Source organism: Palleronia pelagia, assembly GCF_900110115.1.
GTDB lineage: Bacteria > Pseudomonadota > Alphaproteobacteria > Rhodobacterales > Rhodobacteraceae > Palleronia > Palleronia pelagia.
Window position 1 is genome coordinate 1 of sequence record NZ_FOCM01000004.1, and the last position, 222,373, is coordinate 222,373.

Below are 222,373 nucleotides of genomic sequence, written 5' to 3' on the forward strand. Positions count from 1 at the left end.
TCGCGGATCGACCGACCTCCTCCCCGGTCGAATTCGTGTCTGGCGGCGGGACCGACCTCCTCCCCGGTCCCGCCGTCCCAAATCTCCCCAAAATCCGGATGACTGCGTGCCACGTTGCGGCGACCGACCTGGCAAGCTCAGGATCGCGCTCGTTTCGAATGTGAAAGCAGGCGGCTAGGGCAGCACACCGAGATGGCGCTAGAACGGCACGTCGTCCGCGCGGTCCGCATCGACGATGAACTTCGCCACGACCTTCTTCTGGCCGGCCTTGTCGAAGCTGATGTCGAGCTTGTCGCCCTCGATCGCCGTTACCGTGCCGTAGCCGAATTTCTTGTGAAACACGCGATCGCCGTCGGTGAAGGACGAGACGGCGTCCAGGTCGATGGTCATGTTTCGCTGTTCGCTGGGCTGGCGCATCGGGCGCTGGCTGCTGCGTTCCTGCAGGCGCCGCCAACCCGGAGAATTGTAGACATCGGCCCGGCCGGCCCGGTCGTGCAGGTCGCTTTGGCTCGCGGCCATGATGGCGGGCGACGCGCTGGACGCCATGCCGGCTGCCCCGTACCCGCCGCCGTAGAGCCCGGGCGGTGTCAGGACCTCGACATGGGCTTCGGGCAATTCGTCGATGAAGCGCGACGGCAACGCGGATTGCCACTGGCCATAGACCCGGCGGTTGGCGGCGAAGCTGATGGTGCAGACCCGCTCGGCCCGGGTGATGCCCACATAGGCCAGGCGCCGTTCTTCCTCGAGTCCCTTGAGACCGGATTCGTCCATGCTGCGCTGGGACGGGAACAGTCCGTCCTCCCAGCCCGGCAGGAAGACGGCGGGAAACTCCAGCCCCTTGGCCGCGTGCAGCGTCATGATGCTGACCTTGGCGCCGCCCTCCTCGGTTTCGTTGTCCATGATCAGCGCGACGTGTTCGAGGAAGCCCTGAAGGTTCTCGAACTGCTCCAGCGCCTTGATCAGTTCTTTCAGGTTCTCCAGCCGGCCGGGCGCCTCGGGCGTCTTATCGTTCTGCCAATGGGCTGTGTAGCCGGATTCTTCGAGAATGACCTCGGCCAGCTCGATATGACTTTGATCGGGGTCGCGGGTCATCCGGTGCCAGCGCGCGAGGCCATCGACCAGCACGCGCAGCTCGGCCGCGCCCTTGCCGGTCAGGCCCTTGTCGGCCAGCAGGATTCGCGCGCCGTCGATCAGCGTGGTGCCGTTGTCGCGGGCCGCGCGCTGGATTTTTTGCTGGGCCTTGTCGCCCAGCCCTCGCTTGGGCGTGTTCACGATCCGCTCGAACGCCAGGTCGTCGTCGGGGGACACGGCGCAGCGGAAATAGGCCATGGCATCGCGAATCTCGAGACGTTCGTAGAAGCGCGGGCCGCCGATCACGCGATAGGGCAGACCGATGGTCAGGAATCGGTCCTCGAACGCGCGCATCTGGTGCGACGCGCGCACGAGGATCGCCTGGTCGTCCAGCGACACCGGTTCCATGCCCCGTGTGCCGCGCGACATCGATTCGACCTCTTCGCCGATCCAGCGCGCCTCTTCCTCGCCGTCCCAGTGGCCGATCAGGCGCACGCGCTCGCCTTCGGTCAGGTCGGTGAACAGCGTCTTGCCCAGCCGCCCCTTGTTGGCGTCGATGACGCCGGCGGCCGCGGCCAGGATATGTGGGGTCGAGCGGTAGTTCTGCTCGAGCCGGACGACCTTGGCGCCCGGGAAGTCCTTCTCGAACCGCAGGATGTTGCCCACCTCGGCGCCGCGCCAGCCATAGATCGACTGGTCGTCGTCGCCCACGCAGCAGATGTTGCGGTGCCCCTGCGCCAGAAGCCGCAGCCACAGATACTGGGCTACGTTGGTATCCTGATACTCGTCCACCAGGATATAGCGGAACCAGCGCTGGTACTGCGCCAGAACGTCGGGATGGTCCTGGAAGATTGTGACCATGTGCAGCAACAGGTCGCCGAAATCGACGGCGTTCAGTGCTTTCAGCCGCTGCTGGTAATAGTCGTAGAGCTCGGTGCCGCGGTGGTTGAAGGCGCCCGCCTCCGAGGTCGGGACCTTCGCCGGTGTCCAGGCCCGGTTCTTCCAGTGGTCGATGATGCCCGCCAGCTGCCGTGGCGGCCAGCGCTTCTCGTCGATGCTCTCGGCGACGATCAGCTGCTTGACCAGGCGGATCTGGTCATCGGTGTCGAGGATGGTGAAGTTCGACTTCAGCCCCACGAGCTCGGCGTGGCGCCGCAGCAGCTTGACGCAGATCGCGTGGAAGGTGCCGAGCCACGGCATCCCTTCGACCGTTTGGCCCAGAAGGCTGCTCACCCGCTCCTTCATCTCGCGCGCGGCCTTGTTGGTGAAGGTCACGGCCAGGATCTCGTTCGGGCGGGCCTTTCCCTGGGTCATCAGGTGCGCGATGCGGGACGTCAGCGCGCGGGTCTTGCCGGTGCCCGCCCCCGCCAGCATCAGGACCGGTCCGTCCAGCGTTTCGACCGCTTCGCGCTGCGCCGGGTTCAGACCGTCGAGATAGGGCGCCGGCCGCGCGGACTGCATGGCGCGCTGCGACAGCGGCACGCTGGCGGCGTCGAACGCGTCGGCTTCGTCGAAACTGCTCATGCACTCTTTCTAGCGAAACCGCGGCCCGTTGGAAAGCGTGGCGTTCCACCTTCGTTCTTCCCGGGTCGGCGAAGTTGAATGGACCTGTCGTCACGTCACCCTGCGGGTCCCGCGGGAACCCGCCGACGGCGTGGCGGGGTTTGGCGCACCCGCCAGAAGCGCCCCGGAACGAATGATCGCGACGGGTCTTCTATGCCGCATACCGGGCGGCGGAGGACGCTGTGTCCCGGAGATGTAGAGGAGTAAGTCATGATGAAACGGACCCTTATCGCCAGTGTTTCGGCCATCACCCTTGCCGGTGCGGCCTCGGCCCAGGTGGCCGCGAACGCCACCACCGACCTGAACCTGCGCACGGGCCCCGGCCCCAGCTTCGAGATCGCGGGCGTCATCCCCGCCGACGGCGCGGTCGAGATCGAGCGCTGCATCGCCGAGGGCGCGTGGTGCGAAGTCAGCTTCGACGGGCAGACCGGCTGGGCCTATTCCCAGTACCTGACGGCCACCGTCGATTCGGAGCCCACTGTCGTCTACGAGAATTACGCCCCGCTTGAAGTGACCACGGTCGAGCGCAACAGCCTGGGCGGCGGGCTTGCCGGCGCTGCGGTGGGTGCCGCTGCCGGTGCGCTGATCGCCGGCCCCGTGGGCGCTGCGGCCGGAACCGCCGCCGCGGCCGGCGGCCTTCTTGGCGGTGCCATCGGCGCGGATGCGGGCATCGAGGAAACGACGGTGACCTACATCCAGGACAACCCGGTCGAGCCGGTCTACCTGGACGGTGAAGTCGTGGTCGGCGCGGGCGTCCCGCAGGGCGTCGCCGTCTACGAGGTGCCCGAGGCCCCGGTGCAATACGCCTATATCAACGGCCGCCCCGTGGCGATCGACCCCGAGACACGCCAGATCGTCTATATCGTGCGCTGATCGCGGGTCCCGGACCCCGATGGAATCGAGAGGGCGGCTTGCGGGCCGCCCTTTTTCGTGCCGGTTCCGCAAGCGCGGGGAAGGACTTGGCCTGTTCGGACCCGTCCGCCCGCGCTAGACACGCCCCATGTGGAACGCCCTCGTCTTCGCCGCGCTCGCCGGTCTCGCCATCCCGCTGGGCGGGCTGTGCGCGCTGGCGCTCGGCCGCTCGGATACCCCGATGGCCGCGTGGGGCCACGGCGTCGTGGCCTTCGGCGGCGGCGCGTTGTTCTCGGCCGTGGCGCTGGTGCTTGTGCCTGATGGCGTTGCGTCCCTGCCCGCCGTCCCCGCGTTGGTGGCATTCGTCCTGGGCGGCGTCGCCTTCGCGGCCCTCGACGGGTGGATGAAACGGCGCATGGGCAATCGCGGGCAGCTATTGGCGATGCTGACCGATTTCATCCCCGAATCCGTCGCGCTCGGGGCGCTCTTCGCCACCGGGGGCGCGGGCGGGCCATTGCTGGCCATGCTAATCGCGCTGCAGAACCTGCCCGAGGCCTTCAACGCATTCGGCGAGGCGCGCAGCGGCGGGCAAAGCCCGCGCCGGCTGCTCACGGCCTTCGCGGCCATCGCCTGCCTGGGCCCGGCCTCGGCCGCGTTCGGCATGGTCGTCCTGGCCGATCGCGAGGCGTTATTGGGCGCGCTCATGCTGTTCGCCGCAGGCGGGATCCTTTACCTGGTGTTCGAAGACGTGGCGCCGGGCGCGCCGGCCGAGGGCTCCGTGCTGCCACCGCTGGGCGCCGTCGGGGGCTTCGCGCTGGGACTGGCGGGGCACATGGCGCTGGCCGGCAGCGGCGGCTGATCCTGGCAAGCGGCCTTGCCCGCGCGTGATCACGCGATAGAACCCCCTCATGGATCTCGACGATACTCACCCATCCCTTTCGGATCTGGCCCGCCGCGCCAAGTGGCGCGTGCCGCATTTCATCTGGGAATATCTCGACAGCGCCACGGGGGACGAGGGCGCGTCGCGCCGCGCCGCCGCCGCGCTGGACGCGATCACGCTGGTGCCCGGCGTCCTGCGCAACGTGAAACCGGACCTGTCGACCGAGCTTTTCGGACACAGCTTCGACCTGCCGGTCGGCATCGCGCCGGTCGGGATGTCGGGGTCGGTCTGGCCCCGGGCCGAGGTCACGCTGGCCGAGGCCGCCGCACGCGCCAACGCGCCCTTCGGCCTGTCCACGGTGGCCGCCATGACGCCCGAGGAGGTCGGCCCGCACCTGGGCCATGGCGGGTGGTTCCAGCTTTACGCCCCCGGCGACCCCGAGATCCGTCGAGACATGCTGGCCCGCGCCCGCGACGCGGGGTTCACAGGTCTGATCCTCACCGGCGACGTGCCGGCGGCGAGCCGGCGCGAACGTCAGCGCCGGGCGCGGCTGACCAACCCCATGCGTATCACGCCGCGCATCGCCGTGCAGTCGGCGCTGGCACCGTTCTGGGCGGTCGAGACCCTGCGCAACGGCAAGCCGCACCTGAAGACGCTCGAGAAATATGCCGATCCGAACGCGGCCACCGGCGCGACGGCGCATATCGGCTACATGCTGCGCACCGCGCCGGACTGGGCCTATCTCGACGCCCTGCGCGAGGAATGGGATGGCCCATTGATGGTTAAGGGCGTCTTAAGCCCCGATGATGCATCGAGGGCCGCGGGCGTGGCCGATGCCGTCTGGGTTTCGAACCACGGCGGCCGGCAATTCGCGGGCGCACCGGCCCCCGCCGACGTGTTGCCCGCGATCCGGCAGGCCGTGGGCCCGGATTACCCGCTCATCGCCGACGGGTCGGTCCGGTCGGGAACGGACGTGCTGCGGCTGATCGCGCTGGGCGCCGATTTCGTGATGCTGGGCCGCGCCTTCCACCACGGGGTCGCCGCGTTCGGCGCGCGCGGTGCCGACCACGCGTTCCACATCCTGCGCGCGGGGATCGAGGCCGACATGGCCCAGCTGGGCATCACCCGCCCGCCCGAGGTGCGCGCCCACCTGCGATGACCCCGGATCCGGGCAAGCGACAAATGCGGAACCCTGAAAAATCGAAATTTCGCGATTTCCTCGGGGGCGATAACGCTTCGTTCACGCGCGTTACCTAGCCTTTATCTCATCGATAAGTGGTTGAGGGGAAATTCATGTTCACATCCGACAACCCGGAGGTCCTGTCTTCGCTCCTCGATGCGTTCCAGGTGCCCATGTTCGTTGCCGATTGCGAAGTCGATGACGATGCCGACCCGGTCTATCGACTGATCGCGATCAATGACTGCCATGCCCGGGCAAGCCAGATGGACAAGGCCCAGGTCGCGGACCGCCGCATCGACGAGTTGCTGTCGCCCGCGGACGCCCGGCACGTCGTCGACAAGTATCATGGCTGCGTCCGGTCCGGCCAACCGGCGGAATATCAGGAGACGCTCACGCTGAACGGATCGGAAACCCAATGGTACACGACGCTGATCCCCGCGGTCAGCGATGCCGGGCGCAAGCGGGTTATCGGAAATGCGGTCTTATTGAAGACCGAAGACGGCGCGCGCATCTTCGAGGACATCACCTATTTCTCGATGCAGTCGCAGTTCCAGCTGTCACGCATGTCCACGTATCTCGACGCTCTGGATCACCGGGCCGGTCCCATCGGGCGGGTCGACCTGGAGATCCTCTCCGCCTTGTGCCGCACGGTGGACCGGGCACTGGAAGACATCCGAAGCCTGTCCGAGCCGCAGGTGGCAGCCGTCAGGGACGCCTCGCAGGGCTACCTGATCTCCATCTCCGCAAACGACGTGGCGAATACGCCGTCGCCCGAGGATGCGGCCAACAGCTCTCAGGACCCTGTGCGAAAATCGCTGGAACAGATCTCGTCCGTGCTCAGACCCGGGGCCTGATCGCCAGATCGGATATAAAGACCTCTTTCCCCCGGGTCGGGGCGGGCTATGCTGCACTTGCAAACAGGGGAAGCACAGCATGGCCGATTTCGAAAAGATCCTGATCGCGAACCGGGGCGAGATTGCAATCCGCGTGATGCGCGCCGCGAACGAGTTGGGCAAGCGCACCGTGGCGGTCTACGCAGACGAGGACAAGCTGAGCCTTCACCGCTTCAAGGCGGACGAGGCCTATCGTATCGGCGCGGGGATGGGCCCGGTGGCGGCCTACCTGTCCATCGACGAGATCATCCGCGTGGCCCGCGCCTGCGGCGCCGACGCCATCCACCCCGGCTATGGCCTGCTATCGGAGAACCCCGAGTTCGTCGACGCCTGCGCCCGCAACGGCATCACCTTCATCGGGCCCAAGGCAGACACCATGCGGGCCCTGGGCGACAAGGCCAGCGCCCGCCGCGTGGCCATCCAGGCCGGGGTCCCCGTCATCCCGGCATCCGAAGTCCTGACCGACGACATGGAGGCGACGCGCAAGGCCGCCGAGGACATCGGCTACCCCATGATGCTGAAGGCCAGCTGGGGCGGCGGCGGCCGCGGCATGCGCCCGATCCTGTCGCCCAGGGAGCTGGAGGAAAAGGTCCGCGAGGCCCGGCGCGAGGCCGAGGCCGCCTTCGGTAACGGCGAGGGTTACCTCGAAAAGATGATCGAGCGGGCGCGCCACGTCGAAGTCCAGATCCTCGGCGACCAGCACGGCCAGATCTACCACCTGTGGGAACGCGATTGCTCGGTCCAGCGGCGCAACCAGAAGGTCGTCGAACGCGCACCGGCCCCGTACCTGTCGGGCGCTCAGCGCGAAAAGCTTTGCAACCTCGGCAAGAAGATCGCCGAGCACGTGGGCTACGAATGCGCCGGCACCATCGAGTTCCTGATGGACATGGATACCGGCGATTTCTACTTCATCGAGGTGAACCCCCGCGTCCAGGTCGAGCATACCGTGACCGAAGAGGTCACGGGCATCGACGTGGTCCGCGCCCAGATCCTGATCGCCGAGGGCAAGAGCCTGGTCGAGGCCACGGGCACCGCGTCGCAATACGACGTGAAACTGGACGGCCACGCGATCCAGTGCCGCATCACCACCGAGGATCCGACCAACAACTTCATCCCCGATTACGGCCGCATCACCGCCTATCGCGGCGCCACGGGCATGGGCATCCGCCTGGATGGCGGAACCGCCTATTCCGGTGCGATCATCACCCGCTACTACGACTCGCTTCTGGAAAAGGTCACGGCCTGGGCCCCCACGCCCGAGGCCGCGATCGCCCGGATGGACCGCGCCCTGCGTGAATTCCGCATCCGCGGGGTGAACACGAATATCGAGTTCGTCATCAATCTGCTGAAGCACCCGACCTTCCTGAACTACGAATACCACACCAAGTTCATCGACCAGACGCCCGAGCTGTTCTCGTTCAAGCAGCGGCGCGACCGGGCCACCAAGATCCTGCGCTACATCGCGGACATCACGGTGAACGGCCACCCCGAGACCGAGGGCCGTACGCGACCCCATGCCGAGGCCAAGACACCGGTGCCCCCCGCCCCGCGCACCGAGGGCATCCCCCAGGGCACGCGCAACATCCTGGACGATTTCGGCCCGCAGGCGGTGGCCGACTGGATGCTGGACCAGAAGCAGCTGCTGATCACCGACACCACCATGCGCGACGGGCACCAGTCGCTGCTGGCCACGCGGATGCGCTCGATCGACATGACCCGCGTCGCGCCGGCCTATGCCGCCAACATGCCGCAGCTTTTCTCGATGGAATGCTGGGGCGGCGCGACCTTCGACGTGGCCTACCGCTTCTTGCAGGAATGTCCGTGGCAGCGCCTGCGCGACCTGCGCGCGGCCATGCCGAACCTGATGACCCAGATGCTGCTGCGCGCGTCGAACGGCGTGGGCTACACCAACTATCCCGACAACGTGGTGCGCGGGTTCATCCGGCAGGCGGCCAGCAGCGGCGTCGACGTCTTCCGCGTGTTCGACAGCCTCAACTGGGTCGAGAACATGCGCGTCGCCATGGACGAGGTCATCGCCCAGAACAAGGTCTGCGAGGGCACCATCTGCTATACCGGCAACATGATGGACCCGGACCGGTCCAAGTACGACCGCGACTACTACGTGAAGATGGGCAAGGAGCTGAAGGCCGCCGGCGCCCACGTGCTTGGTGTGAAGGACATGGCCGGCCTGCTGAAACCCAACGCCGCGCGTGTCCTGATCACCGCCCTGAAGGAAGAGGTCGGCCTGCCCATCCACTTCCACACCCACGACACGGCCGGCATCGCCTGCGGCACGATCCTCGCCTGCGCCGAGTCGGGCGTCGACGCGGTCGATTGCGCCATGGACGCGCTGTCGGGCAACACCAGCCAGGCCACCATGGGCACCGTGGTCGAAGCGCTCGCCGGGACCGAGCGGGACACCGGTCTCGACATCGCGGCCATCCGCGAGATCAGCAATTACTGGGAGGCCGTGCGCGAACACTACGCGGCGTTCGAGTCGGGTCTCCAGGCCCCCGCCTCCGAGGTCTATCTGCACGAGATGCCGGGCGGGCAGTTCACAAATCTCAAGGCGCAGGCGCGGTCAATGGGGCTGGAAGAGCGCTGGCACGAGGTCGCCCAGACCTATGCCGACGTGAACCAGATGTTCGGCGACATCGTGAAGGTGACGCCGTCCTCGAAAGTGGTGGGCGATATGGCCCTGATGATGGTGGCCCAGGGCCTCACCCGCGCCGATGTCGAGGATCCCAAGAAGGACGTATCCTTCCCAGACTCGGTAGTCGAAATGATGAAGGGCTACCTGGGCAAGCCGCCGGGAGGCTGGCCCGAGGGCATCCAGAAGAAGATCCTGAAGAACGAAAAGCCGCTGGAGGATCGCCCCGGGAAAACGCTGAAGCCTGTGGACCTTGAAAAGGCACGGGCCGAGGCCGCCGAGGCCTGTGGCGGCGAAATCGACGACGAGGACCTGATGGGATATCTGATGTATCCCAAGGTCTTCACCGAGTATCGCCTGCGCCACGAGGAATACGGCCCCGTGCGCACCCTGCCCACGCCCACCTTCTTCTACGGCATGGAAACGGGTGACGAGATCACCGCCGAAATCGACCCGGGCAAGACGCTGGAAATCCGGCTTCAGGCCCTTGGGGAGACGAACGACCAGGGCGAGGTCAAGGTCTTCTTCGAACTCAACGGCCAACCCCGCACGGTTCGCGTGCCCAACCGCAAGATCGCCGGCGCCGCGGGGGTGAAGCAGAAGGCCGAGCCCGGCAACACCAACCACGTGGGCGCGCCCATGCCGGGTGTCGTCGGCTCGATCGCGGTCGAGGTCGGCAAGGCCGTCAAGCAGGGCGACATGCTGCTGACCATCGAGGCCATGAAGATGGAGACGGGCCTTCACGCCGACCGCGACGCCACGATCAAGGCGATCCATGTCGCACCCGGCGCGCAGATCGACGCCAAGGACCTTTTGATCGAATACGAATGATCGGCCGCGGGCGCCCGTGTCAGGGCGCCCCCTCGCCCGCCGAGGCCCTCAACCGGCGATCCGACAGCACCGCCGCCAGCGCATCCAGCGCCGGGCGAATGCCCGGATCGTTGCGCGCCGCGTGATGGGCCACCAGCCACTCCTCGTGGGCCAGCGCGTCGATCTCGGGGCCAAGACGCTGCAAGGGTTCCGCATCACCGATGAACGTGGGCAGCACGACCCGCCCGACGCCCGCACGCGCGAGGTCCAGCGCCAGCCGGGGGCTGGTGGCAGTGGTGACGATGCGCTTGTCCGGCTCGGAGCGGACCCACCGCGCAGATGGCGGCACGCCATCGCCCTCGGGCAGCGTGACGAAGCCCTCCACGTCCTTGGACAGCGCGTAGATCGCGTATCGGATCGTCGCCGTGCGCCGTCCGGCCAGCCAGTCCTGCGCGGGGCGACGGTTGCGGATGCCGATATCCGCCGCACGCCGGGCGATATCCAGCTCCGCCGTCGACGGAACGAAGGCGGGCACCCACGGCGCGTCGGGCGACCACCAGCGGTCGAGATGGCGGGCGAGGAACCGGCAGGTCCAGTCCCCGGCGGTGATCCGCACCGACAGCGGCCCCTGGTCCGAGGTCAGCCGCCCCAGCCGTTGCGTCACCTCGCGCAGGCCGCCCACTTCGCGGGCCAGCGCGTGGCCCTCGGCGGTCAGCGCGTAGCCCCGCGCGCCCCGGTCGAACAGACGGCGCCCCAGCAGGGTTTCCAGAGCGGCCATCCGGCGGCTGAGGGTCGGCACGCTGGCCCCGCTGTGCCGCGCGGCACCGGCCAGCGAGCCGGCATCGGCCACGGCGAGAAACAGCGCCATGTCGTCAAGCGAGGGTGATCCTTTCATTTCTGAAAGGCTAGTTGCCGAAATCGGGCCTGCATAGCCCCCTATCCATCGACATATGGTGAGATCATTCCCGATACGAAAGGAAACACCATGTTCGTTCAATACCACAGCCAGACCCGAACCGACGCCGACCGGCCCGCCACCGCCTACGAGGCCGAGCGCGCCGAGATCCTCGACCGCGTGGACGCGGCGCGCCGCCGCGACCGCGACGACCGTCGGGCACGACGCCTGAGGACGCTGCGCAGGCTCGTTCGCCTGCCGTTGGGCAACCGCCGAAAGGAGCCGAAATTTCCGCTTGCGACCCGCACGCGTCGGCGGTAAAGCCTGCCCCACTTGATGACGCGGGCGTAGCTCAGGGGTAGAGCATTACCTTGCCAAGGTAAGGGTCGTGAGTTCGAATCTCATCGCCCGCTCCATCAAGCAGACCGATCTGGCGCGCGGGCGTAGCTCAGGGGTAGAGCATTACCTTGCCAAGGTAAGGGTCGTGAGTTCGAATCTCATCGCCCGCTCCAGATCAGACCCAGGCCGCCCGCGGGGCGGCTTTTTCGTGTCCAGCGTTACGCCAGCCGACCGTCCGACAGCCGCAGCGACCGGTCCATGCGCCCGGCAAGCTCGAGATTGTGGGTGGCGATCAGGGCCGACAGGCCGGTGTCGCGCACGAGGCTCATGAGCGCCCCGAAGACCCGCTCGGACGTCTCGGGGTCGAGGTTGCCCGTGGGCTCGTCGGCCAGCAGCAGGCGCGGCCCGTTGGCCAGCGCCCGGCAGACCGCGACGCGCTGCTGTTCGCCGCCCGACATGGCCGAGGGGCGATGGTCGGCGCGGTGCTCGACCCCCACGCTGGCCAGAAGCTCGCGCGCCCGTGCCTCGGCCTTCGCCTGCGACACGCCCTCGGCCAGCTGCGGCAGGACGATGTTCTCGGCGGCCGTGAACTCGGGCAGCAGGTGGTGGAACTGGTAGACAAAGCCGATATCGGCGCGCCGCGCGGCGGTGCGCTTGCGGTCCGACAGGCCCGTGGTGTCCTGCCCGCCCAGCAGGACCCGGCCCGCGTCGGCGGTGTCCAGCAAACCCGCGATATGCAGCAGGGTCGACTTGCCCGCGCCCGACGGCGCGACCAGGGCCACGACCTCGCCGGGCTGGATCGCCAGCGAGCAGCCGCGCAGCACCTGCACCTCGGATGGCTTTCCGCGGTTATAGACCTTCTCGATGCCTTCCAGGCGCAGCGTCTCACTCATAGCGCAGGGCCTCGACTGGGCTCATCCGGGCCGCGCGGCGGGCCGGGAAGATGGTGACGATGAAGGAAAGCCCCAGCGACAGTGCCACGGCGCTCAGCACGTCGGCAAGCTGCAGCTTGGCAGGCAACGCATAGATCCCCCGGATCGACGGGTCCCATGCCTGCCCGCCCGAGAAATAGTTGATGGCCGAGAAGATGGGGTCGATCCAGATCGCGAAGGCGCAGCCCAGGATGACGCCCAGGACCGTCCCGATCAGCCCCGTCATGGCCCCGCAGATGAAGAACACCCGCAGGATGGCGCCCTCGGTCAGGCCGATGGTGCGCAGGATGCCGATGTCGCGGCCCTTGTTCTTCACCAGCATGATCAGCCCCGAGATGATGTTCATCGCCGCGATCAGCACCAGCACCGACAGGATGACGAACATCACGTTATCCTCGATATCCAGCGCGCGCAGAAAGGCGCCCGAGGCGTCCCGCCAGGTCCACGCGAGGATCTGGTCGCCCGCGGCGGACAGCAGCGAGGGCGCCAGCGCGTCGACGCGCTCGGGCGCCTCGACCATGACCTCGATCTCGTCGGCGACGCCTTCCTGGTTGAAATAGGTCTGCGCCTCGGTGAACGGCATGTAGACCCGCGTGCGGTCGATGTCATAGCGCCCGGCGGTGAAGACATAGACGATTTCGTAGTTCGAGACGCGCGGGCTGGTCCCGAAGGCCGTCTTGACGCCGTTGGGCGAGATCAGCTGCACCACGTCGCCCACCGTCGCCTGCAATTCGCGGCTGACGCCCGACCCGATGGCGATGCCCGGCACGCCCTCGGCCCCGAACCTGTCGATATCGCCCCAGCTTTCCTGCGGGTCGGCGACGCGAGGGATGGTCATCAGGTCGTCGGGCCGGATGCCGAAGACCTCGACCCCGCTGGTATTGCCCTGGGCCGAGGCCATGACCTGCCCCTTGATCAGCGGCGCCGCGCGGATCACGCCCGGCACCTCGGCCACGCGCTCGGTCATCTCTTCGAACTCGACGATGTCGCGCGACATGGCGCCGGACTCGGTCATGTATTGCGCGGAATAAAGCGAGACATGGGCATTGGCGCCCAGGATCGTGTCGACGAATTCCTCGCGGAAGCCCGTGCGCACAGCCAGCGTCGCGATCAGCGCGAAGACCGCCAGCGTGATCCCCACGAGGCTGATCCAGGTCATCACGCTGACGCCGCCCTCGGCGCGCTTGGCCCGCAGGTAGCGCCAGGCGATCATCCATTCGAAACGGGCAAAGGGGGCTGTGCGCACGGCGGGGCCTTACATGGGGTCGGGTTGGGCGCGAGCCTTGGGGGCTTTGCCGCGCGGCGTCAAGTCAGCCCCGCGTGAGCACGGGCCGCGGCCTCAACCCTCGGCCTGCTCCTCGACCGGGGCCTGGCGCAGGCGCTTGACCTCCGAGGTCGCCCCCAGCGCGTTCACCAAGGAGGCAAAGCGCGCTTCGGTCACCTCGCCGAACAGGTCGCGGGCCGTGTCGGTCAGGGCCAGCACCAGGTGCTTCTTCTTCGGGTGCCAGCTGAGACGGCCCAGCGCGCCGGGAGTCTGGGCCGAGAACATGGCGCCAAAGCGCATGGCCTTGCCCAGGACCTCGGCCTGGGCGATCTGGTCGTCGTCGAGGATCGAGATCAGGTCCTCAAACCGCGTTCCGGTCCGCGAATTCTTGTAGCGGTGCAGCAGAGCCAGCCCCAGGAACACGCGCTCGCGGTGGGTCAGCCCGCCGAGGTTCGCGCGGGTGGCGTTGTCGAAACACGCCTCGTGCCGGTAATCGGGGTGTGCGCGCCAGCTGACATCGTGTAGCAGGCAGGCGGCCCGGATGATGCGCAAACGGCTGTCGCGCTCGCCTTTGAAGAGCGGCAGGATGAAATGATAGAGCGCGCGCCCGAAGCCCGGCAGGCGCGCGTCCTTCTGCTCGGCGAAGCGGCAGGCTTCGATCAGCGGGTCGCGGTCGCGCAGCCGTTGCGGCATCTGTTCGTAAAGCAGCCCCTCGCGGATGCCGTAGCTGGAAACCGCGATCTCGCGCGGTTTCAGCGCGCGCACCAGCTGCCGCAGCACCAGCGCGGCGGTGGGGACCAGCGCCATGCGCGCCTCGCCGATGCCGGTCTGCGCGCGAAGTTCGTCGGTCTCGTAGGCCTCGATGTATTTCAGCGTGGCCTGCACCGACTTGGTGGTCATGCGATACTCGTGCAGCACGTGCAGCGGATAGCCGCGGCGCACCATGTCGATCTTGGCGATGGCCCGCCACGAACCGCCCACGAGGAACAGGCGCTTGGCGTCGGTGCCGACCTCGTCGACCAGTTCGGCCATCACGCGCTTGATCTCGGCCTTCATGCCCTTCTTGCCGCCGGGTATGCCCTGCAGGCGCAGCGGCCCGAGGCCCGAGGTCACGCGCTTGCCGACGCGGCCATCCGCGATCTGGGCCAGTTCCATGGACGAGCCGCCGATATCGCAGACCAGCCCCTCGGCGCCCGGCCAGCCCAGCAGCACGCCCTGGGCCGCCAGCCGCGCCTCTTCCTGGCCGTCCACCACCCACATTGGCAGGCCGGTGGCGCGTTCGACCTCGGCGCGGAAGGCGGGACCGTCGTCGGCCTCGCGCATGGCGGCGGTGGCGACGGTGACCACGGGTTTCGCGCCCATGCCGCGGCTGAGCTCGGCGAACCGTTTCATGGCCGCCAGAGCGCGGTTGCGTCCCTCGGGGTGCAACTGGCCGGTCTGGGCATAGTCGCGGCCCAGGCCACACATGACCTTTTCGTTGAAGAAATACGCGGGCGAGCGCGCCGCGCCGTCGAACACGACGAGCCGGACCGAGTTCGAGCCAACGTCGATCACGCCCACCCGGCTGAGCGCCCGGGCCGAGGGATCATCGAAAAGCGGCGCGCCGAACGGGCCGTAATCGTCCCGTGTCTTCGTCGTGGTGTCGGTCATGAAAGGCCTCCCGGGCGCCACAGGCTGGGCTGGATGATGGCGCGTCAAGCTGTCGCGTCAATCATCCGCGTGGGTCAGTTCGGGCACATCCCCTGCCCCGGCCGAGCCGCGACCCGACAGAGACGGGTTCTCCATGAAGAAGCGATGGCAGTTGAACAGGCGCTGTCCCTCCTCGGCGGCGGGGCGGCTGTAGCTGCCATCGGGCTGCAGGACCCAGCTCTGCGCCTCGTCTGCCAGGTTCGCGGCCATGATCTGCGCCATGATCTGGTTGCGCACGGTGGGGGTGGTGCATTCCACCAGCGTCTCGACCCGGCGATTGAGGTTGCGGCCCATCCAGTCGGCCGACGAGATGTAGACCCGCGCCTTCTTCGACGGGATCTCGGCCCCGTTGCCGAAACAGACGATGCGCGAATGTTCGAGGAACCGGCCGACGATGGATTTCACGCGGATATTCTCGCTGAGCCCTTTGATCCCCGGCCGCAATCCGCAGATGCCGCGCACCACGAGGCTGATCTGCACCCCCGCCTGGCTGGCGCGGTAGAGCGCGTCGATCACGTCGGTCTCGATCAGCGCGTTCATCTTGCCCCAGATGATCGCCGGGCGGCCGGCTTGCGCGTGGGCGATTTCCTCGTCGATGCGGGCGATCAGCGTCGATTTCAGGTCGATGGGCGAGATCGCCAGGTTTTCGAGCGCCTCGGGCTGGGCGTATCCCGACAGGTAGTTGAAAAGCCGCGTGGCATCGCGCCCCAGCGCCGGATCGCAGGTGAACAGCGACAGGTCGGTATAGATGCGCGCGGTGATGTGGTGATAGTTGCCGGTCCCGAAATGGGAATAGGTCACCATCCGGTCGCCTTCACGCCGGACGACCGTGCTGATCTTGGCGTGGGTCTTGAGGTTGAGGAACCCGTAGACCACGTGGACGCCCGCGCGTTCCAGCTTGCGCGACTGGCGGATATTGGCGGCCTCGTCGAACCGCGCCTTCAGCTCGACCAGCGCGGTGACCGATTTACCCTGCTCGGCCGCCTCGCACAACGCGTCGACGATGGGGCTGTCGTAGGACGTCCGGTAGAGCGTCTGCTTGATCGCCACCACCTTGGGATCGTTCGCGGCCTGCGCCAGGAACCGCACAACCATGTCGAAGGTCTCGTAGGGGTGGTGCAGCAGCATGTCCTTCTGCGCGATGGCGGCGAACATGTTGCCCTCGTGGTCCTGCACGCGCTCGGGCACGCGCGGGGTGAAGCTGGGCCACAGGAGATCGGGCCTGTCGGGCAGCACCAGTTCCGACAGGGCGGCGACGCCGATGATGCCGTCGACCTCGACCACCTCGTCGTCGGTGACGGGCAGTTCGGACATGATGACCTTCTTCAGGCCGGGCGGCGCGCCCGCGCTGATGGTGCAGCGCACGACCTCGCCCCTGCGGCGCCGTTTCAACGCGACCTCGAATTCGCGCACCAGGTCCTCGGCCTCGTCCTCAACCTCGAGATCGCTGTCGCGCAGCACGCGGAAGGTGCAGTGTCCCTTGACCTTATAGCCGGGATAGAGCGTGCCAAGATGCAGCAGCAGCAGGTCCTCGAGCGGCAGGAATCGGCGCTGCCCCTCGGGCGCGGGCAGCGCCATGAAGCGGTCGATCTGATGCGGGATCGGCAGCAGCGCGCGCAACGTCCGCTTGTCCGACTTGCGCTCGAGCTGGATCGCCAGCGAATAGCCGGTGTTCGGGATGAAGGGGAACGGATGCGCCGGGTCGATGGCCAGCGGCGACAGGACCGGGAACACCTTGTCGAGGAACACCTCCGACAGGAATTCACGGTCGGCCTTCGACAGGTCGTTGGCCGTGAGGATATGGATACCCTGTTCGGACATCTCGGCGCAAAGTTGGCTGTAGACCACCTGCTGATGGGCCAGCAGCGACCGCGCGTCGATGTTGATGAGCCTCAGCTGCTCGGCCGGGGTGCGGCCGTCGGATCCGGGCGTGGTGTTGCCCGCATGGGCCAGCTCGCGCAGGCCCGCCACGCGCACGGTGTAGAACTCATCCAGGTTGGTGGCGCTGATCGACAGGAACCGCAGCCGCTCGAGCAGGGGAACGCGGGGATTCTCGGCCTCTTCCAGCACGCGCCAATTGAAGGCGACCCATGACATCTCGCGGTTGAAGAACCGCGCCGGCCCGGTCAGGTCCTCGCCCTCGGGCGGATCGACGGGTTCCGGCAAGTCGGATTTCAGGAAATCGGCGATGGTCATGTCAGGTCCTCGTCGGATCCGGGGATGTCTGGGTCGTCTTCCAGGACGCGGCGGGCCAGCTCGCGCGTGACGGGCCGCTTTTTCGAAAGCGACAGGCCGTCGATCCGCGCCACCAGACGCCGCGCCTCGGCGCCGGTGCGGGTCATGCGCGGGACCAGGAACTCGATCACGTTTTCCACCTGCCGCTTGCCGTCACGCTCGGCGATGTGGCGATCGGCGAACTGCTTGCGCAAAAGCGCCGCCAGGAGCGCGTCGTCCGGCGGCAGCAGCGTGGCGAGGTTGCTGCCGAGGATGCGCGAGCGCAGGTCGGGCAGCGCGATGGCCCAGCGGCTGGGCGCGGCGCGACCGGTCATCAGAAGCCGCCCCTTCTGCGACAGCAGCAGATTGTGCAGGTGGAACAGTGCGGCCTCTTCCTTGCGGGACCCGCCGATCAGCGGCACGTCCTCGACCACCACGTGCCGCGCCTCGGCCAGGGTCGGCACGCTCAGCCGCGACAGCGCGGTGGCGTCCACCACCAGCCCGTCCACCCGCGCCGCCCAGACATGGGCCAGGTGGGTCTTGCCCGACGCCTCGGGCCCCGACAGCACCAGCTTGCCCGAGGGCCAGCGGTCCGAGGCGTCGACCTGCGCCACGGCGGCGGCGTTCGCCTCGGACAGGACGAAATCCTCGCGCCCCAGCGCACGGCGCGCGGGCAGGTCCAGGAACAACTGCTCAGCCATCGTGGCCTTCCCCGTCATCCTCGGCGGTGCCGCGATAGAGCGGCGAGTCAGTGTAGCGGTGGACCCCGAACCGCGCCAGCACGCCCAGCGCGGCGGCCACCGGCACCGCGATCAGCAGGCCGACGAACCCGAAGACGGCGCCGAAAGCCGACAGCGCGAACAGCAGCCAGACCGGGTGCAGCCCCACGCTGGAGCCCACCAGCTTGGGCGTCAGGATGTTGCCCTCGATGAACTGGCCCGACTGGAAGATGGCCCAGACCGCGAGAATCCACAGCCAGTCGCCCCAGAACTGGAACAGCGCCAAGCCGATGGCCAAAACGCCGCCGACCAGCGCGCCCACATAGGGGATGAAGGTCAGGAACCCGGCGATGGCCCCTACGACGAAGCCGAATTGCAGGCCGACCAGCGCCAAGGCGGCGGCATAGTAGATGCCGAGGATCAGGCAGACCGTGCCCTGCCCCCGGACGAAGGACGCCAGCGTGCGATCGATCTCGCGCGCCAGCTCGCGGATCGTGGGCGCGTGTTCACGGGGCAGCAGCTCGTCGATGCGGGCGACCATCTTGTCCCAGTCCAACAGCAGGTAGAACGCCACCACCGGCACGATGACCAGCAGGACCAGCGCGTTGACGATGCCGGAGAAGGAGGCCAGCGCCCCCTCGATCAGGGTGCCCGCGCGTTCGCGGATGGCGCCCGTCACCGAGGTCAGCGACCGGCTGAGCGTCTGCTCGATATCGCCGATGTCGGGGAACCGCTCGACAAGGCCGGGGAAGGTGCCGCTCAGCCAGACCTGAAGCCGCGCCACGTTCTCGGGCGCGCTTTCGATGATCGAGGCGATCCGCTCGACCAGCGACGCCGCCTGCGTGACCAGCGTCGGGATGACCAGCAGGCTGAGGGTGATGAACAGGATCAGGCCCAGCACCGTCATCAGCGCCACCGACACCACGCGGCTGAGGCCCAGCGTCTCGAATCGGTCGGCCACGGGATCCAGCAGGTAGGCCACCGCCGCCCCCAGCAGGAACGGCAGGATCACGTCGCCCAGCCACCACAGCAGGACAAGCAGCACGACCAGCGCCGCGCCCCAATATTTCAACTGTTCGCGAACCGGCAGGGCCATGGATCTTCTCTGTCTTGGACGCCTTCCTTGTCTTACGTCCCGCCCAACGGCGCAAGGCCCGCCGCCCCGGCCGCGCAAGATCACCACGGATCATATCGTCGGCCGCTCGCGGCCGCATCCGCTTGGCAAGCCGCGCGCTTTGATCTACCGCTGGGCCGCATTCAACGTTGGAAAGGCCCGCCCTTATGCGTCTCAGCCGTTATTTCCTGCCGGTCCTGAAGGAAACGCCCGCCGAGGCGCAGATCGCGTCGCACCGCTACATGTTGCGGGCGGGCATGATCAAGCAGGCCGCCGCCGGGATCTACTCGTGGCTGCCCCTGGGCTGGCGCGTGCTGAAGCGGATCGAGGACATCGTCCACCAGGAACAGCAGCGCGCGGGCCATATCCCGATGCTGATGCCCACGATCCAGTCCGCGGACCTGTGGCGCGAGTCCGGCCGCTATGACGCCTACGGCCCGGAAATGCTGCGCATCACCGATCGCCACGACCGCGACATGCTGTTCGGCCCCACCAACGAGGAGATGATCACCGACATCTTCCGCAGCCACGTGAGCAGCTACCGCGACCTGCCGCTGACGCTGTATCACATCCAGTGGAAATTCCGCGACGAGGTGCGCCCGCGCTTCGGCGTCATGCGGGGCCGCGAGTTCTACATGAAGGACGGCTACAACTTCGACGTGGACCGCGACGCGGCGCTGCATGCCTACAACCGCCATATGGTCACCTACCTGCGCAGCTACGAACGGATGGGCCTGAAGGCGATCCCGATGCGGGCCGATTCCGGTCCCATCGGCGGCGACAACACGCACGAGTTCCTGCTGCTGGCCGACACGGGTGAGAGCGAAGTCTTCTACGACAGCGCCATCCTGGATCTGGAACTGGGCGACCGGGCCATCGACTTCGACAGCGTCGAGCAGTGCCAGGCCATCTGCGACGAGTGGACGGCCCCCTACGCCCGCACCGACGAGACCCACGACCCGGCCCTGTTCGACCAGGTGCCCGAGGACCGGCGCCGCCAGTCGCGCGGCATCGAGGTGGGCCAGATCTTCTACTTCGGCACCAAGTATTCCGAGGCCATGGGCGCCCGCGTCACCAACAAGGATGGCGAGGTCGTACCGGTGCACATGGGCTCGCACGGGATCGGCGTCAGCCGCCTGGTGGGCGCGATCATCGAGGCCAACCACGACGACAAGGGCATCATCTGGCCCGAGCAGGTGACGCCGTTCCATTGCGGCATCGTCAACCTGCGCCAGGGCGACGGCGATTGCGACGCGGCCTGCGAACGGATCGAGGCGGCGCTGATCGAAAAGGGGCTCGACCCGCTCTACGACGACCGAGACACGCGCGCCGGCGGCAAGTTCGCCACCATGGACCTGATCGGTCTGCCTTGGCGCATCACCGTCGGGCCCCGCGGGTTGCAGAACGGCGTGGTCGAGCTGACCAGCCGCCGCACCGGCGAAAGCGAAGAGATGTCCATCGACGCGGCCATCGACCGGATCGGACAGATCTACGCCGCCGCCTGAGCCCGGTTTTGCCCGGCGCAGCGCCGGACGAACCGACCGGGCCCAATCGTCGCAATCCGGTCCTGCCGGTTGACGCAGGGTCCCCGGATGCCTTTACAGGTTGCATGTCCGATGCATCCCCCGCCCTGATCGACCGCCTGCGCCAGATCGTCGGCCGCAAGCACTGCCTGACCGACCCGGCGCAGACCGAGCGCTATCGCAAGGGCTGGCGGTCGGGCGAAGGCGACGCCATCGCGGTGGTGCGCCCGGGATCGCTGGTCGAGCAGTGGCGCGTTCTGCGCGCCTGCGTCGAGGCCGACACCATCGTCATCATGCAGGCCGCGAACACGGGGCTCACCGAAGGCTCGACCCCCAAGGGCGGCTATGACCGCGACGTGGTGATCGTTTCGACCCTGCGGCTGGACGGGATCCACCTGATCCGGGACGGGCGCCAGATCGTCGGTCTTCCGGGCAGCACGCTCTACAAGCTCGAGAAACTTCTCGACCCGCTGGGGCGTGAGCCGCACAGCGTCATCGGCTCGTCCTGCGTGGGCGCGTCGATCATCGGCGGCATCTGCAACAACTCGGGCGGCGCGCTGGTCCGGCGCGGCCCCGCCTATACCGAGCTTTCGGTCCACGCCCGGCTGAACGCCGATGGCAGGCTGGAGCTGGTCAACAATCTCGGGATCGACCTGGGCAACGACCCCGAGGAGATGCTGGAGACGCTGGAACACGGCGATTTCTGCCCCGAGCAGATCCACGACGACGCGGGCCGCGCGTCGGATGACGACTATGCCGCCCGCGTGCGCGAGGTCGACGCCGCCACGCCCGGACGGTTCAACGCCGATCCGCGCGGGCTGCACGAGGCTTCGGGATCGGCCGGGAAGCTCGCGGTCTTCGCCGTGAGGCTGGACACCTTCCCGACGGCCGAAGGGGCCAAGACCTATTACGTGGGCACCAACGACACGGCGCAACTGACCGCCCTGCGCCGTGCCCTGCTGAGCGAGCTGGAAGACCTGCCGATCAGCGGCGAATACGTCCATCGCGACTGCTTCGAGATCTCGCGCAAATACGGCAAGGATACGCTGCTGATGATCCACTGGCTGGGCACGTCGCGAATGCCCACGCTTTTCGGCATCAAGGAGTCGCTGGACGCGCGGTTTCACAAGATCGGACTGCTGCCGGGCAACCTGCTGGACCGGGTCATGCAGGGCCTGAGCCGCCTGTTCCCCGAGGCGCTGCCGAAGCGGCTTCTGCGGTTCCGCGACCGGTTCGAGCATCACCTGATCCTGAAGGTCGCCGGACCGAGCGCCGAGGCGACCGAGGAGATCCTGACCCGCACGGTGGGCGCGGACGGCTGGTTCCTGTGCGACCCGCACGAGGCGGCCAAGGCCACGCTCAACCGCTTCGCCGCCGCCGGGGCCGCCGCGCGCTATGACGTGATGCTGGGCACGGACAGCGGCGGGCTGCTGCCGCTGGACATCGCGCTGCGCCGCAACGACGACGACTGGTTCGAAGTGCTGCCGCCGGACCTGGACGACCAGATCGCCGCCAAGATCTATTACGGCCATTTCCTGTGCCACGTGCTGCACCAGGATTACGTCCTCAAGGCCGGTGCGGACCCCGAGGCCGTGAAGGCGCGGATGCTGGAGATCCTGGACCGGCGCGGGGCGGAGTACCCGGCCGAGCACAACGTGGGCCACCTCTATGCGGCGAAACCGGCGCTGGTCGATCACTACAAGTGCTGCGATCCGACGAATTCGTTCAACCCCGGTATCGGGAAGACCTCGCGCAAGAAGCACTGGGCGGCGTGACGGGGCTGCGCCGCGGCTGATCGGCAGGTCTAGCGCCGCCCCGCAAGCTCGAGGATCAATGTCCGCTTGTCCTTGTCCATGGGCGCCTCGATCCCCGCCTCCTTCGCGGCCTCGTAGACCTCGGCGCGGGTCCGGCCCAGCCATTCGGCGATGTCGTCCTCGACCGGGCCGTCCAGCGCGTCCAGCAACGCGTCCCGCGTCATGTCGGTATGCCCGCCCAGTTCGCGCACCGATCCCAGGTCGCGCAGCGCGTCCTTCGACAGCTCCGACAGCTCAACCGGCATCCTTCAGCGCCTCGACCAGATCGTCCTTGTCCATGTCCGACCGGCCATCGACATCGTGGTCCTGCGCCATGTCGTAAAGCTCGTCTTTCGTCTTCGCCTCCAGCGACGCCTTCGAGCCCTTGCCGCGCCCGTTCCCGTCGGTGGCCTCGTCGATGGCATCCAGCAGCTCGTCCTTGGCCATGTCCGACCGGCCGTCGATGTTCAGGTCCTGCGCCCGCTCCATCAGCATGTCCTTGGTGGGCCCGTCCTTCTTGATGCGCGCGACCTTATCCTTCACGTCGTCGGGCTGCTCCACGAACTGCCCCGAGCCGTCCTTCTTCTTCTGGGTCGAGCGGGCGTATTCATCCTCGGTCAGCAGCATGCGGACCTTGCGCGGCAAATACCGCTCACCCGATTCCAGCGCCGCGTCGCCCGACTTGGTGCCCCAGTCCTCCTCGGTCCATTCGTGCAGGTCGGTGTCGTCCTGGTCGGGGCCATCATCGGCATAGCCGCCGCCGCGCCGCTGGTATTCCTGCACGGCCATCTGCGCCTTGCGGGCGGACCACTGGCCGGGCTCGCCCCCCTTGTCGGACTGCGTGATCTCGTCTTTCACCTTCTCCCACAGGTCGGGGTCGGTCTTCTCGGCGCTGGACATGGATGTCTCCTTCTTCGATGCGGCCACAACGCCGATCAACACTGCGTGGGTTCCCCCTGCGGCAGAACGCCCGGGCCGGAACGCTCAAGGTGGCGCGACGTTGTCCGGGAAACGGAGGTTTTCCATGACACGACTGATTTCAACGCTTCTTCTGGGCACCGCGCTGGCCGTGCCCGCCATGGCCGAGCAGCACGGCGAACCCGTCGAACAGGGGGCGAAGAACGTCCCCGAGTTCGAGCCCGCCTGGCCCAACCAGACCCGCGCGCCCGCGATGGACAGCGGCGTGACGCTGTCCACGCAGGTCGTCGCCGATGGCCTGACGCATCCCTGGGGAGTCGAGGTCCTGCCCGACGGCAGCTACCTGGTGACCGAGCGCGCGGGCCAGCTGCGCCACATCACCCGCGAGGGCGAGCTAAATGACCCGATCTCGGGCGTGCCCGAGGTGTTCAACCGCGACCAGGGCGGCCTTCTGGACGTGGCGCTGGCGCAGGATTTCGAGGACAGCCGGACGATCTACCTGACCTATTCCAAGCCCATGGGCGACGGGATGTCGGTGACCGCCGCCGCGCGGGGCACCCTGACCGAGGACATGAGCGCGCTGGAAGACGTGACCGACATCTTCGTGCAGACGCCGCCGTCGCCCACGGCCAAGCACTATGGCAGCCGCGTCGTCCTGGACGGCGATTATGCCTACATCACCACGGGCGAGCATTCGTCCATGAGCGAACGCGGCAACGCGCAGGACCTGGACAAGACCTACGGCAAGGTCATCCGCGTGACGCTGGACGGCGAAACGCCCGACGACAACCCCTTCGCCGACGAGGGCGAGACGGCCGCGCTGGTCTGGACGCTGGGTCATCGCAACGTGCAGGGCGCCGACATCCGGCCCGAAACCGGCGAGCTCTGGACTCTGGAACACGGGCCCGCGGGCGGTGACGAGCTGAACAAGATCACCGCTGGCGAAAACTACGGCTGGCCGGTGGTCAGCTACGGCCAGCAGTATTCCGGATCGCCCATCGGCAGCGGCGATCCCCGCGCCGAAGGGTTCGTCGAGCCGCAATATTACTGGGATCCCGTCATCGCGCCGGGCGGCTTCGCCTTCTACGACGGCGAGATGTTCGCCGAGTGGGAGGGCGACGTGCTGGCCAGTTCGCTTTATCCGGGCGGGCTGGTGCGGCTGAGCCTGGAAGGCGACCGCGTCGCCGGGGAAGAGCGGTTCCTGCCCGAGATCGGCCGGGTCCGCGATGTCGAGATCGACCAGGACGGGGCGATCCTGCTGCTGACCGACAAGAGCAACGGCGAGCTGGTGCGCGTCACCCCCGGCGGCTGAGCCCGCCCCGCCGCTACAGCTCGATCTCGCCCTCGGGAGGGTCCGGTGGGACAGGGTCGGACTTGCGGCGGATGATGATATCGCCATTCGGCAGGACCTCGGGCGGGTGATACCGGCCGAGGTCTTCGATTCCCAACCCCTCGAAATCCCACTCGCGCAGGGTTTCGGCCAGGTCGCGCATGGCCGGCTCGACCTCGCCCATGAGGCCCCGCAGCAGGCGGCGCGCACCCTCGGACAGCAGGTCGACCCCTTCCGAGATATCGCTGTCGTCCCCGGTATCGGGCGTTTCCTGTGCAAAGGCGGGACCACCGATGGCGGCCAGGACGGCAAGGATCAAAGCAATGTGTTTCATGGCGCCGAGCCTACGCCGGTCGTGGCCCCAGCCCAAGCGTTTCGATGCGGCCCCCGCGACGCCCGCGATCCGGCCCAACCCCGTCAGGCCGCGTCGCCCGTGATTTCCTCGTAGGCGCGGTTGATCGCCACCAGCCGCCGTTCGGCCAGGCGCACCGCCTCGGGCGGGACACCGCGGGCCACCATGCGGTCGGGATGGCTGTCGCGCACGAGCTGGCGCCAGCGCTTCTTCGCCTCGGCCGCGCTGGCCCCGGGATCGAGCCCCAGCACCTCGTAGGGATCCGGCTCGGCATCCTGGACAAAGCGCGCGCGCAGGGCGCGGTACTGCCGATCGTCGAGCTCGAAGATATCGCGCACGCGGCCCAGGAACCGGTCCTCGTCCGGGTGGAACGTGCCGTCGGCCATGGCAATGTGGAACAGCCCCTCCATCAGGTCGCACAGCACACGGTCGCCCGCCGCGAACATGGACCGTATGGACCTGGCGTAATCCTCGAACCCCGCCACGTCCTGACGGGCCAGGTTGAACACACGGGCCGCCGAAGCCTCGTCCTCGGGCGCGATATGAAAGACCTCGCGGAAGGCGGCGACCTCGTTGCGGGTCACGGTGCCGTCGGCCTTGGCCATCTTGGCCCCCAGCCCGATGACGGCGATGGTGAAGGCCACGCCGCGTTCGCGCGGTCCGCGCAGTCGATCGAACACGCGGGCCAGGCTTTCGCCTGCGGCCAGCGCGGCAACGGCGTCCGAGATGCGTTGCCAGATCGACATGTCCGGCAGTCTAGGCGGTTTCTGTCAGGCTGGACAGCGCGACCAGCCCCCGCGGCGTGACGATTTCCGCCTCGAGCGAGGGATGCGCGCTCACCTCGATGGCGACCTTCGGCATCTGGGCCAGCGCGGGCCACTCGGCGCGCAGCCGCTCGGCGTCGGGATGGCGCAGGACCACGCGCTTCATCTTGCAGCCCCGTTCGGTCAGGCGGGATTGCGCGCGCGCGCCCTTCCACTGCATCAGAGCGGGCAGGACGTTGTCGAAGGGCAGCATGCCATCGGCGGGTACGGCCATGGACCATTCCAGCCCGCCCCGTTCGAACTGGGTCAGCTCGCCCATGCCCATGGGCGCCTCGGCCATCTGGCCGCGCAGGTCCTTGGCGCGCACGACCCAGTTGCCCAGGCGCGGCGGGCCGCTGAAGCCATCCAGGCCGAACCAGCGGGTCCGGCCGGGCTTGGGCGCGTCGGGGTCGACGGCGATCACCTCGAGGTAGCAGTCCTCGCCTAGCGACAGCAGCCGGTTATGGGTGCCCATGAGCGCGTGGCTGCCGCCCGCCTCCAGCGGGACGCCCAGCATCTCCTCGACGGCGCGGCTGCCCTCGTCGAGCGTTTCGGCCAGAACGACCACGTGATCCAGTTGCATGAAAGATGCCTTTCCCGCCCGTCCCTTGGCCGAAACGGGCCATAAATTTCGGGATGCAGGGCAAGGGGCCCGGCCAGTTGTGCGCAACCTGACCGAAGCCGGGGGCGCGTGCAACCGGATGGATCAGCACACCTTCGCGACCGGCTGTCTAAGCGGGCACGCGCGCGGCGCGGACCAGGTCCAGGATCTCGGCGGCGGCCTTGGGGATGTTGGTCCCCGGTCCGAAGATCGCGGCCACGCCGGCCTCTTTCAGCGTCTTGTAGTCCTGCGCGGGAATCACCCCGCCGCACACGACGAGAATGTCCTCGGCGCCCTGCGCCCGCAACGCGGCGATGAGCTTGGGCGCCAAGGTCAGGTGCCCCGCCGCCTGGGACGAGATGCCGATGACATGCACGTCGTTGTCCAGCGCGTCCTGCGCGGCCTCTTCTGGGGTCTGGAACAGCGGGCCCACATCGACGTCGAAGCCGATATCGGCGAAGGCGGTGGCGATGACCTTGGCGCCTCGGTCGTGACCGTCCTGCCCCATCTTGACGACAAGCATGCGCGGCCGGCGGCCTTCCTCCTCGGCGAAGCGCTCCACGTCCTTCTGGATCTGCGCGAAGCCCGCGTCGCCCTCGTAGGCGGCGCCGTAGACACCGGCCAGCGTCTTCACCTCGGCGCGGTGCCGGCCGAAGACGCGCTCCATCGCGTCGCTGATCTCGCCCACCGTGGCACGGGCGCGGGCCGCCTCGACGGCCAGCTCCAACAGGTTCCCGTCGCCCTTCGCGCCTTCTTCCAGCGCGGCCAGCGCGGCGTCGCAGGCGGCCTGGTCCCGCTCGCCGCGGATCTTGTCCAGCCGCTTCATCTGGCTGGTGCGCACGCCCGCGTTGTCGACCACGCGGATGTCCAGGTCGTCTTCCTTCTCGAGCCGGAACTTGTTGACCCCGACGATGACCTCTTCGCTGCGGTCGATGCGGGCCTGCTTGCGTGCGGCGGCTTCCTCGATCCGCAGCTTGGGCATGCCGGATTCCACCGCGCGGGTCATGCCGCCCAGCTCGTCCACCTCGGCGATCAGCTTGCGCGCCTCGTCGATCAGGTCGGCGGTCAGTTTCTCGACGTAGTAGCTGCCCGCCAGCGGGTCGACGACGTTGGTCACGCCCGTTTCGTTCTGCAGGATCAGCTGCGTGTTGCGCGCGATGCGGGACGAGAAATCCGTAGGCAAGGCAATGGCTTCGTCGAAAGAGTTCGTGTGAAGCGACTGGGTGCCGCCCAGCACCGCGCTCATCGCCTCGTAGGCGGTGCGCACGATGTTGTTATAGGGGTCCTGCTCGGCCAGCGACACGCCGCTGGTCTGGCAATGGGTGCGCAGCATCTTCGACCGGTCGTCCTGCGCGCCCATCTCGGTCATGATCTCGTGCCACAGGAAGCGCGCGGCGCGCAGCTTGGCGGCTTCCATGAAGAAATTCATGCCGATGGCGAAGAAGAAGCTCAGCCGCCCGGCGAACTTGTCGACGTTCATGCCGCGCTCCTTGGCGACGCGCACGTATTCCTTTCCGTCGGCGAGGGTGAAGGCCAGTTCCTGCACCAGGTTCGCGCCGGCCTCCTGCATGTGGTAGCCCGAGATGCTAATCGAGTTGAAGCGCGGCATCTCTTTGCTTGTGTAATCAATGATATCCGCGACGATCCTCATGCTCGGCGCCGGCGGGTAGATATAGGTGTTACGGACCATGAACTCCTTCAGAATGTCGTTCTGGATGGTCCCCGAAAGCTGCGCGCGGTCCACGCCCTGCTCTTCGCCCGCGACGATGAAGCTGGCCAGCACCGGGATCACCGCGCCGTTCATGGTCATGGACACCGAAATGTCCTGTAGCGGAATACCGTCGAAGAGGATCTTCATGTCTTCGACGCTGTCGATGGCCACGCCCGCCTTGCCCACGTCGCCCTCGACGCGGGGGTGGTCGCTGTCATAGCCGCGATGGGTCGCCAGGTCGAAAGCCACGCTGACGCCCTGCTGGCCCGCGTCGAGCGCGCGTCGATAGAAGGCGTTGCTTTCCTCGGCGGTGGAGAAACCCGCGTATTGCCGGATGGTCCAGGGGCGCCCGGCATACATGGTGGCCTTGGGTCCGCGCGTGAACGGCGCCTCGCCCGGCATGGAGCCCATGTGATCGAAGCTTTCGCCCGGCCCGTGGACCGGCGCGATGTCGATGCCCTCGGCGGTGTGCCAGGTCAGTTCCTCCACCGACTTGCCACGGAGTTCCTTGGCGGCGCGGCTCTTCCAGTCATCCATGGCGGGTGATCCTTCCTGTCTTCGCGGCGTCGCTCTCAAAAGGCTGTGCGATGGTGCCGCAGGTCTTCGTATTCGCGCGATTGCTGCCTATATTCAAGATCATGAGATCAAGCCCCCTCCGCGCCGTCGTGTTGTCTGTAATGGCCCTTTTGCCCGCTGTCCCCCTGTTAGCGCAGGAAGCGGAGACAGCGGCCGCCCAAACAGTCGAGGTGCCCGTGCTGGAAGAACCCGTGGACCGCTGGCGCGAGGACCCGAAGGTGACCTTCGACGCGGCCGAGGTGTCGCTGGAGGATTTCCGCTGGATCGCGCGCCCCGTGGTCGTGTTCGCCGACAGTGAATTCGATCCGGCCTTCCAGGAACAGATCGACCTTCTGGCAGGCCGTGCCGACCAGCTGGCCGAGCGCGACGTGGTGGTCATCACCGACACCGACCCGGACGCGCGGTCGGACCTTCGTCTGAAGCTGCGCCCCCGCGGCTTCATGCTGGCCCTGATCGGCAAGGACGGGATGGTGAAGCTGCGCAAGCCCTTCCCGTGGGACGTGCGCGAACTGAGCCGGTCCATCGACAAGATGCCCATGCGCCGCCAGGAAATCCGCGAACGGCAGAACGCCAACCAGTAGGCCGGAGGGGCTGCTACTGCCCGCCCCAGTCATTCGGGCATCCGTGGCGTAACGCCCCGCCGCTGGACAGGGCGTCACGAAGGCGATTATTCGAACTCGAGAATGATCTCGTCCACGGCCAGGCTGTCGCCGGGCCCCGCGTTGATCTTGCTGACGATCCCCTTGCGCTCGGCCCGCAGGATGTTCTCCATCTTCATGGCCTCGATGGTGCAGAGCGCCTGCCCCTGCTCGACCGCCTCGCCTTCCTCGACGTCGAGCTTCACCAGAAGCCCCGGCATCGGGCAGAGCAGCATCTTGGACGTGTCGGCCTCGGCCTTCTCGGGCATGTGGCGGGCAAGCTCGGCCTGGCGGGGCGAATAGACCCGCACCGACAGGTCGGCACCGCGGGTGCGGATGCGGTAGCCGCCGGTTTCGCGCCCGATCTTCAGAACCAGCGGCGCACCGTCCACCGTGAGCCGCGCCAGCGGCTGCCCCGGTACCCAGTCCGAGGTGACGCGCATCTCGGTCCCGTCCTCATGGCGCACGGTGGCGCCATCGCGGTCGGCGTCGATGGTGACCGGCATCTCGACATTCTGGGCCAGAACGACCCAGTCGCGGCCGACCTTGCGTTCGTGGTTGTCCATGCGGCCCGACAGGCGGCTGCGCCGGATCTCGGCCACGCGGTTCATCGCGGCGGCGGCCGAGGCCACGCGGCGCAGCGCGTGATCGCTCAGCTGCACGCCGTCGAACCCGTCGGGGTATTCCTCCGCGATGAATGCGGTGGTCATGTCGCCCGAGACGAATTTCGGGTGATCCATGACCGCCGACAGGAAGGGCAGGTTATGACCGATGCCTTCCAGCTCGAAGCTGTCCAGCGCCACGCGCATGGCCTCGATCGCCTGGGCCCGGTCGGGCGCCCAGGTGCAGAGCTTCGCGATCATCGGGTCGTAGTACATGCTGATCTCGCCGCCTTCGTAGACGCCGGTATCGTTGCGCACGATGTGCCGGTCATCCTGCAGCTCGGCGGGCGGGCGATAGCGGCTGAGCCGCCCGATCGACGGCAGGAACCCGCGATACGGGTCCTCGGCGTACAGGCGGCTTTCGATGGCCCAGCCGTTGATGCCCACATCCTTCTGCGAAATCGACAGCTTCTCGCCCGCGGCGACGCGGATCATCTGCTCCACCAGGTCGATGCCGGTGATCAGCTCGGTCACCGGGTGTTCCACCTGCAGGCGGGTGTTCATTTCGAGGAAGTAGAAATTCTTGTCGCCGTCGACGATAAATTCGACGGTGCCCGCGCTGGTGTATCCCACCGCCTCGGCCAGGTCGCAGGCCTGCTTGCCCATGGCCTTGCGGGTCTTTTCGTCGAGAAACGGCGACGGCGCCTCCTCGATGACTTTCTGGTTGCGCCGCTGGATCGAGCACTCACGCTCGTTCAGGTAGATCGTGTTGCCGTGCCCGTCGGCCAGCACCTGGATCTCGATGTGGCGGGGCTGGGTGACGAATTTCTCGATGAAGATGCGGTCGTCGCCGAAGCTGCTGGCCGCCTCGTTCTTGGAGCTCTGGAAGCCCTCGCGCGCCTCGGCGTCGTTCCAGGCGATGCGCATCCCCTTGCCGCCGCCGCCGGCGCTGGCCTTGATCATCACCGGGTAACCGATGTCCTGGGCGATCTTCACCGCCTCGTCGGCATCCTCGATCAGGCCCATGTGGCCGGGCACGGTGCTGACCCCGGCCTCGTCGGCCAGCTTTTTCGACGTGATCTTGTCGCCCATGGCCTCGATCGCACCCTTGGGCGGGCCGATGAAGGCGACGCCAGCCTCGTCCAGCGCGGCCGCGAACTTGGGGTTCTCGGACAGGAAGCCGTAGCCCGGGTGCACTGCCTCGGCGCCGGAGTGGCGGATGGCGTCCATGACCTTGTCGATCACGATGTAGGACTGGTTGGCGGGCGCGGGTCCGATACGGATCGCCTCGTCGGCCATCTGGACGTGCAGCGCGTCGCGGTCCGCGTCCGAATAGATCGCCACGGTGGCGATCCCCATCTTGCGGGCGGTCTTGATGACGCGGCAGGCGATTTCGCCACGGTTGGCGATCAGGATCTTCTTGAACATCGTCACTGGTCCCCGGGCACGATCAGTAGGCACACATCTGCGGCACGACACCCTTGCACGGGTCGCCCGGTTCGTACTGCGGGCCGTTGCCGCCACCGGCTGAGCCCAAGGCGCCGCCGTTTACGTCCGAGGGCGTCCCGCATCCCGCAAGCAGAAGCGCCAGGGCCCCTGCCCCCATAAAATGCCGCATCACGTCCTCTCCGTTCGCCATTGTTCCGTTCCAAATGCCACGGCAGGCAGCCAAAGAACAATGGGACTTGTGCCGACGCGCCGACGAAGTGGACCGGGCGTGACAAAAAAAGGCGGCGCCGGTCCCCAAGGACCGACGCCGCCCGTGTGCATGATGCTGGGCCGTCAGGCTCAGATGTCGTCCGAAATCGCGCCCGCAGCAGCGCCCAGGGCGGCCCCGGTCACAGGATCTCCGGATACGACCTCGCCCGCGACGGCCCCGCCCACGGCACCCGTGCCCGCGCGTTCCAGATCGGTGTTGCCGCAGGCGGCAAGGGCGGCGAAACCGGCGATGGCGGCGATGCGGAGGGTCAGGGTCATGGCTCGTATCCTTATGAAAAAACTCACGTTGCCGGCTTAACGCGACTGTAGCGCCAGCGTTCCCCGCAATACCGACAGAAAAAATGGCCCGACCGGGGACGGGTCGGGCCAAAAGGAAGGGTAACGGTTTTGACAACTGCCAGGACGGTGTGCTGCAGCGTCCTGACATCCACATTTCTGACCACAGATTCGCGCGCCGCCTATGCCTGATCGCGAATACGCGGGATATGCGCCTGAATCTGCCGAAGCGCGAACAGCGCCAAGCAAATTCCCGCCTACCGTTACGTCAATCCCTGGGACCGTTCTCGCGCAGTCCGGGAAAGCTGGCATCCATTCGTGCCGGGTCCAAGCGGAGCAGCGCCTCGTAGCTTTCGGGATCGAACGGATCTTCGGCAACCACGACCTCGCGCTCGAAAAGCCAGCTCAGCCGCCCCCCGTCGAGATTGCCCCGCTCGAACGGCGCGTCGCCGAAATAATCCCACAGCGCCCACAGAAACCACGTATCGGCGCGCCGGTCGGCGGGCCGACGGTCTGCATAGCGCTCACGCCGGATCAGCCGGGTCGCGCCTTTGGGATTAGCACGGCGCAGCGTGAACTGGAAATCGGTGCCCGGGAGGCGGCTGGGAAAGCCGCGATGCTTGGTCATGGGAGGCAGCGCCATGGCGTCTTTCGGTCCTTCGGAAACGCGAAACGGGCGGGGTCATCGCCCGCCCGTTCGCCGATCGATTGAACGTCGTATCAGTACTTGGAGTAGGTCGGCTCAGCCACGACGGGCGCGGGCTCGACGAAAACGGGCTCGGGCTCGGGCTGGCTGCACGCACCCAGGAACGCCGCGACCGACAGACCCAGGGTGATTTTCACTGCTTTGGACATCACTGTCTCCTTGGTTGTTCCGTGGGACCTTTTTTGCGCAATCCACGCCACGCAGGCCCCAAACGCGTTATAGCACGCAACTTACCTTGGTCCCGCGCAATTGCAAACCGACGGCGGATCGTCGCGCGGCTGCGGCCTAAAAGCCATCCCAGACGCAGGCCGTTCCCTCGGGGCGGTAGACCTCAAAGAACTGAACGATGTCCGGCACGGTCTCGCCGAAATCGATCTGCCGCTCGGACAGGCTGATCACCACGTGATTCGGCGCAGGGCCCAAGTTGGGCAGTCGCGGCAGCGCGTACGAGGTGCACAGGTGCATCATGTCGGCCTCGGCGACCTCGAAGGTCACGCCGCGCGCCAGGTCCGGCGCCACGAAGCGGAAGCGATAGGCCAGGCCCAGCCCCGGGGCGTCGCGGATCACCTCGTGGAACTCGACGGGCTGGCCCGAGGGTACCTGCACCTGTTCGGCCCGGGCGGCGGGCGGAAGCAGGAGCGCGAAACAGGCGGCGGGAATCAGCAGGCGCATGGCAAACGTCATTTGAAATTCATCCAACGCTAGGAGGGCGGGAAGCGCTCGATCAAGCCCCCCGCCCTCACGGCTGCGTTACAGCGGGATGTTGTCGTGCTTCTTCCACGGGTTCTGCAGCTTTTTTCCGCGCAGCGAAGCAAAGGCGCGGCAGACGCGGCGCCGGGTCGAGTGGGGCTGGATCACCTCGTCGATGAAGCCACGCTCGGCCGCCTTGAACGGGTTTGCGAAGTTCTTCTCGTACTCGGCCGTGCGCGCCGCGATCTTGTCGGGATCGCCTAGCTCCGAGCGGTACAGGATCTCGACCGCGCCCTTCGCGCCCATGACCGCGATCTCGGCCGAGGGCCAGGCGTAGTTCAGGTCGCCCCGCAGGTGTTTCGAGCTCATGACGTCGTAAGCCCCGCCATAGGCCTTGCGGGTGATGACCGTGACCTTGGGAACCGTCGCCTCGCCATAGGCGAACAGCAGCTTGGCGCCGTGCTTGATGACGCCGCCGTATTCCTGGCTGGTGCCCGGCAGGAAGCCCGGCACGTCGACCAGCGTGAGGATCGGGATCTCGAACGCGTCGCAGAACCGAACGAAGCGCGCGGCCTTGCGGCTGGAATCGATGTCGAGGCACCCGGCCAGCACCATGGGCTGGTTCGCCACGACGCCCACGGTCGAGCCTTCGAGCCGGATGAACCCGGTGAGGATGTTCTTGGCGAAATCCTCCTGGATCTCGAAGAAATCGCCCTCGTCCGCGATCTTGGCGATCAGCTCCTTCATGTCGTAGGGCATGTTGGGGTTGTCGGGCACCAGCGTGTTCAGGCTGTTCTCGATCCGCAGGGGGTCGTCGAAGAACGGCCGCACCGGCGGGCCCGAGCGGTTCGACTGCGGCAGGAAATCGACCAGGCGCCGGACCTCGATCAGGGCGTCGATGTCGGTCTCGAACGCGCCGTCGGCCACCGACGACTTGCGTGTGTGGGTCGTCGCGCCGCCCAGCTCCTCGGCGGTCACGACCTCGTTCGTGACGGTCTTCACCACGTCGGGGCCGGTCACGAACATGTAGCTGCTGTCCTTCACCATGAAGATGAAGTCGGTCATTGCGGGCGAATACACGGCGCCGCCCGCACAGGGGCCCATGATGACGCTGATCTGCGGGATCACGCCCGAGGCCAGCACGTTGCGCTGGAACACCTCGGCATAGCCGGCGAGCGAAGCCACGCCTTCCTGGATCCGCGCTCCGCCCGAGTCGTTCAGCCCGATGATCGGCGCGCCGTTCTGCATGGCCATGTCCATGACCTTGCAGATCTTCTGTGCGTGGGTCTCCGAGAGCGACCCGCCCAGCACCGTGAAGTCCTGGCTGTAAACATAGACCTGCCGGCCGTTGATCGTGCCCCAGCCGGTGATGACGCCGTCGCCGGGGATCTTGTTGTCGGCCATCCCGAAATCGGTGCAGCGGTGGGTAACGAAGGTGTCGAATTCCTCGAAGCTTTCGTCGTCGAGCAGAAGCTCGATCCGTTCGCGCGCCGTCAGCTTGCCCTTGGCGTGCTGTGCCTCGACGCGGCGTTCGCCGCCGCCCGCGCGGGCCTCGGCGCGGCGCGCTTCAAGCTGTTCAAGGATGTCTTTCATCGGCCGGTCCCTCGCCCATCGTCTTGGTGTTTTGCCGCACAGTAGGTGTGCGGGGCATGGGTTGGAAGGAAAAACGCGGATCCGAAGGGCAGCGGCGGGATTAGTCAGATAAGCATAGCATCGACGCCATCGCCGCCAAGGTCTAAATCCCTCGCATGAGTATAGTGTCTCCCGTCCGTTTCCTCGACCGCACCACCCCGCCACACGTCGTCACGATGATCCTGCTGACGTCGCTGGGCGCGCTGTCGATGAACCTGTTCCTGCCGTCGCTGCCGACGATGACGGAGTTCTTCGCGACCGAGTACAGCGTGATCCAGATCGCGGTGGCCGGATACCTGGGCGTCTCGGCTGTCCTGCAGCTGGTGATCGGCCCGCTGTCGGACAAGTTCGGGCGCCGGTCGGTGATGATGGGGGCGCTGGTGATTTTCATCGCGGCCTCGATCGGCTGCGCCCTGTCGACCACCATCGAGGTCTTCCTGGCCTTCCGGCTGGTACAGGCGGCCATCGTGGCGGGCATGATCCTGCCCCGCGCGGCCATCCGCGACATGTTCTCCGAGGCGCGGGCCGCGTCGATGATCGGCTGGGTCACCATGGGCATGGCCGTGGCGCCGATGATCGCACCCGCCTTCGGTGGCGCGCTCGACGGCCTTTTCGGATGGCAGGCGAATTTCTGGGCGCTGATGATCCTCGGCGTGCTCGCTCTGGCGCTGGCCTGGGCCGACATGGGCGAAACCGCCGCGCCGTCGACCGAGTCGCTGTTCCAGCAGGTCGGCCATTACCCCGAGTTGCTGCTGAGCCCGCGCTTCTGGGGCTACGCCCTGACCGCCGCCTTCGCCTCGGGCGCGTTCTTCGCCTATCTCGGCGGCGCACCCTATGTCGGGTCCGAGGTCTACGGTCTCGACCCCTTCGCGCTGGGGATCTTCTTCGGCGCGCCGGCGGTCGGCTACATGGTCGGCAACGGGATTTCGGGGCAGTACTCGGCCCGGTTCGGCGTCATTCCCATGATTACCTTCGGCACGATCATCACGCTGGCGGGCCTTGGAACGGGGCTGATCGTGGACCTGATCGGTATCCGAAACCACGTCACCTTTTTCTCGTTCATGGTCTTCGTGGGCCTGGGCAACGGGCTGGTGATCCCGAACTCGATGGCCGGGATGCTGTCGGTGCGGCCGCGGCTGGCGGGCACCGCGTCGGGGCTGGGCGGCGCGATCATGATCGGCGGCGGCGCGGCTCTGTCGACGCTGGCGGGGATCGTGCTTCAGGCGGGCGATGGCGCGGCGCCGCTGCTGTGGCTGATGACGCTGACCTCGGCAGGATCCGTCGCCGCGATCTTCTACGTCATCCACCGCGAACGCCTGCGCCGCGCCGACCCCCCCGAGGCGGAGGCCGAACCGGCCGAATGACGCGGGGTCAGTGAATCTCGGGCGCGTAGGTCAGAATCACGGGCACGACCAGGTCTTCCTCGTCCGTCAGGTGGCGGTCGAGAAAGCCGTTGAAGTCGCCCAGCTGTCGCTCGAGCGCGCCGGCCCCCGCCTTGGGATCGTCCCCCGACAGCCCCCGCAGCATGGTGTTGGTGCCGCCGGCCAGCGCGTTCAGGTGGCCGTCCAGGGCGTGGTGATCGGCATCCAGCAGCTTGAACCCCCGTTCCAGCCGCGCGTCGAGCCCTTCGAGCACGGGGAAATAATGGTGATCCTCGATGCTGTGATGGCCGTGAAGCTCCTGCAGGAAGAACTGCGCCATGCGCGCCGTCTCGCGCCCGTAGCGTTCGGGCGCCACCTGCCCGTCCAGGAAGGCCCGCGTGCCGCCCTGCAACCGGTCCAGCACGTCGCGGAACATCACGTGGCGGTCCAGCCAGAACCGGGTCAGCGGGCTGAAGTTGGGGTGCGCCTCCCACGTGCCGCGCGGCAGTTTCTCAACCAGCACCCGCAGCGCGTCCGGCAAACCGTCGCGACGCCCCAATCCAAGATCATCCATCACCGCACCTGTCCTGACCACGGGGCCGCGTTGACCCCCAACGGGCGACCACTTAGGCTTCGCGCCAATGCACAACAAGGCCGCTTCCACCATTGCGCTGCCCAGACGGGACGCGCCGGGCGGCCGCGAACCAAACGGGAGATCAAGATGAAGACCACCCTGTCGATACTGGCACTGGCCGCCTCCAGCACCACCGCCTTCGCCAATTGCGAAAGCGTCACCTTCTCGGACGTGGGCTGGACCGACATCACCGCCACGACCGCCGCGACCACCGTGGTGCTGGACGCGCTGGGCTACGACACCGAGATCAAGGTCCTGTCGGTGCCGGTCACCTACACCTCGATGGCCGAGGGCGACGTGCAGGTGTTCCTGGGCAACTGGATGCCCACCATGGAAAACGACATCGCCCCCTACCGCGAGGAAGGCACGGTCGAGACGGTGCGCGCCAACCTGGAAGGCGCCAAGTACACGCTGGCCACCAATGCCGCCGGCGCCGCGCTGGGCATCGACAGCTTCGGCGCCATCGCCGAGCATGCCGACGCGCTGGACAGCGAGATCTACGGCATCGAGCCGGGCAATGACGGCAACCGCCTGATCCAGACGATGATCGACGAGGACGCGTTCGGTCTCTCGGAATTCGAGGTCGTCGAATCGTCCGAGCAGGGAATGCTGGCCCAGGTCGAGCGGGCGACCCGCCGCGACCAGCCCGTCGTCTTCCTCGGCTGGGAGCCGCACCCCATGAACGCGCAGTTCGACATGACCTACCTGACGGGCGGCGACGATTATTTCGGCCCCGACCTGGGCGGCGCGACGGTCTATACCAACGTCACCGCCGGCTTCGCCGACGAATGCCCGAACGTGGCCGCGCTTCTGAACAATCTCGAGTTCACGCTCGAGATGGAGAACGAGATCATGGGCGCGATCCTGAACGACGGGACCGAGGCGTCCGAGGCCGCGACCGCCTGGCTCACCGAGAATCCCGGCATCCTCGAAGGCTGGCTTGACGGCGTCACCACGCAGGGCGGCGAGCCGGGCCTGCCCGCCGTTCAGGCCGCTCTGGGGCTTTAACCACACCGGCCGGGGGCCGCGACATGCGCATCTTCGTGGCCCTCGACCTGCCCGACGACCTGACGGCCGCCCTGGGCCGGGTGCAGGACAAGCTGATCGTCGGCCGCCCGGTGGACGAGGACGACTTCCACCTGACGCTGGCCTTCGTGCCGAAGGTCAGCATCCCCCAGCTCGACGACCTGGCGCTCGATCTCGAAATGCTGGTGCCGCCGCCCGTGGCGTTACGGGTGACGGAGCTCGACATGTTCGGCGCCGCGCATCCCCGCAGCCTGCATGCCGTCGTTGCGCCCGATCCGGCCTTGCTGGCGCTGCAATCCAAGGTCGCCACGCTGGTCCGCCGGGCCGGCATCGACCTGCCCCACCGCAAGTTCGTGCCCCACATCACGCTGGCGCGGTTCCCGAGCACCATGGCCCCCGAGGATCACGCGCGGCTGGGCCGGTTCCTGTCGGCGCATGGCGGGTTCACCCATCCGCCGGTGCCCGCGGCAGGCCTGACGCTGTATCAATCCACCCTGCGCGACGACGGCCCGGTCTACGACGCGCTGCAAAGCCATGCGCTGGGCTAGGGGCGTCGGCGCCGCCCTTCTGTGGTTGGCGCTGCTGCCCTTCGCACTCTACGCGCTGCGGTTCGGCTTCGACGGGCTGCGCGCGCCCCTGCCCGATCACTACCTCTTCCAGCCGGAAACCTTCGCCAATGCGCCCATGTCGGCGCACATGACCCTCGGGGCGGCGCTGACCCTGCTGGCCCCGCTTCAGATCTTCACCGCGCACCGTGCCAACCGCCTGCACCGCCGGAGCGGTCCCGTCGTGGTCGCGCTGACGGCGATCACGGCGGTGGCGGGGCTGACCTTCATCGCGCTGCGCGGCACTATCGGCGGCCCGAACATGAGCGCGGGTTTCACGCTCTACGGTGGGCTGATGCTGATTGCCGCCCTCGCCACCGCCCGGTTCGCGGCCCGCGACCGGGCGCGGCACCGCCGCTGGGCGCTGCGGCTGGTGGTGCTGGCCGTCGCCTCGTGGATCTTCCGTGTCCACTACGGGATCTGGTACGCGGCCACGGCTGGCTGGGGGTCGAACGAGGCGCTGACCGGGCCGTTCGACCGGATTCAGGTCTGGGCGTTCTTCCTGCCCTATCTCGCACTTCTGGAATGGAAATTCGCACGCGAAAGGCGCGCGACCCCGGCCGCGCGCCCCTAGCTTCATCTTTCCGAAAATACCTCCCGGGGGTGCGGGGGTGGGAAACCCCCGCCCTGCCCCAGCGGGGCCGGATCAGCCCAGCCCGCCGGGATACCACTCGCCCATCTTGACCTCGGTCTCGGCCACGGCGTCCGACAGCATCTGCGCGAAAGCCTCGGGGTCCTGCGTGCCGCCGTCGCGGCCGCGATAGTGGTAGGGATAGACATAGGCGGGCGAGAACTCGGCCACGGCATCCGCCGCCTGCTCGGCGCCCATGGTAAAGGGCAGGTTCATGCAGACGAAAGCCACGTCGATATCCTCGAGCGCGCGCATCTCGGGCGTGCCCTCGGTGTCGCCCGAGATGTAGACCCGCACGCCGTCGATATTCAGGATGTAGCCGTTGTCGCGGCCCTGCGGGTGAAAATTCTCGCGCCCCTCGGTGATATTGTAGGCCGGGACCGCCTCGATATCGATGCCCAGCGCATCGGTGCTGTCGCCGTTCGCGATGCTCTGGGTCATCGCCTTCATCTCGTCCGGCATCATGTCGTAGACGGCCGGGTTCGCGATCATCTGGGTCTTGCCCGCCGAGATCTCGGCCAGGAGCTCGGGCGCGTAGTGGTCGCCGTGCTCGTGGGTGATGAGGATCAGGTCGGGATCGGGCGCATCCTCGTAATCCGAGGCGTCGCCGACCGGGTCGACATAGATCACGCCGGCGGGCGTCTCCATCCACATGGACGCGTGGCTCACGGGGTGGACGACGATCTCGCCACCATCCGTCGGGAACGTGTTGCCCGAGTGCTCGGCCGCGCCGGCGCGGAACGGCAGCACGGTGATGGCGCCCATGGCGGCGGCGGATTTCAACAGGGTTCTGCGGGTGGTCATCGGGGCATCTCCTCTTGTCTGACGCGGGCAAATAGTCCGCCGGCCCGGAAAGTCCCGAGCCTGAGCCGCGGCGACAGGCCCGAACGGCGAAGAGATGCCGATCCTGTCGAACGACGCGCCGAACGCCCATGCCGCCTCGAAACGCCGGGCGCCGGGCCCAACGTCCCGCGCCCCGCTTTCCTTTCGCGGCAGCGCGGGTATGGTGGCGCGCATGATGGACTGGCTGACCGAGCACAAGATCCCCGTGGGGGCCGTCGCGGGCGATGCCTTCGAGTGGTTGCAGACCAACGGCGCCGCGGTGTTCGACGCCGTGGCGATCTTTCTCGAGGACCTGATCGACCTCGTGCTGGCCGTGTTCCTGATGCCGCCCAACGCGAACTGGTTCACCGGGGGCGACGGCTACGCGCCGCTTTATCCCGAGGACTACCACCCGCTGCTGATCGTGGCGGGTTTCGTCGCGCTGACCTGGGCGCTTCAGCGCAGCTGGCAGACCTGCCTGCTGGTGCTGCTGGGGTTCCTGTTCATCCTCAACCAGGGCTACTGGGAGGAGACGGCCGAAAGCCTGACGCTGGTGCTGTCGGCCTGCGTGGTCTGCATGGGGCTGGGCGTGCCCATCGGGATCGCCGTGGCCCACCGGCCCAAGGTCTATGCCTGGGTGCGCCCGGTGCTGGACCTGATGCAGACGCTGCCCACCTTCGTCTACCTGATCCCGGCCATCGTGTTCTTCGGCATCGGCATGGTGCCGGGCCTGATGGCGACGGTGATCTTCGTGCTGCCCGCGCCGATCCGCCTGACCCACCTGGGCATCGCGAACACGCCCAAGCCGCTGATCGAGGCGGCGCAGGCCTTCGGCGCCACGCCGCGACAGCTTCTGTGGAAGGTCGAGCTTCCGTCGGCCCTGCCCCAGATCATGGCCGGCCTGAACCAGACCATCATGCTGTCGCTGTCCATGGTCGTGATCGCGGCGCTGGTGGGCGCCGACGGGCTGGGCGTGCCGGTGGTGCGCGCGCTGAACCAGGTGAACACCTCGCTGGGGTTCGAGTCCGGGTTCATCATCGTGGTGGTCGCCATCATGCTGGACCGGATGCTGCGGGTGCGCGAGAAATGATCCTGGACGGGCAATGCCATTGCGGGGCCGTCCGCTTCACCGTGCGGCTGACCGACGGACTGAACACCGCGCGGCGGTGCAGCTGTTCGCTCTGCGCCAAACGCGGGGCGGTGGCCGTGTCGGCCCCGCTGGACGGCATCACGATCCATCAGGGTGCCGACAGGCTGTCGACTTACCGCTTCAACACCGGCGTGGCCGAGCATCACTTCTGCTCGGTCTGCGGGATCTACACCCATCACAAGCGCCGCTCGGACCCGGACCAGTATGGCGTGAACCTCGCCTGTCTGGAAGGGCAGACGCCCTTCCTGCCCGAAGTCGAGGTGCTGGACGGCCAGGCCCATCCCTCGGACGGCAACGCCGCCCGGCTGGCCGGGGTGCTGCGCTTCACGGAAGGCGCGCGGGATGGCTGAGAACGCGGTGATCTTCGACAGCGTGTCGATCGTCTTCGGCGACCGTCCGGGCGAGGCGCTTCCGCTGATGGACGCGGGCAAGGAGCGTGGCCCGATTCAGCGCGAGACCGGTCAGGTCCTGGGCGTGCATAACTGCTCGCTCGCGGTGCCCGAGGGCGAGATCCTGGTGCTCATGGGCCTGTCGGGGTCGGGCAAATCCACGCTGCTGCGCGCGGTGAACGGGCTGAACCCGGTCGCGCGCGGCGAGGTCCGCATCCGCCAGGACGGCCGCGAGGTGAGCGTCACCAAGGCCAAGCCCAAGGCGCTGCGCAAGCTCAGGCTCAACACCGTGTCCATGGTGTTCCAGCAATTCGGCCTCCTGCCGTGGCGCACGGTCGAGGACAACGTGGGCCTGGGGCTGGAGCTGGGCGGCCTGTCGGCCAAGAAGCGGCGCGAGCGCGTGCGCCACCAGCTGGACCTGGTCGGGCTGGCGGATTGGGGCAGCCGCAAGGTGGGCGACCTGTCGGGCGGGATGCAACAGCGCGTGGGCCTGGCGCGCGCCTTCGCCACCGACGCGCCGATCCTGCTGATGGACGAGCCTTTCAGCGCGCTCGACCCGCTGATCCGCACCCGCCTTCAGGACGAATTGCTGGATCTGCAGGACGATCTGGGCCGCACCATCGTCTTCGTCAGCCACGACCTGGACGAGGCGTTCAAGCTGGGCGACCGGATCGCGATCATGGAGGGTGGGCGCATCGTCCAGCACGGCACGCCGCGCGACATCTTCCAGAAGCCCGCGAACGAGTACGTCGCCAATTTCGTGGCGCAGATGAACCCGCTGATGGTGCTGACGGCCCGCGACGCGATGGAACCGGCCATGCTGGACCTGCCCGAAACCATCGAGGCCGAGACCGACATCAAGTCGGTGATGGAGTCGCTGGGCGAGACACGGCGCGCGCTGGGCGTCGTCGAGAACGGCAAGGTCATCGGACAGATCACGCGGCAATCCGTGCTGGACCGCCTGCTCGGTCCGCGGGGGTGACGGAACGCCGCACCGGCGGGACGCGTTCGACCCGGTGACAGCGAAAGGCCCTGCCCCGTGACCGACATCAACGACATCCTGGATGACCTCGAAAACCTGGCCGATGACGAAAGCGATGTCAGCGTGCGGGACGTGCAGAAGAAGATCGGCCATCGCGGCGCCGGGGTGTTCCTGCTGGTGCCGGGGCTGCTGGGCATGTCGCCGCTGGGCGGGATCCCGACCGTGCCCACGCTGATGGCACTGGTGACGGCCGTGGCCGCCATCCAGATCGCGATCGGCAAATCCAACCTGTGGCTGCCAAGTGTCCTGGCCGACCGGGCCGTCGATGATGACCGTCTGAAGCGCGCCGTGTCGAAGGGGCGTGGTCCGGCGCGGTGGCTGGACCGGCATTTCGGTAAACGGCTCGAATCCCTGACCGGGGAGGTCATGGTCCGCGTGGCGGCGGCGATCTGCATCGCGCTGGCCGCCACCTGCCCACCGCTGGAGGTGGTGCCGTTCGCGGCCCTGATCCCGCTGGCGGGCATCGCCCTGTTCGGGCTGGCGATCACCCTGCGCGATGGCGCGGCGATGCTGGTCGCGCTGATCTACGCCGCCGGTGCGCTGACGGCGGCGTGGATGCTCATGCCTTGATCGGCTTCTGAAGAAGCGGCAGCACCTGCGCCATCTCGGGTCCCCGCGACTGACCGGTGACCGCCAGGCGCAGCGGCATGAAAAGCGCCTTGCCCTTGCGGCCCGTGGCGTCCTTTACCGCTGTGGTCCATTCGCCCCACGTCTCGGAGGTGTAGGGATGCGGCGGCAGCAGGGCCACGGCCTGGTCGATGAATTCGCGGTCCTCGTCGGCCACGATGGGCATGGGCCCGTCCCGCAGGATCGCCCACCACCGCACCATGTCGCCGCGGGTCTCGATGTTGTCGTGCACCAGCGACCAGAAGGCCGGCGCCAGCTCGTCCGGCACCCCCAGCGCCGAGATGTCCGACGCCATGTCCCCGACGCTCTGGGCCGCCAGTACGCGCGCGGTCAGGGGTCGAAGGTCCTCGGCATCGAACTTGGTGGGCGCGGCACCGAACCGGGTGACGTCGAAGCCTTCGGCGATCTCGTCCAGCGTCAGGCGCAGTTCGACCGGGTCCGACGAACCGAGCCGCGCCATGAGCGACAGCAGCGCCATGGGCTCGATCCCGGCGGCCCGGAAATCGCGCAGCGACAGGGTGCCCAACCGCTTGGACAGCGCCTCGCCCTGCGGGCCGGTCAGCAGCGAATGGTGCGCGAACTGGGGGTGCCCGTGCCCAAGGGCCTTCATGATCTGGATCTGCGTCGCGGTGTTGGTCACGTGGTCCGACCCGCGCACCACGTGGGTCACGCCCATATCGGTGTCATCCACGACCGAGGCGAGCGTATAAAGAACCTGCCCGTCGCCCCGGATCAGCACCGGGTCGCTGACGCTGGCCGCGTCGATCGAGATGTCGCCGAGGATGCCGTCCTGCCATTCGATCCGCTCGTGGTCGAGCTTGAACCGCCAGTGGCCGTCGCCCCGTTCGGCCCGGAGCTGATCCTTGTCGGCGTCGGACAGGTCCAGGGCGGCGCGGTCATAGACCGGCGGGCGGCCCATGTTCAGCTGCTTCTTGCGCTTCAGGTCCAGCTCGGTCGGCGTCTCGAACGCCTCGTAGAACCGGCCCTCGTGGCGCAGCTTGTCGGCCGCATCGTGGTAGCGTTCCAGACGGTGGGACTGCCGCTCGACCCGGTCCCATGTCAGGCCCAGCCACTCGAGGTCCTCCATGATGCCATCGACATATTCCTGGCGCGAGCGCACGGGGTCGGTGTCATCGAGCCGCAGGATGAACGTGCCACCCGCCTTCTTGGCGATCAGCCAGTTGAACAGGGCAGTGCGCAAATTGCCGATATGGATGTAGCCCGTGGGCGACGGGGCAAAGCGTGTGGTGGTCATCAAGGGCTCCTCATTCTCGAATCCCTTCCCACAAGGCCGTGGGGTTGTCCAGAAACGGGCACGTCGCGGGGGTTGCATCCCGACGTCACCTTACCAATGGTAGCGCACAAACTCGACAGAGCCGAGGTTAAAAGATGCGTGCGCATATCCTGACCATCACCCTGAACCCGACGGTGGACTTCTCGACCGCGACGGACGGGATCGTCCCCGAGCTGAAATTGCGCTGCGACGATCCGCAGATCGACCCGGGCGGCGGGGGCATCAACGTGGCCCGCGCGATCCGACTTCTGGGCGGACAGGCGGTGGCGCTGATCGCCATCGGCGGCGGGACCGGCGCGCAACTGCTTCAACGTCTCGCGCACGAGGGAGTGGCGACCGTGGCGTTCCAGGGGCCCGGCGAGACGCGGCAATCGGTATCGGTCATCGACCGGACCGATGGACAGCAATACCGCTTCGTCATGCCCGGCCCCACCTGGGGCGAGGGCGATATCGGGCGGGCCCTGAACTCGATCGACCAGGCCACGGGCGACGACACCCTGGTGGTTCTGTCGGGCAGCCAGCCGCCGGGCGTGGCCAAGGATTTCCCGTCGATCCTGGCCGATCACGTGGGCGACCGGGGCGCGCGGCTTATCGTCGACACGTCCGGCCCCGCCCTGCACCACCTGGTGGAAAAGCCGCACCCTTCGCTGCACCTGCTGCGCATGGACGATGCCGAGGCCGAGGAACTGGCGGGCCGCAAGCTGCCATCGGTGACCGACACCGCCGCCTTCTGCCGCGAGCTAATCGACCGCGGCGTCGCGCGCTCGATCATCGTGGCGCGTGGGGCCGATGGCTCGGTCCTGTCGACCGCCGAAGGTTCCTGGCACTCGGTCGGGCCGAAGGTCGACGTCATCTCGAAGGTCGGCGCGGGCGACAGCTTCGTGGGTGCCTACACGCTGGGCCTGGCCGAAGGGCGCGAGGCCGGCGAATGCCTGCGCCTGGCGGTGGCCGCCGCGTCGAACGCCGTCATGACCGAGGCCACCCGCCTGTGCGACCGCGAGACGACGGACCGCCTGATGCAGGACTGCACCCTGACCAGGCTATGAGCGGCACGGACTGGGCCGAGGCGACGCCCCCCACGCTGGAAACGATGGAAGAGATGGCGCGCGGAGCGCTGGCCGCCCTGCCCGACACCTTCGCCAAGGGCGCGGCCGGCATCGCGCTGCGGGTCGTGGACCTGGCGGATGACGACATACTCGACTCGCTCGAGATGGACGATCCCTACGCGCTGACCGGGCTTTATGACGGGATCCCGCTGACCGAGAAATCGGTGATGGACCAGCCCATGGGGCCCGACACGATCTGGCTGTTTCGCCGGGCGATCCTGGACGAATGGATCGCGCGCGGCGACATCGCCCTGGGCGACCTGGTGGCGCACGTGCTGGTCCACGAGCTGGCGCATCATTTCGGCTGGTCGGACGCGGACATCGCGCGCATCGACCGCTGGTGGGAATAGATCCCGCCCCACACCAATAAAACTGGGCTTTGTCATCCGATAACGGCCGATGGGCAGGTCATGGCGATCCATCCGGGCGGTCCTGTCATCGCGTGACGCGCGCGGTCCGGGCTATCGCAATGGGGTCGATCCCGCCCGCGCGCCGACCGAGTCGTCGTGCGGGCATGGACCGGCCGGCGCGTGTCGCCGGACCCTTTACATCCGCCGGCCCGGCGCCGGCTTGCAGGAGCAATCCCATGAAAATCGTCGCCCCCCTTCTCGTCTCGGCCGCACTGCTGTCCGCCTGCGGTCCCCAAGGCGTCATCGACACGGACATGGAGCGCGGCCTTGTTGGCGCGGCCATGGGCTATGGCGCGGCCAAGGCCGTGAACGGCAACGGCGACCGCGGCGCGATCATCGGCGGGCTGGCCGGCGTGTTCTGCGACGACGCGGGCGTGTGCCGCCGGTCCTACGGCTACTGAGCGAATCGGCGCGGCCCCGCGCGGGCCGCGCCAAGCCACTCCCCGAAATGCAAAACGCCGCCCCGGATCGGGGCGGCGTTTTGGCATTCGGAAAGGCCGAGATCGTTACTTGATCTTGCCTTCCTTGTACTCGACGTGCCTGCGCGCGACAGGGTCGTACTTACGGATCGACATCTTCTCGGTCATCGTGCGCGCGTTCTTCTTGGTCACGTAGAAGTGGCCGGTATCCGCCGTCGAGTTGAGACGGATCTTGATGGTGGTTGGCTTCGCCATGCTGTTCTCTCCTCAACGCGGGGGATCGGCGTCAGATTCTGGGTTGAGAGCGCCTTTTACGCCCCGCCGTGCGATAGTCAACCCGCGACCGGGCGGCAAGGCAAATGTGCGCGGACGGCCTGTAAGCCGGATCCTGTCCCCCGTGTCGCCACGGGTGGATGATCATTCATCTGGGCCTGCCGTTGCCGACAGGCTCGAGCTGCCTACCCGGACCGCTGGGCGGAAGAAGCCCTGGCGCGAAGCCGCGCGGTCCCTATTCGGCATTGCTCCCGGTGGGGCTTGCCATGCGGGCCGTGTTGCCACGCCCCCGGTGGGCTCTTACCCCACCGTTTCACCCTTGCCCCGGGCGGACCCGGGGCGGTCTGTTTTCTGTGGCGCTATCCGTCGGGTTGCCCCGCCCGGGCGTTACCCGGCACCGTCTCTTCCCGGAGTCCGGACTTTCCTCGCGCACCGGTCGCCCGGCGCACGCGATCATCCAGCCATCCGCGCAGTCCGGCAGCTATGCGCCCGCTTTCGCCCCGTCAACGCCAAAGCGGCGCGCCAGCGCGCGGGCGAGCCCGGCATCGGTCGCATCGCGCGGGCCCGTCGCCCAGGGCCGATGGCGCAAGCGCAACGCGCACAGAAGCGTTCCGGGATCTTCGGTCGCGGTGTAGTCGGCTTGCGCCATCGCGGCGGCGAAGGCGCTGTCGTCCATGTCGCCCCCCTCGGGCGTGACCGAGATCGCCAGCCCCCGCCGGGCCAGCCGGGCCCAGTCAAAACGGGGCCCGGGGTCCACCTTTCGCCCGGGCGCCATGTCGGAATGGCCGATCACGCGGGCGGGCGGGATACCGTGACGGGCAAGGATACCCGGCAGAAGCCGTTCCAGCGCGTCCATCTGGGCGGCCGCGAAGGGCGAGGTGCCGTCGTTGGACAGCTCGATCCCGATAGAGCGCGAGTTGACGTCGCGCACCGGCCCCCACGCCCCCGCACCCGCGTGCCAGGCGCGCTGGTCCTCCTGCACCATGTGGATCACTCGGCCGTCCGGCCCTACCAGGTAATGCGCGCTGACCTCGGCCGCCGGGTCGCACAGGCGGTCACGCGCGGCTTCGCAGGAGGCCATCGCGGTGTAATGAAGGACAACCATGTCCGGCCGCGCGCCATCGCGGCGCGGGCCGAAATTGGGGGATGGGTGCCAATCGGGCGTCAGCCCCGCGCCCGCCGGAACGGTGCCGGGTCCCAGGCGCAGGCGAAGCCGTCGCCGTCGGGGTCAAGGTTCAGGCGATCCCGCTCGGGGCCGCCGGCCTCGAGAAACGCTTCCTGCGCCAGGTCGGGCGAGGCATAGCCCTGGCAGGCGCGGGCCGAGCGCGACTCCAGCGCGATGCCCGACCGTCGGTAGATCGGCTGCCCCCGGGCGTTGCTGGTGTTCAGCGCGTAGGCGACGATGTTCGGCCCGTCATTGCCGCCGTCGCGCTGCGGCACGGCGGTGGGCTGGATCACGCGGTAAGCGGCACGCTGGCGGGCCAGACGCTCGGCATCGGACTCGATGGTCTCGCGCGCCGTGACGGCGTCGAAGCTCTGCTCGTCGGAAATGCCGGGGTTGTTCGCGGGCGTCACCGGCACTGTTCCCGCGGGCTGGCCGGCATTCGCGCTGGAGGCCGCCGCGGTGCGGCTGGCCGACAGCGGCGCGCCGGCGCCGATGGGCTCGGCCGAGGGGAGCGCACCGCCCTGCCCGCTGGGCAGGCCCGCCGCGCGCAGTTCCTCGGACGAGATCACCGGCTGGGTCGGGGCGACCGACGCCTGCGGCCGGCCCGCGCCGCTCAGCTCGCGTTCGCGAGCGATGCGGGCGGCCTCGTAGGATTCGTAGCTGCCGAAGCCCACGCCGCGGCCGTAATCCACCGGCCGGCCGTCCAGCGTCGCACCGCTTTCGGGCAGGGTCGGCCCGCAGGCCGCCAGCGCAAGGACCGATAGGCGCGCGAACTTCCACATGACGAAGGTCTCCTAGTAACTCGGCCCCGTTTTACCACCAACGCTCGGGCTTGGCCACAAAGCCCGCCCGCGCTTCGAGCTCGGCGGCGGTATTGAGCAGATCGCCTTCCTCGAACGGACGCCCGATCAGTTGCAGACCCAGCGGCAGCCCCTTGGAGTCGAGCCCGGTGGGCACCGCGATCCCGGGAAGACCGGCGAGGTTGACCGTCACCGTGAAGACGTCGTTCAGGTACATCGCCACCGGATCGCTGTCGGCCATTTCGCCCAGCCCGAAGGCCGAGGTCGGCGTGGCCGGCGTCAGGATCGCGTCGACGCCCTGCGCGAAGACCTCGTCGAAGTCGCGCTTGATCAGCGCGCGGACCTTGCGGGCGCGGTTATAGTAGGCGTCGTAGAACCCCGCCGACAGCACGTAGGTGCCGACCATGACGCGACGCTTGACCTCATCGCCGAAGCCTTCGGCGCGTGTCTTCTCGTACATCTCGGTGATGCCGTCGCCCTGGTCCAGCTTGGCACGGTGGCCGAAGCGCACGCCGTCGTAGCGCGCCAGGTTCGACGATGCCTCGGCCGGGGCGATCACGTAATAGGCCGGCAGCGCGTACTTGGTGTGCGGTAGGGACACGTCGACGATCCTGGCGCCCGCGTCTTCCAGCATCTTGCGCCCTTCCGCCCACAGGCGGTCAATCTCGTCGCTCATCCCCTCCATGCGGTATTCGCGCGGCAGGCCGATGGTCTTGCCCTTGATGTCGCCGGTCAGCGCGGCCTCGAAATCGGGAACGGGGATGTCGGCGCTGGTGCTGTCCAGCGGGTCATGCCCGGCCATGGCCTGCAGAAGGATTGCTGCATCGCGCACGGACTTGGTCATCGGGCCGGCCTGGTCCAGAGACGAGGCAAACGCGACGATGCCCCAGCGCGACACGCGGCCATAGGTCGGCTTCAGCCCCACGGTGCCGGTGAAGGCGGCGGGCTGGCGGATCGAGCCGCCGGTATCGGTCCCGGTGGCGGCAAGGCAGAGGTCGGCCGCCACGGCCGCCGAAGAGCCGCCGGACGACCCGCCCGGGGTCAGCTTCCGGTCGTCCACCTTCCACGGGTTCACGGCATTGCCATAGGTGCTGGTCTCGTTCGACGAGCCCATGGCGAATTCGTCCATGTTGAGCTTGCCCAGCATGACCGCGCCGGAGTCCCACAGCTGGCGGGTGACGGTGGATTCGTACTCCGGCCGGAAGCCTTGCAGGATCCGGCTCCCGGCCTGACTGTCCACGTGCCTGGTGCAGAACAGGTCCTTGATGCCCAGCGGGATACCGCAGAGCGCGGGCGCGTCGCCGGATTTCAGCCGCGCATCGGCGGCATCGGCCATCTCCAGCGCCTTTTCCGGGGTCTTGTGCACCACGGAATTGAGCGCGTCGGCGCCGTCGATGGCCGTCAGGCAGGCCTCGGTCAGGGCGCGGGCGGTCACGTCACCGGCGCGCAGGCGGTCGCGCGCCTCGGCGATGGTCAGGGTATTCAGGTCAGCCATTATTCCACCACCTTCGGGACGGCAAAGAAGCCCTCGCGCGCGTCGGGCGCGTTGGCCAGCACCTTGTCGGGCTGGTTGCCGTCGGTCACCACGTCCTCGCGCCGCTTCAGCCGCTGGGGCGTGACGCTGACCATGGGTTCGACGCCGTCGACATCGACCTCGTTCAGCTGCTCGATGAAGCCAAGGATGGTGTTGAACTCACCCGCCAGCGCGTCGAGCTGGTCGGGCTCGACCCGGATGCGCGCCAGCTTGGCGACGCGCGCGGCGGTGTCTTTGTCGATGGACATGGGGGCGGCACCCTTCGTGTCGGTGGCGTTGATCGCGCTGGGCTTAGCGCCCCGCGTGCGCCCTTTCAACCCGGTCCCGGCGCAGCACGGTGATCATCCAGCCCAGCATCACCGCGTTCAGCAGGTGCCAGACGAAATGGGTGCCCAGCGGGACCGCCCCGCAGACCGGCATGTCGAGGCTGCGGAACGTCAGCGACAGCGCCAGGATCCCCGCGCCCAGCGCCAGCCCCCGCGCCACCTGCGGCAACCGCGTCCGCAGCCACAGCGCGTAACCCGCGATGGCCAGCGGCACGGGCCAGTACATGGCAGATATGGCGAAGCCCGGCAGCGCCGCGAAGAGGCGACCGCCCAGCGCCAGGTAAGGGATGAAGGCCAGCGTGCCCAGCGCTGCGCCCCACCATGGCCAGCCCAGATAGCGGCGGTTGGCGGCGAAGACGTAGATCAGGATGAAGATGGCGATGGGCAGCGTGTCGGCCAGCGCCGCCCAGCGCGTGGCAAGGGTGTGGAACAACCCCGACCCCACGCCGATCAGGAACAGCACCACGCACAGCAGCCGTTCGATCCCGCGCGCCGCCGGGAACAGCCACATCGCCACGAGGAGGAAGGCAAGGTTCGTCAGTGCGTTCGCGGGCTCGGCCCAGACACCGGGCCCGAGGCGTTCGCAATAGGCGTCGATCTGGGCCGTCCACTCCATGATCAGGAGCCTAGCAGTCGCCCGGACGGGCGGCGCTGTGACCCGAGGCCGCGCATCACACGGGCATCAGCGCCCAGTAGTCCAGGTCGAGCAGAACGTGCGGCAGGTACTTGCCCGCGTCGTCGCGCAGCCCCTCGCCGTCGCCTTTCGCCGCCACCAGCCGCAGCCGGATGGCGCCCACGCCGGGCGCCGGGGTCTCGGCCGTCTCAATCACCTCGGACCAGGCGCGCACGGTATCGCCCGCGAAACACGGGTTGGCGTGGGCCCCGGCGTTCAGCCCGACGATCATCTGCGCGTTGGCAAGGCCATTGAAGCTGAGCGCGCGGGCCAGCGAGATCACGTGCCCGCCGTAGATCAGCCGCTTGCCATCCTCGCGCTGGGTCGCGTCAAAATGCACCTTGGCGGTGTTCTGCCACAGGCGCGTGGCCAGCATGTGCTCGGCCTCCTCCACGGTGACGCCATCGACATGGTGGATGACTTCGCCGGGCTGGTAGTCGCCCAGGCGGTGCGGCTCGCCCGCGAGGTCGAAATCGTAGCCGGTGAAGTCCAGACCTTTGGGGATCACCAGGTCCGCCGCGTCGACGACGCCGGCCAGCGTCGGCACGACCGTCTCGGGGGCCGGGGCATCCGCGTCGCGCTTGCGCACCATCACCCAGCGCACGTAGCTCAGCACATCCTCGCCGCGCTGGTTGCGGCCCGTGGTGCGCACCCAGACCACGCCCGTCCTGCCGTTCGAGTTCTGCTTGAGCCCGATGACCTCGGATTCGGAGCTGAGCGTATCGCCCGGCCAGACCGGGGCGAGCCAGCGGCCTTCGGCATAGCCAAGGTTCGCCACCGCGTTCAGCGACACGTCCGGCACCGTCTTGCCGAAGACCGTGTGGAACGCGACCAGGTCGTCCAGAGGCGACGCCGCCAGCCCGCAGGCCTGCGCGAAGGCGTCGGAGGAATAGATTGCCCCCCGCGCCGGGTAGAGCGCGTGATACAGCGCCCGTTCACCCTGCCCCACCGTGCGCGGCACCGCATGGCGGATCACCTGTCCGACGCTGTAATCCTCGAAGAAGCGGCCCGGATTGGTCTTGGTGCTCATTGCGCGCCCAGCTTCATGTCAGGCGAGTACGGCGCGTCGACCTTCTTGGTCACCGCCTGGGCGCAGCGCATGACGCCGTGTTCGGCATCGAAGGCGTAGGCCGGGTCGCCATAGAGCTCCCAGCCCTTCGACAACGCCTCGGACACCTTGTGGCAAAAGGCCGACGAGTCGTCGCCGGTCAGCAGACGGTAGATCATGATCAGGCTCCGAAAGGATTGACGCCCAGCCAGTAGTGGATGGCGGTGATGATGACGTAGAGAACGGCAGTGATGACGGCCAGACGGATCGTACCCTTGGTCGATCCGCCCTCGTAGGGCTGCCAGTCGGGCTCGCGCATGTTGATGAGCCGCATCTCGGCCAGCGCCCAGACGATGAACGTCCCCCACATGATGACCGAGGCGAGGTCGCCGTTCACCAGCAGGTGCAGCGCCGACCAGAGCGCGAAGCCCCAGAGCTGCGGGTGCCGCATGTGCCGCCGCAGCGACGACTTGGAGCTGCCCAGCCCGAACAGCGCGATGGCCGGGAACATGAGCAGGTCGACCAGGTGCACGCCCCAGGCGGGCGGCGTGTAGACCGGGATGAAGGGTGCCGCGCGGTACCCCATGACGATCAGCACCACCGACAACAGCAGCACGGCGGCGAAGACACCTTTCGAGGCGGTCCCCAACCGTTCGGTCAGCGAGGCGCGGGCGTCGGGCGCGACGCGTTTGAAGACGTGGGCGACGACCCACAGGACCAGTCCGCCGATCAGCAGCCCCATCAGGATGCCCCCCCGGCGCGGGCCAGCACCTTGCGGGCGGTGGCGACATGCAGGTTCTCGACGATCTTGCCATCCAGCACGGCGACCCCCTGCCCCTGAGCCTCGGCCGCTTCGAACGCCTCGATCTGGCGTTTGGCGGTGTCGACCTGGGCCTGCGACGGGCTGAAGACCTCGTTGCAGATGGCGACCTGCGCGGGGTGGATCAGCGTCTTGCCGTCCATGCCCAGCGCGCGGCCCTGTTCGCATTCGGCGCGCAGGCCGTCCTCGTCCTTGAAGGCATTGAACACGCCGTCCACGCAGGGAATGCCACCCATGCGCGCTGCGGCCAGGCAGGTCTGGAGCGCCATCATGAGGGGCATCCGATCGCCCCCCGTCTCGCAGCCCAGTTCGGCCGCCAGGTCATTGGTGCCGATGACGAAGCCACCCATGCGCGGGGCCTGCGCGATCTCGGCCGCGTTGAACACGCCGCGCGTGGTTTCCATCATCGCCCAGATGCGCGTCTCGGCGCAGCCGGGATGGGCGTCGAGCCGCGCGGCGATGCTGGCAACGTCCGTCGCGGCACCGACCTTGGGCAGCAGGATCGCCTGGGGTCCCGCGTCCATGACGGTCTCGAGATCCTCGCCGCCCCAGGGCGTGTCCATGCCGTTCACCCGCACCAGCTGCGCGCGCGAGCCATAGCCGCCCACCCGCAGGGCCGCGGCCAGCGTCTCGCGGGCGTTGGCCTTTTCGCCCGGCGCCACCGCGTCCTCGAGGTCGAAGATGATGGCATCCACGTCCAGCCCCCGCGCCTTTTCCAGCGCGCGTTCCTTCGAGCCGGGAATGTAGAGAACCGATCGCCAGGGGCGGTGCGTCGCGGACATGGGAAGACCTCCTGCGGGCAATAATGTGTCGCTTGAGACCACGGATCCGACAGTTTCCGCAACCCCAATCGTGCCGCGACGCAGAAAGCGGCCAGGGAACGCAGGGTTAAGCCGCGTTTACCGGATCGGAACGCAGGCTGGGCATCATGACCCTGGAAACGGAACGGAGCCTGCCATGACCCGCCCCTTGATGATCCTGACCCTGTCGCTCGGCACCATCGCGCTGGCCATCGGGGCGGCGCGCGCCCAAGCTGGCCAGAACTGCGCCCCCCGTCCGATCGTCTTGCAGAAGCTGAACGACGTATATGATGAGACGCGCCGCTCCATCGGTCTGTCCGGCTCCGGCCAGGTGGTCGAGGTCTTTGCCGCGGACTCGGGCAGCTGGACCATCATCGTCACCTCGCCGAACGGGCTGACCTGCGTCGCCGCGGCGGGCCAGTCCTTCGAAACCACGACCGAAAGCCGGGCACCGGCGGGCGACCCGGCCTAGGCAAGCGCGCCCCAGACCAGCCGCGCGCCGCTGGCCAGCAGCATGAGGTAAGTCACCGCGAAGAACAGGCGCTCGGGGATGCGGCGATGCGCGATGACGCCCAGCCAGATGCCGATCACCGCGAAGGGCGACAGGATCACCCCCGCCATCAGGCTGGTGGGGGTGAAGATCCCGAGGCCCGCGTAGGGCACGAACTTCATCAGGTTCACCGCCCAGAACACGATCACCGTGGTCGCCTGGTAGTCCGTCTTGGCCACCTTGCGCGACAGCAGGTAGACGGCCGCCGGTGGCCCGCCCGCGTGGCTGATGAAACTGGTGAAGCCGGCCGCCAGCCCCCAGCAGGCCCCCGCGATACGGCCCGCGGGCAGGCCCTCGACCCGCAGCCAGCCCCGGGCGCGCGCCATCTGGAACGCGACGAAGCCGAGCGCGATCAGGCCGATCAGCAGGCCGAACACCTCGGGCGCGACGATGGTATAGACCAGCGCGGCCAGCGCCACGCCCGGGGCCGCGCCCAGGATCAGCACCCGCGCTGCCTCGCCATCCCACTCGCGCCAGTAGGGGCGCAACGCCGTCACGTCCATCAGCATGAGAAGCGGCAGCATCACCGCCAGCGCATCGCCCGGCGGCACCACCAGCGCCAGCAAGACCGCCGCGCCGAAGGCCGCGCCCGATCCGAAGCCGCCCTTGGAGATCCCGGCATACAGAACGGCCGGGATCGCCACCGCGAAAAACCCAAGTGTCAGCTCCATCCGGCCCCTTTCCGCCAAGCGCCTCGCCCAAACAGGCGATGCCTCGCCGGTTCCATACCTTGCAAAAAATATATCCCGGAACCAGTGGCTTGGCCTTCGCGTCTATTGGCCAGATGCGGCAGCGCGCCGCAGTATACAAATAGGAGAATAGGAATGAATCGCTTCCTGATCACCACCACTACCGCCGCCCTTGCCCTGTCGACCAGTGCGCTTGTTGCCGTGGGCCAGACCTCCGACAACGCCTTCGTCGACTACCAGGCCGATGCTGCGACCGAACTGTTCGCCTCTGACCTGGTGGGCGCGCGGATCTACGCGACCGAGTCCGAGGTCGGCGACACCATGGAAGCCGGCTCCGAGCAGGAGTGGGACAACCTGGGCGAAATCAACGACATGATCCTCAGCGAAGACGGGTCGGTCCAGACCGTGATCCTCGGCATCGGTGGCTTCCTTGGCATCGGCGAGCGCGACGTGGCCGTCGATTTCTCGCAGATCCAGATCGTGCGCGATGGCGATGATGCCACCGACTACTTCCTGGTCGTGAACGCCACGCAGGAAGAGATGGAGAACGCGCCCGAGTTCGAGCGTTCGGAAGTCGAAGAGGAAATGGAAGAGACCGCCGCCGAGGCCGAAGCCGCCGCGGGCGAGGCCGCCGAGGAAACCGGCGAAGCCATGGACGAGGCCGCGACTGAGGTCGACCAGGCCGCCGACGCCGCCGAGGCCGAAGCCGAGGAGACCGCCAACGAGGCGGAAGCCGCCGCGTCCGAAGCCGCCAACGAGGTCGATCAGGCCGCTGAAGGCGCCGAAGCCGAGATGGAAGAGGAAATGAACGAAACCGAGACCAACCAGTAAGCCTGGCCTCGTTTCCAGTAAGTCCCAAAGGGGCCGCCCGGTCGATCCGACCCGGGCGGCCCTTTTCGATCCGGGCGCCGGGCACGGCCGGGCGGCGTCACGCCCTTGCGTCGTGGGCCGTTGCGGCTTAACCGTCTGCCGGACCTTTGCAACCACCGGAGATTTCCATGGCCAGACCGAAAATCGCGTTGATCGGTGCGGGACAGATCGGCGGAACCCTCGCCCATCTGGCGGCGATCAAGGAACTTGGCGACGTCATTCTCTTCGACATCGCGGACGGCACGCCGCAGGGCAAGGCGCTCGACATCGCCGAGTCGGGCCCGTCCGAGAAATTCGACGCCGCGCTGAAAGGCACCACCTCGTACGAGGATATTGCCGGCGCCGACGTCTGCATCGTCACCGCGGGCGTGCCGCGCAAGCCGGGCATGAGCCGCGACGACCTGCTGGGCATCAACCTCAAGGTCATGAAGTCGGTGGGCGAAGGCATCGCCGCCAACGCACCCGACGCCTTCGTCATCTGCATCACCAACCCGCTCGACGCGATGGTCTGGGCCCTGCGCGAGTTCTCGGGCCTGCCCCACCAGAAGGTCGTGGGCATGGCCGGCGTGCTTGATTCCGCGCGCTTCCGCCACTTCCTGAGCCTGGAGTTCGACGTCTCCATGCGCGACGTCAGCGCCTTCGTGCTGGGCGGCCACGGCGACACGATGGTGCCGCTGACCCGCTATTCCACCGTGGCCGGCATCCCGCTGCCCGACCTGGTGAAGATGGGTTGGACCAGCCAGGAAAAACTGGACGAGATCGTGCAGCGCACCCGTGACGGCGGCGCCGAGATCGTCGGCCTGCTGAAGACCGGCTCGGCCTATTACGCCCCGGCCACCAGCGCCATCGAGATGGCCGAGGCCTACCTGAAGGACCAGCGCCGCCTGCTGCCCTGCGCGGCCTGGTGCGACGGCGAGTTCGGGCTGGACGGCATGTATGTGGGCGTGCCCACGATCATCGGCGCCAACGGCATCGAGAAGGTCGTGGACATCAAGCTGGAGAAGGACGAGCAGGCCATGTTCGACAAGTCGGTCGAAGCCGTGCGCGGCCTCGTCAGCGCCTGCAAGGGGATCGACGACAGCCTCGCCTGACCCACCCGGCAACTTGATGCGCAAGGGCCCCCGGCATCGCCGCGGGGCCCTTTTTCATTGCGCAACGGGACGAGTCCGCGCAAGATCCACGCATCGCCCCGGCAGCGCCGCCGATATTGTGATCACAGCAAAACCACGTGTGATCACAGTTCGCGGTTTTTCAGCGAGTCGTCTGCATTTTCTCACTATTCCGTTTGGCGCGCCCCCCGGCTCGTGGTCTACACTGCCCGCCAAACGAAGGACGTGAGGACAGTGCGATGAACATCCACGAATACCAGGCCAAGGCGCTGCTGCGCGATTACGGTGCACCGGTCAGCGACGGCCGCATCGTCACCCGCGCCGAGGACGCCAAGACGGCGGCGGGCGAACTGGACGGCCCGCTCTGGGTGGTCAAGGCGCAGATCCACGCCGGCGGCCGCGGCAAGGGCAGCTTCAAGGAAGCTGACAGCGGCGACGGCGGCGGTGTCCGCCTTGCCAAGTCGGTGCAGGAAGCCGCCGACCAGGCAAAGAAGATGCTGGGCCGAACGCTGGTCACGCACCAGACCGGCCCCGGCGGCAAGCAGGTCGGCCGCGTCTACATCGAGGACGGATCGGGGATCGAGACCGAGCTTTACCTCGCGCTGCTGGTGGACCGGCAGACCAGCCGCGTCAGCTTCGTCTGCTCGACCGAGGGCGGCATGGATATCGAGGAGGTCGCGGCGTCGACCCCCGAGAAGATCCTGAGCTTCAGCGTCGATCCCGCCACCGGCTACCAGGCGTTCCACGGCCGCCGCATTGCCTTCGCGCTCGGCCTGACCGGCCAGCAGGTCAAGCAATGCGTCAAGCTGATGGGCCAACTCTATGCCATGTTCGTCGACAAGGACATGGAGATGCTCGAGATCAACCCGCTGATCGTGACCGACAGCGGCGATCTGAAATGCCTCGACGCCAAGATGGGCTTCGACAGCAACGCGCTGTATCGCAACGCCGACATCGCCAACCTGCGGGACGAGACCGAGGAGGACCCCAAGGAGCTCCAGGCCTCGAAATACGACCTGAACTACATCGCGCTGGACGGCGAGATCGGCTGCATGGTCAACGGCGCGGGCCTGGCCATGGCGACCATGGACATCATCAAGCTCTACGGCGCCGAGCCGGCCAACTTCCTCGACGTGGGCGGCGGTGCGACCAAGGAAAAGGTGACCGAGGCATTCAAGATCATCACCTCGGACCCGCAGGTCAAAGGCATTCTCGTGAATATCTTCGGCGGCATCATGCGCTGCGACGTCATCGCCGAAGGCGTCATCGCCGCGGTGAAGGAAGTCGGGCTGCAAGTGCCGCTGGTCGTCCGCCTTGAAGGCACCAATGTCGACAAGGGCAAGGAGATCATCTCGAACTCCGGCCTGGACGTCATCGCCGCCGACGACCTGAAGGACGGCGCCCAGAAGATCGTGAAGGCGGTGAAGGGGTGAGACACGGGGCCGGCCCGGACGGGCCGGCGCATGCTCCATTGAACCGGTCGTCCCACGAACGGATGGAGCCCGATGGAACCCGCCGGAGTCGTCAGGGAAGGACGCACGCATGACCAGGAACGCCCCAGCAGAACTTTCGCCCATCATCGTCGGCGCCGCGCTGCTTGGCACCGGGATGTTGCTGCGCCGCTGGCAGCCTTCGGCGCTCAGCCTGCCCGAGCGCCCCGATACGCTGCACCGCGACAGCGGTGCACGGCGGGCGGCGCGCAAGACCCGGGACGGCATCGCGCGGGTGCTGCCGTCGAACCTCACCGGCTCGCTGGGCCGGACGCTCATCATCGCGGGCGCGGGGCTTGTCCTCGTGCGTCTGCTGGACTTCGCCGTCGACGACGGCGAGGCGCTTTTCGACTGACGCCGGGCGACCGGCAAAGACAACAGACCCGAAGGAGGCCCCGATGGCCGTACTCGTCGACAAAGATACCAAAGTCATCTGCCAGGGCTTCACCGGAAGCCAGGGCACGTTCCACTCCGAACAGGCCATCGCCTATGGCACCAAGATGGTCGGCGGCGTCACGCCCGGAAAGGGCGGCCAGACGCACCTGGACCTGCCCGTGTTCAACTCCTGCCACGAGGCGGTGCACCAGACCGGCGCCAACGCCACCGTGATCTACGTGCCGCCCCCCTTCGCGGCCGACTCGATCCTCGAGGCGATCGACGCCGAGATCCCGCTGATCGTCTGCATCACCGAGGGCATCCCGGTTCTGGACATGATGAAGGTCAAGCGCGCGCTGGAAGGCTCGAACTCGAAGCTGATCGGCCCGAACTGCCCGGGCGTCATCACCCCCGACGCCTGCAAGATCGGCATCATGCCCGGCCACATCCACAAGCGTGGCAGCGTCGGCGTGGTCAGCCGCTCGGGCACGCTGACCTACGAGGCCGTGAAGCAGACCACCGACGTGGGCCTTGGCCAGTCGACCTGCGTGGGCATCGGCGGCGACCCGATCAAGGGGACCGAGCATATCGACGTGCTGGAATGGTTCCTGGCCGATGACGAGACCGAGAGCATCATCATGATCGGCGAGATCGGCGGCCAGGCCGAGGAAGAGGCCGCGCAGTTCCTGGCGGACGAGCGCAAGAAGGGCCGTTGGAAACCCACGGCCGGCTTCATCGCGGGCCGCACCGCCCCCCCGGGCCGCCGCATGGGCCACGCGGGCGCCATCGTGGCGGGCGGCAAGGGCGACGCCGAATCGAAGATCGCCGCCATGAAAGAGGCCGGCATCGTGGTCGCCGACAGCCCCGCCACCCTGGGCGAGGCCGTGCTGGAGGCCATCGGGAAGTAGACCAAGCGGAAAGGACGCGCGCCGATGCATCGGGGCCGTGACATGACCCACCCAGAACAGGCGACGGCCGCGCCCGCGGCCGCCGCGCGGTGGCGCGCATGACCCTGTCCGAATCGGTCCGTACCTGCCTGACGCAGAAATACGCCAGCTTCTCGGGCCGCGCGTCGCGGTCGGAATACTGGTGGTTCATGGGGGCCTACCTGTTCTTCGGCATGGGCGTGGGCCTCCTGGGCAAGGCGGCGCAGCTCGTCTTCGTCCTGGCGGTGATCTGCCCGCTGGTGGCGGTCGGGGCGCGACGGTTGCAGGATACCGGTCGCCCCGGGGCCCTGATCTTCGTGCCGCTGGCGCTGGCGCTGCTGTTCGCGTGGCTGGCGCCCGGCGCGCCCGCGCAGGGCACGCCCGGGGTTCAGCCGGTCACGCAGGGCGAGGCGATCGGCGCGCTGGCGATGATGCTGATCCAGATGCTCGTGGCGCTGATCTACCTGTGGCTTCTGACACGTCCCGGCGACGACCGAGCGAACGCTTACGGCCCCCCGCCCGAAACCGTGGCGCAAGAGGCCTGAGATGTCGTTCACCGAAGCCGTCCGTACCTGCCTCGCCAAGTATTTCACCTTCTCGGGCCGTGCGTCGCGGCCCGAATACTGGTGGTTCATGCTATTCATCTTCGGAATGTCGCTGATCCTCGGCGTGCTCGACGGGATGATCTTCGGTTTCAACCGCGTGGAATACGCGCCCGACGCCGTCCAGTACGAGGCGAACGGCCCGCTGGCGTCGCTGTTCTCGCTGGCCATGCTGGTCCCGATCCTGTCGGCCGGTTGGCGGCGGATGCACGACAGCGGACGCACGGGCCTGCACCTTTTGTATCCCTTGATCGTCATTATCGGTGTCACCACCTTCATGGGAGTCGTGGCCGGGTTCGGCCCGGTCCTGCAGGGCGATTTCGGCACCGTGATCGCCGGCGGCAGCACCCTGATCCTCGCTTTCGCGATGGTCGTCTTTCTGATTTCCCCCCTCGTGGTGCTGTGGTGGCTGACGCGGCCCAGCCAGCCGCACCCCAACAAATACGGACCGCCGCCCACCCATATCGCGGCCCGCAACGAATGAAGCGTTTCCCTTCGGAGTCCACGCCATGACCGACCAATCCCGCAACGACCAGTTCCGCGCCGAAAGCTTCGCGCAAGGACACAACGCGGCCTACCTGGAACAGCTCTACGCCCGCTATGCCGACGACCCGCAGGCCGTGGACGAAAGCTGGCGGAGCTATTTCGACAGTCTCGGCGATGCCGAGGCCGCCGCGCACGAGGCGGCCGGTCCCAGCTGGGCGCGCACCGACTGGCCGCCCCAGCCGAACGACGACCTGACCGCCGCGCTGGACGGCCAATGGCCCGCCGATCCGGCCGCCAAGCCCGACGGCAAGGCGCTGGCCAAGAAGATCACCGAGAAGGCCGAGTCGAAGGGCGCCGATATCAGCAAGGAGCAGGTGCGCCAGGCCGTTCTGGACAGCCTGCGCGCGCTGATGCTGATCCGCGCCTACCGGATCCGCGGCCACCTGGCCGCCGACCTGGACCCGCTGGGCCTGCGCGAGGCCAGCAATCACCCCGAGCTCGACCCGGAATCCTACGGGTTCAGCGACGCCGACATGGACCGGCCCATCTTCATCGACAAGGTGCTGGGCCTCGAGGTCGCCACGCTGGCCGAGATCCTGGCCATCGTGAAGCGCACCTACTGCGGCACGTTCGCCCTGCAATACATGCACATCTCGGACCCCGAGCAGGCCGGCTGGCTGAAGGAGCGGATCGAGGGCCTGGGCAAGGAGATCGCCTTCACCAAGGAAGGCCGCCGCGCCATCCTCAACAAGCTGGTCGAGGCCGAGGGCTTCGAGAAATACCTGCACGTCAAGTACATGGGCACCAAGCGTTTCGGCCTTGATGGCGGCGAGGCGCTGATCCCGGCAATGGAGCAGATCATCAAGCGCGGCGGCGCGCTGGGTCTGAAAGAGGTCGTCATCGGCATGCCCCACCGGGGCCGCCTGTCGGTCCTCGCGAACGTGATGCAGAAGCCCTATCGCGCGATCTTCAACGAATTCCAGGGCGGCAGCTTCAAGCCTGACGACGTGGACGGCTCGGGCGACGTGAAATACCATCTGGGCGCCTCCGATGACCGTGAATTCGACGGCAACACAGTGCACCTGTCGTTGACGGCGAACCCCAGCCACCTCGAGGCGGTGAACCCCGTCGTGCTGGGCAAGGCGCGTGCCAAACAGGACCAGTTGAACGACACCGACCGGGACGAAGTCCTGCCGGTTCTGCTGCACGGCGACGCGGCCTTCGCCGGTCAGGGCGTGGTGGCCGAGTGTTTCCAGCTTTCGGGCATCCGCGGCCACCGCACGGGCGGCACCATCCATATCGTGGTGAATAACCAGATCGGCTTCACCACCGCGCCCAGCTTCTCGCGGTCGTCCCCCTACCCCACCGACATTGCCCTGATGGTCGAGGCGCCGATCTTCCACGTGAACGGCGACGATCCCGAGGCGGTGGTCCACGCCGCCAAGGTCGCGACCGAGTTCCGCCAGAAGTTCCGCAAGGACGTGGTGATCGACATCATCTGCTACCGCCGGTTCGGCCATAACGAGGGCGACGAGCCCATGTTCACGAACCCGGCGATGTACAAGAAGATCAAGCAGCAGAAGACCACGCTGACCAAGTACACCGAACGGCTGGTCGCAGAAGGGCTGATCCCCGAAGGCGAGATCGAGGACGCCAAGTCCAAGTTCCAGCAGCACCTGGCCGACGAGTTCGAGGCCGGGCGCGACTTCAAGCCAAACAAGGCCGACTGGCTGGACGGACGCTGGTCGGGCCTGAACAAGCAGGGCGAGAAGTACCAGCGCGGCAAGACCGCCATCTCGCCCGAAACGCTGCAGCAGGTCGGTAAGGCACTGACCACCACGCCCGACGGTTTTGCCGCCCACAAGACCGTTGACCGGTTGCTGGACGCAAAGCGGCAGATGTTCGAGTCGGGCGAAGGCTTCGACTGGGCCACGGCCGAGGCGCTGGCCTTCGGGTCACTGCTGACGGAAGGCTACCCGGTGCGGCTGTCGGGCCAGGATTCGGGCCGGGGCACGTTTTCGCAACGTCACTCGGCGCTGGTCGATCAGAAGACCGAGGATCGCTACTACCCGCTCAATCACATCAAGGAAGGGCAGGCCCAGTACGAGGTCATCGACTCGATGCTGTCGGAATACGCCGTGCTGGGCTTCGAGTACGGCTATTCGCTGGCCGAGCCCAATGCCCTCACACTGTGGGAGGCGCAGTTCGGCGACTTCGCCAACGGCGCGCAGATCATGTTCGACCAGTTCATCAGCTCGGGCGAGTCCAAGTGGCTGCGGATGTCGGGCCTCGTCTGCCTGCTGCCCCACGGCTACGAGGGCCAGGGCCCCGAGCACAGCTCGGCCCGGCTGGAGCGGTTCCTGACCATGTCAGGGCAGGACAACTGGATCGTCGCGAACTGCACCACGCCCGCGAACTATTTCCACATCCTGCGCCGGCAGATGCATCGCAGCTTCCGAAAGCCGCTGATCCTGATGACGCCCAAGTCGCTGCTGCGCCACAAGCTGGCGGTGTCGAAGGCCGAGGAGATGGCCACCGGGTCGTCCTTCCACCGGATCCTGTGGGACGACGCCCAGCAGGGCAATTCCGAGCTGACGCTGAAGTCCGACGACCAGATCAAGCGCGTGGTCCTGTGCTCGGGCAAGGTCTATTACGACCTGCTGGAGAAGCGCGACGCCGAGGGTCTGGACGACGTCTATCTCCTGCGGATCGAGCAGTATTATCCTTTCCCAGCGCACAGCCTGGTGAAGGAGCTGACCCGCTTCAAGGATGCGAAAATGATCTGGTGCCAGGAAGAGCCCAAGAACCAGGGCGCCTGGAGCTTCGTCGAGCCCAACATCGAATGGGTGCTGAGCCGCATCAAGGCCAAGCACACCCGCCCGGAATATGCCGGTCGCCAGACCGCCGCGTCGCCCGCCACGGGCCTCGCCAGTCAACACAAGACCCAACAAGCGGCGCTGGTGAATGCCGCGCTGGGAATCGAAGGATAAGACCATGACCGAAGTGCGCGTGCCCACGTTGGGCGAATCCGTCTCCGAAGCCACCGTCGCGACCTGGTTCAAGAAGCCCGGCGACAGCGTCGCTGTGGACGAGATGCTGTGCGAGCTTGAGACCGACAAGGTCACCGTCGAGGTTCCGTCCCCCGTGGCCGGCACCCTGGGCGAGATCATCGCGAACGAGGGGGACACGGTGGGCGTCGACGCCCTGCTGGCCCAGATCGACGAGGGCGCGGGCAGCGGCGACGCGCCGGCCAAGCCCGCGTCGGAAGAGGACACCAAGGGCGGCTACTCGGGCGCGGACACGCCGAAGGACACCGGCGCAGACGGCGGCGACGGTGGCGGCGACGAGATCGACGTCATGGTCCCGACCCTGGGCGAATCCGTGTCCGAGGCCACCATCGCCACCTGGTTCAAGTCCGAAGGCGACGCCGTCGAGGCCGACGAAATGCTGTGCGAGCTCGAGACCGACAAGGTCAGCGTCGAGGTGCCCGCCCCCGCCGCCGGCACGCTGGGCAAGATCCTGAAGGGTGAAGGCGAAACGGTCGAGGCCGGCGGCAAGCTTGCCACCATGACCACCGGCGGCGGCGGCGCCAAGGCGCCCGCCAAGTCCGATGACGCGCCCAAGGCCGAGGCCCCGTCGGGCGGCGACAGCGGCCGCGATGTCGAGGATGCGCCCTCGGCCAAGAAGGCGATGGCCGAGAAGGGCATCAGCCGAGACCAGGTCAGCGGCTCGGGCCGCGACGGGCGCGTGATGAAGGAAGACGTGGCCAAGGCCGGGTCGGCCCCCAAGTCCGACAGCCCTGCCCCCGCGCCGAAATCGCCCACCCCCGCGGGCGACGCCGACCGCGAGGAGCGGGTCAAGATGACCCGCCTGCGCCAGACCATCGCCAAGCGCCTGAAAGAGGCGCAGAACACCGCCGCCATGCTGACGACCTACAACGAGGTCGACATGACGGCGGTCATGGAACTGCGCAACGAATACAAGGACCTGTTCCTGAAGAAGCACGGCGTGAAGCTGGGCTTCATGTCGTTCTTCACCAAGGCCTGCTGCCACGCGCTGCAGGAAGTGCCCGAGGTGAACGCCGAGATCGACGGCACCGACGTGGTCTATCACCACTTCGTCCACATGGGCATCGCCGTGGGCACGCCGACGGGCCTGGTCGTTCCTGTGGTGCGCGACGCCGACGCCATGTCCTTCGCCGAGATCGAGAAGACGATCAACGACCTGGGCGTGAAGGCCCGCGACGGCAAGCTGTCCATGGCCGACATGCAGGGCGGCACGTTCACCATCTCGAACGGGGGCGTCTACGGCTCGCTCATGTCTTCGCCCATCCTGAACCCGCCGCAATCGGGTATCCTGGGCATGCACAAGATCCAGGAACGGCCCATGGTCATCGGCGGCGAGATCAAGATCCGTCCGATGATGTACCTGGCGCTGAGCTACGATCACCGCATCGTCGACGGCAAGGGCGCCGTGACCTTCCTCGTCCGCGTGAAAGAGGCGCTGGAAGATCCCCGCCGCCTGCTGATGGACCTGTGACCCCGTCGGCGGGCGGCTGACGCCGTCCGCCGCCTGACCATGCCGGGACGCCCGAAATGACCGAAACGATCGCGACCCCGATCCGAGTGCGGCGCATCGCCTGGCTGCTGCCCGCGGTCCTGTCGGCCTGCGTCGTCGCCCCGCGCGACCCGTCCGTCACCGTGCGCCACTTCGCCTCGACCGAAAGCGCGGGCGACGGCGCGCGCTGGCATATCTTCCTGTTCGACCCAAGCCAGCCGCGCGACCTTGATGCGCGGATCCGGCTGGCGCGGGCCAACCTGAATCCCGGGTGCCGATGGGTCGGGGCGCCGCGTGACGAGATCGTCTCGAAAACCAATTCGCAGGGCGCGCGTTATGCAGACACGGTGCTTGCCGCACCGCTGATTTGCAGAGGATAGATCATGCACGCACTCATCCGTTTCGACACCACCGATGCCGATGCCTTTCTCGACACCTATGCGTCCGCGTCCGAGCGACGCGACCAGGCCGGGCTCACGCAGTTGCAGCTCTGGCGCGAAAAGGGCACGTCGGCCGTCTGGGGCCTGTACGACGTGGCCGACCGCGAGAAGGTGGCCGAATGGCTGTCGTCCGAGACCGGGCTGCGCGACGCGCTGTCGGGCACCGAGGCGCACTACCTGAGGACCGTCTGAATGACGCCCGAGCTCATCGCACTGACCCTGGCCGCGCTGCTGCAATGCATCCAGTTCGTGGCCTACGCCATCCCCGCCAACCGTGAACTCGGGCCGGGCTACACCATGTCCGCCCGCGACCGCGAACCGTCGCGCGAGATGTCGGCCACGACCGCCCGGCTGGGCCGCGCGCTCGACAACCATTTCGAGGGGCTGATCCTCTTCACCATCGCCTGCGTGGTCATCGCCGTCACGGGCCAGTCCACCTGGTTCACCGCCGCCTGCGCCTGGGTCTACCTGGCCGCGCGCGTCATCTACGTGCCCGCCTACGCGCTGGGGTGGCGGCCGGGACGGTCGCTGATCTGGGCTTGCGGTTGGGCCGCCACCGTTCTCATGTTAATCGCGGCGCTGATCTAGGCGCCGACGCGAAAGGATTTCCCCATGGCCAGCTACGACGTCATCATCATCGGATCCGGACCCGGCGGCTATGTCTGCGCCATCCGCTGCGCGCAGCTGGGCCTCAAGACCGCCTGCGTCGAGGGGCGCGAGACGCTGGGCGGCACCTGCCTGAACGTGGGCTGCATCCCGTCGAAGGCGCTGCTGCACGCCACCCACATGCTGCACGAGGCCGAGCACAACTTCGCCAAGATGGGCCTGAAGGGCAAAAGCCCCTCGGTCGACTGGGGCGACATGCAGTCCTACAAGGCCGACACGATCGGCCAGAACACCAAGGGCATCGAGTTCCTGTTCAAGAAGAACAAGATCGACTGGCTGAAGGGCTGGGGCACGATCCCCGAGGCCGGCAAGGTCAAGGTCGGCGACGAGGTGCACGAGGCCAAGAACATCGTCATCGCCACCGGCTCGGACGTGGCGACCCTGCCCGGGGTCGAGATCGACGAGGATGTCGTGGTCAGCTCGACCGGGGCGCTGAGCCTCAAGAAGATCCCCAAGAAGATGGTGGTGATCGGCGCGGGCGTCATCGGGCTGGAAATGGGCAGCGTCTATTCCCGCCTCGGCTCGGAAGTGACGGTGGTCGAGTATCTCGACACGATCACCCCCGGCATGGATGGCGAGGTGCAGAAGGGCTTCCAGAAGATCCTCAAGAAGCAGGGGATGGAGTTCATCCTGGGCGCCGCCGTCCAGGGGGTCGAGGTCAAGAACGGCAAGGCCAAGGTCGCCTACAAGCTGAAGAAGGACGACAGCGAGGCGACGCTGGACGCCGATACCGTGCTGGTCGCCACGGGCCGCCGCCCCTATACCGACGGGCTGGGCCTGGACAAGCTGGGCGTGTCCATGTCGAAGCGCGGACAGGTGGAAACCGACGGTCACTGGAAGACCTCGGTCGACGGCGTCTATGCCATCGGCGACTGCATCGCCGGGCCCATGCTGGCCCACAAGGCCGAGGACGAGGGCATGGCCGTGGCCGAAGTGCTGGCGGGCAAGCATGGCCACGTGAATTACGACGTGATCCCCGGCGTGATCTACACCCACCCCGAGGTCGCCAATGTCGGCAAGACCGAGGAACAGCTGAAAGAGGCCGGGACGCCCTACAAGGTCGGCAAGTTCAGCTTCATGGGCAATGGCCGCGCCAAGGCCAACTTCGCCGGCGAGGGCTTCGTCAAGATCCTCGCGCACAAGGAAACCGACCGCATCCTGGGCGCCCATATCATCGGCCCCATGGCGGGCGACCTGATCCATGAGATCTGCGTCGCGATGGAGTTCGGCGCCGCGGCCGAGGACCTGGCGCTGACCTGCCATGCCCACCCGACCTATTCCGAGGCGGTGCGCGAGGCGGCGCTGGCCTGCGGCGACGGGCCGATCCACTCCTGAGCTGGAATTCCTGCGCGCCCGCCGATCCGGTGGGCGCGCAAGGCCCGCCTGCGCTGCAAGCCGGGCCGCGTGACGCCGGCGACGCGTGCCGCCGGCCCCTGCCCTACCCCTCGTATTTCTTGATCTCGCCCGAGCGCAGCTTGCCCTGGTAGCGGCTGAGCTCGGCCTTCACGATGGGCATCAGGAAATACAGCGCGATGATGTTCACGATCGCCATCGAGAACAGCATGGCGTCGGAGAAGTCGATCACGGGCCCGAGGCTCGCGGCCGATCCGATGATGATGAACAGGCAAAAGATGATCTTGAAGATCAGCTCCTTCATCCGTCCCTCGCCCAGGATGTAGGTCCACGCTTTCAGCCCGTAGTAGCTCCAGGACAACATGGTCGAGAACGCGAACAGCACGACCGAGATGGCCAGCAGCGGCGGGAACCACGAGAACGCCTGCGCATAGGCCGCCGAGGTCAGCGCCACGCCCGACACGTCGCCTTCGGTGGCGATGCGCCCCAATTCTGCGTTCCAGACATACATTCCGGTCTCCGCGTCCTGTTGCAGCACGCCGGTGATGACGATGACAAGCGCCGTCATGGTGCAGATCACGACGGTGTCGATGAACGGCTCCAGAAGCGCGACATAGCCCTCGGTCACCGGCTCCTTGGTCTTCACGGCCGAGTGGGCGATGGCCGCTGACCCGATCCCGGCCTCGTTCGAGAACGCGGCCCGGCGGAAGCCCTGAATCAGCGCGCCCGTGAACCCGCCCGCAACCCCGAGGCCGGTGAAGGCACCTTCGAAGATCTGGCCGAACGCCCACAGGATCTCGTCGTAATTGCGCAGCAGGATCACCAGCGACACGAGGACGTAGAAGATGCCCATGAAGGGCACAACCTTTTCGGTCACCTTGGCGATGGATTTCAGACCGCCCGCGATCACCGCGAAGACGACGCCGGCAATGACCACGCCGGTGATCCAGCCGGGATAATCGCCCAGCACGTTGGCCAGCTGCGCGTGGGCCTGGTTGGCCTGGAACATGTTGCCGCCGCCCAGCGCACCCAGGATGGTGAAAAAGGCAAACAGGACCGCCATGGCCCCGCCCAGCGGAAGGCCCCGCTCCTTGAAGCCCTTCGTCATGTAATACATCGGCCCGCCCGACACCGTGCCGTCCGGGTATTCGTTGCGGTACTTCACCCCCAAGGTGCATTCGGTGAACTTCGTCGCCATGCCGAACAGGCCCGCGATCACCATCCAGAAGGTGGCGCCCGGCCCGCCGATCGATACGGCCACGGCGACCCCCGCGATGTTGCCCAGCCCCACGGTGCCCGACAGTGCCGTGGCGAGAGCCTGGAAATGGCTGACCTCGCCCGCGTCGTTGGGGTCGGAGTAATCCCCCTTCACCAGGCGGATCGAATGGATGAAGCCCGACAGCTGGATGGCCCCGAAATAGACCGTGAAGACCACGGCGCCGACCACAAGCCACAGGGCGATCCAGCTGAAATTGGTCCCGGGCAGGTCCGCGAAAATCAGGCTGACATACCAGCCTGTATAATCGGCGAAGATGCTGTTGATCGTCTCGTCGATGCCCTGCGCCGCAAGGGGCGATCCGAAAAGCGTTGCGAGAACTGCAAGGAAGTATCGCATGAATTGGCCTCCGGGCTTCATGGGACGATGACGGTGGGAACGGTGGCGATCTGCGCGATGGCCAGCGGGATCGATCCGAAGATCCGGGCGCGCGCCGCGCTCGACCCCGAGCGGCCGACGAAGATGAAGCTGGCTTTCTCCTCGTTCGCCGTCTTGACGACGAGTTCGGCCGCCGAGCCGTGCTGCACCGTGCCTACCGCCTCGACGCCGGCCTCCTTCGCCTTGGCGATGGCCGGATCGAGCACGTGCTTGTGGGCGCGGTCCAGCTCTTGGGTCCGTTTCTTGTGACGCTCTTCAAGCTCTTGCTGCGTGAGGAAACTGTAGGGCGACCATTCAAGGACGTGGACGATGACCAGCCTGGCCCCCGAACGCGACGCGCGCGAGATCGCGCAATCCAGGACGGCCGTGTCCTCGGTGTTGTCGTCGTAGGCCACGACGAAGGTTTCCTGCGCCATACCGATGTCCTTTCGATCCGGGCGGACGCCCCCGCCGCTTTGCCCCGCACAGCGACCTGCCCGAGCGCAGATCAATCCCCCGATGGTTGATGCAAGGTGCCGTTACGTCAATGGACAAGTGTAATCAGGTGCTGATTCCCGCCGCACTCGCCCATAAATTGAACCGCTCGAGGTGCTTTCGAGCTACCGCCCCGAAACGGGGCGACACGGGCACGGGTGCAGGTGATCGAATAGCATTGGGCGCAAAGAGCCCCCGGGCAGGATCAGGAGAACGGAAGACATGACGGAAGCGCGCCGAAATCTCGACGCGCCCCTCTCCGGGTCTATGGGATGAATATTTGACGCCGATGGTCACTTGCCCGTCACGGGCAAGGTTCAGGGTTCAGCCCGGTCGGTCTCCAATGCCAGCGGCGATACGGATCTTAAGGAATAAGGGCAGGCAACGGGGTTTCGAGCCATCGCGGCCCGTCCGCGAGCCGCGAAACCGGATCGACTTTGGACTGTCACCGCCTGTCAGACGCCCTGCCCCCGGCAAAAACACTGCCGGAGGCGCGGCGCGCGGGGACCGATCCGGTTACCACAGGGCCGATTGCGATCCGCCCAGCTTGGAGTTGCCAAGAGGACGGTACTCCTCGACGAAGGCTTCGATCTCGGGCGCGTCGAACAGCGACAGGTAGGCCTCGGCCCAGGCAAGTTCGAAGCTTTTCAACTCGTCCTCGCCGGTGCTAAACGTCTGCGGCTCGCCCGCCTTTTCCTCGACCATCTCTGGCGCCTCGAAGGCAGCGGGGATGAACTCTACCGCGCGGTGGACCGCGCCGTTGCACATCTCGAAGGTGGGATAGCCATCGTCCTGCAACAGCGCCCCGCCGACGACCAGCGGCGCCACTGCGTGGATCTGGTAGTGCAACGCGCGGGGGCCGCGCTCCATCTCCCATTTCAGCGCGCCATCCTCGTCGGCCTGGCAGGCCACCAGCGCGAAGGTCGTGTGCGCCCAGGCCTTCAGGTAGTCGTTCCCGGCGGCCTCGCCCACGGCGGCGGCGGCGAGACCCGCCCAGGCGCGCAGGTTGTTCTGGCTGGCCATGGTCGGCGCCTCGGTGTCGAACCACTGGGTCGCGTGGCGCGCACGCTCGACCAGCCAGCCCTCGATCACCTCGGCCTGGTCGGGATCGATCTCGGCGGCGGACTTGGCCTGGAGATAGGCCAGCGCCATGGCGCCGAAGCGGGACGGCGAGGACAGGTTGGCGTTCATGCTTTCCAGGTCGCTGATCGCGTCGGCCTCGGCCCAGACGGCCAGCGCGTCGACCACGCAGGCCGCCGCTTCGGCGTCGCCGTCACGGGCAGCGTCGTTGGCCTTGCCCGTCAGCGCGACGATGAAGTCGTCGATGGGCCCCAGCGCCGCGTCGACCGCGTCGTTCGACGCCTCGTCGAGATCCGAGCGGTCCTCGCTCTCGTCTGTGTAGCGGCTCCCGTAGTCGAGCGAGACGACGGGTTCGGCCACCTCGATGCAGCTCACGTCGCTTGCCTCCTGCGCCATCAACGCGGGCGCGGGCAAGGCGGCGACAAGCGCGCCGGTCATCAGGATTCGTTTCATGGCTCGTATCCTTCCTTACTGGATCATGCGCGCGGTCGACGCGGCCGTCTCGTTGCCCGCCTCGGCGGCGGCGGTCAGCCAGCGGCGCGACTGCGCGGCGGATTGTTCGACGCCCACGCCGTAGGCATAGGCTTGCGAAAGCAGGTACATCGCCTCGGCATTGCCACCGTCGGCGGACCGGCGCAGCAGGTCCGCATAGCGATCGGAGGTGTCGCCCGCGGCATCGCTGTCGCGCACGATCCGCGCCAGTTCCAGTTGCGCCACCGCGTTTCCGTTCTCGGCGGCTTCGGTATAAAGCGCGCGACGGTCTATCTCGGCATTAACGATCTGGCGGACCTGCGGGTCCGAGTACTCGAGGAAATTGAGGATTACCGGGATGTCCTCGGTATCGGCGATGCGCAGCAGGCGGATCGACATGCGGGCCGTCTCGTCGGCGGTCATCTGGATCTCGCCGTCCTGGCGCAGCGACAGGAGGCGGCGCAGCCCGACCGAATAGCCGTCATCGGCCGCCGCCCGGTAAAGCTCCAGCGCACGCGCCTCATCCGCTTCTTTGCCGCCCAGCTCGCGCAGCGCGTCGCCGATGGCGACCCGTTCCCATCCGTCGCCGCCTGAAGCGGCCTCTGCCACATCGATCCATTGACCGACGGCATCGTCGGCCCCGATTTCCCGCAGCACCCGGGCATATTCCAATGCCTTCGACGTGGTGCAGTCGATCGTGCTGCGGATGCGGTTCCGGTATTCCTCGGTCCGCGAAGCGCTCTCCAGGTAGGGCAGCGCGAACAGCAATGCGTCCACGTCGCCGTTACGCGCGATGGCGTCCGAATAGCGCTGCCAGGCGGCGTCAGGATCGGTTTCGCCGATCTCGATCAGCGTGCGGATCGCCGCGCCGTTGCCCTCGGCGGCCAAGTCGCGCGCAAGCGTGACCAGCCGCGCGCGGCGGTCGCCGTCCAGATCCTTCGTGTCCGACAGGAGCGACACCAGCTGCGCCCGGGCGCCCGGCTCGCCCGCGTCGATGGCGCGGTCCAGTCGGTCCTCGGCGGCGCCGACATCGCCGCGGTTCAGGGCGAGCTTGGCCTCGGCCACGAACAGCGCGCCGCCCGCCTCGCGCGTCATACGGCGCATGGCGTCGCTGGCGCCGCCGGGCAGGACTTCGTGGAAATTGGCCAGGGAGCGCGACCGCATGTTGACGGCCTGCGATTGCAGTCGGGCCAGTGTCATCGGGTCGTCCTCGACCGTCAGCTCGTCCAGCCGTCCGGGATCGACCTCGACGGTCGTGTCGCCGGCGAAACTTTCCATCCGGGTCCAGTACTCGGCCTCGGACGGGACCGGCGCCACGGCCGAGCGGCAGCGGAAGATCGCTTGCAGATCCTGCATCGGCTCGGTCTGGCCGTCCACGTAGACGGCGTTGCGCAGGGTCGACACCACGTCGAGCAGGTCCTGCTCCGTCTCGGTCTCACGCAGCATCAGACCGGCCAGCCGCATCTGCGCCGCCGACAGGGACGGGTCGATTTCCACGGCCGTCCGGTAGAGCTCGGCCGCCCGGTCCGCGCCCGCCCAGCGGCCGTCCTCGGCCATCACCAGGTCGCCGCGCTGCACGTAGGCCCAGCCGGGCGTGTCGGGCGCGTCGATCATGCGATCGAGCGCCGCCGCTAGCCGGTCGCGCTCCTCGGGCCCGTCGGCCCGGTCGCGGGCGAGGTTCACCAGCCGGATGCGCGCCGTGGGATCGCCGAAATCGGCCGCTTCCTCGTAGAGCGCGCGGGCCTCGGCCAGGTCTTGTTCGGCCAGCGCACCGCGTTCGAGAATGGCGGCCAGCTGAAGCATGGCGTAGGGCAGATCGAACCCGGCCGCCTGGCGCAGGCTCTGCATCATCAGGTCGTTGTCCTTCTCGACCTCGATGGCCTCGCGGTGCATCTCGGCCAGGTTCCAGGCGGCGTTGTGGCCGCCGAGGTCGGCCGCGAAGCGGTACCAGTCCTCGGCCAGGTCGGGATCCGGCGCGACGGCCTCGCCATCGAGGAACACTGCCGCGATGCGGTTCACCCGGTCGCACAGGCGCGGATCGAGATCGCCCAGCAGGTCGCCCAGCGCCATGGTCACGGCCACGTCCGGTGCGATGTCCCAATCGTCCAGGTCCCGCTCGTAGGACAGCTCGACCATGCGCAGAAGCGACGCGCCGTCGCCCGCGTAAGCGGCCTGGCGCCACAGGTCGATGGCGCGGTCCTGGTCGCGCTCGACGCCCGTGCCTTCGAAAAGCAGGTCGGCCGCCGTGCGCTTGGCCGAGGTGGTTCCGCTCGGGGCAATCTCAAGCACCCTGTCCACGAGGCCGGACTCGGCCAGCTCCGCCATCCGGCCGGCGGCGACGAGCAGGTCCAGCCGGTCGAGCAGGCGGTTCGTCTCGTCGTAGCTATCGACGACCTCAAGCAGCCGGTCATTGGCCGCCTCGATGGTGTCGAACCAGCGTTCGGGGTCGTTCTGGCGCAGCAGGCGCAGGTCGCGCCGGATCAGCGCGATGTCGCGTCCGCCGACGGGTCCGCCGTCGTAGTCCTGCCAGCGTTCGGTCAGCACGTGTTGCGGCGGGCGCGGCAGACAGGTGTCGGAGCCTGCCTCGACCCGGGGCGGATCGAACGGCACCGAGACCGGGTCGGCGCGGACCGGTCCCGTCAGGGCGACAAGACCCAGGGCGGTGGCGGAGAGGGCGCGTGTGAAGGTCATGGTGGGGTCCTCCGGGTCGAGGCGTGTCAAGGTCAGTCGGCGTAGGTGCTGTCGGCGGCGACGAGCCCGCCGTCATCGGTGACGATCACCGTGGTCGCGGTGCCGCGGCGCAGGTCGACCGGGTCGAGGCTGGCCAGCGTCTCGCCGTCCTGGCGCAGCTCGAAGGTCAGCGTCAGCGGCGCCTTCAGGCCGACCGCGTCGTGGCCGTTGGGCGCGACGTCGGACAGGGCGGCCGTCTCGGCCTCGGTGGCGTAGAGATCGAAGCTCTCCATCTCGCCGAGGTTGTAGAGCAGCAGGTCCGCCTGGGCCGGGCTTTCGGTCACGCCGTCCTCGATCAGCGGCTGCGCCTCGGCCGAGGACAGCACGGTGTAGTGGGTGCTGGCGCCGACCTCGACGGTGGTCTCCTCGTCGCCGACGGAGATGGTAACTTCGCCCGGGGAGACCTCGGCATAGGGCGTGAGGCCCGCGTCGGTGGGATCGAGCACGGTGCCGTCGACCGTGACATTGTTCGCCTCGGGCGCGATCACGCGCAGGAAGGACGCGTCGGGCGAGGACGGATCGGGATAAAGTCCCTCGTCCTGCGCCACCGCGGGCAGCGCGGGCAGCAGGGCGATGGGAAGGCTGAGCAGGAGCGTTCGCTTGGTCATCATGTCTGGGGTCCTTTCACGGTACATGTGGAGATAGTCGCGCCGTCGTCGGCCGGCTGGTCGAGCTTAACGCGCACTTGGGTGTAGTCGTCGCGCCAAAGCGGGCGCGCATACTCGTAAAACCAGCGGGTGGGTCCGACCCGTTCGGAGCGCTGGATGATCGCGTCACCGGTCAAGCCGTCCTCGGTGGTGAAGCTCAGCACGGCCCGGCGGCCATTGGCGCTGCCGGTGTCCACGCCCAGATAGGTCTCGGGCGTGAACCGATCGGCTGGCAGATCGGCGGTCAGGACGCGCGGCTCCGGATTGGCCGTCTCGAGCGGCTCGCAATTCGCACCCGCCGCCGCGATCAGCTCGCGCAGCGGGCGTTCGCCAAAGCCACCGAGGTTGTTGTAGATCGGGTTTTCCCAGATCAGGACGCGCGGCGCGGTCTCGCGGAATTCTCCGGACAGCAGGAACGACGTGATGCCGCCGAACTGGTTGCCGCCGGTGATCGAGTAGTTGGCGACCTGCGCCTGGGTCTCGACCGAAATGGAATCCTCGAAGTTGAACGTCCCTTCGTCCGACATCGACGTGCCGACCAGCGCGATGGGCGGACCCGCGCTGTCGGCCGCGAAGATCCCACCGCCGTCGGCGTCGCCGCCGACCTCGGTCGTCTCGAACCGCTCGGTCCGCGGCAGCGGCAGGCTTTCGCGGCAGAAGCTCTGGATGTGGCGCCGCAGGGCCGAGTCCATCGGCTTGCTTCCGGTCGAGGTCATGTCGATCTCGGTCGTGGGCATGTCGTCCAGCGCCGGGGTCTCGTCGATCCGGTCGGCGATGGCGCCGGCCACGGCCCGCGCGCCGGCGGGCGTCCAGTGGAAGTCGAGCCCGATGAAGGGCGCGCGGTCCTCGGGCAGCGCCCGCATCGCGGCGACCGTGTCGATCGCGGCCACGCCGGCGGCGTCGAGCTCGGACAGGAACGCGGCGTAGCCGGTCTGTGCCAGGTCCTCGTCATAGCCGTAATCGGCTGCCGCCGCGGGCAACTTGCCGGGCATGGCGAGGCTTTTCGTCGGGACGGGCACGTAGATCAGCTGCGTCCCCCGCTCGGCAAGGACGCGGCTCAAGGTGCCCACCGTCTCGGCCGCGGCGGTCGACAGCGGGTGGTAGGTCCGCATGTTCAGGTTCAGGCGATAGAAGAACCCGTCCTGCCCTTCCAACACGGGCAGTTCGTCGGCGGTGGCAAGCCCGCGGCAGTCGTAGGCCGAGGCGTCCTGTGCGGCGGCCAGTCCGGTGCCGGCCACGAGAAGCCCCGCGGCCAGGGGAAGCGATCGGAAGCTCATTGCGTGTCCTTTCCGGTGTCGTCGTTGCGGGCGTCGAGCTGCGCGAGCAGCGAGCGCGCGGCGGTGCGGGTGCCCAGCGTGTCGCCATCCTCGGCGGCCAGGGACAGGATCCCGCGCAGCCGATCGGGTGCGACCGCGCCCGGGTTCTGCAGGGCGTTCGACCCGATCCGGAGGGCCGCCGCGCCGTCACCGGCCTCGGCCCGTTCCAGCAGCAGCGACCGGGCCCGGTCGGGATGGCGGCCGAAGGGTTCGCCGGTCTCGTAGAACCGCGCCAGCGCCTCGCCCGCCTCGGGATAGCCCTGCACCGCCATGGTGCGCATGGCGTTCTCAAGGTGGTCGAGCCGCTTGTCCGACACGTCGAGACCGGGGCGTTCGAGGATGCGGATCAGCGGGCCCAGCGCGTAGTCGCGCCCGGTGAACACGGCCGAGGCGTAGTAGAGCGCGGCATCGCCAACCAGGTCGTCGGCGTTGTCGAGCTCCATCAGACGGTTGGCATAGCGGAACGCGGCTAGGCCGTCGCCCGCATCGGCGAGCGCCCGCATCTCGGGGAAACTCAGGTAGCCGTCGTTCAACATGCGCTTGCGGTCGCGTTGCAGCTGCCAGGTGGGCAGATCGTCCGTCCGGGTCACGCGGTCGTCGATGACCGCCTGCGCGGCCAGGGGACCCGCGAGCGAAACGGCGATAAGGCCCGCGAGGGCCGCGGGAAGGCGTCGATCAGCCATTGCTGGCCTCCTCGGTGTCGGTGTGTTTCGGCGCGCCCAGGTAGCGGACCGGGAATTCCCAGATCACGTGCGCGGGCGGCGCATCGGCGAAGGCCGGGTCGGAAAGAACATCGCGCATGGGCGCGATCGGGCCCCGGCCCTCTTCGGCCAGGTTCAGGATGTCGCGCCCGAGCGCGATCTTGAGCGCGGGGACGAAGCTCCAGGCCTCGTTCGCGCTGTAGCTCGTGCCGACGAGCACCGTGTCGATGGGGTCGTCGTCGGAGGCGAAGATGCCGCCTTCCGTCGCGTCGGCTTCCTCTGCCACGTAAGGGGTGACCCGCTCGGGTCCAAGCCCCACCCGGGGCGCGAAATCGTCGGTGGTGACGAACGAAACAAGGTCACCGATGAATTCTTCGGGTCGTGCCGGGACCTTGGCGAACTCCTTGTCGCCGCGAGAAATTTTTTCGGAACCCGCCACGGCCTCGGCCACGTCCGCGGCGCCCGCGGGGGTCCAGTGGGTATCGCGGGTCAGGAAAACCGGATCGCCGTCCACATCGGCCAGGGCGGGGCGGGTATCGACGCTCTCGACCCCAGCCTCGTGCAGCGCGGCGCGAAAGGCGAGATACTGCTCTTCCATCGCGGCGCCGGCCTCGGCATCGCCCCGGTCGCGGTAGATGTCGATCTTGGCCGGAACCGGCACGACGGTCAGCTCGCTGCCCAGGGCATCGAGCTCGGCGTCGACCTCTTCGATGATGCGGGTCGCGGTCGCGATCTCGGGCGTCGTGGCGCGCTGGAACTCCTCGTCGGAGAACAGCCAGCCGTCCTCGCCCGCGGTGACGCCGTCGCGGCCCTCGCCGATCAGCGCGTAGCGCGCCGCGCCGATGAGGCCCACGGCCGTGTCGCGATGGGGCTGCGCCTGCCCGTAGAGCGTGTCGAGCGACAGCGCCGCGCGGCCGGTGACCACGTCGCCCTCGACCTCGCCGGGCAGCCCCTCGCCGAAGATGGCGAGGTTCACGACCACGGCGTAGCCCAGGAACAGGATCGGGACGCTGTAGCGTATGGTCTTCAGGATCGTCTGCATCATGTCGGTCCTTCAGAACTGGAAGTAGAGGAAGGGCGAGAAGCTCTGCTCGGCGAGCTTCAGGATCGTGAGGGTCGCCAGCGCGGTGACCGCGATGGGCGGAACGATGGCGCTGGTCGCCGTCAGCGTGCCGTCTGGACGCGGCGACAGCGGGCCATCCACCGCGCGGCCGAGCCAGGGCTCGATCATCGCCACGAGGATGGCCAGGATCAGCACGGCGACGCTTTCGCCGGTGATCTCGAAGGCCGCCGCCGGCGACAGGGCGATGCCGTTGGCCCCGAACATGCCCGCGAAGACCTGCCCCGCCTCGACCACGGATGTCGCGCGGAACACGACCCAGCCGAGCAGCACGACGATCAGCGTGCGCAGCAGCGCGGCGGTCGAGCGGGACGTGGCCCAGCCCGAGAACCGCTCCCACGCCAGCCACGCGCCGTGCCAGAAGCCCCAGATCACGAAGGTCCAGGCCGCGCCGTGCCAAAGGCCCCCCAGCACCATGATCGTCATCAGGTTGACGTGGGTGCGCACGGGACCCAGGCGGTTGCCGCCCAGCGGGATGTAGAGGTAGTCGCGCAGCCAGACCGACAGCGAGATGTGCCAGCGGCGCCAGAACTCGGTGATCGAGCGCGAGATATAGGGCGCGTTGAAATTCTCGGTGAAGCGGAAGCCCAGCATCATGCCAAGCCCGATCGCCATGTCCGAATAGCCCGAGAAATCGAAGTAGAGCTGCATCATGTACGCAACGGCCCCAGCCCAGGCGAGCGCCATGGACGGATCGGGCGTCGAGAAGGCAAGGTCGGCCAGCGGGGCCACGGCATCGGCCAGCAGCACCTTCTTCGCCAGCCCGATGAAGAAGCGCATCATCCCGTCCGAGAACATCTGGACCGAGTGGGTGCGGTGCCGGAACTGGTGGGCCAGATCCTTGTAGCGCAGGATCGGCCCAGCGATGAGCTGCGGGAACAGCGCGATGAACGCCGCGAAGTCGAGCGGGTTCACGTCCTCGGGCGCATCGCCGCGATAGGTATCGACGAGATAGCTCACCGACTGGAACACGTAGAACGACACGCCGATGGGCAGGATGATCTGCCAGTGCACACCGATGGCGTCGGGCGTGGTGCCAACAAGCCCGGTCAGGCTATCGAGGAAGAAGTTGAAATACTTGAAGAAGCCCAGCACAGCGAGGCAACCCGCCACGCCGATCCCGGTCCAGACCCTGGCGATCCGGTCGGTCGCGGCATGACGGATCATGCGGCCGGTGATCCAGGTCCAGGCCGTCGTGCCGATCAGCAGCAACAGGAAATCGACCCGCCACCACGCGTAGAAGACGTAGGAGACGCCCAGCAGCGTCAGCGACTTCCAGCGGCCCGGCGTCAGGTAGTAGAGCGCCAGCGCCAGCGGCAGGAACAGGAACAGGAAAGTCTCAGAGGAAAAGACCATCAGGTGGTGCCCTCTCCGGAACAGGTTTCAAAAGCGGCCTGCGCGGCGTCGCGGCGCAGGGGCGTGGGGTCGAGCGAGCGGACGCCGTCGACGCTCAGCTCGTCCGTGTCGGCGCGCAGGAAGGCAGGCGTCATCTGGTCGAGGTCACCCGACAGCAGCCGCGGGCGCTGATCGCGGAAATCGTTGGCGTGCAGGCGGATCTCGGCAAGGCCGGTGCCCCGCAGCCCCATGCGGTTGCCCGCGAAGGTGCTGGAAGTGACGAGCACGCGGGTCTCGGGGCGTTGCCGGTCGATCATCAGGCCGGGGCCGTCATTGTCGACGAGGCGGCTGTCGCTGACGATGGCGGTGCCGGCGCCGCGCATGGCCAGACCCGCGCCATTGTTGCCGGCGATCTCGACATTTTGCATGAGCACGCAGGTCGCGCCCTGCGCCAGCGTGGCGCCGGACCCGTCGAAGCCGTTCACGGCCACGTCCGAAAGCCGCATCGCGCGGCTGGTATCGTCCACGCGCAGGCCCTTGCCCTGCCCCCCATCGAGGTCGATATCGACAAGACCCATCCCGGTGACCCCGGACAGGTGCAGCGCCTGTGGTCCGCCGGTGTCTCGCACCGAAAGGCCCGCCAGGGTGCCGCCGTCGACATCGCGCAGCATCAGGCCGGTGCCCCGCGCGCCGTCGATGGTGTTCTCGCTCAGGTTCACGCCATCGAGCCCTTGCAGGACCACGCCGCGCATGTCTTTGAAATCGTTTCCGGTCATCGCTGCCGGGCTACCGAAGCTCATCAGGCCCCGGCCGCCCAGGAACAGCCCGGCACTGTAGGGCCGATCACCGTAGCCGAGACCGGTGAGGGTCGCGTTCTTCAGCGACAGGCTTTGCGGGCCCAGCGCGGCGATGAAGGGACGGAAGCCCTCGATCTCGGGGTGGATGTCCGGCCCCGCGGCGACGGTCGCGCCGTCCACCGCGAGTTGCCCGAAGGCCAGGACATAGCTGCCCGCACCGCGCGACAGCTCAAGCCGGTCGCCCGCTTCAAGGCGCAGGGACGCGCCCTGCAGAAGCACGATGGGCAGCTCGGCCGAAAAGCCGTCCGCGTCCCGGGTCAGCACGTCCGGGTGGCCCTTGGCGTCCAGAAGATCGTCCAGCTCGGCCAGGGTCACGTCGCCCGCGCTCAGGTAGATCGCGTCGCCGTCCCGCGCCTCGGCCAGCAGGTCGGAGTCGATTTCGACCCCGCCGCCGGTGGCGAGCTGCGTCAACGCCAGCCGCACGCCAGAGACCGAGGCGCGAACCTCGTCCTGGGCGACGGCGGGCGCGGCCAACGGCAGCGCAAGCGCCGCCGCCAGGCCGAAACGGGTGAGCCATTCAGGCGCGCGCATACCGCTTGCCTTCCCACGGCGCGTCCGCGTCGTCGTCGCCAAGGTCGATCTCGAAGATCCGCAGCGGATCGTCGCCGGTGTTCCACAGCTCGACCGAGCTGCCGGGCGCGACGTTCACGTTCTGCCCGGGGCTGCAATCGTGCACGGGTCCGCCGTTCTTCCAACGGCCCTGCCCGTCCGACACGGCCAGCAGTTTGCCGCCCGACGCGGTGCCGCGGAAGGTCGCGGATTCGCCCACGTCCAGCGTGCGGCGCGACACGGCCGGCACGGCCCTGCCGCCCTGGCCGATATCCGCCGGCGCCGACTCGGAATGGCGTGCGACCTCGCTGCGGCCGTCGGCCTTCAGGCGGGTCACCGCGTCCTTCACCTTCTGGGCGTTGGCGTGGTTCGTCACGAGAAGCGCGTCGGGTGTGTCCACCACGATCACGTCGTCCATGCCGATCACGGTCACCAGCTTGTCGCCCGCGCGGATCAGTGAATTGCGGGTGTCGAAGGTCATGGCCTCGCCGCTGGAGACGTTGCCGTCGTCGGTCTTCGGGCTGATCGAATGGATGGCGGTCCACGCCCCCACGTCGTTCCAGTCCACCGAAACGGGCGCCACGGCGACGCGGTCCGAGCGTTCGAAGATCAGGCGTTCGGTCGGCTCGTTCGCGGCGTTGCGGAACGGTGCCTCCGACAGCTTGACGCCCGTCTCGGTCACCTTGGCATCGGCGATCGCCGCGCGTACGGCGGCCAGGGTGTCGGGATCGTGCTTGGCGAATTCGTCGATCAGGACATCGGCGCGCATCATCGAGATGCCCGACGCCCAGAGCGTGTCCCCCGCGGCCACGAGGCGCTCGGCCTCTTCGAGGGCCGGCTTCTCGATGAAGCGGCTGACCTCGTACAGACCTTCCTGCTCGTCCGTGGGCGCGCCGCAGGTGATGTATCCGAAGCCGGTCTCGGCGTGTTTCGGCACCACGCCGAACAGCACGATCCGTCCCGCCTCGGCGCCGGGGCGCATTGCAGTGACGACGGTGTTCATGTCGCCCTCGATCTTGTGGTCAGAGGGCAGCACCAGCATGGTCGCGGACGGATCGTCCTTGGCCAGCGTCAGCGCGGCGGCCAGGACGGCGGGGCCGGTGTTGCGGCCCACCGGTTCGCCCACGAAGCGGGCCGGCGTTTCGATCGCGGCTAGCTGGTCGCGCACCAGGATCTCTTCCGAAGCGGCGGCGATCAGCAGCGGGTCGGCGAACCCGTCGCCGCGGTGCCGCGCGACGGTCGCCTGCAGGAAGCTGGGGCCGCCCACGCCGTCAACGGATTGAAACTGCTTGGGTTGAGCGACGCGGGACATCGGCCAAAGGCGTGTCCCCATGCCGCCCGACAATACGACGGGATGAATAATGCTGCTCATTATTGGTCTCCATTCTGGGTAATGCGATTGAAAATCGGCAGGACGGTTTCGTCCCGGAAGGCGCGCGCTTCGGTCAGCGCTTCGCCGGTGAGAGTGGTCCAGTCGACGCCGAACGCGTCGCGCGTGACACTGAGCGCCGCCACCTGGCCGGCGGTGTCGTCGGGAAGGTCGATGGAGGGCACGAGGTTCGTGCGCACCAGCCCATCGGACCCCACGGCGCCCGGCGCGCGGAAGCCTTCGGCCAGCGTCGCGCGGAATTCGGCGCCACCGGGCAGCGTCACGTCGACACCGCCGGTCTGTTGCACTTCGAACAGAAGCTCCTGCGGCAGGCGTGCCTCAATGGTCAGGGCGGCGTCCTCGGGCGACACGGCGAACAGCGGCTCGCCGGCGAGGACGGTGCTGCCCTCGGTCACCGAGATCGGCTGCGCCACGCCGTCGATCGGCATGGCGATCGACAGCGTTTCGCCGTCCACGGTGTCGAGCGCGAAGAGCACGTCGCCGGCCTGGGCCTCGGCGTCGATGAAGCTGATCTGGCCGTCCGCGGTGGCGCGGATCGTCTGCCCCTCGGGCACGACGCGGCCGGGGGCGGCGATGTCGGTGGTGAACAGGCGCGCCTGCATCAGGCTCACGGCCAGGGCGATCAGTGCGACGGTCAGCGCCAGGACCATCAGGGTCGCGGCGCCGCTGCGGACGCGCTGACCGACGGTCGGCTTGCCCGGGGCACCGCTGCCGCCGTTCTTGGGCTGGGCTAGCGCGCCCGACCGGATCAGGCGGCCCGAGCTGGTCAGGTCCCCCGAGATATAGTCGTTCAGGACCTGGCGCAGCTGGGCGGAGTGGTCGCCGGTCGGCTCGGAGAAGACCAGCACGCCGGTATTGTCGTCGATCACGCGGACCTGCGCGGCGGGCGACAGGGCCAGCTGGAAGCCGGGAAAATCGAAGATCAGCCGCACGATGTTCTGGGTGCCGTCGATGCCCCGGTCGATCAGGCCGGTGACCTGTGCCGTGGTCATCGACAGCCCGTCGCCGGAATAGCGGCGTCCGTCGATCACGGCGGTGAACGGGATGTCGATCAGCGGGTGTTCGTTCCCGGCCGAAAGCGGCGCGGGGGACGTGTCGGGTGCGTGTGTCATTGGGTGCGTCCTGTCGGTCGTTCAGAGAAGTCCGGTCGCGAGCGCCGCGCCGAGTGTGAGCCAGCCCAGCGCGAGGCCGTGCATGTAGGTGGAGGAGGCCGAGCGCAGCCGCGCGCCCAGCGGCATCCGCGCCGCCGCCTTCTTCGAGGCCTGGCGCGTCCATTTCTGCCGGTCGAGCCGGAACAGCGCCGAGCTCTTGACCGAGGCGCCGACGACCTGCCCGAAGTACAGCAGCGGCGCGTAGACGATGGGGAAGCCGCCGCCCCGGAAGGTCGAGAGCATCCAGCAGAAGACGTAGCGGGTGAACATGACCCAGGCGATGTAGGCGGGGATCACGGCGGGCGTCAGGAACAGCGCGGTCAGCGCGATGGAGATCGGGCCGAACAGCGTGGTCCAGATCGACACGCGCTGGTCGAGGATCGACCACCATGTGAAGAACCCGATCCGCGCCGGCCCCAGCCCCAGCGCGCGGCCGTTGGTGCGCAGCATGTTGCCGAACCACCGCTTCATCAGCGCCACGGCGCTTTCGAAGAAGCCCGGCATAGGCTGGTCCTCGTACGAGACGCAGTGCACGTCCGGCAGGTAGGTCATGTGGTAGCCGCGGCTGAGCAGCCAGAACCAGGTCGACTTGTCGTCGCCGGTCAGGAAGTTGATGCGTCCCAGCCGCCAGTGGTCGATGTGGTCGGACTGCACCTGGCGGATGAAGGACGGGTCGGTGGCGAGATCCGCGCGGAAGACCGACATGCGGCCCGTCAGCGTCAGGACCCGGCCGCCGAACGCCATGGACGACATCATCATCTGGCGCTGCATGAAGCGCAGGTCGAACCAGTTGCGGAACAGCCAGTCGTTCGGGATCTCGACGGATTCGTCGGTGGTCAGCGCGCCGACGCGGTCGTCGGTGAAGAAGGGCGCCGCGCGCGCGACGATGTCGGCGGGAACGGCGCTGTCGCCGTCCACGAACAGCATGATGTCGTCACGCCGGGGCGCCTCACGCTGCAACAGCCGCAGCGACCGGGCGATGGCGTCGCGTTTCCCCGACCCGGGGATCTGGTCGATGATGAAGCGGACATCGGGCATGTCCGCGCGCCGCGCCTCGAACAGGTCGCGCAGCACCCGCAGGTCGGCCCCGTCCACCACCGACGCGACGATGGTGGCGCCACCGGGGGACCGGCGGGCGGCCTCGAAGATCGAGCCGTAGACCGCGGTCGTCACGCCCGGTTTGATCTTGAAGGTCGTGACCATGAAATAGGCGTGAGCGGGCACGGCCCGGCCGGCATAGGCCGCCTCGGCCCGCGCGCGACTGCGGGGATAGATCCACCGGGTATAGGCCGTCGCGCGCAGGAAGTTCAGGGTGGCCCATCCATACCGCCACAGGCCGATCGCGCCGAGCACCACGATGGCTTCTTCGGCGGCGGCGAAGCTGGTGTCGCGCACGGCGAGCGCCAGGGCCAGGAAGGCCGCGATATAGATGAGATGACCCAGCATGGCGGCTTACCAGCAGATGCCTTGGTAACCCGCGTCGCTGACGACGTCAGGGTCGATACGGCCGAGATCGACCACGCGGCGGTTGCCGAGGCTGCCTTTCAGCCGCTCGGTCACCTCGGGGTACTTGTTGCCCACGACGATGACTTCGCTGTCCTCGATCAGCTTGTCGATATCGTCTTCCATCCGCTCGGACAGGTCGGGAACGACGGCGTTGCCGCGTCCCACGGCGCTCGGGTCGTTGGCGAAGGCGGTGGCGACATAGGGATCGTAGACGCGCACCTCCTGGCCGCTGTCGATCAACCGCGCGGCCAGGTCGGCCAGCGGGCTTTCACGCAGGTCGTCGGTGCCCGACTTGAAGCTCACGCCGACAAGGCCGACGGCCTTCTTCGACGCCGCGCGCACCATGGTCTCGGCCCGCTCGATCTGGGCGTCATTGGCCTCGAGGATGGCGTTCAGAAGCGGCGTGGCGATGCCCGAGGACTGGCCCACGGCCTTCAGCGCGCGCACGTCCTTGGGCAGGCACGAGCCGCCGAAGGCGAAGCCGGGCCGCAGGAAGGCCGGCGACATGGCGACCTTGGTGTCGGAACACAGGATCGACATCACCTTCTGGCCGTCGAGCTCGTTCGCCTTGGCGATGTTGCCGATCTCGTTGGCGAAGCTGATCTTGGCCGCGCGCCAGCTGTTCGACGTGTACTTCACCATCTCGGCGGTGCGGATATCGACCTTGTTCATCTCGCAGGGCAGGTCCTGGTTGATCTCGGTCAGGATCTGTTCGGTCTGCTCGTCGAGGCTGCCGAAGACGATCAGGCCGGGATCGGCGTAGTCCTCGATCGCGGTGCTTTCGCGCAGGAACTCGGGGAAGTAGCCGACGCCGAAATCACGGCCGGCCCGCTTGCCCGACGCCTTTTCCAGCGTGGGAATACAGACCTCTTCCATGGTGCCGGGCACGATGGTCGAGCGCATGATGACGGTGTGGCGGTCCCGCTTGGCGGCGATGGCACGGCCGATATCCTCGCAGACGGACACCACGAAATCGAGCCCGACCGACCCGTCCGGCGCCGACGGCGTGCCGACGCAGACGAAGGACGCGTCGGTCTTGGCGACGGCCTCGGCGGCATCGGTGGTGGCGGTCATGCGGCCGCTTTCGGCCATCTCGGCGACGAGGGCATCGAGGCCCTTCTCGACGATGGGCGCGCGGCCGGCATTCAGCCCGTCCACCTTGTCCTGGTCGAGGTCGACGGCAATCACCTCGTGGCCGTCGCGGGCCAGGCACGCCGCGGACACGACGCCCACGTAGCCGATCCCGAAAACACTGATCTTTGTCATGGCTCTTCCTTCTCTGGCCCTTCGGACCGCATCGAAATCCGTGTCGGACGGCAGTCCCGCCCGGTTCGATTGAGAAGGTAAGGAAAGTTGCTGGGTCCCATCAGTCGGGAAAGCGCCGGACCCCTTGTGGGAATTCATGGAAGGGGTCGGGAGCTTCCGGACCCCTTTGTGGGGCATTTCGCCACGCGCCCCGTCAAATGTTAATTCAGCCAGCCTCGCGCGCTGGCCATGCGGATCAGCGCGGGTCGATCGGCCAGCCCAAGCTTGGCCATGCCGCGCGCCCGGTGGGTGTCCACTGTCTTGGGGCTCAGCCCGATGCGCCCGGCGATATCGCTGTTGGAATAGCCGCGCGCCCAAAGCTTGAGGATATCCTCCTCGCGCGCGGTGGGGATCTTGCCCTCGGTCGGACCGGCCTGCGGCGCCGTGGCCGCGCGGCCCACCGACCGTTCGACGAAACTGCCGCCGGCCATCGCCACGCGGATCACCCGCATCAGCGCGCTGCCCGACACCGATTTCGACACGACCGAGCGGAAGCCGGCATCAAGGCAAACGTCGACAAGCTCGCGCGTGGGAAGCGACGCAACGGCGATCAGCGCCATGCCCGGCCGCGCCGACAGCATCTGCGGCACGAGCGTCATGAGCGTCGGTGTGAAAAGGGGATCGATCAGCAGGACGTCCCAGGACGGCGCGCGCAGGCGATCCAGATCCTCGGCGTCGATGGCCTCGCCGTCCAGCCCGTCGGCTTCGAAAGCGCGCGTGGCCAGGTCGATCACGGCCGAGGCGAAAATCGGGCTGCGATCCGCGACGCCGAGACGAATGGGGGAATTCGACACCATCGCGGGTCAGGCCGCCCAGGCGTTGTCCCGGGCGAAAAGTTCGAGATCGCGCGCGCCGGTCAGCCCCAGCTTCGACATGGCGCGGTACTTGTGGGTCTCGACGGTCTTGCCGCTGATCGACAGGTCGCGCCCGATGGCGCGGCAGCTGCGCCCGCCCACGACCGCCTTCAGGACCTCGCGCTCGCGCTCGGTCAGGTCCTCGTCCGCCTGGGGGCCGTCGGCCGGATGCGCCTCGCCCAGTTCGGCAAAGCAGCCATCCACGTAGAGCCCGCCTGCCGAAACGCAGAGCAGCGCGTCGCCCAGCATCTCGATGTCCCCGGCCCGCGACACGACGCCGTCGTATTGCGCGCCGAGACACCGGCGCGCCACGTCTTCCGAGGTTTCGGAAACGTAGGCGACGATCGCCGCGGGACCGAACGCCTCGCGCATGACATCCAGCGCAACAGCCGGGTCGCTGCCCGATTGCTCGGGGTCGAAGACGACCACGTCGAAGCCGGGACAGGCGGATTGGCCCCCCGTGACGATGGACGGCTGACCGTCGCAGCGGCCGATCACGGCCAGGTCGCCACCCTTGTTCAATTCCCGTTCGACGGCCCGGGACAGGATCGCGCTGTCATCGATGAACAGCACGCGGGGCAGATCCGGGGCGTTGGAAAAATCTGTCATGAGGGAACTCCGTAAGTGCGACGGGAAAATGAGCCCGCTTCGAATTTGTTCCTGCGAACCTGTCTGGTTTCCGGCCGTCTCCTGCAAGATCACGCCAAGATTTCGTGAATTCGGCAAACCTCCGCCGATTGACGTGGCGGAGCCCCGGCACGCCGGCCGCGGCCGTCGCCGGTCCATCACTGGTCCTCAAATACCTCCGGGGGAGTCCGCGACAGCGGACGGGGGCAGCGCCCCCATCCCCGCCGCGCAACGAACGCGCGGCGGCGCGCTAGCCGCAGACCAGACCGCCATCCACGACCAGCGTCTGGCCCGTCACCGCGCGCGCCCAGGGCGAGGCGAAGAACAGCACCGCGTCGGCCAGTTCATCGGGCGTGGTGACATGGCCCAGCGGCGTCTGGCCGGCGATCAGGTCGAACACCGCGTCCGGCGTCGCCGCGCTGGCGTCGGTGGTGCGCAGAAGGCCGCCCGCGACCATGTTCACCGTCACACCCAGAGGGCCCAGGTCCTTCGACGCCGTGCGCGTGAAGGCCATCAGCGCGGCCTTGGCGGCGGTGTAATCGTGGTAGGGCACCACCGGGTTCTGCACCAGGTTCGACCCGATGGTGACCACCCGGCCCTCGCCCGCCGCCTGGAAATGCGGCCGCATGGCCTTGATGGCGTGCAGCGCGCCCGCCACCGCCGTTTCGGTCTGGCGGGCGATCTCGGACCACTCCAGCGTCTCCAGCGTCGCGCGGGCGTCGCCGTTGAAGCTGTAGGTGGCCAGCGCGTTGTGGACCAGCGTGGTGGGCGGGCCCAGCCGCTCGGAGATTTCGGCGACCATGGCGCTCACGGCAGCGGCGTCGGTCACGTCGGCCCGCACGGTGATGGCATTGTCGCCAAGCTCGGCGGCAAGGGCCTCGGCCGCGTCTGCGCTGGCGCGGTAGTTTATGGCGACCTTTGCGCCCTCGCGGGCGAAAGCCCGTGCGATGGCGGCGCCGAGGCCCCGTCCCGCCCCGGTGACGAGGACGGTCTGGCGATCGAGGGGACGTGTCATGCTGGTTGGCTCCTGCAACTGTTTGAAAGGGTGCAAGGGGCCGTCCGGGCGCGGACCACCGACGGGCCACGACGGACTGGAATTGGCAGGAAGGATAGATCCAACTGTGCCTCCTTCACGAACGGAAGGCACGGCGGACGGGGGCCATCTACCCCGAAGCATCCCCGCAACTTCCTCCGCCGGCATGATCCGGTTCAGGTTCGAAGGGTGCTTCTCAGCCCGCGCGATGCGGACGCCCCCGTTGCTGGGCGCAAGATGCCGCGCGGCCGTGGGATGTCAACCGACGCACATTGGCCGGTTCGGCGCGCTAGCCCCCGAAGCTGCGCCCGCCGAAGCCGCCGCCGGTGCGTGCGGCGCCGAAGCCGCCCCGGCTCTGGACCGCCGCACGGCTGAGCGGCGCGGCCGTCCGGGTATTGGGCGACGCCCCGAACGAACTGGAGCGCAGCGTCGTGCTGCCGCGGTTGCCCGACAGGACCGTGCCGCCGCCGGGCGTGGCGAAGCTGCCACCGGGCGTGCGGTAAAGCGGCTTCGCCCCCATGCCGCGCCCGCCCATCATGTTGCCGATCATGTATCCCGCCAGCAGCGGCAGGAAGATCGACGACCCGTCCGACCGGGTCTCGACCGCGCATTCGCCGCCGTGCTGCTCCTCGCACAGCGCCTGGGACTCGTAGCGCGGCGCGCTTTCGCGGTGCACCTCCTGCGCCTCGGCGAAGCCCGACGCGCAGTCGTCGACGGTGAAGTCGTTCTGCGGCAGCTCGGCCAGCGCGCGGCATTCCTCGACCGAGGGAAACACCTTGGCCTCGACCCGGTCCTCCTGGCAGGCGGCCAGGCCGAAGGCGGCACTGCCAAGCAGCAGGACACGCGCGGTGCGGGCGCGCTTGCGGGGGCGGGTTGGTGGCGTTTGTCTGGTCATCTCAAGGCTCGATATAATGCGGACGGAAGCGGCTGGTATCCTGGGTGATGCGCGACACATCCTCGCGCAGGCCGAGACCGTGTGCCTCGTGCCCCACCATCCAGACGCCGCAGACCGTGTGATCCTCGCCGAACCGCGGCAGCGGGGCATAGGCCTGAAGAATGCGCGGGTGGGCATCGTAGGTCGTGTCCGACGAAACCTCGTCCACCGCGCCGCGGATGCGTATCCCGGCCCCCTCGCGCGAAAAGATCGGCTTCTCGACCACCGTATCGCCCAGCGCGCTCGCGTCCTCGTCGGCGAAGACGGACGGCAGCAGGTTGGGATGGCCCGGGAACATCCGCCACAGCACCGGCAGGATCCCCTTGTTCGACACAAGCGCCTTCCAGGCGGGTTCGATGATCCGCACCCGCGCTCCGGCGATGGCGTCGGCGAAATCGTCGCGCAGCATGTCTTCCCACGGGTAGAGCTTGAAGAGCGTGCCGATCACCCGGTCCTCTTCGTCGGTGAACTGGCCCGACTCGCCCAGCCCGATCTTGCGGATGTCGGTGAAATGCGCGCCCATGCCCGCCTCGCGCGCGGCCCAGCCGATGGTCTCGACGGTGGCGTAATCCTCGACCGCGTCGGCGAAGGCGGCGAAGTGGATGTCGGTATCGGGCTCGAACATCTGCGCCAGCCGCGCGGCCAGCGCCTCGTGCAGCCCGTTGAACTGGTCGGCGCCCTCGGGCAGGCGGCCGCTGGCGATCATGTCCTCGAGCCAGTGCCACTGGAAGCCGCTGGTCTCGTAAAGCGTGGTGGGCGTATCGGCGTTGTATTCCAGCAGCTTGGCCGGCCCGCCCGCGCCATAGGCGAAATCCATCCGACCGTAGAGCTCGGGCTGATCCTCGGCCCAGCTGGCGGCGACGAGGTCGCGATGCGCCTCGGGAATCGCCAGCCGCTCCATCAGCTCTTCCGAGCCCACGATCTCGGCCACGGCCTCGCGGCACATGCGGTGCAGTTCCTCGGCCGGGCCTTCCAGCTTGGTCTCGATCTCGTCGAGCGTGAAGGCATAGGCCGCGCTTTCATCCCAGTAGAGCGCGCCGTCCAGGTGGTGGAACGTGAAGCCCGCATCGCGGGCCTTGTCCTCCCAGTCGGGCCGGGCGCCCAGGTCGTGTCGCTGCATGTCGCGTGGTGATCCTTTCGCTGCGACGCCAACCATCCCAGCGCAACGGTCCGGCCGCAAGGGGCCGCGCCACGGCGGTGGTCCCTTGCCACCGGCCGCAGGGAATTATTTGCGGGGCCGTGGCGCCCTGCCCTTGTGACGCGACCCGCGCGGTCACATCTGCGCGCAACGCGGGGACGGGTGTCCGGCGAAAACGGGAGAGATTTCGGTGGATTATCTGTTGGTGGCGGGCGGGCTGCTGGGGCTGTTCCTCGGCGGCGAGGCCCTGGTGCGCGGCGCGGTGGGCATCGCCCGGAAACTGGGCCTTCCGGCCCTGCTGATCGGGCTGACGGTGGTGGGCTTCGGCACCTCGACGCCCGAACTTCTGGTGTCGGTCGACGCGGCGCTGGGTGGTGTGCCGGATATCGCCATCGGCAACGTCCTGGGCTCGAACATCGCCAATATCCTGCTCATCATCGGGGTGACCGCGCTGCTGCGGCCGATCCCCGTGCCGGCGGCGGGGCTGCGCCGCGACCTGGGCGTCATGCTGGCCGGCGCGCTGGTCCTGCTGCCGGTCTTCGCCCTATCCCAGGTGGCGCGTCCGGCGGGCGCGTTGCTGGTGGCCGGCCTTGTCGCCTACCTGGTCTGGGCCTATCGCAGCCCCGGCCCCGCCACCCCCGAGGCCGAGGACACGCCCGCGCCGGCGGCCATGGGCGTTTCGCTCGTCTGGCTGGCGGTCGGGCTGGTCGCGCTGATGCTGGGCGCGCGGTTCCTGGTGGATGGCGCCAGCAACATCGCGCGGGGGCTCGGCGTGTCCGAGGCGTTCATCGGGCTGACGGTGGTGGCGGTGGGCACGTCCCTGCCCGAGCTCGCCACCTCGATCATCGCCGCGCTGCGCCGCCAGTCCGAGATCGCCATCGGCAACGTGGTGGGGTCGAACATCTTCAATATCCTGGGCATCCTCGGGCTGACGGCTGTCATCTCGCCGATCCCGGTGGCCGAGCGGTTCCTGCGATTCGATTTGCCGGTGGTGATCGGCGTGTCCCTGGTCCTGGCCGCGCTGCTGCTGGCGCGCCCGCGGATCGGACGGGTCTTCGGCCTGCTGCTTCTGGCGGGGTACGCGGCCTACGTCTTCGCGGCGCAGGGCTGAGCGGCTTTCACGGCCACATCCGGTCGAGTTCGTCGAAAAGACGCAGGCCGCTTTCTTCCGCGCCGGGGCCATAGCGGAACACGGTCATCCCGGCCGCCGCGCCGGCCGCCGCCCCGGTGTCGCTGTCCTCGACCACGGCAACGCGGGACGGCGCGACGCCCAGAAGATGCGCCGCGCGCAGGTAGGGCTCGGGTGCGGGCTTGCCGTCGCGCACGTCGTTGCGGGTGATCGTGGTCGCCATCGGATGGTTCAGGCCCAGCACCCGCAGGTTCGCCTCGACGAAGGGCCGCATGGAGTTCGACACGAAGCCCTGCGCGACCCCCGCCGCCGCGACCCGGCGGTAGAGATCGACAGGCGCGTCGAAGACCCACACCCTGTCCAGATGGTCCATGTAGATCATGGCGCGCAGGGCGACCCATTCGTGCAGGTTCAGGGTCAACCCGACATTCTGGGTCATCCAGGCATGGCTCGCGTCCTCGGATTTGCCCAGTACGACCGCGTGGAAGTCTTCGGGCAGCTGCAGCCCGAGCCGCTCGGCCGCCAGGCCGAAGCTCAGATCGTGGACCGGCTCGCTGTCGGCAAGGGTGCCGTCGATATCCCACAGAACCGCGTCGAAAGGATGATCCGTCATGCCCGCTCCTCAGATGTCGCCAGCGGCCGCCAGTGGCCGCAACGCGCGGTAAAGCGCGCGGTAACGGGCCAGCCGCGCGGCCAGATCGGGGCTGTCCTGCGGGGTGAAGATATCGCCAGCCCCGGGTGACCGGGACAGGTCCGCGAATGTCATCGCGCCGGTGCCGACGGCGGCCAGCTTGGCGGCGCCCAGAGCCGGTCCCGCCGCGGCCCCTTCCGCGCGGGCCAGCGTCAGGCCGGTGGCGTCACAGATGGTCTGGACCACAAGGTCGCCCCTAGCGCCGCCGCCAAGGGTCAGCAGCTGTGGCACGTCGTCCAGCGCGCCCGCGAAGCTCGCCGCGCCATCGGCGAAGGAAAACGCGATGGCCTCGATCACCGCGCGGGCGATGGCGGCGCGATCGGTCGAATCCTCCAGCCCGTAAAAGGCCGCGCGGATATGCGGGTCGGCATGGGGGCTGCGCTCGCCGGTCAGGTACGGCAGGAACAGCGGCACGCGGCCCGGGTCGGCCGTGGCGGCCAGCGCCAGCGTGTCCGGCACGCCGAGGTTCAGCTGTCCTGCGATCCAGGCGAGGGGGCGTCCACCGTTCAGCATCGCCGCCATCTGGTACCACCGTCCGGGCACGGCATGGGCGAAAGCGTGCAGCGTGGCGCCGGGATTGGGGGCATACCTGTCGCCCGCGAGGAAGATCTGGCCCGAGGTGCCCAGCGACAGCACCGCGCGCCCCGGTTCGACCGCGCCGACGGCCACGGCGCCCACGGCCGTGTCGCCGCCACCGATGACCACCGGACACCCTGCGGGCAGGCCGGTATGGGCGGCGGCCTCGGGCGTGACGCTTCCCGCGATCTCGGTGCCTTCCAGCAAGCGCGGCAGCCAACCGGGGTCGATCCCGGCGGCCGCGACGATGTCGCCCGACCAGTCGCGCGCCGCCTCGTCCAGCAAAAGCGCACCGGCCGCGTCCGACATGTCGGTGGCGCATTCGCCGGTCAGCCGCAGCGCCACGTAATCCTTCGGCAGCAGCAGGTGGGCGATGCGGGCGTAGAGCCCGGGCTCTTCCGCCGCCAGCCACAGCAGCTTCGGCGCCGTGAACCCCGGCAGCGGCGGCACCCCGGCGATCTGCCCGATCGCGGGAACACGCTCGGACAGCGTCTTGCACTCGGCCACCGCGCGGCTGTCGTTCCACAGGATCGCCGGGCGCAGCGGTCGGTGCTCCGCGTCCAGCACCACCGCGCCGTGCATCTGCCCCGACAGCCCGACGCCCGTCACGCCGCCCAGGTCGGTCGACAGGTTGCGCGCCGCCGCCCCGATTGCCGTCCACCAGGCCTCGGGATCCTGCTCGGACCAGCCGGGCCGGGGCGAGGCGACGGACAGTTCGGCACTGGACTGCTCGATCACCCGTCCGTCGCGCATGACGGCCAGCTTTACGGCAGAGGTGCCGATATCGATCCCCAGGTGCATGCAAACCCTCCCGCGTTGTCGCCTGAGCCTAGCGCGCCAGTCGCCCGACCAGAAGGCCCGGTCGCGCCGCTTGCGCCTTGCATCGCCGCGGCTCTGACGCTAGCTAGGGCACGACGCGGGCGTTGTGTAATGGTAAGACCTCAGCCTTCCAAGCTGATGATACGGGTTCGATTCCCGTCGCCCGCTCCAATCCCCTCCCTGCCCTGTTGCCGCAGCCCCGGCCCAAGCCTTGTCGGCCCGTGCCCGTCGGCCTAGAAGGGCCGGACGACGACACCACACGCACGAGGCCCGCCTTGGCAGACCCCACCGCGGAGGAGCGGGCGAAATCCAGGAAGATCGGCGCGCTTGCCGCGCTCTGGCCGTTCCTGAGCCCCTACCGGACCCTGATGATCGCCGCCGGGCTGGCGCTGGTGCTGACGGCCTGCGTGTCGCTGGCGCTGCCCATCGCCGTGCGCCGCGTGGTGGACGGGTTCGAGACCTCGGCCGAACAGCTACTCGACAGCTACTTCCTGGCCTTCCTCGCCATCGCGGGGCTGATGGCCGTGGGCACGGGCCTGCGCTATTACCTCGTCACGCGGCTGGGCGAACGGGTCGTGGCCGATATCCGCAAAGCCGTTTTCGATCGCGTCATCAGGATGAGCCCGGCCTTCTACGAGCGCATCATGACCGGCGAGGTGCTGAGCCGTATCACCACCGACACCACGCTTCTGCTGTCGGTGATCGGCTCGTCGGTCAGCGTCGCGCTGCGCAACGTGCTGATCCTGATCGGCGGTCTGGTGCTGCTGCTTTTCACCTCGGTGAAGCTCACGCTGATGGTCCTGCTGATCGTGCCGCTGGTGATCGTGCCGATCATAACGCTGGGCCGGCGGCTGCGCCGTCTCAGCCGCGAGAACCAGGACTGGATCGCGCAAAGCTCGGGCAACGCGTCCGAGGCGCTCCTGTCGGTGCAGACCGTGCAGGCCTTCACCCACGAACGGGCCTCGCAGGCGGCATTCGCGACCGTGACCGAGGAATCGTTCCGCTCGGCCAGGACGCGCATCGCGGTGCGCGCCGCCATGACGGTGATCGTCATCACGCTGGTCTTTTTCGGCATCGTCGGCGTGCTGTGGATCGGTGCGCGCGACGTCCGCGCCGACCTGATGACCGTGGGCGAGCTGGTTCAGTTCGTCATCTACGCGGTGATGGTCGCGGGCTCGGTCGCGGCCCTGTCCGAGATCTGGGGCGAGCTTCAGCGCGCCGCCGGCGCGACCGAGCGGCTGGTCGAGCTGCTGACCGCCACCGACAGCGTGACCGACCCCGAGGCCCCGCGCCCCCTGCCCGCCCCGCGCGGCGAGATCCGCTTCGACGACGTGCGCTTCGCCTACCCCGCGCGGCCCGACATCGCGGCGCTGGACGGGGTCAGCTTCACCGTGGCGCCCGGCGAGACCGTTGCGCTGGTGGGCCCCTCCGGCGCCGGCAAGACCACGATCATCCAGCTGCTCCTGCGGTTCTACGACCCCGAAGCGGGAACCATCGCGCTGGACGGCGTCGCGTTGTCGAAGATGGCGCGCAAGGACTTCCGGCGCCACATGGCGCTGGTGCCGCAGGACCCGGTGATTTTCGCCGCCTCCGCGCGCGAGAACATCCGCTTCGGCCGCCCCGATGCGTCGGATGCCGAGGTCGAATCCGCCGCCCGCGCCGCCGCCGCGCACGACTTCCTGACCCGCCTGCCGGACGGCTACGACACCTATGTGGGCGAACGCGGCGTGATGCTGTCGGGCGGCCAGAAGCAGCGCATCGCCATCGCCCGCGCCATCCTGCGCGACGCGCCGGTGCTGCTGCTGGACGAGGCGACATCGGCGCTCGACGCCGAATCCGAGGCCGCGGTGCAGCGCGCGGTCGAGGACCTCGCCAAGGGCCGCACCACGCTGGTCGTGGCCCACCGGCTGGCCACCGTGAAGAAGGCCGACCGCATCCTGGTGTTCGAGGCCGGGCGGATCGTCGCCACCGGCACCCACGATCAGCTCGTGGCCCAGGGCGGCCTTTACGCGCGGCTGGCCCGGCTGCAATTCACCGAAGGCCTCGCCGCCGAGTAACCCGGCCCCGGCTTCATCTTTCCCGAAATACCTCCGGGGGAGTCCGCGCCAGCGGACGGGGGCAGCGCCCCCGCGCCGGTCCGGCCACTTTCGCCTTGCGCCGATGTATCGCAGCGTCAGACTTGATCTGCGCCGGGAATGCACCAACAACCCGGCGCCAAGAAACGGGCACCAAAACGGGGAGGAGACCGCCATGGGCTACGCGAACTACGACGACCGTCGCGCCATCGAAAACGCGGCGAAATGGGAAGACCGCGACCTGCCGGTCACCGCCTGGCAGATGCTGAACCGCACCGCCGACAAGTTCGGCACGCGGCCCGCCGTCACCTTTCAGCTGTTCTCGGGGGAATCCGACCCGGCCGAAACGCTCAGCTGGAACGCGCTGCGCAACCAGACCGCGCAGATGGCCAACCTGCTGCGCGAGCTGGGCGTGGGCGAGACCGACAAGGTCGCCTACCTTCTGCCCAACTGCAACGAGGCCATCGTCACCTACCTGGGCGGCATGGTCGCGGGCGTCGTGAACCCGATCAACCCGCTGCTGGACGCCGAGCAGATCGCCGCCATCCTGCGCCAGACCGACGCCAAGGTCCTCGTCACCCTGCGCGCCTTCCCCAAGACCGACGTCGCGCAGAAGGCCGCCAAGGCGGTCGAGCTGGCGCCGAACGTGAAACACGTGGTCGAGGTCGACCTGCACCGCTACCTCACCGGGTTGAAGAAGCTGATCGTGCCGCTGATCCGCCCCAAGGTCGAGGTCAAGCACAAGGCCAAGGTCCACGCCTTCACCAAGGCGGTGGGCGCCCAGCCCACCAAGCTGACGTTCCAGGACAGCACCACCGACCGCGTCTGCACCAACTTCCACACCGGCGGCACCACGGGCATGCCCAAGGTCGCCCAGCACAAGTACTCTGGCGTCATCTACAACGGCTGGCTGGGACAGGAGTTGCTGTTCAACGAGGACGACAACCTGATCTGCCCGTTGCCCATGTTCCACGTCTTCGCGGCCATCGTGGTCATGGGGGCCTCGCTGGCCTCGGGCGCGCACGTGGTCTTCCCCACGCCCCAGGGCTATCGCGGCGAAGGCGTGTTCGACAATTTCTGGAAGCTCTGCCAGCGCCACGACATCACCTTCATGATCACCGTGCCCACCGCCATGTCGGCGCTGATGCAGCGCAAGGTGGATGCCGACATCACGAAGCTGAAGATCGCCTTCTGCGGCTCGGCCCCCCTGCCGCTGGAGCTCTATCGCCGGTTCGAGGAAGCGGCGGGCGTCACCATCTGCGAGGGCTACGGCCTGACCGAGGCGACCTGCCTGGTGTCGATCAACCCGCCCGACGGCGAGAAGAAGGTCGGCTCCATCGGCATCCCCTTCCCCTACACGGACGTGAAGATCGTCAAGAACGGCCAGGAATGCGAGGTCGACAGCATCGGCGAGATCTGCGTGTCCAGCCCCGGTGTCTTCGCCGGCAAGACCTATACCGAGGAAGACAAGAACAAGGACCTGTTCTACCAGGACCGCTACCTGCGCACCGGTGACCTGGGCCGCGTCGATGGCGACGGCTACCTCTGGATCACCGGCCGCGCCAAGGACCTGATCATCCGTGGCGGCCACAATATCGACCCCGCCGAGATCGAAGAGGCGCTGGCCGGCCATGACGCCGTCGCCATGGTGGGCGCCATCGGCCAGCCGGACGCCCACGCGGGCGAATTGCCCTGCGCCTATGTCGAGCTGGTGGGCGACGCCACCGTCACCACCGACGAGCTGCTGGAATATGCCAAGGGCAAGATCCACGAACGCGCCGCCTGGCCCAAGTTCGTGGGCATTCTGGACGAGCTGCCCAAGACCGCCGTGGGCAAGGTCTTCAAGCCCGACCTGCGGCGCCTGGCGATCAAGCGGGTCTATGACAAGGCCCTGGACGATGCGGGCCTGAACGCGCGGGTCGACAGCGTGGTCGAGGACAAGAAGCGCGGCCTCGTCGCCCGGATCCAGTCGGACGCCGGCACAGACCGCGACGCGGTGGCGCGCGTCATGGGCGACTATCCCGGCCATTGGGACTGGGCCGACGCCTGAGCGGCTGCTTCGTAACGAAAGTCGATGTGATCGCCCGCCCCGCGCGGGCGATTTTCGTTTTGCCCCGGACTCCGTCGACACAGGAGATCCGCCCCATCTTCATCTCTCCATAAATACCTCCGGGGGAGGCCCGGCACGGGCCGGGGGCAGAGCCCCAGAGCCGCTTCAGCCCGCGCGCCCGCCCGAAAGGATCACCGCGGCGCCAGCGATGCACAGGGCCGCTCCGGCAAGGTCCCATCCGACCGGGCGCTGCCCCTCGACGGCCCAGAGCCAGACCAGCGAGGCGGCGATATAGACGCCGCCATAGGCCGCGAAGGCGCGACCGGCGAAGCCCGCCGGGGAAAGGGCCAACAGCAACGCGAACCCCGCGAGCGCCCCGAGGCCGGGGACAAGCCACAGGGCACTTGCCCCGCCCCGCCACCAGGACCAGACGGCGAAGCAGCCGGCGATCTCGGCCAGCGCGGCGGCGAGGTGGACGAGCGCCGTCATTCGGCCGGTTCGGTCGCGGCCTCCGCCCCCATCGGCGCGTGGTAGGGGCAGGCGACCAGGTGATCCTGGTCCAGCCGTTCCACCGGGGGTAGCCCCTCGGCGCAGTCGGGCCGGGCCTTGGGGCAGCGGGTGCGGAACACGCAGCCCGACGGCGGGTCCAGCGGCGACGGAAGCTCGCCCGAAAGCGGCGCACGGCCGGCCCGTGCGGCTTCGCGTGCGGGGTCGGGCACCGGGACCGACGCGATCAGCGCTTGTGTATAAGGGTGGCGCGGCGCGCGGACGATGGTGCGGGCCTCGGCCTCTTCCATCTTGCGGCCCAGATACATGACCAGCGTGCGGTCGGACACGTGCTTCACCACAGACAGGTCATGGGCGATGAAAAGCATCGCCAGTCCCAGGTCGCGGCTCAGCTCTTTCAGCAGGTTCACCACCTGCGCCTGGACCGACACGTCCAGCGCCGAAACCGGCTCGTCGCAGATCAGGAGTTTCGGCTCCAGCACCAGCGCGCGGGCGATCCCGATGCGCTGGCACTGGCCGCCCGAGAACTCGTGCGGATAGCGGTTCTGCAGGTTCGGCAGCAGGCCAACCCGCTCCATCATCTCGCCCACCTTGGCGCGGCGGTCCGCGGACGACATGTCGCGGCGATGGGTGACCAGCGGCTCGGCGATGATCTGGCCCACGGTCATGCGCGGGTCCAGCGCGGCCAGCGGGTCCTGGAACACCATCTGCACGTCGCGGCGATGGGCGCGGCGCGCGCGCGGCGACAGCTGCGCGAGGTCCTGCCCCTGCCACAGGATCTGCCCCGAGGCGGCCGGCACCGTGCCGATGATCGCGCGCGCGAGGGTCGACTTGCCCGAGCCGGATTCGCCGACGATGCCCAGCGTCTCGCCGGGTTCCACGTCGAACCCCATGTCGCTGACGGCCCTGAGCATCCGCGGCCTGGTCCAGGGCCAGGCCCCGCGCGGCATCACCGGGAAGGTCACGTTCAGGTCACGGACGGACAGAAGGCTGCTCATGCCGCATCCCTTTCGATCACGGTTTCGGGCGCCGCATGGCAGGCCCGGTGAAGCGCGCCGTGCGGCGCAAGCGGTGGCATCGCCCGGCGGCAGGCATCGTGGGCGAAGGCGCAGCGCGGGACGAAGGGGCACCCGGGCCCCAGTGCGGCCATGTCGGGCGGCTCGCCCGGGATGGTGGTCAGCACCTCCTGGTCGATGTCCAGCCGCGGCACGGCGCGCATCAGCCCGCGGGTGTAGGGATGCGTGGGCTGGGCGAACAGCGCGTCGGTCGGCCCGGTCTCCATCACCCGGCCGCCATACATCACCAGCGTGCGTTCGCAGCTGCCCGCCACCACGCCCAGGTCGTGGGTGATCAGGATCATGGCGGTCCCGAACTCGGCCCGGATCTCGGCCAGAAGCGCCATGATCTGCGCCTGCACGGTAACGTCCAGCGCGGTGGTCGGCTCGTCCGCGATCAGCAGCTTCGGGCGGCACAGAAGCGCCATGGCGATCATGATCCGCTGCCGCATCCCGCCCGAGAACTCGTGCGGGTACTGCTCCAGCCGCGCGCGCGCGTCGGGGATGCGCACCGCGTCCAGCATCCGCGACGCCTCGTCCCGGGCCTTGCGCCGCGACTGGCCCTTGTGGACCTGCAGCACCTCGGCCATCTGCGTGCCGACCTTCAGGTAGGGGTTCAGCGACGTCATGGGATCCTGGAAGATCATCGTCATGGCGTCGCCCCGCACGCGGTTCAGCTGCTTGGCGGGCAGGCCCAGCAGCTCGGTCCCGTCGAACCTGACCGACCCGGTGGCCCGGCCGTTCTTGGCCAGCAGGCCCATTGTGGCGAACGCCGATTGCGACTTGCCGGAACCGGACTCGCCCACGATGGCCAGGGTTTCCCCCGCGTCCAACGACAGCGACAACCCGTTCACCGCGTTGACGGTCCCGTCGGGCGTGTCGAAGGCCACGGCCAGGTCTGTGACATCCAGCAGGGCCATCAGCGATCCTTAGGGTCCAGCGCATCGCGCAGACCGTCGCCGAGGAAGAACAGGGCAAACAGCGTCACCACGAAGAAGAACAGCGGAAAGCCCAGCATCCACGGCGTGCCGTTGCGCATGTTGGCGGCCCCCTGGTTGATCAGCGCCCCCCACGAGGTCGACGGCTCCTGCACGCCGAGCCCGAGGAAACTGATGAAGGATTCGAAGATGATCATCTGCGGCACCAGCAACGTGGCATAGACGATGATGACGCCCAGCAGGTTGGGCACGATATGGCGGCGGATGATCGTGCCGCCCGAGACGCCGATGGCCCGCGCCGCCTCGACGTAGTCGGCGTTCTTGATCGACAGGGTCTGGCCGCGCGCGATCCGGGCCATGTCCAGCCACGAGATCAGCCCGATCCCCACGAACAGCATCACGATCGAGCGCGAGAAGATCACCAGCAGCAGGATCAGCACGAACATGTAGGGGATGGACATCATCAGGTCGACGAAGCGCATCATCACGTTGTCGGTGCGCCCGCCCACGTAGCCCGCGACGGCGCCGTAGGCCGTGCCCACCAGCACCGCGATCAAAGCCCCGACGATGCCCACCGCAAGGCTGATCCGCGTGCCCTGCACCGTGCGCTGGAACAGGTCGCGCCCGGTCTCGTCCACGCCGAAATAATGGCCGTTCGACAGGGACGGCCCGCCGATCTCGGGGATCATGCCCAGCATCTCCCAGTCGATCTCCTCGTTGGACCACTGGTTCAGGTATTGCCCGAACGCCGCGAACAGCAGGACGAGCACCAGGACCACGGCCGACGCCATGGCGGCGCGGTTGCGCAGGAACCGCCGCCGTGCATCGGCCCAGAGCGATCGCGCCTTGCCCTGCGGCAGCCCGGCGGTGTCGATGGTCGCATCAGCCATGTCAGTACCGGATCTTGGGGTCGATCCAAGCGTATGCCACGTCGACCAGCAGGTTGAAGAAGATGGTCAGCGCCCCGAACAGGATGGTGATGCCCAAGATGACCGAGTAGTCGCGCGCCAGCGCGGCGTTCACGAAGAACTGCCCGATCCCGCCCGTCGAGAAGAAGACGTCGATCACCACCGACCCGGTGATCATGCCCACGAAGGCCGGGCCGAGGTAGCTGACGACCGGCAGCAGCGCGGGCTTAAGCGCGTGGCGCAGGATCACCCGGTGCGCGGGCAGCCCCTTGGCCCGCGCGGTGCGCACGAAGCCCGCGTTCAGCACGTCGAGCATGGAGGACCGCGTGATCCGCGCGATGGACGCCATGTACGAGGTCGAGAGCGCGATGACCGGCAGGATCACGTATTCCACCTGCCCCCCGCGCCAGCCGCCGCCGGGCAGCCACCCCAGCCACAGGGTGAAGATCAGCACGAGGATCGGCGCCATGACGAAGTTCGGCAGCACCTGCGCGCCCACGGTCACGCCGACGGCCGCGTAGTCGAGCGCCGAGTTATGCTTGATCGCCGCGACGGCACCCAGCGTCACGCCCACGACCACCGCGACCACGAAGGACCAGAACCCGTAGGTCAGCGTGACCGGGAAACCCTGCGCGATGATGTCGTTCACGCTGCGGTCGGGGAAGGTGAAGGACGGCCCGAAATCGAACTGGGTGACCACGCTCCAGACATACGTCGCCATACGTTCCCAAAGCGGACGGTCGAGCCCGTATTCCCGTTCGAGGTTGGCCATCACCGCCTCGGGGATGCCCCGCTCGGTCGCGAAGGGCGAGCCGGGTGCGAATTCCATCAGCAGGAACGACAGCACGATCAGCGCAAGAAGGGTGGGAACCGCCACCAGAAGGCGGCGCAGGATATAGCTTGTCACGGGGGCTGTGCCTTGTCGGTCAGATGGCGCGGGCGGGGGCCGCCCGCGCCGGTGTCAGGAAAGGATCAGTCTTCCGCCACGCGGTAGAAGTCCTTCACGTACCAGTTGTTTTCAACGTTGTTCATGGGGAAGCCCTTCAGCGTCGGGTCCAGCAGGAACGAGTTGGCGTAGTGGTAGATCGGGATGATCGGCATTTCCTGCGCCAGCACCTGCTCGGCGGCGGTATAGGCCTCCTGCGGGTTCTCGGCCGTCGTCGCGGATGCGATCAGGTTGTCGTATTCCTCGTTCGAGAACTTGCCCGAGTTCTGGGGCACACCCGTGGTCAGCAGGTCGAGGAAGGTCGACGCCTCGTTGTAGTCGCCGCACCAGGCCGCGCGGGCTACGTCGAAGCCACCGGCCCGCCGGGTTTCCAGGTAGGTCGACCATTCCTGGTTCTCGAGCGTCGTCTCGACCCCCAGCTTCTGGCTCCACATCTGGCTGATGACCGTGGCGATCTGGCGGTGCGACTCGTCGGTGTTGTAGAGCAGGTCGAGATTCACGTCGGTGTATCCCGCCTCGTCCCAAAGGCGCTTGGCCTCCTCGTCACGCTCGGCCTGGGTCCAGCCAGCATACTCGATTTCCGGGGCCGAGAAGCCCGAGGTCGCGTCGGGCGTGAACGAGAAGGCCGGCGTCTGGCCGCCCTGCAGGATGCGGTCGGTGATGATCTCGCGATCGATGGCCAGGCCAAGCGCGCGACGCACGCGGGCGTCCTTCAGGGCCTCGGGGCCGCCCTCACCCTGGTTCAGCGTGTAATAGTACGAACAGAGCCGCGGCGTTGAGTGCGCGGCATCGGGGTATTCTTCCTGCAGGCGCGGGAAGGTTCCGGCCGGCACGGGCTCCAGCAGGTCGAACTCGTCCGCTTCCCACCGGGTCAGGGCCTGGCTGGTGTCGTTGATGACGTAGGAGGTCACTTCCTCGATCACGGTGTTCTCGGCGTCCCAGTACTCGGGGTTCTTGGTGGCCAACCAGAACTCGTTCAGGCGGACCTCGCTCAGGGTGTAGGCGCCGTTCGAGACGATGTTCTCGGGGTCGAGCCAGTTGTCGCCGTGCTCTTCGATGGTGGCCTGCGGCGTGGGGAACAGCGTCGTGTGGGTCGTCATCAGCGGGAAATACGGCTTGGGCCCGGTCAGCGTGACGCGCAGGGTGGTGGCGTCCACCGCCTCGACGCCCAGCGCGTCGGGCTCCATCTCGCCGGCGATGATCTCGGCCGCGTTGACGATGCCCGACAGCTCGACGAACCAGGCATAGCTGGACGCGGTGGCCGGGTCGGCGGCGCGGCGCCAGGCGTAGACGAAATCGCCGGCCGTCACCGGCTCGCCGTTGGACCAGCGGGCGTTGTCGCGCAGGGTAAAGGTGTAGACGGTGTTGTCGTCGTTCACCTCGAACCCGGTGGCGACGCCAGGCACGAGGTCACCGTTCTCGTCCTGGTTCATCAGCCCTTCGAACAGCTGGCGCGCGGCGTGGCTGCCCGGCACCCCTTCGATCAGCTGCGGGTCGATCGAGGCGAACTGGTCGAGCTCGCGATAGGAAAAGGTCTGGCTGTCGGCCAGCGTCACGCCGTCGGGCACGTCGGCGGCCTGGACCGCACCGGCGGCGAGCATGGCGGTGGCGCTCGCCATGGAGAGGACTGTGGATCTGTTCATGATTTGGATCTCCCTGCGTGGTTCCGGGCCGATTTGGCGGCACCGTTCCATTTCGATGGCGGGTAGAAAGCCAGTTACAGCCGATGCACGCAACCGCCACCGGCAGCATCCCGCCCGCTTGACGCCCGGTCAACCCGGGGTTGCAGAAACCGGGCTTTGCCATCCGCTTTGCAGAAGATGGCGCAAGTCGTGCAGCAGTCGATAATATTCGATCCGAAAAGCTGCGCGGCCCGGCGCATCCATTGCGCATGGTCTGGTCCGCCGCGGACAGCGTCTTTCTGACGTTTTCTTGAAGAAAACGGTCCGCGGCGTTCCCAGAATGCACAACACGCGGGCAGCTACCAACGCGGGCGCCGCACTCCGACGGGGTGGGTCCGACTCAGACCGGCAGCTCGGTCGTGCTCTTCAGTTCTTCCATCGACAGCAACGCGGTGACGTTGTGGATCTTCACCTGCGCGATCAGCGCCTGGTAGAAACTGTCATAGGCCCGCGCGTTGGCCACGCGCACCTTCAGGATGTAGTCGATATCGCCCGCCAGCCGGTGCGCCTCGAGCACCTCGGGACGGGCGCGCAGAGTTTCGAGGAAGCGATTCTGCCACTCGGCGTCGTGCTCCGACGTGCGGATCAGCACGAAGAAGCACGCTTCCAGTCCCAGCTTCTCGGGGTCCAGCAGCACGGTCTGCTGGCCGATGACCCCGGCCTCGCGCAGCTTGCGCATCCGGTTCCAGACGGGCGTCTTCGACGAGCCCACCGTCTTGGCGATGTCGTCCAGGGACTGCCCGGCGTCGCGCTGCACCGCGCGCAGGATTTTCCGGTCCAGCGCATCCAGTTGAACGTTCATTCCAAACCTACCTTCCCAAGCGAAACACCGTTCCGCGGGCGGCGCCATGCGGAACAAACGTTCCTTAACTCGGCCGGGACCCTGCCGGGAAGGGGGAAAATGTTCTATCTGTCAGGGCAAGCAACCAAACGGATTCCGCGATGAAGCACTTTCCGATCTTCCTGGCCGTCGAGGGCCGCCGCATCCTCCTGGCCGGCGGTGGCGACGCCGCGCTGGCCAAGCTGCGGCTGCTGATGAAGACCGAGGCGCGGATCACGGTGCTGGCCGAAGACCCTGCCCCCGAGATCGAGACCTGGGCCGCGCAAGGCAAGCTGGTCCTGCACCGTCGCGCCATGGCGCCCGGCGACGCGATCTGCGCCAAGCTGTTCTACGCGGCCTCCGAAGATGCGGACGAGGATGCGCGCACCGCCGCCATCGCCCATGCCGAGGGCGCGCTGGTGAACATCGTCGACAACCTGCACGACAGCACCTTCATCACGCCCGCCATCGTCGACCGCGACCCGGTCACGGTGGCCATCGGCACCGAGGGTGCGGCGCCCGTGCTGGCCCGCCAGATCAAGCGCGACCTGGAAGAACGCCTGCCCGCCGCCCTGGGCACGCTGGCGCGCATCGGCAAGGAATTCCGCAAGATGGCCGACCGCCTGCCCTTCGGTCGGCCGCGCCGCGACTTCTGGTCCGACTATTACAACCGCAGCGGCCCCCGCGACATCGCGGGCGGCGAAGACGCCGTTCGCGCCGGGCTGGACGACCTTCTGGGTCATCACCTCGGCGTCCAGGCCCGCGACGGCCACGTGCACTTCGTGGGCGCAGGCCCCGGCGATCCGGACCTTCTGACCATGAAGGCCCGCCGCGCCCTGCACGAGGCCGACGTGGTGATCCACGACAGGCTGGTCACGCCCGAGATCCTGGAACTCGCGCGCCGCGAGGCGATGATCCTCGACGTGGGCAAGACCGGCTTCGGCCCGTCCACCAGCCAAGACGACATCAACGACCTGATCGTGCGTCACGGGCTGGAAGGTGCGCAGGTCGTCCGCCTGAAGTCGGGCGATCCCACCGTCTTCGGCCGACTGGACGAGGAGCTCGAGGCCGTCGAGGCCGCCGGTATCGCCTATACCATCGTGCCGGGCATCACCGCCGCCTCGGCCGCGGTCGCGGGCCTCGGTCAAAGCCTGACGCGGCGCGGCCGCAACGCCGATGTGCGGTTCCTGACCGGCCACGACATGAAGGGCTTCGCCGATCACGATTGGGCCGCGCTGGCCCGCCCCGGCGCGGTCGCGGCGATCTACATGGGCAAGCGCGCCGCGCGGTTCATGCAGGGCCGGCTGATGATGCACGGGGCCGACCCGGCCACGCCGGTCACCGTGGTCGAGAACGCCGGGCGTCCGACCATGCGCGTGCTGCCCAGCACGCTGTCGCGGCTCGAGCCGGACCTGTCCGAGGCCGGGCTGACCGGCCCCGCCGTGGTGATGCTGGGCCTCGCGCCGCGCGCCGCCGTCACGGCCCTGTCGCAGACCGACGTCACCCTGTCCGCACCCGATGCAACCGCGAAGGAGGCCATGCTATGAGCCGCCGTTTCACCCCCAAGGTCGTCACCGCCAATCACCTGATGGAGGGCGACGCCATCTGGCTGTGCGAGGACGACAGCTGGACCCGCGACATGTCCCGCGCCGAAATCCTCGAGGACGTGGCCCATGCCGACCTGCGGCTACTGCACGCGCAGGCGCAGCCGCATATCGCGGTGGGCGCATACCTCGCCGATGCCGAGCCGACGCCGAAAGGTCCGCAGCCGACCCATTTCCGCGAGGCGTTTCGCACGCGCGGTCCCTCGAACTATGACCATGGCAAGCAGGCCGAGGCGGATCTCTGATCCCGCGTGCTTGACCTTTTCGAACATCCTGCCCGCCACCGGGCATGACAGGAGCCGATGATGTATCACTATTCCGATTTCGACGCCGCCTTCGTCCGCGAACGCGTGGCGCAGTTCCGCGGCCAGGTCGAACGCCGCATCGACGGGTCGCTGACCGAGGATGAATTCAAGCCGCTGCGCCTGATGAACGGGCTGTACCTGCAGCTGCACGCCTACATGCTGCGGGTGGCGATCCCCTATGGCACGCTGAACGGCCGTCAGATGCGGCAGCTGGCGATGATCGCCAAACGCTGGGACAAGGGCTATGGCCACTTCACCACGCGCCAGAACATCCAGTTCAACTGGCCCAAGCTGGCCGACGTGCCCGATATGCTGGACGCGCTGGCGGACGTGGAGATGCACGCCATCCAGACCAGCGGCAACACCATCCGCAACGTGACCGCCGACCATTTCGCCGGGGCCGCGGGCGACGAGATCGCCGATCCGCGCCCCTATGCCGAGCTGCTGCGGCAGTGGTCCACCGACCACCCCGAGTTCCAGTTCCTGCCGCGCAAGTTCAAGGTCGCCGTCACCGGGGCCGAGGCCGACCGCGCCGTGATCCGCGCCCACGACATCGGCCTGCAGATCGTCGAGCGTGACGGCGCGCGCGGCTTCCGCGTCTTCGTGGGTGGCGGTCTTGGCCGCACGCCGATGATCGGCAAGGTCCTGCGCGACTTCCTGCCCGAGGAAGACCTGCTGCCCTACTCCGAGGCCATCGTGTCGGTCTGGAACCTGCTGGGCCGCCGCGACAACAAGTACAAGGCCCGCATCAAGATCACCGTGCACGAGCACGGGGTCGAGGAGATCTCGCGCCTGGTCGAGGAGCGCTTCGCCCAGATCCGCCCGAACTTCTCGGGCGTGGATCAGCAGATGCTGGCCGCGATCCGCAAGCAGTTCTCGCTGCCCGACCTGGACGACCGCCCGACGGACGGCTTCACGGCTGCCTACGACTCGGACCCGGTGTTCCGCTCGTGGGTGGACACCAACGTGACCGCGCATCGCCGCGACGACCACGCCATCGTGTCGATCTCGCTCAAGGCCCATGGCGCCACGCCCGGCGACGCGACGTCCGAACAGATGGAAGTCATGGCCGCGCTGGCCGAGGGCTTCGGCCACGACGAGCTGCGCATCAGCCACGAGCAGAACGTCATCCTGCCCCACGTGGCGCGTGCCGACCTGCCTACGATCCACGCCACGCTGAGGGAAGCGGGCCTGGCCACCGCCAATATCGGCCTCGCGTCCGACATCATCGCCTGCCCCGGCATGGATTACTGCGCCCTGGCCACCGCCCGGTCAATCCCCGTCGCCCAGGACATCGCCACGCGCCTGGACGCGCTGAAGGTCGAGCGCGACGTGGGCCCGCTGAAGATCAAGATCTCGGGCTGCATCAACGCCTGCGGCCACCACCACGTAGGCCATATCGGCATCCTGGGTCTCGATCGCGCGGGGGTCGAGAACTACCAGATAACGCTGGGCGGCGACGGGACCGAGGACGCGGCCATCGGCACGCGCACCGGCCCCGGCTTCGCCTACGACCAGATCGTTCCGGCGGTCGAGCGGCTGATCGACTGCTATCTCGACCTGCGCGAGGACCCGTCCGAGACCTTCATCCAGGCCTATCGCCGCGTGGGCATGGGCCCGTTCAAATCCGCGCTGTACCCCGAGAAGGAGGCCGCACGTGCCGCTTGAATCTCCCCTCGCCCCCGCGGCCGAACGGGCCGCCGAGCTGAACGCGCGCTACGCGCATCACGGCGCCGTGGCGGTTCTGCGCCACGCGCTCACCGATCCGCAGGTCGGGGCCAGCGCCCTGGTTTCGAGCTTCGGGGCCGAGTCGGTGGTGCTTCTGCACATGCTCAGCCGCATCGACCGCAGCGTGCCGGTGATCTTCCTCGACACCGAGATGCTGTTCCCCGAGACGCTGGACTACCAGCGCGACGTGGCCGCACGGCTGGAGCTGACCGATGTCCGCCGCGTGCGGCCCGACCGGGCGCAGGTCCTGACCCGCGACAGTGACGGCGTGCTGCACCGCTCGGACCCCGACGCTTGCTGCACCCTGCGCAAGACCGAGCCGCTGGAACGCGCGCTGAAGGGCTTCGACGCCTGGATCACCGGGCGCAAGCGGTTCCAGGGCGGCGCGCGCACCGCGATGGAGTTCTTCGAGGCGGATGCCGACGGGCGGATCAAGGTCAACCCGCTGGCCCACTGGGACAAGGCGGACGTGCAGGACTACATGCTGAACAACCGCCTGCCGCGCCACCCGCTGACGCGCGACGGCTTCGCCTCGATCGGCTGCGCCCCCTGCACCTCGCGGGTGAAGCCCGGCGAGGACGAGCGCGCGGGCCGCTGGCGCGGCCTCGACAAGGTCGAGTGCGGCATCCACTTCGAGAACGGCCGCGCCGTGCGGGGCTGAACCGCCGCGAGTCCAGGTATTTTTGGAAAGATGAAGACGGACGTCTTCACGAGAGGATGAAACGATGAGCGTGATCGTGACAGACGCGGGCTTCGGCCCGGACACATGGACGGGCGACGCGGCGCTGGACCTGCCGTCGGACACCGCGCCCGCCGAGCTCGAGGCCGCGCTGGGTGCCGAACTGGTCCGCGTGGACTTCCCCAGCTTCTCGGACGGGCGTGGCTTCACCCTGGCCGCGATGCTGCGGCGCATGGGCTATGCCGGGCGCCTGCGCGCGCGGGGCCACGTGATCGCCGACCAGTACGCCATGGCGCGCCGGTCGGGCTTCGACGAGGTCGAGATCGACGAGGCGCTGGCCGCGCGCCAGCCCGAGGACCAGTGGCTGGCCCGCGCCGACTGGCGTGCCCATGACTACCAGTCGCGCCTGCGCGGCTGAGCGCCGCCTTTCCCCCACCCGAAATTCCCGATAACGAGAGGCCGGACCGATCACCGCGGTCCGGAAACCAGCGATGAATGACATGACGCCCAGCCCCGCCCGCACCGACGCGGCCAGCGCCACCCGCGCCCTGCCCGACGCGCAGACCGTGACCGACGTGACCCATTGGACCGACCGGCTGTTTTCCTTCAAGGTCACGCGCCCCGCGTCCCTGCGCTTCCGCTCGGGCGAGTTCGTGATGATCGGGCTGTTGAAGGATGACGGCAAGCCGCTGCTGCGGGCCTATTCCATCGCCTCGCCCGCCTGGGACGACGAACTGGAATTCTACTCGATCAAGGTTCAGGACGGACCGCTGACCAGCCGGTTGCAGCATATCCAGCCGGGCGAGCAGATCATCCTGCGCCCCAAGCCCGTGGGCACGCTCGTCCATGACGCGCTGTTGCCGGGCAAGCGGCTGTGGTTCTTCTCCACCGGCACCGGGATCGCGCCCTTCGCCAGCCTCATCCGCGAGCCGCAGACCTACAGCGACTACGACGAGGTGATCCTGACCCATACCTGCCGCGACGTGGCCGAGCTGGAATACGGCCGCCGGCTGGTCGAGCAGGTCAAGTCGGACGAGATGCTGGCCGAACTGACCGATGGCGGCACGTCGAAGCTGCGCTATTACCCCACGACCACCCGGGAAGAGAGCCCGAAGATGGGGCGGATCACCGACCTGATCGACAACGGCACGCTGTTCGACGACCTGGGCCTGCCGCACGGCCTGAGCCCCGAGACCGACCGCGCCATGGTCTGCGGGTCGATCGGGCTGAACACCGACCTGAAGGCCATCTTCGAGCGCTATGGCCTGCGCGAGGGCGCCAACAGCGCGCCCGCGGAGTTCGTGGTGGAGAAGGCCTTCGTCGGCTGACACGACCGGCCCGCGCCGGATCACGGAATGAAAAAGGCCGCTGCGCAATGCAGCGGCCTTTTGTCTTTGGCGGCGGTTCGGCCCAGTCACTCGGTCGTGGCGTCGGTCCCGTCGTCCAGCGCGGGAAGCTCCAGCGCCTCGCGAACACGTTCGAGCACGTCGCGCAGCGTGTCGGGCGATCCTTCCGCGGCGCGCAGCGCCTCGGTCAGCGTACGCTGCTGCAAGGCCCCAAGGTCGGAGTTCTCGATACCGGCCAGCGCGCGGTCGAGATCGAACTCGTCCACGGTGAGGATGGTGTCGAGCGTGGTCTCGCCCTCGGCCGTGGCGCCGACCACGCCTTCGTCGGTCGCGGCCTCGACGGTCTCGTCCTGCGCGGCGGTGGTCGGCGACTCGCCGTCCTCGATGGCCTCGACGGCGGCCGAGGTGGCATCCTGCGATGCGTCGCCGATATCGCTGGTTTCTTCCTCGACCTCGGCGGCGACGCCGTCCACCGCGGTGTCGACGTCGGGCGCGGCGTCTTCGGCGGCCTCTTCGGTAGCTTGCGCGGCCTCGGCCGTTTCGGTCGCGACATCCCTGGCGGCGTCCGCGGTCTCCTCGACACCCTCCTCGACGACCTCTTCGGTCGCCTGCGCCGCCTCGGCGGTCTCGGCCGCGGCTTCATCGGCGGCCTCCCCGGTCGCCTCGGCGGCGGCTTCGGCGCCGGACTCGACCGCTTCGCCGGTCGCCTCGGCCGCGTCGGCCGCCGCGTTCGCGCCGTCCTCGACGGTCTCTTCGGTGGTCTCGGCGGCGTCTTCCGCCATGTCGCCTGCGGCCTCCGCGGACTGGGCGGCCTCGATCGCCGCGTCCTCGGCCGTCGCCTCGGCGACCTCGCCCGCCGCCTCGGCGCCTTCCATCACCTCGTCGACCTCGTTCGCGACCTCGTCCGCCGCGGTATCGGCGGTCTGTTCGGTCAGGTTCAGGGCGTCGTCCACCGCGTCGGAGGCCGCGGTCATGGCGCCATCGACCGCCGCCGCGGCGTCGTCTGCCGCCTGGTCCAGCTGCTCGGCCAGCGCGTCCGTGGCATCCTCGGCCTCTTCAGCGGCCGCGTCCGCGGCGGCATCGGCGGCATCCGCGGTCTCGGCGCCGGCCTCTTCCACCGCCTCGGCGGCCTGCTCGGTCTCGGTCTCGACCGTCGTGCTGGTGTCGTCCTCTTCCTGGCAGGCGGCGACAAGCATGCCGGCGGCCAGGAGCGCGATGAGGGATGTGGTGCGCATCATCGTGGCAACCTCCATTCGTCTTGTATGTTCAGTTGTCGCTTAGATAGCGCCCCCAGAGGTGTTGAAAAGCGCCCGCACGTTGCGGGATCGGCGCGAACACGCCTTGAAAGCCCGTCTTGGCGCGGCTACTTTCCACTTCCGTAAATCATGACCGAAAGGATACCCCCATCGCCCGCAGACCTCACAACGCGCCGCCCACACGCGACACCGGCCCCCGTGTCAACGGCCGCATCCGAGCGCCGGAAATCCGCCTGATCGGCGCCGACGGTGAAAACGTGGGCGTGGTCAGCCCTGATCGTGCCATGGAGCTTGCCGAGGAGGCCGGGCTGGACCTGGTCGAGATCTCGCCCAACGCCAAGCCGCCGGTCTGCAAGATCATGGACTTCGGCAAGTTCAAGTACGAACAGCAGAAGCGCGAGTCCGAGGCCCGCAAGAAGCAGAAGACGATCGAGGTGAAGGAGGTGAAATTCCGCCCCAACACCGATACGCATGACTACGACGTCAAGATGCGAAACGTCGTCAAGTTTCTGGAAGCCGGCGACAAGGTGAAGGTCACGCTGCGGTTCCGCGGCCGCGAGATGGCGCACCAGAACCTGGGCCGCGAGCTGCTGGAACGGGTGGCCGACGACACCAAGGAAATCGGCAAGGTCGAGAACTTCCCCAAGATGGAAGGCCGGCAGATGGTCATGATGATCGGCCCGACCAAGTGACCGGCTCACGCCGAACCTGAGCCAACGCGGGCGGCCCCGGGGCCGCCCAATTCGTGACCAAGACCCGCCGGGGACCCTCGATGCTCAATACCGTCATGGTCACCGTGATCATCCTGGGAGCGGCACTGGTCGTCATCGGGACGCTTCTGCCGCTGGTCCCCTCGCACGCGTGGTGGGTGCGTGGCTGGGACTTCCCCCGGGTCCAGCTGCTCATCCTGGGGGTCGCGATCCTTGTCATCGGTTTGCTGACGAGCTTTCCCGGCAAGCTCGTGTTGCTGGGCCTGGTCCTGGCCGCCTGCGTCTACCAGGCGGTGCGCATCCTGCCCTACACGCCGCTCTACCCGAAGGAGATGGAGCTGGTCGACGTCGCGCCCTCGGGCTCGCAGCTTGTCCTGCTATCCGCCAATGTCGAGATGCCGAATGACCGCTACGACGCGGTCAACGACCTGATCGATACGGTCGATGCCGATATCGTCTTCCTGATGGAAACCGACCAGACCTGGTACGACAGCCTCGAGCCGAAGCTGTCGGCATATCCCACTGTCGTGACTGAGCTGCGCGACAACTACTACGGCGCGATCTTCGCCACGCGTCTGAAGGTGAACGAGGCGCGGTTCGTCTATCTCAGCCACGACGACACGCCGACCCTTTTCGCCGAGTTGGAAACGCAGGACGGCCACACCTTCCGCTTCGTCGGCCTGCATCCGCGTCCGCCGGTGCCCGGCAACACCACCCGCGACCGGGACGCCGAGATCATCTATTCGGCCCGTTTCGCCCGCAAGACCGGGCTGCCGCTGATCGCCGTGGGCGATTTCAACGACGCGGCGTGGTCCGACACCTCGCGGCGGTTCAAGCGTGTCGGCGGCTATGTCGACCCGCGCGTGGGCCGTGGCCTGATCGCCAGCTTCGACGCCCAGTCGCGACTGGTGCGCGTCCCCATCGACCAGTTCTACGCGACACCCGACATCGCGGTGGCCAGCTTCGCGCGCGGACCCAATATCGGGTCCGACCATTTCCCGCTGATCGCGCGCATCGACCTGGACGAGGACAAGGCACGCGCGGCGAACAACCCGCCCGCGCCGCTGAACCCCGACGAGATCGAGGAGCTCGACCGCATCGCGGCCGAGTATCGCGCGGACCTGAAGGACCCCAACCTGCCGAAACCGGGCTTTCCTGACGAGAACTGAGGCGCGCCGCGCTCAGCCGCCCCGCGGGTGCGGGCGCGACGGCGGCTCCTTCAGCAGGCCGCCCACGCCCATCGCGGCGAAATCCGCGTCGTCGGGCGGACAGCCACAGGCCACCCGCTCGAGCACCCAGTCGGCCCCGTTCAACGCCGGCGAGCGCGCGCAGCCCGGAAGCCCGATGACCGGGCGGCCCGACAGGTCGCCCAGGAACAACAGGTTGCCGGGATCGACCGGCATGCCGAAGCGCAGCAGCCGTCCCCCCGCCTTTTCCAGGCCCAGCGGCCCGACGTCGCGCGCGTCGGACGTGGCCGAGGCCGTCAGGAGCAGCAGAAGATCGGCAGCGGAGGCGCCCAACGCTCGGGCGATGGCATCCGGCGCGTGGGCCACCACTTCGACCGACGACAGATCGATGCCCAGCCGTTGCAGGCGCATGGCGATGGCGGACTCGCCCTTGCCCGGCCCCTGCCCCATGTCGGTGATGATCAGCGCGGCGTCCGCGACGGTCACCGGCCGCGCTCGCAGCGCCGCCCGGGCCAGCGCGGCCCCCCGGGTGACCAGCGCGGCGGGGACCGCGTAGGTGATGATCTTCACGGTCGCCACCATCTGGCCGGGCGTGACCCGCGCGAAGGGCGGCAGGGTGGCGATGGTGACCGCGGGGTCCAGCGCGTTCAGCGCGTCCAGCGCCGCGCGGTCCAGCTCCAGCACCCCCGCCGCCGTGGCGTGTATGTTCACGCGTCCCGTCGCGGCCCGGCCCAGCCGCAGATATGCGCCCTCGGGATCGGGCACCAGTGCCTCGGCCAGCGCGCGCGCCGCCGTGTCCTCGCCCATGTCATCGTCGCCGGGACGCGCGACGATCACCTCGGTCGCCCCCATCTCGCGCAACGCCGCGAGGTCACCATCGTCCAGGCGATGCCCCTTGCGCAGCCGGCCCTTCTGCAAGGGATGCGAGTGCGCAAGGATCGCGCCGGCGGCCTGCGACAGGGGAACGGGGCCGAACTCCATCAGCCGCGACGCAGGCGCTGAATGATTTCGGCCATGACGGCGACGGCGATCTCGGCCGGGCTGCGGGCACCGATATCGAGGCCCACCGGCGCATGGATGCGCGCGATGTCGTCGGGCCCGAAGCCCTGCTCTTCCAGCCGCGCGACGCGCTTGGCGTGGGTCCGGGTCGACCCGAGGCAGCCCAGGTAGAAGACCGGCGAGCGCAGGGCCACAAGGATGGCGGGATCGTCGAGCTTGGGGTCGTGCGTCAGGGTCACCACGGCCGTGCGCGGGTCGAGCCCGTGCGCGGCCAGCGCCGCATCGGGCCAGTCGTGGATCAGCGTCTCGCCCGGGAACCGCGCGGCCGAGGCGAAGCTTTCGCGCGGGTCGACCAGAACGGCGTCGAACCCGGACAGCCGCGCCATCTGCATCAGCGGCTGGGCGATATGAACGCCCCCCACCACGACCATGCGCAGGGGCGGGTTGTGGATGGCGATGAAGCGCGCGCCGCCCTCCTCGAAGCCCGAGCGGTCCAGCCGGAACCGATCCGCGTGCGTCGGGGGGTGCTCGATCCCGCGCGTCCAGCTGTCGGTATCGACGGTGTAGGCGACCTGTCGCCGCGCCGCGCGGGCGGCGACCAGATCGGCCAGCAGGTCGCGCGGCAGGTCGGCGTCGCGGACCGGCTCGACCATGACGCGGATGCGCCCGCCGCAGGCCAGGCCCACCGCGAAGGCCTCGTCATCGCTGACCCCGAATTCCATCAGGCGCGATCCGCCGTCCCCGACCGCCTCCATCGCCTCGACCACCACGGCGCCCTCGACGCAGCCGCCCGAGACCGATCCCGCGATCTCGCCATCGCCCGAAATGGCCAGCTGGCTGCCCACCGGGCGCGGCGCCGAGCCCCAGGTCTCGATCACGGTGGCAAGCGCCGCGCCGCGGCCCGCGTCGACCCAGCGAAGGGCGATGGCCGGAATGTCGTCGTGGTCGGCGGTCATGGGATGCTCCTGCAAATCGCGCCGATCCTAGCGGGGAGCGACAGCGGGTGAAACCGGCGCGGTGCCCCGCGGGCCGCGGCTTTGGTCGCAAGGTTGCGCCGGTCGAGACGGCGGGCGGAGCGCCCAATCCCCTCATCATTCCGGAAGGACGCGATCCCACAGGAAAAAGGACGCGCACCGCTTGGCCGGTGCGCGTCCACTCTCATTACGCTGTCCCCGGACGTCGCCGAAGCCCGTGGAAAGGCTCGGCGACCCCAAGGGCGACGCGCGAGCTCAGTTCGCCCGCGCGACCTGCAGCAGCGGCGTGATCCGGCGCAGGGTGGCGCGGCGGTTGGCGCGCTCGGCCTCCAGCGTCGGGACCTTCAGGAACCGCTCGCCATAGCCCTGCACCACCAGGTTCTCGGGCGGCACGTCGAAATACTCGGTCAGCGCCAGCGCCACCGATTCCGCGCGGCGGTCAGACAGCGCCAGGTTGTAGGCGGCGTTGCCCACCGCATCGGTGTGCCCCTCGACCATGAAGATCTCGCGCGGGTTCTCCTCAATCCGTTCGCGGATGAAGCGGCCCAGCGCGGTCAGCTCGTCGGCCTGCTCGGGCTGGATCGCGGCCGATCCGGTCTCGAACGTGATGTTGTCCAGCGAGATCGCGGGCACCTGGTTGCGCACTTCCGCGATATTGCGGACCTGCGAGAGCGAATAGCCGCGATCGAACGCCCCCTCGTTGGCCAGCGCGCGGCGCAGGTCGTCCTCGGTCATCCCCGTGGTCTCGGTCGCGGGCTGCTGCAGACGGCTCACGTCCACGGCCTGCACCTCGGCGGTGTCATCCAGCAGCACGGTCCGGGTGCCGTCCGGATCGATCCGGGTGCGGCGCAGGACGCGCAGGTCCGAATCGCGGATGGTGACGATGCGGGTGCCATCCTCGCGCGTGACGGTCGTCCGGGTCGAGCCGTCGTCGAAACGCTCGGTCGACACGTCGGTGCCGGGACGCTGCAGGATCGCCGTGTCGTCCTTGATCAACTCGAGCCCGCCGTCCTGGCCCTCGACCACGACGCGGTCCTGCGACGAGGCAACGACCTGGCGGTTGTTGTTCAGAAGCGCACCGACGGCCAGCACACCGGCGCCCGCGATCAGGGCCTTCTGCAGGGTGCTGAGCCCGTCGTCATCTTCCTCGACCGCAACCTGGGCTTCTCCTTCGGCAGCGGCCGCGTCACGATCGATGGCGCTGTCGAAATCCTCGGTGGAGGAACGGGCGGTCTCGTCGGTCACGGTCTGGTTGGCGATTTCCTCGGCCGGCGCCGCGTCATCGTCGGTGGCCGCGACCTCGGCCGCACCACCGCCTTCGAGGGCCGCGCGCTCGCTGTCGGTCATCTGGTTTTCGGGGGCCATTTCGGGGTTTTCGACCTCTGCGGTCTCGGACTCCGCTTCGGCCTCGGCTTCCACTTCGGCCTGCGCTTCGGTCTCAGCATCCGTCTCGGCATCACCGGCCAGCCCTTCGGCCACGCGAGCGGCTTCGTCATCGGCGGAGGGCGCGTTCTCGGCGGTTTCTGCTTCGGCCTCGGCTTCGGCGGCAGCGGTAGCTTCGGCCTCGGATTCGGCGGCGGCGGCCTCCTCGGCGGCCTGCGCTTCTTCCGCGGCGGCGGCTTCGGCCTGGGCCTCCTGCTCGGCGGCGGCCTCGGCTTCGGCGGCGGCGGCCTCCTCGGCGGCCTGCGCTTCTTCCGCGGCGGCGGCTTCGGCCTGGGCCTGCTGTTCGGCGGCGGCCTCGGCTTCGGCGGCGGCGGCTTCCTCGGCGGCCTGCGCTTCTTCCGCGGCGGCGGCTTCGGCCTGGGCCTGCGCTTCCTCGGCGGCCTCTGCTTCGGCGGCAGCGGCTTCCTCGGCGGCCTGCGCTTCTTCCGCGGCGGCGGCTTCGGCCTGGGCCTGCTGTTCGGCGACGGCCTCGGCCTCGGCGGCGTCCGCAGCGGCCGAGCCTTCGGCGGCTTGCGCCTGTCCTTGGGCACTGGCATTCGCATTGCCCTGCGCCGACTGTCCCCCGGCGTTGCCGTTCGCTGCGCCCTGACCTTCGGCATTGGCGTTCGCGGCGCCTTCGGCCCCCTGTCCCTCGGCGTCCGCATCCAGCACGGCCTGGACCTCTTCGACGCTGATCCCCAGCGTCTCGGCGCAATCCTCGGCCCCGATCTCGGCGCAGACCTCACGGATCTGCGCGGCGGTTGCGTCGTCCTGTTGCGCGAACGCGGCGTGCGGGAAGGCGAGGTGAAGCGACGCGACGAGCGCCGTGGTGGTGTTGAGCGTCTTACGCATGGGATCCTCCTGGTACGAACTCATTCGTTGCCCCCAGTAACGTCATCCCCATGCGACAAGTTGCATCACGCCTCCGATAGGGCCGCCATCATGCGCGCCTTTTCGCCCACATCGTCGCGCCGGGCCAGGGCGGCGGCCAACCCTTCGAGCGAGGCGATGTCGTGGCCCGCGCGGAAGCTGTCCACGTGCGGCATCATCGCGGCGATGCCCCTGGCGCGCGGTGCGAAGCCGTCGAAGCGCAGCAGCGGGTTCAGCCAGATCACCTTGCGCGCCGTCAGGTGCAGCCGCCGCATCGCCGCCTCGAGCTGCGCGGGATCCCCCCGGTCGAGCCCGTCGGTGATCAGGAGCACGATCGCCCCCTGCCCCATCACCCGGCGCGACCAGTCGCGGTTGAAGGTCCGGAGGCATTCGCCGATCCGCGTGCCGCCTTCCCAGTCCTGCGCTTCGGCCCCGGCGGCGGCCAGGGCGGCATCCACGTCGCGCTGACGCAGGTGGCGGGTGATGTTGGTCAGCCGCGTGCCGAAGGTGAAGGCGTGGACCTGCGCCCAGCCCGCGCCCTTCTCGTTCGCCACCGCGTGCAGGAAATGAAGCACGGCACGGGAATAGTGGGACATGGACCCCGAGATGTCGCAGATCGCCACGAGGTTGGGCCAGCGGATGCGCTGGTCGCGGGTGGCGAAGCGGGTGACGTCACCGCCCTTGCGCATGGCCGCGCGCATGGTGGCGGGCCAGTCGGGGCGCGCGCCGTTCGGCGCCGCGATGGTGCGGCGTGATTTCACGGGCTGCACCGGCAGGGTGAGGCGCGCGATCATGCGCTTTGCCCGCGCCATTTCGGCGGTGGACATCTGTTCGAAGTCCAGCGTGCGCAGCCGTTCCTCGTCGGACACGGTGCGCGAGGCATCGATCTCGATCAGGGTTTCCTGCTCGTCCTCGTCGGGCTGGGGCACGTCGTCGGCCTCGGCCCCGTCGAGCATGGCTTCGGCCGCCCGTTTCTCGGCCGGCTTCGCCGTGCGGTCTTCCTGCGTGCCGCGCACCGAGGGCAGCAGCCAGCTCATCATCTGCTCCATGTAGCGCGGGTCGCGCCAGTAGAGCCGGAAGATCTGGTCGAACGTGTCGCGCTGGTCGGGCTTGGTGACGAAGCAGGCCTGCAGCGTGTAATAGAAATCACGCCGGTCGGTGAAACCTGCCGCTTCGACCGCGCGGATCGCGTCCATGGTGCGGCCCGGCCCGATGGGCAGACCGGCCTTCCTGAGCGCCCGCGCGAACCAGGTGATGTTCTGCGCGAGCTTGGGGTTCTCGGGCAGTTCGAGTTCGGCGAGCTCTACCATGGATGATCCATGATAAGGGGGGCGCCCCCCCCCCGCCCTGCGGGCCCCCCCGAAGTATTTCACGACCAGTGATGATGCGCGCGCGGGCGCGGTGCCCCGATGGCGGGGACGGGCGGGGTCGAGGGCGCGGCAGGGCATCAGGCGGCGTTCAACTCGGCGCGGACCTTGTCGAGCAGCTGCGTGGCCTCGGCGCCCTGCAGTTTCTGAATGTCGTCCTGGTACTTCAGGATTGCGCCCAGCGTGTCGGCGATGACCTGCGGGCTGAGCTCGATCATGTCGAGCGCCAGCAGGCATTTCGCCCAGTCGATCGTTTCGGCCACGCCCGGTTTCTTGAACAGGTCCTCGCTGCGCAGGGCCTGCACGAAGGCGACGACCTCGCGGCTGAGGTTCTCGGCGGCCTCGGGCGCGCGGGCGTGCAGGATCTCGATCTCGCGGTCGAAATCGGGGTAGTCGACCCAGTGGTAGAGGCAGCGCCGCTTCAGCGCATCGTGCACCTCGCGCGTGCGGTTGGACGTGAGGATGACGATGGGCGGCTCGGGCGCGCGGATGGTGCCGAGCTCGGGGATGGTGACGGCGAAATCGCTGAGCGCTTCGAGCAGGAAGGCCTCGAACGGGGCATCCGTGCGGTCGATCTCGTCGATGAGCAGGACCGGCGCACCGCCCGGTTGCGGGCGCATGGCGTCGAGCAGCGGGCGCGAGATCAGGTAGTCCTCGGTGAAGAGCTCGGTCTTCAGTGCGTCCCGGTCGGCCCCACCCGTGGCCTCGGCGGTGCGGATCGCGATCATCTGCTCGGCGAAGTTCCATTCGTAGACGGCCGAGGCGGCGTCGAGCCCCTCGTAACACTGCAGACGAATGAGCTTGCGGCCCAGCGCGGCGGCGATGGCCTTGGCGATCTCGGTCTTGCCGGTGCCGGCCTCGCCTTCCAGGAAGAGCGGGCGGCCCAGCTTCATCGACAGGAACGCCACCGTGGCAAGCGCGCGGCCGCAGACGTAATCCTGCCCCGCCAGCGCGTCCTGCACGGCATCGATCGACGCGGGAATTTCGGACATGCGGACACCTTCCTTCTGGGACACGCCTAGAACTGCACCCGCGGCGCGGAGGGTCAAGCAAGGCTAAGGTGGCATGGATCGCCCCCGCGGGCGGATCAGCCGCGCGGCGCCTGGGCGTTCTGGTAGAGCGCGACGAGCTTCTGGGCCAGCCCCGGGGGCGGCGGACGGCTGCCCGCGGCCAGAAGCAGCCGGCCGTAGAGCTTGACCGCGTCGGGATCGGCCAGCGCGAGGCGGAAGGCCTCGGCGTGCCAGTGCCGGCAAGCGTCGCCGGCCGCGGCGACGCCGGGTAGGTCGCGCAGCCGCGCAAGCTCGACCGCCGTGCGCGGGGCCATGCGGGCGATGCTGTCTTCGCGCACCGTGTTGAAGTTCCGCTCCACCCAGTAGGTCAGGTCCACGGGCTTGTCGGTGTGGTTGGGCAGCCCGCGCCGCGCCTTGGCCAAGAACTCTTCGGCCGAGCGGACCGAATAGTGGTTCAGTTGCACGAGGTCATGGGCGATGGGCGGCCCCCAGAGCATGATCTGGCCCTGGTTGCGCGCGACGCCCTCGGGCAGCGGCCGGCCCGACCCGTCGACCCAGCGCGGCGTGGCGCCATCCTCCTGCTTCGGGCGGTGCACGCCCGGGCCCTTGAACGGCCCGCGGCGGCGGTAGAGCGTCTTGATGAAGCGCGACAGCGCCGGGTAAAGCGCATCGTCGGGGATGGCGCGAGTGAAGGCCTCGGTCGGCGGCGTCTCGGGCCGGGTGGCGTGGCCGGCATGCCCGAACAGCCGCCAGGGCAGCGCGACCGCGTCGGCGTCGAGGCCTGCCAGCATGTCCTGCAGCGTGTCGTGCGGCGCGCGCAGGTTGAGGTATTCGTCGCAGTCCAGGACGGCGATCCAGTCGGCCTGCGCGGTCAGGGGATGGTCGCGCGCGGCGCGCAGCGCGGCCCATTGGGGGCGCTTGCCCTCGGGGACACGGTTGCGGACATGCGTCAGTACCCCGCCGCCCTGTAGAAGGTCGAGCAGCGCGTCGCTGCCGTCGGCGCAGTCGTTGGTGAAGACGAGGAAATCCGTCACCCCGGCCCCACGGCAATGGGCCAGCCAGTGCAGGATGTTCGGCCCCTCGTCGCGCATGGTGGTGATGACGAGGATGCGCGGCGCCTCAGCCATGGGCGGGCTGCTCCAACCCTTCGCGCAAGGACGCGGCGTTGTGGGGCAGCCGACCGCCGAGGTCCGTCACAAGCTGGTCGAAGGCGGGCGCGAAAAAGGGCCAGCCGTGGTTGTGGGCGAAGCGGTGATAGTGGATCACGGCAGCGTCGTTGGGCTCGAACGCGCGATCCGAGATCGAGTAGTTGTAGCGTTCGTCCAGCACGGCGACCGGGATCCCGAACCGCGCGCAGGTGAGGGGCAGCGCGATCTGGTCGAGCCACGGGCGTTTCTGCGCGATGGCCAGGTTCCAGTCGATATCGCGGGCGGTGTCGAACCAGCGGCGCGCGAAAGCGGGCGGCGCGCCTTCGCGAAACGCCAGGAACCCGGCGTTGTAATAGGGATAGAACTCGATCCGGCGACCGCGCGTCAGGCGTACGCGCTCGGTCGGGACCTCCATGCCGAAATGGGCGTAGGCGCGCGGCCAGCGCTCGTTGGTCTTGCCCCATGTGGGCTTGCCCTCGGGCACCGCCGCGATGCCGCCCTCGGGGGCAAGGCCGCGCAGGTCCAGGTCGCCGCCGATCAGCATGTCGGTATCGAAGAACACGCCCGTGTCACCGTCACGCGGGGCGAGACAGGCGAAGATCTTGTTGCCGTGGGGAAAGGGCTTCTTCCAGGTGTCGGCGGGGATGGCGATGGTCTCGACCCGGGCGCCCAGCCGGTCGTAGGCCGCGCGCAGGTCATCGGGGATGGCGCCATTTCCGGGCTCGGGCGCGTAGGCGACGATGTCGAGGTCGTGGACCACCCGCGCGCGCAGGGACGAGGCCAGGAGCAGCCCCTGCGCCGCCATGTCGGGCCCGTCGATGACGAAGAAGGCCGTGACGCGTTCGCTCATGGCGCGGGCTCCAACGGTTCGGGGCGGTCGTAGGCCGCGGCCACGGCGGGATCCACCGGCAGGCGGCGGGTATAGCCCAGCGCCTTCAGCACGGCCTCCCACGGTTTCAGCGCCGTGAACGCCTCGACCCAGAGCCGGCCGGTCAGCGCGACGAAGCGCGGGGTCAGGTCCAGCCCCGAAAGGGCCGCGCGCAACAGCTCGGGCGTCAGGCGCGGATCGCCCAGCGCGAGGAAGTCCACCTGCGTCTCGGACATCAGCGCCGCCAATGCCGCGCCGTCTTCCGCGATGTCGTCCGCCACCAGCCGCAGACGTTCGTTCTCGGTCAACCCGTTTCGCGCCCACAGCCGGTTGATGAAGGCGCGCAGATCGGCGCTGCCCTGTTGCAGCGTGATCCGCATGTCGGGGCGTTCGTTGGCCAGGTGGCTGCCGATGAAACCCGAGGTCGCGCCGATCTCGAGGTAATGGGCGAATTCGGGCAGCATTTTCGGAACGTTGCGCGCCAGGTTCCGCTCGAACTTGCCCTCGGTGATCTGGATCAGGCCCGGCGGGGTGAACAGCCGCGGATCGCAAGGCAGCTCGACCGAGTGGTTGCGGACCCATTCCATCGGCGGATCGGCGGTCATGTCGGGGATGTCGCGCACGTAGGTGTCCACCGGCAGGATCATGCGGTCCAGCGGCTCTTTCGCCTTCTCGTCGCTGCGCTTGATGGCCGCGCGCTTTTCCATGTCCTTCATCTTGGCGGCGATGGCCTCGGGGTCCCGTTCCTTCGGCGGCTTGGCCTCGACCTGGGTGATGGGGATCTGCGAGGCGGCGTTCAGCTCGGCCACGAAGGCCTCGTATTCGGGGCCGCCCTTGAACGCGGCCAGGCGCGTCTCGACCCGCTCCAACGCGGCGTGGTGCAGGCTGTTCAGCATCGGGTCCGTCAGCAGCCCCTCGAAGATTTCGCGCCGCCGGTCCGAGTAGCGCAGCATGGCGTCGTCGCGCACCTCGTTGCGGTCCTGCAGCGCCCAGTACTCGTGGTTGTACTTGTTGGCCTTGTTGTTGACGTTGCCGCGGAACTTGCGGATCGCGTAGCTGTCGACGGATTTCACGGCATAGTGGTTCATCTGCGCCCAGTCGTAGCCGATGGTGCGCACGATGGACCGCCAGCCGCGGAACTTGAAATACTCTTCCATCTCGCGGCCCGAGCCGTTCAGCCACTTCACCGAATGGGGATAGTCGGTGTCGAGCGTCTTGTTCTTCATCTTCGGGCGGTGGATGCCCAGCTTCCAGTGCTCGGGTTCGAACTGGAACAGGGTCTTCACGCCCCAGCCCTTGTTCCACATGGGTGGCGCGGCCATCAGGTACTGCTCGGTCACGAAATCGCGCGACCAGTGCTGCACCCCGCCCGACCCGAAGATCCGCCAGGTGATGACCATGCCGTTGGCGCCCGCGTCCTTGATGCTGTCGATCATCCCGTCGAGGCTGCCGTCGCCGTGCTTGATGCACAGGAACTCGTCCGCGTCGAAGACCAGCACCCAGTCGCTCTCCATCACGACCGGCTCGTCCTGGGCATACTTGATGGCCGAGGGCTGCGGCTTCAGCCCCTTGGGAATGTCGTTGCGGCGGTGGTGGACCAGCCCAAGCTCGTCCAGCCGGATCAGCATGGTGTCGGTGCCGTCCGTGCAATCGTTGGTGTAGACGACCAGGTCGGTGAACCCGACGGCGATATGATGGGCCACCCATTCCAGAAGATAGGGCCCCTCGTCCTTCATCATCGACACGGCGGTGACGCGCCCGTGGCGAGACGTATTCGGCACGGGCATGGCCGGGGCTTCCGCCTTCACGGCCCCATCGGTCGTTTCAACGACTGGCATATTGCCCCCTTCCACGCTCATCGCCGGATATCGTGACACGGCCATGCGGCGATTTTAAGGCTACTGGTCACGATCCGGCACAAATGAGACAAATCCGATGGGATCGTGCCGTTTTCCGCAATCTTGCCGCATTCCCGTCCTAAGCGTCTGCGAAACCCGATCATCATAAAGCCCCGCGCGCAATCGCGCGTGCAGCAAGGAGCAGGACAGATGTCATCCCCGCAACGGCGCCCGGTCGCATCCCTCTGGATCGGCGAACGGCTGCAATACCTCAACCAGCTTTGCCTGGCGAGCCACGTGCAGCAGGGCCACCAGACCATTCTCTATACCACCCACAAGGTCGAGAACGTCCCCGAGGGTGTCGAGGTGCGCGATGCGAACGACGTGATGGCCATCGACCTGGAGCTGGTGCAGGGCACCTCGGCCTCGTTCTGGTCCAACGTCTTCCGCTACAAGATGATCAAGAAGGACGACGCGATCTGGATCGACTGCGACGCCTTCTGCCACCGCCCCTTCCCCGACGAGATGGACAATATCTTCGCCGGGCACGGCATGCGCGGCGCGCTGAACTGCGGCGTGGTGAAGATCCCGCGCGAGGGCGAGCTGATCGACATGCTGCTGGACTACTACGACAACCTCCCGGACTACCCGCCCTGGTTCAACAAGAATCAGCGCAAGAAGCTGGACCGCCAGAAGGACGACGTTCCGCATTCCGAGAAGATCTACAAGGCCGAGCGCACGGCGTTCGGACCGCAGGCCTTCACCTACTTCGCCCAGCAGACGGGCGACTACGACAAGGCGATGACGCCCGATGTGCTCTACCCGGTGCCGTTCCAGCTGAACGACATCTTCTACGACCCCCACGGGCGGGTCGAAGGCTGGTTCACCGACAACACGTTGTCGGTCCATCTTTACACCAACGGGACCAAGCCCTGGTGGCGCAAGAACCCGCCGCTGGAAAATTCCTACGCCTGGCGGATGTGCCAGCAAGTGGGGATCGACCCGAAGCAGGCGCTGGAATAGGGCCATGGGTATCAGCCTGATCCCGGCCGCCTTTCTGCTGCGCCATGCGGCCCACGTGAAAGACGCGAAAAGCGGCGTGATTTTGGGGCGGCAGAAGCTGCACATGAAGCCAGGCGCGCTGGACCGGTTCGTGAAACTGGCGCAGGCCAGTGGATACGACGTCGCGCCCCAGGACCTGCGCCAGGAAGACGGGTTCACCGAGCGGCTGCTGGACGCCATCGGCTATCCCCGGTTGGAGGCGCTGGACTTCACCGATTCCGAAGGGGCCGAGCACGTCCATGACCTGAACCGCCCCCTGCCCGACGATCTGCAGGAACGGTTCGACCTGGTCATCGACGGCGGCACGACCGAGCACGTGTTCAACATCGGACAGGCCATCGACAATTGCTATGCCATGCTGAAGCCGGGCGGACTGATGCTGGCCTACATCGCCTGCGACGGCTGGTTCGGACACGGCTTCTTCCAGACCGGGCCGGACGTGCCGTGGCGCTATTGGCATCACACCCGCGGATGCGAGATGCTCGAGGTCAGCGTGGTGGGACGCCGCACGCCGCGCAAGATCGTCTCCATCCCCGACCCCACGGGGCGCCGGCGCGGGGGCGAGATGTTCTTCGAAGGTCCGCAGATGCTGCTGTACGCCGCGCGCAAGCCGCTGACCGCCCCGCCGTATGCGCCCCCGGTGCAGGGCCACTACGTCGAGGTCGCCCATGTCTGACACGAAGGCCGCCCAGCCCGAGAAGTCGCGCGCCGAGCTGCGCGCGGAGAAGATGATCCGCAAGCAGGAGCGCAACATGCGCGCGGCCGAGGCGCGGGGCTTTCTTGCCGGGGTCTGCGCGGTGCTGCGGCCCGGCGACATCGTCATGGACCTGGGCGCCAACCTGGGCGAGGTCACCGCGCCGCTTGCCGAGACCGGCGCGCATGTCGTGGCCTACGAGCCCGATCCCTGGACCTTCGGCCAGCTGCGTGACCGCTTCGCCGGGACCGACAATGTCGAGCTGGTCAATGCCGCCGTCGGCGCGACCAGCGGCACCGTGCGGCTGATGCGGGCCGAGAACTTCGACGACAACCCCGAGGGCGCATCGGTCAAGGCCACCATCGTCGGCGGCGGCCGCTCCATCGACGCCGAGGCATCGGTCGAGGTGCCGCTGCTGTCCTTCGCCGACGAGGTCGCCCGCCTGACACGGGGCGGCGGGCGCATCGCGTTCTGCAAGATGGATATCGAGGGCGCAGAGCTGGACATCCTCGAGGATATCGTGGCGCGCAAGTCGCTCGACCCCGTCCAGACGCTGGTCGCCGAAACGCACGAGAACAAGTTCAAGGCCCTGCGCCCGCGGTTCCGCGCGCTGCGCGACGCCGCGGCCGACGCCTATCCCCGCCGCCGTCTGAACCTCGACTGGATCTGAGGATGACACGCCCCAAGCTGACCTTCGCCTATATCGTCGAGCCGCCCGAGTACCAGACGCTGGCCTGCACGCTCCTGGCCTCGATCCGCAGCTTCTTCGGCCCCGAGGTGGCGGCCATCGGCTATTGCCCCGCGCACCGGATGGACGAGCTGCATCCGGCGATCTTCAAGGCGCACGAGATCATGGGGGCGGAGATCCGGCCCATGGTGACCGAGGGCATGTGGGACGAACCCTACCCCCACGGCAACAAGATCATCGCCGCGATGCAGCCGCGCGACAGCGAATATTCCGCCTTCGTCGACAGTGACGTGCTCTTCCTGCGCGACAACACGCCCGAGAACATCCTGAAGCCGGGCCACGTCTCGTGCTCGGTCGCGGCCTCGATGGTCTGGGCCGAGCAGGACATCTGGGACACGATCTACGGCGCGCTGGACATGCCGATCCCCGACGAGCGGATCGAGTACATGCGCCGGCCCGTGGGCCCGGTCATCCCCTATTTCTCGGCCGGGCTGGTGAGCTTTCCCGAGAGTCCGTCGTCGGGCGAGCGATTTCCGGATGTCTGGTACGACACCGCGCGGCGGCTCGACCGGCTCACCCATCTCGAGAACCGGCGCCCCTATCTCGACCAGATGAGCCTGCCGCCCGCGATCCGGCGCGCCGGGCTCGACTGGAACATCCTGCCCGAAGAGCAGCATTACATCCTGGGCGGCCGGATCCGGGGCGAACCGCTGCCCGAGGACCGCGAGATCTTCACCATCCACTACCGCAAGACCGGCATCCTCAAGGAGCTTGGACTGCACAAGTTCGCACGCGGGCTGCTGGGTGAGCACACGGGCGTCAGCTTCGTGCGCCGGCTGACCGAGGCCCCCGAGAAGATCAAGGGCTGAGCGGATGTCGGCCTGCATACCGGCCGCAATTGCGCCGGAATCTTCCAACCCCGCCCGACACTCGCGGCAAATTGGCCAAATTGTTGAACGTTTCCTCCGTCAGGACTACTATCACGAGGCGCTTGGCACCCAAGGCGGCGGCGAAAGGCATTCGACATGAACTCGGTCACCGATCCGGTCGTCTTTGACGACTTCGACAGCCCTGACCCGGACGAGGCGCAGGATTTCTCCTACTCTCTCTGCGCCGATGTCCACGTGGCGCTACGGCGCGCGGGGCCGGACCTGCTCATCTGCTTCGGCGACACCGCGCCCTTCGACCACGTGATCGACGAGCTCGAATGGTCGGTGCTGAACGTCACATCGCCCTCGGCCGACGCGCTGATGCGGGACGAGGTCGTGGGATTCTTCGACGCCATGGCCGACGGCACGCTGATTGATGAATTCGACCGGGTGCTGGTCCTCGGCACGGGCGAACTGGCCGGTGTCGCGCTGGGATACTCGGTCTGCGCGCCCATGGCGCGGGTGCTGATTCTCGCGCCGCGCGGCCCGCTGACCGATACCGAACGTTTCCCGCCCAGCGCGGCGACCCTCGCGGCCGCCGAACGGGTGCAGGTCATCTACGACCCCATGGACGACGACAGCGCCACGACCGCGCGCGCCATTTCCGAACGCGGCGCGGACCTGATGCCCATGCGATTCGGCGAAAGCACCGGCGTGGTGACCGATCTCAACCGCCTCGACGTGATGGAAACCCTGCTCGAGGATGCCATGGACCGGCAGCTGAGCCGCCTGTCCTTCTTCCGCATCCTGCGCGCCCGCCGCACCCGCGGCCCCTACCTGCGGCGGCTGAACGCCCGGCTGATCCAGTCCGACCGCGCGGTCCTGCGCGCGATGACCCTGCGCCACATCGGCACCAAGCTGGGGCGCCGCCGCTATCTCCAGGAATACGAGAAGCTGGCGCAGGAACTGACCGAGGCCGGCGTCCGGATCCCCGAACCGCGCGCCTGAGCCCCCGCGCCCATCTGGCGCCGTCGCGCGCCGTGTTGTAGCGACGTGTCATGGACCGACTGACCCTCCGCCGCCCCGACGACTGGCACCTGCACCTGCGCGACGGCGCCATGATGCGCGCCGTCCTGCCCCACAGCGCCGCCCATTTCGGCCGCGCCATCATCATGCCCAACCTCGTCCCGCCGGTGGTCACCGCGCGCGACGCGGCCGAGTACCGCGACCGCATCCTCGCCGCAAAGCCGCGCGGATCGGCATTCCAGCCGCTGATGACCCTCTACCTGACCGAGGAGACCGAGGTGCGCGACCTGCGCGCGGCGGCCGAGATCGGCCTGATTACCGCCGTCAAGCTCTACCCGGCGGGCGCGACCACGAACTCGGCCTCGGGCGTGCGGGACTTCACCAAGGTCCGCCGCGTGCTGGAGAACATGGCCCAGATCGGCCTGCCGCTCTGCGTGCATGGCGAGGTGACGGATCCCGAGATCGACATCTTCGACCGCGAGGCCGCGTTCATCGACCGCGTGCTCGACCCGATCCGGCGGGACGTGCCGGGCCTTCGGGTCGTCATGGAGCACGTGACGACATCGGACGCCGTGGACTATGTGCGCGGGGGCGGCGACGACATCGCGGCTACGATCACGACCCACCACCTGGTCATCAACCGCAACCACATCCTGGCGGGCGGGATCAAGCCGCACTACTACTGCCTGCCCGTGGCCAAGCGCGAGACCCACCGCCAGGCGCTGGTCGCGGCCGCCACCTCGGGGGGCGGGTCGTTCTTCCTCGGCACCGACAGCGCGCCGCATACCGACGCCGCCAAGCTGCAACCCTGCGGCTGCGCCGGCTGTTTCACCGCGCCGAATACGCTCTCCGTCCTGGCCCAAGTGTTCGAGGCAGAGGGCGCGCTGGACCTGCTCGAGGCCTTCACGTCGCTGAACGGCCCGGCCTTCTACCGACTGCCCGTGAACGAGGACACCATCACGCTCGAGCGGGGCGCGCCCGTCGAATACCCGGCGGCGATCGACACCGAAGACGGCCCCGTCACCGTGTTCGACCCCGGCATGCCACTGCACTGGCGCGTGCTGGACTGAAATTCCGGCCGCGCGCCCTTTGCCCCGGTCCGTCACATGAGTATTTCCGGACCAGTGATGGGGACACGCGCCCTGCATCACTGGTCCTCAAATACTCATATCCGGCGCCTTGGGTCCTAGCGACAGCGCTCCGGGACTTGGCGCGCGCGACGCGGTGACATAGGCAGTCGCCGTCAGCCGAAGGAGCGCGCCATGATTCCCACTTCCTTCCCGCCCCGCGACGAGATCGCCCGCCTGAGCGCCGGAATGCTGCTCGAGATCGGGGCGGTGCATTTCAATGCGCGCGAGCCCTTCATCCTGGCGTCGGGCCTGCCGTCGCCCACCTATATCGACTGCCGCAAGCTGATCTCGTTCCCGCGCATCCGGTCGACCCTGATGGATTTCCTGACCGTCACGGTGCTGCGAGACGCCGGGTTCGAAGCTTTCGACAACGTGGCGGGCGGCGAGACGGCGGGCATTCCCTTTGCCGCGCTGGTGGCCGAGCGGATGGCCCTGCCCATGACCTACGTCCGCAAGAAGCCGAAAGGCTATGGCCGCAACGCGCGCATCGAGGGTGTGATGGACGAAGGCCAGCGCGTCCTGCTGGTCGAGGACCTGACCACCGACGGCGGATCGAAACTGAGCTTCGTGGACGCCATCCGCGAAACCGGCGCCACCTGCGCCCATACCGCCGTCATCTTCAGCTACGGCATCTTCCCGGAAACCGAAACGACCCTGGGCGATCACGGCGTCACCCTGCACAGCCTCTGCACCTGGTGGGATGTCTTGGCGGTGGCCCGCGACCGCGGCAGCTTCGATGCCGAGACCCTGGAAGGCGTCGAGGCGTTTCTGAGGGACCCCCGCGGCTGGCAAGCGGCGCGCGGCTGATCCACGATTCCTCCACAGCGGCCTGGTGGATAACCTGCGGCGGCTTGATCCATGCCCCATATCCTGCGACGGCCACAAACCCAGCCACAACCGAGGGTATACGGGCATTTCCGCCACCTAACTAAATTGGTTCTTGATCGGCCGCGCGCCGCGCCCTAACCCAAGGGCCTGATCGGCTATGCGGGGGTGTGAGGCATGAACGAAATCGCGAAAATTCCCGCCGAGAGCGGCGATGGCGAAAGCGATCTCCTGCCCCACAACATCGACGCCGAGCAGCAGCTGCTGGGCGCGATCCTGACCAACAACGACATCTACGACCGGGTCGCGGCGATCATCAACGAAAGCCATTTCTACGACCCCGTGCACGCCCGCATCTACGAGGTGGCGAGCGCGCGGATCGCCCGCAACCAGGTGGCCAGCCCCGTGTCGCTGAAGGCGTTCCTGGCCGACGAGCCGGGTCTCGCCGACCTGGGCGGGCCCGCCTATCTCGTCCGGCTCGCGGGCGCCGCGATCTCAAGCTACGCGGCCAAGGACTATGCCCAGCTGATCTATGACCTGGCGATCCGGCGGAAGCTGATCCAGCTGGGGCGCGACATCTCGGACCGGGCGGCCAAGGTCGACGTGAGCTCGGAGCCGCGCGAACAGATCGTCGAGGCCGAGCAGGAGCTCTACAAGCTGGGCGAGGCCGGGCAGTCGAACCAGGGGTTTCAGTCCTTCCTGCGCGCGGTCACCGACGCGGTGAACGTCGCCAACGCCGCCTACCAGCGTGAAGGCGGGCTGGCGGGCGTCAGCACCGGCCTGATCGATCTGGACAAGAAGCTGGGCGGGCTGCACCGCTCGGACCTTTTGATCCTGGCCGGGCGCCCCTCGATGGGCAAGACGTCGCTTGCCACCAACATCGCGTTCAACGTGGCCAAGGCCTACAGGAAGGGCCTGCGCCCCGACGGGACCGAGGGCACCGTCGATGGCGGCGTGGTGGGCTTCTACAGCCTGGAAATGAGCGCCGAGCAGCTGGCCGCCCGGATCCTGTCGGAGGCGAGCGAGGTGCCCAGCGAGCAGATCCGCCGCGGCGACATGAACGAGGGCGAGTTCCGCCGCTTCGTCGAGGCGGCGAAATCGCTGGAATCCTGCCCGATCTACATCGACGACACGCCCGCCCTGCCCATCAGCCAGCTGGCCGCCCGCGCCCGGCGGCTGAAGCGCGAGCACGGGCTGGACGTGCTGGTGGTCGACTACCTGCAGCTGATCAAGGGCACCGGCCGCGACGCCAACCGCGTGAACGAGATCTCCGAGATTTCGCAGGGTCTTAAGGCCATCGCGAAGGAGCTGGACATTCCCGTCGTCGCCCTGTCGCAGCTGAGCCGCCAGGTCGAAAGCCGCGAGGACAAGCGCCCGCAGCTGTCGGACCTGCGCGAGTCGGGCTCGATCGAACAGGACGCCGACGTGGTGATGTTCGTGTTCCGCGAAGAGTACTACAAGGAACGCGAGAAGCCGGGCGAGCACGAGCTCGAGAAGATGGCCACCTGGCAGACCGAGATGGAACGACTGCACGGCCGCGCCGAGGTCATCATCGGCAAGCAGCGCCACGGCCCCATCGGCACGGTCGACCTGAGCTTCGAGGGCCGGTTCACCCGCTTCGGCAACCTCGTCCAGCCCTGGCAGCAGGGCGGCGGCGAGTACTGACCCGCGCAGACGTTACTGGACAGCCTGGCGGCGGTCGGTGTTCGCTGACCCCATGCGCTGGCTGACGATCCTTCTTCTCGGCCTCTGGGCGTCGATCGCCCGGGCCGAGTATCACGATGGCAAGACCGAGGTGGACCTGGAGCTTCTGCTGCTGGTCGACGTCTCCCGCTCCATGAGCCCGGCCGAGCAGGAGATCCAGCGGCGCGGCTATGCCGAGGCCCTGGCCAGCGACGACGTGATCGAGGCGATCCTGGGCGGGCTGACGGGACGCATCGCGCTGTCCTACGTGGAATGGGCGGGCAGCTACAGCATCCGCACTGTGGTGGACTGGACGCTGATCGGCGCGGCCGAGGACGCCCGCGCCTTCGCCGACGGCATCGGGACCAGCCAGTTGGCCTCGATGCAGCGCACGTCGATCTCGGGGGCTCTGCGTTTCGGCATGGTGACCCTGCGCGACAACGACTTTCGCGGGCTTCGGCGGGTCATCGACATCTCGGGCGACGGGCCCAATAACGAGGGCGGCCCGGTCGTCCCGGACCGCAACCGCGCCGTGGCCGAGGGGATCATCATCAACGGCCTGCCCCTGATGACCCGCGACGGACAGGGCAGCCGCTGGTATCTCGAGGATCTCGACGAGTATTACCGCGCCTGCGTCATCGGCGGACCCGGCGCCTTCGTCCTGCCCGTCCTTCGATGGGAGGAGTTCGCTCCCGCCATCAAGCGCAAGCTGATCCTCGAGATCGCGGGCCGCCAGCCTGAACGCCTGTGGCGGGCGCAGGCCACCGCGCCGGCCGGGTACGATTGCCTCGTGGGGGAAAAGCGCTGGGAACGGATGCGCCGCATTTACGACCTTCCCTGACTGTCCTATCACCGGGGCGGTTTTGCCCAAGCCCCCGGAGCGCGCCTTGCAGATCGAATTCGTCAACCACGCCTCGGTCCTGATATCGCACGGGGACGTCCGGCTGCTGACCGATCCCTGGTACCAGGGACCGGCTTTCCACAAGGGCTGGCGGCTGCTGGTCGAGACGCCCGACGACACCATCGCGGACCTTCTCGACCGGGTGACGCATATCTGGATCAGCCACGAACATCCCGACCACTTCTCGATCGGATTCTTCAAGCGCTGGGGCGACACGATCCGCGCGCGGGGCATCAAGCTGCTGTTCCAGGGGATCGAGGATCAGCGGGTGGCGGATTTCCTGCGCGCGCAGGGGTTCGACCTGACCGAGATGGACTTCGGTCGCCCCTACACGCTGGGCGCGGATTTCGAAGCGATCTGCCTGAAGGACGAATTCTACGACTCGCTGATCTCGATCCGCGCGGGCGGGCAGCACGTGCTGAACCTGAACGACTGCGCCGTGGCCGACGATGCGCGGGCCAAGGAGATCCACGATGTCGTCGGCGATTGCGACGTGCTGCTGACCCAGTTCAGCTATGCCGCGTGGAAGGGCGGGCGCGAGAACCGCGACTGGCGCGTGGCCGCCGCGCAGGAGAAGCTGAACAACATCCGCGTGCAGGCGCGCGCCTTCAAGCCGAAGCAGGTGATCCCCTTCGCGTCCTTCGTGGCCTTCGCCCACGTGCGCAACGCCTACCTGAACGATGCGGCCAACACGCCAGACGATGTCATCGCCGCCTTCAGGGACGCGGATTTCGACCTGCGCGTCATGCAGCCCGGCGACGTGACCGACGGCACCCCCGACCCCGAGGCCCACGCCCGCGCGGCCGAGTTCTGGCGCGCCGTCTACGCCCGGCCGCTGGACGATCCCATGACCTATGGCAGCGTCGAGGACGACAAGATCCGCGCCTCGTTCGACGGCTGGCGCGACCGGGTCTTCGCCAACAACTCGCGCGCGGCCATGCGGCTGGCGCAGAAGCTCAGCCCGATCGCGGTGCTTCAGCCGGTGGTCATCCACACCGACGACACCGGGCAATCCTGGCGCATCGACCCGCCGGCCGGCACGCTCGAGCCGACCGAGGCGAAGGCCGACCTGGTCATGCATTCCGAGTCGCTGAACTTCCTGTTCTCGAATTCCTTCGGGTTCGACACGCTGGGCGTCAACGGCACCTTCGAAGAGGCGCGAACGGGCGGCTTTTCCCGCGCCGCGCGGTCGCTGGCGATCGAGAACCTGAACAACCTCGGCCTGCGCTTCGGGCCCGGACTGCTGTTCGAGCCGCGGATCATCGGCGTGTTCCTCGAACGGTTGCGCAAGGTCAGCGCCCGGATGAAGGGCGTGGGCAAGACCGAGGCCCCAACCGGAAGGGACGCATGACATGGCAAACGCGACGCTGACCATCGACCTGGGCGCGCTGAGCGACAACTGGCGCAGCCTCGACGCGGCCTCGGGCGAGGGCGTGGAGACCGGCGCGGTGGTCAAGGCCAACGCCTATGGCCTTGGACTGGCGCGGGTCGCGCGCAGCCTGTCCGAGACGGGCGTGCGGTCCTTCTTCGTGGCCGAGGTGCAGGAGGGTGTCGCGCTGCGCCGCGCACTGGGCGACGGGCCGCAGATCTTCGTCTTCTCCGGCCACATGGACGGCGACACCGACGCGATCCGCAAGTTCGACCTGATCCCGCTGCTGAACTCGATCGAACAGATGACCCGCCACTTCGAGGCGCTGTCGGGCAGCCCCTTCGGCGTGCAGCTCGACACCGGGATGAACCGCCTGGGCCTAGAGCCGGCCGAGTGGGACGCCGCCCGCCGCATCGTGCTGGGACAGGGACCGAAGCTGGTGATGAGCCATCTTGCCTGCGCCGATGAGCCCGACGACCCCATGAACGCGCGGCAATTGCAGGCCTTCCACGACATGACCGACGGCATCGACGCGCCCCGGTCGCTGGCCGCCACGGGCGGGATCCTCCTAGGGTCGGACTACCACTTCGACATGACGCGGCCGGGCGTCGGCCTTTATGGCGGGCTGCCCTTCGCGGACGCGAAACCGGTGGTGCACCTGCGGGTGCCGATCATCCAGACCCGCGACGTCGCCCCGGGCGAGGCGGTCGGCTACGGCGCGTCGTGGCTGGCGGACGAACCCGCGCGCATCGCCACGGTCCAAGCGGGTTACGCCGACGGGCTGATCCGCCTGATGGGCGACCGCACGGTGATGTTCGCGGGCGATATCCCCTGCCCGCTGGCCGGCCGCGTGTCCATGGACATGCTGACGGTCGACATCACCCATCTGGACGAGGTGCCCGACCACCTGGTCATGCTGGGCACCCAGCAGGGCGTCGACGACCTGGCCGACGCGGCGCGCACCATCGGGTACGAGATCCTGACCTCGCTCGGATCACGCTACGATCGCAGCTACATCTGATTGGGCGCCGCCTGGCGCCTATCGGGCCCCGGGTGTGACACTGTTCCGGAAACCGAAACAATCGCCCTTGAAGCATCCTCGGGACGGCATTCGGCACGGCATTTGCGTGCGGAGCCCCGGGGGGCAGCGAGAAAAGGCCCTTTGCGGGGCATCCGGCGGCTAACCCCCTGCGTTCCGGGTCGCTTTATCGCCGGTTTTCCGGGCATTACGCCTGAACCGCCTTTGCGACGGAACCGAAGCGGCCAAAAATAATTGACCTCGGCAAGCGGGAAATCGCTTAAGATGTGAGTCGGGGATTTTTGAAATGTCGCATTCTGCAAAAGCCTTTCGCCGGTCAGCCGCCGCGCAGATCCAATGGATCGCCTCGGCCCTGATCGTCGTGGCGGGTCTGACGCTCGCGAGCGTGACCCTGGCCGGTGCCCTGGGATACCTCCCCGTGCTGACCCTGCCCCTGCAATTCGGCGACACGCTGTTGCCGCAGGCGGGGCTTCTGGTGCAGGCGGGTCTCGCGATTTTCCTGCTCGCCATCGTCGCCTGCCTGCCCTCGGGGATGCGGACGCTGGCGCTTGAGACCAGCCACCGCGACTTCCAGATCTCCATGTCCGACGTGGCCGAGGCCTATCGCATCTGCCACGCCGCCGACCGGGGCGGCGTGTTCATGCTGTCGGAACAGTTCGACGCGGTGAAGGAGCGGATCAAGTACATGCGCGACCATCCCGACCTTGGCCATCTCGAACCCGATATCCTCGAAACCGCGGCCGAGATGTCTTACGCCAGCCGTGAACTGGCCGAGACCTACAGCGACGAGAACGTGGCCCGCGCCCGCAGCTTCCTGGCCCATCGCCAGGAAGAGGTCGCGATCTACGAGGATCGCATCGACCGCGCCCTGACCGCCTGTCGCGACCTGCGCCGCCAGCGCGAGGCCGTGGGCGTCGACGAGGACATGATCGAAAGCCGCCTGCGTGCGATGGACGAGGAATTCGGCCCCCTTCTGGCCGAGCTGGGCTATGAGCGTCAGCGCGGCAACGTGATCGCCCTGCCCGCCGCGACGAAGGGCATGGCGGCGGAGTGATCTTGCACGACTCTGCCTGTTTCGGCAGAAGGACGCATGGCGAAAACCCCCGATTTCATCTGTCAGTCCTGCGGCGCGACCTATTCCAAGTGGTCGGGCCGCTGCGACGCGTGCGGCGCGTGGAACACCATCGTCGAAGAGGCGCCGCTGTCCGCGGGACCGGCCTCGAAATCCTTGGGCAAGAAGCGCGGGCGCGGCATGGCGCTGGTGGATCTCGCCACCGAGGAGACGCCGCCACCGCGCACGCAATCCGGCCTGGCCGAGCTTGACCGCGTTCTGGGCGGCGGCCTTGTCCCCGCCAGCGCGATCCTCGTGGGCGGCGATCCCGGCATCGGCAAATCCACCCTGCTTCTCCAGGGCGCGGCCGCCTTCGCCGCGTCGGGGCTGAAGACCGTCTACGTTTCGGGCGAGGAGGCCAGCGCCCAGGTCCGCATGCGCGCGCAGCGGCTGGGCCTCGGGCAGGCGCCCGTCCAGCTGGCCGCCGAGACCAACCTGCGCGAGATCCTGACGACGCTCGAGGCCGAGAAGCCCGATCTGGCCATCATCGACTCGGTCCAGACCATGTGGGCCGACAACGTCGAAAGCGCGCCGGGCAGCGTCAGCCAGGTGCGCGCCGCCGCGCACGAGCTTACGACCTTCGCCAAGCGCCACGGCATGAGCGTGATCCTGGTGGGACACGTCACCAAGGAAGGCCAGATCGCCGGGCCACGCGTGGTCGAGCACATGGTCGACACGGTGCTCTATTTCGAGGGCGAGCGCGGCCACCAGTTCCGCATCCTGCGCGCGGTCAAGAACCGCTTCGGTCCCGCCGACGAGATCGGCGTCTTCGAGATGACCGGCGGCGGCCTGGCCGAGGTGGCCAATCCCAGCGCGCTGTTCCTGGGGGACCGCGACCGGCCCAGCCCCGGCAGCGCGGTGTTCGCCGGGATCGAGGGCTCGCGCCCCGTGCTGTGCGAGATCCAGGCACTTGTCGCCCCCACGCCCCACGCGCAACCGCGTCGGCAGGCGGTGGGCTGGGATACCGGGCGGCTGGCGATGATCCTCGCCGTGCTCGAGGCGCGCTGCGCCGTTCCGTTCCAGGGGCTGGACGTCTACCTGAACATCGCGGGCGGGTTGCGCGTGCGCGAACCGGCCGCCGACCTGGCCGTCGCGCTGGCGCTTCTCAGCGCGCGCGAGGACACCGCCCTGCCCCCGCAATCGGTCGTCTTCGGCGAAATCAGCCTCTCGGGTGCGCTGCGCCCCGCCGGGCAGACCGAAAACAGGTTGAAAGAAGCCGCGAAACTTGGTTTCTCGACGGCAATCGCGCCAAAGGCGAGCAAGACGCAGGCTTCCCAGGACATGCGCATCACCAGTTATCCCGACATGGCCACGCTCGTGGGCGACATGTTCGGCGCCGGATAAGGACAGGCTTCATGGACGGCTTCACCCTCGTCGACGGTATCGTGGCCGCGGTCATCGTGGTGTCGGCCCTTCTGGCCTACAGCCGCGGCTTCGTGCGCGAGGCCATGGCCATCGTCGGCTGGATCGCCGCGGCGATCGCGGCTTTCGTCCTGGCCCCGCCGGTGCAGCCGCTGGTGCGCGAGCTTCCGGTGATCGGCGACTTCCTTGGCGACAGCTGCGAATTGTCGATCATCGCCGCCTTCGCGGCGGTGTTCGCCGTCGCCCTCGTGGTCGCGTCGATCTTCACGCCGCTTCTGTCAGGCGCGATCCGCGACTCTGCACTGGGCGGGGTCGACCAGGGCGCGGGCTTTCTCTTCGGGGTGGCCCGCGGCGTGCTGCTCGTCGCCGTGGCCTTCATCGTCTACGACCGCGTCGCCGCGACCGAATCGATGCCCATGGTCGACAACAGCCGCACCGCGCAGATCTTCGCCCGGTCGCAAAGCGATCTGGACAGCGCCATCCCCGATGACGCCCCGGGCTGGATCGTCGAGCAGTACGAAAGCCTGGTCAGCGTCTGTGAGGGCTAGGCCCGCTCGTCCTTGGGGCTTCCCATCACCACGTGGGTGGTGATCGAGCTCAGCTGCGGCAGGGCGCCCAGCACCTCGGTATGGAAGTGCTTGAAGGCGGCGAGGTCCGCCGCCTCGACCCGCAGCAGGTATTCCACCACGCCGGTGATGTTGTGGCATTCGACCACCTCGGGCGCACGGTCCATCGCCGCCTCGAAGGCCGCCTGGGCGTCGCGGGTATGCAGGCTCAGCCCCACGGTCAGGTAGGCCACGAAGCCAAGGCCCCGCCGCGCCGGGTCGATCCGCGCGCGGTAGCCCGTGATGACCCCCGCCCGCTCCAGCGCGCCGACCCGCCGCAGGCAGGCCGAGGGCGACAGCCCGACCCGGTCGGCCAGCGCCAGGTTGCTGATCCGCGCCTCGGCCGACAGTACGCGCAATATTCGGTCGTCAATCGCATCCATGCCAACAGTCTACGGCGCGGAAGCCGTCTCATCCACGCAAATTCGCAACCAATCACCGCTGAAACGGCAGGATATTGCGCGCAAGATAACGAACACCCCGGATCGTCATGGCCCCCGACACCTTCCTCGCCCTCCTGACCTTCGCCATCGTGGCCACCGTCACGCCGGGGCCCAACAACGTCATGGTCATGGCCTCGGGCGCCAATTTCGGGCTGCGCCGGACCCTGCCGCACATGCTGGGAATCACCTTCGGGTTCGGGGCGATGATCGCGCTGGTCGGCGTGGGGGTGATGCGGGCGTTCGACGCTTGGCCGCCCAGCTACACCGTGATGCAGGTGCTCTGCGCGGCCTACCTGCTCTACCTCGCGTACCGCATCGCCACGGCCCCGCCGCCGGGTGCCGCGGGGCCCCGCGCCCGGCCGTTCACCGCCCTCCAGGCCGCCGCGTTCCAGTGGATCAATCCCAAGGCCTGGGCGATGGGACTGGCAGCGGTGACGCTTTATGCCCCCACTCGCGCGGCGGAGTCGGTGCTGATCGTCGCGGGGACCTTCATGCTGGTCGCCATGCCCTGCATCGCGATCTGGGTGATGGCGGGCCAGGGGCTGGCCCGCGCGCTGACATCGCCCTTTCGCCGGCGCCTGTTCAATGGGCTCATGGCCGGCGGATTGATCCTGTCCCTCGCCCCCGCGCTGATCTGACCGCGTCTCGGCACCGGGCCGAGGGTGACAGTGGCATGACAAGGGACTATGTGTGCCGCGACCCACCCAGAGATTCGGGATCCGTGCCATGCGCAGCCTGCCCCCCGCCCATCCGTTCGACACGTCGCACCTGCGCGACGCCGGGCACGACGACAAGCTGCGCGAGGAATGCGGCGTCTTCGGCGTCTGCGGGGTCGAGGACGCGGCCAACTTCGTCGCCCTGGGCCTGCACGCGCTGCAGCACCGCGGGCAGGAAGCCGGGGGCATCGTCAGCTACCATCCCGACCACGGCTTCAACTCGGCCCGCCGCTTCGGCTATGTCCGCGACAATTTCACCAAGCAGTCGCTGATGGACACCTTGCCCGGCGGGTTGGCAATCGGGCATGTGCGCTATTCCACGGCCGGCTCCAAGGGCAACACCCAGATCCGCGACGTGCAACCCTTCTTCGGCGAATTCTCGATGGGCGGCGCGGCCATCGCCCACAATGGCAACATCGTGAATGCCGACGCGCTGCGGTGCGAGTTGATCGACCGCGGCTCGATCTTCCAGTCGTCCTCGGACAGCGAATGCATCATCCACCTCATGGCCCGTTCGCTCCAGCGCAAGGTGCCCGAGCGGATGCAGGACGCGCTGCGCCGGGTTGAGGGGGCCTTCTCCATCGTCGCCATGACCCGCACCAAGCTGATCGGCGTGCGCGACCCGCTGGGCGTACGTCCCCTTGTCCTGGGCCGGCTCGGCGACGGCTATGCCCTGTCGTCCGAGACCTGCGCGCTGGACATCTGCGGGGCCGAGTTCCTGCGCGAGATCGAGCCGGGCGAGATGGTCGTCATCGAGGACGGTCAGGTCACTTCGCACCGCCCGTTCCAGGCCGAGCGTCCGCGCTTCTGCATCTTCGAGCACGTCTATTTCTCGCGGCCCGACTCGATTCTCGGGGGCCGGTCCGTCTACGAGACGCGCCGCCAGATCGGCGTCGAACTGGCGCGCGAGGCGCCGGTGGAGGCCGACCTGGTCTGCCCCGTGCCCGACTCCGGCACACCGGCGGCCATCGGGTTCAGCCAGGAATCCGGCATCCCCTACGCCATGGGGATCATCCGTAACCAGTATATGGGCCGGACCTTCATCGAACCGACCGAGCAGATCCGCAACATGGGCGTGCGGCTGAAGCTGAACGTGAACCGGGCCCTCATCCGCGGCAAGCGGGTCATTCTGGTCGACGACAGCGTGGTGCGCGGCACGACCAGCATCAAGATCCGCGAGATGATCCTCGATGCCGGCGCGAAAGAGGTCCATTTCCGCATCGCCTCGCCCCCCACCGCCTGGCCCTGCTTCTACGGCGTCGACACGCCCGAACGCGAAAAGCTGCTGGCGGCTACCATGTCCGAGGACGAGATGTGCGCCCACCTGGGGATGGATTCGCTGAATTTCATCTCGCTCGACGGACTTTACCGCGCCGTGGGCGAGACCGCTGGGCGCGACCCCGAGCGTCCGCAATACTGCGATGCCTGTTTCTCGGGCGACTACCCGGTGCGCCCCGCCGACGGGATCGAGAAGGGGTTTAAGATGAAGGAAGCCGCCGAATAGCACCGCGGTAGCGCCCGCGCGCCGCCCCCGGCTTCATCTTTCCAAAAATACCTGAATCCTGCGCCGGGCCGCCCGCGCGACGTGCCGCCGGGTGCGCAAGCGCTTGACGCCGCACGTCCGACGAAGCACATCGCGCCCATGACCAAACTTGCCCTCATCACCGGCGCGTCCCGCGGACTCGGCGCCGCCCTGGCCGAGGCCCTGGCGCCCGGCCACCACGTCATGGCAGTCGCCCGGACCACCGGCGCGCTGGAAGAGCTCGACGACCGCATCAAGGCCCGCGGCGGCGACGCGACGCTCGCGCCCATGGATGTGACCGACGCGGGCGCCATGGCGCATATGTGCCGCAGCATCTTCGACCGCTGGGGCCACTTGGACCTGTGGCTGCATTGCGCGATCCACGCCGCGCCGCTGACCCCGGCGGGCCAGATCGACGCGCGCGACTGGAAGAAAAGCGTCGACGTGAACGCCAACGCCACCGCCACGCTGATCCCCATGGTCGAGCCTCTGCTGCGCGCCGCGCCCGAGGGCCGCGCCGTCTTCTTCGACGACGACCGTGCGGGGCAGAAGTTCTTCGGCTCCTACGGGGCGACCAAGGCCACGCAGATCGCCTTGGCCCGCAGCTGGCAGGCCGAAACGCGGAACACGGGCCCCCGGGTCGACATCCTGACGCCCGCGCCCATGCCCACCGCCACGCGCGGACGGTTCTTTCCGGGCGAGGACCGGTCACAGCTGGCAACCTGCGCGGACGAGGCCACACGCCTTTTGGCGATGCTCTGACATCCCTTGCGCATCCTTGCCGCGCGCCCGCCGCTCGCCTAGACCCGGGTAAAGCGAGCGGACGCAGCCGGGGGCAACATGCGTATTCTCATCACCAATGACGACGGCATCAACGCGCCGGGGCTGAAGGTGCTGCACGCCATCGCCGCCGCCATCGCGGGCGACGGTGGCGAGGTCTGGACCGTCGCCCCCGCGTTCGAGCAGTCGGGCGTCGGCCACTGCATCAGCTACACCCACCCCACCCTGGTCAGCGAGCTGGAGACGCGCCGCTGGGCCGCCGAGGGCTCGCCCGCCGATTGCGTGCTGGCGGCGATGCACGACATCCTGCCCAGCCCCCCTGACCTGGTGCTGTCGGGCGTGAACCGCGGCAACAACGCCGCCGAGAACGTCCTGTACTCGGGAACCATCGGCGCGGCGATGGAAGGCGCGCTGCAAGGCCGCCGCGCCATCGCGCTGAGCCAGTTCTACGGTCCCGGCAACCGCGATGGCGGCGACGGGTTCGACGCCGCGCGGGTCTGGGGCGAACGGGTGGTGCGCGCGCTGCTCGACGCCGACCTCTGGGGCGACGAGGACGGTTACCGCACGTTCTACAACGTCAACTTCCCACCCGTCCCCGGCGACGCGGTGAAGGGCATGAAGGCGGCCGCCCAGGGCTTCCGTCACGGCGACGGCTTCAAGGTCGAGCCGGTGATCTCGCCCTCGGGCCGGCGGTTCCAGTGGACGCGCGGCGCCGACCAGCAGCGGCCGACGCAGCCCGGCACGGACGCGGCCGTGAACCTCGACGGCTGGATCTCGGTCACACCGCTTGTCGCCGACCTGACCGACCGGGACACGCTGGGCGAATTGGCGGACCGCCTGTCATGAGCTTCGACGCCGAGACACGCATGCAGTTCCTCTTCGCCCTGCGCTCGCAGGGGGTGACGGACAAGCGCGTCTTGGCGGCGATGGAAAAGATCGATCGCGGCAAGTTCGTGCGCGGCATCTTCGCCGAACGCGCCTACGAGGACATGCCGCTGCCCATCGCTTGCGGCCAGACCATCAGCCAGCCCTCGGTCGTGGGGCTGATGACCCAGGCGCTCGAGATCAGCCCGCGCGACAAGGTGCTCGAGATCGGGACCGGTTCGGGCTACCAGGCGGCGATCCTGTCGCGGCTGGCGCGGCGGGTCTACACCGTGGACCGTCACCGCCGCCTGGTGGCCGAGGCCCGCGCCGTGTTCGAGGCGCTGGAGCTGGCAAATGTCACGGCCTTCACCGCCGACGGAAGCCACGGGCTGGCCGACCAGGCGCCCTTCGACCGCATCCTGGTGACGGCGGCGGCCGAGGACCCGCCCGGCCCCCTCTTGGCGGAATTGCGCGTGGGCGGTATCATGGTCGTGCCAGTAGGCCAGAGCGACGCGGTGCAGACGCTGATCAAGGTGACGCGCCACGAAAGCGGCTTCGACTACGAGGAGCTGCGCCCGGTGCGGTTCGTGCCGCTTCTGGAAGGGCTGAGCCGGGATTGACCGGGCGGTTGCGCGCCGGAAGTGACGGGACGAGTATTTCACGGGATCGGCACAGGATCGGGGCACACGCTGAACGACCCCGGCGGCCGGCATGCAGGCGGAACGGCGGCACATGAGGTCCGGATGAAGGCCCGGCCGCAAGCACGAGGACATGAGGCAGTGAACACCACATTTCGGCTCGGACGCGGCCATGGCGCCACGCGGTTGACCCTTTGCGCGGGACTGGCGCTGGCGCTGGCGGGTTGCGACAGCAGCGGGCAGCTGGATTTCGACCTTCGCGACAATCTCGGGGACGCGTTCGACACCAGCCCGGCGGTGCGGATGGCGGTGGCCGACCGGCCCCGGCCCGACAATCGCGGCGTGATCTCCTACCCGTCCTACCAGGTGGCGGTCGCCCGGCGCGGCGACACCGTGCAGGACGTGGCGGCCCGCGTGGGCCTGCCGGCGGGCGAGCTGGCCAGCTATAACGGCCTGCCCATGGACGTGACGCTGCGCCGGGGCGAGATCGTCGCCCTGCCCCGCCGCGTGGCAGAACCGTCGGCGGCCACCGGCGCCCCCGCGCCCGCGTCCCAGACCGGCAGCGTCACCACCGCGGCCCTGCCGTCGACCGGTGGCGTGACGACCCAGAGCCTGGAAGACCGCGCCAACGCGGCCATCAATCGCGGCGAAAGTGTGTCCGGCCCCACCGCCGCGCCCGCGCCGTCACAGGGCGCCGAGCCGCAGCGCCACCGCGTCGCGCGGGGCGAAACCGCCTATGGCATCGCGCGGCAATACGGCGTTCCGGTCTCGGCCCTCGGCGAATGGAACGGCCTTGGCTCCGATCTGACCGTGCGCGAGGGCCAGTTCCTGATCATCCCGGTGGTCACGCGGGTCGAGTCGCCCGGCGAAAGCCGCCCCGGCGACGGATCGGTCGCGCCCACGCCCCCCTCGGCCGCGGCGCCCCTGCCCCAAGACGAAAGCCCCGAAACGGCGGAAGAGGACGTGCCCGACGCGCCCGATGTCGGCCAGACGACGACCACCGCGCAGTCCGGTGGCCGCTTCCTCTACCCGGTGACCGGCTCGATCATCCGGCCCTACCGCAAGGGCCGCAACGACGGGATCGACATCGCGGCCACCCCGGGAACCCCGGTGAAGGCCGCCGACGCCGGCACCGTCGCCGCGATCACCCGCGACACCGACCAGGTGCCGATCCTCGTGCTGCGCCATCCCGGCAACGTCCTGACGGTCTATGCCGGGGTCGAGGGCATCAACGTCGAAAAGGGCGACAGCATCAGCCGGGGCCAGGTCGTGGCGCGCGTCCGCGATACCGACCCGAGCTTCCTGCATTTCGAGGTGCGTGAAGGGTTCGAGTCGGTCGATCCGGTCAGCTACCTGCAGTAGGACGCGGCGTCGGGACCCGTCTCGTCGGACTGACACAACCTGCCGTTGCGATAGACAAACCCTGTTCGCGCGGAAATCCGCTCATTTCCGCGTCGCGGCAGGATCGCTGCGCGACAGCATCGAATGGCCGGACCTAGCCTTGCCTTCCGTACTGCATTTCAAGGGAGGCACAGATGACCAAGGGTATTTCGAGACGCGCCGCGCTGGGCGCCATCGGCGCGGGCTCGGCGGGGCTTGCCATGACCGCCGCGGGCGCGCAGGAAATGGGGCCGGTCGCGCCGCCATCGACGGTCAGCGACCCGCCCCGCGACTTCGGTCCGGACGGCGCGCCCAACGTCTATTTCTGGGACGCCGACGTGATCGCCGTGGATCCCGCCTTCAACGGGCTGGCGCAGCCGAACGCGCCGATCCAGCGGCTGTGGACCGGCGCGCTCTGGGCCGAGGGGCCGGCCTGGTCGAGCGTCGGCAAGTACCTTGTCTTCTCCGACATCCCCAACAACCGGCAGATCCGCTGGCTCGAAGATGACGGCCACGTGAGCGTCATGCGCTACCCGTCCAACAACTCGAACGGCAACAGCTTCGACTGGCAGGGACGGCAGCTGAGCTGCGAGCACCTGACCCGCCGCGTGGTGCGCTACGAGCTGGACGGCTCGGTGACGATTCTCGCCGACCGCTACGAGGGGATGCGCTTCAACTCGCCCAACGACATCGTGGCGGCGAAGGATGGCAGCTACTGGTTCACCGACCCGCCCTATGGCGGCCAGCTTTACGAGGGCGCGGTGGGCGCGCCCGGTGGCCCCACCAATCCCGACGGGCTGATCAACCAGCGGCTGGGCCAGCCGCCCGAGATCGGCGACGCCATGCGCGAGATGGAGACGGCGACCTACCGTATCGCGCCCGACGGCACCATCGCCCGCGTGGTCGGGCAGGACCTGGTTCCCGATCCGAACGGGCTGGCGCTGAGCCCCGACGAGACCACCCTTTACATTGCTTCGACCGGCCCCGGACCGGGCGACGGGGGCGTGGGCGGCGAGGGCAACATCTTCGCCTTCGACGTGACGCCGGAAGGCGAGGCCGTGAACGGCCGGATCTTCACCGATTGCGTCGTCGATGGCGTCAAGTGCGGCCCGGACGGGCTGGCCATCGACGTGTTCGGCAATGTCTGGTCCTCGTCGAATGCCGGGCGCAACGTGGGCTATAACGGCGTGACCTGCTGGTCGCCCGACGGCAGGCTTCTGGGTCGGATCCGCCTGCCCGAGGTCTGTGGAAACCTCTGTTTCGGCGGCCCCAAGCGGAACCGGCTGTTCATGGCCGGCAGCCAGTCGCTTTATGCCGTCTACACGGCAACGCAGGGCGCGGGCGCGGCCTGACCGGACAGCGGGGGCCAGCCCCCGCACCCCCGAGGTATTTGGGGAAAGATGAAGATGGGGGCGGCGCATTGACGGGTGCCGTCCCGCGAGTGGTGGAAGGGCCCGGCGGTCTCAGCCCAGCGCGATGCCGCGGCGGCCGGCGAGGTCGGTGAAATACTGCCAGGCGACGCGGCCGGACCGGGCGCCGCGCGTGGCCTGCCACTCGATCGCCTCGGCGCGCAGGGTGTCGTCGTCGATCTCGACCCCGTGGGCGTCGCAGTAGCCGCGGATCATGGCGAGGTATTCGTCCTGCGTGCAGGGGTGGAAGCCCAGCCACAACCCGAACCGGTCGCTGAGCGATACCTTTTCCTCGGTCGCCTCGGTGGGCGAGATCGAGCTTGCCCGCTCGTTCTCGATCATGTCGCGGGGCATCAGGTGGCGGCGGTTGGACGTGGCGTAGAACACGACATTGTCCGGCCGCCCCTCGATCCCGCCGTCCAGCACCGCCTTCAGCGACTTGTAGTGCTGGTCGTCGTGGCTGAAGGACAGGTCGTCGCAGAACAGCACGAAGCGATACGCGCTGGCCCGCAGGTGGCCCAGCAGCCGCCCGATGGAGGGCAGATCCTCGCGCTGGACCTCGACGATCTTCAGCGGATGTTCCTGCGCGACCTGGGCATGGATCGCCTTCACCAGGCTGGATTTCCCCATGCCGCGCGCGCCCCAGAGCAGGGCGTTGTTGGCCGCCTGCCCGCGGGCGAATTGCCGGGTGTTCTGCAGCAGCGTGTCGCGCGAGCGGTCGATCCCCACCAGCAGCGACACGTCCACGCGGTTGACGGCCGGGACCGGCTGCACCCGGTCCGGCGAGACGTGCCACACGAAGGCATCGGCCGCGTCGAAATCGGGGGCCTGCAACGGCGCCGGGGACATCCGCTCCAGCGCGTCGGCGATGCGGATCAGCGGATCGCTCACGGGCGCTTGCTTTCGTCCTCGGGCTCGTCGTCGTCCAGCTCGGCGTCGTCGAAATCGTCGTAGAGCGTTTCGTTCGGGCCCAGCACGCCCTCGGCGCGGAGCTCCTCGGTGCGCTTGCGCTCGACCCGCGCCACGAGAAGGATCGAGATCTCGTAGAGCCCGTAGACCACCACGAACAGGATCACCTGGGTGATGACATCCGGCGGCGTCACCAGCGCGGCCAGCACGAGGATGCCGACCACGGCGTATTTGCGCACCTCGCCCAGACCGCGCGCGGTGACCAGGCCGGCCTTGCCCATGAGCGTCAGCAGCACCGGCAGCTGGAAGCACAGACCGAAGGCCACGATGAACTTGATCGTCAGGTTCAGGTATTCCTGCGCCGAGCCCTGGAAGACCACGGAAAGCGGCGCGCCGACCTCGGGCACCACGGCCTGGCCGCTGTCCCCGAACTGCTGGAACCCCAGGAAGAAGTCATAGGCCAGCGGCGTGACCACGTAGAAGGCGAAGGCCGCGCCCATCACGAACATGAAGGGCGAGGCGATCAGGAACGGCAGGAAGGCCCCCCGCTCGGACTTGTAGAGACCGGGCGCCACGAACCGCCACATCTGCCCCGCGATCACCGGGAAGGCCAGGAACAGGCCGCCCAGCAGCGACACCTTGATCGCCACGAAGAAACCTTCCTGCGGCGAGATGAAGATCAGGTCGCAATCCTGCCCCCGGGTCGCCAGGACCTCGCACAGCGGGTCGGTCAGGAAGTTGAAGATCGGGGTCGCCACGGTGAAGCAGATCACCATGCCGATGATGAAGGCGACGACCGAGCGGATCAGCCGCGTGCGCAGCTCGGCCAGGTGCTCGATCAGCGGGGCGGCCGTGTCGTCCAGGTCGTCCGATTGGCTCACGCTTGATCGTCCTTCGCGCTGGTCAGCGGCGTATCCGCGGCGCTGCCCGTGTCCTTCTTCGGTTCGGGCTGCGCCTGCAACGCGGCATCACGCTTTTCGGCGTCCACCGGCGTCCTGGGCTTCGCGGCCTTGGCCGATTTCTTCGGGTCCCACTTCTCGAAGCTGTCGGCGGCCTCGTTCAGCTTGTCGAGCCCGTACTTCTTGGGATTGCTCATCCCCTTCAGGTCGCGCCCGATATCCTTGACGCCGGCATCGTCGGCCGCGTCGTCCATGGCCTTCTGGAACTCGCGCGCCATGCCCTTCACCTTGCCGGTGAAGCGGCCAAGCGTCCGGAACATGCCCGGAAGGTCCTTCGGCCCCACCACGATCAGCGCGACGATGCCGATGACCAGAAGCTCGGTCATCCCGATATCGAACATGGGCGGCGCCCCTTAACGAAGCTGTGGGATCAGGTGCGGGTCTCGGACTTGTCGTCGGTGTGCACCGCCGGGGTGGCCGGCTTGTCGTCTTCCCCGGGCGCCGAGATCTCGCGCGCATTGTCGGCCTTCTTGGCCTCCTCGTCGCTGTCGGAAACGCCCTTCTTGAAGGCAGTGATGCCCTTGCCGACCTCGCCCATCAGCGACGAGATCTTGCCACGGCCGAACAGAACCAGCACCACCACGGCGATCAGAAGAAGGCCCGGAAGGCCGATATTGTTGAGCATTGGATCTCTCCCTGCGGCGGACCTGCGTGCCGCCTCTTGCGTCATCCCATCTAAGCCATGTGCGCCGAGAGTTGAAGGCGCAATCCGGTCACTTTTGCAGCCCGAGCGCCACCGATTGGCCCGTCCGCGCCGATTCCTGGGCGGCCAGCCCCATCTCGACCGCGCGCGCCCCGTCGCTGAGCGTCACCTCGACCGGCCCCTGTCCCAGCACCACGTCGCGAAACCGGCTGTGCTGGTAGAAGGTCGACCCGTTGTGATCGCCCGCATCCAGCAGCGTGGGATCGACCGGAATCTCGACCACCTGCGGGCCACGCGGGCTGCGCGGGCTGACGATCACCTGCGGGACCGGCGGCGCGCCCAGATGCGCAGGCCAGAAGCGGCCCGGACCGGGGACCAGCGCCTCGATCTTGCCGGTGGGACCGGTGACGCTGATCTCTTCCTGGTAGCGCGAGCCTTCGGCGAACATGCACAGCTCGAGCATGGCACGGCTGCCATTGTCGAAATCCACGATGACGTAGCCGTTGTCCCAGACATCGGGCGCGCGGCCCTCGTAGCTTTCGTCCTTGTGGTTCACGGACTGCCCCGCGCTCGCCATGACGCGCACCGGCTCGGCCCTCAGGATCACCCGCATCAGGTCGAAGAAATGGCAGCATTTCTCGACAAGCGTGCCGCCGGACCAGTCGTTGAAGCGGTTCCAGTGACCGACCTTGTGCAGGAAGGGAAAGCGGTGCTCGCGGATCGACAGCATAACGGGCCCGCCGGTGGCCGCGTCCACCTGCTCGATCAGGGCGGCGATGGGCGGCATATAGCGGTATTCCATGGCCACCCACACGGGGGCCGGGTAATCGAGGGCCGCCAGGCGGGCGGCCTGCGCCGCGTCGGTGTAAAGAGGCTTTTCCATCAGCAGGGGCAGCGGGCGGCGGGCCGCGATCTGCTCCATCTGGGCGACGTGCAGGTGGTTGGGCGACACCACCACCAGCGCGTCCAGTGGCTCGACCGCCAGCAGTGCGTCCACGCCCGGGCACATCTGGGCGCTGGGGGCCAGGGCGGCAGCAGCACGCGCCATGTCCGGGTCCGGCTCGAAGATGGCCGCGACCCGCGCCTCGGGCAGAAGGGCGATATTGCGCAGGTGCTCCTGCCCCATCATGCCGCAGCCGATCACGCCATAATTGATGATTCCTGACATTCCCGTCCCTATTTCAGTCGATTTACGTAAGATACCTTGTCCGGATCGAACCATGTCCGCGAATACTCGACCGGGGTGCCGTCCTGGGCCCAGGACAGGCGGTGCACATGGCCGACCGACGCGCCGCCGGCAAGACCCAGCGCCGCGCCCCAGCCCGGCAGGCGGCCGATGCCGACCCGGTCCTCGACGCGCAGGATGCGCAGGCCGAACTCGGTGAGATAGCTGCGGTAGAGCGACGGGCCGATCCGGTCGGCGCCGAAGCCCGGCGCGCGCCCGGCGTCGAGCCAGATCTCCTCGACGGCGGCCGGCGCGTCGTCCAGCAGGCGCAGGCGGCGGATACGATGGGCGTCGGGCGCGGCGCCGAAGTCGGGCGCATCGGACGGCTTCGCCAGCCGGTCCACCGAGATCAGCTGCGCGCCGGGCAGGCCGGGACCGGATGGCGTCTCGAGCCGGAAGAACCCGTAAAGCCCGCCGACACTGCGCACGCCGCGCACGTAGTTGCCCGACCCCTGGCGCCGTTCGATCAGGCCCTGGTCGACCAGTTCCTGCAGCGCCTTGCGCAGGGTTCCGACGGCGATACCGTGGGTCGCGGCCATGGCGCGCTCGGGCGGAAGACGCTCGCCTTCGAGCAGCCGCCCCGCAGCGATATCGCGGGTCACGAGGTCCGCGATCTGGCGATAGAGAGGTGTCGGCGGCAGGTCTTGCATCGGCATCCGGAGAAAATTGATGTAGTATTGATGCACATCAATGACCGTGCTAGGCAAGCGGAAATCCAAGCGGAAAGAGAGGCCCCCATGACCGTCGTCCCCATCACGTCCGCCGACCTGGACGCCGTCGAGGTCTCGTGGTTCTCGGCGCTCTGCTCGGACGACTACCAGTTCCTGGGCGTGCCCGACGGTGCGCTGCGGTCGAGCTGGGCGCATTGCTCGTCGATCCTGAAAGAGGCCGAAGCCCAGGGCTTCCGCAACATCCTATGTCCGTCCTCGTACCAGGTCGGGCAGGACACGCTGAGCTTCGTTGCCGGCGGCGCAGCCATCACGGACCGGATCAACATGCTGGCCGCCATCCGCTGCGGCGAGATGCAGCCGATCATGCTGGCGCGCACGGTGGCCACGCTGGACCACATGCTGGAAGGACGGCTGACGCTGAACGTGATCTCGTCGGACTTCCCGGGCGAGAAAGCCGAAAGCGCCTATCGCTACCAACGCTCGCGCGAGGTGGTCGAGATCCTCAAGCAGGCCTGGACCCAAGACGAAATCAACTTCAGCGGAGAAGTCTATGATTTCAAGGGTATTTCCACCGATCCCGCGAAGCCCTACCAGACCGGCGGGCCGCTGCTTTATTTCGGCGGCTATTCGCCCCCCGCGCTGGACCTGTGCGGCGAGCACTGCGATGTCTACCTCATGTGGCCCGAGCCCAAGGAGCAGATCGCCGAACGCATGAAAGCCGTCAACGAAGTCGCTGAGAAATATGACAGAACGCTGGATTATGGCCTGCGTGTCCACGTCATCGTGCGCGACACCGAGGCCGAGGCGAAGGAATACGCCGAGCACCTGGTCAGCCAGCTCGACGACGAGTACGGCACGCTGATCCGTGACCGCGCCCATGACAGCACGTCGCTGGGCGTCAGCCACCAAGCCCGCGCGCGCGAGCTGGCCGACCAGTTCGGGTATGTCGAGCCGCACCTCTGGACAGGCATCGGGCGGGCCCGCTCGGGCTGCGGCGCGGCGCTGGTCGGCAGCACGGACCAGGTGCTGTCGGAAATCGAAGCTTACAAAAAAATGGGAATCCGGGCTTTCATCTTCTCGGGCTACCCGCATCTTGATGAGTGCAAGTCGGCGGGCCAGCGTCTCCTGCCGAACCTGGAAACCTGTTCCCTGCCGGAGGCCTATGGCCGTGTGCCGCAGGGGATGCCGCAGACCCCTCTCGGGGCAGGAGAACGCCGCTGATGCAACGTGTCGAGCTTGGAAATGATGTCAGCCTCAGCCGCATCCTGTACGGGATGTGGCGGCTGACCGACGACGACACCGCGCCGGAGCATATCCGCGACAAGATCGAGGCCTGCCTGGACCAGGGCATCACCACCATGGACCAGGCCGACATCTACGGCGGCTACATGGCGGAAGAGGCGCTGGGGGCCGCGCTGACGCCGGAGCTGCGCAAGCGCATCGAGATCGTCACCAAATGCGACATCGTCGCGCCGGCCGGCCGCCACGCCAAGGCGCGGGTGAAGCACTACGACACCAGCCGCGCCCATATCGAGGCGTCGGTCGAACAGTCGCTGAAGCTGATGGGTATCGACGAGATCGACCTGCTGCTGATCCACCGCCCCGACCCCTTCATGGATCACCACGAGACCGGCGCGGTTCTGGACGAGCTGGTGGCCTCGGGCAAGGTCCGCGCCGTGGGCGTTTCGAACTTCAGGCGCCATGACTGGACGCTGCTGCAATCGGCCATGAAGACCAAGCTGGTCGCCAACCAGATCGAGATGTCGCTGGCCGAGATCGCGCCCTTCACCAACGGCGACCTGGCCCTCATCCAGGAATTCGGCGCCGCGCCCATGGCGTGGTCGCCCCTTGGCGGCGGCGAGCTGATGACCGGCAAGGGCGGCCACACCAAGCTGCGCACCCGGCTGAGCGAGTATTCCCAGCGCGAAGGCTGCGACATGGCGGCCGTGGCCGTGGCCTGGCTGATGGCGCACCCGGCGGGCATCCTTCCGGTGATGGGCACCAACAACATCAAGCGCATCAAGACGCTGGCCAAGGCCGCCGACGTGAGCCTCAGCCGCGAGGACTGGTTCGACCTCTACACCTGCGCCCTGGGCCGCGAGGTGGCGTGACCGTGGCGCCGCCCGAGCCTTTCCAGCGCGCCGACCTGGGCGACGCGCGCGCCCTGCGACAGGCCTTGGGGCGGTTCGCCACCGGTGTGACCGTGGTGACCACCGATGCCGAGACCGGTCCGCTGGGCATTACTGCGAACAGCTTTTCATCTGTCTCGCTGGACCCGCCGCTGGTGCTGTGGTCGCCCGCCAAGGCCTCGCGCCGCTTCGGCCCGTTCACCGAATGCGATGCTTTCGCGATCCACGTCCTTGGGGATTCCCAGTCCGAACTGGCGAAGAATTTCGTCACCGAGGGCGATATCTTCGACCGTCTGGATTGGTCGCGCGCCGAGGACGGAACGCCCCTGATCGAGGGCTGCCTCGCGCGGTTCTATTGCCGGATGCACGCGATTCACGACGCGGGCGATCACGCGATCGTCGTCGGCCGGGTCGCAGGCGCGACCTATCGCGAGGGTGCGCCACTGGTCTTTTCAGGCGGCCAATTCGGGCTGTTCAGCGGTCTGGATTGACGCCAGACTGAGGCACGGGACGACCCCGGATCAACCGGGGCGTCCATAAAGGGAGGATCGGCGCATGCGCGTCCTGAAGGGCCTTTTGTGGCCTTTCCAGACATGGAACGACTTGGTGCTGCCCGTCGGGCGCATCGTCGCCATCATTGCGATCGCCCTGATGGTGGTGGCGATCCTGGTGCAGGTCTTTTTCCGCTACGTCCTCAACAACGCCCTGCCTTGGCCGGACGAGGCCGCGCGCTTCATGATGCTGTGGATGACCGGCCTGATGGCGCCCATGGCCTATCGCCGGGGCGGGTTTGTGGCCATCGACACGCTGCCCATGATGCTGCCGCGTGCAGCGGCCGCCGCGCTGTCCATCGCGCTGCTGCTGATCGCGGGCATCGTGCTGGCGGTGGCCGTGCGCATCGGCTGGTCCGAGGTCACGGGCTTCGGCGGCCGGTTCGCCACCGCGTCCCTGTACCTGCCCCTGCCCGACGGCTGGTTTCGCATCCCGCGCAGCTGGATGATGGCAAGCCTTCTGGTGGGTGTCGTGCTGCTGCTGATCGTGAATATCGAGCTGATCCTGCGCAGCATCCTGCGGCTGTTGGGGGCGCGGGACCTGAAGGATCTTGCCCCCGCCGAAGAAGAGATCATGGCGGAATGACATGCTGATCTGGTTCCTGCCCGTCTTCCTGGTGTTCCTGGTCATCGGCCTGCCGGTCTTCTTCGGGCTGCTGGCCGCGCCCGGAATCCTGCTTTGGCTCAACGGGCAGGAACGCGATATCACGCTGCTTTACCGCAATGTCTATAACGGGATGGACAGCTTCCCGCTGATGGCGATCCCGTTTTTCATGCTGGCGGGAGAGCTGATGAACAAGGGCGGCATCACCGAGCGGCTGGTCGAATTCAGCCAGGCGCTGATGGGCCACCTGCGGGGCGGGCTGGCGCATGTGAACGTTCTGTCGTCGATGCTGTTCGCCGGACTGTCTGGCTCGGCCGTCGCCGATACCTCGGCGCTGGGCTCGATGCTGATACCGGCGATGGAGAAGCAGGGCTATACCCGCAAGTTCGCCGCAGCCATCACGGCCGCAAGCTCGGTCATCGGGCCGATCATCCCGCCCTCGGGCATCATGATCATCTACGCCTACGTGATGGGCGAATCCGTGGCCGCGCTGTTCCTCGCCGGGATCGTGCCGGGCGCCCTTGTGGGCATCGGGCTGATGCTGGTCATCAAGGTGATGGCCGACAAGTACGACTTCCCCGTCGCGGGCCGCAAGACGACCTGGGGCGAGCGCGGGCAAGCCAGCCTCAAGGCGTTCTTCCCGCTGATGACGCCGGTCATCATCATGGGCGGCATCCTCGCGGGCGTGTTCACCCCGACCGAGGCCGCCGCCATCGCCGTGGCCTACGCGCTGTTCATCGGGCTTTTCGTGCTGCGGACGCTGAAATTCAGCGAGATCCCCGAGGTGCTGAGCCGCGCGGCGACGACCTCGGCGGTGGTGCTGCTGCTGGTGGGCGCGGCCATGGCGTTCAAGACCGTCGTGTCCCTGTCACACGCGCCGGAGATCATGGCGGACTATATCCTGTCGCTGTCGGAAAACCCGCTGATGCTGCTGTTCCTGATCAACCTGCTGCTGTTCGCGGTGGGCATGTTCCTGGACGCCGGACCGGCCATCATCATACTCGGGCCGATCTTGGGGCCGATCTTCGTCGACCTGGGCGTCGATCCCATCCACTTCGCCATCATCATGTCGGTGAACCTGACCGTGGGCCTCGCCACGCCGCCCATGGGGCTGGTGCTGTTCGTCGCCTCGTCGGTCTCGGGCGAACGGGTCGAGGCGATTTCCAAGGCGATCCTGCCGTTCCTGGCCGTCGAGATCCTGGTGATCTTCCTCATCACCTACGTCCCCGGCATTTCCATGACGATCCCGCGCCTGACGGGCTTCGCGAACTGAACTCAACAAGGGAGAGAAAGAATGTTGAAACACCTGACCACCGCCGCGATCTCCGCGGCCCTGCTTGGCGGCACGGCCATCGCCGCCTACGCCCAGGACACCATCACCCTGCGCGCCACCGCGAACTCGAACGAGAACGACGAGGACTATGACGGCCTGGTCGTCTTCAAGAACTTCGTCGAGCAGGCCAGCAACGGCGCCATCGAAGTCGAGATGTTCATCGGCACCCAGCTCTGCTCGAACGGGGCGGAATGCATGCAGGGCGTCGCCGACGGCTCCATCGACATCTACGTGTCGACCTCGGGCGGCACCTCGGGCATCTTCCCCTTCGTGCAGGTGCTGGACCTGCCCTACCTGATGGCGAACGACCGCGTGGCCGAGGGCGTGCTGGAATCCGGCACCGAGTTCGTGACCACCATGCAGGACATGGTCGAGGAGACGTCGGGCGGCGCGATCAAGCTGATGACCATCGGCAACACCGGCGGCTGGCGCAACTTCGCCAACACCCAGCGCCGGGTCGAGACGCCCGCCGACCTGGAAGGGCTGAAGATCCGGACCGTCGTGGCCGACCTGCCGCAGGAGCTGGTCCGCGCGCTGGGGGCCTCGCCCACCCCGATCCCGTGGCCCGAGCTGTTCACCTCGTTCCAGACGGGCGTTGTCGAAGGCTCGAAGAACGGCATCACCGACATCATGGGCATGAAGTTCCCCGATGCGGGCCTGCAATACCTGACGCTGGACGGCCACGCCTACATGGGCGCCCTGTGGTTCATGAACGGCGAGCGGTTCAACGGCATGTCGGACGAGCAGAAGCGCGTCATCGTGGATGGCTTCTACCAGCTGCAACAGGCGACCTTCGCCTCGCCCAAGCGCAAGTCCATCGAAGCCTACCAGGCGTTCCAGGACGGCGGCGGTGATCTCTACGTGCCGACCCCGGACCAGAAGGCCATGTTCGCCGAGGCCGCCCAGCCGGTCTACGAGTGGTTCCAGCAGAACGTGGACGGCGGCGAAGCAGTCTACAACGCCATGACCGCCACCGTGGAAGAGGTCGAGGCCGAGATCGAAGCCCAGCGCGAGGCGACGATCCAGTAAATCGCGATCCCCGTTGATCGCGACGCCGCCGACCCTTGTGGGTTCGGCGGCGTCTTTCTTTTGCTGTCCTGCATACTAGCCAAGCGGCCCGGGCGCGGTGGCCGTGCCGTCCTACCCCGAATCGCTCAGGGTGCTGCGCCGGTCCTCGATCCAGCGGATCGCGACGAGGCCCAGCGCCAGCGCCAGCACGGCCGCCGCGATCCCCATGAGGAAGCTGCCGGTCGCGTTGTCGACCTCGAGCACGATGAGCTTGCGCACCACCGCCAGCATGCCGATCGTGATGACGGTGCGAAGCTGCCCGAAACCGTGGTCGCCCAACACCATCTGCCGGATCGAATGCGCGAGCTCCACCGCGATGACCGCGGCCAGGACCCGGTCGAACAACGTCTGGAATTGCACGTAATCCAGCTCGGCATTCTCGGCCAGCGTGACGCCGATGACCGTGCGCAGGAAAGAATACACCGCCAGCAAAACGACCATCATCATGCCGATCAGGATGACGCCCGAGACCAGTCTCTCGAACCAGCCATACGCCCGGAGGACGGGACTTCTGCTTTCTTCGGCGCCCTTGTCGGCCATGGAGGTATCGCTCTCCCTTCGGCAGGCCACCTAGGGCGCGATGGCCTCGGGGCGAGCCGACGCTTGCGCCCGCCCGGCCCAAAACATACACACGCGCGGAATGTCAGGAAGGGGGCGCCATGTCGGTGCTGGTGATGAAATTCGGCGGCACGTCGGTCGCGACGCTGGATCGGATCAAGCGCGCGGCCAAGCGCGTGGGGCGCGAGGTGGCGAACGGCCACGACGTGATCGTCATCGTGTCGGCCATGTCGGGCAAGACGAACGAGCTTGTCGGCTGGGTCGGCGAGACCTCGCCGCTGTTCGACGCGCGCGAATACGACGCCGTGGTCAGCTCGGGCGAGAACGTGACCGCGGGCCTCATGGCGCTGACCCTGCAGGAAATGGATATCCCCGCGCGCAGCTGGCAGGGCTGGCAGGTGCCGCTCAAGACCAACGGCGCCCATGGCGCGGCCCGGATCGAGGAGATCCCGACCGACAACCTGAATGCCAAGTTCGGCCAGGGCATGCGCGTGGCCGTGGTCGCGGGCTTCCAGGGGATCAGCCCCGAGGGCCGCATCACCACGCTGGGGCGCGGCGGCTCGGACACCACCGCCGTGGCCTTCGCCGCCGCCTTCGAAGCGGTGCGCTGCGACATCTACACCGACGTGGACGGGGTCTATACCACCGACCCGCGGATCACGTCGAAGGCCCGCAAGCTCGACCGGATCGCCTTCGAGGAGATGCTGGAACTGGCGAGCCTCGGCGCCAAGGTGCTGCAAACCCGCTCGGTCGAGCTGGCGATGCGCTACAAGGTCAAGCTCAGGGTGCTGAGCTCGTTCGACGAATACGATGAAACCGCCGGAACGCTGGTCTGCGAAGAGGACGAAGTCATGGAAAACAACGTGGTTGCCGGTGTCGCCTATTCCCGCGACGAGGCGAAGATGACGCTGATCAGCGTGGCCGACCGCCCCGGCATCGCCGCCGCGATCTTCGGACCGCTGGCCGAGGCCGGCGTGAACGTCGACATGATCGTGCAGAACATCAGCGAGGAAGGCCGCACCGACATGACCTTCTCGTGCCCCGTCGACCAGGTGAAACGGGCCGAGCAGGCCATGGCCCAGGCCAAGGAGCGGGGCGAGATCGCCTACCACGACCTGGTGGCCGATACCGAGGTCGCGAAGGTCTCGGTGGTGGGCATCGGCATGCGCAGCCACGCCGGTGTCGCCGCGCGCATGTTCAAGTCGCTGCGCGACGAGAACGTGAACATCAAGGTCATCACCACGTCCGAGATCAAGATCAGCGTGCTGATCGACCGGAAATACATGGAGCTGGCCGTGCAGGCGCTGCACGACACGTTCGAGCTGGAAAAGGCGGGCTGACGCGCCCCTAGCCGCGCAGCATCCGCCGCCCGAATACGACCAGCACGAACACCGTCAGCGCCGCGGCGATCAGGCCCAGCGCGACCGCCCGGCGCACGAGGCCCGAAAGCGGCCCGAGGATGTCGGCCTCGGGCAGATAGATCATCACCGTCCAAGGCGTCCGCTCGAGCGGCAGACGCTGGACGGCGCCGCGCCAGGTCTCGCCGCCCGCCTGAAATCGCGCCAGGCGGATTTCGCCGGGGAACAGGTCGTCGATGCCCCCCTCGATGCTGTCCGCGGCCCGCGCGAGGATGGGGTCATTCCCGTCCGCCAGAGTCGCAAGGCGCAAACTATCGCCTTGGGCGGGGACCAGCAGGTCGGGATCGCGATGGGCGATGATCGTGCCGTCCTGCGCCACGATCGCCGCCGCGCCCCGGGCGCTGATATCGAGCGTCTCCAGAAAGGCCGACAGCGCGTCGATCTCGATATCCACGCCGACCACGCCCCGAAACTCGCCGTTGATGCCCCCCGTCACGGGCGCCGAGACGGTGATACCGGGTCGGCGCGAAGTGAAGAAGACATAGGGCGCGGTCCAGGCCACGCCGCCCTGCCGCGCGGCCGCCACGTACCACGGCCGTGTCCGCGGATCGTAGTCGTCGTCGGGGTCCGTCCGGGGGTCGCTGGGCACGAAGCGCGCGTCGACGCCGACCAGCGTCACCTCGCGGACGGGCCGGGTCATGACCTGTTTCACGGTGAAGGGTGCCGTGGCAGGATCCTCGTCGCGCGACACGAAGGTGAAGCTGCCATCGGGCCGCCCCAGGTAAAGCCCGGAAAAATCGCTGCGCGTCTGCAGGATCTCGAAGAAATACCGCGCCAGCCGGTCCCGGTCAGCGGTCGCCAGCACCTGCGAGCGCGCGAGCCTGCGCGTCAGCAGGGCGGCGTCGGCGGCCGGGGTCAGGAACTCGGTGGTGAACGCCGTGGTGTCACGGGCGATCCGCTGCGTCAGCCGGTCGGCATAGCTTAGGATGATCCCCTGCCCCGTGACGTAGCTCAGCCCCAGCACGCCGAACACCGCCGCCAATTGCAGCAGCACCAGCAACGCAATTGCGCGTTTCATCATCGGACCACCCCTTCCGTTGCAACAGCATTGACCGCCACGGCACGAATTACCAAGCCCCCCCTCCCCAAGGGGGGGCAGAGCCGCTATAGATACGCGGCAATTTCAGAAGAGATGCGGCTCCGATGGCACAAACGACCGAAAGCGAAAGCCGCAAGCTGCTGGGCCGCCTTCGCGATGCCCTGGCCGAGGACAGCGCGGGCCAGGCGCGGCTTGACCGCATCGTTCAGCTGATCGCCGCCTCGATGGAGACCGAGGTCTGCTCGATCTACCTGTTCCGCGATGCCGACACGCTTGAACTGTGCGCCACCGAGGGCCTGAAGCCCGAGGCGGTGCACAAGACCCGGATGCGGCTGGGCGAGGGTCTTGTGGGCCGTGTCGCGCGGCAGGCCAAGGCGATCAACACCGCCGACGCCCCCGCCACCAAGGGGTTCCGCTATATGCCCGAAACGGGGGAAGAGGCGTATTCGTCCTTCCTCGGCATCCCGATCCAGCGGCTGGGTGAAACGCTGGGCGTGCTGGTCGTGCAGTCGCGCGAGGCGCGGCAATATTCCGACGACGAGGTCTACGCGCTGGAAGTCGTGGCCATGGTCCTGGCCGAGATGACCGAGCTGGGTGCCTTCACCGGCGAGGGTGCCGCGCTTTCGGCCCGCCACCAGCATCCCGTCATGATCCGCGGCGGCGTGGGGCAGGAAGGCACGGCCGAGGGCAACGTCTGGCTGCACGAGCCGCGCGTGGTCGTCACCAACCCCATCGCCGAGGACCCCGACCGCGAGACCGAGCGCCTGACCACCGCCGTGGAAGAGCTGCGCGCCAAGGTCGACGAGATGCTGACCGCGTCCGCCATGAGCGACAAGGAACAGCGCGCCGTGCTGGAAACCTATCGCATGTTCGCCCATTCGCGCGGCTGGATGCAGCGCATGTGCGAGGACATCAAGCTGGGCCTGTCGGCCGAAGCCGCGGTCGAGAAGGAACAATCCGCCGCCCGCGCCCGGCTGCAGAACGCGCCCGACGCCTACATGCGCGAACGCATGTCCGACCTCGACGACCTGTCGCGTCGGCTGCTGCGGATCCTGACGGGCCAGGGGCGCGAGACCGGGGCCGAGATGCCGCCGAAGCCCATCCTTGTGGCGCGGAACATCGGCCCGGGCGAGCTTCTGGATTACGGGCGCAGCCTGCGCGGCATCGTGCTGGAACAGGGGTCGGTCGGCAGCCACGCCGCCGTGGTGGCCCGCGCGCTGGCGATCCCGCTGATCATCCGCGCCGATCACATCACGACCGAGGCGCTGAACGGCGACCCGATCCTCCTGGATGGCGAGCAGGGCATCGTGCACCTGCGCCCCGAGGACACCATCCTGTCCGCCTTCCGCGACAAGATGGCGATGCAGGCCAAGGCCCAGGAACGGTATGCCGACCTGCGCGACAAGCCCGCGACGACGCTGTGCGGCGCCACGATTGGCCTGACGATGAACGCGGGGCTGATGGCTGACCTGCCCAGCCTCGAGAACTCGGGCGCCGAGGGGGTAGGCCTGTTCCGGACCGAGCTGCAGTTCCTCGCCCGTTCCAACGTGCCGCGCCGGGGCGATCTCGCCGCGCTCTATTCGCGGGTGCTGGACGCGGCGCATGGCAAGCCGGTGACGTTCCGCACGCTCGACATCGGGTCGGACAAGGTTCTGCCCTACATGAAGCGCCCCGAGGAGCCGAACCCGGCGCTGGGATGGCGGGCGATCCGGGTGGGGCTGGACAAGAAGGGCATCATGCGGATGCAGCTTCAGGCGCTGATCCGCGCCGCGAACGGCCGCCCGCTGCGCGTGATGTTCCCCTTTATCGCCCAGTTCGACGAGTTCCGCGAAGCGCGACAGCATCTGCTCGACGAGATCGAGCGCGAGCGTAAGCTGGGCCACGTCCTGCCCGAACAGCTCGAGATCGGCGCCATGCTCGAAACCCCAAGCCTGGTGTTCGCGCCGCGCCAGTTTTTCGAGATGGCCGATTTCATCTCGATCGGCGGCAACGACCTGAAGCAGTTCTTCTTCGCCGCCGACCGCGAGAATGAACGCGTGCGGCGCCGCTATGACACGCTGAACGTCAGCTTCCTGACACTCATCGAAACCGTCGCGAACCGTTGCGCCGAGGCCGACACACCCGTCAGCTTCTGTGGCGAGGATGCGGGCCGCCCGGTCGAGGCGCTGTGTTTCGCGGCCATGGGCCTGCGGTCGCTGTCCATGCGACCGGCCTCGATCGGCCCGGTCAAGCACCTGCTGCGCCGCGTGGACCTGAACGACGCGCGGGCCGTGATCGACGAGGCCCGAGAAAGCGGCGCGCAGTCGGTCCGCCCGGCCGTGACCGAGTGGCTGAGCAAGGCGCTGGCCCAGGGCTGAGCGCACTTTTGGTGGTGACGCAGCAAGTGGCCAACGCCGGGCGGTAGGTATTTATGGAAAGATGAAGCTGGCTCTCCGGGCAAGATCGCCCGGCGGCCGTCAGACGATCATGCGCGGCGGATCGACCAGCAGGCGGAATTCGCGCAGCAGCACATCGACCGGGACATCGGCATCGCGGGCCAGCGCGCGCAGCCCGAAATAGACCCGCGCCATGTCCTGGTAATAGCTGGTGAAAGCATAGTTCGTGGCGGCGCCCGCCACCGCGCCGATCACCGGGACGGTCTGCGCCGCCAGTTTCTGGCCCAGCACCAGCGCCAGCCGCGGCGCGACGCGGGCGATGATGCCGTGGATCGCCGCGCCGGTCAGCGTCACGCGTGCCGAGAGGAACGCCATGTCGGTGCCGTCGTCGCGCGAGAGCGGCCCGGCGGCCGAGAAGATCTGCAGGCAATGCGCCCGCACGGTGGGATCGTCGGTATCGAAACCCAGATCGGCCGCGATACCCTGGATCGCGCGCAACAGCACCGTGGTCGTCACCGGCAGTTCGGCCAGCGCGGTGGGCAGCCCGCCCGCGCCCCCGGCCGCGCCCATGGCCGTGGTGGTCGCGGTATTCAGCCAGTCGGGCCTGTCGGACAGCCGCGTGCGCGATACGCTGGCCGCGTCGAACGCGGTTTCCAGCGCGCGCTTGGTGGCCCGGTCCAGTTGACCGCGCACCGATTGCGGCAGCTTCTCGATTAGGTCCTCGGCCTGCCCGCCCACGAGGCTCAGCACCTGCATGCCCACGTTGTCGGCCGCCTTGAAGCGGCGCGCCAGCACGGCGAGCGCGGCCTCGGTCTCGGGCGACAGGGTGTCGGTCTGGGCGGGCGGCTTGCGGTCGGTCTGGTCCATCGCTGAAAGATGGGGGCAGAACGCGCCCGCGACAAGATGGCTCAGACCGGGCGGGTGACCGGACCGGTGACGCCTTCCCAGCCACCCGGCACTAGGTCGCAGCCCAGCACCCGGTCGGGGTTTGTGGGCGGCGGCATCTCGACCCCGTCCAGCCGGTCGAAGCCGAACCGGCCGTAATAGGGCGCATCGCCCACCAGCATCAGGCGAGAGGCCCCCATGGCGCGGGCCCGCGCGATCACCTCGCGGATCAGCTGCGCGCCAACGCCCTCGCCCTGCCGAGTGGGGTGCACCGCCACGGGGCCCAGAAGCAGCGCGTCATGCGCGTCGCCCACGCGGACCGGCCAGACGCGGATGGCGCCGCCGAGGATGCCGCCCTCGTCGCGGATCACCAGGCACAGGGGGGCCACCGGCGGGACGCCGTCGCGCAGCCGATAGGATGACAAGGCCGTGCGCCCTGGCGCGAAGCTCAGGTCGAACAGCGCCTCGACCTCCCACACATCCGTTGGTTTTTCCTCGCTCAGACCGTGCAGTGGCTTCGCCCCATCTTCCCCGTGGGCAGCGCGTAGCACGGTGCTAAGTTCGGGGAAACAGCTTGAGAGGATCCCGATGTTCTACCGCCCCGCCGATGGCCATCCATTGCCCCACAACCCGTTCGGCGCGATCGTCACGCCACGGCCCATCGGCTGGATCTCGTCGCGGGACGATGACGGGAGGGACAACCTCGCCCCCTATTCCTTCTTCAACGCGGTCGCCTACACACCGCCGCAGGTGATGTTCGCCTCGACCTCGGCCAAGGAGGATCGCGGCGACACCAAGGACAGCGTCGCCAATATCCGCGAGACCCGTGTCTTCTGCGTGAACATCGTGCCCTACGACCTGCGCGACGCGATGAACGCGTCGTCGAGCGCCCTGCCCGCCGGCACCGACGAGTTCGCCCATGCGGGCCTGGAAAAAGAGGAGTGCGAGACGATCGATTGCGCCCGCGTCGCCGCTGCGCCGGCGGCGCTGGAATGCAAGCTGACCCAGATCGTGAAGCTTGAAGGGGCGCACAACTTCCTTGTCCTGGGCGAGGTGACCGGCATCCACCTGCGCGACGACTGCGTGAAGGATGGCCGCTTCGACGTGCTGTCGTTCAACCCGCTGTCGCGGATGGGCTACCGTGATTACACCGTCGTGCGAGAAGCGTTTGAATTGATGCGCCCGGACGACTAGGCTGATCTGGCAATTGATGGAGGGAGCCATGGACCTGACCGCCTGAGACCGATCAAAACGACCTCAGCAAGGACAGAGCCATGCAAGACACGCCTTCCCGCGCGTCCCTTCCGGACGCGACCGCAACCCATCCGATTACCCTGCCCGACGGCACGGCCCACCAGGGCACCGTGCACCTGTCGCGCGTCCTCGATCATCCGAATATCGTGGTTGGGGATTACACCTATGCCTCGGCCACGCCGCCGCCCGAGGATTGGGCCGCCTCCCTCGCCCCGTATCTCTACCCCGGGGCGCCCGACCGGCTGGTGATCGGGCGCTTCTGCCAGATCGCCGAGGGCACGCGGTTCATCACCGCCTCGGCCAACCACGCCACGCGGGGGATCAGCACCTACCCCTTCCCGGTCTTCGATCCCGCGACGCTGACCGGCTACAGCCCCGACCGCCGGGATATCGTGCTGGGCCACGATGTCTGGACCGGTTACGGCAGCCTAATCACGCCCGGCGCGCGGATCGGCAGCGGCGCGATCATCGGCGCGGGCAGCGTGGTGCGGGGCGAAATTCCGGCCTATGCCGTTGCGACCGGCAACCCGGCGCGGGTGGTGCGGATGCGCTTCGACGCGCCGACGGTGGCGCGGCTGCTGGATCTGGCGTGGTGGGATTGGCCCACCGAGCGGATCGCGCAGGCCGCGGGCGCGCTTCAGGCCGGTGACGTCGCCGCGCTGGCGCGGCTGGCGCCCTAGGCCTCACACCGGTCCGGCCATGGGTGCGTGGACGCGCCGGGGCAGTGAGCCGCCCCGGCGCGTCCACCGATCAAGCCACGAAACCCTAGTGACCCGCGCCCAGCTGGCCGGTGCGCACGCCGTAATCCACGGCCAGCGCGTAGTCGGGATCGTCCTCGCTGTCGGTCATCAACTGCCCGGCCTTCTTCAGTAGGTAATGGCAGTCGCGGCTCAGGTGGCGCAGTTCCAGCTTCTTGCCCGCCGCCTCGTACTTGGCGGCCACGGCCTCGATCGCGGTAAGGGCCGACTGGTCCGCCACGCGCGAATTGGCGAAGTCGACGATCACCAGCTTAGGGTCGGTCTCGGGGTCGAACAGCTCGGAAAAGCCTTCGGCCGAGCCGAAGAACAGCGGGCCGTCCACCGCGTAGACCTTGGCGCCCTCGGGCGTGACGTGGGTGCGCGCGCGGATGCGGCTGGCGTTCTGCCAGGCATAGGCCAGCGCCGACACGATCACGCCCACCACCACCGCGGTGGCAAGGTCGTAGGCCACGGTCACCGCCGTCACCAGCACGATGACGAAGGCATCCACGAACGGCACCTTGGTCAGGATCTTCAGCGAATTCCACGCGAAGGTGCCGATCACGACCATGAACATCACGCCCACCAGCGCGGCCAGCGGCACCAGCTCGATCACCGGCGCGGCGAACAGGATGAAGCACAGCAGGAACAGCGCGGCAGCGATACCCGACAGGCGCATCCGTCCGCCCGAGTTCACGTTGATCATCGACTGGCCGATCATGGCGCAGCCCCCCATGCCGCCGAAAAAGCCGGTCACGGTATTCGCCGCGCCCTGTGCCACGCACTCTTTCGACGCACCGCCCCGCTGGCCGGTGATTTCGCCCACCAGGTTCAACGTCAGGAGCGATTCGATCAGGCCGATGGCCGCGAGGATCACCGCGTAGGGCAGGATGATCTGAAACGTCTCGAGGGTCAGCGGAACGGCGGGGATGTGGAACGGCGGAAGACCGCCCTCGATCGAGGCCAGGTCGCCCACCAGCGGCGTGTCGAGCCCCAGCCCGATCACAACCACCGCCACGACGCCGATGCCGGCCAGCGGCGCCGGGATAATCGTCGTCAGCTTCGGCAGGCCCCAGATGATCGCCATGGTCAGCGCCACCAGCGCCAGCATCAGGTAAAGCCGCGGCCCCGACAGCCATTCGCCGCCGGACATGCCGTGGCCCGTGACTTCGGCGGTGCCCGGCACCTGGAACTGCGTCAGCTGCGCGAGGAAGATCACGATGGCCAGGCCGTTGACGAAGCCCAGCATCACCGGGTGCGGCACCAGGCGGATGAACTTGCCCCACCGCATCACGCCCACGAAGATCTGGATCAGACCCATCAGGACCACCGTGGCGAACAGATACTCGATCCCGTGCTGCGCCACGAGGCTGACCATCACCACGGCCAGCGCACCCGTCGCGCCCGAGATCATGCCGGGCCGTCCGCCCAGAACGGCGGTGATCAGCCCCACGATGAAGGCCGCGTAGAGCCCGACCAGCGGCGGCACGCCCGCGACGAAGGCGAAGGCCACCGCCTCGGGGACCAGCGCCAAAGCGACAGTCAGGCCCGAAAGGATCTCGGTCTTGATCTGACGCGGATCGGTCGCGCCGCGCGGCTTTTTCGGTGTGATGGCATCGCCGAGGGCGGCCATGAGAGAACCGGCCATGTCCTTCTCCTTCGATGTGCGTGGGGCACCGTGGTGCGCAAGGGGGGCCAAAGCACGGACGGGGCCGCACCGCAGCCCCGTCACATTGTTTGTTGCCGCTCACATAACACACGAGCGAAAAATCGCCAGCCCCCCGATCCGAACCCGGAGACCGTGACGCGCATACCCGCGTTGCAGGTCTCTCAAGCCGGCACCTGATAAGACGGCGCATGCCCCTTTCCATCCGGACAACCCGCGGGCATCCTGCCGCCGGCAGCAACGGGCACGGAGGCGCAGGACCATGGACAAGACCGTTATCGGGATCATCGGCGGATCGGGCGTCTACCAGATCGAGGGGCTGGAGGACGCGCGTTGGGTCGAGGTCGAAACGCCGTGGGGCGAACCGTCGGACAAGGTGCTGACCGGCACGCTGGACGGCGTTCCCATGGTCTTCCTGCCGCGCCACGGACGCGGCCACGTGCACTCGCCGACCACCGTCCCCTATCGTGCCAACATCGACGCGATGAAGCGGATGGGCGTCACCGACATCGTCAGCGTCTCGGCCTGCGGGTCCTTCCGCGAAGAGATGGCGCCCGGCGACTTCGTCATCGTCGACCAGTTCATCGACCGCACCTTCGCGCGCGAGAAATCGTTTTTCGGCACCGGTTGCGTCGCCCATGTGAGCGTGGCGCATCCCACTTGCCCGCGGCTCGGGAAGGCCTGCTTTGACGCCGCGAAGGTGCAGGGCGTGACCGTGCACGACGGCGGCACCTACCTGGCGATGGAGGGGCCGCAATTCTCCGCGGCCGCCGAATCGAAGATGTACCGAGAATCCTGGGGCGCCGACGTGATCGGGATGACCAACATGCCCGAGGCCAAGCTCGCCCGCGAGGCCGAGATCTGCTATGCCAGCGTGGCCATGATCACCGACTACGACAGCTGGCATCCGGACCATGGCTCGGTCGACATCTCGGACATCATCGCGACGCTGGGCGCCAATGCCGACGCGGCGCGCGGGCTGGTGGCGCGCCTGCCCGGCCTTCTCGGCGGCGCGCGTGCGCCTTGCCCCCATGGCTGCGACCGGGCGCTCGAATACGCGATCATGACCGCGCCCGATCACCGCCACCCCGACGTGGTGGCCAGGCTCGATGCCGTGGCCGGCCGCGTGCTCGGCAGCACTTAACACTTCCTTTACCTTGCTGGCGCAGGGTCCGGGTGGGTCCCCCAAAGACCGCGTTCCCCCACGGGACGGGGGCGCTGCACAGCCACACGGTGCAGCGTCCCACCCCCGGATCGCAGGCAGTGCGGATCGGCCCGCTCCCGCACCGCATGCAACCGTCGGGACAGGGCGTCCGACCCGGTCGGGTTTCCGACTCCGCCGTCGCCCGACAGCCCGTTTCCCCGCCGCCCAAAGGGTGCTAAGCCGCGCCCGACCGTTCCTTGCGTGTTGAAAGGATGCCCATGGCCCGGAAGACCCTGCGCGACTACATCCGCACGATCCCCGATTTCCCGCACGAGGGGATCATGTTCCGCGACGTGACGACATTGTTCGCCGATCCGCGCGGCTTTCGCATGTGTATCGACCAGCTGCTCCATCCCTTCGCCGATCAGCGGATCGACAAGGTCGTGGGCCTCGAGGCGCGCGGCTTCATCCTGGGCGGCGCCGTCGCGCACCAGCTGTCCGTGGGATTCGTGCCGATCCGCAAGAAGGGCAAGCTGCCCGCCGCGACGCTGTCGCAGGAGTACCAGCTGGAATACGGCTCGGCCACGATGGAGGTGCATGACGACGCCATCCTCGAGGGCGAGCGCATCCTGATCGTCGACGACCTGCTGGCCACCGGCGGCACGGCCGAGGCCGGCATCAAGCTGGTCGAACGGCTGGGCGGCGTGGTCACCGGCTGTGCCTTCATCGTGGACCTGCCCGACCTGGGCGGACGCAAGCGGCTGGAAGACATGGGCATGACGGTCGAGGCGCTCTGCGCTTTCGAGGGCGAGTAGACCGACCATGCACCTGGGCCTTTTGCAATGCGGCCCCACCGCACCCGCGCTCGATGATCGCCACGGCGGCTACCCCGAGCTTTACGCCGCGCTGATCGGCCCCGGTTTCGACTGGACGACCTGGCGCGTCTTCGACGGCGATTTCCCCGATGGCCCCGACGCGGCCGAGGGCTGGCTGGTCTCGGGGTCGAAATTCGGCGCCTACGAGGATCACGACTGGATCGCGCCGCTGGAACGTCTCATCCGCGGGATCCACGACAGCGGGCGCCCGCTTGTGGGCATCTGCTTCGGCCACCAGGTGGTGGCGCAGGCGCTTGGCGGACGGGTCGAGAAATTCGCGGGCGGCTGGGCCGTGGGACGCCAGACCTACACGCTCGAGGGCGACACGGTACACCTGAACGCGTGGCACCAGGACCAGGTGACGCAACTGCCGCCCGGCGCCGAGGTGATCGCCACGAACGATTTCGCCCGGACCGCGGGTCTGCGCATCGGCCCCGCGACCCTGACCCTGCAGCCCCACCCCGAGTTCGGGCGCGACTACGTCGCCGACCTGATCGACGCACGTGGACGCGGCGTCGTGCCCGAACCGCTGCTGGACGGCGCGCGCGACGGGCTAGGTCAGCCGGTGGACAACGCGCGCATCGGCGCGTGGCTGGCCGATTTCTACCGCGCCCACAAGGATCCGAGATGACCGACTGGCTCAAGCACGCCCCCCAGGCCGCCCGCGACTACCTGCAAGGCCATCGCCTGGACGAGGTCGAGTGCATCGTCGCCGACCTGCCCGGCATCGCCCGCGGCAAGGCCATGCCCGGACCGAAATTCGCGCGCCAGAACCGGTTCTTCCTGCCCGCGTCGATCTTCCTGCAGACGATCACCGGCGACTGGGCGGATGACATCATCCCCATGGGCACGACCGAGCCCGACATGATCCTGACCCCGGACTACGCCACCGCCACCGCCGCCCCCTGGACGGCGGACCGGACGCTGCAGGTGATCCACGACATGACCCTGCAATCGGGCGAGCCGGTTCCCTTCGCCCCGCGCAACGTGCTGAAACGCGTGGTCGCGGCCTATCATGCCCGCGGCTGGACGCCCGTTGTGGCGCCCGAGATGGAGTTCTACCTGGTCGCCCGGAACACGGACCCCGCGCAGCAGATCGCGCCGATGACGGGGCGCACGGGCCGCGCGGCGGCGGCACGGCAGGCCTATTCGCTGTCGGCGGTCGATGAATACGGCAGTGTCATCGACGACATCTACGACTTCGCCGAGGCGCAGGGGTTCGAGATCGACGGCATCACCCAGGAAGGCGGCGCCGGGCAGCTGGAAATCAACATGCGCCACGGCAACCCGGTGAAGCTGGCCGACGAGATCTTCTTCTTCAAGCGCCTGATCCGCGAGGCGGCGCTGCGCCACAACTGCTTCGCCACCTTCATGGCCAAGCCGATCGAGCGCGAGCCCGGAAGCTCGATGCACATTCACCACTCGGTGCTGGACGAGAGCGGGCGGAACATCTTCTCGGCCGAGGATGGATCCGAGACGCCGGCGTTCCAGCACTTCATCGGCGGGCTTCAGCGCCACCTGCCCAGCGCCATCGCGCTGTTGGCGCCCTACGTGAACTCGTATCGCCGCTACGTACGGGACTTCTCGGCGCCGGTGAACCTGGAATGGGGCCGCGACAATCGCACGGTCGGCCTGCGCGTCCCCGTCTCGACCCCCGAGGCGCGGCGGGTGGAAAACCGGATCGCGGGCATGGACTGCAACCCCTATCTCGGGATCGCGGCGTCGCTGGCCTGCGGCTATCTCGGGATGGTGGCGGGCGACATGCCCCGGCCCGAGCGTGAAGACACCGCCTATGACAGCGCCGACGACATCCCGCGCGGGCTTTACGATGCGTTGGAGCAATTCGGGGACAACGCGGCCCTGCTGGATCTGCTGGGCGACGAGTTCGGTAAAGTCTACGGCGCCGTGAAGGCGGCCGAGTACGGCGAATTCCTGCAGGTAATCTCGCCGTGGGAGCGGGAGCACCTGCTGATCAGCGTGTGAACGGGCGGGCTCAGCCCTTCTTGTTCATCTCGGCCAGCTGGCTCTGAAGCTCGCTCAGCTGGGTGCGGATCTCGTCCAGTTCGGCGGTCTTGCGCTCGGCCTCTTCGGCCTTGGTCTCGCCCTCCCCCTCGTCGCCACCGGCCAGCCCGCCGGTCACGGCTTTCAGCCACGCCCGTTGCTGCGCCTGCATAGCGTCGTAGCCCGGCATGGCAGACATGGGATTCATGGCCCGGTCGATCATCTTCGACTGGCTGTCGCGCAGCATGTCGAAGCTCATGGCCAGGAACTGCGGCACCACCGACTGCGCCTGCGTCGTGTAGCTGCGCACGAGGTCGGTCAGCACCGCCAGGGGCAGGACGGATTCGCCCTTGGATTCGTGCTCGGCCACGATTTGCAGAAGGTACTGACGCGTCAGGTCATCGCCGCTTTTCAGGTCGACGATCTGCACATCCCGGCCCGCGCGGATGAAACCCGCGATATCTTCGAGCGTGACGTAATCGCTGGTCTCGGTGTTGTAGAGCCTGCGCGAGGCGTAGCGCTTGATCAACAAAGGCTTGGGGGCGTCTGGCATCGATTCCTCGCGGGTATTCTGCGCTGCAACAGAAGCGTAGATTGCATGTGCGGAAAAAGAAAGGGGCGCGCCGGGTGGCACGCCCCTTCCGTCTCTCTGACCGGATCCGCAATGGATCCTGCGCGGCCTTACTTGGCGGCGGCGGTCGCCTTCTTGGTGGCGGCGGTCATGTCGTTGGTGGCCTTCTTGGCGGCGGCGGTCATGTCTTCCGACATGTCCTTGCCGGCGGCCAGCATCAGTTCGACGGTTTCCATCTGGACCTTCTTCGCGACTTCGGCGAAGGCGGCCATGGTTTCGGCCGACATCTCGGCTTGGGCCGAGGCGAAATCGGTCATGGCCTTGGTGTAGTCGGTGGGCTCGTCACGGGCGACGGTCACGTCCGACATCTTGGACAGGGTGTCCTTGGTCCACTTGGTCGAGATCTCGGTCGACTTCTCGGCAGCTTCCAGAGCGACCTTCGACATCTTCTCGCCGAAGCTGGCATAGGTTTTGAAGCCGTCCTGAAACGCGCTCATGTCCATGGGCATGGCGGCGATCATCTCGTTGATGGTCTTGCTGAAGTCTTGCGTCTTGGCAGCCATAATTCAGTCTCCTTTTCAGTTCGGAGCCCGGTGAGTTGTGGGGACGCGGCTCCGTTGCGTTCTGAATGGTATATGCATGCTGCGGCGCGGCATTTCAAGAGGTCTTTCTGCACTGCAGCAAAAAATCCCGATCCGGCCCCAAACCCCTGAGACAGCTATTTTTTATGGCCCTTCACGTAGGTTCCAGGCGCATCGCCGAGGATTTCCCGGCCGTCATCCCCCGGTGCACGCGCGGCAATTTTCTTGCCGGACTTCTTCGACAGCCACTCTCCCCAGCGGCCCCACCAGGACCCTTCGTGGAACTCGGCCGCCGCCTGCCAGTCCTCGGGCGTGCCGCTCCAGTCGCCGTTCACGTAGTGGCCGTATTTCTTCTTGCTGGGCGGGTTGATGATCCCGGCGATATGGCCGGATTCCGACAGCACGAAGGTCTTGGACCGGCTGCCCATCTTCTGGATACCGCGGAAGCTGCTTTTCCAGTTGGCGATGTGGTCGGTTTCGCAGGCGATGGCCATGAGCGGCACTTTCACCTCGCCGATCTTCAGGGTCTCGCCCAGGATCTCGATGCCCTCGGTGGCGAACTTGTCGTCCTGGCACAGCCCGCGCAGGTACTCGACCGCCATCTTGCCGGGCAGGTTGGTCCCGTCGCCGTTCCAGTACAGCAGGTCGAAGGCCGGCGGGGTCTGCCCCATCATGTAGCTGCGGATGGCGGGCTGGTAGATCAGGTCGTTGGAGCGCAGGAAGCTGAAGGTCCGGCTCATGTAGAAACTGTCGAGCACGCCCGTCCGCTCGACCTCGCGCTCGATCCCGTCGACGAAATCGTCTTCCAGGAACACACCAACCTCGCCCCGGTCCGAGAAGTCGGTGAGGGTGGTGAAGAAGGTGGCCGAGTTGATCGGCTTCTCGCCGCGCTTTTCCAGCAGCGACAGGGTGAGCGACAGGGTGGTGCCGGCGATGCAGTAGCCGACGGCGTTGATCTTGGGCTCGCCCGTGATCTCCTTCACCTGCGCGATCGCTTCTAGGAACCCCTCCTCGATATAGTCGCCGAGGCTGACGTCGGCATAGCTTTCGTCGGGGTTCACCCAGCTGACGACGAACAGGGTGTAACCCTGGTCGACGATCCACTTCACCAGGCTGTTCTTGTCCTTCAGGTCGAGGATGTAGAACTTGTTGATCCAGGGCGGGAAGATCAGCAGCGGCGTCTTGTGGACCTGCTCGGTCGTCGGCGTGTACTGAATCAGCTCGAACATGCGGTTGCGATAGACGACCTTGCCCGGCGTGGTGGCCAGGTTGCCCCCCACCTCGAACGCGTCCTTGTCGGCCAGGGTAACGACCAGCTCGCCGTCATTGGCCTCGAGATCGCGCACCAGGTTCTCCAGCCCGTCCACCAGGCTCTGTCCCTCGGTCTCGACCGCGCGGCTCAGCGCCTCGGGGTTGGTGCCGAGGAAATTGGTGGGGCTCATCATGTCGACGATCTGCTGGCTGAAATAGTTCAGCCGCTTGCGGTCGGCCGGGTCCAGCCCTTCGAGCTTGTCCACCGCCTCGGTCATGGCGTGGGCATTGAACAGATATTGCTGCTTTAGATAATTGAAGAACGGATGCTCGGCCCACATCGGGTCCGAAAATCGGCGATCATCGCCGCTGCGGTCCTCGGGCGCGCTGAAATCGCCCCGCGCCAGCTTGTGCTGCGCCTCGACGTAGTGGGTCAGGGACTTGCCCCAGTAGCTGATCTGGTGCTCCAGCAGCTTGGACGGGTTCGACATCATCTCGGCCATCCAGGCGGTGGCGGCCTTCATGTAGAGATCACCGCCCGGCCCCTGCAATGCGCCCGGAACCGTGCGCTTGTTCGACAGGACCTTGACCAGACGTTCGGACAGCTCCTCCAGCTTCTTGATGTTTTCGGCCATCTTTTCCGATACTTCGGCCACATCGCCGGCCTTATCCGTTTGTCCAGTTGCCATGAGGTGTGCTCCGATCTAGCTTGCTGCACAGCAGCATTGCGATTTTCGCCTAATCTTGTGGCGAAATTAACCCAGCGTGCTGAGGAATTAAAGCCACGCGAACCGCGGGCGGAAGGACTTGTGCCATGCGTTATATGCTCACCTACGACATGATGGAGACGGCGCGCGTCAGCTATCAATGGATGGGCGCCACGGCCCGTGCCATCGGGTCATATCCGGCGACGGGCCTCTTTCCCAACCCCATGTTCCAGCTCCTCTCGGCGTGGGGCGACGTGACCGAACGCAGTTTCGACCGCATGGTGGCCAAGCCCGACTGGGGCATCGATACCGTCGTGGGCGAGGACGGACGCGACCACGTCGTCAGCGTCGAGCCGGTGGTCAAGAAAGCCTTCGGCGACCTGATCAAGTTCTCGGTCTCGGGCCGCGCGCCCATGGAGCGCAAGATCCTGCTGGTCGCGCCCATGTCGGGCCACTACGCCACCCTGCTGCGTTCGACCGTCGCGTCGCTTCTGCCCGACGCCGACATCTACGTGACCGACTGGCACAACGCGCGCGAGATCCCGGTCTCGGAAGGCAAGTTCGACGTCGACGACTACACCCTCTATCTCGTGGATTTCATGCGCCACCTGGGCGCAGACACGAATGTCATCGCGGTGTGTCAGCCGGTGCCGCTGGCGCTGGCCGCCACCGCCTACCTGGCCGAGCACGAGCCCAAGGCCCAGCCCGCCACGCTGACGCTGATCGGCGGCCCCGTGGACCCCGACGCGAAAGCGACCGAGGTGACCGATTTCGGCCGCCGCGTGACAATGGGCCAGCTCGAGCACATGGTGATCCAGCGCGTGGGCTTCAAATACGCGGGCGCAGGCCGGATGGTCTATCCCGGCCTTCTGCAGCTGACTTCCTTCATCTCGATGAACGCGGAAAAGCACGCGCAGGCCTTCCACAACCAGATCCTGCGCGTCGCCAAGGGCGAGGCCAGCGACCACGACAAGCACAACAAGTTCTACGACGAATACCTGTCGGTGATGGACATGACGGCCGAGTTCTACCTTTCGACCGTCGAGCGGGTCTTCAAGAACCGCGACATCGCCCGCAACGTGTTCACGGTGAACGGCGAAACCGTCGATATCTCGAAGATCACCGACGTGGCCGTGCATATCGTCGAGGGCGAGGAGGACGACATCTCGGCCCCCGGGCAGTGCCTAGCCGCGCTGGACCTGATGCCCGACCTGCCCGAGGACAAGAAGGCCCAGCACCTCGAGCCCGGGGCCGGCCATTACGGCATCTTCGCGGGCCGGTCCTGGCGCAACAACATCCGGCCGCTGGTGCTGGATTTCATCGACGACAACGCCGAGCGTGAGCACTCGCAGCGCGCGGCCAACGTCAAATCGGCGCCGCGCGGCACCGGCGGCAAGCGCAAGCGCTCGGGCGAAGGTCCGACACCGGTCTGAGCGGCGGCGGCCGCGCCTATCTCAGCATCACGGCCGCCTCCGACCACCCCATCCACTCCCGCAGCGCCCCGATGACGTCATCGGGGCGTTCCAGCATGGGCAGATGTCCCGCCCCGGCGATGGTACGCGCGACGCCGCGTGGCATCAGCCCGGCAACGAAATCGCAGCGTTGCGGCGGCATCAGGCGGTCCTCGGATCCGCTCAGCACCAGCGCAGGCAGGTGCGCCTGTCGCAGGGTCTTCTGCTGGTCGGGGCGCCGTTGCAGCGCGCGCACCTGCCGTTCGTAGGTGGCAACGCCCAGCGCCTCGGCGCCGTCCGCCAGGAACTCGGCCAGCGGCGCGCGCAGGGGGCCATCGGCCAGCGTCGCCGCCGGCACGTCCTCGGCCATGACCGCGGCTAATTGCCCGGCCTTGGCGCGCACCAGCCGCAACTCGCGCTCGGCCGCCTGGTGGGGCGGCTCGGGCAGGCAGCCCGCGGCGACAAGGGCGATACGCGCGACACGGTCCGGCGCGCGTCGCAGGATCTCCATCGCCACGTGACCGCCCAGCGAATGGCCCGCAAGCGCGAAGCGCGGCGGCAGTTGGGTCAGAAGATGGGTTGCCATGTCCTCGACCCGGTCGAACGGGCCGAGTGGCGGCAGCGCCAGCGTGGTGTCGCTGGCCAGCGCCTCGATTTGCGGTCCCCAGATCCGCAGGTCGGTCATGAAACCCGGCAGCAGAACCAATGGTGTCTGCATGGGTCGTTTCCTGTTTCGGGTCCGGCGACAGGTGGTCGGGCGGCCCATTTTTGCATTGTCGGACTCGGAGGTTAGGATGTCCGTCCGATCAACCGCAAGTGGCGCCCGCGCGTCGGGCGCCGCCGTGCTTTCACGGCAACGCGCGGACCCAATCGACCATGCGCGCGGCCATCGGATCGGTCAGACCGGGCGACAGGATATCGCCGGCAAGCACGTGGTGCGACGGCGCGTTGCCCGGCGGCACGTCCACCGTTTCGATCGTCACCGGCCCACCCCAGCGCCCCATCGCATCGCGGGTCGCGGCGGGGCGCACAACTTCGTCATTCTCGGACAGAAGGACCAGCGCCGGGGCGGTCGCCTGGCCCAGGTCGGCGTCGTTGGCCGCCGCCACCAGAGCCGCCATGGGCAGCGTGGACACCGTCGGATAGCGCGTGGTCCAGTAGCGCGCGTGGGCGTCGTTCTCGGGCTCGAAGCTGCGGGTCTCGCCGGCGAGCAGCGGCACGAGGTGTTCGGCCGCCGGCCAGCGCAGCAGGAAAGCAGCGGAGTTCTGGATCCCGAAATTGGGGGAGATCATGATCTGCGCGTCGATCCCGCGGCCCGTGGCCGCACCGTAGGCCGCCAGCGTTCCGCCGGTGGAGGTCGAGATCGCCAGCACCCGGTCGCCGATCCGGTCGGCCACCGCCAGCGCCTCGTCCAGGTCGCGGACCCAGTCGGCGGCCACGGGCTGCGCCATGGCGGGGCCGTCCCGGCCGTGGCCGGTCAGCCGCATGAAGACGAGGTTGGCGCCCAGCGCCTCGGCCACGCGGTCGGGGACCGGGCGGATTTCCTCGGAACTGGCAGAAAAGCCGTGCAGGTAGATCACCACCCAGTCCGTGTCCTCGCCCGGCGCGCCGGCCCACACGATCCGTTTCTCGGTCCCCGGCACGATGTCGTCGAACCGCGCTTCCTGCGCCGCCAGGTATTCTGCCGGATCGTCGCCGATGGCGGACGCGTCGAAATCCGGCGCGGTGCCCAGCCCCTCGGGCGGGTAAAGCGCCCAGGCGCCGCCGAACAGAAGCAGGGCCGCGACCGTCAGCCGGATCAGCCAGGTCACGCCAATCGCTCCAAAACCTCGTCGATCGCGGCTTCGATCAGGGCCAGACAGTCGGGATCGGAAAACCGGTGATCGGCCCCGCGCACCAGCGTCAGCCGCACGTCACCCGTCAGGTGATCCAGCAGGCGCAACGCCACGGTGCGGTCCACATCCTCGTCCGCCGTGCCCTGCAACAGGCGCACCGGTCCGATATCGCGCAGTGGTTCCCGCAGAACCAGGTGGTTGCGGCCGTCCTCGATCAGCCGACGCGTGATGACATAGGGCGCGCCGTATTCCGACGGCAGGACAACCCTGCCCCAGCGTTCCATCTCGTCGTGCTGCTGCGGCGAGAACCCGGCGGCCATGCTGTCCTCGGTAAAGTCCGGCGCGGCCGCGATGCCGACGAAGCCCGCGACCCGCGCGATACGCTGGGCCAGAAGAAGCGCAATCCAGCCGCCCATGGACGACCCGACCAGCAGGACGGGCCCCTCGGTCAGCGCCGACACCGCGGCCTCGGCATCCTCGGCCCAGTCGCCGATGGCGCCTTCCTCGAATTCGCCCGAGGATTGCCCGTGGCCCGAGTAGTCCAGCCGCAGGAAGGCGCGGCCGCGCGACTTGGCCCACGACTCGAGATGCACGGCCTTGGTGCCGCCCATGTCGGATTTGAACCCGCCCAGGAATACGACGACCGGCCCCTTGCCGGCGGTCAGGTGATAGGCGATGCGGCGGCCCTGCGGCGTTTCCAGGAAATCGGTCATGGCGCGCAGCCTAGCCGGATCATTCTGAAAGAAAAGGGATTATTCGACCTCGTCGAGCTGCCCCGCCACCCCCACGGCCGCAAGCGACATCACCGCGAACAGCGCCAGGGTCGTGCCCGCGCCCCAGATCGAGGCCAGCGCGCCGAAGAGGCCCGATCCAAGCAGCACGACGCCGATGACGGTGTTGCTGACGGCGGTGTAGCTGGCCCGCTTGTCGCCGGGCGCCATGTCGACCAGGTAGGTCGACCGCCCCTGCCGCACGCCGTGATAGGCGATCATCAGGACGAACAGCACCGCGGGCATGGCCCACCACTGGCCGGCCAGACCCGACATCTCGAGAAGCAGCGCGGCCCCCAACGCCAGCGCGGCGACCACGCCCGACAGGCGCAGCACGTTGCGCGACGACCGGTCGGACATCCGGCCCCAGACATAGGACGACAGGAAGGACGCCACCGACGACGCCAGCACCAGTGCGCCCAGCTGGTCGAAGCCGCCCTGCCCCGCCTTGGCCCCCAAAAGGATCAGGTAGGGCGGCGCCAGCGCCGTGGCGGTCAGCAAGCCCCGCACGATGATGAACAGAAGAAGCTGCCGGTCCTCGGTCAGAAGCGACATCTGCCCCAGCGATGTGCCCTCGGGCTCTTGCGGGGTCGGCTGTTCCCGCAGGGTCGAGAACAGCGCCCCCGCGATCAGCCACAGCGCGGCCGCGAGGCTCAGCGCGCCGATGACCAGCGCGAACCGCGGGCCGAGGTCCAGCACGAGGATCAGCGCGAAGACGATGACGCCGACGCTCGCCACGCTGGCCGCGAGCCCCGTGGCCGAGCCGCGCCGCGACGTGCCCACGGTCTTGCCGAGAATGTCCTTGTAGCTGACCGAGCAGACGGACCGCGCCAGCGCCAGCACCGCCAGAAGCAGGCAGATTACGATGCCCGCCGCGTTGCCGTCAAGCGTCAGGCCTGCCAGCACGATCCCCGCACATGCGGCGCCCTGCACCGCCGATCCGCCCGCCCAGGCCCATTTGCGCCGGGCCATCGCGTGAATGCGCGGCGCCGTGAACAGCTGCGGCAGCAGCGCGCCCGCCTCGCGGATCGGGACCAGCAGCCCGACGAGGAAGGACGACGCGCCCAGCGTGTTCAGCAGCCAGCTCAGCACCAGCTTGGGCGACAGCAGCCCGTCGGCCAGCTTGGTCATCGACAGCGACGTGGCATGGCGCAGGAAATTGCCGGGCTCGTCGGCCTGCGCTTCCTCGTTCAACCCGCCGGGGTCGTCGGTGTCGTCGGTCAATGCCTCGAACAGCGTTTCCTCGTAACTCGTCGTGTCGCTCATCCCGCCCTCCGTCTGACCTGATCGCATCTAGCACCCCGCGGGCGCGAGACACGTTACCATATTGACACGTGACTAAATGCGCACCTATTGTGATCCATGGACGCGATCTTCAAAGCCCTCAACGACCCCTCCCGCCGCGCGCTGCTGGACGCGCTGCGCCGGCGCGATGGACAGACCCTGACCGAGCTTGTCGAAACCATCGACATGACCCGCTTCGGGGTCGCCAAGCACCTTGGGCTTCTCGAGGACGCGCACCTGATCACCACCGTCAAGCGCGGGCGTTTCAAGTACCACTATCTCAATGCCGTGCCCCTGCAGGAACTGGTCGACCGCTGGATCGAACCGATGCTGGCAGGGCCCACCGCGCGCGGCCTCATCGACCTGAAAACACACTTGGAAAAGGACACTGCCATGCTGACGCAACCCAAGCCCGACCTGGTGCTGCATACCTTCATCCGCTGCACCCGCGACGCCCTGTGGGAGGCGCTGACCCGCGCCGAAATCCGGGCAGGCTATCACTTCGCCGCGAAATCCGTCGAGGGCGACCTTGCGAAACCCGGCGATGCCGTGGTGATGACCCGCCTCGACGGCGGCCCGATGCTGCGCGAGGAGGTCATCGCCCTCACGCCCAAGTCCCGCATCGAAGCCACGTTCGAGCCTGCCTGGATGCCGGACGCTCCGTCTTCGCGCACCGTCATGATGATCGAAGAAAGCCCCGGCGGCATGAAGCTGACCGTCGAGCATTATGACCTGCCGCCGGGCTCGGAGGGCGTGAACGAAGGCTGGTCGCGTCTGCTGTCGGGTCTGAAGACCTGGCTCGAGACCGGCGAAAGCGTGCGCTTCGCGCAGGCAGGCTGAGCCGGGGAAGGCTTTGATCGACCCGTGGCCATGCCCGGCGACGGAAGGGCACGGCCAACACGAGCCCCACGCGGGCCCGGACTTACAGCACACGAGAAGACAGGGCGCGGCGCTTTCAACGGGCGCCGCGCCCTTTGTCTTGACTTGGGCGCCGGTCCCCGGCACTCGGGGGCCACATAACTTGCAACCGGGCGTTCCGTGGGCGCCAAACCGACGAGGAGGCCCGACATGGCCCAGATCTCCCTCACCTTTCCCGATGGCAATGCGCGCGCGTTCGACGCCGGCGTGACCGCGGCCGACGTGGCCGCGTCGATCAGCACGTCGCTGGGCAAGAAGGCCATTTCCGCCAGCCTCGACGGCGAACACTGGGACCTGCAATGGCCGATCGAGCGTGACGGCGCCATCGCCATCCACACGCTGCAGGACGACGCCCCGGCGCTGGAACTGATCCGCCACGACCTGGCCCACATCATGGCCCGCGCGGTTCAGGAGATCTGGCCGGACGTGAAGGTGACCATCGGACCCGTGACCGATCACGGCTGGTTCTACGACTTCGACCGGACCGAGCCCTTCACCCCCGAGGACCTGGGCCAGATCGAGGACCGGATGCGCAAGATCATCAACGCGCGCGAGCCCGTGCGCACCGAGATCTGGGACCGCGCCCGCGCCATCGCCCATTACGAAGAGACCGGTGAGCCGTTCAAGGTCGAGCTGATCGAGCGCATCCCCGAGGACGCGCCCATCCGCATGTACTGGCACGGCGACTGGCAGGATCTCTGCCGCGGCCCCCATCTGGCGCATACGGGACAGGTGCCCGGCGATGCATTCAAGCTGATGGGCGTTTCCGGCGCCTACTGGTTCGGTGACGTGACCCGGCCGCAGCTGCAGCGGATCACCGGCGTGGCCTTCAAGAACAAGAAGGACCTGAACGCGCACCTGACCATGCTCGAGGAGGCCGCCAAGCGCGACCACCGCAAACTCGGCCGCGAGATGGACTTGTTCCACATGCAGGAAGAGGCCCCCGGGCAGGTCTTCTGGCACCCCAATGGCTGGACGATCTACACCGCACTGCAGGACTACATTCGCCGCAAGCAGCGCGCCGGCGGCTACCGCGAGATCAACACTCCGCAGGTGGTCGACCGCAAGCTGTGGGAAGCTTCGGGCCACTGGGACAAGTACCAGCACCACATGTTCCTGGTCGAGGTGGACGAGTCCCGCGATGGCGAGGAGGACGACGCCTCGGCCAAAAGCAAGGCGCACACCCGCATCAACGCGCTGAAGCCCATGAACTGCCCCTGCCACGTTCAGGTTTACAACCAGGGGCTGAAATCCTACCGCGACCTGCCGCTGCGGCTGGCCGAGTTCGGGTCCTGCGCGCGGTTCGAGCCGTCGGGCGCGCTGCACGGGATCATGCGGGTTCGGGGTTTCACCCAGGACGACGCCCACATCTTCTGCGCCGAGGAGCAGATCGAGGAGGAATGCGCCCGCTTCATCGAGTTCCTGGCCGATGTCTACGCCGAGCTTGGCTTTCCCACCTTCGAGATCAAGTTCGCCACCCGTCCCGAGAAACGCGTGGGGTCCGAAGAATCGTGGGATTACGTCGAGAATGCGCTGGAGGAGGCGATCCGCAAGACCGGGCGCACCTACACGCTCGAGGCCGGGGACGGTGCGTTTTACGGACCGAAGCTCGACTTCTACCTGACCGACGCCATCGGGCGGGTCTGGCAGTGCGGCACGTTCCAGGTCGACCCCAACCTGCCCGAGCGTCTGGACGCGACCTATGTGGGGCAGGACGGCGAGAAGCATCGCCCGTTCATGCTGCACCGCGCCGCGCTGGGATCGTTCGAGCGGTTCATCGGTATCCTGATCGAGGAGCATGCCGGCCGCCTGCCGCTGTGGCTTGCGCCGCGGCAGGTGGTGGTGGCGTCCATCGTGTCCGACGCGGACGAGTATGTTTCGGAAATCACGGAGCTTCTGCGGAAGAACGGCATCCGGGCCGAGGCCGACACCCGCAACGAGAAGATCAACTACAAGGTGCGCGAACACTCGGTCGGCAAGGTGCCGGTGATCCTTGCCATTGGCGCGCGCGAGGTCGAGGAGCGGACCGTGTCGCTGCGCCGGCTGGGCGAGAAGCAGACGCGCAGCCTGACGCTGGACGCGCTGGTGGACGAGCTGGTGGCCGAGGCCACGCCGCCGGATCTCAGGTGAGGGCGGCGCGGGTTTCGGGGGTCCAGCCCAGGTAAAGCGTTCCGTCGTGGTCGATGACGGGACGCTTCATCAGCGTTGGATGCGCCGCGATGAGCGTGGCGGGGTCGCCGGCCCGCTCGGCCTCGTCGAGACCACGCCAGGTGGTCGAGCGGCGGTTGACGATGGCGTCGCCGAAGCACGCCACCAGCCGGTCCAGCAGGTCGGCGGGAATCCGGTCGGCGCGGATGTCGCTCACCTGCGGGTCATGGCCCGCCTCCTTGAGGGATTTCAGGGCCTTGCGGCAGGTATCGCAGGTTTTGAGCGCGTAGACATGCATCTTTGTCACCGTTGGAGAATTTGACACCGTAGTTTTTCTTGCAATCGAAGGCAGAATTTATCAGCCTTTTTGCGTGATTAGCACTGAACGACCGGCGAGCCTTCCCTCGGAGCGGCCACTACTGGGACTTTCTGGCTGCACCACCCCCGCCGCAATACCGCGGGCGGGACCACGACGACAGGGAGAAAACGGCATGCCCACTGGCACCGTAAAATGGTTCAATACTACCAAGGGCTTCGGCTTCATCGCGCCGGATGCCGGCGGCAAGGACGTCTTCGTCCATATCTCGGCGGTGGAACGCGCCGGGATGACCGGCTTGGCCGACAACCAGAAGGTGAGCTATGAGCTGATCGCGGGCCGTGACGGCCGCGAATCGGCGGGCGAACTTCAAGCGCTCTGACGCTCAGGATATTCCCGAGGATCTGGCCCGCGCCGCCCACCCGGCGCGGGCTTTTTCGTGCACGGCCCGTGCAGCACGTGTGCCGCATGCGTCGGGTCAGCGTGCCCGCCGCGTGCACCGACCTGCCCACGGCGTACACCCGCCGGCACGGGGCGTGCCGACGGCGTCGGACAAGTGGCACGGTGCGTGCACCGCGCGTCGGACAGGATCAGTCGAGACCCTTGTGCGTCGGGATGCCCTTCTCGGCCGGGATGTACTCGACCCGGCGGGGCGCGTGGCGCCGGGGGACCGGGTGCTGCATCACCTGGGCATAGGTCATGTGGGTGGTGGGTTTGCCGCAGCAGATCTCGCCGCCCGCGTAGACGGGCTGGAGCCCATTGGGGCAGAAGTTCTCGTGCGTCTTGAACGGATAGACCTGCTGTTCGGCCATGGCCGGCGCGGCGAGACAGCCCAGCGCCAGGGCGATTGCGATACGTTTCATATTGACCCCTCGTCGGTGGCCCCCGGGCCGATCCCGCGCGCCTGTGAAGGGAAGGCTAGCCGCGAGATGCCGCCCGGTCAATTTCCCGGTTTGGAAACAGTGGGGTAAGGCCCGGTCGCGGCCCTGGCCGCGATGGGGCTTTCCAGTGGAAAGCCCCAAGGGCCGAACGCGGATTGCGCGAGCAATCCGCAGGCAAGCGTGAAGCGCCCGGTCTGGGGTTCGCCGGGACCGTCGCGCCAGTGGCGCGGCGGAAGCCCGGGGGACGGTCGGGCGTCTACGGTCGTGCGTCTCGGAGAGGGCAGCGCCCGGCCCGAGGGGGGCGTGAAGCGCCCGCCCTGGGGTTCGCCGGGACCGTCGCGCCAGTGGCGCGGCGTCAGCCCGGCGGACGGTCGGGCGTCTACGGTCGTGCGTCTCGGAGAGGGCAGCGCCCGGCCCGAGGGGGGGCGTGAAGCGCCCGCCCTGGGGGGCGGGTCGGGCGCTGCCCGGCGTGCCGCCGGGCGATCGAAGATGCAATTATATCTATGGGACACGAAAGATATCCAAAAAACCCTCTATCCCTCTTGCGTCTCGAAAGACCACCCACGATGAAGCAGAATAGTAGTCCAATCCATCCAGCTTTGCCATCTCCGCAAATCTAAGGATGTTCTCATTATCATCTGTGACGCAAGCATGAGCCAATCGCACAACAGCCGAAGAGTCTGACCAGTCGTGGCTTCGAAGAACCTCCGCGATTTTCCGCTCACGCTCCTTGCTTTCCATATCCCGATCAATCTTATAGCTCAGCGCATGATTAATCACAAAAGCGGAACGCTCTCTGTTCGTCAGGCTTCTCGGCCCATTTTTACCGAACACACACAGCCTTCGCGCCATCTTAGTCAATCCGGCATCGAGAAACTCATGAGAGTCTGACAAGACACACGATCGAGAGCTCTCAAGATCACGGGGAAGAAGTTTCTGCCAAAGTAAGTGAAGACAGAAATATCCAACTTGATAAATACGCGCGACTGAGCGACGCAGGTACTTCCGAGTTATCCGCACTTGTTCGCCAATTCTAGGTAGATCCTCAGGATTACACCCTGCTGCAACGCAGTTATCGATATACCGTCGGTTAACAATACCACCAGCGTGCGCTATTATGTGTCGCCTCTGGCACGCTTCCGTAAATTCGGCAATTAGTTCTTTATCACTCGTAAAATTAACAGAGAACTTCTTCTCCAGCTCACGAAGGATTTTGGTATGACCGGTATTCAGAAGTAATTTCTCGATTTTTGACTCGATCACTGCATTTCGGGCATCAGACACTGAATCAAACTCCATCAGCTCACCGAGAGAAATTGTATCATCGTCTTGCGCAAATATTTCCGGCTTGATCTCGGCCATAAGCCTCAACATATTCGCCAGCAGAACCTCATACTCTGATAAATACGCACCTAGAGTTGTTTGCAGCATATTACCAGCAACAACCACGACGTGAGTCGACCTATTTATCCGGTTGATAAGATGTCTTACATCTTCAGATCGGATCTCAAATTCTTTGACACTGGTTTCACCGTCAAAATACTCCCTCTCCTCCACCGCTTGTTCTGATGCGATCTTTCGAATACTTTCGGTATTCTCCCCAATGATATTATCTACACTTCGGCTGGCGATCGCAGGAATAGTATCAAAAAATGCTAACGCTGTTTCTGTCCATTCAATGCTTAGAAGCCTCAGCTTGTCGCTTTCCGTAACCTCGGGAAGTTTCTCGACTTTCGATGATTCTTCAATTTCTTCGGCACTTCCTTCGTCGGGTTCAGCCTCTTCGTCATCTGAAACAAATTCGATGCGGGAAGCGCCGTCACTCAGATAACTTAACCTGAAGGTGACTGTATCTTTGCGGGTATCAGCTCCACCCATCACCCAATCACCCCCATCAACTCCGCCCATTCGCGCTTGGTCAGGCCGCTCGTCTCCTGCGTGACCTCTTCGCCGGCCAGCATCCGCCGCACGACCTGCACGCCGGTGGCCGAGAGCTGCGCGGCGCCCAGGCGGTATTCCTCGAAGGCGGCATAGGCGAGCGGGACCCAGTCGCGGACCAGGTCGCAGATGACCTCGGCGTAGACGCGGATCTCGTACTGGGCGTGGGGGTCGGCGCGCAGGCGGAGGAAGTGGAAGAGGTTGTGCAGGTCCACCTTCCAGTACCACTGGGTGTAGACATTGGCGGGCAGGTTCATGCGGGCAAGCTCGCGCGCGAGACCCTGCTGCCCCTCCTGCCCCATCATCTGCTCGTAATGGTCGTAGGCGCGGTCGGAATCGGCCTTGAGGGTTTCCAGCACGCGGGCGGCCTCGTCGCCCTCGAGCGTGGCGCCGCGGCCCTGGTTGTTGATGCTGGACTGGGCGGCCAGGTGCTCGGGCGCGGGGATGTAGAACTCGCGGTCGAGCACCGAGTAGCGGGCGGAATACTCGTTCACGTTGGCGGTGCGGTGGCGGATCCACTGGCGCGCGACGAAGACCGGCAGCTTCACGTGCAGCTTGAGCTCGCACATCTCGAACGGGGTCGAGTGCCAGTGCCGCATGAGATAGCGGATCAGCCCCTCGTCGTTCTGCACCGACTTGGTGCCGCGGCCATAGCTGACGCGCGCGGCCTGGGTGATGGCGGCGTCGTCGCCCATGTAGTCGATGACCCGCACGAAGCCGTGGTCGAGCACCGGGTGCGCGCGGTAGAGCTGCGCCTCGATCCCCGGAGAGGTGGCCCGCAGCGTGGGCTGGGACTGGGCGCGCTGGGCGTCGATTTCGGCCTGCTGGTCGGGCGACAGGGGCATGGGGCGGTGTCCTTCCGGGCTTCGTGAGTCGAGGGCTACCATATCGTGGGGGCGGCACCCGCAAAACAACCATATGCGGGTTATCCACGACAATTGGGGCAATTTCCCCACAGGCGGGTGACGATTTGGCCGCAACCCCCGGGTGCGCTTGACCGGGCACGCGGACCGGGGGCACGGTGCCGGAAAAACAACGAGCAGACCTCCAAGGCAGGTAGAGCCATGTTCCGGATTCCCCTTTCCATCGCGCTGGCCGCGGTGTTGTCCCTTGCCGCCTGCGGCGGTCCCAACCCGTTCAATGCGCCCGAGGAAGAGACCGACGGCGGCACCGATGGCGGCACCGGCGGCGATGACGGCACGCCGATACAGTCCGATCGCGGCCTGCCCCCCGGCACGTCGTCGCCCAGCCCCGACAACGCCATCGTCCGCTACGAGGCCAACGACTCGGCCGGCGGCGGCGGTTTCGCCGAGGGGATCGAATACGACCGGGCCACGGACACGTTCACGGTCGACAACCTGGCCTTCGACGGCGACAACACCTACGCCCGCGGCACGGCGGTCAGCTCGCTCGGGCCGTTCGCGGTGTACGAGTCGGACGTGACGACCACCGACCCGGTCACCGGCAACGTGATCGACACCTTCCCCTACCGCGCGATCTACGGCGTGTCGCGCACCGGCCAGACCGAGTTCGCCATCGTGCGCACCGGCGGCTACCTGAATTACGGCTTCGGCGGCTTCGTCTACCAGCGGAACGCCGAGGACGCGGCCGGCAACCCGGTGACGCTGGATCTGCCGACCGAGGGCGACGCCGAATACGCCGGCGACTATGCGGGCGTGCGGATCTTCGACGGGAAAGGCGGGCTGGAATACGTGACCGGCGACGCGTCGATGCTGATCGACTTCAAGGATTTCAACGACAGCCAGGCGGGCGTGCTGCTGCGGGTGCGCAACCGGCGGCTGTACGACGTCAACGGCAACGACATAACGTCGGCCTACCTGGACGCGCTCGAGGCCGACAACGCCGACCTGATCCGGCCCAGCGCCACCGACGGCAGCGGCAACGAGGTGCTGGCCAGTATCGGCAGCCGGGTGAACCCGAACGTCGCCGACGCCAATGGCGAGATCGTGCAGGAGATCTTCGCGCGCTACTCCGAGACCGACGGCACGTCGTTCGAAGCGGGCGACGGCCAGTACTATGCCATCATGTCCGGCCAGAACGCGTCCGAGATCGTGGGCGTGCTGGTGATGGAGGGAGCGGACGCGCGCAGCGACGCGACCTTCCAGGAGACCGGCGGCTTCATCGTCTATCGTCAATGATGCGCGGGGCGCGATTGCCCCCGTCCTTTCGGCGCGCGACGCTGGCCCTGCTGGCGGCGCTGGCCCTTGCGGGGCCGGTCGCGGCCGAGCCCGCCGCGCTGAACCCCGACCAGATGCGGGTCGCCGCGGGCCGCGCGACGGCGTCGGGGCAGCCCTTGGCCGCCAAGGCCATGGCCGAGGCGCTGCTGGCGCGCGACCGCGATGACATCCAGGCCCTGCTGGCGCTTTCGCGGGCTGAGCGCGACCTGGGCGACTACGACGCGGCGCGCGACGCAGGAATGCGCGCCTGGTCGCTGGGCCGCCGGGACGAGGACCGCTATGCCGCCGCGCTGGCCGTGGCGCAGGCGCAGGCGTCGAAAGGCGCACGCACGCGGTCGCAGTTCTGGCTGCGCCGCGCGGTCGAGGTGGCGCCCGACGACCGGGCCGAGGCGCGGGCCATCCGCGATTACCGCTATGTCCGCGCGCGCAACCCTTGGGCGACGCAGCTGTCCTTCACCCTGGCGCCGTCGTCGAACGTGAACGGCGGGACCAGCAACGAGACCGCGGACCTGTACCTGAGCGGCACGCCCATCGGCGACCTCTACCTGCCCGACGCGCAGCTGGGCCCCACGGCCCGGGCGCTGTCGGGGGTCGAGCTGGCACTGGGCGTCAGCGCGTCGCGCCGCCTGCACGAGACGGCGACCGAGAAGACGACGCTGGACATGGGCCTGCTCCAGCGCAGCCACATCCTGTCGGACGAGGCCAAGCGCATGGCGCCCACGGCCTCGGGGTCGGACTTCGCCTATTCGGCCGCGACGCTGGGCATGACCCACAAGCGCAAGATCGACGACGGGCGCGGCGACCTGCGCTTTGGCCTGGCGACCCAGCGCACATGGTACGGCGGCGACACCCTGGCCCAGAGCGTGCGCGCCAGCGCCGCCGTGGGCTATGCCCTGACGCCGAAGACCAAGGGGCAGCTGAGCCTGTCGGCCGACCGCGAGAACGGGCTGAACGGGCGCGCCGACGTGACCGGCTGGCGGCTGGGCGCCGGCGTGGGACGGGTCACCGACAGCGGCCTTCAGCTGAGCGCCGCGATCAGCCACAGCGACCGCGACTCGGCCTCGGGCGCGCTGGATTTCCGCGAGACCGAGATCACGCTGGGCGCCGCCCTGCCCGAGCCGGTCATGGGCGCGCAGGTGTCGTTCAGCCTGTCGGCGGCGGACCGGCATCACGACAGCCTCCCCTTCGCGCTGAACGGGCGCGACGACAAGCGGCTGGCCGCGCGCGCGACCATGGCGTTCCCGGCGCTGGATTACATGGGGTTCGTGCCGGACGTGACGGTCGAGGCATTGAAGAATTCGTCCACGGTCGACCTGTATGACCGGCGCGAATTCGGCGTGTCGCTGGGCGTGCGGTCGCGATTCTGACGCTTTACGCGCGGGTCGCCCGGCCTAGCTTTCGGCGCAATCGAAAGACAATCGCGGAAAGGACTTACCGATGGCAATCGAGTATCTTCACACGATGGTGCGTGCCAAGGATCTGGACAAGACCATGGCGTTCTTCAAGCTGCTGGGCCTGAAGGAGCGGATGCGCAAGGAGGTCGAAGCCGGCCGTTTCACGCTGGTGTTCATGTGCCCGCCCGACCAGGACGACGGCACCGCCGACGTGGAGCTGACCTATAACTGGGACGGCGACGACGCCCTGCCCGACGACAGCCGCCATTTCGGCCACCTGGCGTATCGCGTCGACGATATTTACGACATGTGCGCCAAGCTGCAGGATGCGGGGGTGACGATCAACCGCCCGCCGCGTGACGGGCACATGGCCTTCGTGCGCTCGCCCGACAACATCTCGGTCGAGCTTTTGCAGAAGGGCGACGCGAAGGAGCCGCAGGAACCTTGGGCCAGCATGGAAAACACCGGGCACTGGTAAGCCTTGGCGCCGCGGCGGCCCTGACCCTGTGGGCCGCCGCGGCCGAGGCCCAGTGCCGGCTGGCGCTGGTGCTGGGCCTCGACATCTCGTCCTCGGTGGATGCCGAGGAGGACGCGCTGCAGCGCCAGGGCCTCGCCCGCGCGCTGATTGCCCCGCAGGTGGTTCAGGCCGCCACCGCCCTGCCCGGCCAGCCCGTGGCGATCGCTGTGTTCGAATGGTCGGGCCGCTGGCAGCAGGACCTTCTTCTGGACTGGACCATGGTCGAAAGCGCCGCCGACATGGAGCGGATCAGCGCCACCATCGCCGCGTCGAAACGATCCTATGCCGATTTTCCGACGGCGATGGGATACGCGCTGGGCTATGCGTCGGACCTGTTGCGCCGGGCGCCGCCATGCCTGTTCCGCACGCTGGATTTGTCGGGCGACGGGATCAACAACGACGGGTTCGGCCCCGCGCTGGCCTACCAGAACTTCCCCTACGAAGAGGTGACGGTGAACGGGCTGGTGGTGACCGGCCACGACCAGGCCGTCGTCACCTTCTTCGAGCGCGAGGTCCGGCACGGCCCCGGGGCCTTCATCGAGGTGGCGCGCGGCTTCGAGGATTTCGAGCGCGCCATGCGCCGCAAGCTGGTACGCGAGCTGGGCGCGCGCGTGATCGGGCTGGCCGAATGATCCGGGCCGCGCTTGCCGCCCTGCTGGGGCTTCTTTCGATGACGACCGCCGAGGCCGGGTGTCGCCAGGCCCTGGCGCTGGGGCTCGACATCTCGGGGTCGGTGGACGCGACCGAGTACCGGTTGCAGCGCGACGGGCTGGCCGACGCCCTGTCGCGCCCGGCCGTGCGCAGCGCGCTGTTCTCGACCCCCGGCGAGGTCGTCTGGATCGCCGTTTTCGAGTGGGCGGATCCCGGGCAAAGCCACGTGATCCAGCCATGGGCCGCGCTGACCGATGGCGCGGCGCTGGACCGGGTGACCGCGCGGTTGCGGGGCGGCACCCGTCCCGATTTCGGCCCCTCGACTGCCTTGGGCTCGGCCATGGAAGCCGGCGCCGCCCTGCTGGCCGGGCGCCCCGACTGCGCGACGCTGACGCTGGACGTCTCGGGCGACGGGCCATCCAACACCGGCCCCCGCCCGCGCGATGCGCGGCGGGCGCCGGCGTTGGCGGGCGTGACCGTGAACGGGTTGGTGGTTGCGCCGGACGCAAAGGCCGCTTCCCAGCTAGAGTCCTACTTCCGCGCCGAGGTCATCAGCGGGCCCGGCGCCTTCGTCGAACGCGCGGACGGGTTCGAAGGCTACGCCGACGCGATGGAACGCAAGCTGATCCGCGAATTGCGGTCGATGCTGCTGGGCGCGCTTCAGTAGATATAGCGGATCTGGTCGGTCCAGTAGCGTTCGACCCGGCGCAGCGTGCCGTTGATGAGATCGACCTGGTCGTAGCTGAGCACGTTGCGCGATTGCAGCCCCTCGGCGTGGCGGGCGAAAAGACGGCCCACCGCCTCGTGCACCTGCCGGCCTTTCGGCGTCAGCCGCACGCGCACCGCGCGGCGATCGATCTCGCAGCGCTGGTGGTGCATGTAGCCCATTTCGACCAGCTTCTTCAGGTTGTAGGAGACGTTCGAGCCCTGGTAGTAGCCGCGGGTCTTGAGCTCGCCCGCCGTCACCTCGTTGTCGCCCACGTTGAACAGCAGCAACGCCTGGACCGGGTTCACCTCCAGCACGCCGACGCGTTCGAATTCATCCTTGAGAACGTCGAGAAGCAGCCTGTGCAACCGCTCGACCAGGGACAGCGTATCCAGGTATTCCTTGATGAAACCCCGTTTCTCGGCGGTTTCCACCCTTTGCAGCGAACTCATCTCGCACCTCGCCATTCTGCATCGCCGGGCGAAGATGCGACGAATTCGCTAATTAATGGTTTATCCCGGAGATCAGGCCACGCCGCCGCGCACGTGTTCGGCCATGTGGGCCGCGATGTCGGCGATCAGGTCGGCGTAGAGGGGCGGCGCGGGGGCCTGCCCGCTAACCCACTGGTAAAGGTCCTGGTCGTTTTCCAGAAGCATCTGCTGGTAGAGCGCCACGGTCTCGTCATCCAGTTCGGCCAGCCGGTGGTCGGCATAGGCGCCCAGGATCAGGTCCATCTCCTTGATGCCGCGCCGCCAGGACCGGATCCGCAGGCGGCGCAGCATGGTTTCGCGATCGCCGGCCTCTGTCATTGGGCGGTCTCTTGCATCCGGCGCAGACGCTTTTGCAGCCGGCCCAACGTGTCGGCCTGCTGCACCATCGCGCGCTGAAGCTGGCGCATCTCGTTGAGAAGCTGGGTCATGTCGTCGGAAAGCGGTGCCGGCTCGGACGGCGCGGCGAGGCCGTCGCCCTCGCCCGTCATCAGCCAGCGCAGGCTGACATTCAGCAGCCCCGAGATGGTCTGAAGCTGGTTGGCGCGCGGCTCGGACATGTCGTTTTCCCACTTCTCGAGCGTGCCGATGCGCACGCCGATGCGATGGGCGAGTTCGTTCTGCGAAAGGCTCGCGGCCTGGCGCGCGTCGGCCAGCCGATCGCCGAAGGTCGCGGTGTCGTTGGAATACCAATCGTGCTGCGTCTCTACCAGGTCGTCGGTCATGGTGATCCTCGATCCGTTTTTCGCTGTTGAAGGAAGCTAGGGCCAAGCCTAAGACAAACCAGCTTTGCGAACCACCGGAGGACGACCATGGATATGCTTTCCGCGACACTGGGGCGGGTCAAGCCGTCGCCCACCATCGCCGTCACCACCAAGGCGGCCGAGCTGAAGGCCGAGGGGCGCGACGTCATCGGCCTTGGCGCCGGCGAGCCGGATTTCGACACGCCCGACCACATCAAGGACGCGGCCAAGGCCGCCATCGACGCGGGCAAGACCAAGTACACCGCGCCCGACGGCATCCCCGAGCTGAAGCAGGCGATCTGCGCCAAGTTCAAGCGCGACAACGGGCTGGACTACACCCCCAAGCAGGTCAGCGTGGGCACCGGCGGCAAGCAGATCCTGTATAACGCGCTGATGGCCACCCTGAACCCGGGCGACGAGGTCATCATCCCCGCGCCCTACTGGGTCAGCTATCCCGACATGGTCCTGCTGGGCGGGGGCGAGCCGGTGGTCGTGGAATGCGGCATCGAGCAGGGCTTCAAGATGACGCCCAAGCAGCTGAACGACGCGATCACGCCCAAGACCAAGTGGCTGATCTTCAACTCGCCCTCGAACCCGACGGGCGCGGGATACACCCGCGAGGAGCTCAAGGCGCTGACCGACGTGCTGGTGCATCACCCGCACGTTCTGATCATGACCGACGACATGTACGAACACCTGCGCTTCGGCAATTTCGAGTTCACGACCCCCGCCCAGGTCGAGCCCGAGCTCTACGACCGCACGCTGACCTGCAACGGCGTGTCGAAGGCGTATTCCATGACCGGCTGGCGGATCGGTTACGCGGCCGGACCCGAATGGCTGATCGGCGCCATGCGCAAGATCCAGTCGCAAAGCACGTCGAACCCCTGCTCGATCAGCCAGTGGGCGGCGGTCGAGGCGCTGAACGGCCCGCAGGAGTTCCTGCAGGACTGGTGCCGCAGCTTCGAGCGGCGCCGCGACCTGGTGGTGTCCGAGCTGAACCAGTGCAAGGGCATCACCTGCCCCACGCCCGACGGCGCCTTCTACGTCTACCCGTCCATCGCCGAGCTGATCGGCATGGTCAGCCCGGCGGGCGCGGCCATCGACAGCGACGAGGCCTTCGCCACCGCGCTTCTGGAAGAGGAAGGCGTGGCCGTAGTCTTCGGCGCGGCCTTCGGGCTGAGCCCCGCCTTCCGCGTCAGCTATGCCACCTCCGAGGCCGCGCTGACCGAGGCGATGACGCGCATCAAGCGGTTCTGCGCCGGGTGCAGCTGAGCGGGTACGCCGGGCGCGGCACGGGCCCGGTACCGCGGCAGACAGACTGAGAGGGGCCACCATGTCGCTGGAACTGCCCGAGTATTTCTTCCGCGTGCGCGAGAACGGGGCTTTCGTGTTCCGCGTCGATTCCGACAATCGCCAGCGCCGGATCGAGATGGACCAGATCGCGGTCGTCAACATCCGCAACGGCGAGGTGAAGCCCAACGGCGAGCGCACGCTGGACGCACACGACATGGCCGCCATCACCGAGTGGATGGAGGAACGCCGCGCCACGCTGGCCTACCGCGAGATCGACGACATCCTGCGCACCGTCGATCACCTCAACCACACCGCCCACTGGGTTCAGACCAAGGCCACGGAAGAGCAGATCGACGCCATCCTGAATCCCCTGCTGCTGTCGATGCACGATCTGCGCCAGGTGCTGGTCCGCAAACGCACCGACCGCATCATGCGCGAGCGCGAGGCGAACGAGCCGGAGTGAGCGCCATAACGGACCGGCGCACGGCCCGGCCCGGATCACTCACTCGGGCACGGCGAAGGTGAGCGAGGCCCAGAGGCTTTCCCACGCGGCGCCGGTTTCCTCGGCCACGTCGTCGCCGGGACGGCGCAGCACGACGGCATCCACCAGGTAGCTGTGGCCGGCAGTGACCGGCACTGTCGCGACGCCCTCGGCATCTGTCGTCACTGTGCTGACCGTCACTTCGCCATCCGGGTCACGGTCGAAGATCTCGACCTGCGCGTCACCGCGTGGCTCGGACTGGTAGAAGACCTGCACGTCGATCCCGTCGCCTGTGTCGCCGGTATAGGGGTTCTCGAGCGCGACGATCTCGGTGACCAGGCCGAAGGCACGGTCCTGCCCCGCGCCCTCGCCCACTGCGACGAGCGACTTGGCGTGGCGGGAATAGATTTCCTTCGGGGCCACGCCCTCCTGCCCCGCGTCGGCGTGGGCGTCGATCACCCATTCGGCGTCCTTGTGGGTGACGAAGTTCACGAAACTGTCGTAGCTGGAATAGGTCAGGTCGTAGTCGCGGGTGACGTGGACCACGATGGCGAGCCCGTCCTCATCGACGGTCGTGCTCAGCGCCGGGCGGTCGCCGATGCGGCCCTCGACCGGGGCCACGTCGTCGCCCTGCGCCAGGTCGAAACGGCGGAAGTTGTCGGGAATGTAGGCATAGCTCGATCCCTTGAAGTTCTCGCCCACCCGGATGGCGGCGGTCAGCGTGTCGCCGGGGGCCAGCGTATAATCCTCGGGGTCGATCCAAAACTCGTGGCCCCACGCCAGCGATGTGCTAGCTGCGATGGCGAGAATTGGGGCGAAAGGGCGAAAAAGGGACATGATGCGCAATATTTCCAAGGGCAGGTTGCCGGTCAGGGTGGCGCTGGGGTCGATGCTGTCAAGCGGGCTTCTGGGGCTTGCGATGCTCATCGCGGCTTTGTCATCGCCGCTGGCGGCGCACGAGGTCCAGCCCTCGGTGGCGGACGTGACCATCGGCGGCGACGAAATCACCCTGGATTTCGAGGCCACGCTGGAGCCCTTCATCGCGGGCGTCGACCTGGAGGGGCTGTCGGACACCAACGATTCGGACGTGGCGGACGAGGTCGACCGCCTGAGGGCGCTGGAGCCCGCCGCGCTGGAAGAGGCGTTCCGCGAGGCGTTCGACCGCTTCGCCGACCAGATCGACGTGACCGTGGACGGCGCGCGCGTGCCGCTGTCGCTGCAATCGGTCAGCGCCGCGCCCGTGGGCAACGTGGAGTTGCCGCGCCTGTCGGACTTCGTCGTGACCGGCCCGCTGCCCGAGGGCGACGCGCCCGTGGTCGTGCAGTGGGACGCGAGCCTCGGCGCGCTGGTACTGCGCCAGATGGGCGCCGGGCAGGACGGCTATACCGGCTACTTGACCAACGGCGCGGCCAGCGACCCGATCCCGCGCACCGGCGGCGCGGCGCAATCGGGCTTCGAGGCGTTCGTCGATTTCATCCCCGTGGGGTTCGAGCACATCGTCCCCCTGGGCCTGGATCATATCCTGTTCGTGCTGGGCCTGTTCTTCCTGTCCACGCAGCTGCGCCCGCTTCTGTGGCAGGTCACCGCCTTCACCGCCGCGCACACCGTGACGCTGGCGCTGGCCGTGCTGGGGGTCGTCAGCGTGCCCGGGTCCATCGTCGAGCCGCTGATCGCGGCCTCGATCGTCTATGTCGGCGTCGAGAACGTGCTGAGCCGGGGGATGACGCCCTGGCGGCCGCTGATCGTGCTGCTGTTCGGTCTGCTGCACGGGCTGGGCTTTGCGGGCGTGCTGACCGAATACGGGCTGGGCAGCAGCAACCTGGTGGGCAAGCTGATCGGCTTCAACGTGGGCGTCGAGCTGGGACAGCTGTTCGTGATCGCCGTGGCCTTCGCGCTGGTGGGCTACTGGTTCGGGCGCAAGAACTGGTATCGCCGCGTCATCGCGAACCCCGCCAGCATCGCCATCGCGCTGGTCGGGGCTTGGTGGTTCGTGGAGCGGACGCTGCTGTAGGCGCCCGCCCCGGTGCGGGAACGGCTGATCAGGACGATCCCATCAGCCCCGGCCAATTGGCATCCCCGCGGCTGATATGCGTGGGGATGTCACGGTTCCAGCGGCGCTGGATCCGGCGCGAGTAGTTGAGGTAGAGCTTGCCATCGACGATGCGCCAGGCCTCGGGCGTGGTCGAGGCGGTGTAGCCCTCGCTCACCGCCCAGGCGCAGAAGCCGCCGTATTGCGGGGCATAGGCCTCGGGGTCGGCGGCGAAGGCATCGCGGTTGGCGGCGCTTGCGAACCGCCAGGTCGCCCCGCCCCAGTCGTGGGTGATGGACGGATCGCCCGGCACCGGGCGGCCTTCGGTGAAATAGGCGACGGCATCCGTGCCGTCGATGGCGATGCCGTCCTCGGCATAGACCTGCGGGGCGGCCTGCGCGGCCAGGGGCCCGGCGATCAGGCCGAGGGCGGGAAGACTGGCGGCAAGCGCCAGGAAGCGGCGGCGGTCGGCGGTCATGGCAAGCGTCCTTTCATGCTGCATGACCCGACGTTAGGCAGCGCCGCGGCCCCGCGATAGCGGGCTCACCGACATGTCAGGGTGCGTGACGCAGGACCGCGAATTGTTACATCAGGCCGCCGCAGGCGCCGTCGCGGCCTGAAGGCTGCAGAACTCCTCCAGCACGTCCGCGTAGTCGGGGTTCGACCGGGCCACGTGCAGGATCGCGGCGAGCATCCCGGTCTTCGAGCCGCAGTCGAACCGCTTGCCCGAGAAGGCATAGCCCGCCAGGCCCACGCGGCCGATCCCGGCGGCGATCGCGTCGGTGAGCTGGTACTCCCCGCCCGCCCCCGGTGTGAGCGCGTCGAGATCCGCGAAGATCGACCCGTCGAGCACGTAGCGCCCGACGACCGCCTGGCGCGACGGCGCGGCGTCGATGGCCGGTTTCTCGACCATGCCCGAGGCGAAGATCATCGGGCCCTCGATGCTTCGGGGCGCGAGGATGCCGTAGGACGACACCGCGTCGGGGGCGACTTCCATGGCGGCGACCAGGTGACCGGCCTTGCCGTGTTCATAGGCGTCGACCATTTCGGCCAGGCAACCGCGGCCGCCGAGGATCAGATCGTCGGGCAGGATCACGGCCACCGCCCCCGGCAGCGCATGGGGGGCGGCGCAGTTCACCGCGTGGCCGAGGCCCAACGGCTCGTCCTGCATGACGAAGACGACCTCGTGTTCGCCCTCGTTCAGGCAGGCGGCCTCGAGCGTGCGGGCCACGCCGTTCTTGCCCTTCGACCGCAGCATCCGCGACAGGTCGGCGTCGTGGCGCACGTGACGCTCGATTGAACCTTTCGAGGGGTGGCTCACGAACACCATGCGCTCGATCCCCGCGGCGCGGGCTTCGTCGATGGCGTACTGGATCAGGGGTGTGTCGATGACCGGCAGCAATTCCTTTGGCGTCGCCTTGGTGGCGGGCAGGAACCGGGTGCCCAGGCCTGCGACGGGGAAAATTGCTGTGCGGACGGGATCGTTTTTCATCGACGGTCTTTCCTTTCGACAGGCCCTGCGGGCGGGGCGGTGGTGGAAAAGACTAGGTGGGACCGGTCGGGCCGGCCAATACCGGCGCAAAGCCCGTCCACGCCGGTTCGCGGGCGCAATCGGCCCATCTTTCGGCGCCTGTGGCCTGATTTTTCGGTAAAAATAGGGGAAAACCCGGTGCGCCGGCCCCCGTGACGCCTGCGGCTCGGGGCGCGGATCCGCGGTCCCGCGATTGGCCGATCCTCCATCGCTGCCGCCGGATTGCGCACATTGCCCGCGGAACGTGCACCTGGCGCAGCTTCGCACAAGGCTCCCCTTTGCTTCGCCCCGGCGGACCACTAGGTAAAGCGACGGTGCGTCGCATGGGCGGCGTTTCCTGCTTTCTTGCCCCTGGGATGTTCGATGACGATCAGCAAATCCGATCAACAGATTCTGCCCGCCCTGGCGAAACCCTATCCGAGGATCGCGGTCATCGGCTCGGGGTCGTGGGGCACCGCGCTGGCGACCGTGGCCAAGCGCGCGGGACGCGAGGTGGTGATCTGGGGCCGCGACGAGAAAACGACCGACGCCATTCGCGAACGCGGCGAGAATCCGAAATACCTGCCCGGGGTGGAGCTTCCGAAGGGGATCGACGCAACCACCGACATGGGCGCCGCGCTGAAGGACGCAGATGCGGTGCTGGTGGTCACGCCGTCGAAGACCCTGCGCAAGATCTGCGCCCGGATGAAGCCGCATCTGAAGAAGGGCGTGCCCGTCGCCCTGTGCGCCAAGGGGATCGAGACCAAGACCGGCCTGCTTCTGGGCGAGGTCGCGGCCGAGGAGCTGCCCGATCACCCCATCGGGGCGCTGTCGGGCCCGACCTTCGCCAAGGAAACGGTGCTGGGTCACCCCACGGCCGCCACGGTCGCCTTCGACTTCACCTATGCCGACCGGCTGTCGCCGAAGGACAGCCCGGCCGCGCGGCTGGCCATTTCCATGTCGTCCGAGTTCTTCCGCCCCTATATCAGCGACGACCTGGTGGGGGTCGAGATCGGCGGCGCGGTGAAGAACGTGATCGCCATCGCCTGCGGGATGATGTCGGGCGCGGGCTTTGCCGAGAACACGCGCGCCGCGCTGATCACCCGCGGCATGGACGAAATGAAGACCCTGGCCGAGGTGCTGGGCGGGCGGCGCGAGACGGTGACCGGCCTGTCGGGCGCGGGCGACCTGACGCTGACCTGTTCGTCGACCACCTCGCGCAACATGAGCCTGGGCACGCAGCTTGGCAAAGGTCTGAAGCGCGAAGAGTGCTTCGACGGCAAGCCGGTGGTGGTCGAGGGCGAAGTGAACTCGATCTCGGTCATCGACCTTGCGCAGCGCATCGGCGTGAGCCTGCCCATCTGCGAGTCGGTCCACGCCGTCCTGCACGAGGGCGCCGACCTGACACAGACGTTCCGTGACCTGTGGTCACGCCCGATCGAGGCCGAGCCGAAGGCGCTGGGCCTCGCATTCGATCATCCTTTCGGAGAAAATGCATGAGCTCTGACAGCTACACCCCCGGCGAAGACATGGCCGGGCGCCGCTTCGTCCTGGCCACCGACCTGGACGGCACGTTCCTGGGCGGCAGCGACGAGGATCGCAAGGCGCTCTACGACTGGATCGAGGCGCATCGCGACACGATCGGCCTGATCTTCGTGACCGGCCGCGATCCCAAGTTCATCGGCGAGCTGTGCGACGGCGGCGTGCCCTGGCCCGAATACGTGGTGGGCGACGTGGGCACCACCATCGCCCGGGTCGAGGACAAGCGCATCGCCCCCATCGACACGCTGGAGGCCGAGATCGCCGAGGCCTGGGGCGACGGCGGCGACCGCGTGCGCGAGGCGCTGGCCGACCATGCCGGCCTGACGTTGCAGCCCACCGATTTCCGGTATCGCGTGAGCTTCGACCTGGACCCCGACAAGCTGGACCGTGCCAGCATCGACCTGGTCCACGAGATGGGTTACGATGCGCTGATCTCGGACAACAAGTATTTCGACGTGCTGCCCAAGGGGATCAGCAAGGGCCCTTCGCTCAAACGGCTGGTGTCGCACCTGGGGATCGCGCCGAACAAGGTCCTGGCGGCCGGCGACACGCTGAACGACCTGTCGATGCTGGAATGCGGCCTGCCCGCCGTGGCCGTGGGCGGGGCGGAACCCGCCCTTGTCGAACGGGTTGAGGGCCTGAGCCACGTGCATGTTGCCACCGCCGTGGGCGCCGCCGGTATCATCGAGGCCGTCGCCCAGTTCGATTTTCACGCAACGCCCGAGGGATATTGATGCCGTCTGATCTGGTCATCGTCTACCACCGCCAGCCCTACGAAGAGGTCGAGGAAAACGGCAAGATCGTTTTCAAGGAGAACAAGAGCCCGAACGGCATCGTGCCGACGCTCAAGTCCTTCTTCGGCCGCGTGGACAAGGGCGCATGGGTTGCCTGGAAGCTGTCAGCGACCCCGGCCGAGCCCGATTTCGAGCGGGTGGTCGAGATCGAGGACAGCTTCGGCAAGTATTCCGTGTCGCGCCTGCCCCTGACCGAGGCGCAGGTGAAGTCGTTCTACCACGTCACCTCGAAAGAGGCGTTCTGGCCGATCCTGCACTCGTTCAAGGAAAAGTACGACTATGACCCCGTCGACTGGCCCACCTTCCGCGAAGTGAACTGGGCCTTCGCCGAGGCTGCCGCGAACGAGGCGGCGCAGGGTGCCGTGGTCTGGGTCCACGACTACAACCTGTGGCTGGTGCCGGGATACCTGCGCAAGCTGCGCCCCGACCTGCGCATCAGCTTCTTCCACCACACGCCCTTTCCCTCGGCCGACATGTTCAACGTGCTGCCCTGGCGGCGCGAGATCATCGAGTCGCTGCTGGCCGCCGACGTGGTGGGCTTCCACATCCCGCGCTATGCCGCGAATTTCGTGGGCGTGGCCGAGAGCCTGTTCACGGTCGAGACAGGCCCGCGCGAGGACGTGAACCCCGATTTCGTGAAGGAACACGTGGCCCTGTCCGAGCGCCGCGTGGCGCAGGAGATCACCTATCAGGGGCACAAGGTGCACGTGCAGGCCTCGCCGGTGGGCGTCGACGTGGACTACATCGAGGGCAAGGCCTCGGCCGACGAGACACAGGCCAAGGCGCGCGAAATCCGCGAGGAGATCGGTGAAGGCGCCATGATCCTGTCGGTGGGCCGCACCGACTATACCAAGGGCGGCACCGACCAGCTGATGAGCTTCGAGCGCGTGCTGGACGAGAACCCGCACCTGCACGGCAAGGTGCGCCTGATGCACGTGTCGGTCAGCGCCAACCGCAACATGACCGTCTACGAGGGCATCCAGAACGAGATCGAGGCCACCGTGGGCCGCATCAACGGCCGCTTCGGCACCTTCGACTGGACGCCCGTGACCCTCATGAGCCGGGCGATCCCCTTCGATGACCTTGTGGCCTACTACCGCGCCGCCGACGTGGCGTGGATCACGCCGCTGGCGGACGGGATGAACCTGGTCGCCAAGGAATTCGCGGCCTGCCGCACCGATAATCGGGGCGCGCTGGTGCTGTCGGAATTCGCGGGTGCGGCGGTCGAGATGGGCTCGGCGATCCTGGCGAACCCGTTCTCGCACAAGAGCATGGACCGCGCCCTGCTGCAGGCGCTGGATATGTCCGAGGCCGAGCAGGAAGACCGCATGAAGCACATGCGCGAGACCATCCGCAAATACGACATCAAGGCCTGGGCCGAGGACCAGATGGCCGGTTTCTCGGGCAAGGACGGCCCCCTGTAACGGCGGTCCGGATCCGCGAAACAGCAACGGCGGCACCCGAGGGCGCCGCCGTTCTTCGTTCGGATGATGGTGACCGGCGTCAGCCGCCCAGCGCGTTCGCGAACCCGAGGCCGCCGGTCAACAAGCCAAGCGCCACCTGAATGGAACTGACCGGAGACTCGGTCGCCAGCACCACATCGCCCGGCATGATCTGCAGGTTCTTGGCGCTGAAAAGCCCGTCCGCCGTGGTCATGTCGATCGAGAAGACCACGCGGGTCTTTCGCGGCCCGCGAACGCCGGCAGCCAGTGCCGAGACCGGGTATTCGCGCAGCACCAAGACACCCTCGGGATCGGCACGCGTTTCGGTCAGACCGCCAATCAGCGCCACGGCCTCAAGCGCGGTGACATGATCGCGCGGGAAATACACCAAGTCCTCTCGCCCAGCGGCACCGATGGACAGGAAATACCGGTCGTCTTCTTCCACCAGGATCGTGTCGCCGGGCCGGACCAGCGTATTCGCCTGCGGGTTCTCGTAGAGGGTCTTCAGCGACGTGGCGTAGTTCCGTTGCCCGCGCTGCAGTCGAATCAGGGGGTTGCGCAGGGTCGGCGCAACACCGCCCGCCTGGCCAAGAAGCCGGAGGACCGAAAGGTTGCGATCCTGCATTGGAAACACACCCGGAGACGCAACGCCGGCGGCGACGGTGACCGCGTTATTCTGCCCTTCGCGCAGCATCAGTTGAACCTGGCTCGAGGGGGCCACCTCGTTGAGTTGATTTTGAATGACCCGGCGGGCGACCTCGGGGCTTTGTCCCGCGACGCGCACGGAGCCGACATAGGGGATGAAAACGGTACCGCCGGGCGTGACCGTCATATCGCCCAGCGAGGTCTGACGTTCTTCCGTGCCGGTCAGCAGAGAGTTCTCCGAGCTGTCCCAAACGGTGATCGTGACCACGTCCCCGGGCTGGATCAGCTGGCCCATGGATCCGTGCGCGGATCTCGGCCAGCCATCGGTCCTCGTGACATTGACCGCGGGCCAGGCCTGCACGGTCGGCAACAGCGCACGGCTCACTTGATAGAACGCGTAATCCGCCGTGTCGGCATTGGCAGGACGGCTGATTTCGGATTGCAGCGCCGCGCCGCGTGGCAGGCTGCATCCTGCGAGCGCCGCAAGAAGCAGGGCGGCAAAGATCGTGCGCTTGCGTGTGGTCAAGTTTTCCTCCTGCCCGGGCATACTTCCGCCGGGGCTTTTGTCTCGCCCGGGCAATCTACTAGGATGCCGATCAAAAGCAATCGCCCGAGCCGGCGGTCGCAATCTCGGCGATGGATGATGCCATGAAACCACTGATCCTGATCGGCGCCACCGGTCTCGTTGGCGCACGCTTGGTGCGCGCCTTTCCGCTGATCGGCCGCGAGGTCGTCCGCATCGGCCGCGAGGCGGGCAGCGGGATCGACCTGCGGTGGGACATGGACTCGCCCCCGCCACCCTGCCCGTCCGCGCGCGGTGCGGCAGTGGTCGTCCTGGCCGGGGTGACGCCGGTGTCGGGAGATGCGTTCGATCGCAACGCAATCCTGGCACGCGCGGGCGTCGCGGCGGCGCGGCATTGGGGTGCAGCCCACGTTTTCGTCATGTCCACGTCGGCGGTTTACGGCGACACTGGTGACCGGCCCGCTTCCGAAGATGCCGCCCAGGCCGGAACCTCGCCCTACGCGCGGGCCAAGCTCGAGATGGAGCACGCCGTACGGGGCCCTGACGTCACTGCCCTGCGGCTGGCCAACGTGGCCGGCGCGTCCGAGCCGTTCCTGTCGATCCGCCGGGGCACCGCGCGTCTGGACCAGTTCACGGACGCGCCCGACGCGCCCTCGCGCAGCTTCATCGGGCCTGTGACCATGGCCCGCGCGCTGGCCGCACTGGCCGACCGCGCGGAGGCGGGCGAGCCCCTGCCGTCGGTGCTGAACCTCGCGGGGCGGACGCCGCTGCCCATGGCCGATATCTTCACTTCGGCGAACGTGTCACCCGACCGAGTCGCCGCGCCTCCGGGCGCCGTCGCCCGGGTGCATCTGGATGTCGGCGCGCTGGATCGCCTTTGGCCTGTCCCGTCGGCGGATGCCGCCGCGCTGTGGGACGAGGTGCGGGCGACCGACCCCGTTTCAGTCGACGCATGACACCGGGCAAACGCGCATTCGACATCGCCCTGGCGATGATGCTGGGCGCGATCCTGCTCATCCCCGGGCTGGTGATCGCGGGGCTGGTGTTGGTTCTGTCCGGCCGACCGGTGCTGCACCGATCCGAACGGATGCGCGGTATCAACGAGCCGTTCATGCTGTGGAAGTTCCGCTCCATGCGGCCGGACCCGGGCGATATCGGTGTGACGGGTGGCGACAAGAGCACCCGCATCACCCCCGTCGGTCGTATGCTGCGCCGCACCCGGCTGGACGAGCTCCCACAGCTTTGGAACGTGCTGCGTGGCGATATCAGCTTCGTGGGCCCCCGCCCGCCGCTGCGCCGCTATACCGAGCTGTTTCCCGAGCTCTACGCGCGCGTGCTGCAGACGCGGCCCGGAATCACGGGTCTGGCCACTCTCCGCTTCCATCGGCGCGAAGAGGTATTGCTAACCGCGTGCGAGACCGTGGCGGAAACCGAAGCAGTCTATTGCCGGCGCTGCGTGCCGCGCAAGGCGGCGCTGGACCTGATCTATGCGCGCAACCGCAGCCTGTGCTTCGACCTGGCGCTGATCGCCGAGACGGTGACGCGGATCCGCCCGCACTAGCGCAGGCCGGTATGGACGGCCTGAAGATCGAAATATCCCAGCGTCGGCGTCACGAACTGCCGCGACTGGCGGATCACGCCGCGCCCGTCGATCCAGTAGGTATTGCGCGTCGTCTCGCCCGCCTCGGTGCGGCAGCTTTCGTCCACCCGGGTGGTGACGAAGCGGCGCGAGGTGACGGTGATCGCCTGCCCGCCCGTGCGGGCGAGGGTGCAAAAATACCGCGTGCGCCGGATCACCTGCGGCCCCTCGAGCCGGTAGTGATCGCGCACCACCTGCGCCGGGCCCGCAATCAGCTGCGCCACGCGGGGCACCTCGGCCGAGGACAGGTCGAAGCCGAAGCCCGCCGTTCCCACGATCTGTCCGTCCTTCAGCGACACGGCGTCGCCATCTGCCGTGATCCAGGTGGTGACATCGCGGTTGACCACCTGCTGAAGCATCCCGGCCTCGAACCCGGACTCGGGGATGCGCAGGATCAGGATGTCGTTCGGCGCGGCGTTCAGCTCGGCGTCGGACAGGGTGATGCCCGGGGGCGGCCCGTCATCTCCGCGGCGAAAGAGGCCGACCGCCAGACCGCGGAAATCCTGGAAGATGGTGTCGCTGTTGGCGTCCCGGTTGGAGCACGCGCCCAGCGCCGCCAACAGCCCGACCCCGAGCGCGAACGCCCGGGCCGCCTGTGCAATCGGTGTCATCGCCATACCGTGCCCCAGCTGTCCTGCATGTCGGGCCGGTGATAGTCGCGCACCCGGTCGTAAAGACGTCCGTCGACCTCGAGCCGCGCGCCGCCGTCGCGGGTGATCGGCCGCAGGGTCGTCGACGCGGTGGTCTTCGACGGACGGCCCAGGAACTGACCCACCGGGATCTCCAACGTGATGCCCTTGTCGAACGACCCCTCGCCGAATTCCTCGGCCGAGACATCGGTCTTGGTGGCGAAGACGCCGATGCGCCAGCCGTTGGCGAATTCGCGGTGCAGGCTCAGGGTCGCGCCGACGTCGCCCGCCAGGTAGCGGCCCACGTCAAGCTGCACGTGGAATTTCTCGGGAAGCTTGTAATAGGCCGACAGATGCCCGGTGGCGACCGAGTAGTCCTGGAACCCGAACTGGGTGTCGAAATCGCGCTGGTGCACGTAGTTCAGCTCGGCCCCGAGGGCGAGCCGGCTGCCCACCGGTTTCCACAGAAGCTCGGTCGATAGCCCGCCGAACATCCGCTCGAGATAGCCCACCGTGACCCGACCGTAGAGGTTGTCCCCCGGCTTGAAGTAGTAGGCGCCTGTCAGCTTCTCGAGCGCGGGGTCGCCCTGTTCGTTGTAGAGGTTGAAGTTCGTGCGGACGCGGGGCAGCACCGAGTTGCTCTGCCGCACGCTGTCCGACAGGTTGCCCGCGATCCGCTTGGTGACCGAGCCGCTGAAGACGAGGCCCGGCCGCGGCTCGTAGGTCGCCTGGGCGCGGACGCCGACATCAAGGCGCAGCGGCTCTTCCGGCTCGAATAGCACGCGCCGGACGTAGGGACCGACCGACCAGTCGAAGCGCGGGAACACCGACGGCGACAGCGCGGCACGCCGGTCGCGTGCGGGCGGATCGGCGAAGCCTGTCGCGGCGAAGAGCTGCGCCGAGGCGTCGGGCTCCAGCACCAACGCCTCAAGATCCGAGCGGCGCATCACGATCGCCGACAGCGGCAGGCCGTCCGAGCTGGGCACGATGCGGAACGTCTCGACCGAGCTGGGCATCGTGCGGCTGAGCGCGCGCGCCGTGCGGCCGATGGCCTGCGGCGCCATGCCGTAACGCTGGTTGCGAATGCGGACCTCGACGGTGTTCGGTCCCTGGACCTGCAGCGACTCCACGTCGATCCCGCTGCCCGCCAGGTCCCGCTCGAGCGCGCCCAGCAGCGTGGTCTGCGCGGTCGGTCGGGCGGCCCAGGTCTCGATCCATTTCTCGGGCGCCGAAGCGCGCGATGGACGCGGCGCCACGGGACCCGGCGCCCGGATCACCTGACCCTGCACCGGCGGGCGGTTGGGGTTGCCCTGGAAGGTCAGGCTGACGCCGAATTCGCTGCCGTAAAGATAGTAGCCGCCGACCGTCACCGCGTCGTTGACCCGGTAGACCGCACCGAAGTTCAGCGGGCTGTCGCGGTCGAGGATCCGTTGCGACGCGATGGCACCGTTGCCGGTTTCCAGGTCGTAGGCGTCCGAGCTGTATTCAGCCATCAATGACAGGCGCGGCGTGGCCTGCCAGATGGCGCTGGCGAAGGGCGCGGCGTCGCCACGAAACCACTGGTCGACATTGAAGTTGCCGCCCCGACCGTTGTCGATGGGCTCGCGCGTGCCCGTCGAAAAGGCCGGGTTGTAGCTGCCCAGCCGGCCCCAGCCGAGGCCTGCGCTGAGCGCGAGGTCGCCGCCGAAGGTCTTGGTCGCGACCAGGTATTCGCCGGACGAGATGCCGGTGCCCGCAAGGTCCTGTAGCCCCAATTTCAGCGCCGGGCGCCAGCGGGTTTCCGACAGCAGGCGGACAGACACGTCGAAGCTGCGGTCCAGGTAGTCCTCGTAGCCGGGATTGTCTTCCAGCCTCAGGCCCGAGAATTGGGAATAGCGGAACGAGCCCTGCAACCACGGCAGGGCCTGGAAGGTCAGCGTGCCGCGGGTGATATTGCCGAAATGCGAGACGGAGCCCGACAGTTCGCCCTCGGGCTGTTCCAGCGCCGTGGGCATGTCGACCGCGCCCGTAACGCCATAGAGGTTCAGCGGCGGGCGGTCGAACTCGGCCCCCGCGGGCCCCGCCACGGAGCCGGCGGCCAGCAGCGCGGTGCAACATCCGGTCGCCAGTTTTCGCCCGATGGTCAAAGAAGTGCTCCTGCCCGCATCCCTTGGATCACGCAACCGGTATGAAGGCGGCTTTTGGCAAGGGCAAGAGCAGTCGGCCGCCTAGGCGCCTTGTGGCGCAACGACCGTGTCCCCCGTGCCCGGCTTGCGGTAGCCTTCGACCCAGCGCATGGCGACGGCGGCCGCGGCATCCTCGTTGCCCGAACTCAGCGCCTCGCGCAGGGATCGCAGCGCGCTGGCCACCTCGATCTCGGAGAGGCAGGCCTCGTGGGTCACGAAGATCTTCTCGTGCATGGTCATCACGTGGCCTTCGCCGATGATGAGCTCTTCGCACAGCTTCTCGCCCGGCTTCAGCCCAACCTCGACGATCGCGATGTCGCCATCGGGGTTTTCATCGCTACGCACGGTATAATGGCTTTCCTCGATCAGGTGGCGCGCCAGGTCCCAGATGCGCAGGGGCTTGCCCATGTCGAGCACATAGACCTCGCCGCCGTTGGCCATGGATCCGGCCATGAGCACCAGGCTCACCGCCTCTTCGACGGTCATGAAGAAGCGGGTGACGTCGCGGTGGGTGACCGTGACCGGACCGCCCTGGGCGATCTGCTCCTTGAAGAGCGGAATGACCGACCCGGACGAGCCGATGACGTTGCCGAAACGGACCATGGTAAAGATGGTGCCGCGGCTGCGCGCGGCCTGGTCCTGGATCACCAGCTCGGCCAGCCGCTTGGACGCGCCCATGACGTTCGTCGGGCGCACCGCCTTGTCGGATGACACGAGCACGAAGCGCTCGCATCCCGCCCGCGCCGCTTCGCGCGCCAGGGTCGACGTGCCGAGAACGTTGTTCGCGAGCCCGACCAGCGGGTTCGTCTCGACCAGGGTCACGTGCTTGTAGGCCGCCGCGTGCAGTACCACGTCGATTTCATGCGTCTCGAGCACCTGGCGCACCAGGCGCGCCTCGGTCACCGAGCCCAAGACCGGCACCAGCTCGATCTCCGCGTCGGCGGCGAGCGGCGCCAGCGTCTTGTGGATCTCGTAGAGTGCGAGTTCGGATAGTTCGAAGATAACGAGTTTACGTGGCGCGCAGTCCAGCAACTGTCGGCAGAGTTCAGAGCCGATGGACCCGCCCCCGCCCGAGACAAGCACCGACCGCCCGGCAAACTCGCGCGCGGCCTTGTCGGTCTGCCGGTCGAAGACCTGCCGTCCCATCAGGCGGGCTTCGGACATGGGCACCAGCTTGTCGACCAGCGGCTCCTGCCCGATCAGCTGGGTGAAAGACGGCAGGACCTGGACCTCGAGCCCCTGGGCCTGCAGCCGACGCGCCAGCTGGGTCTGCTTGGGCCGGGACATCGACGGCATGCACAGAACGACCCGCTTCACATCGCGCTCGGCCACGATTCGTTCGATATCGACCGGGCGCAGCACTTCGAGGCCACCGACGGTCAGCCCCTGCAGCGACGGGTTGTCGTCGACGAAGGCGACCGCCTCGATCTGGTCATCGGCGGTCAGCGCGCGCGCCAGCTGCATACCCGTCGTGCCGGCGCCGTAAATCAGCACGCGCGCCCGGTCACCGCGCATGCGATAGGTCGCCACCAGGATTTCCAGCATGATCAGCCGGCCCGCCGACAGCAGCACGAACATCATCATGCCGAACACCACGAAGGAAGCAGCGGCAAGCGGCAGACTGCCGATCTGGTGAAGCGCCGCCGCGATTGCCGACGAGATCAGCGCGAGAACGCCGATCAGTCCTATGCCCTTGGAGTCGAACGCTTTCAGACGGGCATTCGGGATCTTCAGGATCACCGAGACCACCGCACTGATCATGAGCATCATCGATACCGTCATGAGTCCGGTCCAAGTTCCCAGCATCAACCCCAGCGGATCGCCGAGAATCTTCAGCGTCAGAACGTAGGCAAGCGCCGTCAGGCAAAGATCCACTGTCAGGAGGATGGCACGCTTCTGATTCCGGCTGAGCGTGGTCGCACGCCGCGCAAATGCACCGCGGAAACGCGAAATCAGGGTCGTAGCGCGCGGGGCGCTTCGGCTCGCATTCTGTTTCATCGGACTTGTAACGCCTTTCGCCGAAATACGGCGCATGCCCGCATTCAATGCCCAAGGCATACAGCCAAACACGCGATTTTCACAAGACGCGCGGAGCCCATCGGCAATTCGGCGCGCCCCACGGGCGCGTGGACGTCCCCGGCGATCACGCTAAGCTTCCGGGACCGCAAGGTTCGCCGCAGGACACCAAAAAAGGGTAAATCATGAGTAAATCCGAAATCGGGCTGGTGGGCCTTGGCACCATGGGCGCCGCGCTGGCCCTGAACATCGCCGAGAACGGCTTCGACATCGCGGTGATGAACCGCACGAACTCGGTCACGCGCGATTTCGTGGCGAACGCGGGCGACCTGGCGCCGCGCCTCACCGCGACCGAGGATCTACAGGGGCTGGTGGACGCGCTGGCCACACCGCGCGCGGTGATCCTGATGGTGCCCGCGGGCGATGTCGTGGACGACCATATCGAGCGTCTGCGCGCGATCATGGATCCCGACGACCTGATCATCGACGCGGGCAACGCCAATTTCCGCGACACGATCCGCCGGGCCGAGGCCGCGCGCGACTCGGGCAATCCCTACCTGGGCATCGGCGTGTCGGGCGGCGAGGACGGCGCGCGCCACGGGCCGTCGATCATGGGCGGCGGCGACCGCGCGGCGTGGGACCGCGTCAGCCACATCCTGACCGCCATCGCCGCGCGCCACGAGGGCACCCCCTGCGCCACCTACATGGGTCCGGGCGGGGCCGGTCATTTCGTGAAGGCCGTCCATAACGGCATCGAATACGCCGACATGCAGATGATCGCCGAGATCTACGGCCTTCTGCGCGACGGGCGCGGCGCGGATTACGGCGAGATCGCCACCCTGTTCGAGCGGTGGAACGACGGGCCGTTGCAATCCTACCTGGTCGAGATCACCGCCAAGGTCGCCGCCGCCGAGGATCCGAAGACCGGCAAGCCGCTTCTGTCGGTGATCGAGGACACGGCCGGTCAGAAGGGCACCGGCCGCTGGACCGCCATCGAGGCGCTGCACCTGGCCGCCCCCGTCCCGGTGATCGAGGCCGCCGTGGCCGCGCGCAACATGTCGGCGGTGAAGGACGCTCGCAAGGCGGGCGAGGATCGCTTCGGCGCAGGCGCGGGCCGCTTCGACGTGCCGGGCGACGAGACGCTGGAGCGGGCGATGATCGCGGGCAAGATCGCCTGCTACACGCAAGGCTTCGACATGCTGGCCAAGGCGTCCGAGGCGTTCGACTGGAGCCTGCCCCTGCCCGAGATCGCCAAGGTCTGGCGCGCGGGCTGCATCATCCGCTCGGCCATGCTGGACGACATGGCGGCCGCGCTGGCCGACGCGCCGGGCACGTCGCTGATGCTGTCCGACAGTTTCGCGAAACGGGTCGAAGACTCGACGCCCGGCCTGCGCGACACGGTCTCCAAGGCGATCGCGGCGGGCCATCCCGTTCCGGCGCTGGCGGCGGCGGTCACCTATTTCGACACCATGCGCAGCCATCGCGGCACCGCCGACATGATCCAGGGGCAGCGCGACTACTTCGGCTGGCACGGCTTCGCCCGGCTGGATGACGACGGGCGGGATCACCACGGACCGTGGGTGGAGTGATGCCCGGCTGACGCCGGGGGTTTTTACTTGGGCCGGCCTCGATGCGACGGCGCCTTCGCGGGCCACGCCGATGGCGCGTGCTGAAGACCCGGGCCGCGATCGACAAAGCTCGCCGGTCAGGCCCCTCACTCAGGAACAGGCGCAGCGTCTACCGCTGAGCGACCTGCCAGCCGGGGTGGATCCACGGCTCGTCATTCGCCGCCGCAAGACGACGGCCGAGGATGTGATCCGCCGCCTTCTCGCCCGTCATGATCGAGGGGCCGTTGAGGTTGCCGTTGGTGATGCGCGGGAAGATCGAGCTGTCGGCGACGCGCAGGCCCTCGACGCCGATCACGCGGCAGTCGGGATCGACCACCGCCCGGGGGTCGTTCGCGGCGCCCATCTTGCAGGTGCCGCAGGGGTGGTAGGCCGACTCGACGTGCTCGCGGATGATGGCGTCCAGCTCGTCGTCGGTCTGCGCCGCCTCGCCCGGCTGGATCTCGTGCCGGCGGAAGGGGGCGAAGGCCTCCTGCCCAAAGATCTCGCGCGTGAGGCGGATGCAGAGACGGAAATCCTCCCAGTCCTTCGGGTCGGACATGTAGTTGAACAGGATGCGCGGCGCGTCCGCGGGGTCGGGCGAGCGCAGCGTGATCTCCCCGCGCGAGGCCGAGCGGTTCGGCCCGACATGCGCCTGGAACCCGTGCCCCTCGGCCACCGTCTGGCCGTCGTAGCGCACGGCCAGCGGCAGGAAGTGATACTGGATATCGGGATATTCCACGCCCGCGCGCGAGCGGATGAAGGCGGCGGATTCGAAGTTGTTCGACGCGCCCGGCCCGGTCCCGGTGAACAGCCACCGCGCGCCGACCATGGCCTTGCCCATCAGCGACCAGTGCTTGAACAGCGTGACAGGCTGGCTCGCGGCCATCTGGACCAGGAATTCCAGGTGGTCCTGCAAGTTCTGGCCCACGCCCGCACGGTCCGCGCGCACCTCGATGCCGTGTTCGGCCAGGTGCGCGGCGGGACCGATCCCCGACTGCATCAGGATCTTGGGCGAGTTGATGGCCCCCGCCGACAGAACCACCTCGGCCCGCGCGCTGACGACCTTGCCGCCCGCCAGCCGCACGCCGGTGGCGCGCGCGCCTTCGAAGACCAGCCGCTCGACCAGGCCGCGCACGACCTGCACGCGCCCCGTCTTCACCGCGGGCTTCAGGTAGGCGTTGGCGGCGGACCAGCGGCGGCCCTGCCAGACCGTCTGCTCCATCGGGCCGAAGCCTTCCTGCTTCTCGCCGTTGTAGTCGTCGGTGACCTCGTAGCCCGCCTGCGCGCCCGCCTGCACGAAGGCGTGGTAGAGCGGGTTGTCGCGCGGCCCCCGCGTGACGTGCAGCGGGCCGTCGCTGCCACGCCAGCGCGGGTCGCCGCCGTGGCCGCCATCGTGCCACGTCTCCATCCGCTTGAAGTAGGGAAGGACGTCGGCAAAGGCCCAGCCCGCCGCGCCGCTGTCGGACCAGTGGTCGAAGTCCCGGGCGTGGCCGCGCACGTAGACCATGCCGTTGATGCTGCTCGAGCCGCCCAGCACCTTGCCGCGCGGGGTGGCCAGGACGCGGCCGTCCAGATGCGGCTCGGGCTCGGTGCTGTAGCCCCAGTCGTAGCGCTTCATGTTCATCGGAAAGGACAGCGCTCCGGGCATCTGGATCAGCGGCCCGGCATCGGTGCCGCCGTGTTCCACGACCAGCACCGAGCGCCCGGCCTCGGCCAGCCGGTAGGCAATGGCACAGCCCGCCGAGCCCGCGCCGACGATGACGTAATCGGCTTGCAAACTGGTCAAAACGCGGCCTCCACGGGGTTGGTGCCGACATAGACGGTCTGCACCTCGGTGAAATGGTCCAGCGCCTCGCGCGCGTTCTCGCGGCCGATGCCGCTGGCCTTCGACCCGCCGAAGGGCATCCCGGCGGGTGTCAGGTTGTATTCGTTGATCCACGCCGTGCCGGCCTTCAGCTGCGCCACGACCCGGTGCGCGCGGGCGATATCGCGAGTGAATACGCCCGCCGACAGCCCGAAGGCGGTGTCATTGGCGCGCGCGATCACATCGTCCTCGCCGGTGAAGGACAGGACCGACATGACGGGGCCGAAGATCTCGTCCCGCGCGCAGGTCATGGCGTCGGTCACGTCGGCCAGCACGGTGGGCGCGACCCAGTAGCCCGCGCGTTCGATCCGGTGACCGCCGCAGACCACGCGCGCGCCCTCGGCCCGCGCGGTGTCGAGATGGCCGAGCACGATCTGCATCTGCGCCTCGGTGGTCATGGGACCGAAATTGGTGGCCGGATCCAGCGGATCGCCGATCACGGCCTTCGCGACGCGGGCTTGCAGGCGTTCGAGGAAATCCCCGACCACCGACTCGTGCACGAAGACCCGTGTGCCGTTCGAGCAGACCTGCCCCGAACTGTAGAAATTGGCGTTGATGGCGCCCGAGACTGCGTCATCCAGCGTCGCGTCGTCGAAGATCACCAGGGGGGATTTGCCGCCAAGCTCCATCGTGACGTGTTTCATGGACGCGGCCGCGGCGGCATAGACCTTGCGGCCCGTGGGCACCGAGCCGGTGAGCGAGACCTTGGCCACGCGCGGATCGGTCGACAGCGCCGCGCCCACCGGTCCTGCGCCCTGGATCACGTTGAACAGGCCCGGTGGCAGACCGGCCTCGTGCAGGATCTCGGCCACCTTCAGCGCGCAGAGCGGCGTGGTCTCGGACGGCTTGAACACCATGGCGTTGCCCGCGGCCAGCGCGGGCGCGCCCTTCCAGCAGGCGATCTGGGTGGGGTAGTTCCACGCGCCGATCCCCGCGCAGACGCCCAGCGGGCGCGGGATCGTGTAGGCGAAATCGCCGCCGCCCAACGGAATGTGCCGCCCCGAGATGTCCCCGGCGAGGCCGCCGAAATATTCCAGCGCGTCGGCGCCGCTGGTCGCGTCGGCCACCAGCGTTTCCTGGATCGGCTTGCCGGTGTCGAGCGTCTCGAGCCGCGACAGCGCGTCGTTGCGGTCGCGCAGGATGTCGGCGGCGCGGCGCAGGATGCGGCCGCGTTCCACCCCCGGCAACGCGGCCCAGTCCGCCTGCGCGCGGGCCGCCGAGTCGATCGCGCGGTCGATGATTGCGGGCGTGGCGGCGTGCACCGTGGCGATTTGTTCACCGGTGGCGGGATAGATCACCGCAATGGCGTCGCCGGCCGTGTCCTCGACATACTGGCCGTCGATGAAATGGCTGGCGGTGGGTTGGGCATCGTGGGTCATCACGCGTCTCCGTCGGGGTCGGGCTGCTGGCCGCGCGGGGCGCGCTGGGCGTCCTCCAGCACGTTCAGATCCATGTGGTTGCGCATGTACCGCTCGGACGCGATGCGCGTGGGCTGCCAGTCCCAGGGGTAGTAGCCGCCCTGGCGCAGCGCGGGGTAGACGACCCAGCGGCGGGCCTGGCTTTCGCGGACCTCGGCATCGAAGCGGTCGAGATCCCAGCGCGCGTCGGCCATTGCGCGGAACTGCGCCAGCGTGTCCGCGTGGGCGGGCGCGGCGGCGAGGTTCGTCAGCTCGTGCGGGTCGGCGTCCAGGTCGAACAGTTGCTCGGGGTCCAGCGCGCAGCGGGTGTACTTGAACCGCCCCTGCCGCAACGCGACCAGCGGGGCGTAGGAGCCTTCGGCCGCGTATTCCATGGCGACGGGGCTGGTGCGCGTGGCCCCCTGCCCCAGCGGCAGCAGGCTTTCGCCCGTGGTCCAGGGTTCGATTTCCGACATGTCGACCCCGGCGAGATCGCAGAGCGTCGGGCAGACGTCGATATTGCTGACCGGCGTCTCGTCCAGGCCCGGCGCGACGCCCTCGGCCGCGATCATCAGCGGCACGCGGGCCGAGCCTTCGAGGAAGCTCATCTTGTACCACAGCCCCCGCTCGCCCAGCATGTCGCCGTGGTCGCTGACGAAGAGGATCGCGGCCTCCTGCCCCGTGCGGTCGAGCGTGTCCAGGATCTCGCCCACCTTGGCGTCGAGATACGAGATGTTGGCGAAATAGGCGCGGCGCGACCGGCGCACGTCCTCGCGCGTGACGTCGAAATTGCCGCGATCGTTGGCGTCGAGGATGTGCTGCGAGTGCGGGTCGTGGTCTTCGTAGGCCATTTCGGCCACCGGCGGGTCCAGGTGGTCGCAATCGCCGTAGAGATCCCAGAATTCCTGCCGGGCGACATAGGGGTCGTGGGGATGGGTGAAGCTGACGGTCAGGCACCACGGGCGCGGATCGTGGCCGCGCGCGTAGTCGTAGAGCTTCATCTTGGCGAAATGCGCGACCTCGTCGTCGTATTCCATCTGGTTGGTGATCTCGGCCACGCCCGAGCCGGTGACCGAGCCCATGTTGTGATACCACGAGTCGATGCGCTCGCCCGGCTTGCGGTAATCCGGCGTCCAACCGAAATCGGCCGGGTAGATGTCGGTGGTCAGACGCTCTTCGAACCCGTGAAGCTGGTCGGGACCCACGAAATGCATCTTGCCCGACAGGCAGGTCTGCCAGCCCGCGCGGCGCAGGTGGTGGGCGTAGGTGGGGATGTCCGACGCGAACTCGGCCGCGTTGTCGTAGACCCGCGTGCGCGAGGGCAGCAGCCCCGACATGAAGCTGGCCCGCCCCGGCGCACAGAGCGGCGAGGCCGTGTAGGCATTGGCGAAGCGGCGCGAGCGGGCGGCAAGCCCTTTCAGGTTGGGCGCGTGCAGCCAGTCGGCGGGGCCGTCGGGAAACAGCGTGCCGTTCAGCTGGTCGACCATGAGGATGAGAATGTTCGGTCCCTTGGTCATGCGCAGGCCTCCAGCAGGGTGTCGAGCGTCGCGTCGATGCGCGCCGCCAGGCCAGCCGGGTCGGCCGCGCCGGTGCGCGACGCCTCGCGGATGTAGAACCCGTCGATCAGGGCCGCGACCGTATCGGCCAGCTGCGGCGCATCGTCGCCGGACAGGGGGCGCAGGTCCGACAGCAGGGCCGAGCGCAACCGCCGCTGGTAGACGCGCAGCAGCCTGCGCGCCTCGCGGTCGTGCTGCGCCGAGACGTAGAAGGCGAGCCATGCGGCGATGACTTCGCGCCGGAAGGACTGCCCGCCGAAATTCGCCGCGATCGTGGCGCGGAGCCGTTCGCGCGGGCCCGTGACGCCGCGCAGCCGGCGCAGATGCTCGGCCCGCAAGCCTTGCAGGATATGGCGCATGGCCGCCGTCAGGATGTGATCCTTCGAGCCGAAGTAGTGATGCGCCAGCGCGCTGGAGACCCCCGCCCGGCGGGCGATGCCGCCCACGGTGACGTCCAGCGTGCCGCGCTTGCCGATCTCGGCGATGGCGGCCTGAACCAGCGCCCGGCGGCGCGAGGTCTGGATGTCGGGTCTCGGCATGATCGACTCCTGCGGTTGCGATAGGCTTTGCCATGCCACGTGTTGACTGACTAGTCAATCAACGCATTAATGTTCCAAAAGAAGGCACCGCACGGAAATCTTGAGGTTTTGAAAGGTTGCAATCGCAGCGCAAGCTGCGGCAGTAATGCAAACCATAATAAACATCCGCCGCCTCACAGCGGATCGCAGCAAGGGGAAATCCAATGAAGAAGACCATCACACTGGCCGCGCTCGGCCTCGCGGCCCTGCCGGGGCTTGCACAGGCCCAGTCCAGCGATTGCGGCGAAGTCTCGATCACCGAAATGAACTGGGCCTCGTCGGCCATCGTGACCTCGGTCGCGACCTTCCTGATGGAACAGGGCTATGGCTGCGACGTGACGAAGGTCCCGTCCTCGACCACGCCGTCGCTGGTGTCGGTCGCCGAGAACGGCTCGCCCGACATCGTGACCGAGCTGTGGATCAACGGCACCCCGGCCTACGACCGGCTGTCCGAGCAAGGCGTCATCACGACCCTGACCGACGTGCTGTCCGACGGCGGGATCGAGGGCTGGTGGATCCCGAAATACATCGCCGACGAACACCCCGAGGTGACCACGCTGGAAGGCCTGCTGGCCAATCCCGAAGTGGTCGGCGCCCGCTTCCACCAGTGCCCCGAGGGCTGGGGCTGCAAGAACACCAACCGCGCGCTGGCCGACGCGGTGGACCTGGAAGGCAACGGCTTCGAGGTGTTCCAGCACGGCTCGGGCGAGACCATGGCGACCTCGATCGCGGCCGCGTTCGAGAACAACGAGCCGTGGCTGGGCTACTACTGGGCGCCCACCAGCGTTCTGGGCAAGTACGAGATGGTGTCGGTGGACCTGGGCGAGTACAACCACGAGGTCCACATGTGCAACGCCGACCCCGACTGCGAGGAAGTCGGCGTGTCCTCCTACCCCGTGGGACCGGTCAAGACGGTCGTCACCACGTCCTTCGCGGACGAGCACCCGGATCTGACCGAGCTGATGACCAATGTGCAGTTCACGAACGCCCAGATGGGCGACGTGCTGGCCTGGCAGGAAGCCAACAACGCCTCGGCCGACGAGGCTGCGGTCTACTTCCTGACCACTTATACCGACGTGTGGCGCGACTGGGTCAACGAAGAGGCCTCGGAAAACCTGTCGATGCTGCTGCAGTAAGCGCATGACCGGGCGGGCCCCCATCGTGCGGGCCCGCCCTTTCCGGCGCGCGGGACAGGACCCGGCGCCCAACATGAAAATCTCCCACAGGCGGATATGACATGGCGACCTATGACGGCGTGATCGAGGCGGTGGGCCTCACCGATTGGTGCAGTGTCGAGGGCGCTGGCGGCCCGATGACCATGGAAGAGCTCATGGCGCAGGCCCGCGGTGAGACCGAGGCGCCGGACGTCAACCTGTGGGAGCTGCCCTTCCCGTCGCTGGACGCGCTGAACCAGTCCTGCTCGATCATCCCGCGCACCCGCGACATGACCGACGCGGTCGAACAGGGTTTCCTGGGCATCAAGGACGCGCTGCGCGTGGTGCTGGACCCGATCACCACGCCGCTGGGCTGGATGCTGGATCTGTCGCTGCAGTTCTTCCAGGCGGTGCCGTGGTTCATCATGATCCCGTTCCTGATCGCGATCACGTGGTTCGCGTCGAAATCGGCCAAGGTGACGGCGCTGGTGGCGTTCAGCTTCCTGTTCATGGCCTTCATCGACCACTACGTCTACGCGATCCAGACGCTGTCGATCATCTTCGTCTGCACGATATTCTCGGTGGTGCTGGGCGTGCCCATAGGCATCGCCATGTCGCGCTCGAACGTGTTGCAACGGGGCGCGATCCCGGTGCTCGACATGCTCCAGACGCTGCCCACATTCGTCTATCTCGTGCCGCTGATCTTCCTGTTCTCGGTCACCGAGTCCAAGCTCTACGGCATCGCCATCATCCTTTACGCCATCGTGCCGGTGATCCGCCTGACGGACCTGGGCATCCGGCTGGTCGACAAGGACGTGATCGAGGCGGCGAACGCCTTCGGCATGACCTCGTGGCAGAAGCTGACCCGCGTGCAGATCCCGCTGGCGCTGCCCAACATCATGGCCGGCATCAACCAGACCATCATGATGAGCCTCGCCATGGTCGTCATCGCGTCGCTGGTCTCGGCGCCGGGGCTGGGCGTTCTGGTGCTGCGCGGTATCCGGAACCTGGAGTTGGGCGTCGGCCTGGTGTCGGGCTTCTGCATCGTGCTTCTGGCGATCCTGCTGGACCGGTCCACCAAGGCGGCGCTGAGCCGCATCGACGCAAGCGGACGGTGAGCGACATGAAACAGAAAAAGCCCGTGAAGATCTCGATCCGCAAGCTCTACAAGATCTTCGGGTCCGACCCGAAATCGGCGCTGGAGCACGTGAAGGCCGGCGTCGGCAAACCCGACCTGCTCAAGCGCTATGGCCACGTGCTGGGCCTGCAGGACATCAACGTGGACATGCGCGATGGCGAGATCACCGTCATCATGGGCCTGTCGGGGTCCGGCAAATCCACCCTGATCCGCCACCTGAACCGCCTGATCGAACCCACCGATGGCAAGGTCGAGGTCGATGGCGAGGACGTGCTGGCTTACGGCGAGAAGAAGCTGCGCGACCTGCGACGTTCGAAAATGTCGATGGTGTTCCAGAAATTCGCGCTGCTGCCCCACCGCACGGTGCTGGAGAACACAACGATGCCCCGGCGCGTGCGTGGCGAGGGCGGCCAGGCGACCGAGGATGACGGGACCAAGTGGCTCGACCGGGTGGGCCTGCACGGCTACGGCGGGCATTACCCCAACCAGCTGTCGGGCGGCATGCAGCAGCGCGTGGGCATCGCGCGGGCGCTGGCCTCGGACAGCCCGATCATGCTGATGGACGAGGCGTTCTCGGCGCTCGACCCGCTGATCCGGACCGACATGCAGGACCTGCTGCTGGAACTGCAGAAAGAGCTGCACAAGACCATCGTCTTCATCACCCACGACCTCGACGAGGCGCTGAAGCTGGCCGATCACCTGGTGATCCTGAAGGACGGCCGCGTGGTCCAGCAGGGCGAACCGCAGGAGATCCTGCTGCATCCGAACGACCCCTACATCGTGGACTTCATCTCGGACATCAATCGCGCCCGCGTGCTGCGCGTCCGCTCGATCATGGAAGAGACCGACCGCGAGGGCGACGGCCTTGCGGGCGAGGTCGACGCCGACCAGAACCTCGAGTCGGTCATCGCGATCTCGGGTGGCGACACGAACCTGCATTACCGCGTGATGTCGGGCGGGCAGCAGGTGGGCCTTCTGCACATGCAGGACCTGGTCCGCGCACTGGTGCCGGTCGACGCGCAGGACGCGTCGAAGCGGGTGTCGGCGGCCTGAAGGGTCAGGCGGCCTCGGCCAGCATCCGGGCCGCAATGGACAGGTCGGCGCGGAAATCGCGCATGGCGGCCTCTTTCGCCGCCGCGTCGGGCACGCGCAGCAGGTAGGACGGATGCAGCGTCAGCAGGACGGGTGTGCCATCCTCGGCCGCCTCGACCGTGCCGCGTCGCGACAGGATGCCCTTGCCGCTGCCCGTCAGGCTTTCCGCCGCCGTCGCACCCATGGCGAGGATCAGTTTCGGTCGGACCAGCTGCCGCTCCGCCTCGAGCCACCATTTGCAGGCCTGCACTTCGCCCGCGTCGGGGCGTTGGTGGATGCGCCGCTTGCCGCGCGGCTGGAATTTGAAATGCTTCACGGCATTGGTGACAAAGGCGCGGTCGCGGTCAAGTCCGACCTCGCCCGCCACCCGGTCGAACAGCTGGCCCGCCGGGCCGACGAAGGGACGCCCCGCCAGATCCTCACGATCGCCGGGTTGTTCGCCCACGATCATCAGCGGCGCGTCGCGCGGCCCCTCGCCCATCACCACCTGCGTGGCGTCCCGGTGCAGCGGGCAGCGCCTGCAGACGGCGGCCTGCCGGTGGAGCGCGTCCAGGTCGCCTGCGGGCGGTGGCGTGTCCTGCCCCGACAACCGCTCAGAGATGCGCGCCGCGCGCAGCGGCGGCAGGCTGGGCGCGGCGGCCTGCATCTGGCGCGCCCGCGCCTCTGCGCCCGCGATCATCTCGGGGATGGCGGCGGCCTCGGGCAGGTTCTTCCAGTATTTCTTTGGCATTTCCGACTGCATCGCCTGCACCTTCAGACGCGCGGGATTGAAGATGTTGCGGAAATAAGTGGTCCAGAGCGCTTCGTGCGCGTCGTCGGGCAGGTCCGGCTTGGCCCCGCCCGGCAGCAACGCGATCCGGCCATCGGTGAAGGCGACCGAGCGGTGGGGGGTGACGATCAGCCAGTCCATGTCGCCGAAGCGGCGCGCGAAGAAGCCCGCCATGGGCTCGGCAATGTGGTGGGTGGGCTCGAACCACGCGGCGAAGCGGCGGCGGTCGCCCAGTTTCGGCACCTCGCGAAAGCGCAGGAAGGCCTTCATCTTGTGCTTGTCGCGGCTGACGGCCTTTTCCATCACGCGCAACTTCGCCAGGTCCGCATCGCCCCGATCGGCCATCAGCGACGGGCGATCCTTCAGCCGCCACAGGAAGGCGTAAAGGCGCGCGAACCGCTGCGGGTCGGAATGCCAGCAGAGGTTTTCGGCCAGCGACACGAAGCTTTTCGGCACGCTCACCCGCCCCGGCGCGGGTGGCGTGGCGGGCGCGTCTGCGAACAGATCCGCGTCGCCGGCCCCGAACTGCCACAGCACGTCGGCCGGCGGCACCCCGGCCCCCAGCAGCCCGCGCGCAGCGTCGCGCCACGCGGCCGCCGCGCCGATCTCGGGCACCACGACGGTGGGCATCAGAAGAGGCTCAACTGCTCGGGCGGGGGCGCGAACCGCGCGCGCAGGTCGGCGCTGTCGGTCAGCGCGCCCGGCGTCCATCCGGCGGCGGTGATGAAGGCGCGCGCTTTCTTCAGGCTCGCCCCCATCCGCGTCAGATCCTCGTAGCGCAAGGTTCTGTGCCGTCGGGTCGTCAGGATGCGGTTCACCGTCTTCACGCCGAACCCAGGCACGCGCAGCAGCATCTCGCGCGGGGCCGCGTTCACGTCGAGCGGGAAGTGGTGGCGGTTCTGCAGGGCCCAGGCAAGCTTCGGGTCGATCTGGAGGTCGAGATTGCCGCCTTCGGTCGCGCCCGTGATCTCGTCCAGCCCGAACCCGTAGAAACGCAGCAGCCAGTCGGCCTGGTACAGCCGATGCTCGCGCTCCAGCGGCGGGCGGATCAGCGGCAGCTTGGCCGAGCTGTCGGGGATGGGCGAGAAGGCCGAGTAGTAGACGCGCTTGAGCTTGTAGCTGGAGTAAAGCCGCGTGGACTGCCCGAGGATCGTCGCGTCGTTTGCCCCGTCTGCGCCCACGATCATCTGGGTCGACTGGCCGGCAGGCGCGAAGCGCGGCGGACGCTTGCCGGTGTGGGACCGGTCCTTCGACGCCTCTTTCGTCAGCCGCACGTCGGCCATGGCCTTGCGGATGGTGCCCGGGTCCTTCTCGGGCGCGTAGGACTTCACCGATGCGTCGGTGGGCAGCTCGACATTGATCGACAGGCGGTCGGCGTGGCGCCCGGCCTCTTCGATCAGGTGTGGGGCGGCGTCGGGAATGGTCTTGAGGTGGATGTAGCCGCGGAAATTTTGGACCTGCCGCAGCTCGCGCGCGATGCGCACCATGTCGGCCATGGTGTCGTCCGGCGACTTGATGATGCCGGAGGACAGGAACAGCCCCTCGATATAATTGCGGCGATAGAATTCCAGGGTGAGCTGGATCACCTCCTCCGGCGAGAAGCGCGCGCGGGTGACATTGCTGCTCACACGGTTCACGCAATAGGCGCAGTCGTAGATGCAGAAATTCGTCATCAGGATCTTCAGCAGGCTGATGCAGCGCCCGTCCGGCGCGTAGGCGTGGCAGATGCCGCTGCCCTCGGTCGAGCCCAGCCCCGAGCCGTCGCGCGACTGCCGCTTGGACGTGCCCGACGATGCGCAGGAGGCGTCGTATTTCGCCGCGTCCGAGAGAATCGCGAGCTTCTGTTGAAGATCCAGCTTGGCCATGCGTTCACACTACGTTCACGCCGTGACGCGAACAAGAGGCGAACATGCGTTACCGCGCCGCAGCCCCCGCCCGCAGCCAGGCCGCGAACTTGGCCTCGGGCACCCGCGATTGCGCGAGGTCTTCCATCATGGTGACAACCTCGGCATTGGGCACGTCCAGATCCTGACCGTTCACGTAGAGGAACACGAAGGCGGTCTGGAACGCGGTGCGCTTGTTGCCGTCGATGAAGGCGTGCGCCTTGGCGATCCCGAAAGCGTAGGCCGCGGCCAGCTCGAAAAGATCGGGATCGCCATAGGCGTGCAGATTAAGGGGCCGCCCGCACGCCATTTCCAGCAATGCCTCGTCCCGCATCCCCGGCGTGCCGCCGTGGCGCGAAATCATGCGGTCGTGAATGGCCTTGATTGCTGCGAACGGCACCCACCGGGGCGCATCGGTCATGCCAGCGCGTCCATCGCCTTGTCATAGCGGCGCGCGCCGACCTCGAGCGCGTCCATGGCGTCGGCGAAGTCGTCCTCGTGCCGCCGCAGGGCCAGCGACCCGTCATCGGTGCGCACGAGGTAGACGGTATCGCCCTCGGCCGCGTCCAGCACCGCCAGCGCCTCTTTCGAGAGCGTCAGGACGCAGGAATTGCCGACCTTGCGGATCTTGGTCTCGAACATGGGTGATACCTCATCTGTATATACCAGAAGATGTATATACAGACGGATATTGTCAAGCGTTGAACAGGAAGTGCATCACGTCGCCGTCCTTGACG

216 protein-coding genes, 3 tRNA genes, 1 other RNA gene and 1 riboswitch (1 of these 221 cut by a window edge) are annotated in these 222,373 nt (G+C 67.8%); of the genes, 105 read left to right on the top strand and 115 right to left on the bottom strand.

Translation table 11 applies throughout. The features are described from left to right. Positions 1-198: 198 nt before the first annotated feature. Positions 199-2,595, bottom strand: coding sequence for an ATP-dependent helicase (locus BMX96_RS09400; protein ID WP_091845268.1), 2,397 nt, complete (start codon positions 2,593-2,595; stop codon positions 199-201). Positions 2,596-2,847: 252 nt separating this feature from the next. Between BMX96_RS09400 and BMX96_RS09405 the strand changes: the two genes are divergently transcribed. The 5 genes from BMX96_RS09405 (at position 2,848) to BMX96_RS09425 (ending at position 9,920) form a co-directional block, all read left to right on the top strand. Next, positions 2,848-3,507, top strand: coding sequence for a DUF1236 domain-containing protein (locus BMX96_RS09405; protein ID WP_091845594.1), 660 nt, complete (start codon positions 2,848-2,850; stop codon positions 3,505-3,507). A 127-nt stretch (positions 3,508-3,634) separates the two neighbouring features. Beyond that, positions 3,635-4,345 carry a ZIP family metal transporter gene (locus BMX96_RS09410; protein ID WP_091845269.1) on the top strand — a complete coding sequence of 237 codons (711 nt, stop codon included), beginning with the start codon at positions 3,635-3,637 and terminating at the stop codon, positions 4,343-4,345. Positions 4,346-4,394: 49 nt separating this feature from the next. After that, a complete protein-coding gene (locus tag BMX96_RS09415) occupies positions 4,395-5,525 on the top strand; it encodes an alpha-hydroxy acid oxidase (RefSeq protein WP_091845270.1) in 1,131 nt (376 codons plus the stop codon). A 134-nt stretch (positions 5,526-5,659) separates the two neighbouring features. Further along, positions 5,660-6,400, top strand: a complete 741-nt coding sequence (locus BMX96_RS09420) for a hypothetical protein (protein ID WP_091845271.1) — start codon at positions 5,660-5,662, stop codon at positions 6,398-6,400. Positions 6,401-6,479: 79 nt separating this feature from the next. After that, positions 6,480-9,920 carry a pyruvate carboxylase gene (locus BMX96_RS09425; RefSeq protein WP_091845272.1) on the top strand — a complete coding sequence of 1,147 codons (3,441 nt, stop codon included), beginning with the start codon at positions 6,480-6,482 and terminating at the stop codon, positions 9,918-9,920. Between the two features lie 19 nt (positions 9,921-9,939). On the opposite strand, the gene BMX96_RS09430 is transcribed toward BMX96_RS09425, so the two are convergent. Then, positions 9,940-10,794: a LysR family transcriptional regulator gene (locus BMX96_RS09430; protein WP_091845273.1), complete on the bottom strand. Its 855-nt coding sequence runs from the start codon at positions 10,792-10,794 to the stop codon at positions 9,940-9,942. 90 nt (positions 10,795-10,884) lie between these two features. Here BMX96_RS09430 and BMX96_RS09435 point away from each other — a divergent pair, with 90 nt between their 5' ends. From BMX96_RS09435 to BMX96_RS09445, 3 genes are all read left to right on the top strand, one after another. After that, a complete protein-coding gene (locus BMX96_RS09435) occupies positions 10,885-11,115 on the top strand; it encodes a hypothetical protein (protein ID WP_091845274.1) in 231 nt (76 codons plus the stop codon). A 20-nt stretch (positions 11,116-11,135) separates the two neighbouring features. After that, positions 11,136-11,210, top strand: a tRNA-Gly gene (locus BMX96_RS09440). Positions 11,211-11,231: 21 nt separating this feature from the next. Beyond that, positions 11,232-11,306: transfer RNA gene (locus BMX96_RS09445), tRNA-Gly, on the top strand. A gap of 45 nt (positions 11,307-11,351) precedes the next feature. Here the strand turns inward: BMX96_RS09445 and BMX96_RS09450 are convergent. The 6 genes from BMX96_RS09450 to BMX96_RS09475 all read right to left on the bottom strand — a co-directional run bounded on the left by BMX96_RS09450 (position 11,352) and on the right by BMX96_RS09475 (position 19,047). Further along, entirely contained in the window at positions 11,352-12,026 is a 675-nt protein-coding gene (locus BMX96_RS09450; RefSeq protein ID WP_091845275.1) for an ABC transporter ATP-binding protein, read from the bottom strand. Then, entirely contained in the window at positions 12,019-13,278 is a 1,260-nt protein-coding gene (locus BMX96_RS09455; RefSeq protein ID WP_091845276.1) for an ABC transporter permease, read from the bottom strand. The genes BMX96_RS09450 and BMX96_RS09455 overlap by 8 nt, the downstream gene beginning before the upstream one ends. A 126-nt stretch (positions 13,279-13,404) precedes the next feature. After that, complete coding sequence (locus BMX96_RS09460; protein WP_091845277.1) at positions 13,405-14,979, bottom strand: Ppx/GppA family phosphatase; 1,575 nt, start codon at positions 14,977-14,979, stop codon at positions 13,405-13,407. 57 nt (positions 14,980-15,036) lie between these two features. Further along, complete coding sequence (locus BMX96_RS09465; protein ID WP_091845278.1) at positions 15,037-17,214, bottom strand: RNA degradosome polyphosphate kinase; 2,178 nt, start codon at positions 17,212-17,214, stop codon at positions 15,037-15,039. Then, positions 17,211-17,933 carry a P-loop NTPase family protein gene (locus tag BMX96_RS09470; protein ID WP_091845279.1) on the bottom strand — a complete coding sequence of 241 codons (723 nt, stop codon included), beginning with the start codon at positions 17,931-17,933 and terminating at the stop codon, positions 17,211-17,213. The genes BMX96_RS09465 and BMX96_RS09470 overlap by 4 nt, the downstream gene beginning before the upstream one ends. After that, positions 17,926-19,047 (bottom strand): AI-2E family transporter, encoded by a 1,122-nt coding sequence (locus BMX96_RS09475; protein WP_073128110.1) that lies wholly within the window; start codon positions 19,045-19,047, stop codon positions 17,926-17,928. The genes BMX96_RS09470 and BMX96_RS09475 overlap by 8 nt, the downstream gene beginning before the upstream one ends. Positions 19,048-19,232: 185 nt before the next feature. Between BMX96_RS09475 and proS the strand changes: the two genes are divergently transcribed. Both proS and dld read left to right on the top strand, forming a co-directional pair. Further along, positions 19,233-20,570, top strand: coding sequence for a proline--tRNA ligase (proS, locus tag BMX96_RS09480; RefSeq protein WP_091845280.1), 1,338 nt, complete (start codon positions 19,233-19,235; stop codon positions 20,568-20,570). Positions 20,571-20,674: 104 nt separating this feature from the next. Beyond that, on the top strand, positions 20,675-22,363 hold the full coding sequence (dld, locus tag BMX96_RS09485) for a D-lactate dehydrogenase (RefSeq protein WP_091845281.1): 1,689 nt from the start codon (positions 20,675-20,677) through the stop codon (positions 22,361-22,363). 29 nt (positions 22,364-22,392) lie between these two features. Here the strand turns inward: dld and BMX96_RS09490 are convergent, their stop codons facing one another. Both BMX96_RS09490 and BMX96_RS09495 read right to left on the bottom strand, forming a co-directional pair. Then, positions 22,393-22,647 carry a hypothetical protein gene (locus tag BMX96_RS09490; RefSeq protein WP_091845282.1) on the bottom strand — a complete coding sequence of 85 codons (255 nt, stop codon included), beginning with the start codon at positions 22,645-22,647 and terminating at the stop codon, positions 22,393-22,395. Further along, positions 22,637-23,281 (bottom strand): Rho termination factor N-terminal domain-containing protein, encoded by a 645-nt coding sequence (locus BMX96_RS09495; protein ID WP_091845283.1) that lies wholly within the window; start codon positions 23,279-23,281, stop codon positions 22,637-22,639. The genes BMX96_RS09490 and BMX96_RS09495 overlap by 11 nt, the downstream gene beginning before the upstream one ends. Before the next feature lie 124 nt (positions 23,282-23,405). Between BMX96_RS09495 and BMX96_RS09500 the strand changes: the two genes are divergently transcribed. Further along, entirely contained in the window at positions 23,406-24,611 is a 1,206-nt protein-coding gene (locus BMX96_RS09500) for a PQQ-dependent sugar dehydrogenase (RefSeq protein WP_091845284.1), read from the top strand. 13 nt (positions 24,612-24,624) lie between these two features. Here BMX96_RS09500 and BMX96_RS09505 read toward each other — a convergent pair whose 3' ends face one another. From BMX96_RS09505 to scpA, 4 genes are all read right to left on the bottom strand, one after another. Next, the gene (locus BMX96_RS09505) at positions 24,625-24,963 is read right to left on the bottom strand and encodes a DUF2059 domain-containing protein (RefSeq protein WP_091845595.1); all 339 of its coding nucleotides are present in this window, start codon (positions 24,961-24,963) and stop codon (positions 24,625-24,627) included. Between the two features lie 83 nt (positions 24,964-25,046). Beyond that, a complete protein-coding gene (locus BMX96_RS09510; RefSeq protein WP_091845285.1) occupies positions 25,047-25,727 on the bottom strand; it encodes a molecular chaperone DjiA in 681 nt (226 codons plus the stop codon). 10 nt (positions 25,728-25,737) lie between these two features. Continuing rightward, the gene (locus BMX96_RS09515; RefSeq protein WP_091845286.1) at positions 25,738-26,367 is read right to left on the bottom strand and encodes a VOC family protein; all 630 of its coding nucleotides are present in this window, start codon (positions 26,365-26,367) and stop codon (positions 25,738-25,740) included. Between the two features lie 148 nt (positions 26,368-26,515). After that, the gene (gene scpA / locus BMX96_RS09520) at positions 26,516-28,633 is read right to left on the bottom strand and encodes a methylmalonyl-CoA mutase (protein ID WP_091845287.1); all 2,118 of its coding nucleotides are present in this window, start codon (positions 28,631-28,633) and stop codon (positions 26,516-26,518) included. Positions 28,634-28,848: 215 nt separating this feature from the next. Between scpA and BMX96_RS09525 the strand changes: the two genes are divergently transcribed. Then, positions 28,849-29,253 carry a DUF4174 domain-containing protein gene (locus BMX96_RS09525; RefSeq protein ID WP_308417668.1) on the top strand — a complete coding sequence of 135 codons (405 nt, stop codon included), beginning with the start codon at positions 28,849-28,851 and terminating at the stop codon, positions 29,251-29,253. An 86-nt stretch (positions 29,254-29,339) separates the two neighbouring features. Here BMX96_RS09525 and BMX96_RS09530 read toward each other — a convergent pair whose 3' ends face one another. The 7 genes from BMX96_RS09530 to BMX96_RS09555 form a co-directional block, all read right to left on the bottom strand. After that, on the bottom strand, positions 29,340-31,340 hold the full coding sequence (locus tag BMX96_RS09530) for an acetyl-CoA carboxylase biotin carboxylase subunit (RefSeq protein WP_091845288.1): 2,001 nt from the start codon (positions 31,338-31,340) through the stop codon (positions 29,340-29,342). Positions 31,341-31,362: 22 nt separating this feature from the next. Then, positions 31,363-31,530, bottom strand: coding sequence for a hypothetical protein (locus tag BMX96_RS19625; protein ID WP_175481701.1), 168 nt, complete (start codon positions 31,528-31,530; stop codon positions 31,363-31,365). Between the two features lie 170 nt (positions 31,531-31,700). Beyond that, the gene (locus BMX96_RS09540; RefSeq protein WP_091845290.1) at positions 31,701-31,889 is read right to left on the bottom strand and encodes a hypothetical protein; all 189 of its coding nucleotides are present in this window, start codon (positions 31,887-31,889) and stop codon (positions 31,701-31,703) included. 286 nt (positions 31,890-32,175) lie between these two features. Beyond that, the gene (locus BMX96_RS09545; RefSeq protein WP_091845597.1) at positions 32,176-32,535 is read right to left on the bottom strand and encodes a hypothetical protein; all 360 of its coding nucleotides are present in this window, start codon (positions 32,533-32,535) and stop codon (positions 32,176-32,178) included. A gap of 92 nt (positions 32,536-32,627) precedes the next feature. Beyond that, positions 32,628-32,762 (bottom strand): hypothetical protein, encoded by a 135-nt coding sequence (locus BMX96_RS20070; protein WP_269085819.1) that lies wholly within the window; start codon positions 32,760-32,762, stop codon positions 32,628-32,630. 136 nt (positions 32,763-32,898) lie between these two features. After that, entirely contained in the window at positions 32,899-33,285 is a 387-nt protein-coding gene (locus tag BMX96_RS09550) for a DUF6497 family protein (protein WP_073128122.1), read from the bottom strand. A gap of 78 nt (positions 33,286-33,363) precedes the next feature. After that, the gene (locus tag BMX96_RS09555) at positions 33,364-34,896 is read right to left on the bottom strand and encodes an acyl-CoA carboxylase subunit beta (protein ID WP_091845291.1); all 1,533 of its coding nucleotides are present in this window, start codon (positions 34,894-34,896) and stop codon (positions 33,364-33,366) included. Positions 34,897-35,051: 155 nt separating this feature from the next. On the opposite strand from BMX96_RS09555, the gene BMX96_RS09560 reads away from it, so the two are divergent. Next, entirely contained in the window at positions 35,052-36,299 is a 1,248-nt protein-coding gene (locus BMX96_RS09560; protein ID WP_091845292.1) for a multidrug effflux MFS transporter, read from the top strand. A 7-nt stretch (positions 36,300-36,306) separates the two neighbouring features. Here BMX96_RS09560 and BMX96_RS09565 read toward each other — a convergent pair whose 3' ends face one another. Continuing rightward, the gene (locus tag BMX96_RS09565; RefSeq protein ID WP_091845293.1) at positions 36,307-36,870 is read right to left on the bottom strand and encodes a hemerythrin domain-containing protein; all 564 of its coding nucleotides are present in this window, start codon (positions 36,868-36,870) and stop codon (positions 36,307-36,309) included. Between the two features lie 147 nt (positions 36,871-37,017). Here BMX96_RS09565 and choX point away from each other — a divergent pair, with 147 nt between their 5' ends. Genes choX through BMX96_RS09580 form a run of 3 tightly spaced genes read left to right on the top strand, consistent with a single transcriptional unit; the run spans position 37,018 to position 39,135 of the window. Next, positions 37,018-37,938 carry a choline ABC transporter substrate-binding protein gene (gene choX / locus BMX96_RS09570; RefSeq protein ID WP_091845294.1) on the top strand — a complete coding sequence of 307 codons (921 nt, stop codon included), beginning with the start codon at positions 37,018-37,020 and terminating at the stop codon, positions 37,936-37,938. Positions 37,939-37,961: 23 nt separating this feature from the next. Further along, entirely contained in the window at positions 37,962-38,504 is a 543-nt protein-coding gene (gene thpR / locus BMX96_RS09575) for an RNA 2',3'-cyclic phosphodiesterase (protein WP_091845295.1), read from the top strand. Next, complete coding sequence (locus BMX96_RS09580) at positions 38,491-39,135, top strand: DUF2306 domain-containing protein (RefSeq protein WP_091845296.1); 645 nt, start codon at positions 38,491-38,493, stop codon at positions 39,133-39,135. The genes thpR and BMX96_RS09580 overlap by 14 nt, the downstream gene beginning before the upstream one ends. 72 nt (positions 39,136-39,207) lie before the next feature. Here BMX96_RS09580 and BMX96_RS09585 read toward each other — a convergent pair whose 3' ends face one another. Next, on the bottom strand, positions 39,208-39,996 hold the full coding sequence (locus BMX96_RS09585; protein ID WP_091845297.1) for an MBL fold metallo-hydrolase: 789 nt from the start codon (positions 39,994-39,996) through the stop codon (positions 39,208-39,210). Positions 39,997-40,210: 214 nt separating this feature from the next. Between BMX96_RS09585 and choW the strand changes: the two genes are divergently transcribed. Genes choW through BMX96_RS09605 form a run of 4 tightly spaced genes read left to right on the top strand, consistent with a single transcriptional unit; the run spans position 40,211 to position 43,165 of the window. Beyond that, on the top strand, positions 40,211-41,104 hold the full coding sequence (choW, locus tag BMX96_RS09590; RefSeq protein WP_073128362.1) for a choline ABC transporter permease subunit: 894 nt from the start codon (positions 40,211-40,213) through the stop codon (positions 41,102-41,104). Beyond that, positions 41,101-41,514: a GFA family protein gene (locus BMX96_RS09595; RefSeq protein ID WP_091845298.1), complete on the top strand. Its 414-nt coding sequence runs from the start codon at positions 41,101-41,103 to the stop codon at positions 41,512-41,514. Before choW ends, BMX96_RS09595 begins: the two co-directional genes overlap by 4 nt. Beyond that, positions 41,507-42,535: a choline ABC transporter ATP-binding protein gene (choV, locus tag BMX96_RS09600; protein WP_091845299.1), complete on the top strand. Its 1,029-nt coding sequence runs from the start codon at positions 41,507-41,509 to the stop codon at positions 42,533-42,535. Before BMX96_RS09595 ends, choV begins: the two co-directional genes overlap by 8 nt. 57 nt (positions 42,536-42,592) lie before the next feature. Further along, on the top strand, positions 42,593-43,165 hold the full coding sequence (locus BMX96_RS09605; RefSeq protein WP_091845300.1) for an exopolysaccharide biosynthesis protein: 573 nt from the start codon (positions 42,593-42,595) through the stop codon (positions 43,163-43,165). Here the strand turns inward: BMX96_RS09605 and gltX are convergent. Beyond that, a complete protein-coding gene (gene gltX / locus BMX96_RS09610) occupies positions 43,155-44,477 on the bottom strand; it encodes a glutamate--tRNA ligase (RefSeq protein WP_091845301.1) in 1,323 nt (440 codons plus the stop codon). The genes BMX96_RS09605 and gltX overlap by 11 nt on opposite strands. A 134-nt stretch (positions 44,478-44,611) precedes the next feature. On the opposite strand from gltX, the gene BMX96_RS09615 reads away from it, so the two are divergent. From BMX96_RS09615 to BMX96_RS09625, 3 genes are all read left to right on the top strand, one after another. Continuing rightward, positions 44,612-45,562, top strand: coding sequence for a 1-phosphofructokinase family hexose kinase (locus BMX96_RS09615; RefSeq protein ID WP_091845302.1), 951 nt, complete (start codon positions 44,612-44,614; stop codon positions 45,560-45,562). Continuing rightward, positions 45,559-45,972, top strand: coding sequence for a metallopeptidase family protein (locus BMX96_RS09620; protein ID WP_091845303.1), 414 nt, complete (start codon positions 45,559-45,561; stop codon positions 45,970-45,972). Before BMX96_RS09615 ends, BMX96_RS09620 begins: the two co-directional genes overlap by 4 nt. A gap of 236 nt (positions 45,973-46,208) precedes the next feature. After that, a complete protein-coding gene (locus BMX96_RS09625; RefSeq protein ID WP_073128136.1) occupies positions 46,209-46,433 on the top strand; it encodes a hypothetical protein in 225 nt (74 codons plus the stop codon). Between the two features lie 105 nt (positions 46,434-46,538). Here BMX96_RS09625 and rpmG read toward each other — a convergent pair whose 3' ends face one another. The 11 genes from rpmG to BMX96_RS09680 form a co-directional block, all read right to left on the bottom strand. Then, positions 46,539-46,706, bottom strand: coding sequence for a 50S ribosomal protein L33 (gene rpmG / locus BMX96_RS09630; RefSeq protein WP_091845304.1), 168 nt, complete (start codon positions 46,704-46,706; stop codon positions 46,539-46,541). 106 nt (positions 46,707-46,812) lie between these two features. Continuing rightward, positions 46,813-47,193, bottom strand: an RNA gene (gene rnpB, locus BMX96_RS09635) — RNase P RNA component class A. Between the two features lie 12 nt (positions 47,194-47,205). Next, positions 47,206-47,925 (bottom strand): N-acetylmuramoyl-L-alanine amidase, encoded by a 720-nt coding sequence (locus BMX96_RS09640; RefSeq protein ID WP_330220641.1) that lies wholly within the window; start codon positions 47,923-47,925, stop codon positions 47,206-47,208. Continuing rightward, positions 47,889-48,671, bottom strand: a complete 783-nt coding sequence (locus BMX96_RS09645) for a hypothetical protein (RefSeq protein ID WP_091845306.1) — start codon at positions 48,669-48,671, stop codon at positions 47,889-47,891. The genes BMX96_RS09640 and BMX96_RS09645 overlap by 37 nt, the downstream gene beginning before the upstream one ends. 31 nt (positions 48,672-48,702) lie before the next feature. Further along, the gene (gene gatA, locus BMX96_RS09650) at positions 48,703-50,184 is read right to left on the bottom strand and encodes an Asp-tRNA(Asn)/Glu-tRNA(Gln) amidotransferase subunit GatA (RefSeq protein WP_091845307.1); all 1,482 of its coding nucleotides are present in this window, start codon (positions 50,182-50,184) and stop codon (positions 48,703-48,705) included. After that, positions 50,184-50,471, bottom strand: a complete 288-nt coding sequence (gatC, locus tag BMX96_RS09655; RefSeq protein WP_073128141.1) for an Asp-tRNA(Asn)/Glu-tRNA(Gln) amidotransferase subunit GatC — start codon at positions 50,469-50,471, stop codon at positions 50,184-50,186. Before gatC ends, gatA begins: the two co-directional genes overlap by 1 nt. 43 nt (positions 50,472-50,514) lie before the next feature. Then, a complete protein-coding gene (locus BMX96_RS09660; protein ID WP_091845308.1) occupies positions 50,515-51,165 on the bottom strand; it encodes a hypothetical protein in 651 nt (216 codons plus the stop codon). A gap of 55 nt (positions 51,166-51,220) precedes the next feature. Beyond that, positions 51,221-52,252, bottom strand: coding sequence for a MaoC family dehydratase (locus tag BMX96_RS09665; protein ID WP_091845309.1), 1,032 nt, complete (start codon positions 52,250-52,252; stop codon positions 51,221-51,223). Then, positions 52,249-52,455: a DUF1737 domain-containing protein gene (locus BMX96_RS09670; RefSeq protein ID WP_407944665.1), complete on the bottom strand. Its 207-nt coding sequence runs from the start codon at positions 52,453-52,455 to the stop codon at positions 52,249-52,251. Before BMX96_RS09670 ends, BMX96_RS09665 begins: the two co-directional genes overlap by 4 nt. Further along, positions 52,452-53,012: an NnrU family protein gene (locus tag BMX96_RS09675; RefSeq protein ID WP_091845310.1), complete on the bottom strand. Its 561-nt coding sequence runs from the start codon at positions 53,010-53,012 to the stop codon at positions 52,452-52,454. The genes BMX96_RS09670 and BMX96_RS09675 overlap by 4 nt, the downstream gene beginning before the upstream one ends. Continuing rightward, positions 53,012-53,872, bottom strand: coding sequence for an HpcH/HpaI aldolase/citrate lyase family protein (locus tag BMX96_RS09680; RefSeq protein ID WP_091845311.1), 861 nt, complete (start codon positions 53,870-53,872; stop codon positions 53,012-53,014). The genes BMX96_RS09675 and BMX96_RS09680 overlap by 1 nt, the downstream gene beginning before the upstream one ends. A 175-nt stretch (positions 53,873-54,047) precedes the next feature. Here BMX96_RS09680 and BMX96_RS09685 point away from each other — a divergent pair, with 175 nt between their 5' ends. Then, positions 54,048-54,362 carry a hypothetical protein gene (locus BMX96_RS09685; protein WP_236737022.1) on the top strand — a complete coding sequence of 105 codons (315 nt, stop codon included), beginning with the start codon at positions 54,048-54,050 and terminating at the stop codon, positions 54,360-54,362. Here the strand turns inward: BMX96_RS09685 and BMX96_RS09690 are convergent. Continuing rightward, a complete protein-coding gene (locus BMX96_RS09690; RefSeq protein ID WP_091845312.1) occupies positions 54,359-55,111 on the bottom strand; it encodes a sulfite exporter TauE/SafE family protein in 753 nt (250 codons plus the stop codon). The two genes, BMX96_RS09685 and BMX96_RS09690, sit on opposite strands and share 4 nt — an antisense overlap. Before the next feature lie 153 nt (positions 55,112-55,264). Between BMX96_RS09690 and BMX96_RS09695 the strand changes: the two genes are divergently transcribed. The 13 genes from BMX96_RS09695 (at position 55,265) to lpdA (ending at position 67,985) form a co-directional block, all read left to right on the top strand. Continuing rightward, positions 55,265-55,960, top strand: a complete 696-nt coding sequence (locus BMX96_RS09695; protein ID WP_091845313.1) for a PRC-barrel domain-containing protein — start codon at positions 55,265-55,267, stop codon at positions 55,958-55,960. A gap of 167 nt (positions 55,961-56,127) precedes the next feature. Beyond that, entirely contained in the window at positions 56,128-57,090 is a 963-nt protein-coding gene (gene mdh / locus BMX96_RS09700) for a malate dehydrogenase (protein ID WP_073128148.1), read from the top strand. Positions 57,091-57,347: 257 nt separating this feature from the next. After that, on the top strand, positions 57,348-58,541 hold the full coding sequence (sucC, locus tag BMX96_RS09705; protein WP_091845314.1) for an ADP-forming succinate--CoA ligase subunit beta: 1,194 nt from the start codon (positions 57,348-57,350) through the stop codon (positions 58,539-58,541). Between the two features lie 109 nt (positions 58,542-58,650). Further along, a complete protein-coding gene (locus BMX96_RS09710) occupies positions 58,651-58,953 on the top strand; it encodes a hypothetical protein (RefSeq protein ID WP_236737023.1) in 303 nt (100 codons plus the stop codon). A 43-nt stretch (positions 58,954-58,996) separates the two neighbouring features. Next, positions 58,997-59,881 (top strand): succinate--CoA ligase subunit alpha, encoded by an 885-nt coding sequence (gene sucD, locus BMX96_RS09715; protein ID WP_091845315.1) that lies wholly within the window; start codon positions 58,997-58,999, stop codon positions 59,879-59,881. A 98-nt stretch (positions 59,882-59,979) separates the two neighbouring features. After that, a complete protein-coding gene (locus BMX96_RS09720) occupies positions 59,980-60,444 on the top strand; it encodes a DUF805 domain-containing protein (protein ID WP_139210034.1) in 465 nt (154 codons plus the stop codon). A gap of 1 nt (position 60,445) precedes the next feature. Then, a complete protein-coding gene (locus BMX96_RS09725) occupies positions 60,446-60,985 on the top strand; it encodes a DUF805 domain-containing protein (protein ID WP_091845317.1) in 540 nt (179 codons plus the stop codon). Between the two features lie 25 nt (positions 60,986-61,010). Continuing rightward, entirely contained in the window at positions 61,011-63,977 is a 2,967-nt protein-coding gene (locus BMX96_RS09730) for a 2-oxoglutarate dehydrogenase E1 component (protein ID WP_091845318.1), read from the top strand. 4 nt (positions 63,978-63,981) lie between these two features. Then, complete coding sequence (gene odhB, locus BMX96_RS09735) at positions 63,982-65,526, top strand: 2-oxoglutarate dehydrogenase complex dihydrolipoyllysine-residue succinyltransferase (protein WP_091845601.1); 1,545 nt, start codon at positions 63,982-63,984, stop codon at positions 65,524-65,526. Positions 65,527-65,582: 56 nt separating this feature from the next. Further along, a complete protein-coding gene (locus tag BMX96_RS09740) occupies positions 65,583-65,924 on the top strand; it encodes a hypothetical protein (protein WP_091845319.1) in 342 nt (113 codons plus the stop codon). A 3-nt stretch (positions 65,925-65,927) separates the two neighbouring features. Continuing rightward, positions 65,928-66,176 carry a hypothetical protein gene (locus BMX96_RS09745; RefSeq protein WP_091845320.1) on the top strand — a complete coding sequence of 83 codons (249 nt, stop codon included), beginning with the start codon at positions 65,928-65,930 and terminating at the stop codon, positions 66,174-66,176. Further along, complete coding sequence (locus tag BMX96_RS09750) at positions 66,177-66,572, top strand: MAPEG family protein (RefSeq protein WP_091845321.1); 396 nt, start codon at positions 66,177-66,179, stop codon at positions 66,570-66,572. 24 nt (positions 66,573-66,596) lie between these two features. Then, positions 66,597-67,985, top strand: a complete 1,389-nt coding sequence (lpdA, locus tag BMX96_RS09755; protein ID WP_091845322.1) for a dihydrolipoyl dehydrogenase — start codon at positions 66,597-66,599, stop codon at positions 67,983-67,985. 103 nt (positions 67,986-68,088) lie between these two features. Here the strand turns inward: lpdA and BMX96_RS09760 are convergent, their stop codons facing one another. The 19 genes from BMX96_RS09760 to BMX96_RS09850 form a co-directional block, all read right to left on the bottom strand. Next, complete coding sequence (locus tag BMX96_RS09760) at positions 68,089-69,618, bottom strand: alanine/glycine:cation symporter family protein (RefSeq protein WP_091845323.1); 1,530 nt, start codon at positions 69,616-69,618, stop codon at positions 68,089-68,091. 17 nt (positions 69,619-69,635) lie between these two features. Beyond that, entirely contained in the window at positions 69,636-70,073 is a 438-nt protein-coding gene (locus BMX96_RS09765; protein ID WP_091845324.1) for a universal stress protein, read from the bottom strand. A 574-nt stretch (positions 70,074-70,647) separates the two neighbouring features. Then, a complete protein-coding gene (locus BMX96_RS09770) occupies positions 70,648-71,664 on the bottom strand; it encodes an alginate lyase family protein (RefSeq protein WP_091845325.1) in 1,017 nt (338 codons plus the stop codon). 15 nt (positions 71,665-71,679) lie between these two features. Continuing rightward, positions 71,680-74,373 carry a tetratricopeptide repeat protein gene (locus tag BMX96_RS09775; protein ID WP_091845326.1) on the bottom strand — a complete coding sequence of 898 codons (2,694 nt, stop codon included), beginning with the start codon at positions 74,371-74,373 and terminating at the stop codon, positions 71,680-71,682. Positions 74,374-74,405: 32 nt separating this feature from the next. Beyond that, entirely contained in the window at positions 74,406-75,023 is a 618-nt protein-coding gene (locus BMX96_RS09780) for an alginate O-acetyltransferase AlgF (RefSeq protein WP_175481702.1), read from the bottom strand. Continuing rightward, positions 75,020-76,336, bottom strand: a complete 1,317-nt coding sequence (locus BMX96_RS09785) for an alginate O-acetyltransferase AlgX-related protein (protein ID WP_091845328.1) — start codon at positions 76,334-76,336, stop codon at positions 75,020-75,022. Before BMX96_RS09785 ends, BMX96_RS09780 begins: the two co-directional genes overlap by 4 nt. Then, on the bottom strand, positions 76,333-77,058 hold the full coding sequence (locus BMX96_RS09790; protein WP_091845329.1) for an SEL1-like repeat protein: 726 nt from the start codon (positions 77,056-77,058) through the stop codon (positions 76,333-76,335). Before BMX96_RS09790 ends, BMX96_RS09785 begins: the two co-directional genes overlap by 4 nt. Continuing rightward, positions 77,051-78,121: an alginate O-acetyltransferase AlgX-related protein gene (locus BMX96_RS09795; protein ID WP_091845330.1), complete on the bottom strand. Its 1,071-nt coding sequence runs from the start codon at positions 78,119-78,121 to the stop codon at positions 77,051-77,053. Before BMX96_RS09795 ends, BMX96_RS09790 begins: the two co-directional genes overlap by 8 nt. Positions 78,122-78,130: 9 nt before the next feature. Then, on the bottom strand, positions 78,131-79,552 hold the full coding sequence (locus BMX96_RS09800; protein ID WP_091845331.1) for an MBOAT family O-acyltransferase: 1,422 nt from the start codon (positions 79,550-79,552) through the stop codon (positions 78,131-78,133). Further along, positions 79,552-80,919, bottom strand: coding sequence for a right-handed parallel beta-helix repeat-containing protein (locus BMX96_RS09805; protein ID WP_091845332.1), 1,368 nt, complete (start codon positions 80,917-80,919; stop codon positions 79,552-79,554). The genes BMX96_RS09800 and BMX96_RS09805 overlap by 1 nt, the downstream gene beginning before the upstream one ends. Continuing rightward, a complete protein-coding gene (locus BMX96_RS09810) occupies positions 80,906-82,309 on the bottom strand; it encodes a mannose-1-phosphate guanylyltransferase (RefSeq protein ID WP_091845333.1) in 1,404 nt (467 codons plus the stop codon). Before BMX96_RS09810 ends, BMX96_RS09805 begins: the two co-directional genes overlap by 14 nt. Next, on the bottom strand, positions 82,309-83,439 hold the full coding sequence (locus BMX96_RS09815; RefSeq protein WP_091845334.1) for an HlyD family efflux transporter periplasmic adaptor subunit: 1,131 nt from the start codon (positions 83,437-83,439) through the stop codon (positions 82,309-82,311). Before BMX96_RS09815 ends, BMX96_RS09810 begins: the two co-directional genes overlap by 1 nt. 21 nt (positions 83,440-83,460) lie before the next feature. Then, positions 83,461-84,924, bottom strand: a complete 1,464-nt coding sequence (locus BMX96_RS09820) for a glycosyltransferase (protein ID WP_091845335.1) — start codon at positions 84,922-84,924, stop codon at positions 83,461-83,463. Between the two features lie 6 nt (positions 84,925-84,930). After that, on the bottom strand, positions 84,931-86,250 hold the full coding sequence (locus BMX96_RS09825) for a nucleotide sugar dehydrogenase (RefSeq protein ID WP_091845336.1): 1,320 nt from the start codon (positions 86,248-86,250) through the stop codon (positions 84,931-84,933). Positions 86,251-86,450: 200 nt separating this feature from the next. Further along, on the bottom strand, positions 86,451-87,086 hold the full coding sequence (locus BMX96_RS09830; protein WP_091845337.1) for a response regulator transcription factor: 636 nt from the start codon (positions 87,084-87,086) through the stop codon (positions 86,451-86,453). Positions 87,087-87,092: 6 nt separating this feature from the next. Continuing rightward, positions 87,093-87,752: a LuxR C-terminal-related transcriptional regulator gene (locus BMX96_RS09835; protein WP_175481703.1), complete on the bottom strand. Its 660-nt coding sequence runs from the start codon at positions 87,750-87,752 to the stop codon at positions 87,093-87,095. A 268-nt stretch (positions 87,753-88,020) separates the two neighbouring features. Continuing rightward, complete coding sequence (locus BMX96_RS09840; protein WP_091845339.1) at positions 88,021-88,785, bottom strand: 3-oxoacyl-ACP reductase; 765 nt, start codon at positions 88,783-88,785, stop codon at positions 88,021-88,023. A 154-nt stretch (positions 88,786-88,939) separates the two neighbouring features. Further along, positions 88,940-89,035, bottom strand: a riboswitch (TPP riboswitch). Positions 89,036-89,092: 57 nt separating this feature from the next. Beyond that, entirely contained in the window at positions 89,093-89,698 is a 606-nt protein-coding gene (locus BMX96_RS09845) for a DUF1190 domain-containing protein (RefSeq protein WP_091845340.1), read from the bottom strand. A gap of 1 nt (position 89,699) precedes the next feature. Further along, positions 89,700-90,857, bottom strand: coding sequence for a glutathionylspermidine synthase family protein (locus tag BMX96_RS09850; protein WP_091845341.1), 1,158 nt, complete (start codon positions 90,855-90,857; stop codon positions 89,700-89,702). 208 nt (positions 90,858-91,065) lie between these two features. On the opposite strand from BMX96_RS09850, the gene BMX96_RS09855 reads away from it, so the two are divergent. Then, a complete protein-coding gene (locus BMX96_RS09855) occupies positions 91,066-91,986 on the top strand; it encodes a calcium/sodium antiporter (protein WP_091845342.1) in 921 nt (306 codons plus the stop codon). 7 nt (positions 91,987-91,993) lie between these two features. On the opposite strand, the gene BMX96_RS09860 is transcribed toward BMX96_RS09855, so the two are convergent. After that, entirely contained in the window at positions 91,994-92,617 is a 624-nt protein-coding gene (locus BMX96_RS09860; RefSeq protein ID WP_091845343.1) for an HAD family hydrolase, read from the bottom strand. Between the two features lie 9 nt (positions 92,618-92,626). Further along, positions 92,627-94,072 carry a xylulokinase gene (gene xylB, locus BMX96_RS09865; RefSeq protein WP_091845344.1) on the bottom strand — a complete coding sequence of 482 codons (1,446 nt, stop codon included), beginning with the start codon at positions 94,070-94,072 and terminating at the stop codon, positions 92,627-92,629. Between the two features lie 115 nt (positions 94,073-94,187). Here xylB and BMX96_RS09870 point away from each other — a divergent pair. The 3 genes from BMX96_RS09870 to BMX96_RS09880 all read left to right on the top strand — a co-directional run bounded on the left by BMX96_RS09870 (position 94,188) and on the right by BMX96_RS09880 (position 98,215). Further along, positions 94,188-94,261, top strand: a tRNA-Gly gene (locus tag BMX96_RS09870). A 104-nt stretch (positions 94,262-94,365) separates the two neighbouring features. Next, a complete protein-coding gene (locus BMX96_RS09875; RefSeq protein WP_091845345.1) occupies positions 94,366-96,147 on the top strand; it encodes an ABC transporter transmembrane domain-containing protein in 1,782 nt (593 codons plus the stop codon). Between the two features lie 193 nt (positions 96,148-96,340). Then, a complete protein-coding gene (locus tag BMX96_RS09880) occupies positions 96,341-98,215 on the top strand; it encodes an acyl-CoA synthetase (protein WP_091845346.1) in 1,875 nt (624 codons plus the stop codon). A 165-nt stretch (positions 98,216-98,380) separates the two neighbouring features. Here the strand turns inward: BMX96_RS09880 and BMX96_RS09885 are convergent, their stop codons facing one another. The 7 genes from BMX96_RS09885 to BMX96_RS09915 all read right to left on the bottom strand — a co-directional run bounded on the left by BMX96_RS09885 (position 98,381) and on the right by BMX96_RS09915 (position 105,053). Further along, on the bottom strand, positions 98,381-98,704 hold the full coding sequence (locus tag BMX96_RS09885; RefSeq protein ID WP_091845347.1) for a YnfA family protein: 324 nt from the start codon (positions 98,702-98,704) through the stop codon (positions 98,381-98,383). Next, positions 98,701-99,720, bottom strand: a complete 1,020-nt coding sequence (locus tag BMX96_RS09890; RefSeq protein ID WP_091845348.1) for an ABC transporter ATP-binding protein — start codon at positions 99,718-99,720, stop codon at positions 98,701-98,703. Before BMX96_RS09890 ends, BMX96_RS09885 begins: the two co-directional genes overlap by 4 nt. After that, positions 99,717-100,697, bottom strand: a complete 981-nt coding sequence (locus BMX96_RS09895; protein ID WP_091845349.1) for an oligopeptide/dipeptide ABC transporter ATP-binding protein — start codon at positions 100,695-100,697, stop codon at positions 99,717-99,719. The genes BMX96_RS09890 and BMX96_RS09895 overlap by 4 nt, the downstream gene beginning before the upstream one ends. Continuing rightward, positions 100,697-101,605: an ABC transporter permease subunit gene (locus tag BMX96_RS09900; protein WP_073128187.1), complete on the bottom strand. Its 909-nt coding sequence runs from the start codon at positions 101,603-101,605 to the stop codon at positions 100,697-100,699. The genes BMX96_RS09895 and BMX96_RS09900 overlap by 1 nt, the downstream gene beginning before the upstream one ends. A gap of 1 nt (position 101,606) precedes the next feature. After that, a complete protein-coding gene (gene oppB, locus BMX96_RS09905; RefSeq protein WP_091845350.1) occupies positions 101,607-102,530 on the bottom strand; it encodes an oligopeptide ABC transporter permease OppB in 924 nt (307 codons plus the stop codon). Between the two features lie 65 nt (positions 102,531-102,595). Continuing rightward, a complete protein-coding gene (locus BMX96_RS09910; RefSeq protein WP_091845351.1) occupies positions 102,596-104,212 on the bottom strand; it encodes a peptide ABC transporter substrate-binding protein in 1,617 nt (538 codons plus the stop codon). Between the two features lie 379 nt (positions 104,213-104,591). Continuing rightward, the gene (locus BMX96_RS09915; RefSeq protein WP_091845352.1) at positions 104,592-105,053 is read right to left on the bottom strand and encodes an Lrp/AsnC family transcriptional regulator; all 462 of its coding nucleotides are present in this window, start codon (positions 105,051-105,053) and stop codon (positions 104,592-104,594) included. 140 nt (positions 105,054-105,193) lie between these two features. On the opposite strand from BMX96_RS09915, the gene cysG reads away from it, so the two are divergent. The 6 genes from cysG to BMX96_RS09945 all read left to right on the top strand — a co-directional run bounded on the left by cysG (position 105,194) and on the right by BMX96_RS09945 (position 110,715). Continuing rightward, on the top strand, positions 105,194-106,618 hold the full coding sequence (gene cysG / locus BMX96_RS09920) for a siroheme synthase CysG (protein WP_091845353.1): 1,425 nt from the start codon (positions 105,194-105,196) through the stop codon (positions 106,616-106,618). Further along, positions 106,615-106,920: a DUF2849 domain-containing protein gene (locus tag BMX96_RS09925; protein ID WP_073128192.1), complete on the top strand. Its 306-nt coding sequence runs from the start codon at positions 106,615-106,617 to the stop codon at positions 106,918-106,920. Before cysG ends, BMX96_RS09925 begins: the two co-directional genes overlap by 4 nt. A gap of 60 nt (positions 106,921-106,980) precedes the next feature. Then, a complete protein-coding gene (locus tag BMX96_RS09930; protein WP_091845354.1) occupies positions 106,981-108,648 on the top strand; it encodes a nitrite/sulfite reductase in 1,668 nt (555 codons plus the stop codon). Next, on the top strand, positions 108,638-109,369 hold the full coding sequence (locus BMX96_RS09935; protein ID WP_091845355.1) for a phosphoadenylyl-sulfate reductase: 732 nt from the start codon (positions 108,638-108,640) through the stop codon (positions 109,367-109,369). Before BMX96_RS09930 ends, BMX96_RS09935 begins: the two co-directional genes overlap by 11 nt. Before the next feature lie 64 nt (positions 109,370-109,433). Further along, positions 109,434-109,805: a DUF934 domain-containing protein gene (locus BMX96_RS09940; RefSeq protein WP_091845356.1), complete on the top strand. Its 372-nt coding sequence runs from the start codon at positions 109,434-109,436 to the stop codon at positions 109,803-109,805. Positions 109,806-109,878: 73 nt separating this feature from the next. Then, positions 109,879-110,715, top strand: a complete 837-nt coding sequence (locus BMX96_RS09945; protein ID WP_407944663.1) for a ferredoxin--NADP reductase — start codon at positions 109,879-109,881, stop codon at positions 110,713-110,715. Between the two features lie 86 nt (positions 110,716-110,801). Here the strand turns inward: BMX96_RS09945 and BMX96_RS09950 are convergent, their stop codons facing one another. After that, positions 110,802-111,968: a hypothetical protein gene (locus tag BMX96_RS09950; protein ID WP_139210036.1), complete on the bottom strand. Its 1,167-nt coding sequence runs from the start codon at positions 111,966-111,968 to the stop codon at positions 110,802-110,804. Between the two features lie 119 nt (positions 111,969-112,087). Here BMX96_RS09950 and infC point away from each other — a divergent pair, with 119 nt between their 5' ends. Continuing rightward, positions 112,088-112,681, top strand: a complete 594-nt coding sequence (infC, locus tag BMX96_RS09955; protein WP_073128198.1) for a translation initiation factor IF-3 — start codon at positions 112,088-112,090, stop codon at positions 112,679-112,681. Between the two features lie 80 nt (positions 112,682-112,761). Next, the gene (locus tag BMX96_RS09960) at positions 112,762-113,868 is read left to right on the top strand and encodes an endonuclease/exonuclease/phosphatase family protein (protein ID WP_091845359.1); all 1,107 of its coding nucleotides are present in this window, start codon (positions 112,762-112,764) and stop codon (positions 113,866-113,868) included. A gap of 12 nt (positions 113,869-113,880) precedes the next feature. Here BMX96_RS09960 and BMX96_RS09965 read toward each other — a convergent pair whose 3' ends face one another. From BMX96_RS09965 to BMX96_RS10000, 8 genes are all read right to left on the bottom strand, one after another. After that, positions 113,881-114,867: a molybdopterin-binding protein gene (locus BMX96_RS09965; RefSeq protein WP_091845360.1), complete on the bottom strand. Its 987-nt coding sequence runs from the start codon at positions 114,865-114,867 to the stop codon at positions 113,881-113,883. Further along, positions 114,867-115,841: an XdhC family protein gene (locus BMX96_RS09970; RefSeq protein ID WP_091845361.1), complete on the bottom strand. Its 975-nt coding sequence runs from the start codon at positions 115,839-115,841 to the stop codon at positions 114,867-114,869. The genes BMX96_RS09965 and BMX96_RS09970 overlap by 1 nt, the downstream gene beginning before the upstream one ends. 273 nt (positions 115,842-116,114) lie before the next feature. After that, positions 116,115-118,133: an OmpA family protein gene (locus tag BMX96_RS09975; RefSeq protein WP_091845362.1), complete on the bottom strand. Its 2,019-nt coding sequence runs from the start codon at positions 118,131-118,133 to the stop codon at positions 116,115-116,117. Positions 118,134-118,198: 65 nt separating this feature from the next. Next, entirely contained in the window at positions 118,199-119,461 is a 1,263-nt protein-coding gene (locus BMX96_RS09980; RefSeq protein WP_091845363.1) for a vWA domain-containing protein, read from the bottom strand. Between the two features lie 137 nt (positions 119,462-119,598). Further along, positions 119,599-120,510 (bottom strand): AAA family ATPase, encoded by a 912-nt coding sequence (locus BMX96_RS09985; protein WP_091845364.1) that lies wholly within the window; start codon positions 120,508-120,510, stop codon positions 119,599-119,601. A gap of 95 nt (positions 120,511-120,605) precedes the next feature. Next, positions 120,606-121,655 carry a glycosyltransferase family 2 protein gene (locus BMX96_RS09990; protein ID WP_091845365.1) on the bottom strand — a complete coding sequence of 350 codons (1,050 nt, stop codon included), beginning with the start codon at positions 121,653-121,655 and terminating at the stop codon, positions 120,606-120,608. Further along, complete coding sequence (locus BMX96_RS09995; protein WP_091845366.1) at positions 121,648-122,526, bottom strand: hypothetical protein; 879 nt, start codon at positions 122,524-122,526, stop codon at positions 121,648-121,650. Before BMX96_RS09995 ends, BMX96_RS09990 begins: the two co-directional genes overlap by 8 nt. Continuing rightward, positions 122,523-124,382: a glycosyltransferase family 2 protein gene (locus BMX96_RS10000; RefSeq protein WP_236737024.1), complete on the bottom strand. Its 1,860-nt coding sequence runs from the start codon at positions 124,380-124,382 to the stop codon at positions 122,523-122,525. The genes BMX96_RS09995 and BMX96_RS10000 overlap by 4 nt, the downstream gene beginning before the upstream one ends. 210 nt (positions 124,383-124,592) lie before the next feature. On the opposite strand from BMX96_RS10000, the gene BMX96_RS10005 reads away from it, so the two are divergent. The 14 genes from BMX96_RS10005 to BMX96_RS10070 all read left to right on the top strand — a co-directional run bounded on the left by BMX96_RS10005 (position 124,593) and on the right by BMX96_RS10070 (position 138,689). Further along, complete coding sequence (locus tag BMX96_RS10005; protein WP_073128207.1) at positions 124,593-125,405, top strand: hypothetical protein; 813 nt, start codon at positions 124,593-124,595, stop codon at positions 125,403-125,405. Positions 125,406-125,409: 4 nt separating this feature from the next. After that, positions 125,410-126,120 carry a class I SAM-dependent methyltransferase gene (locus BMX96_RS10010; RefSeq protein ID WP_091845367.1) on the top strand — a complete coding sequence of 237 codons (711 nt, stop codon included), beginning with the start codon at positions 125,410-125,412 and terminating at the stop codon, positions 126,118-126,120. Beyond that, entirely contained in the window at positions 126,113-126,808 is a 696-nt protein-coding gene (locus BMX96_RS10015) for an FkbM family methyltransferase (protein ID WP_091845368.1), read from the top strand. The genes BMX96_RS10010 and BMX96_RS10015 overlap by 8 nt, the downstream gene beginning before the upstream one ends. A 2-nt stretch (positions 126,809-126,810) precedes the next feature. Continuing rightward, the gene (locus BMX96_RS10020; protein WP_091845369.1) at positions 126,811-127,695 is read left to right on the top strand and encodes a hypothetical protein; all 885 of its coding nucleotides are present in this window, start codon (positions 126,811-126,813) and stop codon (positions 127,693-127,695) included. Positions 127,696-127,851: 156 nt separating this feature from the next. Continuing rightward, positions 127,852-128,703, top strand: coding sequence for a hypothetical protein (locus BMX96_RS10025; protein ID WP_091845370.1), 852 nt, complete (start codon positions 127,852-127,854; stop codon positions 128,701-128,703). 50 nt (positions 128,704-128,753) lie between these two features. Further along, positions 128,754-129,791: a dihydroorotase gene (gene pyrC / locus BMX96_RS10030; protein ID WP_091845371.1), complete on the top strand. Its 1,038-nt coding sequence runs from the start codon at positions 128,754-128,756 to the stop codon at positions 129,789-129,791. Between the two features lie 192 nt (positions 129,792-129,983). Next, positions 129,984-130,658: an orotate phosphoribosyltransferase gene (locus tag BMX96_RS10035; protein WP_091845372.1), complete on the top strand. Its 675-nt coding sequence runs from the start codon at positions 129,984-129,986 to the stop codon at positions 130,656-130,658. 195 nt (positions 130,659-130,853) lie between these two features. Then, positions 130,854-132,341, top strand: coding sequence for a replicative DNA helicase (locus BMX96_RS10040; protein WP_091845373.1), 1,488 nt, complete (start codon positions 130,854-130,856; stop codon positions 132,339-132,341). 52 nt (positions 132,342-132,393) lie between these two features. Further along, a complete protein-coding gene (locus BMX96_RS10045; protein ID WP_091845374.1) occupies positions 132,394-133,200 on the top strand; it encodes a DUF1194 domain-containing protein in 807 nt (268 codons plus the stop codon). A gap of 46 nt (positions 133,201-133,246) precedes the next feature. Further along, entirely contained in the window at positions 133,247-134,611 is a 1,365-nt protein-coding gene (locus BMX96_RS10050; RefSeq protein WP_175481705.1) for an MBL fold metallo-hydrolase, read from the top strand. A gap of 1 nt (position 134,612) precedes the next feature. Continuing rightward, positions 134,613-135,650 carry an alanine racemase gene (gene alr, locus BMX96_RS10055; protein WP_091845376.1) on the top strand — a complete coding sequence of 346 codons (1,038 nt, stop codon included), beginning with the start codon at positions 134,613-134,615 and terminating at the stop codon, positions 135,648-135,650. A gap of 304 nt (positions 135,651-135,954) precedes the next feature. Beyond that, positions 135,955-136,722 (top strand): hypothetical protein, encoded by a 768-nt coding sequence (locus BMX96_RS10060; protein ID WP_091845377.1) that lies wholly within the window; start codon positions 135,955-135,957, stop codon positions 136,720-136,722. Between the two features lie 36 nt (positions 136,723-136,758). Continuing rightward, positions 136,759-138,123 (top strand): DNA repair protein RadA, encoded by a 1,365-nt coding sequence (gene radA / locus BMX96_RS10065; protein ID WP_091845378.1) that lies wholly within the window; start codon positions 136,759-136,761, stop codon positions 138,121-138,123. 11 nt (positions 138,124-138,134) lie between these two features. Continuing rightward, positions 138,135-138,689, top strand: a complete 555-nt coding sequence (locus BMX96_RS10070) for a CvpA family protein (RefSeq protein ID WP_073128220.1) — start codon at positions 138,135-138,137, stop codon at positions 138,687-138,689. On the opposite strand, the gene BMX96_RS10075 is transcribed toward BMX96_RS10070, so the two are convergent. Continuing rightward, positions 138,686-139,129: an Lrp/AsnC family transcriptional regulator gene (locus tag BMX96_RS10075; RefSeq protein WP_091845379.1), complete on the bottom strand. Its 444-nt coding sequence runs from the start codon at positions 139,127-139,129 to the stop codon at positions 138,686-138,688. The two genes, BMX96_RS10070 and BMX96_RS10075, sit on opposite strands and share 4 nt — an antisense overlap. A gap of 107 nt (positions 139,130-139,236) precedes the next feature. On the opposite strand from BMX96_RS10075, the gene BMX96_RS10080 reads away from it, so the two are divergent. From BMX96_RS10080 to BMX96_RS10110, 7 genes are all read left to right on the top strand, one after another. After that, complete coding sequence (locus tag BMX96_RS10080; protein ID WP_091845380.1) at positions 139,237-139,827, top strand: LysE family translocator; 591 nt, start codon at positions 139,237-139,239, stop codon at positions 139,825-139,827. 88 nt (positions 139,828-139,915) lie between these two features. Continuing rightward, positions 139,916-141,409 (top strand): amidophosphoribosyltransferase, encoded by a 1,494-nt coding sequence (gene purF / locus BMX96_RS10085; RefSeq protein WP_175481706.1) that lies wholly within the window; start codon positions 139,916-139,918, stop codon positions 141,407-141,409. A 138-nt stretch (positions 141,410-141,547) separates the two neighbouring features. Then, positions 141,548-142,189 (top strand): SDR family NAD(P)-dependent oxidoreductase, encoded by a 642-nt coding sequence (locus BMX96_RS10090; protein ID WP_091845381.1) that lies wholly within the window; start codon positions 141,548-141,550, stop codon positions 142,187-142,189. A gap of 78 nt (positions 142,190-142,267) precedes the next feature. Continuing rightward, positions 142,268-143,053: a 5'/3'-nucleotidase SurE gene (surE, locus tag BMX96_RS10095; RefSeq protein ID WP_091845382.1), complete on the top strand. Its 786-nt coding sequence runs from the start codon at positions 142,268-142,270 to the stop codon at positions 143,051-143,053. Beyond that, positions 143,050-143,691 (top strand): protein-L-isoaspartate(D-aspartate) O-methyltransferase, encoded by a 642-nt coding sequence (locus tag BMX96_RS10100; protein ID WP_091845383.1) that lies wholly within the window; start codon positions 143,050-143,052, stop codon positions 143,689-143,691. The genes surE and BMX96_RS10100 overlap by 4 nt, the downstream gene beginning before the upstream one ends. Before the next feature lie 159 nt (positions 143,692-143,850). Next, positions 143,851-145,071 (top strand): M23 family metallopeptidase, encoded by a 1,221-nt coding sequence (locus BMX96_RS10105; protein WP_236737025.1) that lies wholly within the window; start codon positions 143,851-143,853, stop codon positions 145,069-145,071. A gap of 173 nt (positions 145,072-145,244) precedes the next feature. Then, a complete protein-coding gene (locus BMX96_RS10110) occupies positions 145,245-146,441 on the top strand; it encodes an SMP-30/gluconolactonase/LRE family protein (protein WP_091845385.1) in 1,197 nt (398 codons plus the stop codon). Between the two features lie 111 nt (positions 146,442-146,552). Here the strand turns inward: BMX96_RS10110 and BMX96_RS10115 are convergent, their stop codons facing one another. The 6 genes from BMX96_RS10115 to BMX96_RS10140 all read right to left on the bottom strand — a co-directional run bounded on the left by BMX96_RS10115 (position 146,553) and on the right by BMX96_RS10140 (position 150,890). Continuing rightward, positions 146,553-147,389, bottom strand: a complete 837-nt coding sequence (locus BMX96_RS10115) for an ATP-binding protein (protein ID WP_236737026.1) — start codon at positions 147,387-147,389, stop codon at positions 146,553-146,555. After that, positions 147,386-148,288: a twin-arginine translocase subunit TatC gene (tatC, locus tag BMX96_RS10120; RefSeq protein WP_091845386.1), complete on the bottom strand. Its 903-nt coding sequence runs from the start codon at positions 148,286-148,288 to the stop codon at positions 147,386-147,388. The genes BMX96_RS10115 and tatC overlap by 4 nt, the downstream gene beginning before the upstream one ends. Beyond that, the gene (gene tatB, locus BMX96_RS10125) at positions 148,285-148,707 is read right to left on the bottom strand and encodes a Sec-independent protein translocase protein TatB (protein WP_091845387.1); all 423 of its coding nucleotides are present in this window, start codon (positions 148,705-148,707) and stop codon (positions 148,285-148,287) included. Before tatB ends, tatC begins: the two co-directional genes overlap by 4 nt. Positions 148,708-148,736: 29 nt before the next feature. After that, on the bottom strand, positions 148,737-148,991 hold the full coding sequence (locus BMX96_RS10130) for a twin-arginine translocase TatA/TatE family subunit (protein ID WP_091845388.1): 255 nt from the start codon (positions 148,989-148,991) through the stop codon (positions 148,737-148,739). Positions 148,992-149,079: 88 nt separating this feature from the next. Beyond that, positions 149,080-150,177 (bottom strand): Gfo/Idh/MocA family protein, encoded by a 1,098-nt coding sequence (locus BMX96_RS10135; RefSeq protein ID WP_091845389.1) that lies wholly within the window; start codon positions 150,175-150,177, stop codon positions 149,080-149,082. Positions 150,178-150,185: 8 nt separating this feature from the next. Further along, a complete protein-coding gene (locus BMX96_RS10140) occupies positions 150,186-150,890 on the bottom strand; it encodes a GntR family transcriptional regulator (protein WP_236737027.1) in 705 nt (234 codons plus the stop codon). An 81-nt stretch (positions 150,891-150,971) separates the two neighbouring features. Between BMX96_RS10140 and BMX96_RS10145 the strand changes: the two genes are divergently transcribed. The 6 genes from BMX96_RS10145 (at position 150,972) to BMX96_RS10170 (ending at position 156,551) form a co-directional block, all read left to right on the top strand. After that, the gene (locus BMX96_RS10145; RefSeq protein WP_091845390.1) at positions 150,972-152,126 is read left to right on the top strand and encodes an LLM class flavin-dependent oxidoreductase; all 1,155 of its coding nucleotides are present in this window, start codon (positions 150,972-150,974) and stop codon (positions 152,124-152,126) included. Then, positions 152,126-153,016 (top strand): aldo/keto reductase, encoded by an 891-nt coding sequence (locus BMX96_RS10150; protein WP_091845391.1) that lies wholly within the window; start codon positions 152,126-152,128, stop codon positions 153,014-153,016. Before BMX96_RS10145 ends, BMX96_RS10150 begins: the two co-directional genes overlap by 1 nt. After that, on the top strand, positions 153,013-153,525 hold the full coding sequence (locus BMX96_RS10155) for a flavin reductase family protein (protein WP_236737028.1): 513 nt from the start codon (positions 153,013-153,015) through the stop codon (positions 153,523-153,525). The genes BMX96_RS10150 and BMX96_RS10155 overlap by 4 nt, the downstream gene beginning before the upstream one ends. 64 nt (positions 153,526-153,589) lie before the next feature. Further along, positions 153,590-154,171 (top strand): TRAP transporter small permease, encoded by a 582-nt coding sequence (locus BMX96_RS10160; RefSeq protein ID WP_091845392.1) that lies wholly within the window; start codon positions 153,590-153,592, stop codon positions 154,169-154,171. Between the two features lies 1 nt (position 154,172). Beyond that, positions 154,173-155,462: a TRAP transporter large permease gene (locus tag BMX96_RS10165; RefSeq protein WP_091845393.1), complete on the top strand. Its 1,290-nt coding sequence runs from the start codon at positions 154,173-154,175 to the stop codon at positions 155,460-155,462. 21 nt (positions 155,463-155,483) lie between these two features. After that, positions 155,484-156,551: a TRAP transporter substrate-binding protein gene (locus BMX96_RS10170; RefSeq protein WP_091845394.1), complete on the top strand. Its 1,068-nt coding sequence runs from the start codon at positions 155,484-155,486 to the stop codon at positions 156,549-156,551. A 111-nt stretch (positions 156,552-156,662) separates the two neighbouring features. Here the strand turns inward: BMX96_RS10170 and BMX96_RS10175 are convergent, their stop codons facing one another. Then, positions 156,663-157,130: a phosphate-starvation-inducible PsiE family protein gene (locus BMX96_RS10175; RefSeq protein ID WP_091845395.1), complete on the bottom strand. Its 468-nt coding sequence runs from the start codon at positions 157,128-157,130 to the stop codon at positions 156,663-156,665. A gap of 119 nt (positions 157,131-157,249) precedes the next feature. On the opposite strand from BMX96_RS10175, the gene BMX96_RS10180 reads away from it, so the two are divergent. Then, a complete protein-coding gene (locus tag BMX96_RS10180) occupies positions 157,250-158,488 on the top strand; it encodes an aspartate kinase (RefSeq protein WP_091845396.1) in 1,239 nt (412 codons plus the stop codon). Positions 158,489-158,495: 7 nt separating this feature from the next. On the opposite strand, the gene BMX96_RS10185 is transcribed toward BMX96_RS10180, so the two are convergent. Beyond that, positions 158,496-159,587: a PDC sensor domain-containing protein gene (locus BMX96_RS10185; RefSeq protein WP_091845397.1), complete on the bottom strand. Its 1,092-nt coding sequence runs from the start codon at positions 159,585-159,587 to the stop codon at positions 158,496-158,498. 122 nt (positions 159,588-159,709) lie between these two features. Here BMX96_RS10185 and ptsP point away from each other — a divergent pair, with 122 nt between their 5' ends. Continuing rightward, on the top strand, positions 159,710-161,962 hold the full coding sequence (gene ptsP, locus BMX96_RS10190) for a phosphoenolpyruvate--protein phosphotransferase (protein WP_091845398.1): 2,253 nt from the start codon (positions 159,710-159,712) through the stop codon (positions 161,960-161,962). A 99-nt stretch (positions 161,963-162,061) separates the two neighbouring features. Here ptsP and BMX96_RS10195 read toward each other — a convergent pair whose 3' ends face one another. Together BMX96_RS10195 and BMX96_RS10200 are read right to left on the bottom strand one after the other, a co-directional pair. After that, positions 162,062-162,847: an EcsC family protein gene (locus BMX96_RS10195; protein WP_073128244.1), complete on the bottom strand. Its 786-nt coding sequence runs from the start codon at positions 162,845-162,847 to the stop codon at positions 162,062-162,064. A gap of 41 nt (positions 162,848-162,888) precedes the next feature. Further along, positions 162,889-163,377, bottom strand: a complete 489-nt coding sequence (locus BMX96_RS10200) for a GNAT family N-acetyltransferase (protein WP_091845608.1) — start codon at positions 163,375-163,377, stop codon at positions 162,889-162,891. Between the two features lie 76 nt (positions 163,378-163,453). Here BMX96_RS10200 and BMX96_RS10205 point away from each other — a divergent pair, with 76 nt between their 5' ends. After that, complete coding sequence (locus BMX96_RS10205; protein WP_091845399.1) at positions 163,454-164,059, top strand: flavin reductase family protein; 606 nt, start codon at positions 163,454-163,456, stop codon at positions 164,057-164,059. Positions 164,060-164,139: 80 nt separating this feature from the next. Next, a complete protein-coding gene (locus BMX96_RS10210; protein WP_091845400.1) occupies positions 164,140-164,799 on the top strand; it encodes a CatB-related O-acetyltransferase in 660 nt (219 codons plus the stop codon). Between the two features lie 85 nt (positions 164,800-164,884). On the opposite strand, the gene BMX96_RS10215 is transcribed toward BMX96_RS10210, so the two are convergent. Next, positions 164,885-166,504 carry a SulP family inorganic anion transporter gene (locus tag BMX96_RS10215; protein WP_091845401.1) on the bottom strand — a complete coding sequence of 540 codons (1,620 nt, stop codon included), beginning with the start codon at positions 166,502-166,504 and terminating at the stop codon, positions 164,885-164,887. 280 nt (positions 166,505-166,784) lie between these two features. Here BMX96_RS10215 and BMX96_RS10220 point away from each other — a divergent pair, with 280 nt between their 5' ends. From BMX96_RS10220 to BMX96_RS10235, 4 genes are all read left to right on the top strand, one after another. Further along, the gene (locus BMX96_RS10220; protein ID WP_091845402.1) at positions 166,785-167,666 is read left to right on the top strand and encodes an S-methyl-5'-thioadenosine phosphorylase; all 882 of its coding nucleotides are present in this window, start codon (positions 166,785-166,787) and stop codon (positions 167,664-167,666) included. Positions 167,667-167,944: 278 nt separating this feature from the next. Beyond that, on the top strand, positions 167,945-168,481 hold the full coding sequence (locus BMX96_RS10225) for an adenine phosphoribosyltransferase (RefSeq protein ID WP_091845403.1): 537 nt from the start codon (positions 167,945-167,947) through the stop codon (positions 168,479-168,481). Between the two features lie 7 nt (positions 168,482-168,488). Next, a complete protein-coding gene (locus tag BMX96_RS10230) occupies positions 168,489-169,172 on the top strand; it encodes a type 1 glutamine amidotransferase (RefSeq protein ID WP_073128249.1) in 684 nt (227 codons plus the stop codon). Continuing rightward, positions 169,169-170,524: a glutamine synthetase family protein gene (locus tag BMX96_RS10235; RefSeq protein WP_091845404.1), complete on the top strand. Its 1,356-nt coding sequence runs from the start codon at positions 169,169-169,171 to the stop codon at positions 170,522-170,524. Before BMX96_RS10230 ends, BMX96_RS10235 begins: the two co-directional genes overlap by 4 nt. 10 nt (positions 170,525-170,534) lie before the next feature. Here BMX96_RS10235 and phaR read toward each other — a convergent pair whose 3' ends face one another. The 3 genes from phaR to phaC all read right to left on the bottom strand — a co-directional run bounded on the left by phaR (position 170,535) and on the right by phaC (position 173,634). Continuing rightward, positions 170,535-171,095: a polyhydroxyalkanoate synthesis repressor PhaR gene (phaR, locus tag BMX96_RS10240; protein WP_091845405.1), complete on the bottom strand. Its 561-nt coding sequence runs from the start codon at positions 171,093-171,095 to the stop codon at positions 170,535-170,537. 128 nt (positions 171,096-171,223) lie between these two features. Next, positions 171,224-171,676: a phasin family protein gene (locus BMX96_RS10245; protein WP_073128252.1), complete on the bottom strand. Its 453-nt coding sequence runs from the start codon at positions 171,674-171,676 to the stop codon at positions 171,224-171,226. A gap of 155 nt (positions 171,677-171,831) precedes the next feature. Further along, positions 171,832-173,634: a class I poly(R)-hydroxyalkanoic acid synthase gene (gene phaC / locus BMX96_RS10250; RefSeq protein WP_091845406.1), complete on the bottom strand. Its 1,803-nt coding sequence runs from the start codon at positions 173,632-173,634 to the stop codon at positions 171,832-171,834. Between the two features lie 125 nt (positions 173,635-173,759). Between phaC and phaZ the strand changes: the two genes are divergently transcribed. Beyond that, positions 173,760-175,085 (top strand): polyhydroxyalkanoate depolymerase, encoded by a 1,326-nt coding sequence (gene phaZ, locus BMX96_RS10255; RefSeq protein ID WP_091845407.1) that lies wholly within the window; start codon positions 173,760-173,762, stop codon positions 175,083-175,085. Between the two features lie 16 nt (positions 175,086-175,101). Here the strand turns inward: phaZ and BMX96_RS10260 are convergent, their stop codons facing one another. From BMX96_RS10260 to BMX96_RS10275, 4 genes are all read right to left on the bottom strand, one after another. After that, positions 175,102-175,821 (bottom strand): alpha/beta fold hydrolase, encoded by a 720-nt coding sequence (locus BMX96_RS10260; protein WP_091845408.1) that lies wholly within the window; start codon positions 175,819-175,821, stop codon positions 175,102-175,104. A 130-nt stretch (positions 175,822-175,951) separates the two neighbouring features. Further along, positions 175,952-176,914, bottom strand: a complete 963-nt coding sequence (locus BMX96_RS10265) for an alpha/beta hydrolase (protein ID WP_175481707.1) — start codon at positions 176,912-176,914, stop codon at positions 175,952-175,954. After that, on the bottom strand, positions 176,911-177,651 hold the full coding sequence (locus BMX96_RS10270) for an alpha/beta hydrolase (RefSeq protein ID WP_091845410.1): 741 nt from the start codon (positions 177,649-177,651) through the stop codon (positions 176,911-176,913). The genes BMX96_RS10265 and BMX96_RS10270 overlap by 4 nt, the downstream gene beginning before the upstream one ends. A gap of 39 nt (positions 177,652-177,690) precedes the next feature. Further along, entirely contained in the window at positions 177,691-178,974 is a 1,284-nt protein-coding gene (locus BMX96_RS10275; protein WP_091845411.1) for an MFS transporter, read from the bottom strand. A 96-nt stretch (positions 178,975-179,070) separates the two neighbouring features. On the opposite strand from BMX96_RS10275, the gene BMX96_RS10280 reads away from it, so the two are divergent. Together BMX96_RS10280 and thrS are read left to right on the top strand one after the other, a co-directional pair. Further along, a complete protein-coding gene (locus BMX96_RS10280) occupies positions 179,071-179,832 on the top strand; it encodes an ArsR/SmtB family transcription factor (RefSeq protein WP_091845412.1) in 762 nt (253 codons plus the stop codon). Between the two features lie 228 nt (positions 179,833-180,060). After that, entirely contained in the window at positions 180,061-182,040 is a 1,980-nt protein-coding gene (gene thrS, locus BMX96_RS10285) for a threonine--tRNA ligase (protein WP_091845413.1), read from the top strand. On the opposite strand, the gene BMX96_RS10290 is transcribed toward thrS, so the two are convergent. Continuing rightward, complete coding sequence (locus BMX96_RS10290; protein WP_091845414.1) at positions 182,033-182,356, bottom strand: arsenate reductase family protein; 324 nt, start codon at positions 182,354-182,356, stop codon at positions 182,033-182,035. The two genes, thrS and BMX96_RS10290, sit on opposite strands and share 8 nt — an antisense overlap. Before the next feature lie 193 nt (positions 182,357-182,549). On the opposite strand from BMX96_RS10290, the gene BMX96_RS10295 reads away from it, so the two are divergent. Continuing rightward, the gene (locus BMX96_RS10295; protein ID WP_073128262.1) at positions 182,550-182,756 is read left to right on the top strand and encodes a cold-shock protein; all 207 of its coding nucleotides are present in this window, start codon (positions 182,550-182,552) and stop codon (positions 182,754-182,756) included. Between the two features lie 208 nt (positions 182,757-182,964). On the opposite strand, the gene BMX96_RS10300 is transcribed toward BMX96_RS10295, so the two are convergent. From BMX96_RS10300 to thyX, 3 genes are all read right to left on the bottom strand, one after another. Further along, on the bottom strand, positions 182,965-183,237 hold the full coding sequence (locus BMX96_RS10300) for a hypothetical protein (RefSeq protein ID WP_175481708.1): 273 nt from the start codon (positions 183,235-183,237) through the stop codon (positions 182,965-182,967). 519 nt (positions 183,238-183,756) lie between these two features. Beyond that, the gene (locus tag BMX96_RS19280; RefSeq protein ID WP_139210038.1) at positions 183,757-185,163 is read right to left on the bottom strand and encodes a hypothetical protein; all 1,407 of its coding nucleotides are present in this window, start codon (positions 185,161-185,163) and stop codon (positions 183,757-183,759) included. Further along, positions 185,133-186,038: an FAD-dependent thymidylate synthase gene (thyX, locus tag BMX96_RS10305; protein WP_091845415.1), complete on the bottom strand. Its 906-nt coding sequence runs from the start codon at positions 186,036-186,038 to the stop codon at positions 185,133-185,135. Before thyX ends, BMX96_RS19280 begins: the two co-directional genes overlap by 31 nt. 219 nt (positions 186,039-186,257) lie before the next feature. Here thyX and BMX96_RS10310 point away from each other — a divergent pair, with 219 nt between their 5' ends. From BMX96_RS10310 to BMX96_RS10330, 5 genes are all read left to right on the top strand, one after another. Continuing rightward, positions 186,258-187,352, top strand: coding sequence for a hypothetical protein (locus tag BMX96_RS10310; RefSeq protein WP_091845416.1), 1,095 nt, complete (start codon positions 186,258-186,260; stop codon positions 187,350-187,352). Between the two features lie 14 nt (positions 187,353-187,366). Next, positions 187,367-188,758, top strand: a complete 1,392-nt coding sequence (locus tag BMX96_RS10315; RefSeq protein ID WP_175481709.1) for a surface lipoprotein assembly modifier — start codon at positions 187,367-187,369, stop codon at positions 188,756-188,758. Between the two features lie 70 nt (positions 188,759-188,828). Continuing rightward, the gene (locus BMX96_RS10320; protein ID WP_073128267.1) at positions 188,829-189,263 is read left to right on the top strand and encodes a VOC family protein; all 435 of its coding nucleotides are present in this window, start codon (positions 188,829-188,831) and stop codon (positions 189,261-189,263) included. Then, positions 189,230-189,934: a DUF1194 domain-containing protein gene (locus BMX96_RS10325; RefSeq protein WP_175481710.1), complete on the top strand. Its 705-nt coding sequence runs from the start codon at positions 189,230-189,232 to the stop codon at positions 189,932-189,934. Before BMX96_RS10320 ends, BMX96_RS10325 begins: the two co-directional genes overlap by 34 nt. Next, a complete protein-coding gene (locus tag BMX96_RS10330; RefSeq protein WP_091845418.1) occupies positions 189,931-190,620 on the top strand; it encodes a DUF1194 domain-containing protein in 690 nt (229 codons plus the stop codon). Before BMX96_RS10325 ends, BMX96_RS10330 begins: the two co-directional genes overlap by 4 nt. Here BMX96_RS10330 and BMX96_RS10335 read toward each other — a convergent pair. The 3 genes from BMX96_RS10335 to BMX96_RS10345 form a co-directional block, all read right to left on the bottom strand. Further along, positions 190,614-191,111, bottom strand: coding sequence for a MarR family winged helix-turn-helix transcriptional regulator (locus tag BMX96_RS10335; protein WP_091845419.1), 498 nt, complete (start codon positions 191,109-191,111; stop codon positions 190,614-190,616). The two genes, BMX96_RS10330 and BMX96_RS10335, sit on opposite strands and share 7 nt — an antisense overlap. A gap of 72 nt (positions 191,112-191,183) precedes the next feature. Continuing rightward, positions 191,184-191,468, bottom strand: a complete 285-nt coding sequence (locus BMX96_RS10340) for an FAD assembly factor SdhE (protein ID WP_091845420.1) — start codon at positions 191,466-191,468, stop codon at positions 191,184-191,186. Then, positions 191,465-191,872 (bottom strand): helix-turn-helix domain-containing protein, encoded by a 408-nt coding sequence (locus BMX96_RS10345; RefSeq protein WP_091845421.1) that lies wholly within the window; start codon positions 191,870-191,872, stop codon positions 191,465-191,467. The genes BMX96_RS10340 and BMX96_RS10345 overlap by 4 nt, the downstream gene beginning before the upstream one ends. Before the next feature lie 87 nt (positions 191,873-191,959). On the opposite strand from BMX96_RS10345, the gene BMX96_RS10350 reads away from it, so the two are divergent. Continuing rightward, positions 191,960-193,162 (top strand): pyridoxal phosphate-dependent aminotransferase, encoded by a 1,203-nt coding sequence (locus BMX96_RS10350; RefSeq protein ID WP_091845422.1) that lies wholly within the window; start codon positions 191,960-191,962, stop codon positions 193,160-193,162. Between the two features lie 61 nt (positions 193,163-193,223). Further along, complete coding sequence (locus BMX96_RS10355) at positions 193,224-193,646, top strand: hypothetical protein (RefSeq protein ID WP_091845423.1); 423 nt, start codon at positions 193,224-193,226, stop codon at positions 193,644-193,646. A 39-nt stretch (positions 193,647-193,685) separates the two neighbouring features. Here the strand turns inward: BMX96_RS10355 and BMX96_RS10360 are convergent, their stop codons facing one another. Next, on the bottom strand, positions 193,686-194,501 hold the full coding sequence (locus tag BMX96_RS10360) for a DUF4198 domain-containing protein (protein ID WP_091845611.1): 816 nt from the start codon (positions 194,499-194,501) through the stop codon (positions 193,686-193,688). On the opposite strand from BMX96_RS10360, the gene BMX96_RS10365 reads away from it, so the two are divergent. Then, positions 194,500-195,675, top strand: coding sequence for a HupE/UreJ family protein (locus BMX96_RS10365; protein ID WP_236737029.1), 1,176 nt, complete (start codon positions 194,500-194,502; stop codon positions 195,673-195,675). The genes BMX96_RS10360 and BMX96_RS10365 overlap by 2 nt on opposite strands. Before the next feature lie 28 nt (positions 195,676-195,703). Here BMX96_RS10365 and BMX96_RS10370 read toward each other — a convergent pair whose 3' ends face one another. Together BMX96_RS10370 and BMX96_RS10375 are read right to left on the bottom strand one after the other, a co-directional pair. Next, entirely contained in the window at positions 195,704-196,171 is a 468-nt protein-coding gene (locus BMX96_RS10370) for a YHS domain-containing (seleno)protein (RefSeq protein WP_091845424.1), read from the bottom strand. A 111-nt stretch (positions 196,172-196,282) separates the two neighbouring features. Further along, positions 196,283-197,185, bottom strand: a complete 903-nt coding sequence (locus BMX96_RS10375) for a UTP--glucose-1-phosphate uridylyltransferase (protein ID WP_091845425.1) — start codon at positions 197,183-197,185, stop codon at positions 196,283-196,285. A 402-nt stretch (positions 197,186-197,587) separates the two neighbouring features. On the opposite strand from BMX96_RS10375, the gene BMX96_RS10380 reads away from it, so the two are divergent. Genes BMX96_RS10380 through ggpS form a run of 3 tightly spaced genes read left to right on the top strand, consistent with a single transcriptional unit; the run spans position 197,588 to position 200,963 of the window. Continuing rightward, positions 197,588-198,703: an NAD(P)H-dependent glycerol-3-phosphate dehydrogenase gene (locus BMX96_RS10380; RefSeq protein WP_091845426.1), complete on the top strand. Its 1,116-nt coding sequence runs from the start codon at positions 197,588-197,590 to the stop codon at positions 198,701-198,703. Further along, positions 198,700-199,479 (top strand): HAD-IIB family hydrolase, encoded by a 780-nt coding sequence (locus BMX96_RS10385; RefSeq protein WP_091845427.1) that lies wholly within the window; start codon positions 198,700-198,702, stop codon positions 199,477-199,479. Before BMX96_RS10380 ends, BMX96_RS10385 begins: the two co-directional genes overlap by 4 nt. Beyond that, positions 199,479-200,963, top strand: a complete 1,485-nt coding sequence (gene ggpS, locus BMX96_RS10390; RefSeq protein ID WP_091845428.1) for a glucosylglycerol-phosphate synthase — start codon at positions 199,479-199,481, stop codon at positions 200,961-200,963. The genes BMX96_RS10385 and ggpS overlap by 1 nt, the downstream gene beginning before the upstream one ends. Before the next feature lie 79 nt (positions 200,964-201,042). Here the strand turns inward: ggpS and BMX96_RS10395 are convergent, their stop codons facing one another. Next, positions 201,043-202,152: a polysaccharide biosynthesis/export family protein gene (locus BMX96_RS10395; RefSeq protein ID WP_236737030.1), complete on the bottom strand. Its 1,110-nt coding sequence runs from the start codon at positions 202,150-202,152 to the stop codon at positions 201,043-201,045. A gap of 122 nt (positions 202,153-202,274) precedes the next feature. Between BMX96_RS10395 and BMX96_RS10400 the strand changes: the two genes are divergently transcribed. Continuing rightward, positions 202,275-203,105, top strand: a complete 831-nt coding sequence (locus BMX96_RS10400; RefSeq protein WP_175481711.1) for an NAD-dependent epimerase/dehydratase family protein — start codon at positions 202,275-202,277, stop codon at positions 203,103-203,105. Further along, the gene (locus BMX96_RS10405; protein WP_091845431.1) at positions 203,102-203,710 is read left to right on the top strand and encodes a sugar transferase; all 609 of its coding nucleotides are present in this window, start codon (positions 203,102-203,104) and stop codon (positions 203,708-203,710) included. The genes BMX96_RS10400 and BMX96_RS10405 overlap by 4 nt, the downstream gene beginning before the upstream one ends. Here the strand turns inward: BMX96_RS10405 and BMX96_RS10410 are convergent. The 3 genes from BMX96_RS10410 to BMX96_RS10420 all read right to left on the bottom strand — a co-directional run bounded on the left by BMX96_RS10410 (position 203,707) and on the right by BMX96_RS10420 (position 208,580). Further along, the gene (locus tag BMX96_RS10410; protein WP_175481712.1) at positions 203,707-204,399 is read right to left on the bottom strand and encodes a YjbF family lipoprotein; all 693 of its coding nucleotides are present in this window, start codon (positions 204,397-204,399) and stop codon (positions 203,707-203,709) included. The two genes, BMX96_RS10405 and BMX96_RS10410, sit on opposite strands and share 4 nt — an antisense overlap. After that, positions 204,396-206,543: a YjbH domain-containing protein gene (locus BMX96_RS10415; RefSeq protein WP_091845433.1), complete on the bottom strand. Its 2,148-nt coding sequence runs from the start codon at positions 206,541-206,543 to the stop codon at positions 204,396-204,398. Before BMX96_RS10415 ends, BMX96_RS10410 begins: the two co-directional genes overlap by 4 nt. An 81-nt stretch (positions 206,544-206,624) precedes the next feature. Beyond that, complete coding sequence (locus tag BMX96_RS10420; protein ID WP_091845434.1) at positions 206,625-208,580, bottom strand: polysaccharide biosynthesis protein; 1,956 nt, start codon at positions 208,578-208,580, stop codon at positions 206,625-206,627. A gap of 203 nt (positions 208,581-208,783) precedes the next feature. On the opposite strand from BMX96_RS10420, the gene gndA reads away from it, so the two are divergent. Beyond that, on the top strand, positions 208,784-210,187 hold the full coding sequence (gndA, locus tag BMX96_RS10425; protein WP_091845435.1) for an NADP-dependent phosphogluconate dehydrogenase: 1,404 nt from the start codon (positions 208,784-208,786) through the stop codon (positions 210,185-210,187). A gap of 148 nt (positions 210,188-210,335) precedes the next feature. Here gndA and betA read toward each other — a convergent pair whose 3' ends face one another. The 4 genes from betA to betI are packed head-to-tail and all read right to left on the bottom strand — an operon-like array spanning position 210,336 to position 215,561. Further along, positions 210,336-211,982, bottom strand: coding sequence for a choline dehydrogenase (gene betA / locus BMX96_RS10430; RefSeq protein ID WP_091845613.1), 1,647 nt, complete (start codon positions 211,980-211,982; stop codon positions 210,336-210,338). A 5-nt stretch (positions 211,983-211,987) separates the two neighbouring features. Further along, positions 211,988-213,448 (bottom strand): betaine-aldehyde dehydrogenase, encoded by a 1,461-nt coding sequence (gene betB, locus BMX96_RS10435; RefSeq protein ID WP_091845436.1) that lies wholly within the window; start codon positions 213,446-213,448, stop codon positions 211,988-211,990. After that, the gene (gene betC / locus BMX96_RS10440; protein WP_091845437.1) at positions 213,448-214,983 is read right to left on the bottom strand and encodes a choline-sulfatase; all 1,536 of its coding nucleotides are present in this window, start codon (positions 214,981-214,983) and stop codon (positions 213,448-213,450) included. The genes betB and betC overlap by 1 nt, the downstream gene beginning before the upstream one ends. Continuing rightward, positions 214,980-215,561, bottom strand: a complete 582-nt coding sequence (betI, locus tag BMX96_RS10445) for a transcriptional regulator BetI (protein ID WP_091845438.1) — start codon at positions 215,559-215,561, stop codon at positions 214,980-214,982. The genes betC and betI overlap by 4 nt, the downstream gene beginning before the upstream one ends. Positions 215,562-215,764: 203 nt before the next feature. Here betI and BMX96_RS10450 point away from each other — a divergent pair, with 203 nt between their 5' ends. The 3 genes from BMX96_RS10450 to BMX96_RS10460 all read left to right on the top strand — a co-directional run bounded on the left by BMX96_RS10450 (position 215,765) and on the right by BMX96_RS10460 (position 218,945). Then, positions 215,765-216,736 (top strand): ABC transporter substrate-binding protein, encoded by a 972-nt coding sequence (locus BMX96_RS10450; protein ID WP_091845439.1) that lies wholly within the window; start codon positions 215,765-215,767, stop codon positions 216,734-216,736. Positions 216,737-216,837: 101 nt separating this feature from the next. Continuing rightward, positions 216,838-217,872 (top strand): ABC transporter permease, encoded by a 1,035-nt coding sequence (locus tag BMX96_RS10455; protein ID WP_091845440.1) that lies wholly within the window; start codon positions 216,838-216,840, stop codon positions 217,870-217,872. Positions 217,873-217,877: 5 nt separating this feature from the next. Continuing rightward, positions 217,878-218,945, top strand: coding sequence for a quaternary amine ABC transporter ATP-binding protein (locus BMX96_RS10460; RefSeq protein ID WP_091845441.1), 1,068 nt, complete (start codon positions 217,878-217,880; stop codon positions 218,943-218,945). Between the two features lie 4 nt (positions 218,946-218,949). Here BMX96_RS10460 and BMX96_RS10465 read toward each other — a convergent pair whose 3' ends face one another. The 5 genes in view from BMX96_RS10465 to ychF are tightly spaced (at most 52 nt apart) and all read right to left on the bottom strand, a layout consistent with a single transcriptional unit that may run on beyond the window. Then, complete coding sequence (locus BMX96_RS10465) at positions 218,950-220,383, bottom strand: UdgX family uracil-DNA binding protein (RefSeq protein WP_091845442.1); 1,434 nt, start codon at positions 220,381-220,383, stop codon at positions 218,950-218,952. Next, positions 220,383-221,618, bottom strand: a complete 1,236-nt coding sequence (locus BMX96_RS10470; RefSeq protein WP_091845443.1) for a putative DNA modification/repair radical SAM protein — start codon at positions 221,616-221,618, stop codon at positions 220,383-220,385. The genes BMX96_RS10465 and BMX96_RS10470 overlap by 1 nt, the downstream gene beginning before the upstream one ends. A gap of 49 nt (positions 221,619-221,667) precedes the next feature. Then, entirely contained in the window at positions 221,668-222,057 is a 390-nt protein-coding gene (locus tag BMX96_RS10475; protein WP_091845444.1) for a type II toxin-antitoxin system death-on-curing family toxin, read from the bottom strand. Then, on the bottom strand, positions 222,054-222,278 hold the full coding sequence (locus tag BMX96_RS10480; RefSeq protein WP_073128296.1) for an AbrB/MazE/SpoVT family DNA-binding domain-containing protein: 225 nt from the start codon (positions 222,276-222,278) through the stop codon (positions 222,054-222,056). The genes BMX96_RS10475 and BMX96_RS10480 overlap by 4 nt, the downstream gene beginning before the upstream one ends. 52 nt (positions 222,279-222,330) lie before the next feature. After that, positions 222,331-222,373: the end of a redox-regulated ATPase YchF gene (ychF, locus tag BMX96_RS10485; protein ID WP_091845445.1), read on the bottom strand. Its footprint extends 1,055 nt past the window's final position; only the last 43 of its 1,098 coding nucleotides appear in the window; its start codon lies off the right edge, out of view — the gene reads right to left on this strand; its stop codon occupies positions 222,331-222,333.

What these genes read in the sequence shown, in the direction of transcription:
- BMX96_RS10130 (WP_091845388.1), bottom strand. Translation starts at nt 148,991, where the DNA reads ATGCTCAACAATATCGGCCTTCCGGGCCTTCTTCTGATCGCCGTGGTG.
- BMX96_RS10420 (WP_091845434.1), bottom strand. Translation starts at nt 208,580, where the DNA reads ATGAAACAGAATGCGAGCCGAAGCGCCCCGCGCGCTACGACCCTGATT.
- BMX96_RS09680 (WP_091845311.1), bottom strand. Translation starts at nt 53,872, where the DNA reads ATGTCCGCGACGCACCGCCCCTGGCGATCGGTTCTCTACATTCCCGGC.
- BMX96_RS10070 (WP_073128220.1), top strand. Translation starts at nt 138,135, where the DNA reads ATGGACGGCTTCACCCTCGTCGACGGTATCGTGGCCGCGGTCATCGTG.
- BMX96_RS09430 (WP_091845273.1), bottom strand. Translation starts at nt 10,794, where the DNA reads ATGAAAGGATCACCCTCGCTTGACGACATGGCGCTGTTTCTCGCCGTG.
- BMX96_RS09860 (WP_091845343.1), bottom strand. Translation starts at nt 92,617, where the DNA reads ATGACGGATCATCCTTTCGACGCGGTTCTGTGGGATATCGACGGCACC.
- betC (WP_091845437.1), bottom strand. Translation starts at nt 214,983, where the DNA reads ATGACCAAGGGACCGAACATTCTCATCCTCATGGTCGACCAGCTGAAC.
- BMX96_RS09625 (WP_073128136.1), top strand. Translation starts at nt 46,209, where the DNA reads ATGAAAATCGTCGCCCCCCTTCTCGTCTCGGCCGCACTGCTGTCCGCC.
- thpR (WP_091845295.1), top strand. Translation starts at nt 37,962, where the DNA reads ATGCGCATCTTCGTGGCCCTCGACCTGCCCGACGACCTGACGGCCGCC.
- BMX96_RS10110 (WP_091845385.1), top strand. Translation starts at nt 145,245, where the DNA reads ATGACCAAGGGTATTTCGAGACGCGCCGCGCTGGGCGCCATCGGCGCG.
- BMX96_RS09560 (WP_091845292.1), top strand. Translation starts at nt 35,052, where the DNA reads ATGAGTATAGTGTCTCCCGTCCGTTTCCTCGACCGCACCACCCCGCCA.
- BMX96_RS10235 (WP_091845404.1), top strand. Translation starts at nt 169,169, where the DNA reads ATGACCGACTGGCTCAAGCACGCCCCCCAGGCCGCCCGCGACTACCTG.
- BMX96_RS10040 (WP_091845373.1), top strand. Translation starts at nt 130,854, where the DNA reads ATGAACGAAATCGCGAAAATTCCCGCCGAGAGCGGCGATGGCGAAAGC.
- BMX96_RS09475 (WP_073128110.1), bottom strand. Translation starts at nt 19,047, where the DNA reads ATGGCCCTGCCGGTTCGCGAACAGTTGAAATATTGGGGCGCGGCGCTG.
- BMX96_RS10185 (WP_091845397.1), bottom strand. Translation starts at nt 159,587, where the DNA reads ATGATGAAACGCGCAATTGCGTTGCTGGTGCTGCTGCAATTGGCGGCG.
- odhB (WP_091845601.1), top strand. Translation starts at nt 63,982, where the DNA reads ATGACCGAAGTGCGCGTGCCCACGTTGGGCGAATCCGTCTCCGAAGCC.
- BMX96_RS09495 (WP_091845283.1), bottom strand. Translation starts at nt 23,281, where the DNA reads ATGTCCAGCGCCGAGAAGACCGACCCCGACCTGTGGGAGAAGGTGAAA.
- BMX96_RS09945 (WP_407944663.1), top strand. Translation starts at nt 109,879, where the DNA reads ATGAATGACATGACGCCCAGCCCCGCCCGCACCGACGCGGCCAGCGCC.
- BMX96_RS09435 (WP_091845274.1), top strand. Translation starts at nt 10,885, where the DNA reads ATGTTCGTTCAATACCACAGCCAGACCCGAACCGACGCCGACCGGCCC.
- BMX96_RS10160 (WP_091845392.1), top strand. Translation starts at nt 153,590, where the DNA reads ATGCGCGTCCTGAAGGGCCTTTTGTGGCCTTTCCAGACATGGAACGAC.
- BMX96_RS09490 (WP_091845282.1), bottom strand. Translation starts at nt 22,647, where the DNA reads ATGCCGGTTGAGCTGTCGGAGCTGTCGAAGGACGCGCTGCGCGACCTG.
- BMX96_RS10175 (WP_091845395.1), bottom strand. Translation starts at nt 157,130, where the DNA reads ATGGCCGACAAGGGCGCCGAAGAAAGCAGAAGTCCCGTCCTCCGGGCG.
- rpmG (WP_091845304.1), bottom strand. Translation starts at nt 46,706, where the DNA reads ATGGCGAAGCCAACCACCATCAAGATCCGTCTCAACTCGACGGCGGAT.
- BMX96_RS10195 (WP_073128244.1), bottom strand. Translation starts at nt 162,847, where the DNA reads ATGGACCAGACCGACCGCAAGCCGCCCGCCCAGACCGACACCCTGTCG.
- alr (WP_091845376.1), top strand. Translation starts at nt 134,613, where the DNA reads ATGGCAAACGCGACGCTGACCATCGACCTGGGCGCGCTGAGCGACAAC.
- BMX96_RS10320 (WP_073128267.1), top strand. Translation starts at nt 188,829, where the DNA reads ATGGCAATCGAGTATCTTCACACGATGGTGCGTGCCAAGGATCTGGAC.
- BMX96_RS10090 (WP_091845381.1), top strand. Translation starts at nt 141,548, where the DNA reads ATGACCAAACTTGCCCTCATCACCGGCGCGTCCCGCGGACTCGGCGCC.
- BMX96_RS10220 (WP_091845402.1), top strand. Translation starts at nt 166,785, where the DNA reads ATGGACAAGACCGTTATCGGGATCATCGGCGGATCGGGCGTCTACCAG.
- BMX96_RS09900 (WP_073128187.1), bottom strand. Translation starts at nt 101,605, where the DNA reads ATGGCTGATGCGACCATCGACACCGCCGGGCTGCCGCAGGGCAAGGCG.
- BMX96_RS10310 (WP_091845416.1), top strand. Translation starts at nt 186,258, where the DNA reads ATGTTCCGGATTCCCCTTTCCATCGCGCTGGCCGCGGTGTTGTCCCTT.
- BMX96_RS10150 (WP_091845391.1), top strand. Translation starts at nt 152,126, where the DNA reads ATGCAACGTGTCGAGCTTGGAAATGATGTCAGCCTCAGCCGCATCCTG.
- BMX96_RS10225 (WP_091845403.1), top strand. Translation starts at nt 167,945, where the DNA reads ATGGCCCGGAAGACCCTGCGCGACTACATCCGCACGATCCCCGATTTC.
- BMX96_RS09530 (WP_091845288.1), bottom strand. Translation starts at nt 31,340, where the DNA reads ATGTTCAAGAAGATCCTGATCGCCAACCGTGGCGAAATCGCCTGCCGC.
- BMX96_RS10020 (WP_091845369.1), top strand. Translation starts at nt 126,811, where the DNA reads ATGACACGCCCCAAGCTGACCTTCGCCTATATCGTCGAGCCGCCCGAG.
- BMX96_RS09990 (WP_091845365.1), bottom strand. Translation starts at nt 121,655, where the DNA reads ATGGCTGAGGCGCCGCGCATCCTCGTCATCACCACCATGCGCGACGAG.
- xylB (WP_091845344.1), bottom strand. Translation starts at nt 94,072, where the DNA reads ATGCACCTGGGGATCGATATCGGCACCTCTGCCGTAAAGCTGGCCGTC.
- gatC (WP_073128141.1), bottom strand. Translation starts at nt 50,471, where the DNA reads ATGTCCATCGACAAAGACACCGCCGCGCGCGTCGCCAAGCTGGCGCGC.
- tatB (WP_091845387.1), bottom strand. Translation starts at nt 148,707, where the DNA reads ATGTTCGATATCGGGATGACCGAGCTTCTGGTCATCGGCATCGTCGCG.
- BMX96_RS09780 (WP_175481702.1), bottom strand. Translation starts at nt 75,023, where the DNA reads ATGATGACCAAGCGAACGCTCCTGCTCAGCCTTCCCATCGCCCTGCTG.
- BMX96_RS09710 (WP_236737023.1), top strand. Translation starts at nt 58,651, where the DNA reads ATGACCAGGAACGCCCCAGCAGAACTTTCGCCCATCATCGTCGGCGCC.
- BMX96_RS09690 (WP_091845312.1), bottom strand. Translation starts at nt 55,111, where the DNA reads ATGGAGCTGACACTTGGGTTTTTCGCGGTGGCGATCCCGGCCGTTCTG.
- BMX96_RS10360 (WP_091845611.1), bottom strand. Translation starts at nt 194,501, where the DNA reads ATGTCCCTTTTTCGCCCTTTCGCCCCAATTCTCGCCATCGCAGCTAGC.
- BMX96_RS09785 (WP_091845328.1), bottom strand. Translation starts at nt 76,336, where the DNA reads ATGAGCTTCCGATCGCTTCCCCTGGCCGCGGGGCTTCTCGTGGCCGGC.
- BMX96_RS10405 (WP_091845431.1), top strand. Translation starts at nt 203,102, where the DNA reads ATGACACCGGGCAAACGCGCATTCGACATCGCCCTGGCGATGATGCTG.
- BMX96_RS10470 (WP_091845443.1), bottom strand. Translation starts at nt 221,618, where the DNA reads ATGGCCAAGCTGGATCTTCAACAGAAGCTCGCGATTCTCTCGGACGCG.
- BMX96_RS09750 (WP_091845321.1), top strand. Translation starts at nt 66,177, where the DNA reads ATGACGCCCGAGCTCATCGCACTGACCCTGGCCGCGCTGCTGCAATGC.
- BMX96_RS10330 (WP_091845418.1), top strand. Translation starts at nt 189,931, where the DNA reads ATGATCCGGGCCGCGCTTGCCGCCCTGCTGGGGCTTCTTTCGATGACG.
- BMX96_RS10300 (WP_175481708.1), bottom strand. Translation starts at nt 183,237, where the DNA reads ATGAAACGTATCGCAATCGCCCTGGCGCTGGGCTGTCTCGCCGCGCCG.
- BMX96_RS09725 (WP_091845317.1), top strand. Translation starts at nt 60,446, where the DNA reads ATGTCGTTCACCGAAGCCGTCCGTACCTGCCTCGCCAAGTATTTCACC.
- gndA (WP_091845435.1), top strand. Translation starts at nt 208,784, where the DNA reads ATGAGTAAATCCGAAATCGGGCTGGTGGGCCTTGGCACCATGGGCGCC.
- BMX96_RS09420 (WP_091845271.1), top strand. Translation starts at nt 5,660, where the DNA reads ATGTTCACATCCGACAACCCGGAGGTCCTGTCTTCGCTCCTCGATGCG.
- BMX96_RS09895 (WP_091845349.1), bottom strand. Translation starts at nt 100,697, where the DNA reads ATGGCCCTGCTGGATGTCACAGACCTGGCCGTGGCCTTCGACACGCCC.
- proS (WP_091845280.1), top strand. Translation starts at nt 19,233, where the DNA reads ATGCGTCTCAGCCGTTATTTCCTGCCGGTCCTGAAGGAAACGCCCGCC.
- BMX96_RS09930 (WP_091845354.1), top strand. Translation starts at nt 106,981, where the DNA reads ATGTATCACTATTCCGATTTCGACGCCGCCTTCGTCCGCGAACGCGTG.
- BMX96_RS09960 (WP_091845359.1), top strand. Translation starts at nt 112,762, where the DNA reads ATGCTCAATACCGTCATGGTCACCGTGATCATCCTGGGAGCGGCACTG.
- BMX96_RS20070 (WP_269085819.1), bottom strand. Translation starts at nt 32,762, where the DNA reads ATGTCCAAAGCAGTGAAAATCACCCTGGGTCTGTCGGTCGCGGCGTTC.
- BMX96_RS09810 (WP_091845333.1), bottom strand. Translation starts at nt 82,309, where the DNA reads ATGAGCAGCATTATTCATCCCGTCGTATTGTCGGGCGGCATGGGGACA.
- BMX96_RS09885 (WP_091845347.1), bottom strand. Translation starts at nt 98,704, where the DNA reads ATGACGGCGCTCGTCCACCTCGCCGCCGCGCTGGCCGAGATCGCCGGC.
- BMX96_RS09665 (WP_091845309.1), bottom strand. Translation starts at nt 52,252, where the DNA reads ATGAGCACCAAGACCAATCCGGGCCGCTTCTTCGAGGATTACAGCGTC.
- BMX96_RS09910 (WP_091845351.1), bottom strand. Translation starts at nt 104,212, where the DNA reads ATGAACAGATCCACAGTCCTCTCCATGGCGAGCGCCACCGCCATGCTC.
- BMX96_RS10135 (WP_091845389.1), bottom strand. Translation starts at nt 150,177, where the DNA reads ATGTCAGGAATCATCAATTATGGCGTGATCGGCTGCGGCATGATGGGG.
- BMX96_RS09975 (WP_091845362.1), bottom strand. Translation starts at nt 118,133, where the DNA reads ATGCGTAAGACGCTCAACACCACCACGGCGCTCGTCGCGTCGCTTCAC.
- BMX96_RS09815 (WP_091845334.1), bottom strand. Translation starts at nt 83,439, where the DNA reads ATGACACACGCACCCGACACGTCCCCCGCGCCGCTTTCGGCCGGGAAC.
- BMX96_RS09765 (WP_091845324.1), bottom strand. Translation starts at nt 70,073, where the DNA reads ATGGCGCAGGAAACCTTCGTCGTGGCCTACGACGACAACACCGAGGAC.
- BMX96_RS09660 (WP_091845308.1), bottom strand. Translation starts at nt 51,165, where the DNA reads ATGGAGTGGACGGCCCAGATCGACGCCTATTGCGAACGCCTCGGGCCC.
- BMX96_RS09415 (WP_091845270.1), top strand. Translation starts at nt 4,395, where the DNA reads ATGGATCTCGACGATACTCACCCATCCCTTTCGGATCTGGCCCGCCGC.
- BMX96_RS10060 (WP_091845377.1), top strand. Translation starts at nt 135,955, where the DNA reads ATGTCGCATTCTGCAAAAGCCTTTCGCCGGTCAGCCGCCGCGCAGATC.
- phaR (WP_091845405.1), bottom strand. Translation starts at nt 171,095, where the DNA reads ATGCCAGACGCCCCCAAGCCTTTGTTGATCAAGCGCTACGCCTCGCGC.
- BMX96_RS09505 (WP_091845595.1), bottom strand. Translation starts at nt 24,963, where the DNA reads ATGAAACACATTGCTTTGATCCTTGCCGTCCTGGCCGCCATCGGTGGT.
- BMX96_RS10230 (WP_073128249.1), top strand. Translation starts at nt 168,489, where the DNA reads ATGCACCTGGGCCTTTTGCAATGCGGCCCCACCGCACCCGCGCTCGAT.
- choV (WP_091845299.1), top strand. Translation starts at nt 41,507, where the DNA reads ATGGCTGAGAACGCGGTGATCTTCGACAGCGTGTCGATCGTCTTCGGC.
- BMX96_RS09550 (WP_073128122.1), bottom strand. Translation starts at nt 33,285, where the DNA reads ATGCGCCTGCTGATTCCCGCCGCCTGTTTCGCGCTCCTGCTTCCGCCC.
- BMX96_RS09970 (WP_091845361.1), bottom strand. Translation starts at nt 115,841, where the DNA reads ATGACCGCCGACCACGACGACATTCCGGCCATCGCCCTTCGCTGGGTC.
- BMX96_RS09730 (WP_091845318.1), top strand. Translation starts at nt 61,011, where the DNA reads ATGACCGACCAATCCCGCAACGACCAGTTCCGCGCCGAAAGCTTCGCG.
- BMX96_RS10210 (WP_091845400.1), top strand. Translation starts at nt 164,140, where the DNA reads ATGCAAGACACGCCTTCCCGCGCGTCCCTTCCGGACGCGACCGCAACC.
- BMX96_RS09405 (WP_091845594.1), top strand. Translation starts at nt 2,848, where the DNA reads ATGAAACGGACCCTTATCGCCAGTGTTTCGGCCATCACCCTTGCCGGT.
- dld (WP_091845281.1), top strand. Translation starts at nt 20,675, where the DNA reads ATGTCCGATGCATCCCCCGCCCTGATCGACCGCCTGCGCCAGATCGTC.
- BMX96_RS09915 (WP_091845352.1), bottom strand. Translation starts at nt 105,053, where the DNA reads ATGAACGTTCAACTGGATGCGCTGGACCGGAAAATCCTGCGCGCGGTG.
- BMX96_RS10005 (WP_073128207.1), top strand. Translation starts at nt 124,593, where the DNA reads ATGTCATCCCCGCAACGGCGCCCGGTCGCATCCCTCTGGATCGGCGAA.
- BMX96_RS09500 (WP_091845284.1), top strand. Translation starts at nt 23,406, where the DNA reads ATGACACGACTGATTTCAACGCTTCTTCTGGGCACCGCGCTGGCCGTG.
- gatA (WP_091845307.1), bottom strand. Translation starts at nt 50,184, where the DNA reads ATGGCTGACCTGAATACCCTGACCATCGCCGAGGCGCGCGACCGCCTG.
- BMX96_RS10335 (WP_091845419.1), bottom strand. Translation starts at nt 191,111, where the DNA reads ATGAGTTCGCTGCAAAGGGTGGAAACCGCCGAGAAACGGGGTTTCATC.
- thyX (WP_091845415.1), bottom strand. Translation starts at nt 186,038, where the DNA reads ATGCCCCTGTCGCCCGACCAGCAGGCCGAAATCGACGCCCAGCGCGCC.
- BMX96_RS10290 (WP_091845414.1), bottom strand. Translation starts at nt 182,356, where the DNA reads ATGCATGTCTACGCGCTCAAAACCTGCGATACCTGCCGCAAGGCCCTG.
- BMX96_RS09620 (WP_091845303.1), top strand. Translation starts at nt 45,559, where the DNA reads ATGAGCGGCACGGACTGGGCCGAGGCGACGCCCCCCACGCTGGAAACG.
- sucC (WP_091845314.1), top strand. Translation starts at nt 57,348, where the DNA reads ATGAACATCCACGAATACCAGGCCAAGGCGCTGCTGCGCGATTACGGT.
- BMX96_RS09675 (WP_091845310.1), bottom strand. Translation starts at nt 53,012, where the DNA reads ATGGGGCTGCTGATCGGCGGACTGGTCCTGTGGGTCGTCGCCCACGTC.
- BMX96_RS10165 (WP_091845393.1), top strand. Translation starts at nt 154,173, where the DNA reads ATGCTGATCTGGTTCCTGCCCGTCTTCCTGGTGTTCCTGGTCATCGGC.
- BMX96_RS10410 (WP_175481712.1), bottom strand. Translation starts at nt 204,399, where the DNA reads ATGACACCGATTGCACAGGCGGCCCGGGCGTTCGCGCTCGGGGTCGGG.
- BMX96_RS09835 (WP_175481703.1), bottom strand. Translation starts at nt 87,752, where the DNA reads ATGACAGATTTTTCCAACGCCCCGGATCTGCCCCGCGTGCTGTTCATC.
- BMX96_RS09460 (WP_091845277.1), bottom strand. Translation starts at nt 14,979, where the DNA reads ATGACCGACACCACGACGAAGACACGGGACGATTACGGCCCGTTCGGC.
- BMX96_RS09820 (WP_091845335.1), bottom strand. Translation starts at nt 84,924, where the DNA reads ATGCTGGGTCATCTCATCTATATCGCGGCCTTCCTGGCCCTGGCGCTC.
- BMX96_RS09565 (WP_091845293.1), bottom strand. Translation starts at nt 36,870, where the DNA reads ATGGATGATCTTGGATTGGGGCGTCGCGACGGTTTGCCGGACGCGCTG.
- BMX96_RS10260 (WP_091845408.1), bottom strand. Translation starts at nt 175,821, where the DNA reads ATGCAGACACCATTGGTTCTGCTGCCGGGTTTCATGACCGACCTGCGG.
- BMX96_RS09775 (WP_091845326.1), bottom strand. Translation starts at nt 74,373, where the DNA reads ATGACCTTCACACGCGCCCTCTCCGCCACCGCCCTGGGTCTTGTCGCC.
- BMX96_RS19280 (WP_139210038.1), bottom strand. Translation starts at nt 185,163, where the DNA reads ATGGGCGGAGTTGATGGGGGTGATTGGGTGATGGGTGGAGCTGATACC.
- BMX96_RS10275 (WP_091845411.1), bottom strand. Translation starts at nt 178,974, where the DNA reads ATGAGCGACACGACGAGTTACGAGGAAACGCTGTTCGAGGCATTGACC.
- BMX96_RS09845 (WP_091845340.1), bottom strand. Translation starts at nt 89,698, where the DNA reads ATGACCAGACAAACGCCACCAACCCGCCCCCGCAAGCGCGCCCGCACC.
- choW (WP_073128362.1), top strand. Translation starts at nt 40,211, where the DNA reads ATGGACTGGCTGACCGAGCACAAGATCCCCGTGGGGGCCGTCGCGGGC.
- BMX96_RS09515 (WP_091845286.1), bottom strand. Translation starts at nt 26,367, where the DNA reads ATGCAACTGGATCACGTGGTCGTTCTGGCCGAAACGCTCGACGAGGGC.
- BMX96_RS10015 (WP_091845368.1), top strand. Translation starts at nt 126,113, where the DNA reads ATGTCTGACACGAAGGCCGCCCAGCCCGAGAAGTCGCGCGCCGAGCTG.
- BMX96_RS10370 (WP_091845424.1), bottom strand. Translation starts at nt 196,171, where the DNA reads ATGACCGCCGACCGCCGCCGCTTCCTGGCGCTTGCCGCCAGTCTTCCC.
- BMX96_RS09745 (WP_091845320.1), top strand. Translation starts at nt 65,928, where the DNA reads ATGCACGCACTCATCCGTTTCGACACCACCGATGCCGATGCCTTTCTC.
- BMX96_RS10010 (WP_091845367.1), top strand. Translation starts at nt 125,410, where the DNA reads ATGGGTATCAGCCTGATCCCGGCCGCCTTTCTGCTGCGCCATGCGGCC.
- BMX96_RS10075 (WP_091845379.1), bottom strand. Translation starts at nt 139,129, where the DNA reads ATGGATGCGATTGACGACCGAATATTGCGCGTACTGTCGGCCGAGGCG.
- BMX96_RS10215 (WP_091845401.1), bottom strand. Translation starts at nt 166,504, where the DNA reads ATGGCCGGTTCTCTCATGGCCGCCCTCGGCGATGCCATCACACCGAAA.
- betI (WP_091845438.1), bottom strand. Translation starts at nt 215,561, where the DNA reads ATGCCGAGACCCGACATCCAGACCTCGCGCCGCCGGGCGCTGGTTCAG.
- BMX96_RS10380 (WP_091845426.1), top strand. Translation starts at nt 197,588, where the DNA reads ATGACGATCAGCAAATCCGATCAACAGATTCTGCCCGCCCTGGCGAAA.
- BMX96_RS09585 (WP_091845297.1), bottom strand. Translation starts at nt 39,996, where the DNA reads ATGACCACCCGCAGAACCCTGTTGAAATCCGCCGCCGCCATGGGCGCC.
- BMX96_RS10140 (WP_236737027.1), bottom strand. Translation starts at nt 150,890, where the DNA reads ATGCCGATGCAAGACCTGCCGCCGACACCTCTCTATCGCCAGATCGCG.
- scpA (WP_091845287.1), bottom strand. Translation starts at nt 28,633, where the DNA reads ATGGATGACTGGAAGAGCCGCGCCGCCAAGGAACTCCGTGGCAAGTCG.
- BMX96_RS09465 (WP_091845278.1), bottom strand. Translation starts at nt 17,214, where the DNA reads ATGACCATCGCCGATTTCCTGAAATCCGACTTGCCGGAACCCGTCGAT.
- BMX96_RS10460 (WP_091845441.1), top strand. Translation starts at nt 217,878, where the DNA reads ATGAAACAGAAAAAGCCCGTGAAGATCTCGATCCGCAAGCTCTACAAG.
- BMX96_RS10475 (WP_091845444.1), bottom strand. Translation starts at nt 222,057, where the DNA reads ATGACCGATGCGCCCCGGTGGGTGCCGTTCGCAGCAATCAAGGCCATT.
- BMX96_RS09425 (WP_091845272.1), top strand. Translation starts at nt 6,480, where the DNA reads ATGGCCGATTTCGAAAAGATCCTGATCGCGAACCGGGGCGAGATTGCA.
- gltX (WP_091845301.1), bottom strand. Translation starts at nt 44,477, where the DNA reads ATGACCACCACACGCTTTGCCCCGTCGCCCACGGGCTACATCCATATC.
- BMX96_RS09555 (WP_091845291.1), bottom strand. Translation starts at nt 34,896, where the DNA reads ATGAAAGACATCCTTGAACAGCTTGAAGCGCGCCGCGCCGAGGCCCGC.
- choX (WP_091845294.1), top strand. Translation starts at nt 37,018, where the DNA reads ATGAAGACCACCCTGTCGATACTGGCACTGGCCGCCTCCAGCACCACC.
- ggpS (WP_091845428.1), top strand. Translation starts at nt 199,479, where the DNA reads ATGCCGTCTGATCTGGTCATCGTCTACCACCGCCAGCCCTACGAAGAG.
- BMX96_RS09410 (WP_091845269.1), top strand. Translation starts at nt 3,635, where the DNA reads ATGTGGAACGCCCTCGTCTTCGCCGCGCTCGCCGGTCTCGCCATCCCG.
- BMX96_RS10000 (WP_236737024.1), bottom strand. Translation starts at nt 124,382, where the DNA reads ATGCCAGTCGTTGAAACGACCGATGGGGCCGTGAAGGCGGAAGCCCCG.
- mdh (WP_073128148.1), top strand. Translation starts at nt 56,128, where the DNA reads ATGGCCAGACCGAAAATCGCGTTGATCGGTGCGGGACAGATCGGCGGA.
- BMX96_RS10205 (WP_091845399.1), top strand. Translation starts at nt 163,454, where the DNA reads ATGTTCTACCGCCCCGCCGATGGCCATCCATTGCCCCACAACCCGTTC.
- BMX96_RS10480 (WP_073128296.1), bottom strand. Translation starts at nt 222,278, where the DNA reads ATGTTCGAGACCAAGATCCGCAAGGTCGGCAATTCCTGCGTCCTGACG.
- surE (WP_091845382.1), top strand. Translation starts at nt 142,268, where the DNA reads ATGCGTATTCTCATCACCAATGACGACGGCATCAACGCGCCGGGGCTG.
- BMX96_RS10355 (WP_091845423.1), top strand. Translation starts at nt 193,224, where the DNA reads ATGTCGCTGGAACTGCCCGAGTATTTCTTCCGCGTGCGCGAGAACGGG.
- BMX96_RS10025 (WP_091845370.1), top strand. Translation starts at nt 127,852, where the DNA reads ATGAACTCGGTCACCGATCCGGTCGTCTTTGACGACTTCGACAGCCCT.
- BMX96_RS09580 (WP_091845296.1), top strand. Translation starts at nt 38,491, where the DNA reads ATGCGCTGGGCTAGGGGCGTCGGCGCCGCCCTTCTGTGGTTGGCGCTG.
- BMX96_RS10340 (WP_091845420.1), bottom strand. Translation starts at nt 191,468, where the DNA reads ATGACAGAGGCCGGCGATCGCGAAACCATGCTGCGCCGCCTGCGGATC.
- BMX96_RS10170 (WP_091845394.1), top strand. Translation starts at nt 155,484, where the DNA reads ATGTTGAAACACCTGACCACCGCCGCGATCTCCGCGGCCCTGCTTGGC.
- BMX96_RS09510 (WP_091845285.1), bottom strand. Translation starts at nt 25,727, where the DNA reads ATGTCGATCTGGCAACGCATCTCGGACGCCGTTGCCGCGCTGGCCGCA.
- pyrC (WP_091845371.1), top strand. Translation starts at nt 128,754, where the DNA reads ATGGACCGACTGACCCTCCGCCGCCCCGACGACTGGCACCTGCACCTG.
- BMX96_RS09850 (WP_091845341.1), bottom strand. Translation starts at nt 90,857, where the DNA reads ATGCAGCGACACGACCTGGGCGCCCGGCCCGACTGGGAGGACAAGGCC.
- BMX96_RS10080 (WP_091845380.1), top strand. Translation starts at nt 139,237, where the DNA reads ATGGCCCCCGACACCTTCCTCGCCCTCCTGACCTTCGCCATCGTGGCC.
- BMX96_RS19625 (WP_175481701.1), bottom strand. Translation starts at nt 31,530, where the DNA reads ATGCGGCATTTTATGGGGGCAGGGGCCCTGGCGCTTCTGCTTGCGGGA.
- BMX96_RS09825 (WP_091845336.1), bottom strand. Translation starts at nt 86,250, where the DNA reads ATGACAAAGATCAGTGTTTTCGGGATCGGCTACGTGGGCGTCGTGTCC.
- BMX96_RS10100 (WP_091845383.1), top strand. Translation starts at nt 143,050, where the DNA reads ATGAGCTTCGACGCCGAGACACGCATGCAGTTCCTCTTCGCCCTGCGC.
- BMX96_RS09455 (WP_091845276.1), bottom strand. Translation starts at nt 13,278, where the DNA reads ATGATCGCCTGGCGCTACCTGCGGGCCAAGCGCGCCGAGGGCGGCGTC.
- BMX96_RS10375 (WP_091845425.1), bottom strand. Translation starts at nt 197,185, where the DNA reads ATGAAAAACGATCCCGTCCGCACAGCAATTTTCCCCGTCGCAGGCCTG.
- BMX96_RS10350 (WP_091845422.1), top strand. Translation starts at nt 191,960, where the DNA reads ATGGATATGCTTTCCGCGACACTGGGGCGGGTCAAGCCGTCGCCCACC.
- BMX96_RS09760 (WP_091845323.1), bottom strand. Translation starts at nt 69,618, where the DNA reads ATGCGATACTTCCTTGCAGTTCTCGCAACGCTTTTCGGATCGCCCCTT.
- BMX96_RS09830 (WP_091845337.1), bottom strand. Translation starts at nt 87,086, where the DNA reads ATGGTGTCGAATTCCCCCATTCGTCTCGGCGTCGCGGATCGCAGCCCG.
- BMX96_RS10365 (WP_236737029.1), top strand. Translation starts at nt 194,500, where the DNA reads ATGATGCGCAATATTTCCAAGGGCAGGTTGCCGGTCAGGGTGGCGCTG.
- betB (WP_091845436.1), bottom strand. Translation starts at nt 213,448, where the DNA reads ATGACCCACGATGCCCAACCCACCGCCAGCCATTTCATCGACGGCCAG.
- BMX96_RS10465 (WP_091845442.1), bottom strand. Translation starts at nt 220,383, where the DNA reads ATGCCCACCGTCGTGGTGCCCGAGATCGGCGCGGCGGCCGCGTGGCGC.
- BMX96_RS09940 (WP_091845356.1), top strand. Translation starts at nt 109,434, where the DNA reads ATGAGCGTGATCGTGACAGACGCGGGCTTCGGCCCGGACACATGGACG.
- BMX96_RS09790 (WP_091845329.1), bottom strand. Translation starts at nt 77,058, where the DNA reads ATGGCTGATCGACGCCTTCCCGCGGCCCTCGCGGGCCTTATCGCCGTT.
- BMX96_RS09925 (WP_073128192.1), top strand. Translation starts at nt 106,615, where the DNA reads ATGAGCCGCCGTTTCACCCCCAAGGTCGTCACCGCCAATCACCTGATG.
- BMX96_RS10245 (WP_073128252.1), bottom strand. Translation starts at nt 171,676, where the DNA reads ATGGCTGCCAAGACGCAAGACTTCAGCAAGACCATCAACGAGATGATC.
- purF (WP_175481706.1), top strand. Translation starts at nt 139,916, where the DNA reads ATGCGCAGCCTGCCCCCCGCCCATCCGTTCGACACGTCGCACCTGCGC.
- BMX96_RS09795 (WP_091845330.1), bottom strand. Translation starts at nt 78,121, where the DNA reads ATGATGCAGACGATCCTGAAGACCATACGCTACAGCGTCCCGATCCTG.
- BMX96_RS10270 (WP_091845410.1), bottom strand. Translation starts at nt 177,651, where the DNA reads ATGACCGATTTCCTGGAAACGCCGCAGGGCCGCCGCATCGCCTATCAC.
- BMX96_RS10455 (WP_091845440.1), top strand. Translation starts at nt 216,838, where the DNA reads ATGGCGACCTATGACGGCGTGATCGAGGCGGTGGGCCTCACCGATTGG.
- BMX96_RS09450 (WP_091845275.1), bottom strand. Translation starts at nt 12,026, where the DNA reads ATGAGTGAGACGCTGCGCCTGGAAGGCATCGAGAAGGTCTATAACCGC.
- radA (WP_091845378.1), top strand. Translation starts at nt 136,759, where the DNA reads ATGGCGAAAACCCCCGATTTCATCTGTCAGTCCTGCGGCGCGACCTAT.
- BMX96_RS10450 (WP_091845439.1), top strand. Translation starts at nt 215,765, where the DNA reads ATGAAGAAGACCATCACACTGGCCGCGCTCGGCCTCGCGGCCCTGCCG.
- BMX96_RS09950 (WP_139210036.1), bottom strand. Translation starts at nt 111,968, where the DNA reads ATGCGCACCACATCCCTCATCGCGCTCCTGGCCGCCGGCATGCTTGTC.
- BMX96_RS09740 (WP_091845319.1), top strand. Translation starts at nt 65,583, where the DNA reads ATGACCGAAACGATCGCGACCCCGATCCGAGTGCGGCGCATCGCCTGG.
- BMX96_RS09985 (WP_091845364.1), bottom strand. Translation starts at nt 120,510, where the DNA reads ATGTCCGAAATTCCCGCGTCGATCGATGCCGTGCAGGACGCGCTGGCG.
- BMX96_RS09890 (WP_091845348.1), bottom strand. Translation starts at nt 99,720, where the DNA reads ATGAGCAGCCTTCTGTCCGTCCGTGACCTGAACGTGACCTTCCCGGTG.
- BMX96_RS09695 (WP_091845313.1), top strand. Translation starts at nt 55,265, where the DNA reads ATGAATCGCTTCCTGATCACCACCACTACCGCCGCCCTTGCCCTGTCG.
- BMX96_RS09770 (WP_091845325.1), bottom strand. Translation starts at nt 71,664, where the DNA reads ATGAAACGAATCCTGATGACCGGCGCGCTTGTCGCCGCCTTGCCCGCG.
- BMX96_RS09645 (WP_091845306.1), bottom strand. Translation starts at nt 48,671, where the DNA reads ATGTGGAAGTTCGCGCGCCTATCGGTCCTTGCGCTGGCGGCCTGCGGG.
- BMX96_RS10145 (WP_091845390.1), top strand. Translation starts at nt 150,972, where the DNA reads ATGACCGTCGTCCCCATCACGTCCGCCGACCTGGACGCCGTCGAGGTC.
- sucD (WP_091845315.1), top strand. Translation starts at nt 58,997, where the DNA reads ATGGCCGTACTCGTCGACAAAGATACCAAAGTCATCTGCCAGGGCTTC.
- BMX96_RS09685 (WP_236737022.1), top strand. Translation starts at nt 54,048, where the DNA reads ATGACCCGCCCCTTGATGATCCTGACCCTGTCGCTCGGCACCATCGCG.
- BMX96_RS10345 (WP_091845421.1), bottom strand. Translation starts at nt 191,872, where the DNA reads ATGACCGACGACCTGGTAGAGACGCAGCACGATTGGTATTCCAACGAC.
- BMX96_RS09595 (WP_091845298.1), top strand. Translation starts at nt 41,101, where the DNA reads ATGATCCTGGACGGGCAATGCCATTGCGGGGCCGTCCGCTTCACCGTG.
- cysG (WP_091845353.1), top strand. Translation starts at nt 105,194, where the DNA reads ATGAAGCACTTTCCGATCTTCCTGGCCGTCGAGGGCCGCCGCATCCTC.
- BMX96_RS10045 (WP_091845374.1), top strand. Translation starts at nt 132,394, where the DNA reads ATGCGCTGGCTGACGATCCTTCTTCTCGGCCTCTGGGCGTCGATCGCC.
- BMX96_RS10385 (WP_091845427.1), top strand. Translation starts at nt 198,700, where the DNA reads ATGAGCTCTGACAGCTACACCCCCGGCGAAGACATGGCCGGGCGCCGC.
- BMX96_RS10400 (WP_175481711.1), top strand. Translation starts at nt 202,275, where the DNA reads ATGAAACCACTGATCCTGATCGGCGCCACCGGTCTCGTTGGCGCACGC.
- ptsP (WP_091845398.1), top strand. Translation starts at nt 159,710, where the DNA reads ATGGCACAAACGACCGAAAGCGAAAGCCGCAAGCTGCTGGGCCGCCTT.
- BMX96_RS09470 (WP_091845279.1), bottom strand. Translation starts at nt 17,933, where the DNA reads ATGGCTGAGCAGTTGTTCCTGGACCTGCCCGCGCGCCGTGCGCTGGGG.
- BMX96_RS09995 (WP_091845366.1), bottom strand. Translation starts at nt 122,526, where the DNA reads ATGAGCGAACGCGTCACGGCCTTCTTCGTCATCGACGGGCCCGACATG.
- BMX96_RS10180 (WP_091845396.1), top strand. Translation starts at nt 157,250, where the DNA reads ATGTCGGTGCTGGTGATGAAATTCGGCGGCACGTCGGTCGCGACGCTG.
- BMX96_RS10295 (WP_073128262.1), top strand. Translation starts at nt 182,550, where the DNA reads ATGCCCACTGGCACCGTAAAATGGTTCAATACTACCAAGGGCTTCGGC.
- BMX96_RS10035 (WP_091845372.1), top strand. Translation starts at nt 129,984, where the DNA reads ATGATTCCCACTTCCTTCCCGCCCCGCGACGAGATCGCCCGCCTGAGC.
- BMX96_RS09965 (WP_091845360.1), bottom strand. Translation starts at nt 114,867, where the DNA reads ATGGAGTTCGGCCCCGTTCCCCTGTCGCAGGCCGCCGGCGCGATCCTT.
- BMX96_RS09540 (WP_091845290.1), bottom strand. Translation starts at nt 31,889, where the DNA reads ATGACCCTGACCCTCCGCATCGCCGCCATCGCCGGTTTCGCCGCCCTT.
- BMX96_RS09800 (WP_091845331.1), bottom strand. Translation starts at nt 79,552, where the DNA reads ATGGTCTTTTCCTCTGAGACTTTCCTGTTCCTGTTCCTGCCGCTGGCG.
- thrS (WP_091845413.1), top strand. Translation starts at nt 180,061, where the DNA reads ATGGCCCAGATCTCCCTCACCTTTCCCGATGGCAATGCGCGCGCGTTC.
- phaZ (WP_091845407.1), top strand. Translation starts at nt 173,760, where the DNA reads ATGCGTTATATGCTCACCTACGACATGATGGAGACGGCGCGCGTCAGC.
- BMX96_RS10280 (WP_091845412.1), top strand. Translation starts at nt 179,071, where the DNA reads ATGGACGCGATCTTCAAAGCCCTCAACGACCCCTCCCGCCGCGCGCTG.
- BMX96_RS09615 (WP_091845302.1), top strand. Translation starts at nt 44,612, where the DNA reads ATGCGTGCGCATATCCTGACCATCACCCTGAACCCGACGGTGGACTTC.
- phaC (WP_091845406.1), bottom strand. Translation starts at nt 173,634, where the DNA reads ATGGCAACTGGACAAACGGATAAGGCCGGCGATGTGGCCGAAGTATCG.
- BMX96_RS09545 (WP_091845597.1), bottom strand. Translation starts at nt 32,535, where the DNA reads ATGACCAAGCATCGCGGCTTTCCCAGCCGCCTCCCGGGCACCGATTTC.
- BMX96_RS09805 (WP_091845332.1), bottom strand. Translation starts at nt 80,919, where the DNA reads ATGCGCGCGCCTGAATGGCTCACCCGTTTCGGCCTGGCGGCGGCGCTT.
- BMX96_RS09400 (WP_091845268.1), bottom strand. Translation starts at nt 2,595, where the DNA reads ATGAGCAGTTTCGACGAAGCCGACGCGTTCGACGCCGCCAGCGTGCCG.
- BMX96_RS09880 (WP_091845346.1), top strand. Translation starts at nt 96,341, where the DNA reads ATGGGCTACGCGAACTACGACGACCGTCGCGCCATCGAAAACGCGGCG.
- BMX96_RS09980 (WP_091845363.1), bottom strand. Translation starts at nt 119,461, where the DNA reads ATGGTAGAGCTCGCCGAACTCGAACTGCCCGAGAACCCCAAGCTCGCG.
- BMX96_RS09840 (WP_091845339.1), bottom strand. Translation starts at nt 88,785, where the DNA reads ATGACACGTCCCCTCGATCGCCAGACCGTCCTCGTCACCGGGGCGGGA.
- lpdA (WP_091845322.1), top strand. Translation starts at nt 66,597, where the DNA reads ATGGCCAGCTACGACGTCATCATCATCGGATCCGGACCCGGCGGCTAT.
- BMX96_RS09720 (WP_139210034.1), top strand. Translation starts at nt 59,980, where the DNA reads ATGACCCTGTCCGAATCGGTCCGTACCTGCCTGACGCAGAAATACGCC.